This window comes from Legionella sp. 227 (assembly GCF_043161935.1).
GTDB classification, from domain to species: domain Bacteria; phylum Pseudomonadota; class Gammaproteobacteria; order Legionellales; family Legionellaceae; genus Legionella; species Legionella sheltonii.
The window spans coordinates 115,343-346,028 of the sequence record NZ_CP171154.1 but is presented as its reverse complement, the minus strand read 5'-3'; the positions used below and the strand labels follow the sequence as shown (position 1 = coordinate 346,028).

Sequence of the window (230,686 nt, the reverse complement as noted above, 5' to 3'; positions counted from 1 at the left end):
TTTTTGTTGGCGACAGAAATTGCGTAACACGGCATTAACTAAACCTTTAGCCCAAGGTTTTTTGATTTTTTCGAGCAAGGCAACGGTTTCTTTAACTACCGCGTAATCAGGTTGCTGCATGAAGTGTAGTTGATAAAGGCCTATCAGTAATGCAACCCAAATTTCTGGTTCTTTGGGTCTTTTTTGCAGCAAACACTCTGCAATGGCTTGCAAACGAAAATAATGACGGCAAAAGCCAAAGCAGATCTCTTTGGTCATTGGGGATACTTCTGTAGCCGACATCAGTTGGGATAAGGATGATTTTTCAGCCAGTAAGCGTGTTAAAATTTTTAAGGCATGTAATCGTTCATTCTTGTTCATTAAAACACATATCCTACGCACGCGTGTGACTTTGAGGAATTTAACCAATCGGCTATAGAAATTACTTTACCTCCTGGGAACTGAATTTTTTCTATAAGCAAACCTTGGTCACCCGTAGCAACTAACATGCCCTTTTTATCAAGGTGAACTACTGTACCTGCAGCGTGTTGCGCTGGCAAAGCAACAATTTGTGCTTGGTGAACTCTTAAAATTTCATGCTCAAAGGTTGTATAGGCGATTGGCCAGGGATTGAATGCGCGAATGCGTCGATCAATTTCTATTGCAGAGTGGTGCCAGTTGATGCATGCATCTTCTTTATTAATTTTGTGCGCATAGGTCGCTAATTCATTATTTTGAATTTCAGGTTGAATGGTTTGGTTGGCTAATTCGTCCAAAGTTTGCAATAAAGGCTGAGCGGAGATCTGAGCTAACTTGTCATGTAAGCTTTGTGCGGTTTCTGATGCAGTTAGGGAACAACTTACTTTACGAAGCATTGCTCCGGTGTCCATACCCACATCCATTTGCATTATAGTTACCCCAGTTTCAGCATCACCGTGAAGAATTGCCGATTGTATTGGAGAGGCACCACGCCATCGAGGTAACAAAGATGCATGGACATTAATACAACCTAAGCGTGGAATATCAAGAACTGCTTTAGGTAGAATTAACCCGTAGGCAATTACAATCATGACATCGGGTTTTAATGCGGCGAGCTCAGAAATTGCCTCAGGATTTTTAAAATTCAGAGGTTGATAAACCGGAATTTTCTGCGTCAAAGCCCATTCTTTAACTGCAGAGGCGTGAAGTTTACGACCACGTCCCGCAGGTCGATCCGGTTGAGTATAAATGGCTTGAATATGATGTCTAGAATGCAGTAAGGCATCAAGGCAAGGCAAGCCAAATTCTGGGGTTCCAGCAAAAACAATGTTCAATTGACTCATGGTAAGTACTCACGTAAATGGTCACGCTGTATCAAGGAACGGCCGTATTTGGCACCTGTGCTCAAATTCAACCGTTCACCAAGATTTTTATCCACGTATCACGTATTACGACCAAAGAACGTCTATAGGACATATCTTGAATGAAAACCTTGTGAAAACTGCAAATTACTTGCGTGCGTGTTGGCGTTTTTTGAATTTTTCTAGTTTTTTGCGGGCCATTGCTCTTTTCAATGGAGAAAGCAGATCGACAAACAGTTTGCCATTCATATGATCAATTTCATGTTGCAAACATTCAGCGAGTAGGCCATCGGCTTTAATTTCAAAAGGTTTTCCATTTCTGTCTAAGGCAGTTACGGTAACTTTTTCTGCGCGGGTCACTGTATCATAAGCTCCAGGAACAGAAAGACAGCCTTCTTCAAACTTTTTTGCACCCTCAGAGGCAACGATTTCAGGGTTGATAATCACTATTTGATTCTGTTTATCCCCTTCAATGTCAATCACTGATAAACGTAAGCTCACCCCAATTTGCGGTGCTGCAAGCCCGACACCATGGGCGTCATACATTGTCTCAAACATGTCGTCAATTAACGTTTGCAAATTATCATCAAAATGAACAACAGGTTTTGCTACATCTCTTAATCGAGCATCAGGTAAATATAGAATCGTATGAATAGCCATCGTTTATCTGGTTCTCTGCGTAAAAAACATGTTATATTATCCTCTATATATTGCAATGCTGCAAGATAGTAATGGGTTACGCGGGATGTAAAAGTCTTGATGAGTGGTCGAATTATCAAGATATTCCAACAAAGGATTGACTCTAATGAGATTTATTCTCTTAATAATCTTCTTTTTCTTTTCTACATTGAATTATGCTCTAAGCTTACGCACAGATGCACCTGAGCGTTATGTTGTTCAACATGGGGATACTTTATGGAGCATCGCCAGTCGTTATCTGCATAATCCCTGGGAATGGAAAGAGCTTTGGCATGCCAACCCTAAAATAAAAAATCCCAATCGATTGTATCCTGGAGCGGTTCTGGTTTTAGCCTATTACAAAAATAAACCTTACCTTAAGGTACTCTCGAATGGCACTATCAAATTATCGCCTAAGGCCCGTCCTATGCCCTTAGAGGACCCGGTGCCTCCAATTCCCTTAAATGAAATCAAGCCTTTTTTAAATGAATCCCTTATTTTGGATCAGGATGTCCTCAGTCGCGCCCCTTATATTGTTGCTTTAGTAGGGGAACATATGATGGGGGGGCAAGGGGATCAAGCTTGGGTTCAAGGTCTGCATCCTTCTCGAGAATTACCTACTGGGGGTATTCCCGCTTATTCTATTTTTAGAGGGGGAAAAAATTATGAGCATCCAAAAACCAGAGAGCTCTTGGGATATCGAGCAGATTTAGTAGGGTATGCTGAGTTAGTTGCGGGAGGAGAACCTGCCACCATTTTATTAACCAGTATTAATGAAGGAATTAAAGTTCAAGATAGTGTTTTAATAAATGATAGTCCTGAGTTTAATTTATCATTTGAACCTAAAGCACCTAGATTTCTGGTGCGGGGATTTATTATTGATATGCCTGATGGGATGCCCAATGGGAATGTCCAGGAGGCAGTTGGTGGTGTGGTAGTGATAAGTTTGGGAGCACGTGACGGATTGGAAGCAGGAGATGTACTGGGAATCTATAGAGATTCGGGTACTGTCAGTGACCCTAAAAATAAACTGTTTCCTATCAAATTACCGCCCGAGCGTATTGGCGAGGTCATGGTGTTTCGTGTATTCACTAAAACCAGTTTTGCCTTAATCGTTCGTTCTACTCGCGCTGTTTATTTATCAAACTTTGTGACTAACCCATGAATAATTTATCGTACTACCTCGCATTAAACCGAATGGAAAGGGTGGGTCCGCGTACGGTTGCAACATTGCAAAAACGCTGGCCTGATCTGCAACAAATGTTCCAACTCTCAGCAACAGAGCTTGAAGAAGCGGGACTATCACCTACTTTGGCACAAACCATAGCGGGTTTTGATTTGCATTTGATTCAAGAAGATCTCAGATGGCTTGAGGCTGCTGATACACATCATATACTGACTTGGGATTCGCCTGACTATCCTTCTTTATTGAAGGAAATTATCGATCCTCCTATTGTTTTGTACGTAAAAGGACAGCTTGCCTGCTTAAAGCAACCGCAATTAGCTGTGGTAGGCAGCCGTAATCCAACAATAACTGGCAGAGAAAATGCCCGCCAATTTGCAAAATCTATCGCCGCCCATGGAGTGACCATTGTCAGTGGTTTGGCTTTAGGAATTGATGCTGAAGCTCATGAAGGATGTTTGGAGGCCGGAGGACAGACAATAGCTGTTTTGGGGACCGGAATTGATCGGATTTATCCTTACCGACACCAGGCACTTGCGCAAAAAATTGAGCAAAGCGGGCTATTAATGAGCGAATTCCCTCTAAAAAGTCCTCCGACTGCTGGACATTTCCCACGAAGAAATCGTATAATAAGTGGTTTATCATTGTGCACTTTGGTTGTTGAGTCAGCAATAAAGAGTGGTTCGTTAATCACAGCACGAATGGCCCTGGAACAAAATCGAGATGTTTTGGCAATCCCTGGTTCCATTCATAACCCCCTGGCTCGAGGGTGTCATTACCTGTTGCAGCAAGGAGCTAAATTAGTCACTTCAGTTGCCGATGTTCTTGAAGAGTTACGGATTGATTCAGAACAGCAAACAACTGATAAAGCGATTTTACCTCTTGCCAGCGGGAATAAAAACCTAGTAAAGTTCATTGGCTTTGAAATGACAACTGTTGATCAGATCATTTTACGTAGTGGATGCACCGTTGAGCAAGTCACTAGTGAGCTTGCAAAATTAGAATTAAATGGGGCTGTTGTATCTGTGCCCGGTGGCTATATGAGGTGTTAGTATATGAAAGATAACTTATTTGAAATGTTATTGAGTTTATTTGAACAAAGTCTTACCCAACTGCAAAAAAGCCATAAAACCGCTGATCAGGATGCAACGGAACTGAACGATGAAGAGAGTTTGGCTTCGGAAGAACAGGTTTTGCATTTGAAGTTACAACAACAAACATCAATGCGAGTATTTACTTACGATGAGCAAATGAAATTGACTAAAGCCAGTTATCAATTTCTCATTCGTATGAAACAATGGAAAATTCTTAATGAAGAATCATTTGAAATGATTATGAATCAATTGCAATTTTCTGACTCTCGAATCGTAACGCTTCAAGAAACTAAATGGACAATTAGAAATACTTTAGCCAGTACTTTGAATGAAGAACAATTGGCTTTTCTTGATTTAGTTCTTTATCAATCAGAAGATCAATTGACATTACATTAAAAGATCATCTATTCCTATACTACTAGAAGTTGTTGATATTTCATATTCAGCACCAATCCCCCATTTTTTTCTGCAATAGGGGATATTTGGTGGCTTAAGGATGAAGTGAAAAGGATAAGGTTAACGTTACTATGAGTAAACATTTGGTGATCGTTGAGTCACCCGCCAAAGCGAAGACGATTCAAAAATATTTGGGCAGTGACTATGAGGTTGTTGCCTCTTATGGACATGTTCGTGATTTGCCAGCACGCAAAGGGTCGGTTAATCCCGATAAACACTTTGCTATGACTTATGTTCCGATTGAGAAGAACTCAAGACATATCGAAACCATTGCAAAAATGCTGAAAAAATCAGATTCCTTATTACTGGCAACGGACCCTGATCGCGAAGGCGAGGCCATTTCTTGGCATATTTATGAATTAATGAAAGAAAAAAATCTAACCAAGGATAAACCGATTCATCGGATTTTTTTCAATGAAATCACCAAATCAGCAATTCAGGATGCAATCAATCATCCTCGTTCAATTTCTATGGATTTGGTTAATGCCCAACAAGCACGACGCGCATTGGACTATTTAGTGGGTTTTAATTTGTCTCCTCTGTTATGGAAAAAAGTCAGAAGAGGGCTCTCAGCGGGTCGAGTACAAAGCCCTGCACTGCGACTTATTGTCGAGCGAGAAGAAGAAATTGAGCGTTTTGTACCCCAGGAATATTGGAAGATTTTGGCTCAATGTCTTCATACTAATGTGTCTTTTGAAGCACGGTTGACGCACTTCAAAAATGAAAAATTACAACAATTTACCGTAAATAAAGAAGATCAGGCACAACAAATCAAAGAACATTTGCTGCGTGAGGCAAAAGGATATTTACAGGTCAGCCAAATTGAGAAAAAGCAGCGTAAGCGTAAGCCTTCACCTCCGTTTATTACCTCAACCTTGCAACAAGAAGCAGCACGAAAATTAGGTTTTACTGCGCGAAAATCAATGATGGTCGCCCAACAATTGTATGAAGGGATCGATATCGGGACAGGAACAGTGGGTCTTATCTCGTATATGCGTACCGATTCGGTTAATTTATCGACGGAAGCTATAGAGGAAACTCGACAGTTTATTACAGAGCGGTATGGTGCCGACAATTGTCCTTCAAGTCCAAGAATTTATAAAACCAAATCCAAAAATGCTCAAGAAGCCCATGAGGCGATTCGACCCACATCGATTAAGCGTACGCCTGAAATGGTGCAATCGGCTTTGACTGCGGATCAATACAAACTCTACAGTCTGATCTGGAAGCGAACAGTAGCTTGCCAAATGGCCGATGCAATCCTTGATACGGTTGCTGTTGATTTAAGTTGTGGGGAGGGGAACATCTTTCGCGCGAATGGTTCTATCATTACTTTTCCTGGCTTCCTCTCTGTATATGAAGAAGGTCGTGATGATACCAAAGAAGATGAAGCTGAAGGTTCATTACTCCCGGCATTCGTTGTAGGTGAAAAAGTTAAGGTACAAGACATCCTAGCCAATCAACATTTCACTGAGCCCCCTCCAAGATATTCTGAAGCAACTTTGGTTAAGGCATTGGAAGAATATGATATTGGCCGCCCATCAACCTACGCGTCCATTATTCATACCTTACAACAGCGTGAATACGTGATTGTGGATAAGAAAAGATTCTTCCCAACGGATGTTGGCCGTATTGTGAATCGTTTCTTGACCGGTTATTTTACGCGTTATGTAGACTATAAATTTACCGCTGAGCTTGAGGACACATTAGATGCGATTTCGCGCGGTGAAAAAGAATGGGTTCCCGTTTTAGAAGAGTTCTGGAAGCCCTTCGTACAACAAATAGAAACTACCGATCAGCAGGTACAGCGTAAAGATGTCACTACGGAAGTTTTGGATCAACAATGTCCTAAATGCGGAAAGCCACTGTCCATAAGATTGGGTAAGCGAGGACGATTTATTGGATGCACAGGTTATCCTGAATGTGATTACACGCAGGATATTGCTGGTCAGGAGCACGAAAAAAATGAACCCGAAGTGGTTGAGGGAAGAGCCTGTCCAGTTTGCTCCAGTCCTTTACACATAAAAAATGGGCGTTATGGCCGCTTTATTGGCTGCAGTAATTATCCTCAATGCAAGCACATGGAACCTATAGAAAAGCCAGCTGATACGGGCGTGGAATGTCCCAAGTGTCATGAAGCAAAAATTTTGCAGCGTAAATCAAGAAAGGGCAAAATTTTCTATTCTTGTGGCAATTATCCTAAATGCGATTATGCTTTATGGAATGAACCGATCAACCAACCCTGTCCCAAATGCAATTGGCCGATTTTAACGGTGAAAGAAAGCAAAAAATTTGGTCGACAAATTCTTTGCCCACAAGATGGATGTGGTTACTCGGCCAAGGATGAAGAAGAATAATTTAGTGGGACAAGCGAATCACCTGTCGCTGCTGCAAATCCTGGGTTACGGCTTTTGCCTTCACCCAGGTTACAGGGGTTAGATCAATAAAAATCAATCGTAGTTGTCGTTACATCCACAGGCCCTACAGGATAAGAATAAACTGTTACTGGTTGCACAACGGGGGTAACAACAGGTCGAACAACAACTGGTCTGTAGGATACTACAGGTTTGTATGCGACCACTGCTGGAGCATATGCTGGTGTGTAGTATACCGTGTTACAACAACATCCAACCATCAAAGCCATACTTCCTAACAGAATAATCCATTTCATTATGAAGCCCTCTTAGTGGATTCTTACGAAAAGTGTAGATTATTTAAACAATAATATCCAGAATTGATCAGTTTGCTTTTCATGTATTGATGAATGCCCAGGATTAAATAAAAAAATTCCTCTCTCTCCTTCTCGGTGAAGAGAGTAGGGAGTAATATCAACTCATTCTTCCTGTTCATTTTGAATCGGTATATACTCATCATCTTCTATTAGAAAATAACTCAAACAGGATGTAGTGATGTTAGACAGGACCATTGTAGTTGATGAGCAATTTATAAATCGAGTCCAACAAGCAGACTTTCCAAAACCCAATAGTATAATGAGTCCAGAAACGGCGGAATTGGATAAGAAAACTGCCATAGAGCTTTTTGATTCACAAATCAAATCCCGCCTACTTGATTTGATCGCCAGGCAGCTTAAGGAAAAAGGTTTGTCTTTTTATACCATAGGCAGCAGTGGACATGAAGGAAATGCGGTTTGGGGACAGGTTTTTCGTCCAGATGATATGGCATTTTTGCATTATCGTAGTGGCGCCTTTTATTTACAACGTGCTAAAAAAATAGAGGGGACTGATGGGGTTAGGGATATTTTACTGTCTTTGGTTGCCGCAGCAACCGATCCCATTTCAGGAGGACGCCATAAAGTTTTTGGAAGTGTTCCTTTAAATATTCCGCCACAAACCTCAACTATTGCATCGCATTTACCTAAAGCCCTAGGCGCTGCCTTATCGATCACTCGTGCAAAAGAATTAAATACCCCCAGCAATTTAAATCCGGATTCCGTCATCATTTGCACGTTCGGTGATGCATCGACCAACCATGCATCGGCACAAGCTACTTTGAATTCTTGCTCATGGATTGCACAGCAAAATTATCCTTTACCCATTGTATTTATTTGTGAAGACAATGGAATAGGAATTTCCGTGCCCACCCCATCAGGCTGGATAGAACGTTCCGTCAGTGCTCGACCTGGTTTGCATTATATTGCGTGTGATGGTTTGAATCTTGCTGATGCTTATGCAGCGGCACAAGAAGCAGAATATTTGGCACGTGTAAAAAAGCAACCGGTATTTTTGCATATGCGTTGTGTGCGTTTGCTAGGGCATGCCGGTTCAGATATTGAATCCCAATATTGTACGCCAGAAGAAATAGAAGCCAGAGAGGCCCAAGATCCTTTGCTGCATACGGCAGGCATTCTCTATCGGGAAGGCTGGATGAGTATTCCTGACATGCTGAACCTTTATCAAAGTAATAAAGATTTGATCGAAGCCAAAGCAATAGACGCAATAAGACAACCCAAACTCTCCAGTGCTGATGCCGTGATGTCGTCGCTAATCCCTTTGGTACCTAAAAAACCAGCACTTCCTCTACCAACTGAGGAGCAACGAAGCCAACTTTTTGCCAATGCCTTCCCGCAATTAGCCCAGAAACGAAATTTATGCCAACAAATTAATTTTGCTTTGACTGATTTAATGATGCAATACCCCAACATGTTGGTATTTGGTGAAGATGTAGGTAAAAAAGGCGGCGTATATCGAGTCACTGCGGATTTGCAGGCACGGTTTGGACAACGGCGAGTATTTGATACCCTTTTGGATGAGACTACGATTTTAGGTACCGCCATTGGCTTGGCTCATAATGGATTTATCCCGGTTCCAGAAATTCAGTTTTTGGCTTATTTGCATAATGCAGAAGATCAGCTGCGCGGAGAAGCCTCCACCTTATCCTTTTTCTCCAGCGGTCAATATCAAAATCCCATGGTTCTGCGCATTGCATCACTAGCTTATCAGAAAGGATTTGGGGGGCATTTCCATAATGATAACTCCATTGCCGTACTCCGTGATTTACCCGGAGTGATCGTTGCCTGTCCTTCAAATGGCCCAGACGCTGCAAAAATGTTACGTACTTGTGTACGCATGGCTTATGAAGAAGGCAGGGTCATTGTCTTTTTAGAACCGATCGCTTTATATATGACCAAAGACTTGCATCAACCGGGGGATAATGGGTGGCTTTTTAATTATCCTGCACCTGATACGGTGATTGCTCCAGGTGAGGTGGGTGTCTATGGAGAGGGGGCAACGGTTATCTTAACCTATGCTAATGGTTATTATTTATCACGACAAGCTGCAAAGGTCCTGCAGGAAGAACATAATATTTCTGTAAAAATAGTCGACTTACGATGGATTAGTCCCTTACCTGTCGAAGGGATTTTGAAAGAAATCGCCAAAGCGAAAAATGTATTAATTGTAGATGAGGGCAGACAAAGTGGTTCGGTCAGTGAAGGCTTGATGACTTTGTTATTGGAAGAGGCCTCAACGAGTTTAAAAATCAAGCGAATTACCGGTAAAGATTGCTTTATTCCCTTGGGTAATGCCTGGCAATATTTGTTACCCAGTAAAGAAAGTATTATTGAAGCCGTGATTGCGTTACAGTCAGATAAAAGGGAGAAAGAAAGTGGACGACTTGTTGTTTCTTGATGAGCAGTTGAATGGTGATGAGCGCATGATACGTGATAGCGTAGCGCGTTTCGTCAGCAATGATGTAATGCCTTTGATGGCTGAGTCTTTTGAACATGCTCAATTTCCACAAGAGCTTATTAAAAAATCCGCAGAAATGGGTTTATTGGGTTTGACTTTGCCCGCAGAATACGGTGGTGCTGAAGCGTCTTATGTTGCGTACGGTTTAGTTTGCCAGGAGTTAGAGCGCGGTGATAGCGGCTTACGTAGTTTTGTTTCCGTGCAAAGTTCTTTATGCATGTATCCTATTTTTCGTTATGGTTCTGAAGAGCAACGCGTACGTTTTTTACCCGGGATGGCTGCTGGTGAGATTATCGGTTGTTTTGGTTTAACTGAACCAGATTTTGGTTCCGATCCGGCTGGGATGAGAACCACTGCGAAGAAAGTGAAGGGCGGCTGGAGTTTGAATGGGGCTAAAATGTGGATCACCAATTCACCCATCGCTGATATCGCCATTGTTTGGGCAAAAACCGAAGACGGGGTCCGTGGTTTTATTGTGGATACTCAATCTGAAGGATTACGTCGACCTGAAATCAAATTAAAAATGTCACTACGTGCTTCAAATACAGGGGAGTTGGTGTTTGATGATGTTTTTGTTCCCGATGAAAATTATCTTCCTGGAAGTGAAAAAGGTTTGGGTGCGCCTTTAAGTTGCTTAAGCCAGGCACGGTATGGCATTGCCTGGGGGGCGATGGGGGCTGCAATGGCCTGTTTTGATATCACTCGAGATTACCTGTTAGAGCGCAAGCAATTTAATAAACCTTTAGCAGCGTTTCAGCTTATTCAAAAAGACTTAGCAGATATGTATACTGAAATTATTAAGGCACAATGTCTTAATTTACAAATAGGCCGATTAAAAGATAATCACCGAGAGAATCCTGTGATGATTTCTCTTGCTAAAGGCAATGCCTGCCGTGAAGCATTGAATATTGCAAGAAAATGCAGGAATCTATTGGGAGCAAATGGAATCAGCCTTGAGTACCATGTGATTCGTCACATGCTTAATTTAGAATCAGTCTTTACCTACGAGGGTACGGACAATGTCCATACGCTAGTACTTGGAAAACATATTACAGGAATTAATGCTTTTGCTTAAATCAGGCAGCAAACGGTTAAGCACCAAGAGCAATGACTAAAAGTAACCTGGAAATTGGAACCAGGTTACTTTTTGTTCTATAAGTTATTGGCATCGCTAGGGTTTAACAGGAGTTCTTTCTCAGATTAAAACTTATTCTTCATGCATCAGGATTGTGTGAAGCGAAGCAGATTTATTCGGCAACTTACAGGAGTATCCCTATGTTTAAAATGACTTTAAAAACAGCGTTAATTTTAACTTTACCTGTATTCAGTATGAATGTGCAGTCCGGGCCAAGCAAAGAATTTTTAGCCAATCAGTGCTATGAGCTTTCTCGAGTGATTGTTTCTTTAGCTGATAATCAAGACAAAAAAGTCTGCATTAACAAACTCTATATGGCTTCAGTACAAATGAGTTCTGCAGCTTATTTAATCATGCAAGATTCTTCTGATGTGGCAAAAGAGCTTTTGAATAATGCAGTAGCTGCCTTGCAATATGCTGAGCTGTTGAGCTGCAAGCAATACATTCAAATTTCACATTCTAAATTTGAAGCCCATAAGATTAAGACATTATTATAAAAATAAGCCTTCTCCTCAGGTATTTATTACAGACTTGAGGAGTTGGGTAGCAGGAGCTTGCACGTGTACCCATTTTTAAAAAATAGTTTATTCATCCTTATCATTTTTATATTAGGTATTGCTGTTGGCAGCTATTACAACGCATCAATTCAAGAGTTAATAAATAGGGCATGGGTAAAAAAAGAACAAGAAGAAAAAACTCAAGAACTCCACTTTTGTCCTCCAGCAGCAGAAGTGATCAAGAATCAATACCACGCCCAAGCGTTTCAAGTTGGGACATTATATTGGCAAATGGATTATCAAGAATGGAAGGCACCAGATGATGTAGGATTTATGCAAGCATTGATTAATCCAAACAATAATCTGGTTTGCTATTATCATTGGCCCAGTCCAAAAGAGAAGGGCACCTACCTATGGATGACCATTCACTTATCACCTTCAGTGAATCAAATAGTCAAACCTTATGGCGCCTATTGGGCAAAAGAAGAAAAGCAAATGTTGTGTACCGCAGGAATTAATGCCTGTGCTTTTACTCTTTCAGAAAGCTCAAAGCGAATCATTCCGCAACAATAAATGAAGCTTAGGCATTTTCCTTTGTTTCGTGAGCATAACCCGGGAGATCGGCACAAGCATAAAATCAAATCCCCGGGCTTCGCTGCGCTCAACCCAGGCTACAAAGAAAAGGATAAACTCTTGTTATTTTCCCCAGACTTCGCTATCATTTGCCACCTAATCGGGGCGTAGCGCAGCCTGGTAGCGTACTAGCATGGGGTGCTAGTGGTCGAAGGTTCAAATCCTTCCGTCCCGACCATCAAATTCCCTTTAGAATCAGTCAGTTGCATCTTCTTAGTTAAACCCTTTAAAAATAAAAAATTTTGCTAGGTGTACTTCTGGGTGTACTTTGCCTTTTATTTCTGATCAACTGCATTATTAATCATTGTATTAATGTCTTTTGCATAATGTGACAAAATACTAAAAAACTTCCTACGCCTATGAAAAATAGGTATTTCAATCACTGGTGCATTAGGTGTAAGTATATTTTCAGGAAATGGAGTGGTGGGGTGGAGTTTATTTAAGTGTTCTAACTTTTTAGGAGGTATAGCTATTTTAGCAGTTTTTAAGAGGAACTCAGTGAAGTCATTAATATATATATTCTCCCAAGCATTCCTATTAAATCCTATCTTACTTCCCATTGAATCAGCAATGTAAGCTTCTGCAAAAGCTAAATTTGTTTGTAATGCAGGGATATCAATTATTTCATCCTTGTAGTCTGTAATTGGCCAACGCTTTCCAATCACAATAAAGGTACGACCTCCAGGACCTACCTGGTTGTCATGATCATTATTTAATGTGAGTTGATGTAAATTTGCTGCACCACAAATAAATTTTAATACCTTAAGAACAGTAGATTCTAATGGTATTTGAGATCCAATTGATGCTGGATCAATATGCATTGAATTAATTTCAAAATTAATGTCACATACAACTGTTGCTGAATCATTAATTTGAAAGAAGGTTGCATCTGGAGGAAAGTTATTTTTTACTTTACCAAGCGTTTCCCTAAGAGTATCAATACGTTTATGCGCGATTTTACCAACAGCAGAATTTAAGTTGCCTCCGGATACTGAAAGCATATCGCCAAATCCTAATAAATCATGGAAGCAAACAATAGTCGTAATTTCTTTTGAATCCATTTCTATATCCTTTTTTTATAGATTCTGTTTTATTGTAGTGATAAGTGTTAATTTATTCCATATAACCAACCAGGAGTGTAGACTAAGAGTATAACCCCTATTAGCCTAAATAAACTCTGGTAATATTTAATCGAGAATGCCCCAGTTCACGGCTAATTATTTGCCGCACTTGCCTATCAATTTTCCTTTCTTCTTGATTTAATTCTTTCGTTGCTTTCCCTCCAGCTATTGGACAGATTAATCCTATTTTTAAAGGATCAAGCTCTTTGGTTAATTCAGCATATCGGCGTTGGGCATAAGCATGGCGCAAGCCATGCAATTTACAGACTCCCATAAACTTGGCCTGTTGCTGATAATGGCTTAAATGCTGTTTATAGGTTCTTTCTTTAGGAATTAATGACTCACGGTGTTTAATCTGTTGTGAGACTTTTAACAGCCATTTCATTTGCTCCTCATTAGTAATTTTAAGCAATCGACCAATACCACCTTTTGTCCAACTGGGCTTGATATGCAAACAATCACCATGCCAGGCATCACTGACTATAAACTTCATGGATTCTTCCCTCCGCAAACCAAAAAGTATCTGTGCTTCAAGTGATAGGCGAATATGCGGGTCAGTACATAAGCTTAAATCGATATGGTGAATGGCTTTGTTTTGAGTGGGAATATAAGTGCGTTTATCAATTTGATAGGAATCATTACCTCTTTTAACCAACTTGGGTTTATCAAGAAAATAAGCGAGTTTACGCAATTTAGACATATAATTTTTGATTGTCGCAGGGCTTTTGCCTAGCTTTTTCCAATGTTCAACAAGTACATAGATATGCTTGGGCTTCAAACCATTTAAATGATCTTTCATGCAGCGATTAATCATATGTTTCATATCTGCCGTGCTGGCATAGCACTAATGGGGTCAGGCCTTGAATCGTGAATCATTGATTAAAAATTCACGATTCAAGGCCTGACCCCATCGGTTTCGCAAGGCCTGACCCCATCGGTTTTCGTGTGGCATCATGACACACTATCTGCCCTGGTGATTTTTCTTATTACCGTCAAAGCCACCATAATAGCCACACTAAGCGCTCCTGTCTGCAGGATCTCAAACGGCCATAAATTGTGTGAAGAAGGATCTGCTGAGATATCGATGAGAAGCCGCAACACTACAAATGCCATTAGTGCTGCCGGTACAAACGCAGCAATACGCCAGCCTCCCCTCCATTTCCATACACCCAGTAAGGGTGTAATAATTCCCAGAATACCAATTGCGAACATGCTGAGCATGAAAATAAAGGCCAGCATCATGTCACCAAAAGATACTGGTGTATTCATCAGCCTCTTATAATTTTCTTTCTGCGCCGCAGCATCGAGTGCACTCAATTGTGTTACCCAATCAGGCTTGATATGAACTGTATTTTGTTGGTCGCTGCCAGTAACTTGAACGGGATAGGTAGCGACAACGGGAGTTTCTCCTAAAGAACCATTCCCTGCAAGGATTCTAACCTCGTCTACCTGCTCCCCAGGTTTGAACAGGAAAAACCAGCCAAGTGCCCCTCCACTGCCGGGTGGGTAGACACGGGAAGGATTACTCCCAGCAGATACCACTTTACCCTGAAAATAGGGTTTGACCCAAATTTTAACGGGTTGGTCGGACTCATAGTGCAAGTGGAGATAAAAGTTCTGGTCTCTACCCAAGGTAACCACATTTCCAGCCGGATCGGTATCGACTACTTCTACCGTGGTTTTAGCAAAAACATGAGTAGAAAAAGTCAGCCAAAATCCTAGGAATAAAAATATAGCCCCCACTAGCCTGTCCATACCGAATTCTCTTGCAATTCGTCGCTTAATCACACTGAGCTCTCCACTGATAGAACTAGTCAATAAACTCCATTTAAGGGCATGATGTAAAATTAATAAAATTTATGGCCATCATACCTACACATTGGGCAGTTTAATTGAGTCCGCTAAATCCTTGTTCTGCAAAATAAATGCTTATAAACAAGCTTAAACTAAATTAACCCCCATTTTCCACTAATGGGGGTCAGGCCTTGAATTTAAAGGTTTTGATTAGTCTTATAGTTACAATTCAAAATTCAAGGCCTGACCCCATAGGTTCATAGGTTTTGAGGTGGCTAAAATGGCTATCGAAGAAATTCGCAAATTTGATCCTGACAAAAAATTGTTATCGCCCTTACTAAAAAAAGTTACCTTACTATGACATCGTAGTGAAAGATAAGGAGCTTAGAGAGCTCAAACACTAATGGGGCAGGCCTTGAATTGTGAATCACTTATTAAAAATTCACGACTCAAGGCCTGACCCTGAGATACACTGAGATACATAGCTAAGCTATGCACACACTATAGTTCCATGAATTATGTTCATCATAGAAATGGGAAAATACGATTACATTGTTTTGTAAAGGAGGTTTTCCATAGGTTCAGGTGCCTTGGTAGAGACTAATTGCGGTGTATTATACTTGGTAGTGAACTCGCTAACCTTAAACATATAACCGGTCCCGGTCTCATTTTTCACCATCTCGATTTTTGCTTTTATTTCGGCGATCGGAACTATATTGTTTTCTGTTTCGCCTGTAACTTCCCTACGACATTGCTCCATGGTTTTCGCCAGTTCATTGTCATTAAGCTCTATCAAAGAAATACCATCACTAGCCATCGCAAAAATTCGTTGAGGACTATTTGTGTCACTAGGATCCGCATAAGAACACGAGAGAATTTTCAAATCAACGGTTGCATAGAGTGTACCGTTACTATCTTTAGACCAATTAATGTGTCCAGTAGTTCGTCCACGTTCTAAGCCTTGAATATTACCCTCAGTCAACTTGGTTGTATTAGTAAATTCTCGCAAGAGGCTGCCATGTAAAAATTGACCACCAAAATGATAAAGTTTATTCGCTCTTGAATGAGGTGTATCAATCTTATCTCCAGCAAAATTTTGTATGGCTTCTAGAAGTATTCTGTCTTTATGATCATCCACATTCCCCGGAATAATCGCAGCACCATATATTGTTACTCCTTTTCGGACAAGATCTTTAATAACCGTATACTTATCGCTCGTTTCCTCTTCTTGAGTAGATGTTTCTATATCATAAATAGCTTGTGACTCTTTGAGATCACTTTGGCTATAAGTAATTTCGCTGCAGGGAATTTCACCTTGCGCATGAAAATTGGCCAATTCATGATAACTGATTAAGACATCATGGGTTTTGAGAAGTAAACGAAATAATGCAGAGTTTTCTGGTATTGAATATTGAACATCTTTTTTATCCGAGGGGCGTTCATCTTCTCTCTTCTGTTCAATACCAATGTTTTGAGAGGTCCGATAGCGATTTTTATCTAACCAGTGCGCAAAAGAAACTTTTTTAGAAGCTGCATTAGTAATAGTTAAATGTTCTAAAGCTTGCAACGCCTCAGCCAATTCGCCAATAGTCATTGGCTGGCGATCAAGTGCTATCAGATTAAAAAAGTGATCAACAGCTGTTAAGCTACCTCCGCTTTTAAAAAAACTCTTCTCTTGACTTCTATTAATCAACTTTCTTAAGTTGTACCATTCACTTGCAATCTGTGCGAGTGCGGTTTGCTCTGTTCTCATATCATTGTTTCTCATAAAAATTGATCATTATGCTTATTTTATGATATAAAAATTAAGTGTATATTAAATTGAAGAGGTTTATCTTAGGACTTGATATGAAAAAGCTCCTAAGTTCCTCTAATTTAAGGATATTTTTTGTGTTGTTTCGACAGAACTATTCCTAGATAAATTTAAAATTATTAGGAAGTTTGCCGATTCATTCGGTTGTGTCTGCTCTGAATTTGCTATTTTAAAAGGGAGAATAATATGTTTTTTAACCCAACACCCAAAAGAACTAACGAAGATGAAAAAGTACATTGTTATTTCATTCCCATCGTGGAACAAATAAAATCTAGTGATTACAATAAAACATATATCTGGAATTTTGCGAAAGAAACCAATATAACACGCAAATTTTATTCTTCTCCCGAGGTACTCGCTCGCATGGAGTCCGGACGCTTGGGTCCACACACTGTCTTATCTTGCTATAAAGTCTCATTGACCGAAGCGCAACACCAACAATTAAGAGCAGTTAGTGGTAGAGATAATGTCTTTCTAGGCTCTATGAATTTTAGCTGCACTGATATTGAAAGCATGATCCATTTTATTCAAGGCGAGCAACAGGAACATGCGAATCCTTTCTATGAACAGAATACTACTTTAACACACCCGGCTTGTGCTGCTTAACTAATAAAACAAAAAATATATTACGAACGTACGGAAAGAGCCAAGCTTAGTTTATCCTCCGCACATCCTGGCTGGTTTGTAACTTCATTAATTCGGGCAACCCAGTCAGCCACAGTATGTACTAATAATCCTTCCAAGGTTTTAGCAGGAAGTGTATCCAATTTAAGAATAAGATTATTATTAATCAAAATATAACAAACGAGGCGACAGGCTTCGATGCGAATATCAGGACTTTCGTTTTCCAGCAAGTTTTCATTTTTAACTGCATCGATAAGTTGATATAGCATGTCCTTGTCCATCGCTGGGATATAAATTAACGGGGTCAGGCCTTGAATCGTGAATCATTGATTAAAAATTCACGATTCAAGGCCTGACCCCATAGGTTTACGATTCAAGGCCCATAGGTTTATTTTATGCCAAGCCTTAATCCACGCTTGCTATTACTAACTGCCGGTCAATCCTAATCCAGACTCCTCTTTGGGTTTATTCAATTCAGCAGCGACTTTTGCTATATTGAATGTTATTTCCGCAGTTGATTCTAAATTGGATATTATCCCATCACCTGAAAGCCCTCTCTCTTTTAAGACTTCCTTTGCTTTTTTGAAAACTTCTTCAACCTCTGCGGGTTTGCCTTTAAAGCTTATTAGATCTGCTTCTATTTTAACTGCATGCATAGACTTCCCTTCAAATATCTTAGCGACTAAGCCAGCAATGTTTTCATCTTCTAGCGCAGATTTTTTTGAGGTTTGATCATAGAAACCAAAACCTCGTGTAGAGGCTGGCACTGGAGAAGCTAATGACATAAATAGTTTCATATCAAACGGACCATAAAGACTTTTAAGCTGTTCTGATTTCTTTAAAAGCAAATCTAATTCTGCATCAGTATTTTTAGAGAAATAAGCTACTCCATTAAACTCACCGTACCTCAAAGCAGGTCTTACATATGTGAAGTCTTTAAAAAGTTCTTTTATTACATTCTGGGCCTCTCCGGATTTCATAATAGCAAGAAATCCCACTCCCGCAGCTCCATCTGGGCTCATTGTTAAGCCACTCTTGGGTCGCTTTGAAGAGGCTACTTGAATACTGCTGGATTTAAAAAATTGATCGGGATATTCTTTGAGCAGCATATCCATAACGGTTTGTATATTTTTAACGCATATATTTCTTTTTTGGTCTAGAGTTAATGGAGATTCTTTCACTTCTTTTTCATGCTGATCTTTATCTTGCATAATAAATCCTTTTTAATTCGGATCGAATTAAAAAAAACCATAGATAATTTAATTATAGCAAATTGCTATTTTGTTATTATTTCTGGTATTGCCAAACTTACTGTAACAATAATGGGGTCATAGGCTCTCTCTGCTTTTTACTGATTAAATTTAAAAGACAGAATTAAAACAGGATGCATCTTGGCTGAGATGTGGATAGCTGGTTTTCAAGCAAAGAAGCACTTTGATTTATCAAACGTAAAATCATCTGTGCTTTACTTTCAGTGGGGCTAAAGCTAAAAAAGCGTAAATTACAGCCAGATGTATTATCGAAGGCATGTTTTATACCTGCCTTGAAATCTTGCATCATCCCTGTAACAATTTCATTAAAATAACAAGTTTTGATGTTTTTTTCTGGGTTTGGGCCAGTAAGAAAAGCCAGCATATCACCTACATCGTCTTTGATCTTATCAATGTCTTTTTCTGAAATAGGGGTTCTTAGAGCATCACTCTCATCATTATAAGTAATCAAATAGGAAACTGCCAATACTGAACTCTCTACTACGTCGGGTTCGCGTGGAAGCGTAAATTCAACTTCGTTATGGTTGGTATAGAAATACAGCACTTCATACAATTGTAATAATAAGATACCGATACTGGCCTCTTTTTCGTTTGGATCGGATATTTTAGGCAACTCATCAAGCGCAAATACAGTTATAAGATGTATTATTTTTAGAGGGTTTACTGAGTCAAAGCGTATAGTTCTTGTTATTAGGTAGTCGTTAAATAACTCTTGCGCTTCATTTCTGGTTAATTCTCTATCAGCTTCCAGAAAGCGTTTGCATACTAACATGCCGTGATGATTGGTAAAACGGAGCAAATAGCGCAGTATTTCATTGGGCAAATTATCAAAAGGATTTATAGAGTTGGATGTTAACATTTTAGTCGTTTTCATTTAGTCCATCGTTCAGGAAGTGTTACAGGTTTCAGTGGAAAATACTACCATGGTGAGTAGTGATTGTGCATAGGCACTAATGCACTAATGGGGTCAGGCCTTGAATCGTGAATTTTTAATCAATGATTCACGATTCAAGGCCTGACCCCATAGGTTTTTGGTTTATACATAGGTTTACGCTTGATTCATGAACTATAATTAAGGGGGTTATTTTTTATTCAGGAGGAAAAATGTCTATCAAGTCATTAATTGCTATGGTTAGCTTTGTTTTGTATTTTAGTCCTCTTTTGGCTGCAGCTGCCGAAACGAAAATGTGCAATACAACCCAGCAAGGAAATTGTGGGCGTTTTTGCCAAGCACATCAGGGAATGAAGTCTTGTATCATTGATATTACTACTAGGAGTGGTACTTGTACTTGTGCAGATGGAGTCAGTCATACAAAGCATAAGTAAGCTAGCACCAATACACCAATGCACCAATGGGGTCAGGCCTTGAATTGTGAATTTCAATTGAAGATTGATGAATCTATTGACGCTCGGAATGGAATGGATTAAAAACATGTCAAGGAAAAGATAATTAATAGTCCAACATGGCAAGATCGCTACGAATAGAGTTTCCAGGAGCTTTTTATCATATTACCTCAAGAGGAGATGGTCAGGAGCGTATCTACATTTCAGATGAAGTTAGAAATTTATTTTTAAACACATTTTCTGAGGTATGTTTGAGATGTAATTGGGTTTGTTATGCATACTGTCTCATGGATAATCATTACCATCTGTTAATAGAGACCCCAGCTGGAAATTTAAGTAAAGGGATGCAATTACTTAATGGTGTCTATACCCAAAAATTTAATCGAACCCACAATCGTGTGGGACACGTTTTTCAAGGGCGATTCAAAGCAATATTAGTTGAGAAAGAGAGTTATTTGCTTGAGTTATCAAGATACATTGTATTAAATCCTGTACGCGCAAAAATGGTTACTTCACCACATGAATGGAAATGGAGTAGTTATCTAGCTACGACATTAAAAGAGTCGCAACCCAATTGGTTGCATACAGATAAAATTCTTTATTTATTTAGTGAAGATGTGGCCGTAGCCATTAATAAATATCGAGAATTTGTAATTGATGGGATAACGAGTAAGTCACCATGGAGTGATTTAAAAAAACAAATTTATTTGGGAAATGAAGAGTTTATTAATGAGATGTTGAAAAAAATAGACCCTCAAATGAATCTAATAGATATCCCGAAAACTCAATATGAAACAGAGAATTACACTTTAAAAGAGATAGAGCAAAAGGCTAGTACAAGAAATGAAGGAATTCAAGTTGCGTACCAAAGTGGTCAATTTAGTTTAAAAGAAATTGGGGACTATTTTTGCTTGCATTATTCTAGTGTGAGTAAAATAGTCAAAAAATTACGACTATAGTTTTGAAAATTCACAATTCAAGGCCTGACCCCATTGTTTCATGGTTTCATAGGATTAAATCCGCAGCAAAAAGATGTCACTGACTTATAGTGAGCTAGCGTAGTCTTGCGGTGATAACAACCTCATAACAAAACAAAGATATAGACTATAATTATTGTATTAATGGTGTTCTGAGGTATGACTAATGGAAAAGAAAGAAGAGTTAGTTCCTATTCGTAATTTTAATATCTTTATTCAGGGTAATATGGATGTTGAACTAAGTGCCTTAATCGCGAGACTAAATCAAATCAGTGAGGACTCCGCCTTAGATTTTAAGAAATTTCGATTTAATTTTATTGGAAAACCAAAAGAGATTTATGCCAATAATTATAGGAACAAGCAGCTCTGCATGATAGTTTGTGATTTGGATAATTACAACTCAATAAAGGATTTAAAGCTCTGGATGAGGGAGCTTGATCGATTTTTAGATAATAAAGCCATTCGCATTATTGTTGCGAAGGAAGGTAAAACTCACCTGGAATCAGCTAACTGGGACTTAGTTCAAGAGTTTTGTAAAGAGAACAATATTTTTTTTGCTAAAGTAAATACCGAAACAGATGTCGGGATGAGTGCTTTATTCGAACAAACAGCCTTGTTACTGACGAATACTAAGTACAGAAATATGTTAACAAATCAGGGAACTTGTCTGACTGAGTTAGAAGAAGGCAAAGGATTGGGTCTTGTAATAAAACGGACACTGTTGGCTAACGCTAAAGAAAGGCTCAACGATAAGGAATGGGACACCAAAGAAAGAGGCTTTTTTAGCCAAAAAGCACCTGCTGATATCGTAAAACTAAGAAAAACACTCGATGTTTCTTTAGATACGTTAACACCAGAGATGACGCAACAGTTATACAAAAAATATTCCGATCAATTGATCGAAGCTTTCAAAAAGTCCAAAAGCAGGGATCCCTTAGTAGTAGAACTATACCGAGAACTTCATTTGGTTCAATATCTTCCAGAAAGAAAGTTGCATCAAGCGGCCAGTACTTTACTTCAACAATCACCATTACCACCAGAAATTATTGAGCAAATTATTGTTTTAGCAGGAGGAAATTTAAATATATCTGAAAGTGATGCCATCGAAAATCTTGCGGATGCTCAAACATATGAATTGAGTATGGGAAATATGAAAAATTTTTGCTTAATAATGAAGCGAATTTTAAAAGACATGAATGATCAAAAAGATAATCCCTCTATTATTGCGCTAAGATCAATTGAACAAACGTTCATTGATGAGCGAAGTCAGGTAAAACGGCAAACCCACAATGTACATCAATTAAATTCTATGAAAAACGAGTTAGTCCAACAACATAAGAAAGAGATTATAAAACATTATGGTGAGGACGCACGCCCAATTATTCAAAAACTATTGAAAACAAGCATAGTTGATCATGAAAAGTTCAATACTTTATTAGAGGATTTTAATGAAACTTGCCCACCAGAAATACCTGCGATAAACAAACGAAATTTGTGAACAACTATTTACTGATGTTGGCTAGTAGCCAATGGGGTCAGGCCTTGAATTGTGAATTTAATTAATGATTCACAATTCAAGGCCTGACCCCGTACGGTGCTACTTACTCATGGGCACCTCTCTTAAGTGTTGAAATTATAACAAGTTAAAAGAGATGACACAGTTATTTAAACACTACCGCCCTCCTACTCGGACAGGTTTCATTATTTCGTCCATTTTAGGGTTGGCCGTTAAGGCCGCACGGATTTTTTGAAAATCACAACAGCTTGCTTTTGCAAATGCCTTGATGATCTCATCAGCATTTTCATTGTAATTATTGTCCTTGTTTTCAGCTATTTTTCTTTTGATTTCAATAATGGCATTGCTTATATTTTCTTCTTTTGAAGGGTCGATATTCACCACTATGTCTCGTATGGTCTTGATAATAGCTGGAACCGATCTATCGGAATTTCTCAGCAATTCATCATTCATTAATACCGTGTAGACCGCGAAGATATTTTCTTCTCTTTCATTCGCAGGTATCTTCATGATACTGATAGTCACTTTATTTTTATTGGGTATAGTGAGGCTTTCTTGTTTGCTATCTTTAGGTTCAAACGGGACTACTCTCTCTGGTTTCCCTTTTTTTGTTTTAGCATCTTGTTTTGCCGCTTGTTCACCGGGTTCAATTGTTTTTTTGTCCTCATTTTTACCGCTTGCCAAAAAATCCCCCGATTCTTTCTTAGCGGGTAAAGCATGTTCATCATAGGAAACCTTGCTTTTAGTATTCTTTAACCATGTTTTATCGCACTTTATTGTCACTTCACAACCAGCTAATTTAACTGCTTCCTCGTAATCGCCTGGTGCTTGAATGGTTTTAACATTAGCTGCGAAATTCGATTTAGTTAATTTTTCAGGAGAAAATGCCGCAAGTTCCTCATCAGTATAGGGAGAGGAGCCATTAGGTTCTTTATGAACTAAAAAGGCTTCAATAGCTTCACAAAAAGAATTAATACTGGCTTCACAGGTATTATGTCTTCTTTTATTTCGATCGTTGGTGTCTTTAACGGCAAATGGATACCTTTTAGCATCCATTTCTGTTGCACCCTCATATCCTAAGTTATAGGTTTCTTGATGTATTTTAATTTCTTCTTGGACGTATTTAATTAACTTTTTACTTAATTGTTTCATATCTTCATGAGTAAAATTGTCTATTTTTAATTGCTTGGTATATTCAGCAATTAAATGTTCAATTGAAAGTAGTGTTTTTTGTTTCTCTTTTGCAACTTCACTTGGCGTACGTTGAGAAGAATTTTTTAATTCCATTTCATTAAAATTTACATTATCCAATAATCGTAACTCAAAACATTGATTCAAAAGCGATTTTATAAATTCAGTTTGAGTTGCTTTATCCTTATTTAACTGAGATACAAAGTTTCTTTCAAAAGGAGTGAGAACGTCTTTTATTCTATCTCCAATTTTTTCAGCACTAATGTCTTTTAATATGATTGGTTCAACATCTTGCTTCGCATAGGTGGCAAGCATCTTTTGGATAGCTACTCGTAAAATGGGATGACGGGGAACAACCCCAAAAGCATCATTATTTCCATCCACTTCTAAGGGTAATGGTATTTTCAACAAATTAGCTAGATAGATTCTCTCTTTCGGGAAATTTTGTTGCCGTATATGACCAATCATTCCTAACGGCGGTTTGTCTGGCACAAGTCTTGTATCGCTATTAACCGCAGGAAGTAAATCAGTATCCAGGTAGTATCCTCCATAGTAATACAGACTACAATATCGAATTAAATCACTAACGGCAGCCAAATTGCGATTTCCAATAGACTCTCTTAATAAGTTATATAAATAGGCATTTGTCTCTTTATCAGGGAAAATAGGGTCATTTTTAAGCTTGTCCAGCAATTCATTGATATTTTTTATTTTAATATGGAAATTTCTCGCGTGAATGGGGATATCTAAAGTTTCTGCAGACAAAGGTACTTTTGAATCGGGTTGGTGCGCTGATTGATGATGTTCATTTTCAACTGTATTATTTTTTTTCCTGCTCGAATTATATTTATTCGAAAGTGACTTTAAATCTGCACGTCTTAGTGGTTTATTAATGTATTCTTCATTATCGGTCCAAATAATGGTTTCTTCAAAACCACTGCGAAATGCAGCTGCCGATATCTCTAGTACGGTTGACAAATACTCAGGCTTTATTTCACCACCCACCCAGACATATTGAAACATTGGTGGAATGCTATTTGATGAAGTTATATTGCTGTCAAGCTCTTTTTTCATAACAAATGATCTCAAATTATACATTTAGTAAGTATAATATATTTCTCAAGAAGTAAAGTGTTTCTCTTAATATCGGTAAATTGAGAATAAAATTTTTCTCGGAAACTTTAATTTCTTTTCCATAGCAAACTGTGGGGTCAGGCCTTGAATTGTGAATCATTGATTAAATTCACAATTCAAGGCCTGACCCCATTGTTTCTTAAGGTTTTTTTAAGCTTTCCTTGTTATATTGGGTCCTGTTTTTATTCTATAACTAAGCCAAGGGACTAAATAATGACAATAATAAAAAAAACAACTGTATACATTATGTGCTTGTTTTCTATGCCAGCCTTGGCCACTGGAACAAGTACAAGCTTATATGAAAAGATATACCAACTGTCTACTAAGTTATGGTACGTTGAAACCTCATTAAATGAGGAACAAAAAAGAATGGTAGATACCTTGGCCAATCAAATTGATATGATCATCACTCTGCCTAATGAAGCAAGTTGTGGTACACAACTCGAAGTATTTCAAGACGCTAACAAATGGGCCTATAGCGCTAGTGGTTTAGATTTGACCGCTTCAGAGGCAGAAAAATTTGCTAGCCAGGTAACCCAAAAATTTTGTCCTGCAGCATACCTTAAGGTATTTAAATTATCCTTTGAATTTGCTTACAAATCGACGGGACTTGATAAAACAAAATCTGAAGCACGTAAATTCGCGACTACAATGAGTGATTATGAAGCATCAAAATATTACTCCAAAAACAGCTTACAATGTTTTATTGACAATTATAACTATGCATACTCCAGCAGCGGCATGAATAAAACTCGTTCTGAAGCGATTAATTTTGCTAATGAGCAATGCCTCATATAGAAAATATCTAATGGATCTTATGCCGTTACGCAATAGGGTTGTCGCATAACAAAAGGACTTGTGAACTCTATATATTTAGTAATTTAGCAGCATTTAAGTAACTTATTTTCATTTTATCTTCATCATCCAATTGTAGAGAATCTAACCATTGGCTTGCCTTCAAATTATCTTCATAAGGGTAGTCAACTGAGAACATGATTCTATCTACGCTAACTGTAGCAATTGCATGCATCAAAGATGGGGTATCAAAAAAGCCACTTGTGGTTATGAATATATTAGAATTTAGGTACTCTGTAATTGTTTTATTGCATTGCAATTTTTCAAGCCAACCTTCTTCTTTGAGTCGATGATCGAGTCGCCAAGCCCAAAATGCTAACATTTCTCCCATGTGTCCAATGATGATTTTAAGGTTTTGATACCTATCAAAAAGCCCTGACAGCATTAAGCGCAAAACATGTTCGGCCGTTTCAATATGAAATCCCCATGTGGAGCCATGTAACGCTTGATATGGTGAATAAGTAGCTACTCTTCCCTCAGGAATCCCTCGGGGGTGAATATAAACGGGGATGTTGTTCTCATTAATGTAGCCCCAAAATTCGTCATAGGCATTGTCATCCAGGTACTTTGCAGAGGTATAGCCACTGCTATCATATCCATTAATTAGGCAGCCAACGATTTCTTGAACCCCTTTAAGGCGTTCAAGCTCACTGATTGCAAGCTCTGGGGCGTAAGTAGGTATGCAAGCAAAGGCCCGAAATCTACTTGGGGATTGAGTGACACATTCTATTAAATAGTCATTCCACTTTTGGGCGCAAGATTCTAGTTGTGATGCTAAAGCCAATGATTGTAGCCCTGGAGTTGTTACGGAGAGTACGGATAAATCAATCCCTGCTTCATCCATACTCTCAATTCTTAGTTTATGTATATCTTTTAAACGAACTAAGTTTTGACTAAACTCGGGATGGCTTTTGTGTTCTAAAATTAAATCCCGGCCAGGAACAACAATAGCTTCTTCCAATGCAATTTTTTTCATCTCGAACCTAGATCATCCGTTAATATAGATAAGTCTAGTATATTATTCCTCGTAATGTTTGGCGCGCCAAAACTCTATAGTTTTTGTTCGTAGGAGATGGTAAGTCAGTAAACAAAACTCACATTTATTTTACCTGGAAAGCAAGGCTTATTGTAATGCTCTCAATCTGCACGCCCTAAGTTAAATTTCAATATTGTGATTCAAATTTGGCGAACTGCTCTTCCAATTTCCATTGAAGTTTCGCTTTTGAGTTAAGATTAAGAAAGTTCTGGCACGTGGGCGTTGGCTGATCTGTTTCTGATTTAATCGCGGTACACTCCCCATTCATTGACGTGTATTGAGAATTTTGCCAAAGATTTTCGCCGGGTAAAAAAGCAAAATACAGACTGTTTCGTGCTAACTTTTTTAGAGTGAGATAAGAAAGCTTTTGTTCTTCAACAGCACGCTCGAATTGACGAGTTAAAGGTTCACGGCTTATTCCCTCATCATCAGTTGATAAACTCACAGGCACACCATATTTTAAATATAAAGCCAAGGGATGTTCTTTCCCTTTGATGCCTAAAATATAATCGTTACTGCTTAAATTGACTTCAACCATCACTTCTTTTTGTGCCATTTTATTTATTAATTCGGATGCATGATGTTCATATTCAATATCAACACCATGTCCAATTCGTTCTGCAGAAGCAGTTTCTACCGCTTCATAAATATGAAATGTAAGTCCTTCTGGCACTACTAATTCAGGATTAAGTTCACCAGCATGTAGCGAAATATGGACATTGGGATAGAGTTGATGCAAAAAAGCCACCATTTGCATATGTAATCGATAATCGCGCATTGATATTGGACCATCTTCTGCTTGAACCAAATTAATGCCTACAATACGTGAATCCTGTGAAGCAGATTCAAATCCCGCGAGTAATTGAGCAAAAACCATCTCTGGAGGTTGTTCCCTACGAACTTGATACAAATAACGAACCGTGATGTAACAACCTGCTTGTTCGTTATGAGTACCGCATTGTTGTAATGCATTCTTTTTCGCCTCGTCCTTGTCCAAATTCTGGGAAATATGAGTCACTATTTGGTCAAAATGAGCATTTAATAATTGATTGCGCAGAATTTCTAAATTAGGATCCCACCCCAGTCGTTTTCCGAGTTCACTGGCTTCATTCCCATCGGGTGTCGTCATGATTTCTAAATAGAGTTCGTTTTGGACCGCGGCACGCTCTGTTATTTCAGCTAAAATTTCCCCTCCATGCATTTTGGTAATGAGGCTGAATTTTCCAAAAGCATTAAAAAAATGATCATGTCCTGATTCATTTTTCATTGTATCGAAATGGCACATCGACCATGCGTCAATCAAAGAATGATATAATTTTTTATTCGCTATGGCGGTCATTAAATAATCTTCTGAATTGCATGAAGAATTGATAGACACCGACAAATTGTCTTTATCAATACATAAATTATCCATCTCTGCATAATGAATTAAATTTTCAGCGAATGATGAGCCGCTGACGTGCATATGCAGATCCCCACCTTTAGGCATATTAGTTAAAAATTTTTTTAATATACTGGGTGTCGTTTTAATGGAGTCAAAATAAGCTTGAGTATTTTCTTCAGGGCTAGCATACGCAATTTGAATTATTAATAAACAGCACAAACAAAAAAACTTATTCATATTAAGATCAATATGTTTAAAATGAGGACTATTTTTGCATGATAAAATCATTTGGTCAAATAAATTTGTTTAAAAAAAAATAGTAAAAATGCACTAGAGCTGCTCTACGGTCCCATTAGTTTACTTCACCAGCAAGCGTAAGCTGGCTGCAAAACCCAGCAAATGCTCTGATGAATAGATTGATACTTGAGTTAATATTATGTTTTCATTAGTAATCAATTTCTAGTTAACCCTCAAGATTAGACGCTGTATTGATTAATCAATGGTTCAAAATGAATACCCAAATAATTAACTAATGGGGGAAACCTGGTGGTTTCTTTGGCTTGGGAGATGATAAAAAGCGCAATAAATTCTGATGAATTATAAATGGCTATGGTGAATTGTGTTCCGAGGAGGGCAGACCACATCCTTGTGGCAGTGCACCGTCCTTGATGCGTTCAAATAATCCTTATTAAGACATCCGCTGTCCTTCCTCGTACTGATTTAAGCATAGCGAATAATTTTAATGAGGCATATTCAAAATAGCGCATAATCATGTAAGAAATTTCTTAATTTGAGTTTGATGCCCTCAAATGGGCTGCGCTTTTTAATTCAGCTACGCTGGGTGGGGTACTTCTAATTAAAAGGGTGCATTATTATTTTTCAATAAGATCAGCTATTCTTACCAATTTTGAATTTAGAATTAAGGGCAGTCACCAATGAGTGAGTTGAATAAAATCAAAGTTTATGAAGTCTATGATGAAATCATCGATTGGTTCGACGATGCTCGTACTAAAAGTCTTATGGAATCTGAATATCTTAATTTAATCGTGAACACAATTCCTCCTGAGGGCACAATTTTAGATTTGGGTTGTGGCACTGGGGAACCCATGGCACAGTTCTTTATTGAAAAAGGATTCAAAGTTACTGGAGTAGACGGTAGTCAAAAAATGATTGCGCTGTGTAAAAAGCGTTTTCCAAGCGAATGCTGGATAACCTCAGATATGCGCGATATAAATTTACAACAACAATTTGATGCCATACTGGCCTGGCATAGCTTTTTTCATCTTGATCATGACAGTCAACGCAACATGTTCAAAGTATTTGCATCACATATTAAGCCAGGTGGTGTGCTTGCATTTACCTCTGGAGAGGAAGAAGGCGAGGTCTGGAGTGATAATGGTGGTCAACAACTTTATCACGCATCTTTATCGACAAAAGAATATAATAGCCTTCTCAAGGAATTCTCTTTTAAAGTGTTAATTCATAAAGTCCGTGATCCTAAATGTGGTGAGGCTACAATTTGGGTAGCGCAAAAGAGCTAAGCTAAATTCTTCCTTAGGTATCGTATTAGAATAACACTAGTGAGCATAAGTCCGGCCAGGGCCCGACCTATGCATGCTCGTGATTGATACTTTTATTAAGCACCCATATTAGATAAAACAATTTGTTGTTTCATGCCAACTCATATTTTTCCATTTTAGAAAATTGATATTTCGAAAATTTCATTTCTATCCGAATGCTCATTTAATGCCGCATTAATATTGAATATATATGATGAATTATTTACATACCAAATTGATTTATTATGACCCAGCGTATTATTTTAAATAAATTTATTAAATTCTTAGACATCATTGAAATTCAGCTCATTAAGGAATTAAAAGAAGAGTTTCCCAGCAATTATCAGGATAAAGTAAAAGCAACGCAACACGATTTGAATGATTTACGCCTAACCCTCAAAAAGGGGCATTGTCTGGGTTTTAGCGTCATTGATGGAGCGATGGATCACATCGGGAAATTATATTGGTGGGATCATGCAAGAATAGCTGTTGCAAATTGGGATGAACAGGAATCAACCCTTGATAAACTCATTGAATTACCAGACTCCGAAGATGATTTTTTTGGGCCAACTAAAAAAGAAAAAGCAGAGCAATCGATACAATCTCCTCTTGTAGACAAGAAAAAAATTAAGCTAAAAACGCTTTTTTCCCGATTATTACCTTATGTAATCTCGACCCAGGCCTGCTTTGATAAAAATTTTAAACCTAATAATCTCAATCAATATACGCTCTTGTCTCCCACAGAACATCATTTTGAAATTCTAAGCAAAGAAGGTGTCGTCAAAAGCATTCAACAAAGAAGAATAACAGCAGGTAACTTAACTACAACCGAACTATTGAAGTTACTTGACGAAAATGACTTCACGGATACAATCGCCATAATCCATTCACCACGACATGCAATTCGAGTAAGCTGCAAAAATGGGTTATGGTCTGTATATAACTCTAACTATGATCAGACTTCGCTTACTACATGTCGTAAATTCTTTCCGATTAAACTGGGTGTAGTGAATGCAATTTTTGGAATTCTAGGTCAATCAATAGCAATTGAAATTGCCAGTACGGATTCACTCAAGAAAATATCTCTTCCTCTTTTTAGCGAGCTTAAACCATTTGAGATGCTCGATCGATTAAGGGAAGATGGCCTCTTTGTTATTGCAAAATGGTGTCCTGATATTTTGCTGAATGTATTAGAACAGGTTGAAAATCTTCCCTCTGCAGACAAAATTATTGCACAAGGTCTTCTACGTAAGAACAATGGAACAGGATTACAATTCATTGCCAAGTTTGCTCCCGAATCATTGTCGAAAGCTCTTGAAGTAGCCGCCAAAGCAAAAAATGGGGATAAACTGATTGCCCGAGCTCTTTTAGCTCAAGATGATGAAGAGGACAATAAGAGAATAGGATTAAAAGCAATATTATTACATGCACCAGCTTCTTTAGCGCTCGCATTAGATCTGGCGTCTCAGACATTAGAGGGGTGCGAACTCATAGTACAAGCACTTCTATTTAAAGATGATGATGATTGGTCTGTTTTACACTATATTGCGGCAGATTTACCCGATCTTTTGCCAAAAGTTTTTGATTTATTTACTAAAACAGCGAATGGACCTCAACAGCTCGCAAAATTTATCGTGGAAAAAAATAAACATAATTCAACACTTATCTATCTTGTTGCACGTTACGGACCCAATGCCTTATCTCAAACATTAGATATCGCCAGTAACGGGAATGTACATGAGCCCGAATTTCTTGCAAAAGAAATTGTTAATAACCTCAAAGTGATTGCCCAATATGCGCCGCATACTGTATCAAAGGCATTGAATATCGCTACGAAAGCACCTAATGGTTCCACTCTTATCAAAGAAGCACTGTTAGCTAAGAATAAGATGGGGTTAAAAATAATAGAACGTCATTCACCCCAATGCCTGACTCAAGTACATCAAATTATTCAAGATAATCCATGCAAACCAGTCGAATGTCAGCAATCTCCCAGCATTGTCCATACAAAAATGAGCTTCTGGGAACGGAACCGAATTTCGACCACTGTGCTCACTGCAACAGTTGTTGGAGTCACCGCCTGGTTTGCAACCAAAAAATAAGCAAGTACCGCTTTATTATTGAAATGAGATACGATTTCAATAATAAAATGAAATAGCTTGTCTTCTTGATTCGACTGGCTATGCAACCTACTGAATTTAAGTGTTATGGTCAAAAAACACACTAGGCATTTTAAATTCCAAGTATGGTTCTTTCGTTAAGAGTAATTACTAGCCAAGTTTGCAGTACAACTCTTGGTGCTTTTGGACAGAGTTGTCTTTTTTTTCTATTATTAAAATTATAATGACTCATAAGTTTGAACGTGAAATTATCTCTAGATCAAATATATATAATTCTTGCCGCGATGCGGGATGTTGCAACAGCACAAGGAAAGCAATCTCTAACGGACCTACAAGCCAGATCAATTAAAGCACTATATCAATATGTTTTTTCCCACAAGGATAAATTAGCTTTAAATAGCCTCCCTTCAATTAAACCTGAAAAATTTCCCAGTTATTTTTCTTCAGAAGTGATTGCTGAATATGCATTACGTTTTCTTACCATTGCGTCATTAATGGATGGGGAAATTGATCAGGAAAAAATTAAAACCTTGTTCCAATATGCCGAAGCTGTCGATATTTATCCCCATTATTTACTGCAATTACAAAAAACTTTAGAGAATGATATCAATTGGTTAATCAGAGACATAACTCTTAAAAATCTTGAAAGCTTCGATTTATTTCCTAATTTACAAAGAGAGGAGGACATTGACAAATGGCTCTTTCCCTATCGTGAGCACCCTGATCCTGGTTTAGTAGCCAGGTATGAGCGTTTACAGAAATTACCGCAGGAATCTTTTGGTTATAGGATTTGGAAGCAATTTAAAGACAATAACTACTTCTTTCCAGGAGAAGCAGAGGGTGCAAATTATGCCTTTATTATGCCTCATGATTCACTTCATGTTTTAAGCGGATATGATACTACGCCATTCGGCGAATTATTAGTTTCTACTTTCACATCAACCATGCTTGAAAAGAAGGCGATGGAAGGACATATCATCCCGGTATTTTATTCTTTTTATTTGGGGATTAAAATTAATAATCTTGCAGGGGTATCAAAATGCAAAATGAATCCGGAAGCGTTTTGGGAGGCCTGGCATCGAGGTTCGCAAATGCAAATTAATCTATTTGCGCATGACTGGTCTTTATGGGAAGTTGCAGAAATAGCATTAAGTACACTTCGCCAAAAATATGGTGTATTACCCAAAACTATTGAATAAAGCTAAAGAAGATTCCAACATCACAAAATAAAAGTCTGCATTGATCCACTCTGTTTCAGTAAATAGCGATTAAGTCTGATTACTTGTTTTATCGTATCTTTTGTTTAGGAGCTTTTGGATCGTAGTGGTTTCGTTGGCGTAAGATGATAAAAAGCGCAATGAATTCTGATGACTTATCATGGCAATCGCGAATTGTGTTCCGAGGAGGCAGACCACATCCTTGTGGCAGTGCATCGTCCTTGATGCGTTCAAATTATCCTTATTAAGACATCCGCTGTCCTTCCTCGTACTGATTGAAGCATAGCGAATAATTGTAATGAGTGATATGCAAAATAGCGCATAATCATGTAAGAAATCTCTTAATTTGAGTTCGAGACCCTTAAATGGGCTGCGCATTTTAATTCAGCTGAGTAGTGTTGAAGTAAGCGTAGGCTGGGTTGAAAAGCCCAGCAAATTCCTCTGATAACTGGCCGGATACTGAGGCTCAAGATAGGTGCTGGGCTTTTCAGACCAGCCTACGCTCGCTGTCTTGGATTAAAAATTGAAAGTTGCTACGCTTGCGCTAGTTAAATCAAAATCTTAGCCAAATTGGCAAAAGACAAGCATTGATATTCAACAATATTTGTCGTTGCGCGATGCAATCGTTTTAAATTGGAACAAGATTGATTGATTCTGTCGATAAGCCGCGAAATCTAGAAGTCATGCTTTTTTTCTTGGGTAGGCCCTGGGTGTCATGTTCTTTAAGTTTGTTTTGCTATCAATTAGATTGATGATGTCATAAATGGGTAATGGCGGTGAAAAATAAAACCCTTGCATTTCATCGCATCCCTCATCGAGTAAAAATTGTAATTGCTGGGCATTTTCAACCCCTTCAGCAACTACTTTTATATTTAAGCTCTTACATAATGCAATAATCGATTTAACAATGCCTGCATTTTCACGGTCGTAAGGTAAACCATCAATAAAAAATTTATCTATTTTTATTTTATTAGGTTTGAATTGTTTTAAATATTGAAAGGAACTATAGCCAATACCAAAATCATCAATAGCGAATGATAGACCCATTTTTCGAAGTGATTTTAGAGCGTTTGTGGTATGCTTAAGATCGTTCATCAGTTGTGTTTCAGTTAATTCGATTTCAAGTAGCGTAGGATCCATAGATAGTTTTTCTAAAAGTAGTTGAACAAATTTTACAATATCGTACTCAACTAGAAATTGCCGAGCGGAGAAGTTAATCGACACCGGAACGTGCAGATGCTCAAATGGGAAATGTCGACAAACCTCAAGCAAAACCCATTCACCAATGTAAACAATCAAATCAGATTCCTCAGCTAATGGAAGAAACGATCCCGGTAACATCAAGCCGTCATCAGGATTTTGCCATCGTAGCAATGCCTCCACTCCGACAATATTCCCTGATTTTAAATCTACCTTAGGCTGGTAATAGAGTCTGAAATCGTTTTCAGTGAGCGACTTGCGTAACTTATTCTCAATCTCGATGGAGTGGGTGACCGCTTTTTGCAATTTTGTAGAAAAATATTCCACAGAGTTGCCTCCTGAGATTTTAGCATGATTCAGTGCTATATCTGCATTTTGCAAGAGCGATAAAAAATCAGTTCCATCATACGGATAAATACTTATTCCCATGCTAATTGTTAATAAAATGGTTTGATGATTAATAATCAAGGGTGTTTTAACAATCGACCTTATTCGTTCAACCACTGGTGAAATATCTTCGGGTTGTTTCATATTGCTTAATGCGAAAACGAACTGATCGCCACCAATATTTGCGATAATAGAGCATGAATCACCTAAGTATTCATTAAATTTGGTAGCAATATTCTTAAGGACCGCGTCTCCAACATCAAATCCCATAGATTCATTGATTTTTTTGAATCGATCAAAATCAACCATGATGAGCGCAATTAACGATTTTCTATTTTTATTAATTTCGGTTTCGAGAAACTCTTCTAAACCTGACCGATTGACTAATCCAGTCAATTTTTCATGGTGAATAAAATGGATCATTTGGTCTTTATTGAATTTATTTTGAATCAGGCTTCCTAGGACATTGGATACCTTTTCTAAAGAAAGGATTTGGTCATGAGTCAGTTTTTTTTCTTTTTTTGAGAAATACATCAGCACGCCTAGGGTTTGACCTTGATATGCTATGGGCAAGCCAAATGCACAGTTTAATCCAGCTTTTACAGCAAGATCACCACGAATATATTCTTGATGTTCACCATAATTTGTTACGAGAATGGGTAGATTATCTCTTATCACCTTTCCTTGAAGCCCTTCTTTGATATCAATTTTTAACAGATAAGATTTTTCATAAAATTCCCTGATTTCATCATGAAGACTATGCCAAATTTTGATGCAATATAATGAACTAGTTGATTGGTCGATTAACCAAACTTCACCTTCATCCCATGCAAATGATAAGCAACTTATTCTTAATATGGCTTCGACAGCAACCTCTATACTTTTTTCATTATGAGCCACATTCAAGATTTGATCATAAAGTAAGAGTTCTCGCTTTGCATTAAAAAGCCCAGACAAATTTGTAATAAAACCCATAATACAATTTTTATTACCTTGTTTGTCATAAATCAGAGTGGGTCTATCAGCGACGTAGGCAATTGTTCCGTCAGGCATTTTAACCCTGTATTCAAATAATTTTTCATTCTCTTTCTGGTTCACTGCATCGCGTAAGGCTTGAATTACATTTGCTCTATCGTCTTCATGAATCGATTGAAACCATAAACTCGGATTTTGGTAGATCTCTTCACGAGAACGACCGAACAATTTTTCTGCTGCTGGATTAATATAGCTAATTTTTGCTAAATCAACGGAAAATTGATAGAAGGGAGTAGCAATCATTTCGATGTATTGAAGTATTAATTCAGGCGCCCCCTTTAGTAGCTTCTCATACTCGTTAATTTTAGAAATTAACTCATCTCGCTGTGCAGCAATCTTCTCTAATTGAGAGGACATTTCCTTTTTAAATAAGGAGGTTTTCATTGATGGAAACTCCTTTTAACCATTGAACACAGACATTATATTATCTAACAATAGCACAAAGAGTCCGCGTGCGGTAAATTATGGAGTATTTTTAAGCTTATCCTGTGATTAGATTGACAATTAATTTAACCATAATGTATCCGGGATACATCAGAAGGCTCTGTCAAAATTTTATAAAAGACACAGGCGTTCTTTGTTTAGGAGTAGCTGTGCTGCTAGCTCATAAAACTGCCTCCAAGCAGGCAAATATCCTGCATTTGCCATTGCTTCAATCAATAAATGCCACAGTCCATAGATAAATCACAGGATATTGATACGCTCCAGCGCTGCTGTATTGGAAAATTCTTAATTATTTTTTAGAAAAACCTCAATTAGAGTCGTACTCGATGAATTCTATTTAAATGCTTGACTGAGTGTGTAATTTAATGACACAATGTTTTTTATCTTTGATGTTTCTGTTATCTGAAATGCAACAAACACGCTTACAACAAATGATGATGATGCGCTGCCTGGACACTGTTGTCGAGGTTGGGCGGAATTATTTGTAAAAGGCGCTAACAAACTAATCCTCTCCAATACCAGTGTCCAGGTTTCCAGACACTCATTCTAAATCTTAAAAAGCGCTCAAATTGAAATTTGGTGGTAAAAATTCAACTTAATATTTTTTGCTGCTGAATTTAAGCCCAACTTACATCCATAAATCAATGTGGGTTAATTGGGGGCAAAATGAGGCAATTATCATGAACGTAGCAGACATTCAGTCAAAAATTTTTAACGTAGAGTTTGTATTAAAATCTTATATTCAACGTCATGTCAAAGGAGTTGCACCTAAATATACTTATGCTGGGGAGGTAGGAATAAATCCAGCTTTTCAACGTATTGAAGAGGTTGGCAGTTTACTTAGGTCTAATGAAAAACGAATATTTGCTTTGCGCAGTGATTTTGTTCTAGCGACTGGAGTGAAAAACGCAGAACAGCAACACGGTTATTACGGGTTAAAAGAAGCCTTTGAAGAATCACAATATTCCTATTTAAATTGGAGCGATCGATACGGCCATCCCTCTCTTGCCATAGCAGATAATAATTACGATGGTACTGTCCTGTATGCTGGATTTATTTGTCAACGTGACGGACACCTGGAAGTTTTTTTATCTTCGGGAAGATATAATCGTTGTAATCGAATTAACGAGGGAATCTTACCACTAACAGAAGAACAGATTTATGTTGTTGAGTCCTATTTAGCATTAAAATTTCAAAAGGCATATGGGATTCAGAAGGTTGTATTTTATGATACAACGCCAGAAGAGGATGATGTTGATTCATCATTATTCTTTACAAATACGCCATACTCTAATAGCAAAAAACCTAGGACATACACGCCCTCATCAATCGCTAAAGCGGTTAGGATTTCACACGATGATTCACATTATGTAACAGCCCAAAACTACATTAAAGATAATATTCCTTCGATTAAACCCAAATACAGTTATCCTGATGAGGGTTGCATCAATCCAGGGTATCAAGAGATTACCAGTATTCAATATCCCTTGCTTCCACGGGAAAAGCGAATTTGGGCTTTACGAAGTGATTTTATTTTGGCAACTGGTGTAAAAAATGCTTATGAGAAAGAATATGGATACACTGGTTTTAAGGACAGCTTTAGTGAATCACTTTATCCATTTATAAATTGGAAGGATCGCTATGGGCATCCCTCACTCACCTTACCAGAAGGCGAGTATGACGGCTCTGCATTTTATGCAGGTTATATTTGTCAACGAGATGGCTATTTGCAAGTTTACCTTGTATCTGGACGATTTGAGCGCACGGATTTGAATGAGGAGCAAACTCGTATATTGGAAGCCTATATCGCCGCTCAGTTTCAGACAGCTTATGGCGAGCAAGATATTGTTTTTGATTATGGGGACTCAGAGATTCCAAGCTATCATGCTACTTTTTTTAGCGGAGGAAAATTTGACAAAACGAATCCTCAACGACGTTACAATCAATCATTGATAAGGGATATTTTGCAGAATATCCCTGTGGCGCCCAATGATGAGGAAGATACATTCGCAGCGACCAAAACATTTTCAGTTTAAGATAATTGAAAGGGTAGTGAAGTAGTTTGGAGAATAATATTGCTTGGGGTGTTTGGTTGTTTTGTCGGGCTATTTGTAGCCCGACGTTGTGGCCATATGGCTGTCATTTTTTTGCAGTGAATGATCCTAGACCAAATGCGCTTGTTAGCATTTCATCTGCACTTATATCTTCGGTTAGATCAGCGCTTCTTTCAAAAAATCCCAGTTTACGTGAGGGAGTTGCATCAGATTTTTTAGTATGGCTCATGTCTTGCTCGTGGTTCATCATTTTGGACTCAAATAAGGCGAGCATTTTTCTGGAGTTGACATCATAGGGGTTCTTATCATTTTTTACTGGGTAATCAAAGACCTTATGTTGAGGATTGAGTTCAATAATTTTCTTAATTACCGCAACTGAAGGATGGTCCGGATCAGCTCCATGCTTAATTAAGGCGTCGATCAGTCGTGAGTCACCGCCACGTAATAATAAATAAGCGATAGGATTAACCGAACAATACACGGGGACACCTAAGTAGGTTTTAAGGTAAAAGGTACTGTTGAAATCAACATGATGCTTTTTTAGTAACTCTAGATTAATCAAGGTATTTTGATGAGCATAACTTTCCTGGATGGCATTAAAAATAAGAGACCAACCTTTAAAAGTTGTAATTGAAGAGGACAAAGTAGTCGATCCATGTAACATTTTTTTTAGACCATCCGTATTTCCTGAAAGCAATAACCTCCGGAATTTCTCATATTCTTTACAATATTTTATATGTACTCCTATGAGTTTTTCTGCTGCTTCAAAATGTTGCGCTCGAGCAAAAAGAATAGGCTTTTGAAAGCTAGTATTTTGAGTATTCGCCCTATTTTGAAGAAGACATTGAACAACCGCTGTTGCCGGCAAAGAATCACCGTTAGAACGGGACAATTGATTATTGATGGCTCGGTGCAATGGTGCTTTTTTCATATGGTGATCCGGTGCATCCAAATGGGCACCTAAGTCAATCAGTTTTTGGACTACCCCAATATCTTTACCATACTCACAGGCCAAACCTAACATGGTATAGCCATTGTGATCAAAAGCATTAGCAGCCATATAAACTAGTTTAGAAGAATATTTTTCCGGTTTAAATGACATCAATTTTTCTGGCCAATTTTCCTTATCTTTGTAAGGAAAAAAAGACATAATTTCTTTCAGTTGTTCGATTTGTTCTGCGGAAAGTTTCTCGCGAGTGTCGATATAATTTTTTGAATTATTAAAATAATAACGCATGATTAAGTCCCTGTTCTTGTTTTTATTAGTTTGCGGGCATTATATACACAATTTTCATATTTTTTAATTTTTTCACTTCAAAGTTCGACCTACGCGTGCTTCTCTTTAAATCTGCAGGTGCTCAAAAAGCAACTGCTCTTTTGCTTTTTACGTATAAAAAACTTTATAAAACAAGGCTCTTTTTCCTTAAAGACACAGCAAATTATCAGATGATTAGAACCTGAATGTTTATGAACTGAATGATAGAAACCTATAATCTCGGAAAAAATTCCCTAAAGATAAGTTAAAGCATCGTTATTCTCGGGAGAGTAATGTTTTCAGCATCATCTTTACTCATTTGATAAAACGATTGATAGCTTCTAAAACTTACTGGGGAAGGGGCTACATGCGAAGAACTCGCCGTCAGATTAAACGCCTAGTTCAGCTCAGAATGTTCGCAGTCCAGTAACCCTTGCAATTCAGCTAAAGCAGTTTTATCGTCAATTCGAATTAAAGTAACCCATGCGGCTTTGATCTTATTGTAAGTTAAGATGCGTTTGAGTAATTGTTTCTCTTTTTCCTTTTTAGCAATAATGTCCTGTAATTGCTGTTGTTTTTTGTCCAGGGATTGATAGTAATTTATCGCATAAACCAAGGTTGGATTATGTTGTTCTTCCGCCCATTGTTTGATAATGTCTAACCGGTTTTTTTCATAATCTACTAAGTCCTTATCATTGTTTTTTGCAGATAAATACTGCAGATAATACATATCCAGTTGGAAAGGATGTTTATATATTCCTTGCTTAATAATCGCTTGATAGAATTCTTGTTCAAATTGATAGATCTTGGAATTTAAATTGGTCATTTGATGCTGTTTTAAGCTTTGATTCCATTGTGCATTGATTACATTATTATAAAGATTCATCATACCATCCCAAGTTGACTCTAACTCATCACCTTGTTCTTTAATTTGCTGCTCTAATTCAGTTATTTTCTTCGTTTGCTGCGCTATATAAAGCCCTACAAATTTTTTCGCTTCTGGAAGAAGGGAAAGAATTTTAGTTTCATTGGCTTTGCATAAACCAACAAATTGATCTAAATCTGGATTTTTGATTGATTGAAGTTCATTCTGATATTGGTTAAATATTTTTTGGATGGCTAGTTGATTAAAATTCACTATGCGAGAGGGAAAATGGTCCTTCATAAAATAATCGGCCCATAGCAATAGATAATAATCAGAAGTACTGATAGGGACATCTACGGTCATGTCGTCTAATATTGCTTGCTGATGCGCAGTAAATAGATTGTTTGTGGGTTCTTTTAATTTCTCACCGGTCAAGATGCTAATTCCAGTATACGCTTCGGTAAACGAGCGTTCATAACCTTGATAAGTAGCTCCATCAGCATCCGCGGTGCAACCTGAAGCATAATGGTCTGGAGTTGTGGCTGTAAACCCACAAATTTTAGGATTAGCACTGGGATAACTATTTTTTAATTTGACCGATAATTGATGAAAGCCTCCGGAGTAACATTGCGACATCGCAAACACAACGTGACGACTTGGAACCTGTTCGAGCAGTGAGCCGAGTTCATTTTTAGAAAGGCAGGCTTTATTAAAATGGTTCTCGTTAGTAAAGTTATTGATAAAAGGTTTTTTATAGTGCCATAAATCGATGCAATTGTTACTGTAGGGATTGGTATTTTTATCTTCGAAAAAACCATAAGGCATTCCATGGTCGCTAACAAAAAGGAACAAGTCATCATGAGGTTTTAAGGAACGGATTTTGGGGGATAAAAAATAAGTACTGACTTGTCCTTTTGTGGCACTCTGATTGTTGGTAATGATACCCGTCAGCATAAGATCCGTTTTATCGTATTTATCCTGCTTGGTATTAATTTTTTTATGCACGTCTAAAGGTATGGGTTGGTGAAGTTCATTGTTTCCTGCTCCAAAAAATAGGCTCACTCTGTCCTGACCATATTGATGCGCTAGGAACTCATAAAGAGTTTTAGTTTGTAAATATTGTGAATAATGATTCAGCCCAGGATTATCACCCCCAGAAAGAACCAGAATTTGACTGGCCGTATTTCCAATCATGGTGTGCAAATAAACAATGGTAAAGAGTAAGGAGCGTTTCATTAAAATTCTCAAATACGATCGCTTGAACAATTATTAAATAGTAGCACGAGTAGGGTGGGGCAAGCATTTATTTAAAAAACTACCATTCTTTACAGCAATAGTACTCTCTTCTTCTAAAAGGTATAATGGATGAACTCCTGTCAACGGTAACTGAAAAATCTGATGAAACAGTCTGTATATATATGTTCGGTTTGTGAGAAGTCTTTTCCTCCCAATAGACTGATTTCTGGCGAATTAATTCGGCCAGAGATTAGCAAAGAGATTATGCATCTCTACCCAGATTGGAATGATCAACACTTCATATGTCATGAAGATCTCGCGCTAATGCGCTCACGCTATGTCCGTCATTTGCTCACATCTGATAAAAATGAACTGACAACCTTGAAGAATAAAGTGCTTGATCGGCTGGATGACAAAGAGTTATTGTCTATAGATATGGAGCCTCATCTTAATCAAAAATTGTCACTAGGGGATCGTCTTGCAGACAGCATGGCCAGTTTTGGTGGCAGCTGGAAGTTTTTAATCTCTTTTTCCATTTTTATGGCGTTTTGGTTAGGAGCAAACTCATTAATTTATTGGTGGCAACCCACTGATCCATACCCCTTTATTTTCCTAAATTTAATTCTATCCTGCCTTTCTGCAATTCAAGCACCAGTGATTATGATGAGTCAAAATCGAAAGGAGGCAAAAGATCGCATTCGCGCCCAACATGATTATCAAATTAATTTGAAAGCGGAACTTGAAATTCGTATCTTACATGAAAAAATCGATCATCTTTTATCACACCAATGGGAAAAAATGATGGAAATTGAAAAAATACAACTTGAGCTATTATCTGAATTACGCGCAAACTGAATTAATTTTCATTTCCGCCTAGGGTATTGATGGTTATGACGAAAGTTTTATTAGGCTAACTTGTTCCTATGCTGTTTTTTTATCTTGCATTAACCATAGGGCAGGAAGAGTCAACAAAGCCATCGCGATCAAATAAATGGAAAAGGCAAAATTTATGAAAATATAACTTAAGAGTAAAATAATCAGCGGTGCTGTACCCCCAAATAAAGAATTGCTTAGGTTAAAAAATAATGTAAAACCACTGGCTCGTTCTTCCAGTGGTAATAGTTCAAGACTGGCGGTAAATACACTCCCAATAAAAAGAGAGATAATCATCGCTAAAGCACTGCAAGCCAAAGTAATCTGGACTAAGGTTCCTGCGTTAATTAAATAATTGATCAGGAGACTGGCAAAAACAGTGGCAATCAAACTGACTGCTAAAGGGAATTGTCTTCCCAGAATATCCGAGATAAATCCTGAAAGAAGCAAGCCTATGCCGTAACATATCATTGCCACCATAATGACATCCATCGCTACGCTTAGTGCTAATCCGCGTTGTTGTAAATACGAGGGCATATAAACAAAAAGTGTATAAAAACTACCATTGCAAAAAATTGCTAGAAGAAAAATAGCACTAATTGCTTTTTTCCGATAATGCCAGGCACTTATTAATGGATGATGTTGTCTTTTTGTCATTACTTTTGAAAAATCGGTCACTTCTCTGGTCTTACTTCGCAAATAAACTCCAGCAAAACCAACGAATATTCCCATTAAAAAAGGGAAACGCCAAAGGTAAATGAGTTCTTGTTTGGTAAAAAATAACAAAGTTATTTTGCTGATGATTATTGAAAGTAACAAACCACAAATAGAACCCAAAGTGACAAAGCTAACGGCGAACCCTTTATGACGCATACTGACATTTTCATAGATGTAAATACTTGCCAAGGTCATTTCCCCGGCTACGGAAATACCCTGTGCTAATCGACAGAGAGTGAGCAATATGGGGGCGATAATGCCAGCGGCTTTATAGGTAGGTAATAAACCAATAAAGCTTGATGAAAACGTCATCACTAAGAGCGTGAGCGTCAATGTTTTTTTCCGACCAATAGTGTCACCTAGGTTCCCTAACCAGTAGGCGGCCAATGGTCGAATTAAAAAGCCTGCTGCAAAAATAGCAAATGTTGCAATTAAAGCAAGGTGTTGATTGGCAATAGGAAAAAAAAGAGACGCTAAAATTGGCGCCATAAACCCATAAATAGCGTAATCATACATTTCAAGCAGAGTGCCTAAGGATGCTGCAGCAATAATTTTTTTATTCATAATCCAAACGACGGTGTTTGTTTTGCGGGATAACCCAGCAAGCTGGATTGGGAAAAAATGACCCAACCTACCTGCTAGGAGTTCGTCTATGTCTTAGGAAACACAGGATACTAAACCATCCTTAATCTGTTTTAGTCCTTGCGCTACTTTTTCCATACTCAACGCATAACAAAAACGTAAGACATGTTTTCCTTTATCCGGGTTTAAATAAAATGAACGTCCAGGAACCACAGCAACTTTGGCTTGATCCAATAATATGCGCGTCATGGTCGCATCATCTTTAAAACCCATGCCAGAAAAATCAGCCATAATATAATAAGCTCCTTGAGGAACGGTCACATCAAAACCAATCTCACGTAATTCTCGAACTGTATGATCACGTTTTTCCAAATAGGTTTGACACATTTTTTGATAATAATTTTCTTGTAATTTAAAAGCGTCAATCGCCGCATGTTGTAAGGGGGTTGCAGGACACACGTAGACTAAGTCCTGAACCAGGGCCATTTTCGCAATGACATGTGCCGGACCGCTGGCATAACCTAAACGCCATCCCGTCATATTATAAGTTTTTGAACATCCTGAAATGGTGATCGTGCGTTCTTTAAAATTTTTCAAATGAGCAAACGACACATGTTTATAGCCAGGATAAGTAATATATTCATAAATTTCATCCGTGATTACTGCTAAATCATAGTGTTCTGCAATGTCACCAATGGCTAATAATTCCTGCTCTGAAAACACTTTGCCGCAAGGATTACAGGGGGTGCAAATGATAATTGCTCGGGTTTTAGGGGTAATCGCTTGTTCAAGATCCTCTATTTGAATGCTTAAGTCATGTAAATTAATGGGTACCGCTTTAACATGAACTTGATACAGCTCCAAAATATTTTTGTGGTAGCCATAGAAGGGTTCAAACAAAATCACTTCATCCCCTGGATTAAACAAAGACATCGTCGCACAAATAAATGCACCGGTAGAACCGTGAGTTACCAGAACTTCTGTTTCGGCCTGAACAGGAATTTTATTAAAGGTTTGAATTTTATGAGCAATGGCATGACGTAAATTAAATACTCCTTCACACGCGGAGTACACATTTTTTTCTTGTTCAATCGCACGTATTGCCGCTTGTTTAATGACCTCAGGTGTAGGTAAATCACAAATACCCTGACCTAAATTAATGCCGCCAATTTTTTCACACTCCGTGCTTGCCGCACGAATACCAGATTGCCGTAAAGTTTCACTCACTTGACTTGTTTTCAGCATGTTGCAGTTCCTCTTTGATTCTTAGTCCTGTATTAGAAAACGCTCTCTTCGATTACCATTAAAAATCGTTGCAATGTCTCAAGATGCTCATCCGCAAAATTTCTGTTCAAAAATAGAGGCATATAGGCAGGAAAGAATATCATTTAAAATTCCTTCACCCAAGAAGCACTTACTCTTAGCAATAGATATTTTATAGTTGGCAACAATTGGGTGTCTCTTTGCATCATGACTTATAACAATAAAGTCGTCCAGCTGAATTACAACATGAGCATGGCAAAGTTAAAGGTGGATGTATCGCCGCCCCTGAATCTAAATGACCATTCCTGTAGGGGGAATTTCTTTATTTAATTCATCAAAAATACCATTTTTAGAAAAAAGATCGTGTTCAAAGGTTTCTAATTTTCTGAGCGAGTCTGTTTTAGTATTAAAGAAAGTTCCAATATAGCCCTGTTCAGAGTAGATTGCTGTCAACACGCCTGGAATCACAGTAAGACCCGCAATAATTCCGGCTATTGCTTTGACACAAACGATAATTGCTTTCAATATGGGATTCAATTCATTATACCACCTTCCTCTGCCGCGAAAGTTGGCAAAATCATCTTTTGCGCTTGTTATTGCACTGTGACACTTTTGTTTGAAATGCTCAAAGCTTTTTTGTGAAATAGGATTATTGAAAAAATCAGCACCACTTTCGCTTAAGGTAGTTTTTAATGATTGAGCAAGTGGAGCGACACTCAAGTAATTTGGGTCAAACTCATGATTCGAAACAGGTCGTTCATCGGCAAAAGGAGATTCATAAGTAACCGTTCCTTTATGAACCAGCTCATGTAATTTATGTTTGAGCTCCCGTAGCAATTGATTATATTTATATTCTTCTCTTCTAATGGCCAACATCGCTGCGTATTTTTTTTCTACTTTAGGTAATGCCTGTTGAACTAAAGGTTGATCAAAGTGTTCTGATATATGGGTATTGATTCTTATGGTTAACCTATCTACCAGGGCTGAGAGATTATTATCAGCAATTTTATAGAGATTAAGTTTCGTTCTTACTAGAAGAAGTGATTCGAGATCAAATTCTGATAAGTTACCGGCTGCTACGAACAAAGAAGAGGATTGGATCGCTTTTTCAATATGGTGGTCGGGAATAATAACCGCACAGAGCGTATTATAATAATTATAAAATTCATGTTCCCCATCAACAACACTCCCTGGAAATTTATCAGCAATCGCATTGGCAATTAGAGAAAAATTAATTTGCTCTTCGTCGCTCATCAGAGCTTCGTTCCCATTAAAGGCAACGTCTTTAATGCCGAACTCCAGGGCTGAGACTTTTTGACCAACTGGAAAAAACACATTGCTGCTATGACCTGGACGAAAGACACATTTGAGCGACTTACCTTGTAGCAAAGGCAATACGCCTGCTGATTCAAACACTATGTATTCCATGATATCTAATTGTGCAAGTTGCTCTTCTTCGTAATGAAAACCTGCTTGGCTCAGTTGGCGATTAATCAGTTGATATAAGGACATAAGTTGCTACACCGAAATGAATAAAATAATAAATTGGCCAACTTTAACACGTACACAAGCCAATTTCATTTTAATTTCATTATTTATCATTGAGTTAACTATTTGTCTGGAATAAATACACACTATTCTTTGTAAAAATAATATTTTCTTAATAATTAAAAAGTATAATTTCGACACAATTTGTCTTTTATAAGATCTTATATGAGATCAAAATCGGAAATAGAAAACAATACGAATCCAGCTGATCAGTCAGTGATAATTATCAACCCTACTCAGTTGAGCCAAGAGCAGGTACCCTTCCTAAGAGATTTTTTGGAGGGTGATGATAATCTCGAAGTGTTTTTAAAAGATACAGTTTATACACATGAGCACATCCGATTTAAACTAACCCACGAACTGAATTGGCGCTTGGGAAAGGACGGTATCAGTGAATGTTTTGAGGTAATGAGAGACGGCCATGCAGCCAGCGGAAAATATGGACGTATTGACCTGATTGAGGGGAAGTTAATTTTTAACGAAAAGGGGCTTGAATTTATACCGACATCTTTAAAACCACAGAAAGAGAGAGTTAGAAAATTCATTTTCTTTAAGCAAGATAAAGAAGAAGCAATATGGCGTAAAAGCATAAAAGAGGAATATAAACGAACCAAACAAGCGGGTCATTTAAAAGTAAGGCAACCTGTCTTTTTTAGAGATAATGATGGAGCACTTTGTGCGTATTTAATCATTAAAAAAGCACCCGGGATTACCTTACATGATCTTTTGTATGGGGAGCCAAAGGAACCACTGGACACGCCAACACGAAAAGCAATCTCCCGCGCCATTCTCGAGGCATATTTAGAACAAGTATGGGGGAGAGGATTAGTACACAATGATATAGCTCTTAAAAATATAATGGTTGATCTTTCTAACCCTAAGTTGCCCATTGTGACTTTTATAGATTTCGCTTTTGCCAAGAAAATACAGGTTAACGATGCTGGCCCAATGATAAGGGGTACCCCGGTATATATGGCTCCCGAGCGATTCGAGGGAGATGGGAGTAGTACAGCGAGTGATGTGTTTGCTTTAGGGCACATTCTCGGTGAACTTTGGGGAGAACAAAGAAGCAAACCTAATCCTAAATTAGGCATAAAAGGAGTTTACCATGCAAGTAAAAAGGGTTCATTTGACAGCGATCTTATCTATCTTGAGGATTCCGAACTCAGTGAATACGAAAAAGATAAGATAATGCGTATGTTACTCCCAATGTTATCTCCGAATCCTGACACTCGGCCTAGACCTGAAGAAATAAAAGAAATTTTTATCATGAATGATGAGCATCTTGATGAACCAGTAGACGTTCATTCCCAAAATTATTTACCCTGAAAAGTTGACTCAAGTCATATAGCTGCCAAGCTGAGAATAAAAATGGCTACCCTCACGGTACAAACGGGTAGACTGTTAATACCTTTTGCTCCTTAAATGGTATGACCCATCATACCGGCTGCATATGACACTCAATTTATTCTAATAGCTGAAAATACCCTGTCCCGGGCGAGAGATTTGATTAAACAATAACGAACACATTCCCTGCAATCAAGTTTTATTATAAAGTCACTTGAATAAAGCTGCTGATTTTCTAGCTGATAAACTCTTTGATTGCGGCAATTGTAAATACTATATTATTTTACAAAATTACCCGAACCCTCTAAGGAAGGTCCCATGCGTCAGTTATTGATTACGATTTTTATTTTTTTGTTGTCTGATGTAGCATCTTCTGCACCCGTGTTCGAAATTATTCCTCTTGGGGTCTATGGCGGTTTAAAAGATGGAAATTTATCTGCTTACCTATTAAAAACAATTGAGAGCGAAAATTATACAGCTCTTGATGGGGGGACTTTGATGCGAGGGCTTGAAGTTACCGCCCACAAGCAATCGGTATTTAATAAAAATATTGACGATTTGCTGCAAAAACATATTCCCGCTTATCTCATTTCTCATGCACATCTTGATCATCTGATGGGGCTTGTAATGGCTCAACCCGAATTGCGAGAGCAGCAGACAATTATGGCTCGCGAAGAAACCATGCAGGCATTGCAGAAAAATATTTTTAATTGGTCTGTTTGGGGAAATTTTGGTGATAAGGGTGAAATTCCGCACTTGAATTATCAGCATTATCAAACCATGCCATTACTGCAATGGACTGCTATTCCTAATACCGATCTGCAGGTAAAAACGTTCCCTTTAAGTCATGGTGGAATGGCATCAAGCGCATTTTTAATACGTTATAAGACAGAATATATCTTATATTTTGGGGATACGGGTGCTGATCGCATTGAAAAATCGACAAATATGGGAACTATTTGGAAGGAGATCGCGCCACTCATACGAAATAAGCAGCTTCATGCCATCATGCTAGAGTGTTCCTTTTTAAACTCACAACCCGATGACAAATTATTTGGGCATTTAAAACCAAGTTTATTTATGTTTGAGTTGCGTCAATTGGCGTCAATTGTTGATCCTTTAGATTTAAAAAACGCACTACGAGGATTACCAATTATTGTGACTCACATCAAACCCAGATTAGTGGACTTTTCAAATTCGAAAGAGGATACAAGAAAGCAGGTTATTAATGAATTGTCCCAGGAAAATGATATCGGTGTCGAATTAATTAAACCTGAGCAAGGTACCATGTTAAGTTTATAATAGAGGTGATTTCACGGCGGCCGGGAAGTGTGCCGAATGTCTTAAGAAATCGTAGGTCAGAGACTGAATTTTGCAGGGGCTGTAATGCAAAATTCAAGTTCCAGCCTCCTTTTGTACTTTGTTGGATTGATTGTTTTGTTGGGAGCATAATGCCCAATCTCAACCCATACTTCTTTTGAATTATTCTATACTCTTACATATGCTAATTAAAGGAATGAGCTATGACACATGGAAGACCCGAGCCTGAAACAATTGATGATGCAATCATAAAAACTCTAAATAAATTATTAGAGCTTGAGATGGCGGGGGTTGTGCGCTATACCCACTACTCTTTTATGATATTTGGTTTTAATCGTATTCCTATCTGTAAATGGATGCGGGATCAGGCTCAAGAGAGCTTAAGTCACGCTCATTTAATAGGGGAGCTTATCACCCATTTTTCCTATCACCCTACACTTAAAATTGGCACATTATTAGAGACTCATGAGCATAATATCAGAACTATTTTGGAGGAGTCTCTTGAGCATGAGAAACAAGGTTTGAATTTGTATTATCAACTAGCACACCATTCAGAAAAAAAGTCAGTATTAGTTGAAGAGTTTGCCAGAAAAATGATTCAAGAAGAAGAAATGCATGTTGGCGAAATATATAAAATGCTTATGTCACCTGAAACCTTGAAAGATTAGGAGGTACTATTGAATAATCAAAAATTCATTTCTAGATGTTTTAGTGTTTAGGACCAAATTAATAAAGGATTAAATTATGCGATTCACTAAAAATGTAGGTTTTATTCTTCTCGCTGTTTACCTGATTATCGTAGCTCTTGGTGTTTTGGCTCCTGGAGTTGCAATTCCCAACACCATAACCGCTGTGGTTGCTTTGCTGGCTGCAATTTTTATACTCATAGGTAAATAAAGAAGCCCATGTACCCAGCCATTTTTATTGCGGTGCAGTAAATCAAGCAAACGTAGTCTGAGAAATGCAGTGGGAGCTGGGGTGGGGGTGTATGAACCTGCTCACAGGCTACGTTTGTTCGCTTCGCCGTCATTGCCGTTAATAACGAACTCTCGATTGGGAATTCTCAGCATAAAAGTGCTGGGGTTCTTGAATTAGCTCAAGCAATAAAGTCCAGTCAAGCTCTTGGCTCCATGGTTGTTCTTGTCTTGTTTTTATCAAATTATCATTTTAATATACCATTGGTTTATCTACATGCCTTAGTGTTTTTAAATGAATCATTGCGCATGATCAGAGTAGGTGGAAACCGCAGAACCAGTCTACATGTTGATTGTTAAGAAATCTCAATAGTTTCTAATCTCGGGGGGTACACATGGGTTTAGATTTTCAAAAATTTAGAGTGATTGAACTCACCTTAAATCGTGGTAATGGCAGGACTAAAGATTCCATACAGCGATTCAAAGACTTGGTAAAACCTATTCACTCAGTTTCTTGTGTCAGGCATATCTTTATCTTTAATGATGTTGAAGATCAAAAAGCTTTTGCTGAATTATTAGAAGAACTCAAAGATAAAAATAAAGCCTGCAAACTCATGACGGGCGTAGAGGCCTATAATTTTTTATTAAGCTGGATTGTAGGTGGCGAATATCGAGTTGCTAAGCCGGGATCTAAATTATCTTTGTATAATGACAATCATGTATTAGGGAAATTTAAAAAAAATTGGGCTTACTTTTTATCCACTCAAACAGATACTCAGCTAAAGCGGGAATACACCAAAATTATCTCCCCATTATTAGAAGAAGCTCATGAAATTCGAAAACGCATCGAGCAGGGCCTTTATGGTGTCGATACAAAACTCAGAAAAACGCTCGATATGGTGATCAATAATATTTGCTTTTCAAAAGAAAATGCACTTCCCGTTGCTTATGATCAAATGCATGAAAACAGAAAGCAATATGTATTGTCAGTGATGCAAATACTGCATAAAAAAATCAGATTAATTACCAATACTCTGCAAAAAGAGGCGTCTCCCTCTCAAAACGAGAAGTTGGCAAAAACAGGACATAGCAAACAAATGGCTTGTTCAAATCAACTCGAGTTGCTTAAAACGAATGTAAAAACCGCAGTCAGCGAAGGTTTATTAAAATACTCTAATAAAACAAACCGACAAATTCATCTTTTTTTCAAAAAAGAAGGTATGTTTTGCTCTGAGGAATTTAGAAAACAATCTTACAAAAAAGCTTGTGAAGAAAGCAGAGGCGATTATAAAGAATATTTATCAACTCAATACAGCAAAACGCTTTGAATCATTTTTAGGAAACCCTTGCGCTAAAAGATACCCAGATAATTAAAGTAAAACAAAATTTGATAAGGATAAGCTTGCACATTTTTAAGAAAAAAGGAAAATAATAAAAATTCTACAAACCTTTATAAAAGGCCATCGAGCGATGTTAATTATTTTTGGTGGGTTGCCGGGGACAGGAAAAACTACGATTTCTAAAATCATAGCCCAGCGTATAAAGGCAGTTTATCTCAGAGCAGATACCATTGAGCAGGCTTTAATTAACTTAGATGGCTATCCTGATTCATTGATAGTAGGTTCAGAGGGGTACTTTATCAGTTATGCAGTCGCTCGAGAGAATTTGGCCTTAGGTTTAAACGTGGTGGCCGACTCGGTTAATCCGATTGCAATAACACGCCAACATTGGCAGCAAGTTGCCAAACAAGCGGGAGCAGATTTTATAGAGATTGAACTCATTTGTTCTGATACAAGAGTTCACCAAAATCGGGTAGAAGGACGTATTGCTGATTTAGACGGGCACAAACTGCCTACATGGCAAGATGTTTTGGATCGCCACTATGAACCTTGGGAAAGCAAACAAATGGTGATTGATACGTCCCAATATTTAATCGATGAGTCAGTGGAGCTCATTATGAATTTTATAGTGAACCTTTGCGGGAGAAAGTAGCAACTGTCCTGGGCTTTTGTTCAAGACCGTCGGCTACGATGAAACATAGTCCCTATGCAGAAACTTGAAATCAATTATAGCCAGATGAAATAGAGCATCTAAGGACAGGGCTTTGATTTTTATTATGGTGTTCCTAATAAAAGGTCCTAGTTTCTAATGTTTCATATCTTGATTGGCGGAAGGAACCGTGCAATCTAGGTGTAGATAAAACCGATCAGTATTACAAAGAGCCAGATTGGAGCCACGATTTTTGATATACCATCGTAGTTCTTCCCTTTTTTCTTCATTTAAATGATTTGATTCTTCATATTCAGTCATTAATTCATTGAGTTGCTCTTTTAATAAAATGATATGTTTCCGTTGCGATGTAGTTAATGGATTTTTAAAAAAGGCAAATAGATTATCTACAGTGGCGTGCCGTTGAGTATATTCCTTTGAATGAATTATTTTTTCATAACATGCCTCAAGAAAATCAAGTTTTTCGCTCATAGTTGAGAACGTTTGAATCGAAGCTTCCAGTGCTTTTTTTGAGAAAGTACTTTCCAGATAAGTGCTTTTGAATTGCTTGGCGATTTGTTCCACTTCGTTCCTTACTTTTTCTGGATTCTTCTCGCCAAATTTAAGCTGCATGTCAATCAGCATAGGAATTATTTCTTTTACTGAGTTTTCATCAATTAATACTTCTTTGCCAAAATTTTTGAATTTAAGTATGGTTAAATTCTTATCCTCTCCATCAGTATATTTTCCAAATATCAATTTTTGAACGTTGTTAGTGATTGTATCTTTTTCAGGAATTAACTGGTCTTGAAGTGCATCAATTAATTGGCACATTTTTTTGAACTCAGTAGGAGAGGTTCTACCAAACAAACGATACTTCAGTGTAAGTATTTCAGTGTGCTTATGATGACTGGCTACTTCTTTCTTCTTCTCCTTGTCAATACCATCAAGCGTCTTTTGAAAAGCCTTAATTTGCTTGATTAACATACCATATGGATAGCCCAAACGATTAATATCGACGTGATAGAGTTTTTTCCAAACATCACTTTGATTCACCATATGCCAAACTATGGCAAATCCATCATCGCTGAACAGTGGAGGGTCGTAGCTTCTGAATAAACGCGCTTGATCCCGATCTTTACGATGAAGCATTTCAATGAAACGCTCTTCACCACTTTTCAATTTCATCTTTTTTGTGGGATGTACAAAGGCAAGAAACTCACGGTCTATCAATTCCCACATGGTTTTTGACCATTTTAGTTTCGTATGTTGAGAAATAATCTGATGCATATGATTTAACATCAGGTTGAAATCTGGTCTGAGGGTGCTTTGTATTTTCGCATGATACACATCATGCTCTGTTATTACTGGCATTGGAGTGTCAGCATAACCATGGATATCTGTTGTATGTGTTTCAACGCCACTATCATTGAGACTAATTGCTGTCGGCCTATAGTTATATTCAACGGCCTCTTTGACTGCATCAATTCCTACCTTTCCTATTTTGGCACGATTGGCAGCAGCTCCATGTGCTCCATACCTTGCAATTTGCAGTGCTTCAATAACACCCAAAGATAAGTAAAGATCATGTTCTTCTCCTTGATATGTTGCCCTATGCCAAGAACCATTTCTCAGTAGAGCATCTCCGAGTTGGATACGCGTGTTCGGTGGAGCAATAATTTTCGGATTATTTTTTGAAATAAAAAAAACTTGTTCTGATTTGGGGGCTGCTAAAATAAGGTAGCATAATCGTTCTTTCTGCTCCCTAGTCAGTGGTTCGCCATAGATGCTTTTTGCAATGGCTGGAAAGAGTAATTCAATAGCTTCTTGGGTAAGTTTCCCATCTTTAGCAAATATAGGAAACGTTTTCTCCAGAGGATATTCTTTAGGAATTTGAGCTCTGGCGAGTATTGTAGTCATTTGTTGTCGGGTGATTTTGTTCTGTTTGAAAAGCCATAACGCGTAAAAAGTATGATCCTCTTCGTTTAAGGCTGGATCTTCAAAATCACCAAGTGCAATTGCTTTTGCAACTCGTTCCAAGCCTTCTGCATTAAGAGTGATATGTGGCGGAATAGTAATTTTATTGCCATTTAAAAAGTCATCAAAATCATCAGAATGTAGGGTTCTTTCTGGATCTACAGGAAACTGCTTTGTATTGGGGTCTATGAACCCAGGATGTTTGTATTTAGCATTTTTATTTTCTCTAGGAGCAAACACGCGTAGTGTTGGATCAAAAGTGACATCAACACCTGGTGGAATTTCTGGCGAGAAAAAACGACCAAAAAATGATTGCCATACAGCAGTGGCATCTTCAATAGTACTAATTTCAGCGAAACCAAAATTATCAGGCATAAAATTTAATCAACTAAAAAAGAACACTTGGGTTGGTTATTATACTAAATAATTATTAGGATATGATTAACACTACGTGAATTAGCAGCTGGATCTGAAAGTATTGTCAATTTTTTAGCAATGATATTGAGTTTAATGGATAACTTGATTCAATCAGGTCTTGTGAAGGCGGAAATTTTTTCATTGAGTCAAGGGTAAAGGTGGTCCCAGAACCGGCAGTGGCTGCAGCAAATCCACTGGCTATATGGTGGTAATAAACAGTGAATGGTTTAATCTGAACTATAGCCTTACTCATAATCTATGGAAAAATATCTTTTATGAATGAAGTGAAGTACTTATGAAATTTAAATCTTATTTTGAGGTGTACTAACGTTCAAGAGTGTCGAATCCTCAGCCCATTCGCTCTTAACAAACTTAACCTCTTTAATTAAAAAATCAAGGCAATTAAACGAGGTAGGGCCAGATGTTTGACTCATGGCAAATTTAAGTTCCAATTTTGCTATTTTAAAATTAGGTGGATTTTCATTTAAAGCAGCGGTAACTTGATCTAATTTTTCATCAATAATTTTTTTATTTTGGCTACCCATTCGATACCTAGCAAACCATTGCCCCTTTATGTGGGCAGCATAGGCTTCTTTTATACCTGCAACGGCTTCTTTCAGAGTGTTCAAATCCCTGTGGGCTTCATCGGTTCCGCCTACTTCTAAATTTTTTACAGAGTCAGGAAGAACGTCTCTCATTGCCCTTAAAGGATGGGCTGCGAGCCTGTTTATGTCTGTGCAAAAAGAAAAGGTGTTTCCATAATATCGTGGAGTGGGTAATCCACCTAAATTTTGTGGAACGCGTAGCCCACTGACAATATCCATGTCTAGTCTGTAATTACAAAATTGAGCAAGAAGATTAGGGTGATTTTTAGTCAATGATCGGCCATGGAGTGAATCGATAGAGGCAGTATTGAATGTTCTCACATGTAATTTTCTTGAGTCTCGCAAGTCTTCATCTGTGTCATAGGCTCGAGCTCCGACATATTGAGCTATGTGTCCTCCTAGAGAATGTCCGACGATTATTATCTCTCTATTTGGAAAATCTTTTTTTGCTTTCTCATAAAAATCAAACGCTTTTTCCTGTAATTTTTTTCCTACTGTGCCAGTCAAGGTTAAATTAATATCAGAATACACGTCCTTAAAAGACGATGTTCCTCTATACGAGATGATAATAGGAGATTTGTCATCGTCTGGTTCAAGACAAACAGCCGCTAGACCTTCAGAGTTTACTGCTTCGGGATTTATTTTAGCTTGTATCTTATATCCTGCTTGAGCGATACCCTTTGTTAATCGCTTTGTATGGACGTAGCCTTCACTCGTTTCGTGTTCGTCATCGCGAAGCTTATTATCTTTTCCTTCAATACGATAAGCGAGATGTGCGGCATCGAGTAATAATCTAATAGTACATTTTGGCATAACAAATTCCACCCAACAAAGGACATTTCGTTTGTGAGAAAAAATACCTAATCGCTCATTATTTATTCTATCATCAGTGTTCGTTTTTGTAAAAATATTATACTTTTACTATATTTATTGTATCGCTTCGTAAATGGAATTTAAGAATGCCTCGACAGAAAGGAACACAGGAAGTAGCGATGAATTTAGAACCTTTTCATCATCCCAAAAGTAAGGCCTCAATGGAGAGTAGACTTCGTGATATTCTCGAGGCTATGGAGTCGGTGAGGCGAGGCGACCTGTCCAAACGCTTAAAAAAAGACCAGTATGATATTTTTGGCGAAATAGCTGATTCCTATAATAGTATGATGGAAGGATTAAGCAGTTTTACTTCAGAAGTAACCCGTGTTGCCCGTGAAGTGGGTACCGAAGGTAAATTAGGTGGTCAAGCACAGGTTCCAGGGGTCACGGGAACCTGGAAAGAACTAACCGATAACGTCAATGCAATGGCTGCAAATTTAACCAGCCAAGTACGTAATATTGCCCAAGTAACCACCGCCGTTGCCAGTGGTGATCTCAATCAAAAAATTACTGTCGAAGTAAAAGGTGAAGTATTGGAATTGAAAAATACAATTAACAAGATGGTGGATAATTTAAGGTCGTTTTCAGGAGAAGTAACACGGGTGGCAAAAGAAGTGGGTACCGAGGGTAAATTGGGTGGTCAAGCACAGGTTCCTGGTGTCACAGGCACCTGGAAAGAGTTAACGGATAATGTGAACGCGATGGCTGCAAACTTAACAAACCAGGTGCGCAATATTGCTCAGGTGGCAACCGCAGTGGCTAAAGGTGATTTGAATCAAAAGATCACCGTTGAAGTTCAAGGTGAAATGCTGCAACTGAAAGAAACACTGAATAAAATGGTAGATAGTTTGACCATCTTTGCGTCAGAAGTAACACGGGTAGCCAAGGAAGTGGGTACGGAAGGAAAACTCGGCGGCCAAGCACAAGTGCCAGGCGTTACGGGTACTTGGAAAGAATTAACCGATAATGTGAATGCGATGGCTGCTAATTTAACCAGTCAAGTACGTAACATTGCCCAAGTCGCGACGGCAGTCGCAAAAGGTGATTTAAATCAGAAGATTACAGTAGAAGTACTTGGTGAAGTGTTGCAATTGAAAGAAACAATTAACAGGATGGTCGATAGCTTAACCATCTTTGCTTCAGAAGTAACTCGGGTTGCAAAAGAAGTGGGTACCGAAGGAAAATTAGGTGGTCAGGCACAAGTACCCAATGTTACAGGTACTTGGAAAGAATTAACGGATAACGTTAATGCGATGGCTGCAAATTTAACAAACCAAGTGCGTAATATCGCGCAAGTTACCACCGCTGTTGCCAGCGGCAATTTGAATCAAAAAATTACCGTTGAGGTGAGAGGTGAGGTATTAGAATTAAAAAATACCATCAACGACATGGTCGATAACTTAAGATCATTTTCAGGTGAAGTAACGCGGGTCGCGAAAGAGGTGGGTACTGAAGGTAAATTAGGCGGTCAAGCACAGGTTCCTGGGGTAACTGGAACATGGAAGGAATTAACCGATAATGTGAATGCGATGGCGGCAAATTTAACCAGCCAAGTGCGTAATATTGCTCAGGTCGCCACGGCGGTTGCGGATGGCGATCTGAATCAAAAAATAACCGTTGAGGTCAGTGGAGAAATTCTTCAACTTAAAGAAACACTGAACAAGATGGTGGATAACTTAAATCTCTTTGCTGCTGAAGTAACACGTGTTGCTAAAGAAGTGGGTACCGAAGGAAAATTAGGTGGCCAGGCTTCAGTGCCGGAAGTCGGTGGTACCTGGAAAGAATTAACCGCCAACGTTAATGCGATGGCCTCTAACCTGACGGATCAAGTACGTAATATTTCAAAAGTTGCGATTGCAATCAGTGCAGGGGATTTGACGCAAAAAATTACTGTTGAGGCTAAAGGGGAAGTGTTACTGCTCAAAGAAACCATCAACAAAATGGTGGATGACCTTAATCGCTTAGCGAGTGAAGTATCCCGTGTGGCGCAAGTAGCGGGTAAAGAAGGCAGATTAAATGAACGCGCTAATGTTGAAGGTGTTGGAGGCAGTTGGAAAGATATTGTTGATAAATTAAATAACCTCCTGAATTCCATTGCTACACCCGTGCAGGAAGTTATTCGTCTTGCGGTCGCACTATCCATGGGCGATGTGTCGCAACGAGTCAGTATTGAAACCCAGGGTGATATCAGAACATTATCTGATGCATTGAATAAGTCTTTTGATGATTTAGGCGCATTAATTCGTTTTGCTATGGACAGTTCGACTAAAGTTTCTGGGGCGTCAGTACAATTAGCGGATATCTCAAAGCAGGTTAGTAGTACTTTGCAACAAGCGGCGAGTACCACACAGCAAATAGCTGTTGGGGCGAAAGAACAGGCGAAAAAACTGGAATCAAGTACGCGGATTGTTACAGAACTGTCTAAATCCATTCAACAAGGGGCCACAAATTCACGTAGTGCAGCGGAAGTAACCCAAGAAGCCGCAAAACTGGCAAGCAGGGGTACTGATGCAGGAAAACAAGCGGCAACCAGGCTTAAGTCTATTGATGATATTGTGAAATCCAATACGGATACAGTAAAAGATTTGGATAAGCGAGCCAAAGAAATTGGGGTTATTGTCGGTACGACAAAAGGTATTGCCGATCAAACAAACCTTTTAGCATTAAATGCAGCAATAGAAGCTGCTCGTGCCGGCGAAGCAGGTCGAGGATTTGCTGTTGTGGCCGACGAAATTAGGAAGCTTGCTGAAGGGACTAAAAAAGCAGCAGTACAAATTGAGGGTATGGTGAATACCATTCTTGAGTCGACCACACAAGTGGTAGAAGGGATGACCACTGGTACGCAGAAGGTCACTGAATCCATCGATATTGTCAATGAAGCGTTAAGAATTCTTAGCCAAATTAGTTCGGGTACCCAGGAAATCACAGTTAAGGCTCAGGAAATTTCAACTGCAACATCGGAGCAAGCCAAGGCAGCCCTTGCTGTTGCAAAAACAACAGAAGAAATCTCGGCGACATCAGAGCAAGCAGCAGTTGGTGCCGAGCAGATGTCCTCGTCAATTCAGCAACAAACTGCCAGTATGCAACAAATGACGGTGTCCGCTTCGAATTTATCAGTTCTGTCTGATGAGTTAAGAACGGCTCTGAAACGATTTAAAGTAGCCTACATGGCTTCTGAAGCACACGTGCTCAGGGGTGAATAATGCCGAATAGATCATCATCAACTCTTAAAACAAAAGAACAACAATTAGTGCAACTCATTGTCTTTCGATCAGGAAATGAAGAGTTTTGTATACCAATCAGTGACGCCCAAGAAATTATCAAGGTCGTTCCTATCACTCCTATTCCTGATTCGCCATATTTTATACGTGGGTTGATCAATGTGCGTGGCGATATTGTAGCGATTATTGATATTAAGAGCCTATTTTTTCTTCCCACTGCCGTTAACGATAATCCAAAGCATATCATTATTACAAAACAAAATAGTGGGATTTTTGGTCTAATGGTTGATGAAGTAGTGGAAGTTTTACGTGTAAACGGTGCGGATATTAATAAAAATCCTTCCAGCATAATAAATATTCATGAAAAATATGTGGGAGGGGTCGTGATTGATGAAAATCGTCTAATTATTTTATTAAATTTAGCGAGTATTTTAGCGCAAGAGGAACTTATAAAGCTATCCGCCTTAGAACGTTATTAAACGAATGATTGTAAGTGTTCACGACGATACGTCACCCGAATGTAGTGAGGGAGCTCCAGCATATGGTATGAGCATCAATGTGAATAAGATGCTCAAACAAGAGCTCCTTCGTCGTAAACTCTTCAAAATGACGAGATTGTGAACGAATACGAAATGATTTCTCGGGAAACTCTGACGATCGGGATTTCGAGAGAACTAAATCGATCTCATTTGAGGAGAATACGATGGGTAAGAAGGTGATGATTGTAGATGATTCCGATTTCATGCGGACAATCTTAAAAGATATTTTAAATAAACAGTTCGCAGATCTCGATATCACAGAGGCTGATGGCGAAAAAGCTGCCTTACTCTTACTCAAAAAAAAATCACCCGATCTCGTACTACTCGATGTGATCATGAATGCAAGTGAAGTAGAAGGAATTCAGCTCTTAGAAAGCATTCATAATCAATATCCACACATCATTGTATTCATGGTGACATCCGTTGGTCATGCTTCGATTAAGGAACGGTGCAAATCTCTGGGAGCAAGAGGATACATTCAAAAACCATTTGAGATTGAGCAAATTAAAAAAGAACTAAAAAAATATTTATAACTCACCATAGGATGTCGTTAATGAATGATGACATGAATAAATACATAGAGGATTTTCTTATTGAGGCAAATAATCATATTAAAAATATGAACTTAGCACTTATTAATTGGGAAAAAAAACAAGATAATAAGAAAAACCTACAAGACATTTTTCGCAGCGCTCATACATTCAAAAGTATTTCTGCAACTATGGGATTTCAAAAAATAGCAAAATTAAATCATGCTATTGAAGATTTACTCGATGCAATTCGTACCCAAAAAATTCCACTCAAACTTTGCGTTAATCTTTTATTTAATTGCTTTGATTTTTTAAAAGAAGCCTTAAAAGAAATCTCAGAAGGAAAGCCTGAGCCTGCTACCGAGACAATGATTAAACAAATTAACAGTGTTTTATCCGATGATGAGAAGCACACTGCTGATCTATCTGCCATCAAATCATTGGGTCCCTTGGAATCGGTTACCAGCATCGAAGTTAAAGTTGACCGCCTAGATAAATTGCTCAATCTGACTAAAGAATTGCTTATTAATAAAATGAGATTGGACAGTTTAAGTGAGACGATTCAATCCCCTGAACTAGCTACAACAGTAGCTATGCTGAATCAAACACTCAATGAGTTACAGTATTACGTCATGCAAATTCGACTGGTGCCTATAGGATTTGTATTCGATCGTTTTTCCCGTATGGTCAGAGATCTCGCGAAACAGCAAAAAAAGCAGGTAGAATTACGCACAGAGGGCAGAGATATTGAGGTCGATCGTTCATTAATCGACGCTATAAGCGAGTCTCTGGCTCACCTAATCAAAAACGCAATTGATCATGGTTTAGAATCTTCCGACATTAGAAAGGCAGAAAAGAAACCGACAGAAGGAAGCATCAATTTAAAAGCAAAACGCCATAAAGAATCAGTAGTCATTGAAGTGAGCGATGATGGTGCTGGACTTAATCTCGAGGCCATCAAAAATATTGCGATAAGGCGCAATTTATTACCTACAACAGCTTCAAAACCAGAAGTAACAAACGCTATTTTTTATGGGATTTCCACTACAGAAAAAGTCACAGATATTTCAGGAAGGGGTCTGGGTTTGTCTATTGTTAAGCAGACCATTGAATCCATTAACGGGAGGATTGAAGTCGCAACTGAAAAGGGAAAAGGGACTCAATTTACGATAAAGATTCCTTTAACCTTAACCGTTATTCTTGTTTTATTGGTACGTCAAGGCAATCAGATTTATGCACTTCCTATAAACAGCATAGAACGTTTAATCACGATATCGTGTCAGGAGACAGCCGCTCTCTTGCATCAAGAAGCTTTTGTGTATGAGCAAATAAATGTCCCTCTTTTGCGCTTGTCCGTTCTTTTTAAGGAAAAGGTAGCTGCAGAAGAACGCCAGTTTATTGTTGTCTTAAGAAAAGAAGAAGAGTTATTAGGTTTGGTTGTAGACGCGCTGCTAACCACAGAAGAAATTATTACTCAACCGATTAATCCAATCATTCGAGGTAGTAAGTTGTTCTCTGGGACGGCATTATTAGGATCAGGTGAGACGATTTTAATTATGGATGTCGACGAGCTTTTCCTATGTTTAAATCAAAAACATACAGGATAAATCATGATGAAGATAGAGAAACGATTCAACGAATTAATGAGTTTCGCAGCAACAGAAGCGACCTTTGCCCTATCAAAATTATTAAGCCAACAGATGACGTTAACAAGTGCCGATGTCAGCGTCAAAGTCACTGAGGTACAAAGCATCATCAAAGAGAGTATTAAAGAGGAGATCGCTCAAATTAATCCTGACTTGGGAGGAGCAATAATAATGACTACTCCTTTGCTTGGCACTTTAGAGGGCTTTGGTTCCTATATTTTACCAAGAACCTCCGCTTTAAGAATCTGTGATGTTCTTTTACATAGACCACTTGGTTCAACAAGACAAATAGAGCGTCTCGAAGAATCAGCCCTCTTGGAGACGGGGAATATAGTTGTAGGTTGTTTTTTAAATGCTTTAGGCTATGTATCAGTACTTGATAATATTTTGCATAAAAAAATGACTCTGACGGTGAGCAGCAATAATGAGATTCCTAATTTTAACGAGATAAGTTCTAATGATGTATATAGAGTTCGTATTAACTTTTATATGAAACATATTGTTGAGAATCAACATCAGCCTATTGATATTAATGGAATATGTGTTTTTTTCTTTGACAGTGCTAAAGTTACCGCACTATTAAATATGCCGCACAATCCTGAAAAAAGCTGTTGAAATCGGCGTCGATTTTACTGCTTTTTTCAGCGTTTTTGTCAGACATTTCTCTGAAATAAATCGCTTTGCACAACCCGTCTTTTGCTTATTCACTACGAATTTACCAAGAAAAGAAAAAAGTAAAGGCAGTTAATAATAAATTAAGATTAAAATGGTACTATATTGTTGTAGCGGTATTAAGTCTCCTAGGTTATAAATCACATTTTTATCGCTACATTTAACTTCTTCAAGAATTCTCCTGCCGCAAATTCAATTCAAAAAACCACTACGACTTCATATTAGAAAACTATTATATTCGTTGGCCCGGATTAGCACAGTGTAATCCGGCCTTAGCGTTAAGGTCGTTGCTATTAACTTTTAGTGCATGTTTGGGTGCCGGTGTCTTTTCCGGATTGAGATATCCAGTTGCCTTGCAAAGACCCGTCTGGTTTTATTGCAAGAGATAATACACCTGAAATCGTGTTATCGGTGACGCCCCAAAAAGAAGTAGTCAAAAAATTATTGACATTCGAACTCATTAATCCCGTACCATAAAGTACTGGATTACCGGTACTATCATCCCATTCTGAGTTATAAGTATCGCCAGTCTGCGATATAGTAAGGGTAAAGTTTTTATTAGCCAATAAAGAGCCATTCCATTGGCATTGATAACTCCCAACAGGAGATGGAGATGTGCTGACAGTTTTATTGTCAGCATAAACTGTTGTGATAATGAAGTATAATATGGCTGTTAAAGAGATACCTGCCAATGCTGCTTTCATAACAAACTCCTTTTGTTAATTCACCAAAATACATCAGTCACTTTATGATGATTTTTTACAACTAAATGTAGCGGCCTGATTCTTATTATTTTGTACCCATTTACCCTCCAGTGTACCATCTGGTTTGATGAGGAGGTATTGGGTAAAAGTAGTTGTGAGATCTTTAGACCACCAAAATATAAATGAGAATGCATTATTTATATCTTTGTTTTGCAAACCAACCCCAACAATACTTGGTGTGGTGTCATGTATTCCTTTTTTGGACATTCTATAATTATTGTCACTGCTTTTTTTAATGGTAAGTACTTCTGTGCCATCTGTCGGGTTAGAAAAAGGATCACGAAAATTGCATAAATAGGTGCCCGAAATATCGGGTGTTGAAGTTTGAGTTGCAGGTGCATCTGCAAAGGCAGTAGGTAAAAATGAGAGACAACCTAATGTTCCAAGTATTATTTTGAACGAAACCCTATTCATAGAAATCATAACAAACTCCTTTTAAATAATCTGTTCAACATCCCTGCATTTAGAAATTGAGTCGTAAAATATTATAGATGATCTTTCATAAACGTGCAGGGTAATCATTAATCAATATGAAAATACGAAAACGTGGTCAACCCTCATAGGTCAAATCAAGGAGAATTAGACCGCAATGGAGATGCAGAGAGCAAAAAGAAAGCAGAGGATAGGGAAAGGTCTACAGGTGAAGAGTACAAAAGTTTTCTTAAAATTATGGATGAACATCGAGGTCGAGGATTGGGGCCAGTTTCTCATTCTAAATGCTATGAGCATTTTTCCAAACATGGGCTAAAAGATAAAGGGGCAATGAGGATTTCTAAAAAATAGTATTCATTAAGTAACTTTATATTTTCAAAACTATTTTTAACAACCATATAATCCCAACTTAGAGCTATAATTAATCATTATGAGCAAAAGAGATTGAATATGCCCTATACAACAAAGCTATTAAATGCAAAAAACGAAGAATTGGCTTTTCAAACTGTAGTGAAACCTTCACAACGAGGTAAAAAGCATCAGGTTTTTGAAGTTTATACTGGTGAAGGTAAAGATCGTAAACTTGTGGGAGTGATGGATTATAATCTGAGGCCTCACTGCATTCACATTAATCGTATGGATAACTTTCAAAATGGATTTCCTCCCACAGATACTGGCTTTATCAAACACATGGGCTATTTATTTCTTGAGCATGCATTTCGTGAGAGTTTTGCCAGGGGATTTCAGGGGAAATTGGAGTTAGAAGCCATTGAAAAATCGCCTATTGTCTATTTCAAATTTGGCATGAGAAAAGACAGTCGCATGGCCTGTGAAATGGCCGATTTATTCAATGCCATCAATATGATAGAAAATTTTAATGAATCAATGCCTCTGGATCAACGAAAGTCATTCCGCACTGAACTTTTTGAACGCTTGTGTTTTGGAGATAAGCTGTTTAACAAAGATGATCTGGAAACAAAGAAAGCATTTGAAAATGCAATTGATAAAATGCTTGTAGGCGAAACGAAAGGACAGATAGTCGAAGCCAAAGAAGAGTTACTTCAATTGATTGAGAAGCGAATGAAATTAATGAAGGAAACTTTCTGGGGTGTGCCTTATCAATTATTACTTGATAGTGCCGCGTTACACTTAGCGATTCCAAAAGATCAAAGTGATACCCTCACTTTTAAACAAGTGATTGAGTATGGCTGTCAGGATGCTGAAAATATCCAATTTTCTAATTGGTTAACAAGCCCAGAAACCGCAAAATTATCCGCAGAAGAATTTGCCTCTCAATATTCATTGCAACTTATAAAGTCCAAAATGCAAACCTCAATGCATCTTCCTGAAGCATGGAGGCAAAAAAAGATGCTTGAACTTAAGATTGATCCGCAAAAACCATTTGAGGGCATAGAACATCATGAAGATAAACGGCTTCCAGTAATCGAAAAAATGATTGAAAAAAGTAACAAAGTATCTTCGTTAATCCAAATAAGTTTTCTGCTAGAGGATCTTAAAATGAAACTTCTTTCAGGAAAAGATGACCATTCTGAGTCTTTAATAAAAGACATTGAATTAATAAAAACAAAAATTGAGCAGAAAAAAAAGACGGCTTCCAAAGTCGATAAAGAAGAAGAGTCTGAAGCGAGACCATTTTCTTTTTGGACAAAGCCACCGGACGTTTATGCTGAATTGGTGGACTTGGTAGGGCAACTTGAGCAGATTGCAAAAAGCTCATCGAAGTTGACGCCAAACTAAGCAAAAAATCAATTAACAAGCTCGTCCTTCTCAAGGTGTGCAAATACCGATATAATTGCACAACGATTAAATATATTCTGCAATAGATAATCGTCTACTATCTCGATTTTAAGAAGAAGTCATTATGACAGCCACCAAATTTCAGCTACCGCTTGTAACTCTCATTGTTATCTCCCTATTAGGATGTTGCATGGAAATCGATATTTCCTTACCCAGCTTTCCTAGCATTATGACTTTTTTCGGTAGTACAGAAGCTCAAGTCCAAAGCACTTTAAGCCTTAATTTTTTAGCATTCTGTCTCTCGGGTTTGTTGTACGGCCCATTATCGGAAACTTTGGGGCGACGTGGTTTAATGATTTTTGGAGCAACCTGTTTCTTAATTGGAGCAGTGGGGTGTGTGTTTTCGTTTTCTATATACCAACTCATGTTTTGGCGTTTTATTCAAGGTTTAGGCGCCAGCAGTACTTTAGTGATAGGTTTTGCGATGATCTCTGATCGGTATAGTGGCGAAGTGGCAGCACGTTATATTGGTAAAATTAACGCCTATGTTACTATTTTTATGGCAGCAGCTCCTATTTTAGGCAGTGCCATTATCAACTATTTTACTTGGCGAGCGAATTTTTCCTTCATCGCAATTATTGCCCTGATTTCATGGTTTTTTCTGATTTGGCAATTACCAGAAACCAAATCGGAAAAGCAACCTCTAGAGATTTTGAAGATATTAAAAGACTATTGGACCGTTTCTACTCATGGAAAATTTTTAATCTATGCCAGCATGCCCAATATGTTAGTGACAGCGTATTTAACTTTTGTCGGTAGTGCGTCGTTTTATTACATAAATACGTGTAAATTATCTTATTTCCAATTTGCCCTGCAACAAGGGATAATTGTATTGTTGTTTTCGCTGACCAGTTTTTATGCTGAAAAAGTGATCGCAAGAATTGGCAGTCGCAAAGCAGTCCATTTTGGGATGATGTGTTGTGCAATATCCATTGTGTTGTTTACTTATTTTGCGTTCCAATATCCCGACTCACCCCGTTTGATTACCTTTTCAATGTGTTGGATGGCGGTTGGTTGTGCATTTCCAATGAGCGTGACTTTTGCACAATCTTTAGAAATTTTACCTCATCACAAGGGGGCCTGCTCTTCATTCATTATGTCAACACGTTTGTTTATTTCATCCGGAGCCGTTGCTTTAACTGGTCTTCTCTTCGATGGTTCGATGCGTCCTGTTGCCCTTGTTATTGATGGGGCGATCATTCTAGGAATTGGCATGTATTTTATTATTGAGCGAATGATGCTTCCTAAGAAAAGCGTATTGGAAGTAGCTTGAGATTAGTTGTATAGGCTGCACAATTTAAATGTTGGGTCTTAGCCTATCGCCGCCAAGCTCAGGAACCATGTACCAAAACCCTCACCCTCTCCCGCCATTTAATATCCATTTTTAAATCAAATTCCTCTCGCGGAGGAGTTTGCCTTTATTTCTTAGCTTGACGGCTATGAGCAAGGGCCCCCCTTAAATTGAGTGACCACTTGAATTTTTCATCCTGAGCTTGTTTGTTTTTATTAGATGATTGTGTTAAAAAATCATCTACCTAAGGATGCAATAAAATTGCGAATATCCTTTATTATCAAGAGATTTTCATGGACGAAAATAATAGTAAATCCCTAACTTTCCATGTTTGGATAGTTTGTGCGCTGGGTTTGTTCATTGATGGTTATGATTTATATATTGCTTCGGTAGCTGAGCCGTTCATTAATGCGCAATACCATCCTTCTTCTCTGATGATTGGTCTCACTCAGGCTGCAGCACCTCTTGGCGCGGTGTTCGGTGCAGTCATTGTTGGTCGATTGGCGGATATGTTGGGTAGGAAAAGCATGCTCATTATCAATCTTATTTTTTTTGTTCTTATTGCCATTTGTTCTGCTTTTGCCTGGAGTATCACCTCTTTGTGTGTGTTACGATTTTTACTTGGCTTTGGTGTTGGTGCTGATTATCCCATTTGTGCCGCCTACCTGGCTGAAATGATACCGGCTCGTAAAAGTGCTCAATTTATTGCAACTGCGATGTTTATTAATTGTCTTGCTTCCCCAATAGGCGTCATTGTTGCCTGGTTTTTATTTAAATTGCATCCGCAACTCGATGTTTGGCGGTGGATATTTGCTTCGGGAGCAATTCCTGCGCTCATTGGGTTGTTATTCAGAGCCAAGTTACCCGAAAGCTTTTTATGGAAAGTGCATCAAGGTTTAAAAAAACAATCAAGTCGTTCAGTCTTTAAGCATTATCAATTGATTTTTTCTCCGCGCATGATAAGAATCACTGTTTGTCTGTGTTCTTGCTGGTTTTTATTAGATATCTCTTATTATGGAATAGGGCTATTCACCCCTTACGTCTTACAAGCGTTTAATCTATCGCAGGAGGCCAATTTTTTAAGTGCGCAAACCGAAGTACTGAAAAGTACTTTAGTAGTTAATGTTTTCGTGTCCTTAGGTGCTTTTGCAGTGATTTTTTTTGTTAATCAGGTATCGCTGATTAAACTTCAGATGATAGGATTTATATTTTCATTTTTGGGATTATTAATCCTTAGCATAAGCTATTTGTTTCCAAGCCTCGGCCTTATTTTCACCGGGTTCATATTATTCAACTTTTTTATTAATTTTGGTCCAGGAATTACAACGTATCTCTTGCCCGCAAAGCTCTATAATCCTGAATTCAAAGCTACAGGACATGGATTAGCAGCGGGGACAGGAAAATTGGGCGCGTTTATTGGAACTGTATTCTTACCGATGTTCCAAGCTCAGTTAGGGATCCATCTGACCTTAGCCATTCTTGCAAGTACTCTTTTGCTTGGCTGGTTGTTAACAAGATGGTTAGAACACGAAGAGAATAAATTGGCTAAGCTACCGGATTCTATTTCCGAAAGTACCTTGGTATCAGCGTCTTAAAAGGAGAAGTTATGGATTATCAATTGCGTGAACAACAACACCGTTTTTGGAAAGAACAAGGATTTGTCATCTTGCCCGATTTTCTCTTTTTGGATATGAAACAACATCTGCAAACGTGGTGTGATGAATTAACTTCCTGGCCTGAAACACCCGGAAAGTGGATGAAGTATTTTGAAAGGAATGCTCAGGGAGAGCGCCAGCTTTGTCGTATTGAAAATTTTATTGATTACCATAAGGGTATGAATGAGGTTGCCAACAGCGCGCGTACTTTAAACTTGATTTCCATCTTAATGGGAGAGAAAGCTGCCATTTTTAAAGAAAAAATTAACTATAAATTTCCCGGTGGTGGCGGATTTAAACCGCATCAAGATGCTCCCGCATTTATTAGTTTTAATCAGAAATTTCACATCACCATGATGGTCGCTATAGATGATTGCACTTTAGAAAACGGTTGTTTGCAAGTCGTTCAAGGTGGTGCTAATCAGCCTACAATTCTTCCTCAAGAAGTGGATGGTTCAATAAAAAAAGAGATGGCTGCAAAGTTTCAATGGTCGCCAATTGAATGTAAAACTGGAGACGTTATTTTATTTGACTCCTATTTGCCCCATTACTCTGAAGCGAATCGCAGTAATAAACCCCGGCGTGCGATTTTTATTACCTTTAGCAAATTTTCTGAAGGTGGAATTATGCGTGAGGCTTATTATCAAGATAAGAGAGAAAAGTTTCCTCCAGATTGTGAGCGCGATCCCAATAAAGATTATTCTGCAGGCGCTGCAATTTATAATGTTGCTAATCCTATTTCCGAAATGATGCTATGACTACTATGAATGATATTGACCAAAAAATTAATAGGGCTTTTCAGTATTTGTATTCTGCTCAAGACATGGAATACATAGGAGAGCCTATTTCACAATTTGAACATGCATTACAGTGTGCTTATTTTGCAGAACAAGCAGGACATAATCTGGAAGTCATTCTCGCTTGCTTATTTCATGATATCGGTCACTTTGCTTTAGATACCCACCAAAATAAGATGGCAGATTTAGGTGTAGTGCATCATGAATGGATAGGTGCAAATTTAGCTTATGAGCTGGGATTTTCTGCAAAAATTGCTTTGCTCATCGGCAATCATGTGAATGCCAAACGTTATCTAGCGGGAAAGAAAAAGGATTATTTTGCACGTTTATCTGAAGCAAGTAAGAAAACCCTTTTCTTCCAGGGCGGAGTAATGTCTGAAGAAGAGATGCTTCTTTTTGAAACCAATATCCATTTTAAAGACATCTTAAGAGTGCGTATTAATGATGAAAAAGCCAAGGAAATAGGTATGGATGTTCCCGACCTTGCTTATTATCGTCCTTATTTATATAAACATTTTGAGGAAACAATGAAATCAACTGCATGTAGAAGGTTGATTGATTATGTTGATGAGGTATGGGTTGAGCAGCTTAAAGTGTTTCTTGAGAATGAATGCAATGAGAATGGATAATGTCGCCGGTGGAAGGGGCTCCCACCGGCGCGGGAGGGTAAATCGAGATTAAAATGCCTCATTCTCATTACTGCAACAGAGGATTTATCACTTCGGTTGCAACAGGCGGCGCTGGGGTTACGAAATAAATAATCAGTAATATCAGAAAAAGAAATGTCGCAACATAAAATACAATTTTTGCATAATATAGTGATGAAGGATCCGTTCCTTTATATGTGATGTATCCTGAAATGATTGCAATAATTAAAAAAATAAAAGCTCCAGTCAACATTTTATCTTTCCTTCTTCAGAGTACTTTTCATTGATCCGAATGGATTAACAACATGGAGCCATAATTTTATTTACTTTAAAAATCACAACTCATTATAATGATTATAGCATCTCCAATTTCAGAATAGATTTATTGGATGGTTCTATGTCAATTTCAGGTGCATCAGCATGAAAGAACGCATTGGGGTTGGATTTATTAATCCATAAAGCCCAAGTATTTAATTTTTTTACGACAATACTATGGTTTTTCGAATTACGTATTGATTCCCCGAATTCTTCTGATGCAGCCCAATATTGCATTCGTTTAGGTAATTCTTTAAAGCTTTTAATCATACATGTTGAAGCCATTTTTTCGGCATCTTCAGGATATAGAGCCGTGTATTTATTGAAATAATAAGTGTATTCGCTTTCATTGATTTTATTGGTTATTTTCTCCATATACACTTGATATGTTTTTAATTGTTCTTTAGCGGGTGGCTCATTAAATTGAGAAAAAAAAGCAATTAAATTATCAACAAATAAGTGAATCGCTTCATCTGTTGCACGCAAGCCTTCATGGCCTGGTATCGCGCGCATTTGTTTAAAATCCATATCCAAGATGTTTTGCAGGTTTTGAAAATGAGGCATGGTTAATGTAAGTGATTAAAAATATGATGCGTTATTTTACAGAATTTTTTTAAAATTTTCTGCTTTATTTTCGCTCCTGTTTCATTCTCCTTGCTATACTCGAATGACGGAAGGAAGGGCAAACGTATTCGCAGAGGCGAGGGTGGCTCAATAATTGCTCTTAATGAAAAAATATCGATCATTTGAAAAACATGTTACAATGATGACTGAACTTCTAAGTCAGTTGCCCGATGCTCCAACCAGGGTCTAGAATAAAAATGCAGCAAACAACTCGTGAAAAAAAACAACTGTGGATTATTTTACTCATTGTTTTAATCAGTTTTATCGGTTCATCGATTGCTTATCCCATTCTACCGCCTCTTTTTTTACAAGCTACCGATCAGTTGATTATTTCTCCTGAATGGAGTGAAACCGGCAGACGTATTTTACTGGGGCTTACCCTTGCAATTTTTCCTCTGGGGCAATTCATTGGTTCTCCTATTTTAGGAAGAAATTCGGATTTGTATGGGCGCAAAAAAATACTGATCATCAGTCTGGCTGGAAGCATGCTAGGTTATGTATTGACCGTTATCTCGTTTGAGATAAACAGTTTCTGGCTTTTATTATTCAGCCGCTTTTTAACAGGATTCATGGAAGGGACTTTTGCTGTGGCCAGGGCATTCGCATCAGAGCTGACGACCATTAACAAGTATGTAAGTTTTGGTAGGATCAACAGTATGGCCGGTATTGGTTACATCATTGGGCCGATAATTGGTGGTTTATTGTCCAATTCACATATGATTCCTTGGTTTTCCTGGTCATTTCCTTTTACTGTTGCCGCACTCGCATCAGTGATTACCCTAGGGCTTGCCTGGTGGAAATTGCCAGAGCATAAAACTCTGGGGACCCCTCAGAAAGAATCCATTTTGAAACAACTCAATATTATTCGGCAATTCAAGCTCTTATTTCAGTATCATCCGCATTTGAAACCTTTGCTCATCATCAGTACGCTGTTTACCTTTGCAGTAGATATGTTTTATGAATTTGGTCCGGTGTATTTGGCTGGAAAATGGCTTATGTCTCCCAGCATGATTGCAGTTTATAATGGTGCTTTATCCGCATCGCTTGCTATAGGTGCTTCCTGGCTTCCCCACCATCTTTCAAAACATCTGCCCATTCATAAAATTATTATTTTGGCGATGCTGACAACTACTTTAATTTTTGCTGCCATGATCACCTTTCAAAATCCCATAGTGATGTTTATATTTTTTGCACTCATTGGGTTTAGTATCACTAGTGTAGTCACGACTCTGACGATTCATATCTCTAATAGCTCGCAAGCGACCATGCAAGGCGAAGTCATGGGGGCGCAATTAAGTTTGCGTACCCTGGGCGATGCCATTATATGCTTTGCAGGCGGTTTAATGATTGTTTTATCAATTATCTTGCCCATTGTGCTCTGTTCCCTTACAGCATTGACCGCGAGCATTCTTTGTTTGTTTTTTTTAAAACCGAAGTCATAAATAATCATGATCATTAATTTTTTAAAAACTAATTGAATATAGGACTTATTTCTGTTTCGGTTCGGTTGCTTTCAGTAGGTAAACGACTCGATAAAAACCCATAATGAAGCATGCTTGATATTGGCCATTGCAATTGCTGATGCTCAATTATTTGACCATGGCATGAACTCAAAATAAGTTGTCCCTGATTATTGAATATAGAAAAATTTCGTTCATCGGGTAAATTTTTTATCGCCGCCATTGATAAAGAGGTTATTCTAGGGTTTGTGATGAGCGCCGCATATAAAGAGTCCATACGACTTTCCACTGGACCCTGCATTAATTTAAAATATTTTTGTGCGCAAAGCGATAATGAGGCTGCACTGCCTGCAAGAGTTTTTACCAAGCCTTTTTCCCCAGTAGGCAGTTTTCCTTCTTTCATCAGAAAATGGCCTTCACTATCTGCCAAATAGAAACTATCTAGTTCTTTACGAATATTCAAAGTCCCTAGTTTATAGGCCCCATCTTTGCACCCTGTGGGGCCTAACGCATCGGTTACAAGAATAATTTTGTTTTTAACTGTATTGTGAATTAGCGAAATAAATGAGTCAGATAAATGAACCCCATCCGCAATGAGTTCCACACCAGGAGGACAACGCTCAGGGTTCTCAAGTATCCATTGCACGACATGACTTTTGGCATCATTTCCAGTAAGTTGCCGTGTTTCTCGACTGCACGATTCTTGACACGCATTTCCCACATGCGTGAATCCACATGCACCTGCCGCAATTGCACGATCAATGGTCTCCTTATCCTCGGGATTGCAGTGGCCAATAAATACTTTTACAAAAATACCTTCTTGCTCAAGATCTTTGGTCTGTTGAATAAATTCTTCAGCTCCTGGCAAATCAGGTGCAATGGTTATTTTCCAGTGTTTAATATTGGGTGCAACGCGAATAATATCCCTAAATTGTTCCATACTAATTTTCTCTTGGAGTGCCTCTTGTGCATGAGCTCCCTTGCAACTCTTTGAAATAAACGGGCCCTCTAGATGCACACCAATAATTTGAGTACAGCCCGGAGTAGGATTTTGTCCTTGTTGCGCTACAAAATTATTAATTTGTATCAATGATTTCTTTAAGGAGGGAATTGGCATGGAGACTAGGGTCGCTAAGGCATAAGACAGACCAGTATTTCCAAGCGCTCGGACAATGCGCTCTAAGTTCTCAGTACTCTTTTCTTCGCTTAAGTCAGCGAAATCAACACCACCTTGGCCATGAACATGAGAATCGAGCATGCCTGGCATTAAGAAATAACAGCCCTTAGAATCAATCATTTTTTGTTCTTGCAAAGACGTTAAATCATCATCAAGATTATAGATTTTCCTTAAGCCATCACCAGAAACGTACACATGTTTTAATTCTTTAATCCCAGCATCGTTATAAACATAAATATTTTTAATAAGCATATTCAAATCCTTTTAGGGAACAATACCGGAAATCTTAATCTACTTGCACTCAAGCTCTAATACCTACTTAGAGCTTACCCTCAGAAAATGGTCTAGAGTTTCGCTGATAAATTAGCTAAAATCGCAAGGCTATAAATCAAGTTTTCTTTATTATTCAGTGGCATCCTGCACAAAGTTCATTGTAACAAAATATGGAAAAGAGATGAATGAGGTAGTGCATACTGACCCTCTTTATTCTGAATTCTTGTTTATGTGGATATAACCTTTAGAATTCATGGAGAAAATTTTATGTTGGATCGCATTTTTGTTAGGGAAACACCTGAAGGTATGGCAAGTAGAGCCGCGCGAGCAATTCAAAAAAAGATAATGGAAAATAATGAGAAAAAAATACCTACTGTTTTGGGACTTGCAACAGGCAGTACTCCTGAGCCCGTATATAAAGAATTAGTGCGTCTGCATAAAGAGGAGAATTTGGATTTTTCATTAGTCATTACCTTTAACTTAGATGAATACTTAGGTTTAGAACCAACTCATATACAATCTTATAATTACTACATGCATCATCATTTTTTTAATCACGTTAATATCAAAAAGGAAAATATCCATTTGTTGGATGGAACCGTACCACTTGATCAAATGGAACAGCATGCGAAAAAATATGAAGAAATGATGCAAGAGGTTGGTGGAATCGACATTCAAATTCTAGGATTGGGCGTGAATGGCCATATTGGTTTTAATGAACCAGGCTCTGCATTGGATTCTAGAACACGAGTGATTCAATTGGATGATAAAACTCGCGAAGCCAATAAACGTTTTTTTAATGCAAAAGATGAGGTACCGACTCATGCAATAACGATGGGAATTGGAACGATTTTGCAATACAGCAAAGAGTGTTATTTGTTAGCATCAGGTTCCACAAAAGCAGGGATTATTGCTGCTGTAAATGCTGCTTCTTCACCGAATCAAGATATTCCTGCAACGGCTTTATATGCACATAAAAACGTTACCATTATACTTGATGAAAAAGCCGCATCCAAGTTACCCTCATCAGTGAAACCAATAAAATCACCCTTATTATCTCGAAGTATCTATGTTGCCAATACTTCTGAGGAAACAGAATTACATCCTGTTTTAAATTCTGGCTGTAAGTTTCAGCCACAAAAGTTATTTCAATAATTCCGATTCAAGAGTAAAAATATTTTTGGGGCTAAATTACTGTCATTCCCCATCCGAATGACAGTATAAACAATAGGTAGTTCAGGAAAGGTGATGATATCTCAATGCAAAAGAAACACATATGCTTAAAAAATATCTTCATCGATTGAGGATTAGGTGCTTTAAAATTCATACTTTATCTTCCAAAGTGATCTAATATCTATATTAGGTAGTGATACTTGGAGAAAAGAATGCCTACTGCTGCCGAAAAAAATTTAGAGCAAGCAATTCAAAAGAGAGATAGACTGCAAAAAACTTATGAAGAGCAAAGTCTGAAGTCGACTGCCGATCAAAAAGAAACACTAAAACTTTATGATCTAGTAAGAACCTCTCCTTCACGTAGTGGTATTGAGAAGTTTGGTCAAGTTATGGAGCTTTCCAATAAAGCAGCTTATAACACGTATTTGGCGAAGAGCGATTTAAATGACGCCAAAATTAGTGTCGCTTTGGCAGAGTATAAAAAAACGCAAGAGGCGATAGATGCCCAAAGAGACCAACTTTCGAAAGAGGGTAAACTTACTGATGAAAAATCGAACGAATTGAATCAAAAGCGTGACGAGGCTTATAAAAAATATAGGGATACAAAAGATCTCATCGATGAAGACACTAAAAAAGCCTATGATGTATATAAAAAGACTGCTCTTGATAATAAGGAAAAATACAACAGGTTTATAAATCCCGATGAAGAAATGACTTTATCCGCACCGGGAAAAACTCAGACAGCACCAACAGTAGTTACCCCATTACCGTCTACTCCCAAGAAAGATGTGACTGTTGCAAGTCCGTTAAGTGAGGCCATTTTTAAGAAATTTCAAGAATTATATAAAGACGATCCATGGTACAAAAATAATCCATCGAAACAAGGCGAGGATGGCAGACTTAATTTATCTTTTAAATCCGAATCGGATATGAACTCATTTTTCCAAAAGATGGCTGCAGAACAGAAGGACTCTAGCTTTCTTATAGTTGATTCAAAAACCAACCAAGTGATGGGATATGGAGATAAAGGAAAACTGTATCATGCAAACGGAGAGGAATTTAAGTCTGGAGATAAAATGAAACCTGGAGGGACAGCGCTTGATTCGTTTAAAATACCGGAGCCGGAAGAACCGAAGCAAAGCCAGACATTATCCTAGTTAACGAAAGATAAAATTAGTTTTTTAAGCATTGTATTGCGAATGAGCTGGTTCAAATAAGGAAGTGCATAAATCATGGATGAAGAAGTAACAACAACCTCCTGGTTTTCCCGATTAAAAGAGTCTTTCGCTGATATTCTTATTGGAATTGCGTTAATTGCCGGCGCAATTGTTCTTGTGTTTTGGAATGAACGACACGCGTTGCATATGGCACAGTCCTTGGCGCAAGCAGAAAATGTTCTCATTCCTATACCCAATGCTCCTATCAATCATCAAAACAATCTCAAAGTAGTTTATTTAAGCGGTCTTGCGACAACTAAAGAGAATTTGGTCGATGCTTTATTAGGGATAACAATCAATGCTATTTGCCTTAATCGTAAAGTTGAAATGTATCAATGGGAGGAAAAAACAGAAACAAAAACGGAATCACTTTTAGGGGGCTCTGAAAAAAAAACAAAAACCTATACCTATGATCAAACTTGGTCTGAAAGTTTAATAGACAGCGCTCATTTTGAAAATCCCAAAGGACATCAAAACCCAGCGTCCATGCCGGTTCAGTCGCAATTACAGTATGCGAAAAGGGTGACTGTAGGTGATTTTTTACTGCCTGATGATTTGATTAACCAGATTCATGCCAGTCGACCAGTCAATTTATCCCAGGTCAATAAAGAAAGGCTCAAAGACCAATTAAATAAGCCAGTTGGGCTGAGCAACGACAATGAATTATATGTGGGGCAAGATTCCCAAAATCCCCAGTTGGGTGATTTACGAATTTCTCTGGCCGTTGTTGAGCCCCAAACTGTCAGTATTATTGCGCAACAAACTGGAAATACTCTGCAAGCATATCGTGCACCCGCAGGGCAAACAGTCATGTTATTATCCACAGGCCAACATTCATCAGAGGAGATGATTCATCAGGCTCAAGCAGAAAACACGTCACTTGCCTGGGGGTTGCGTTTAGTTTCCTTATTTCTATTGGTTTGGGGATTTTCTAAGCTTGTGACCCCATTGGTCATTTTAGCCGATGTACTGCCTTTTTTAGGCTCCATTGTAAGATCCAGTAGTGGATTTGCTGCCTTTCTATTAGGGACGAGTGTGTGGCTCATGGTGACGGCAATCGCTTGGTTTGCTACACGACCCCTTATGTCGGTTAGTTTAATTGTGATTGCAGTCGTTGGTAGCTATATCATGATCCAATTAAAAACCAAAAGGTCTTCAATTCCTGTCACCAAAACGCCCCATAATTAGCTCATTTATCAGTTGATGAAGCGAATGGACTAGGAAACTCTTTAACTTGAGACATTGTGTCATCATCCTCTTTTGTGTCTTCATGCACGGGAACGTGTGTTTTTCGATGAAATAACGGATTGAAATGGGTGATTTCGGGCTCAAAAGATATCTTTTCTATAACGACCGATTCAAGACCTGGATCCTGCGATAAGATACTGTAGCTGTGATTTATTCGTGCTTTTCCTTGGTCTGAATTGAGTCGATCTGCAAGGCTATTTATTGCCTTTTCGGCACCGTTTATTATTTTTTCGGAAACTTTATAAGCGCCAAGTATGGTCATAGAGGGCACTAGTAAAATGGAAATAAAGGCAGCAGCTACTACTGAGCCCGCAGTAACTGGTAGGATGAGGAATGGGAACAAGATGAGTGTTGTTGATATTGAAGTAATCAAAGGCCCATTTCCAGGGTCTAATGTTTTATTCATATCAGGATACCGCCAATCAGTGAATTTTTTTGACAATTCTCCTGCGGCCATTAGTGTACCGCCGAGAATAAGTGGTATCGAGCAGACAGCAAGCATGGCGAGCATTAAAGCAACGAGCGCTACACTACCTACCGCAGTTAAAGGCAACAGGAGTATCGTCAATAAAACAGTCAATGCCCGTTTCATCTCGTCCCCCCCAAGAAAAACAACATGTGTTTTATTTTATCACGTTGATATTAAGTGATGCTTAAGTGTTACATTATGAAAAAAAAAGTATTTTTTTTGTCTTTCCGTAATCGTTTAAATGAGGAGGGGAAAGAAAGGTTAAGCCAAGGTCGAACCTTAAGGTATCAACGATTTTTTGAACACCATTTTGCGTCCATTTCTTCATTGGGTATCAATTGTCATCCCTGCGAAGGCAGGGATTTTTTCATGAAGTGGCAAAGTGCACCAAATAACAATACATTCGTGCTTTTCGCAGAAACGACTCTCCTAATCACTCGATTCCTTAAGGCCCAACTTAGGAGAGTGTGTTTTTTCAGTTAGACTTCAACAATTGCGGTATGTTTATCAGATTGTACATTCATTGAGTTCTTAGCCGTTCTCTGGATTAAATATACCAATAATGCACCCAAAAGAGCACAGATTGGTATCAGTAGTAGGGCATGATGGTACGATTGAAGGCTGTATTGTCTTAATCCATTTGCACCAACGCCACCCTCCCAGTAAGAGTCCATGATTTTACCGATTAAAGTATGGAAAAATGAGCCACCGAACATATTGATACAATTTAGAAAAGCGATAGTTATACCCAAATGTTTATTGGATACAAGGGTAGAGCCTGCTGCAAAGACAATTACTTGATAACAGCACATCAGTCCAATCGTAAAGAAAAGCGCACTAAGTATCCACCAATTGCTTACATCCTCAGTAAGAAGTACCAAAAAAGCCAGGGCTAAGCCGAGGCCACACATTCTTATTACAGTGTAATTTCCTAATTTTTTGCTAAGAACAGCAAGTACTGGTCCGCCAAATAACATACCAACGAAAATAAAAGAGACCAGTAGGGCTGCATCCGATTTAGTAAAACCGTAGGCGGTAGTTAAATAGGGGACTCCCCACACATCAGCAAAACCTTCCAGCGCACCAACCATTAACAAATTAACCAAGGCAAGAACCCATAAGCTTTTTAAAGTGAATAAAACAGATAAGTGGGACCGGCATATGTTGCTCGATTGTATTGTTTTAGGATTTTTTGGAGTACGCAAGATTAAAAAAGTTGAAAATCCTACACCTATAGAGCATAGAGCTAAGATTAATCCAATATGCTGGCCGCCGTAGGTTGAGATCAATTGATTTAATGGCTTGCCCCCATAGATCGCTCCTAAAAGTCCCACACTAAAAGAAAAACCGATCATGTGCGAATATTGATTGCTACTAAACCATTCAGAAACCACTTTGGATACGCCTAAAAAACCAACAGCCGAAGCAGCTCCAATTAAAAATCTGCTGAATAATGCTAAGTGGAAATTATTGGTAGAGGTAAAAAGTAGGGCACCTAGGCCGCAAAGGATGGCAAAGATAAAAACTACTATTCTGGCACCAAATTTATCTAACAACAGCGCCATAGGGATTTGCATTCCCGCATATCCATAATAATAAAATGCTGCCAAGAAACCGAAACTGGATGCATCGATTGAAAATTGAGCCATTATTTCTTGCATCATTAATCCCGGCCATAGGCGCAATATAAATTGAAGAGCAAAAAAAGAAAGTGGGAAAAGCCACATAACAAAAGGCAATAAATTGTTTCTTAAGCTAAAAGAATTGGTTTGAGTCACAGTACCCTCCAGTATTCAAAATCAGTTATTTCTAAAAACCCGATATTTCCTCCCTAGAGAGGTTCGGGACAAGAAATAGCTGACCGCTCTAGGGTAAAGAGGGCAAAATAATAATAATAATAGTTTCTAAGGAGGTTGATGAAGGTAACGAATCAGGGCATAGCAACGCTTTTGCAGTGAGAACTGCAGGGAGCGTATTGCTGTGGTTACTATGGCGATGATTCATATTGAGTAAGATTGATTAAATTTTATCTATTAATTGCTTAACATATCAAATTAGGCTTTATGATGTCAATTGAATTTTTTGCGATTGTACTGTTTATCCTCTCATTTAAACTAAGAAATCTCCATATCCCGTCATCCCTCGTGACAATCGGGATGACGGGAATAGAGGAGAGGGTATTGATCATGACTCATCGGCCCTCACACTTCCTCCTCTTCAACCTGGTGGGAGGGATTTCCTTTTAATCGCAGTCAGGGTTAACCCACTCTGTAAATTAAGTACTAAAATTAGCATATGGAGATAAAAAGCTGGCTGATATGGACATAAATTACAAACTCGCAAAGACTTCAATTGTCTTTAGAGATTACGTGAATAAGTATGCTTATATTGGATTATGCATTTCGGTTACTAGCATCATTATTGCATCACTTATTGTGTCATACCAAATAACAGGATTTATCAATCTAAATGGTTTTGTTAGAGCTCAAACAACAAATCCTGCCATTTGGGTTCTTGATCTGAGCCCATTTCTTTTCGCTTATTGGGGGCAGTCGTTTTGCTATGGATTGGCCAATACGGCAGAAACACTTGTTGCAGATAAAACTCAGGAGCTTCTTTATAAAAGTGGCGATCTGGAAGCGAAACTAAAATATGAAAGTGAACATGATTTTTTTACTCAGCTACCCAATTCCCTGCTTTTTCACGAGCAAATTAAGCAAGCCATTCATAAGATTGAGACCCCGAATGAGTTGGCAGTTATTTTATTAAAATTGAATGATTTTAAATCGATTCACAACAATTTTGGTAATTTTAATGCCAATAGTGTCTTAATCCAGTTCGTAAAAAAATTAAAAGATATGTTGCTTTCCCCTTTTATGCTCCAGGCTACCATGGGTATTAATAGTGTGGCTCGAATGGAGGGTGATGAATTTGCGTTATTATTGCCCAGATTGAATAAAGAGATTAATTGGGACAAACTGCTGAATGCCATTATAGAAGCAACTACGCTTGATTTTATCGTGGACAATATTCATATAAACATCTCTACCACGGCAGGTGCTGCCGTTTATCCCGAGGACGGGGATGACGAAGTCACATTAGTGAGTCATGCTCGGACAGCCGTTTTTCATGCAAGAAAAAAGGACAAACCTTTCGCTCTTTATCATCCCAATATGGAAGAGGATTTCACTACCAACCGCATGGTGATGAATGGGTTAAAAAAATCAATAGAAAATCAAGAGATGAAGATCTATTTTCAACCCGCAGTGGAATTGGCAACAGGTAAAATTATAGGTGCCGAGGCTATGGTAAGCTTTGTGCATGAAAAATACGGATTAATTAGTCTGGAAAAATTTATTTCCCTGATTGAGGGCTCCAGTTTAAGCCAACAATTAACTTTGTTTATGTTAACCCATGTCACCAAACAATTGGCGCTTTGGCATAATGCTGGGCATAAGATTTTTGCATCAGTTAATTTATCCGTTCAAGACGCGATTGATAAAAAATTACCTGTTTTTATAAAGAAGTTGCTTCATGAAAATAAAATTTCTCCCGAGTATTTAATCCTCGAATTTAATGAACGTGCTTGTTTAGTAGATCAAGCAAAATCCATGGATGTATTAAACCAAATAAGTCACTTAGGTGTTAAAATAGCAATACATGATTTCTGTAGTGGTTATGCTTCCTTTATTTATCTGGTCAATTTTCCTATTAACGAAATAAAAATTGAGAAATCCCTTATTTTGAACATGGTAAAAGATAAGAAGAAGGCTAAAATTGTCGAAGCGATTATTAATCTGGCTAAAACCTTTGAGTTAGAGGTTTTGGCCGATGGGGTAGAAAATCGTGAAATTAGAGAGCAACTCAAGCAGTATGGTTGTAAGTATGGACAGGGACTTTATTTTTCTCGTCAAATGAGTCCTTATGAATTTATGGCTTTGTTAAATTCAGGCGTTACGAAATAAAGGAAGTTGTTGAGCCCTTGGGCTCAACATTTCTTAATTAGTTAGGCCAGGTGTTTCTTCTGTGCCTTCTTTATCTTGTTTTTTAGTTGGTGCTGAAGTGGTTTCAGAGGTCGCTGGACTAAAACTTCCAAATTTTCCTAGGGCATCAGATAAAACATGGGAATCTTGAACAGTAACACTGGATTGTGCCAGTTCAGATGTTTTTGGTTTTGGAACTGATACATCCATTGCACGCTCTTCTTTAGGATAGGTTTTAGAGAGTTCTTGTCCTTTGGGGGTTCCATTTTTAGTTTGAATCACGGCGTCGGTAAATCCTATTCTGTCTGCGAAATCTATTGCACCCTCTACATATTCTTTATTGGCTGACTCTAAAATTAACTGCACCTCTTTTCCAGCAAAAAAGCGATTAATTGTGCCATCAAATAAATAAGGTGCCAAATCTTCTTTGCGCTTTGTACAGAGGTTTAAATCGCCTCTATAGGTCACTCGATTAAAATCTAGACCCATATTGTTAATGTCAGTTAATAATTCTAGCAGTTTGGCTTTTACAATCTCATTATCGTATGCTTCAGGAAGATCTCCCTCTAAACTTTGCAAATCTGCTGATTTTAAACCCTCCGTTTTAACCAGGGAAAAAGCATTAAGTTTGGACTGGACTTTTTCATGATAACTTGAAATAACCAGTGCTCCGCTGGGAGTGGCTGCATAGGTGATATAAATTTTGGGCATAATATCCTCTTTCTTATTCGATAAATAAGATCAAATGACTTAATTATAATATAGACTATTTGCTTAATTATTGACTAGTTAATGCGGTAGTGCACGAGTTGTTTGAACGGACTGAAGTAACGCATCATATTGATTCATAAAAAAATCTTTTGCTTGGGACGGAGATTCGAATCCTAGAGAATTACTGTATTTAAGGCCTAGTCCCATACTTGCATTTTGTATGCTGTACTGGCTATCCTTTAAAATGAGCTGGGCATAATCTAGCGACTCTAAAACATGAATATAGATTTCCCGGGCTTTTTCCACTTCAAGATTCTGGAGCAACCAAAAGCAGTAATGAGCCATTGCTTCGGCTAAAACCATATACCCGTAACTGCCATAATAGGGAAGCATGAGCTTGCTATTGGAGATAAGTTTTTGGTACAGCGTTTCCGACTCTTTATTGTTTGCATGTTGTTGTAGTTTTGAGTAAATGTATTCATTATAACGCTGAGTTGCATGAATAGAACCGTATCGAATCGCCATCTCAATCGCTTCCATCTCAGAAAATCCAAAATCAACGTTCATTTCTTTTCTTACTTCTTGGGAAAGATAATAAAAATAGGTGCCTCGGACCAAATTAAACGGATTTAATTGAGGATGAGAGAAAAACAAAATTAAAGGGACATTTTTTTGCTGAGATAAGACCACACCAGAGGCAGACCAAATTTTTTCCCAATAATCCTTTAATTCCTCACGATTACAAAAGGCTTCAAAAACAGGGTCGTGATGAGCTATTCGAGTAATCGTTTCAATTTTTTGGTTTTTAATTAATGCCAGTTTTCTATTATCATTTTCCTGATTAAAAATATGAATAAATAATCGGTCCTGAGCTGTTAATTTTAATGCCGTATTGAACGTCTTAAAATTAAAAAATGAGTACATACTTTTTATGCCTTCTAAATTTTTACCCTGTGGATTGACACTGGTTTCTATTGCGTAGGTTGGGCCAAACATTATGGAGCATTGCTTCTCAACGTCGAGGATTATAAAAGAAATGTTGGGCCAAGGCCCAACCTACGCTTGATAAAAGTGAACAAATTATTTGCATTATACAACTGAAAAATACCAGTTTCTACGTTTTTAGGCCTAAAAATAGCAATTGAGTGCTAATGCGCCAGTGACGAATTCAGCCGCATGTGGTCCTGTGACAGAAAACCAAACACCGCCAATAAGACCCAGATTGGGAGTAAAATTATATTCAACGGCTGGAGCCAACGAAACCTGTTCATTTGCTCTTCCCCCTATACCGGCAACTGTTCCGCCTGGGGTAAATCCTGGATTACCGTCAAAATTACTTCCTGGACTGTGTACATATAAAACTTCGAAAACAGGAACCCAGTTCTGTGTGAGTGTGTACTCAAATGCCAAGTCAGCAGAATAACTGTTATCAAGCTTTACCTTACCTACCGTATCGGGAGCACCGCCAAAAACGTTCACTCCATGTACTGTTACATCACTAAATTTGGCACCCACCAGACTTAAACGGGTGCGTAAATAATGTTTATTAGGCAACAGAACCAATTTTTGAAAGTTGAAACCAAGATAGGTTTGGAATGAGCCTAAACCTGTTTGATCAGTACCCAATTTTTTCGAATCTAAATTTTCATAGCGTCCAGTGGGAAAAACTTCTTGGACTACTACACGAAGATCGGGGATCCAGGTATTTTCTTTTGCGCGCAAAACTTGAACCCCTAGAGCTAAGCTATAATCTCCGATGCCGTTTCCATGTTCGTTTTTATCCCAACTGTAATCATAAGGCAAAGCAGTTTGTAAATCTAAAAAGCTAAGCACCCCTAAACTCACAATAGGCGTCACTTCAAAATTTCTAAATCCATGGGGGTAGCCGCTATAAAACGCATAAGGTTCGAAATTAATATGGCCCGCCGGTATGGTTTTTCCAGCAGGGGCAAGCAAAGGTCCTGTGAACCATGGATCTGCACATGCTGCATTGACAAAAAATAATAATAAAAAAAAGAGTTTTGATTTCATAATGAATGGATTAGGGTAAAAATTAAAATTTAAAACTTTTTTCCTATTAAGGGAATTTATTTTTAACGAACTGCTATGCTTTTTATAAAAAATCGTGTTGCCAAGCATGTTTTTGTAAAATCTTTTTACACTTTGATTTTTTAATGCTTTTCGAGAAAGTAGGGCTAGGAGGTGCGGATGTGCGTCGACCTATGAGGAGTTATCAAGAGACTCTAGTTAAAATGCTTTGTAGTCTCGGAGCACTTGGCTCCGAGTGGACCATTTATTTTGCAGGAACTTCTTTCCACCAATTTGTTTGGGTTTCTGTTGCCCAGTGTCCTTCACGCATACGAGCAACAAAAGCCTCTGCCTTTTCAGGAGTTGATGATTTTTGATCTAATTTTATGCACCAATCCCAGTCACCTGAAGTTGACCACATTTTTTCCACGCCATCCCATTTTGCCATGGCATTCATGTCAGACATTGATTTATTACTTTTCATAAAAATTACACTGTTCCATGCATTCATTATTTATATCCTTATAAAAAAATTTAAATAGTTGCTTGAATCGATGACTCAAGTTTTTTAAGAATAGAATAGTTTCAGAATTCTTTCCAATGTATCTAAATGTTTTTTATTGTCGATTTTGATTCTAATTTCTGAGGTGAGAGCCGAGATCGGCAGGGTACTTTGTGTAGTAGGCTTAACCAATTAATTTATTTCCAAAATGTTTTGCGGCATAGGTCGGGCAGTCAATTGCCCGACCTATTTGTAACGCAAAGAAGAATATTATTCTAAAGGTAGTGCCATTGGATCCTGGCTCCCACAATCCTTTGGGTCTTAATTTTAAGCAGCAGGAGCGGCAAGTAAAGGAACCTCATTTTCATCCTTCGGTTGCAGCTGTTGGTAGTCGCAAAGCCATTGGTTTTTTAACTCAATTTCTCTATCTGTTTTTGCACTGCTAAAAAAGAAAGTTTTTCCTGCGGCTAAACGCGCGAATCCTGCAAAAACTCCGATAACCGTAATTATCATCGCAATATCAGCAATCAGTCGGCGCGTATCGTGACGATGACTAAATTCATCTTTGGCCGCCTTCATTAAATCATCGGCTTGTTTTTGTATGGGGAGGCCTGATAAGCGTATGTTCAATGCTTTTTCATAAAATTGATTGATGGATTGATCATATTCGTTTCCATATCCTTGCTCTTTGCTGAGTTTCATTTTTTTATCGCGAAACGTCTTTAGAATGAGCAAATCATGGATCACTACAGAGGAGAGTTTTTTATCTTCTATTTTTTTCAGAATTAGTTCTCGAAAAATGGCATCATGGAGCGCTGCGCCTATTAATTGGCTTTGAAGAGAGGCGGCAATTTTGTCTAAAATTGGTTCGAACTGCGTTAAAAGTTTATCTATAGGTTCAACTAGGGACTCTTGGCTAATGACCTGAGTTTCAAGAAGCTTTTCATAAAGTCTTTGGTCGCGTATCAATTGTTTATGCGTTTTTTGAGAATCCTCAGAGGTTAATGTACTACTTAAACTTTCAAAATCCTCGATGGTTTTCGAAAAAATAGGATCATCGAATACTCTTTTCTTATCAGCCACTGAGATGGCTTTTTTTAAGCGGTCACATAGCCCATACAAAATATCTTCTATTTGTCGGGTTTGATGTTCCTCCTGGAATTGTTTTTGTACATCAAGAGGCAGTTTCACAAATAATTGATTTAAGATAAGAAATATCTTTTTTCTCTCTTCAATATTTTGCGATAAATTGATTTGCCCCAGATAAAATTGATAAATCTCTTTTTTTACTTGAGACAATTGGGAGGCATAGTGATTTCGCTCATGTTCTGGAAGCCTATTATATTTTTCTTCCAATAAGTGCAGTGCAGCGGGTTTATTTTCCTCTTTTGCTAAATTAAGTCGTTGCTGCACGTATTCCTGCAGGTGTTGCAGCTCCATTTGCGCATTTTCAATCGTTTCAGCAGCTCCAAAGATAGACTTAGATTCTGTCGCTGCATTCTGCAGTTTCGCAAAAAAGTCCTTCTTTGCTTCCAGATCAGAATGTTCCTTAAATTGCTGGACTAATTCCCAAAAATGCCGGATTTGACGCAAGGTGATGATTTTATTCTCGACATCTTTATGCTTTGTAAATGCTTCATTTTGCAATCCTTGATCTATGGTTTGCCACAGTGCTTGATCCTTCATGATGCGGTTCACCAAAATACTCGGTGAGCTCGCATTCAGTTCTTCCAGGCATACAGTAGCAAGTTGCACCCCATTCATTTGTTGCAGTGTTTCATCGTTAATGGAGTAGAAAAAAGGACTTTCAAAAACTTCAACAGAAGATTTTTGGAAAGTACTGCGGAAACGTTGTAGCTCGTCATTTGCTTTTTTAAATCGCAGTACAGCCTCTTGAAATAAAGTGACTGTAGCGCTCATATCTTCCCAGGAAGACTTAGTAGTCTGTTGTATTTTTAAAGCACGGAGCATAAGTAGTACATCAGAGCCTGCTGTAAGAAGTTCGTTGACTTGGCACCAGTATGAATTAGGGTGATGTTTCTTATATTCTGCATTAAGATCTTCATAGGGTTTAAAACCCGATGGACTAAGCTTTGCAAGATCTAAAGAAAATAAGCGCTTCAGGAGCGTACTTTCACGGTATTGTCCAACAAGAGTTTGCCCGCGTTCAAATTCGGGTTGTTTCATGAAGAAGTCAGCGAAGATATTTGTTGTTTGAGAGGGCTGATGTTCCCAAAAGTTAAATAGCTCTGATTGTTGTGCTAAAGCATCCACATAATCATTAAATTGTTGCGCCAAATCGTTCAGGTCTAATTCTGCATAATCAATAAGATTGATTTGAGCAAAAGGCAGGAGTTGCTCTTCCCAGCTTGAGATGAGATCAGGGAAAGCCATTGCGTCGTTGCCTGTTAATGCGATGGGTTTCGTAAATAATTTAGCGCGTTCAATGATTTTCTTTAATTGCTCAATAGAGTCGGTGGTGATGGAAACAGGATAATCACACATTACCCAACTTGAAGATAAATCAATCTCTACTGGAAAAGTGGAGAATGATTTTTGCAGCTCCTTAATGTGCATGTCAATTTGCTGGAGAAAGTGGGTTAGTGACTCTGTCTCCTTTTCATTAGATAGCTCTTGGAAATGCTTTTGAATTCCCAACAGTTTTTCCAGGAGAAGTTTGCTTTCTTCATGTAAATCGTCGTATAGATTTTTTAATAAGAGTTCCTCATGGGTTTGCTTCAGTATTGGATCAATTTTAAGTTGCATTTCAAATAATTTTTGAATACGAAGAATAGCCTGTTGGTATTCAGGTGGCGTATTTTTTGTTTGAATGATTTGAGTAATTTGATCGTTAAAGGTTTCATATTGCTCAATATGTCCTTGTTGCAACTTTTTAATCGTCGCTAATAATTGAGATTGTAAATTAAAGAGAGTTAGTTGATTTTCAGCATCCAATTGACTTGCTGTAATAAAAACGTGATAAACACGTTTCAAATAACTATCGAAATCAAGCGCAATATAACTTAGGCACTCTCCTTGATCAGGGGTTGCTGTTTTAGGTTTGCTTAATAGTAAATCTAACAATTGCTTTTGATGACTTTCATCTTCAAGACTCGCTTTTTTTAATTGATCTAAAAATTGCTTGATATATGGCCAATTTTCGTCAGTAATCGTGACTCGCATTGCGCCATATTTATCTGGTGGAAAAACGCCTTTTTCTAATAGAAGTTTTGCTTGATAAACAGGGTCGCTAAAATATAAAGAACCGGCAGCAGTATATGTGTCAGAAGCTCCTTTTAACGAATGACCTTGACCAAATTGATCGTGATTTTGTTGTACCTCATCAGGATCTTTTTTAGTTCCTAACAGGAATTCTAAGGCGGAGGCTGCAGGTGCTGTTTGTTCCAATCCCAATAGAAGCAAGCTATGGTTATCATTTCGGTGAAAATAAAAATGGCCGCTGCATCCATTGTTTGCTATTTTTTTTCCATAAAAATTCGTTTTTCCCATGCCACCCATGGCAATATTAATACCAAAATCCAGGGGTGTTTTAATCATTACGGGTAATTGTCCCATAATTCCCAGAAGAACCCCTTTACCTTCAACCACTGAACCATCAATACCGCGAGTCACATTATGAGTGGCTGAGCGGGAAAAAACAGTATTTTGTGAGCTTGGAGCAGGGAAATAATCTAATAATTCTTTCCTATTCGAACCATTGAGCTCTTGATAGTCAAGAATAATGCGGCTTGCATGGGATACATAATCAGCGATGGTTAATTGATCTGATGGAGCTTGCAATTTAGATGACTTGGATAGATAAGAACGAGTCTTGAAGTCACCGCAAGCCAAACAAGCCAGTAAGAGCTGAGTCATATTTACTGCAACATCATCTTTTGAATTATATATAAAGGTATCAGCCCATTGTTTGGCAACTACCATTTGATCCTCATCAATGGTGCACGAAAGAATATCGAATTTCTTATCAGACATTTTTTTTAAACTTAAATTAAATTGCCACTATGGTAACAAACAAGACTCTCTTGTTGCAAAAATAAAGATATAGTTATTTTTTTGAACATCGATATTTCGATCGAACGCATGAACTTCAACCTGCAGAATATGAATTTTTCATATCCATGAAAAATTGAGCCAAGTACTATACTTATAGATGTAAGAGCTGAGTTGAAAATCACGGGTTGTATGTCGCATACTCCGTACTACATCAATTAACGAAGACTGTTATGAATAACCATCAAAAAATTATCTGCCCTACCTGTGGGAAACAAAATACCTGGTATCCAGAAAACCCGTTTAAGCCATTTTGTTCCGACCGATGTAAACTCATTGATTTAGGTGAGTGGGCTAGTGAAAATCGAACAATTCCAGGAAAGCCAATGGATCTGGAGTTTATCAATTCAACCAATGAGGATGGTGGCAACGACTATACTTAAGTTTTTAAAGAAAAAATTTAGGAGTTAATTTTAAAATATGGGATAAGGAGCTGCTATGAGAAATCAAAAGTGTTCTGCCTCGAATAGCATTACTATGCGAGTTCGCATAAAAAATGCTCCTGGCACTTTTGGTAAATTAGCAGCTGCTATCGAAAAAGAAGGTGGGCAAATTGGTGCGATTGATATCGTTCGTGTTGAAACAGATGCCCAGATACGTGATATTACCATTTACACCTGTGGCACCAAACATGCAGAAATAATCGTCGAACTACTGCGCACCATCCCTAATTTAGAAGTGATTCATGTTTCTGATCGAACTTTTCTGGCTCATCTAGGCGGAAAAATTGAAATTAAAAGTCGTATTCCATTAAAGACACGTGACGATCTCTCCATTGCCTATACCCCAGGGGTGGCGCGAATTTGCACGGCGATTTATAAAAAGCCAGAAGATGTCTTTAATCTAACAATTAAAAAAAATACAGTCGCGGTAGTCTCTGACGGGACTGCAGTATTAGGTTTGGGAAATATGGGGCCTTATGCTGCCATCCCTGTCATGGAAGGGAAAGCCTTATTATTTAAAGAATTTGCAAATGTCGATGCGTTTCCTATTTGTTTGAATACCCAAGATGTGGATGAAATCGTTGCTACTATAAAGAATATTGCTCCAGTATTTGGTGGAATTAATTTAGAAGATATTTCTGCACCTCGTTGTTTTGAAGTGGAGGAGCGACTCAAGAAAGAATTGAATATCCCGGTATTTCATGATGATCAACATGGAACAGCAGTAGTGCTGGCTGCTGCAATGATTAATTCACTCAAATTGGTTAAGAAGCAATTGGAACAGATTAAAGTGGTTGTTGTTGGTATTGGGGCTGCAGGGACGGCATGTACCAAAATGTTACTCAACTTAGGAGTAAAAAATATTATTGGCTGTGATTGTGAAGGGGTGCTCTATGCCGGGAAGCCAGGGTTAAGTCCAGTCCATCGGTGGTATGCGGAACATACCAATCCTAATCTTGAGAAAGGTACCGTACATGATGCGATAAAGGGCGCAGATGTATTTATTGGTGTTTCAAAACCTGGTGTGATTGATGCGAAAGACATAAAAAAAATGAATCAAGATGCAATTGTTTTTGCAATGGCTAATCCCATACCCGAAATAATGCCTGAAGATGCCAAAAAATATGCGGCCATTGTCGCAACAGGGCGAAGTGATTATCCGAATCAAATTAATAATGTACTCTGCTTTCCTGGTATTTTCAGAGGTGCACTGGATTGTATGGCTACTGAGATTAATGAGGAAATGAAGCTCGCTGCAGCATATGCTATAGCAAATTCTATAGAGGAACAGTATTTAAGCTGTAGTTATATTGTTCCTAGTGTTTTTGATACGACGGTGGTAAAGAAGGTGGCTCAAGCTGTGAAACAGGCAGCCATTAAAACCGGAGTGGCGCGTAAAATTAAAACATAATTGGCAACTATTGTATAAAGCACCGCACTAAAAAATCTTAAATTATTTTAAATTGTGCGTCTGTCTCTCAGTTCTAGGCTGCAGGACTTCCCTAGGCTATTTATACTTTAAATTATGCTAATAAATTCTTTCGCAAAAAGTCAGACAATTCCTTTTCTGTAAAATGAATCACATCGTTTTTTAAATTATGAGTTACCAAATGAGTGACATGCTTATTGATATGATGAAATAAAAGCCCATTCATATGCGGTGCTGCAATTACAATAAGATTGTCATAATCATGAGCATTTCTGGAATTATCCAATTCTTCTGCAATTGTTCTTGCAAAATTATCGATTTCTATTTCTTTTGGATCAGATTGTTGTGTATATGTTCCATGGGTTGTGGTCCCTGTATTATAGCGACCTGGTTTTCCTGAAGTTAATTCAATATCCCTAAGTTTACTTTGAGGATGTTGCAATTCTTTAATTAAGGTGAGGTCGTAAGGCTTTGTGGTTGATTTATAAATTCGGCAAGTATTCGTGTCCGCCGCAAGAACCCATGTAGTTTGGTGATCAAATTTCATCGCTATATCCTTATATTTGATGGGTTCTTAATTATAGCAAAAATTAACCAATATGATTTATTCGTTTGATTCATTTAGTCTATCTATTTTAAATTTAATTTTCCTCTTGCAAGTCCGCATCAAAACTTGGTAAGAGTTCGGTTTTTACCGCATATTTTTTCAATAGATACAATACGAGTCCCCAAATCCTTGGGGACTTAGAGATTTATATTAAGTAGTCGCAACCGTTGCTTTTTTGTACATGCCGGCCTCAAAATGCCCCGGGATATTACAGGCAAATACAACATCATGTTTGGGATTCGATTTAAATTTCCAGGTTAATGTTTTTGTTTCACCAGGATTAATGGTAATTGTATTACCGTCTTCATGAACCATGCCTGGCATTGCGCGCATCATTTCTTGATGTGCTTTTTGCTCCTTTTCATCGCCAATCGAGAATTCATGAGGTACTTTTCCAATATTGGTTACTTGAAAGCTTATAATGTCACCATCATGAAGTTTCAGTTTTTGTGAAAAGTTAAAACGCATGTTATCCGAAGCAGTCACTTGAATCGTTTTGGTGGCTTTTGCTGCATTCCCTGGACTTCCTACTGAGCTTGTTTCATGATGAGCGTGTGCCAATGCTGATTTGCTTAAAATCCCTGAGCACAGAATAGTCAAAATAATTGTTCTTGGAAATGTACGTATCATATTTGAAAACCTATGTTAATCGACTTCTAATGAGTGGGTGTAGATTAAACGAACAGCTCGATTAATTCTACTGCTTTGGTAAAGTAAAAATATACCAAGCACCAATAGTTCATTCCCGCGCCCTAAATATGAAAAGGATGAAAAACGGACCGCTGTTTCATTTGTATCATCCTATTTTTTCAAAAGATGGAATAATTCATACAGATCAAAAGGTTGAGGCAAAAAAGTTGCATGGGGTTCATTCAGGCAGTAGTGGATTCAATAATCTGGTTATAAATCAGATTAATTTTTATCAGCTCAGCTAACGATTTTACCTGCATTTTTCTCATGACATTAGCACGATGAACTTCAACAGTGGATATCGATATATTAAGTTCGTAGGCAATCTGTTTATTAAGATTGCCTTCAACAACCAAATTCATGACCTGTTTTTCACGTTTGGTTAAGCTATTCATTCGTTCCTGAAAAGCAGTTTGAGACAGCGTTATATTACTTTTAATTTTTTTAAGGCACCTTTGTGATATTTCCAATAAATTCTGGTGATTGACTGGTTTAAGAATGAAATCTTCAGCTCCTGCTTTCATAGCGCGTATGGCCATTGAAATATCACCATAACCTGTAATAATGATTATGGGCAATTGGTTTTTTGACTCATTCAATTGCTCTAGTAATTCTAAACCGCTCATCACAGGCATACGTACATCGATGATCAAGCATCCGCTTTGATTCTTATAATTATCGAGGAAATCTTTGGCAGTTTCATAAGTTTGAACTTGAAGATTTATTGATTCAAATAACCAACGAAATGATTTGCAAATCTCTGGGTCATCATCGACGATAAAAACGGTGGTATTTGTATAAGGCTTATCCATTACCGTTCCTGATGTATAAGTTCGCAACCACCTAAATAGGTTTTCATTGCTGTTAAAAGCTGATTTATCTCATGGATTAGTTTTGATATTTTGCACGTTTGAGAATTAGTTATCATTATTTTCCATCAATTACGTCTCAATACGCTGTCTAAGTGATACAACTTAAGACTTCTCATTTTGAGCTGCATTTCAATACAGAAATTCATTTGCTTTATGGTATGCGAAAAAATTAATCTGTACTTTATTGTTTTCTTTTATATGAAAGATAGTTCATGTTAATTCAGATGGACTCTATAGTTTATTCTGGTTAACCTTAGTATTGGGTTAAAGGAAGAAATGAAGTGGTTATAAATCTTTTATATTTCATTTAACCCACTTAATAGTCATCTTTATTCACCCTGAAAACAAATGTGCTCAAAAATGAAGTATTCAATCCCATTAAACTATGGATGCAGTGCTTTATAAATTGTATTTACTACCCTTTTCAGGGTAATTTATTATTTAAATACAGTCTATTATCAACGGGCGATGTTATGGTTAATTTGATTATTTTGGCAATGCGCAATGTCACATTGACTTTTTTGATACTTGGTTTGATATGTTCTCTTCTAGAATGGTCACTCTGCTCCAGACCGAAGAAAAAAGCGAAGGTTATTGAAATCATTTTTTCTTGGTATTTATTGTTTAATATCGGATTAGCCTATTTATTTAACTTTATAATGCATGTCTTCTTGGGTGATTTTACCGCGCAGTTTATTGGTTGGCCACAAAGTCCATTTCAAATGGAAGTCGGCTTTGCCAGCCTGGGAATTGCCGTGAATGGAATAATCAGCTTTAGAGGTTCAATTGCTTTTCGTGCCGCAACGATTATTGTTCCTGCCTTGTTCTTATGGGGGGCTGCCGGCGTGCATCTTTATCAAATGATTGTTGCTCATAATTTTGAACCTGGCAACGCAGGTAGCGTATTTTGGACGGATATCTTCATGCCCGTTATTGCCTTTTTATTACTCTGGATGCAATACCGACACCCGGTGAGACACGTGATGCAGAATGTAATTGTCCATTAAGTTAAAGTGTTTGGATTGTGCAAGATCATAGCTCATTCATTCTCGAACATACCCTGCTTCGCACATACCGTTGTCCCAGCGCAGGGATGACAGAGTATTAGGGGTGTATTAAATGGCGCAATTTGATTGATTTTTGATTTCCTGGAGGTGACCAATTCAACAATGAACCAATCCAGCCTTCATTTGACAAAACTGGTTTATGTACCAAAATTTTATTAGATGCCATAGATCATATGGAGGTATATCATGAGCAAAGTAACGCAATTTAAGAAAGGAACTCCCAGCAAAGGATCGACAAGCAAGGGAGCTTCCATTCAAATTAATCGTTCACAAAATCCATTTTTAAGTCTGCAAAATGAAGTGGATCGATTATTTAGTGACTTTAATGATTTCTTTTCACCAACTAAATTCAATTGGGGACAATTTGAAAAACTGGCTCTTGCTCCCTCAATGGATGTTGTTGAAGATAAAGATCATTTTTGTGTTCAGTTAGAAATGCCAGGTTTGGACGAAAAAGACATTAAGGTTTCCATATTGGATAATGTACTCACTATTAGTGGTGAAAAGTCCAGTTCGAAAAAAAATGAAGGTAAACGATATATTTCCCGAGAAATCAGCTTTGGGAAATATGAACGCTCCGTTTCTTTACCCACTAGCGTTGATTTGACTAAGGCGAAAGCGACATTTAAAAAAGGAATGCTTTGGGTTGATTTACCTAAAAAAACGGAATCTAAAACTGGAACTCGAGATATAAAAGTGGAACAAGCCAAGTAGGCATCATGATCACCATGGGGCATTATTTGAGCATGGAGTAACTCGCTCTCCACCGCGTATAAGGTTGGGAGAAGTCAGGGTGAGGGTGTTAACCACACCTTCATGCCTAAGCTTTTATCCAAAAAATACGAACCAATACATATAAAATCGTCATCCCTAGAATAGGAATAATGAGAAAGGCAAGGAAATTATAAAATCCTATTCGATTTTCAGCTGAGGCATTATAAAATGCTTTAAATTTTTTCCATAGGGACATTATGAAATGGCCTCCCTTTTTGATTGAGCCCCATTTTATAAGATTTTGGACCTTAATATAAAGTGATTTATCGTTTCAATCAGCGTGTTGTCCTATAAAAAAACTTCAAATTTTAAAAAAAATGAGTACCATACTTAGCCAGTTTGGATTCGATTCAACTCAATGACCAGCATGAGTTACTTGCAATGAGGATGTAACATGTTACTTTTTAGCACTGCATTATTTAAACATAAATTGGATTTTGCTCAATTATCTGAGTGTATGGAGTATTTACCATTGGTTGCCGCTTGGGCAGAAAATGAGTGGGGCTATATTCGTAACAAAGGGGTTGAATACCGTGAGCAACTTCTTAGCTCTTTGAAGGAGCATGTCTATGTGGGAACATTTAATGGTCAGCCTGTGGCTTTATTTGCTTTATTTCCCAAAGAAATGGCCTCTGAGTTTAATGAAAAGAAGTTCAAAGCACCCACTGTAAGTGAATTAATGTATGTTTATGTAGATAAACCCTATCGTGGATTAAATTTTGGCAAGCAAATTATCGAAAAAGCAAAGGAAATAGCAAAATCCAAAGATGCTGAGTTCATTATGTTGGATACATTAAAACCTTCATTAAATCGATTTTATCAAAATTCTGGGGCACAAATTATAGCGGAAAATCAATTGTTCTCTCATCCTACGGATGTATTAACGATTAAATTATAGAGATGATTCTGTAGGTTGGGCCAAGGCCCAACCTACATCAGCATTACTAAAGTTTCTACTTCAGGAAGTTTATGGTTTAGCAGACCCTGGCTTACAATTTAAAAAATCAAAATCACCTAGGTTGGCGCCAAATCGTGCACTTGCTTGAACTAAGGTATCTGTCGTAACAGCCTCTATAAGTTCTGCAAGAGGAGTTTCTTTATAGCGTCTCATGCAGCGAACGCGTTTTTCCAGATTCTGTCCGGCGACAGTAAGGCGATTGGAATGATTCAATTGAAATTGTCCTAAACCAATTTCACTGGTTATTTTGTCCAGTGCCTGTTGATGCGAGGCAGTCATACCGGATTGAATCGCTTGGACTACCAAATCAACAGTAGATCCTTGTTCCAGTATCTGCGCACAGGCATTTGCCAGTTGGTTGATTTCATTAATATAGCCTTGTTGATTACCTAACATAAGTATCTTCATGGCTGAAGCTGCTGTAGATTGGATTTGGGGTAAATCTACTGTTTCCCTGGTATTTTCTTCAAAAAGGGCATCTAAAGATAACGTCGCTTGATTTGTTGTTGGCTCATGTTTACTTTGCATTGCGGACTCCAAACTAGGATTAAGAAGAATAATTAGGGTTGGAATGAAACCATTTGATGAATAAATAATTGGCCATTATGTAATGATTTTATTCATGCGTAAAGAGGTTTACGAATAGAGATTTTGAGGATTTTTTTTGATTTAGTCATTCCTGTCTGTGCGTGAATGCCAACACCTCATTGCTACAATGTAAGTCAAAAACAAAAAATGCCCAAACCCGACCTTAAATTCCTATGGTATAATTAGTCCTATTTTAAAATGTTTTTTTAGTGAGTCGTGCAATTGATTACCCATCATGTTGATCTTCGCTCCTACCATACTGAAAGCTGCAGTCACTCTCATGATTTTGCGCAATTGGTTTTACCTCTTGCTGGCTCCATGGAGTTGGAAGCAGGTCATTATTCTGGAGTTGTGAATCATCAGGTTGGTGTTTTTATTGCCCCCAATGAACGGCATTGTTTTTCGGGAAGTCAGGAGAATCTTTTTTTAGTGGTTGATGTAGCAAACCAAAATAATCTCTATAGGGAACACAACTCTCATGCCTTTAATTTGACAACGAGCATTAAAAAACTCATACAATTTACACACTATTATTTAGCGGCGAATGAGGGAGATTTTTTGACTGATTCTTTAATTAATCAATTACTCGTGCATTTTTCTACAAAATCGTTCTCACCAGAGTTGGACCGAACGGTGATTAAGGCAAAAAATTGGATTGATTTTCATTTTGCCGATACTGTAAATCTAAGCAAAGTGGCGCAGCATTGTCATCTAAGTGTCAGTCAATTACAGCGTCGGTTCAAGCAATCTCTAGGTTGTAGTATTGCAGAGTATTGGCGATTTAAAAAATTAAATCAGGCCAAACAATTGCTTTCTGCCCAGCATCTTTCCATTGAAGCCATAGCTTTTGCTGTGGGTTATGAAAATTTACCCGCATTTAGTCGACGATTCAGTCAAGTATTTGGGGTATCGCCTTCCCAGTGGAGAACAAAAGCGTTATCTGCAAAGAAAATGCGCGAAATGGATAACTCGTACTGATCGCAAAATTGATAAACTGCAGATTGTTTTCACGTTGCAATTTGGCTTTGTTGAAAAACAGTTTGAAAAAATACACTGACCAAACTACCTCATTCACGGGAATGACCTCCGTTTTTCAACAAAGTCTTTCGATTTAGAGAAGGTATTAATATGCAAAAAACTCATGTTGATTTACAGGGGATGGTCTTCCTTATCTTGGCTCAAATTATGGTCGGTGTGAACATTGTTTTTTCCAAGTATTTGCTTTCTTCAATTCCGGTTCTATTTATCTTGGCTCTGCGCTTTACGTTAGCCGCTATTATTTTATTACCCTTGCACTGGTTAACTCCTGCTAAAAATAAGTCGTTGAGTTATTATTTTTCGCAATTAAAACAACGCGATTGGTTTTTTATTGGGGCTCAGGCGGTTTCTGCGGGGGTATTGTTCAATTTCTTAATATTATGTGGATTAAATTACACTGATGCGAATGTAGCGGGTATTATTACCAGTGCTTTACCTGCGATCATTGCCATTATGTCCTGGATCATTCTTGGTGAAAAGATTTCCGGTAAGAAGGCTATTTGTGTGGGTTTTGCCACCCTTGGATTAATCGTGATTGCGTGCGATAAGCTCGTGGGTTTGCACGTGAGCCATTCTTTTAAGGGGGATGCGCTTGTTTTAATTTCTCTTTTACCTGAAGCGACTTACTATATTTTAAGTAAGATGCATGCGAATTCGCTTCCAGTATTTCTAATTTCCTCTTTACTCAATGCAATTAACGCCATTTTGTTATTGATTTGTTTGGGCTTTAATTCCTGGGGTGGGATAACCATCCAATTTTTAGATTGGATGATTTTGATTATTTTAGGTTTAAGCTCGGGTCTTTTTTATGTTTTTTGGAATTTTGGTTGTCAGAAAGTGGATGGGGTAATGGCTTCATTATCAACAGCAGTGATGCCATTGGCTACGGTGCTCATTGCCTGGATACTGTTGGGTGAGCGACTGACTTTAGGACAAGCAATAGGCATGGGCATGGTGATCCTCTCAATTACTGTTTATGCAAAGCGGTAAGCAGATGGTTTTGTAAAATCAAGTTTATGTGAGATAAAGTATTTTCTAAATTTTTATCGACCCAGGTTATGCTCCATGAGTGCTATAAAAAGGTGGGAACATTTTTCGCATGAGTCAGATATCGGAGTCAGAGGTTATGGATCAACGGTGTCGGAAGCTTTTGCAATGGGGGCGCTTGCCTTGACGAATGTCATTACTCGCTCGCAATTAGTCCATCCCCACAAGAAAATACATATAACCTGTGAGGCACCCAATCAGGAGATTTTATTTGTCGATTGGTTAAATGCCATTATTTATAACATGGCAATCCACAACATGCTGTTTCGTGAGTTTGATGTCGCCATTAAGGGGCTGAAGTTAAATGCTATAATTGCAGGTGAACACGTAGATATTAGCCGGCATCAACCTGCAGTGGAAGTCAAAGGAGCTACGTTTACTGAATTAAAAGTATACCCAAGCAATAACAATTGGGTGGCACAATGTGTTGTTGATGTGTAAGACAGCTAAAGGCGGAAAATCCATGGACTTGAACCTATTAGAAAAAATCAGTGATTTTGAATGGCGAATTCCCCAACATGGGAAGATGCGTGTACCGGGGATTATTTTTGCCTCAGAAGAGTTAATTCTCAATATGGATATGAAAGTCTATGAACAAGTGACGAATGTAGCTACTTTACCTGGAATTGTTCGCGGCTCCTATGCGATGCCTGATGCACATTGGGGATATGGGTTTCCCATTGGGGGAGTTGCAGCATTTGATCCCGATAATGATGGTGTTGTCTCAGCAGGGGGTGTGGGTTTTGATATTTCTTGTGGGGTCAGGCTCTTATCTACGGGGCTTAAGCGCGAGGAGTTTGAACCCTATAAAGAGCAACTTGCAGATGCTCTATTTGCTCATATTCCAGCGGGTGTAGGGAGTAAAAGTCGTATTAATCTGACCATGAATCAAATGGACGATATGTTGCATGGCGGTGCTGTTTGGGCAGTAAAACAGGGCTATGGAGAAAAAGAGGATTTAGAGCGAATTGAAGATTATGGTCGTGTAGAGGGGGCCTTGCCTGAGCATGTTTCAGAACATGCAAAAAAACGCCAAAAAAATGAAATGGGTACCTTGGGTTCTGGTAATCACTACTTGGAGGTTCAGGAGGTATGCAAAATATATTGCGAACAGACTGCTGCAGCATTCGGTTTATCCCTAGGGGATGTGGTTGTGAGTATCCATTGTGGCTCACGTGGCCTTGGTCATCAAATAGGAACTGATTTTCTACGTTCTATGTTAATACACGCACAACAGCATGGGATCCAACTCGTTGATCGAGAGTTAGCTTGTGCTCCCATTCGTTCCTCCATGGGGGAACAGTATTTAGGCGCTATGCGTTCAGGAATTAATTGTGCGCTGGCTAATCGTGAAATTATTACTCATTTTATGCGTGAAGTATTTCAGAATGAAGTGCCAGGAACTCAAATAAGACTGATTTATGATGTATCCCATAATACCTGTAAGGAGGAAACCCATCAGCTCGAAGGTAAACCCAAGCGCCTATTTGTTCACCGCAAAGGGGCGACACGAGCTTTTGGACCAGGCCATCCTCAATTAACAAAGGCGTTCCGTCATGTAGGACAACCTGTAATTATTGGCGGCAGCATGGGAACGGCGTCTTATGTCTTAGTCGGTACAGAAAATTCGGAAAACAAATCACTTGGTTCTGCATGCCATGGGGCAGGGCGTGCAATGAGCCGGCATCAGGCAAGCAAAAAATGGCGTGGGAGTGAGATCATTGAGCAATTGGCGCAACAAGGAATTTTAATTCGCAGCAGCTCTTATCGTGGTGTGGCAGAAGAAGCGCCCGAGGCATATAAGAATGTCGATTCCGTTGTTGATGCCGCACAAGCGTCGGGTTTAACCAAAAAAGTTGCCCGACTGGTACCTATTGTTTGTGTTAAAGGATAGTCTATTGAGCTATTGAGTATTGTTTATTAATGAAATACACATCACCCGCTATAATTTTTTGTTCCCTATTGTCCCAATTAAAATCTATTAGTTAAATAAATATACTATACTTTGGGAAAGTGTTTTCAAAAGTAAACCATTCACGACCCTTGTTATCTTGAAGAATTCACGACAATGGCACTCCTAACTTGAGCATTTTATTCATGCCGAATATTGGAGGTCACACACTATGTTCGGGAGGTGAATGCTTTCAAAAGGTGGAGTGTAGTTATGCCATTGAGTAGACGATCCAATACAGGTTCAATTAAAAAATTAAGTGGTCCCTCAAATCATGTTAATTATCAAACTCAATCAGATAGTATCGATGTAGTTGCTTTTGATAGAGAAGGAGATGAATGGGGGATTTTTTCTAATTATGCAGAAATTCCCATCGAAATGGAGACACCTTTTGGAAAAAGGACGTTTCCTACAGTGGAACATTATTTTCAATATCAAAAAGATCCTCAGGATAAACAATATCTAGACAGGATTCTGCAAGGAAATGCGCAGAATGCGAGAGATGAGGGGCAAAAAAAAGCATGGACGGATTTTCGATTAGCTGACGAAGCGATGCAACGAGCAATTCAAGCAAAATTAAAAAACCCTGAAGTTCAAAAAGCGTTAAGAGCAACAGGAAATGCGTGTCTTATAGAAGATACTGGAAGTAGAGCCACTAAAAATCAGGATGGTAATTGGGGTTGGAAAAAAGGGGGGGCGATTGAGTCATTTTCTGACACAGGCAATAAACTCGGTATCTTATGGATGGAGGAGCGAAATCGTTTGTACCAACGAGATGGCCATTTTTCAACGATTGTGCAAAATCCAGGTGACTTATCAGAACGAGCTCGAGGAATTATGACCCGGAATTACAGCAACATGGATCTTTTTCAACTCAGTAAACAATTGCCAGATTCTTCTATATCACCCCAAAAAGATAATTTTGCTTCCTCGCGCATGAAAAATTCTTTGTATGAAATGACTCATAAAAACACTTCAAGCGTAGAGGTCAGCACAATGATTCGCACCATGATGGCGTCAAGCGCACCTACAACACCAGAACTGCCCATAGTGAGTAAGGGTTTACAAAATGGTACATTCAAAATCGCTTTCGACAATCCTCAAGAGGCGGCTGCTTTTAGAAACTTACTGCAACAAAAAGGTTTCGAAACGTCCTATTTTGGGAACAACGAACGTTATCCTATGGAGTGTTCAGGAAAAACCTTAAATCATATAGTTCGCTTTGAGAATCACGGTTCAAAAACAGAAATTCCTCAAGAGGCATTACAGTTTCTTAAACAAAAATTTAATGATGAGCATAAAGTCGCGAGTATAGTTGAGCAAATGGGATTTGAACGACCTAGACCCAGTCAATCACTACAACCATAAGAATAAGTGTTCACTTAATGGCTTCAATGTTAAGGTTTTCTGGCCTGGGGTTTGGACTAAATTCCTGATGAATTGTCCTAAACTATATAGCAAGGTTGATTCAACACAAAGGTAATTTGAGATGGAAACTTCTTTTACCTTACATCCAGTAGCTCCGTTTCGATTGGATTATACTGCTTTAGCTTTACGGAGACGAAGTAAAAATAATGTCGATCTTTGGGATGGCCAACGTTACACAAGACTATTGGTTATGGAGAACGTGCCCGTTAAAGTAGTGGTTGAACAAAATAAAAATTTCAACCAATCCGAGCTGGTATTATCGATTAAAGGCGAGGGCTTAGAAGTCTATCAAAATCAAATTGTAAATGAAGTAGAGAGCATACTCGGTTTGAAACGTGAGCTGCATGATTTTTATCATATCGCACAGCACGATGCCCAATTAAATCCTATCGTCCTGCAATTTAAAGGGCTCAAACCCCCTCGATTTCCTTCTGTTTTTGAAGCGCTTGTTAATGCAATTTCTTGTCAACAAATCTCTTTGGACGCCGGATTGCAAATTCAAAATCGATTGGCTGAATTTCTGAGCCTAAGGATTAAAGAAGAAGAGCACCTGTTTTATGCATTTCCAAGACCCAATGAAGTGGCAAATTGCTCGGTTCCTGAATTAAAGAAAATAGGCTATAGCACCTCTAAAAGTGAGACCCTTATACGATTAGCAACAGCAATCATGCAAGATGAGTTTATTTTGGGAACCCTCGAAAACAAATCAAATGATGCGATCATCAATTATTTATGTGATTTTAAAGGCATAGGTCGCTGGACTGCGGAATACGTTTTATTACGTGGTTTAGGACGAATTGATATTTTTCCTGGTGATGATCTTGGCGCACAAAATAATTTATATCAATTTTTGCATCTTGATAAGAAACCGGATTATAAGAAAATCGCAGAAATCACCGCAAAATGGCATCCCTACGCAGGTTTGGTTTATTTCCATTTGTTATTAAAGCGCATGCATGAAAAGCAACTCTAGGCAAAGTCCAGAAATTTCTGAGTAATCCCTCTCCCACATTTGGAGAGGGAGGTTTGTGGTTATTGTTAAAAAAGTAAATTCCTCTCTCCCATTTGTGGGAGAGGGGTAGGGGTGAGGGTGCATTCCCCATAATCAAGCGCTTCATCAACCCCGGACGGGGATCTTCTTTTCTTCCTGAGTCATCCCGAGCATAGCGAGGATCTCCTCATTGTAAGACCGTGCTACAGTATGGAGCTTCCTCGCTATGCTCGGGATGATGGGAACAAAAGTAAGGAGGCTTCTTCTTAACTTACTGACATAGAGGATCTATTTTTTGCGATAATTCTTCTATAAAATTAAGCGCTTATTTTAAAATTTAAACCCAAAATTGTTCACACAAGGAACGTGCCGAATGGATAGTACCCCCCAAAATGTTGTTGCTGAGCATCTAAGCTCGTATAAAGTAGCAAACGTGTTAAAATGGATTCTTCTAATTACCGCAATTATCTGTTTTATGGTATTGATTTGGGGTACCTATAAAACCTATCAGCTTGCCCCTCCTTTACCGCAGCAATTTCTATCTCCTTCTGGCCAAATCGTCATGACCGCAGAGGATATTATTGAGGGCAAGGCCGGTTTTCAACGCGCCGATCTCATGGATTATGGAAGTCTTTACGGAATGGGCTCCTATTTTGGCGAAGATTACACTGCAAAATATTTAGTAAGCCTAGGCAGAATTATAGAGGATAAAATCGCCCAACAACATTTTGGCAAACCCTTTATGAAATTGGATGTTGGGGACCAATATGTCGTGCGGCAAACAATGCAACAGGCTCTACAACGTACCGATTTGAGCCTGCAAACCAGTATTTTGTCGCAGCCAGTCGCAGATGCAATCGCGCAATTACGTAATCAAATTTCACAAACTTTACTGAATCATGATCCAGAACGAGGTTGGACTAAAGCGTACAGTTTGGATGAGCAAAGTGCGCTACACACTGCAGATTTTCTTATTTATTCTTCGTTAACTACGATAGCGCATCGACCTGGAAAAAATAGTTCATATACCAATAATTGGCCCTATGAGCCTACTATGGGCAATAATCCAACGCCCCATACTTTTTACTGGACCTGGGTATCATTTTGTTTTGTATTCCTGGGTTTTGGAGCTGTACTTTTTATTTATCATCGCTATTTGAGTGCTGCGGATGATGCGTTTAAAACACCTGTATTTCTGGGATTTGAAGCACTGACCCCCAGTCAACATAAGGTAGGGCAATATTTTGTAGTCGTAGCACTCGTTCTTTTGATCCAGATTGCTGTGGGGGCAATTATGGCACATTACTATACAGAGCGTACGGGATTTTATGGGATTAATATTAATGAATTTTTACCCTTTAACTTTCTGCGCGATGTCCACATTCAAACGCCAATCGTTTGGATTGCTCTTTCCTGGGTAAGTTCTGCTGTTTTTATGGCTCCTCTTATCAGTGGAAAAGAAGCCAAAAGACAAGGCTTTTTCGTTGATCTTCTATTTTGGGTCACATTGTTTATTGTCGGTGGTGCAATTGTGGGTAATTATTTAGGAATTATGGGCTATGTAAACGAATCCTGGTTTTGGATTGGTAATCAAGGGTTATCTTATCTGCAGCTTGGTCGTTTATGGCAAATTGGATTTTGTATAGGGCTTTTCCTTTGGAGTTTTATTGTTTTTCGTGGCATGTGGCCTACCTGGAGTGGTTTAAAGAGTGCTACGGTTGAGTTTTGGACTGGGCGTATTCGATTAGAGCATCTCTTTTGGGCAAGCACTATAAATATTGCAGTTTTGTATTGCTTTGGGATGATTCCATTAACGGGGATTGAAAAATCGTTCACGATTACTGATTTTTGGCGTTGGTGGGTAGTTCATCTTTGGGTGGAGCAGTCTTTTGAGTTTTTTGCTGCAAGTGCCACTGCCTATCTTTTAATGGGAACCGGCTTAATTTCGCGCTCTCTAGCAGAACGAACAATGTATTTTGAGACAATTCTTGTATTCTTAGGCGGTATCATCGGAACAGGACATCATTGGTATTGGACAGGGACGCCGGATCTCTGGGTGCCACTAGGATCCATGTTTTCATTTATTGAAGTATTGCCTTTAGTGCTGCTGATTATTGATGCAATCGAAAATTATCAACTCATCAAACGTCAATCTGCATTTACTTATAAGCTAGCTTTTCTTTATATTTTGGGGGCTTCTTTTTGGAATTTTGTGGGCGCAGGAGTATTTGGTGGAGGAACACTCAATGCCCCCCTTGTCAATTATTATGAGCATGGTACCTTTCTTACTTTAAACCACGCACACACCGCATTATTTGGCGCTTTTGGCTTATTGGGTCTGGGCTTAATTTATTTTTGCTTACGTTATGCTGCAGGTGAGCGTTTTCCTTGGAGTGATCGTTTGGGAATTTGGGCATTTTGGCTCTATAACTTAGGCTTGGTTTTATGGATAGTGTTGAATTTCTTCCCTGTGGGTTGGGCGCAATTAATGGATGTATATGAAAACGGATTCGCTCATTCAAGGAGCCTTGAGTTTTATAATACAACGTTGATATGGCAGTGGTTACGATTGCCTGGCGACGTGTTATTTGCGATTGGTGCGTTATTTATGGCCTATGATTTTATTAAAAAGCTAGGTCCTTTTTTTCCAAGATGGGTGAGGGCGAAGAGTTTAGAACAACACCCTGCTCATGATGTTTAGGGCAACGAAACCCAAGGGAAGGTATTATTATGCCTGAGCTTTTTACGATTGGACATTCAACGCATACGTTGCAAGAATTTTTTGAAATAGTCCACGCACATCAAACTACCCATCTCGTTGATGTGCGGACTATTCCAAGATCGCGTACCGTTCCTTGGTTTAATAAAGAAGAATTCAAAAATTTTTTTCGGGTTTCATTATCAGGAAAAGTTAAATTAATATAAAGACTTATCGTTGAAGCAGAGGTAATTATTAACCACTTTCTAGGAAAATAAAATGTTAAGGAAGATTTATTGGGGAGCTGTGGTTTCTTTCGTATTGGTTAACCCTTCTTTTGCTGGATTTTATGTTGGTGCTGGTATTGGGCCTGAATATGCTCAATTTACGCAAAAATCTCATGTTTTTGATAATCACGGTAACTTTAATGTGATAGATGAACAGAATTTTTCAGGGGTCGGTATTTTTGGCACTTTTTTTGGAGGTTATTCCTGGATACGAAATCGATTTTATTTTGCTGGTGAAGCCAATTTTAATCCAAGCTCAGTTCAGTATCGATTGGTTAATAAAGAGTATATTCATCATGATTTCAAGAAAACTTCTTTTACTGTTCACTATAGTGAGGGAATAAGCGCATTACCAGGGTTCCTTCTCACCGATAGTGCTGTAGTTTATGGACGAATTGGTTATGCGAATGGTCATGTTGCACTTCATAACTCAGACAATACAGTACGTAGTTCAGTAGCAAATCGTAGTGGCATTCGTTACGGTGTTGGAGTTCGCTATAATCTGACCACTCAATGGACATTGATGGCGGATTATAGCCAAACCAATTACGAGAAATTCACCAGCCACACTTTTGAATCTTTTGGTGGTGTTACAAAAAATACTCGCATTTATCCTGTTTCTGCACAATTTGCATTTGGGATTATTTATAATTTTGAAAAACCTAAACCAGTTTTTGTTAAGTAATATGTAAGCGCGGCCTGTTCTCGGGGCTTATTGTTTTAGCGTAGTTTCCCGAATCCCGCGTCCGCCGGAAGTGGGGCTGGATTAGGTTTTCAGCGATGAGTAGAAGAGTCAGTTGCTTGCAACCAGGAGTGCCGCCTCATTATTAGACCTGGCCGCAATACTTAACTATCCTCAAAGATCTTTACGTGACTTAGGGATGTTGCTTAATCCAGGCTGATTGTGCTTTGATCCGTATCATCTTCCTCCTTATCTGTTTTTTTGATTCCATTTGAACTGAGCGGTGAAGAAGAAGTGCCATAGAGTGATATGTTTTTAAAGAGGGTAAGGAGATTAGGTAATTTATAGGTTGATAAAGAAGTTGCCTCTTTCTTTTTAAAAACGGTTTCAATAGACTGGCAATGCTCTTCAGGTTTTTCCTCAAAATTTCCTACGCCAATAACTAACAAAATAAAATCTTGGGGGATTAATTGGAGCCAGTGATAAAATGATAATTCACATTTGAAATAGTGTTCATCAAGCGGATAAACACATTTCCCTTGATTATAGTTTTTCTCCGTTAATAGAATCACCTGTTTCACTCCGAAAGCGCTTAATTGATCCCATGAAGGTAATTTTTCAGCATCAATTTCAGTGAACCCATGATTGGGTTCAAGTATTAAACCTAATGAAGAGTCATGTGATACAGAAGCGCGTGCTAGCAATTCATCACGTGGTAAAGAATCTTGTAATTGGTCCATAATCCGCGTTTGCGAGGTTTCATCACACAGGATGGATAGCTGCCAAATGCAATCAATTCCATTCATATACAATGCACTTGCAACAGGGGCTTCATGCCCCGTAAAGTTAATGAACAGGGTATTATCCAGTCGATCTAGGTCATCTAATTTCGCCAGTACCCTATTTGTCGTGTCTTTCATATTTTTATCAATGCTTTTGGTTATAAAGTGTCGCCCTTTGGGTACTACCTCGTGTGAACTATTAAAACGAATATAATGCATTGGCTGCCCAAGCTTTGAGAGCAACTCTTGGGAGGGATTTAAAGTGTGTAATAACGTCCTCAAGTCATGATGATGTGTTCTGCTGAATTCATCACTGGGTATCGAGTTGGTGTTGCGAACGGCGGGATTTTGTAATTGATTGATTTTATCGATAATAATTTTCCGCTGGCTTAATTCATCGACTGAGACTAAGAAGGCATATTCCCCTTCCAGGTTGACAGGTGTAACCCCTAAATATTTTTTAAAAAAATTATCGCGTAGCGCATATTTGTTTGTTCTGCTTGTTTTACTATCCCCTTTGACAATTTGAGTCAAAATCAACAAGCGGTTCTCTTCTTTTAAAAACTCGATTTCATCCAAAAAACAATTAAAATCTTCTGTCTCGTCAACAATCGCTTTTAATGCATCTATAACAAGTTGTGCATCAGGTTTCATAGTGATTTCATTATCTCAAGATAGAGTGTATCAAGCTCAAATTAAGAAACATGATTCGCACACTCTTTGCATCATAATTACAATTATAGGCTATAAAAGAAACAGAATTTTTTGCAAGGCATGGGTAAAAAATTCATAACAGGATCGAAACAGCAGGGAGATTACCATCCCCCTTCATATGGTCTATGTTTTTTCATTTGGCTTTCATTATCACCCCGATGGTAATGTAATCTCCAAGAGGATTGTTTGGTCTTATTATCCCAAAAAGGATGATAGTCAATGGCAAAACAACGTTTTAGTTTGCCATTAGCCTGCTCCTTATAAAGATTCAAACCACCCCCGCCTTTTTCATATAAAAGAAAAGCGGCGCGGAAATTGCCTTTGCGAAGCAGTGCATACATTGCGATAGAGGTTGATAAAAAGCCGACTGCAAAATTAATTCGTTTTTGATTTTCTGGGGAAATTTGTTCGTGTTTCTCTTCCATTTCGGGGCTATACTTATGGTTGCAGTCTGGTTTAACACCAGGCTATCAAATTATTATTGGGCGAGATTTTATATTATTTTCAGGCAACATGCCTCTTTTTTAAAAGTACATAAAATCATACAGTTAAATGAACAGTTCACTGAGCCGATATTTTGATATACTTTTAAGATAAGCCCTCTGAATCTCTATCGAAAATGTACATCGAATCCAGCCATTTAGTCTTCTCACCCTCTGATCTGACTCAGTTTATGGAAAGTCCTTTTGTATCCTGGATAGAACATCTTGCAGTGGTGCATCCTGATTTATTACCCTCACCTGATGCAAAAAATGAATTAGTAGATGTACTGCAACATTTGGGAAATCAACACGAGTTGGATCTGTTGACTCTTTTTGAAAAACAAGGATTAACCATTGTCAATTTGCATCAACAGGCAAACTCTTATGATTCAACATTAATTGCAATGAAAAGCGGCGCTGACGTGATTTATCAAGCGCATTTACAATTGCTTCCATTTCAGGGATATGCTGATTTTTTAATAAAAATACCAGGGAAGAGTCGATTTGGGGATTATTGTTATGAGGTTTGGGATACCAAGCTCGCAAAATCAGTGAAACCTGGTTTTCTGTTGCAATTATGTTGTTATGCAGAAATGCTTAAAGCAATGCAAGGCGGTGGAACTGAATTCATCACCGTGGTTTTGGGAAATCAGGAACAGAGACGCTTTCGCACGGCAGATTATTTTTATTTTTACCAAAATTTGAAGCAGCAGTTTTTATTGGCGCATCAGAATTTTGATGCGACTGAGTGTCCTGATCCTGCTGCATCGAAAAATTGGGGGAGATGGAGTAATTATGCCGAAGAGTTATTAACAAAAGCGGATCATTTAATCCAGGTAGCAACCATTACCTCAGGACAAGTCAAAAAGTTGCAGCAAGCGGGTATCAATACGATGACCGAATTGGCTCATACCACATGTTCTTGGGTAAAAGGGATAAAGCCAGAGCGTTTTGTGCGTTTGCAAGAACAAGCCAAAATTCAAAAAGCAAGCAGCGGTAAGGAAATCCCCTTATATCAATTAATTCCTCATGTTCCAGGACAAAAGCAGGGCTTGGCGCTTTTACCTACTGCATCACCGCATGATATTTTTTTCGATATTGAAGGTTTTCCTCTTGAAGAAGGGGGGTTGGAATATCTTTGGGGGATTACTTATTTTGATGAAAAAGCGCAACGTCAATATAAGGATTTTTGGGCACATAACCCCGAGCAGGAAAAGGAAGCTTTTCAAGCGTTTGTGCTTTGGGCTTATCAACGTTGGCAAGAAGATCCGAAAATGCATATTTATCATTATGCCAATTATGAAATCTCTGCATGTCGACGTCTCATGGGACGATATGGTGTTTGTGAGGATGAGGTCGATCAGCTCTTACGTAATGAAGTATTTGTTGATTTATATAAGATTGTTAAAAACTCACTGATTGTTGGGGAACCGCGCTATTCGATTAAAAATATAGAGCATTTATATCGGGGTAAACGAAATACTGAGGTAGGTTCTGGAGGCGACTCTGTTGTTGTATATGAGCAATGGAGAGAAAAACCAGATGGGGAAAGTTGGCAGACATCAAAAATATTAAATGATATTCGCGCATACAATATTGATGATTGTAATTCGACTCAGGAATTGGTTGATTGGTTGAGAGCACGGCAATTAGAGCAAGGTATTTGTTACTTAGGTAAAACCGAACCTGTTGTGCTTGAAGTGAAGACAGAATTGAGTGAGCGAATTCAATTACGCGATCGATTGTTGATGGAAGCCGAACGCTTGAAGGCAGAGGGGGATTTGCAACGCGCTCAAATCAATCTGATTTTTGCATGGTCTATTGAGTTCCACCGACGTGAGGCCAAGCCTGTGTTTTGGCGTATGTTTGAGCGATTGGGACTCACTGGAGAGGAGCTACTCGATGATATTGACTGTTTGGCCTATTGCCGACGAACTGCTAAGCCACCTTACAAACCCTCGCCAAGATCACGCAATTTGGCCTATGAATATTTTTTTGATCCAGAACAGGAATTTAAAGGGAATGCCAAGCAGTATTTTATTTTAGGCGAGGAAACAGAAGACGGTAAAGCTGTTGTGGTCAACTATTATGAAGACGATAGTGATCTGGAGCATGGAATTATTGTACTACAAATGAAAAATGAACCAGATGATCCGATTACTTTGGTTCCTAATGAATATGTTGATCCGCATTCAATTCCTGAAGCCATTGCGAAGCAGGCTGCGTCATTTGAGCAGGGGTTGCTTGAAAACACAGCGATACTGGATTTTCTGAGCAAATCGTATCCGCGCATTAACGAGCATCAACAAGGATTGGCTATCGCACCAAGTCATGATCCTAATGAACGATTAGCGGAGATGATTCATGCGGTTTTAAATCTAAATAACAGTTATCTTACGCTTCAAGGTCCTCCGGGTGCAGGTAAAACCTATACTGGAAAACATTTAATCGCAGAGCTTGTGCAAAAAGGAAAAAAAATAGGTATTTCCTCAAACAGCCACAAGGCGATTAATAACTTGTTGCTGAATACTGCTGCCTATTGCTATAAGGAAGGAATAAAAGGACATTTTGCTTGTACCCGTAATACAGAGGAACAAATTGAAGATTTAAATATTACCGTATTGGAGAATAAACAGATCATTGATTTTATTCAGCCTGGATGTGTCGTAGGTACTACCGTTTGGGGGTTTGCTCGAGAAGAATTAGCTGATGCTTTTGATTATTTATTTATTGATGAGGCAGGGCAAGTAAGTGTTGCCAACTTAATTGCGATGAGCCGCTCAACCCGTAATATTATTCTAATGGGCGATCAAATGCAGTTAGGTCAGCCCTCCCAAGGAAGCCATCCCGAAGAAAGTGGTTTATCCATATTGGATTACTTATTACATACAACGCCCACTATACCTGACTCTATGGGGGTTTTTTTAGGTACTACCTATAGAATGCATCCGGCAGTGAATCAATTTATTAGCAAAGCGATTTATGAAGGTAAACTGGAAACTGCTCCTGGGAATGAATATCGCTTAATAAGCATTCCTAAAGGATATCAAGGCGTGCTGAATAAAGAGGCAGGAATTATTCCTGTACCTGTCATTCATGAGGGAAATACCCAAGCCAGTGATGAGGAAGTGGAGCAAATTGTATTATTAACCAAGGAACTTTTAGGGAGAACATTTAAGGATAAAGACGTGCAAAAAATAATTGGTTGGGAGGATATCCTTTTTGTTGCTCCCTACAATCATCAGGTAAATAAATTGAAGATAGCGCTGGGTGAACAGGCTAAAGTAGGAAGCGTTGATAAATTTCAAGGACAGGAAGCACCAATTGTTTTTTTGAGCATGTGTGCGAGTCATGCAGATGAATCTCCTCGAGGACTTAATTTTCTTTTTGATAAAAACAGAATAAACGTTGCCATCTCGCGAGCCCAGTGTTTGGCAATTGTTGTCTATTCGCCTTTTTTGCTGGATGCTATTCCAACGAACATCGAGCAAATTGCGATGATGAATGTATTTTGTCAATTGGTAAAAAATTAATATACACGGCGGGGTTTTAATTTATGAGCAATAAGGGCAAGTATACTTACAATAGGTAAGATGATTGGAAATATTATAAATTCAATCATTTTCATCAGAAATTTTTTTACTCCAGTCGCTAAAGCATAACGTTCACTAAATTTTTTAACAAAGGGCCAATTACTAATCAAAAAACCAGTTGGCTCTTTAAACCCAAGGAAAAAATATCCTGTAAAATACCCATAAATATGCAGTATTTTTTGAGGATAAAAAATATAACAGGCAGAAGAAGACGGCTCGAGATATTCAGTATAATGCCAACAATTTCTTGGCATGAATAACATATCCCCTTTTTCAAGAGTTACTCTATACCCTTGAGCTTGTTTTGATCTTGGATACTGTTGATTAATTTCTTCCAAAGGTCGGCTAAAGTCAATCAAGCTATCGCTCACAAAGGGAAGTTTATAGAGCGCTTCACTCTGATCTTGAGTAAATAATAAAAATCTCTTTCTCCCACTTAAACATACATGAAGATTGCTGCAATGCTCTCTATCGTAATGCATATAGGTATGCGTGTTTTGGCCACCAAAAAAATAGATAACTTTTAAAGTCTTATTAAAGTATCTCGGTCTTAAGGGAATATGTTGCCAAAGGGGGATATGTTTTTCAATTTCGGCAGATTGTTTTTCGGTAAGAATTTGACCAAATATTCGGTAGGGCATATTTTGTTTTATTTTAGCTATTATTGTCCCAAAATCAGCAGGTTGATGCGCAACGCGACGATTATTTTCAAAAGTAGCATAGGTTGTGTCTGCTTGAATGTGTTTTTCGAAATAATCTAAATCAAAGTTACCCCTAAAGTTTTTTATTTTTATGAGCAGGGGCTCCTTAGACTTATATAAAATATTCTTGATGTTCTCTTCGTCGCCATAAAAATAATCTATGGTCTTCACATCCATAATTTTCATCGACTAACCTTTTGAATTAAGTAGTAAAAATAATATTTTTTTCCATAGATAAGGTTTCTTTTACGCTCTTTTTTTGCCATGTGGCGGAGAGCTGACTTTTTAAACAAAAAAAACCACCAGGGAAGAAATGCTAATCCCATGGAACTAACGAAATCTTGAAGTTCTTCATCATCTCTCATCATCGAATTAATGTAAGGTATTATTTTTTTCTCATTTACAACTAAGCGATTATAAATGGCCGATTGAACCATTCGAGTTATGTCTACCTTTTGAACTACTTTTAAAGAGGTACTTGTCTTAAGATATTCTTCAATTCTTTTTGCTTGTAATTTATCTTTAATACTCAGATCAGAATAACAAAAAAAACCATCTGGGGACAAAATACGCTCAACTTCTGAAAAAAAAAGTTCAATTTGCGGATAAAGATGGGAGCTCTCAAGATTGGTTATAATATCAAAACTGTTATTTTCAAAAGGCAAACATTCTGCATCAGATTGAATGTAATTGATTTTGTTTTCTTTGTAGAAATTATGGTTTGCGTGCTTTACTAATTCTTTTGTTAAGTCAACGCCTAAAGCATATTTTGTTTTGAGTAATTCGGAGCTAACTCTTAAACCGATACCGTTACCACACCCAATTTCAAGCAGTTTTTTATCAAAAAATTCCATTTTTACTAATGGTCTTATTAGAAAAAAGACAAGTAAGGGAGAATAAATATCTTGTATCGTACATATTTTTGAAAAATCAAAGTTCAATGCAGCGTATTCATCATATACTTGTTGATTCCATAATCCCCAATTCAAAAAGGATTTATCAAAAATAATATGCGCAAAGCTTTCATAGCTCTCCTGAATTTGGTCTTTAATCAATTTTACTTCAGAGGGATGAAGAGTCACTCGTCTCAATAAGGAACGAATTTGCTTGAGAGCCTGGCCATAGGTTTTAATGTTATTTTCCGTGATTAAATCATTCATTAAATAAATAACCTATCATGGAGTGTTGTATTAATCAAATACAACTCCCCGTCAACACTGCGACAAAGAAGTATTCTTGTTCTGTTTTTTTGTTCTATTGAATCTTTTGTGCTATTAAATAAGTATGAGTGTCATGAAGTTGCTTTTCAAGGAACTTTGTGAATAAATTTTTGAGCCTTGACGTTATTGTTTTCAGATGAAACAAAGGTAATGGGGATATGTTGAATAAGCATATAAAAGAAACTGATATTCAGCAATAAACAAAATCAAAGTATATTTGTCCTATCACGCAAAAATTCAGTGTCTTGTTATAAGTCCTTATTATTGCTATTTTTTATTTTTATTTTGTGCACTGCCTCTGGTGTTCATCGCCATTAAACTTAATGGTATTGTCTCTGGTGGTATGGGAGTATTTTAAAGTGGTGAAAAAAAACCAGGAACTTAATCTAAAAGACATTCTCAATGAACCTCTTGCAATCATTGGAATGAATTGCCAATTTCCTGGTGTTGATTCGGATGTGGAAGATGTTGAGGCATTTTATGCGATGCTGCTCAAGGGGCTTTCGCCTATTAAAGAAATGCCAAAGGATCGTTGGGATGTTGATGAGTATTATGATCCTGATCGTGAGAAACCCGATAAAATAATTAGTCGTAAAGGCGGTTTTCTTAATAATCCTCAGTTGTTCGATGCATCTTTTTTTAAAATATCTGCAATCGAAGCCAAACAAATGGATCCCCAACATCGTCTTTTTTTAGAAGTAGCGATTCGTGCTTTAAATCATGCCAACATTCCACTGCACTCATTAAATAATTCAAATGCCGGGGTATTCTATGGTTGTTCCACTCAGGATTACAGCCAACTCAATTATAAAGACAATATCGAGTTTAATGCGTATACCCAGATTGGTGCAGCCAGCAGTGCTGCTGCAGGAAGACTTTCGCACTTTCTCAATTTAAAAGGCCCTAGTATGGCTGTAGATACAGCCTGTTCTTCTTCATTGGCAGCGCTTTATGTTGCTGCAACCTCGTTGAGAACGAAGCAATGTTCTATGGCAATTGTCGGTGGTATTCATCTAAGCCTTTGTCCTGAAAGTTTTATCAGTGTGACTAAAGCAAACATGTTATCTGCGCGGGATCAATGCAGCAGTTTTGATATAAATGCTGATGGTTATGTACGAAGCGAAGGGTGTGGCGTTGTTATTGTAAAACGCTTAAGTGATGCGATCAAAGATCAAGACACAATCCATGCGGTACTCAAAAGTATTGTCATGAATCAGGATGGTGATGATGGGACGATTTTGGTGGCTCCAAATATTAAGTCACAAATTGCGCTCCACCACGAAGTGCTGGCACAAGCTCATTTAACGCCAAGTGATATTGATTATATTGAAGCTCATGGAACGGGTACGGTTGTTGGTGATTCAGTTGAGTTTAATGCAATACAACAGATCCATAAAGGGCATCATACTCAAGATAAGCCTCTGATTATTGGCGCAGTAAAAAGCAATATAGGTCACAGTATTTCGTCATCAGGGGTTGCATCACTGATTAAAGCAATTGGCGCATTAAAGCACGAAACAATTCCAGCCAATTTACATTATACGAAACCCAACAAAACTATAGATCCTGAAAGTATACCTGCACTTTTACCGGTGAAAGCAATTGCATTTAAGAAGCAAAAAAATAAAAAGAGGCAGGTGCAGATATCTAACTTCGGATTTAGTGGAACCAATGTAAGTGTCATCATTGAAGAAGCAGCTCATGATTACTTGCCATCTGCATCATTAGATGATGGGCAAGAAAAATGTTTTGTTGTCTCAGCAAATAGTGAGTATTCATTAAGGCAAATGTTGGCACGTTATGCACTATATCTTCGAGAGACGCCGACGAGTTTGCATGATATTTGTTTTACACTCATCAGCTGTCGCGATCATTTTAAATATCGTTGTGCGATTGTTACTCGAGATAAAGAAACCTTAATCCAAAAGATTGAGTCTGACGATTTTGAGTTGCGCAAGATCGCTGTTAAAAAAGAGCTACAAACAGTAGCTCCTGATGCACATCAGATATATGAGGCGTATCTTGCAGGATTTAATATAAAAATCGATCCAGATGATGTTCCATTTAATAAAACAGATTTACCACTTTATTATTTTGATAGAAAGCCCTATTGGCATGAGTCAAGAACCAAGAGAGGGTTAAATAATTTATGTCTGCAACCCAAAGAACAACAAGTAGAAACGATTAAAGAAAAACTTGCCGCTCAAATACAATCTCTTTTAAAAAAAGAACAGATTGATGCGTATCAGGATTTCGGCTCTTTAGGGTTCAACCAGGAGTTACTCACCGAGCTCGAGCAGAGTGTTTATGCGCTTTTCTCCTATAAAATGGCAATTCCCGCTTTTCTAACTTTGGATAAGCTGGCCAGACACCTACAACAAATCCAGATGCCAGAGCCAGTTTATCGACAACCCACTGTCAATGTACTCAATAATGAACCTATTGCGATCATTGGAATGAGTTGCCGTTTTCCCAAAGCAGAAAATATTGATGCGTTTTTATCCTTATTAGAGCGCGGCGAAAGTGGTATGGCTGATATCCCGTTGGAACGATGGGATAATGAAAAATTTTACGATCCTGATGTAAATGCTTTAGGGCGACTTTATATCAAGCAACTTGGTCTAATTGAACATATCAAAACATTTGATGCAGATTTTTTTAATATCAGCCCACGTGAAGCGAAGCTCATGTCGCCCCAATTACGGGTATTCATGGAGACGAGCTATCATGCTTTGGAGAACGCCAATTTATCTCTGGCTGCGATTAAAGACAGTAAAACTGGGGTTTTTGTTGGTTGCGGAACCAATGAGTACCCCCGATTATTGGCGGGTCTTGGCGTCGGTTTGGATGATCTTAATATTTATTTTGCAACCGGAAATGTCTTAAATGCGATGCCCGGTCGAGTGGCTTATGCATTTGATTTTCATGGACCCATCCAAGCAATTGATACGGCATGTTCTTCATCGATGACTGCGATTCATGATGCATGTTTGAGTTTGCAAAATGGCGATTGTGATATGGCCCTTGCGGGTGGAGTGAATATCTTACTGGCTCCGGATTCTAACATTACCCTTTCAAAAGCCAGAATGTTATCTCCTGAAAGTCGTTGTAAAACCTTCAGTGAGGATGCAGATGGATATGCGCGTAGTGAGGGATGCGGTGTTATTGTTTTGAAGCGATTAAGTACTGCTTTAAAAGAAAATGATACGATTCTTGCAGTAATTAAAGGAACCTCGATTAATAGTGATGGTAAAAGTGGTGGTTTTACTGTTCCTAATGGTATTGCTCAGGAAGAGGTAATTCGAAGCGCGCTAGCCAAAGCACAGCTATCGCCTGCAGACATTGATTACATCGAAGCACATGGTACGGGTACACCGCTGGCTGATCCTATCGAAGCAAATGCCTTGAGTAAAATTTTTAGTGAGTACCATAGCGAACAGAAACCTCTTTATATTAGCTCGGTAAAAACGAATATAGGCCATTCCGAAAGTGCCTCGGGTGTGGCTGGTGTGATTAAAGCCATTTTAAGTTTACAAACGCATCAATTATTTAAACACCTTAACTTTAAAAAATTGAATCCTGCCATCGAGCTAAAAAATACAGTCATTCCGTTGAGTACTATGGATTGGCCGAAGGAGGGAGGTTTACGGTGTGCCGGGGTGAGTTCATTTGGGTTTAGTGGTGCCAATGCACATATCGTGATGCAAGAAGCTCCGGTAAGAACAATAGAAAGGCGCATACTTCCCCAAGAGTCTCTGTTAGTGCTTTCCGCAAAAAGTAAAACGGCACTTGAATTACTTTTAGCAAGTTATCAAAAATATTTAGCCAATACCCATGAGGAATTTGCAGATATTTGCTATACCGCAGCAACGTGTCGAAACCATTTTTTATTTCGAGTCGCAATTCAAGCAAGCACCGCAAACGAAGCGGCTGTGCTTATTGAAAAAAATGAATACACGATCTATTCGATCAAAAAAGAAAAAACCAATCCCTTCTCCTCACAACAACCAAAGTCACTGGCGCAATTACAGGCTGATTATCAAGCGGGCTTTATGATCAATTGGACTGATTTTTATCAGTCGCTGAATACCCAATTTATCAAAGTCAACCTCCCTTTATATGAGTTTGATCGTGAAGAACATTGGTTTGAAACGAAAGACAAAATAAAAGACATCCATATGCCTCAAGATTGGTGTTTTCAATTACAATGGCAACAACAACTTTGTACTCGCACGAATCGCAAAACACAGGGTAATAACTGGCTTCTGATTGGTGCGCGACAACTTGCTCCTCGTCTTGGCGCACAGGGATTAGACATTATTCTAGAGGAAGAGAATCATCCCTTAGAACATTTGGATGGAATTATTTTTGCGATGGGATTGGATGCTCCCTCGGCAGCAGATATTGAAGCGAGTATTGATTTTCAAAAGAACACGATAAAAAAACTATTAGCATTAGTTAAAGAGCTCAATAACAAAAGCATTCAATTGCAATTAATCGTCCTTACCACGAATGCAATCCCTGAACTTGCAGCAGGTGCGCTTAATCTGAATGATAGTCCCCTGATTGGTTTTTGCCGAACTTTGGTTTTAGAGTTACCTCAATTCAATACCATTTTAATTGATGCAGAAAAAACGGAAGATGAAGATTATGCTGGGCAAGTCGTCGATGAAATCAAGCATAATTATGATCAATGGTATGAGCATGTTGTGGCTTATCGAGAAGGCAAACGGTTCATTGCCCGTTTGAAAAAAACCAAATTATTGGACAGAAGGCCCTCTTTATATGGTGAAGGTCGTTATCTGATCACCGGTGGTTGTGGTGGTTTAGGTCTGGTCACGGCACAAGCGTTACTTTCTGCAGGTGCAAGAGAGGTTATCCTGACCTCAAGAAATCCGGATAAACCTGCGGTAAAAGAAGCAATCAAAAAAATTCAATACAATTATACAGGGCGAACCATTCGTACGGTCAGTGTCGATGTGACTGACAAAGAAAACATGCGTCACTTACTTTTAGAATTGAATGCGGATGGGCTGCTCAAAGGCATTATTCATGCTGCCGGAGCAGCAATTAAGGCGCCATTACTCGAACATAAAGATAACGATGTCGATTATTTATTTGCTGCCAAAGTACAAGGCAGCTGGTATTTGCATGAGTTGAGTAAAAACCTCGATTTGGATTTCTTTGTTGTCTATTCTTCAATTTCCTCAGTGTTCGGAAGTAATAAAGAATCCGTTTACAGCGGCACCAACAGTTTCATAGATGCTTTGATTGCTGAGCGTCAACGTTTGGGGATGGTCGGAACTGCGATTGAATGGGGGCCTTGGGGCGAAGTAGGTATGGCAAAAAAACGCTCCCAAGATCAAGGTTTGAAGCAATCCTTAATAAGTAACGAGCAAGGTCATGCCTTCATTAAAATTCTCATCAATGATCAGCTAAGCCACGCAGCCATTATTTCACCGGAATACCTCAAGTTCATGCTGGACTTTGTTCCCAAGCCCGTACCTGCTTTTCATAAACATTTAGCGGATGAACTGAATGCAGCAGAGCAGTTTGCTCATAAAAATTTATCTTCATGGCTAAATGATTATCTGGAAACGAGAGAAGAAAATCGCTTCCAGGCTTGCAAAGATATGATATGTGCTATTTGTAATGAGATTCTTGAAATAACCAACGCAGACGAGTTGGATGAGGATGAGGGATTTTTTGAGCTGGGTTTCGATTCATTGATGATTACTGAGCTGGCAAGCAAACTTAAGGAAAAACTGGCACCAACCCTTAAAGTAACGGCGACCATTGGTTTTGATTACCCATCCATTAACAAACTGGCCTTGCATATTGCTTCAGAACTCAATAAGTATTTAATTACTCAGCCAGCTTCCAAGCCTGTAGCTGGAAAGGAAGAGGATTCAATCGCTATCATAGGTATGAGTTGTACCTTTCCTAATGCTCCCAATATTGCAGCATTTGAAACTTTGCTTGACGAGGGAAAAAGTGGCATGAGAGATATTCCACTTGAGCGTTGGGATAATCAAAAATACTATGATCCAGATATGGATGCGCCAGGAAAATCTTATGTCAATAAACTCGGATTAATCGAAAATATTAAATGTTTTGATGCAAACTTTTTTGGGATTAGCCCTCGCGAAGCAAAATTAATGGAGCCTCAACAACGCATCTTTTTAGAATGCTCTTATAAGGCTTTTGAAAACGCAAATTATTTGCCTGAGTCACTACGTGGCAGTTTGACCGGAGTTTTTGCCGGTGTAGGTCCCAATGAATATTATGCGCAATTGGAGAAATCAGGTTTCTCTAATGAAGAATTAAGTGTCTATTCGATTACAGGGAATGTCTCCAATCTTATTCCAGGCCGAGTAGCATATACTTTTGATTTTAAAGGTCCATCAATCAGTGTGGATACTGCCTGTTCTTCCTCTTTAGTTGCCATTCATTATGCATGTCAGAGTTTAAAAAATCGGGAAATTGATTACGCATTAGCTGGTGGGGTCAATGTACTGTTATTACCAGAGTCGAATATCACTTTATGTAAAGCTAAAGCTTTAGCTCCTGATGGTCACTGTAAAACTTTTGATGAACAAGCCGATGGATATGCCCGTGCAGAAGGCTGTGGGGTACTTTTTCTTAAAAGACTATCGGATGCAATCCGTGATAAAGACAACATTTTGGCAGTCATTAAAGCTTCCGCGGTAAATAATGATGGGCGATCTGCGGGATTGACCGTTCCTAATGGCAAAAGCCAGGAAGAGGTCATGATGAAGGCTTTAAGTCAAACGGATTTATCTGCGAGTGATATCAGCTACATTGAAGCGCATGGAACGGGTACCTCTTTGGGGGATCCCATAGAAGTTCATGCAATCAACCAAGTTTATGGAAAAGAACATTCTCAGGATAATCCTTTATATCTTGGTGCGGTTAAAACCAACATTGGCCATCTTGAAAGTGCTGCTGGCGTGGCGAGTGTGATTAAAACAGTGCTGAGCTTACAAAAGAAAAAAATTTATAAGTTGCTCCATTTTAAAAAATTAAACCCCCACATTCATTTAGGTGATACCCTTCTTGCTGTGCAAAAAATCGATTGGAATTCGGGCTCTAAATTAAGATGTGCCGGGGTTAATGCTTTTGGTTTTAGTGGCACCAACGCACATGTTATTTTACAAGAGTTTCCTAAACCCGCAGAACCAAAGCCAACGCAATCGACCAAAGTCCAATTATTGATTCTTTCTGCCAATTCGCAAGCATCCCTGGAGCATTTAGCTCAAAGTTATCAGCAGTATTTGGCAACAACACAAGATGACTTTGGTGATATTTGTTTTACTGCAGCAACATGTCGCGCTCAGCAGCTCTATCGATTAGCTTTAGTAGCCCATAGTGCCCATGAGGCAAGTCACTTATTAGAAACAGGACAGTTTGCACTATCACACGGAAAAAACAGCACTATTGAAGTGCAAAATGAGCCCATGTTTCAGTCGGTGCTGACAGACTATATGCAGGGCAAACAAGTTGACTGGGCTTTATACTATAAAAACAAGGGTTATGAATGTAACAAAATTAGCTTACCTAATTATGTATTTGATCCGGTTGAATTTTGGATTGATAAAAGCACTTCGAGCCGCCCCTCAGCTGATGTGGTTCATCCTCTTTTAGGGCAGATGTTCTCGATGCCCGGTAATGAATTTTTATTCAGCAACAAGCTCGATTTAGAACATTTAACCTATATCAAGCAAAATTTTATTTTTGATAAGGTCATTTTTCCGGCAACAGCATTTATTGAATCGGGTTTGTCGGCAGCCAAGTTTGTAATGAAGCATCATGCTTTTTCAATTGAACACTTTCAGATTGAACGTCCATTGTATCCGAAACACGATCAAGAGTTTCAATTGCATGTGAAACCGAAAAATGACGAACAATATAAAATCAATATTTTTGCCAAACAAGAGGATAATTGGCAATTATTTTCTGAAATGGAAATCAATGCGCAGGTACCGGCCATATCGGAGTCTCTTGATTTTTATGATTTAAAATCATCTTCTGAACGGCAATTTGATGCATCACAAATTTATGAACATTTTAAAAAGCATGCCGTATTTTATGGCGATGATTTACGTGTTCTCCAAGAGAGTTACATTCATGCAGATGGTGTTCTTTCTAAGGTAGTAATGACTAAAAACAGTCAAAGTGTTAACTATTATTATCCCCCTATTTTGCTTGATGGCATGATGCAAAGTATTTTGTTATTCAAAATGAATCATGATGAGCACACTGTTTATGTGCCTTATACATTTGCACGAATGACGACAATCCAGGAAGCCCCTCGCAGCATGTGGCTCCATGTAGTTCAAAGAGTGTCTGAACATGAGAATGAATTGTGTTTCGATATCAAATTTTATGATAATTCGGGGGTACTGATTGGTGAAATTGAAAAGTTTAAACTCAGAAAAGTCACGCAAAGTCATTTCATTCCTTATGAATCCTATCTCCAGTACCTTTATCAAATCCGATGGAGTCCTCTCAAACTCAACGTGTTGACTCAAACACCGCTTCCTGAGTTAGTGGTCATTGCAAATGATCCCGATAAAGCAAAGGCAGTATTGGGTGATCTGGATTATCAGCTCATTCAAGATGCCAATGAGTTAGGACCTATTGAAAATAAGAACATCGTTTTTTTATACAATCAAAGTCAATTCAATGATCTGTTTCATTGTTGTCAAAAGATGTTTAGGTCACGACCTAATCGCTTCATATTAGTCACTGAAAATGCTTATTCGATTCATGAAACCGATAAGGTAAACCCTTACCACACCATGGCTTGTGCTTTTTGGAAAACTTTTAGTAATGAGCTTGAACTCATTAATAATTATGCAATCGATTTAGGGACAGCGAGTACTTTGCCCGAGATATTAAAGTATCTTTTTGCTGCTAACAGCGCTGAAAATCAATTTGCAATCCGCGAGACGTTTTATATTCCTAGATTAAAGAAAGCGCCGCTTTCTGCAAATGTGACCCAACAAGAGATGTTATTTAAAAGTGATGCCACTTATTTGATAACCGGCGGAACAGGTGCTTTGGCAAAATCATTAATTGAGTATCTCATGCGTCGAGGGGCACATGATATTGTGATTACTAGCCGGTCTGAATGTTCCCCCGAAATTAAACTATTGATTGATCGTGCTCGTAAAAAACAAGTTTTTATTAAACATTATCAGGCAGATGCCAGTAACTATCAGCAAATGGAGCACCTCATTGCAGAGATTGAACAAAGCGCCAAACGCTTGCAAGGTGTTTTTCATCTTGCCGGTATTGTGCAAGATGGTTTATTGGTTAATTTAACAGATGAGGAGATGCAAAGCGTACTCAGTGCTAAAATGGACAGTGCATTGATTTTGCATCAGTTAACCAAAGATATTCCACTCGATTTATTCGTTTTATTTTCATCCTCAGCGTCCATACTTGGTGCCAGAGGACAAGCTAACTATGTGGCTGCCAATGGATTTTTGGATGGATTAGCTTACCTTAGACAACAACAAGGGTTGCCTGCATTGACCATTAATTGGGGGCCGTTTCACTCAATGGGAATGAGCGCAAACTTAGGACAGGCAATGCAACAACGTGGCTTTTCCTTGTTAGATAAAGACAGTATCGATGTTCTTGATGTTTTGTTAAAGAGCGAGTTAGCGCAAATTGCTGTATGCCCAATTAATTGGGATATTTATTTCAAATACTCGCCCAAGCAGGCATGGCTCGCAGAGCTGATGAAACAGGCTCATCCAGTTGATCAGCATTTTTTAAATTCGCTTCGTCAGCATTCCAAGGAAGAAAGTATCCCCATATTGAGCAAAGCTTTGCGTGAAATTGCTGCCGAGGTTCTCGGTTTGGACGATGTAGAACAGATTAAGGTCAATGATGGATTGTTCTCTTTGGGTTTGGACTCACTGATGGCAATTGAAATTCGCAATCGCATTCATGATAAATTGCAATGTCCCACCCTGAACTTATCCATTGAATATTTTATTAATGATCCCAGTGTGGGAAAGATTGCCAAAAATATAGCGAATGAATTACAAAATGTATTTGATTTTGATAATAAAACAGAACAGCAAATGGCTGTAAATACAGTCGGTGAAGAAGTTCCTTTATGTGATTTTCAATATGTTTTTTGGGTGCTCAATAGACTCGGTTATCCCTATAATATTGGCACACAATTACAGATTCAAGGTAAGCTGAATAAGGATTATGTTGCTCAGGCATTTGATGCAGTTGTAAAACAAAATAGCGCCTTTTGGTTGCAATTCGACAAGGAAGTGCCGATTCAAGTATTGAGGAAAAAAGGACAATTTGAATTAATCTATAAAGACATTTCCCTGAATAATGAAGAGACGGAGCTTAATCAGGAATTTCAAAATAATATGAGGCATGAAGTCCCATTAACCCAACAGCCACTCATTAGGGTCTATCTCTATAAAATCAACAGTGATTTGCACGAATTGCACATGATAATCCCTCATATCATCGTTGATGGACCCTCATGTGATTCTATATTGAGTCAATTTAAAAAATGCTATGAAGCGTTGGCCCATGGTCAGGAATTGATTTTGGAACCAGAAAGAGATTCCTATCTCAATTATGTCAAAAAAAGTAATCACCTGTATGCAGCAAATTTAAAACACAAAATTAAGTTTTGGCAGAATTATAACAAGGGCTTTAAAATGCTGTACTTAGGACCTAAATACTTTATGCCTATAGACAGTCAGAAAAAGTATTTATTCCATTATCCTATTGATTCGCATAAGGCCGAACAGTTTATTGAATGGCATAGGACTCAAAATATGAATGTCAGTCTTGGGTTAATCGCTGCATGTCATATTGTTTTTTATAAGTTAAGTCAGCAAAAGAAAATCCCTTTTATTCTGATCCATAGTGGTAGGGAAGGGAGCCAATACAAGTCTATTGTTGGCATGTTCTCAGAGTATAAACGGCTAAATAGTACCCTGGATAAGCAAGATCACTTTATTGAATTGATTAAGTCGATTGAGGAACAACAATTAAAAACGGCTTCTTTTCAAAAATGCTCGCATATCATTAAAAACAGTGAATTTAAAGATTCAGGATTCCCAATAAGCCATTATTTATTTTATAGGTGGAATAGACTGCAATTAATGAAACAATTTAGGAAAACGAAGCTTAATTCATTGATGGTTGATTTCTATCTTAAGTACCTAAGCTGGGCTGAAGTCATTAGTTTCAATACCTCACTTAAAAGAAAATTCAATAAATTATTTAACCGCAAAAGGCCTTTGCAAAAACCGGAGCGGTTACGCGTTCTCATGAACATTACCCCTTCCTTTTTTAGTAAGGCAGCTCCTGATAGTAGTTTGACGAATCTTAAATTTCAGTATGCGAATCATTTTGGAAGTGAGGATCGCCCTGTAAATAATCGTTCTCTATGGGTCTTATTTTCAAGAAATCAGGAAGGAGAGTATTTAATTTCGATTAATGGTCCAGTAACGACCGAGTGTAAAGAATTAATTGCGCGGGAATTGAATCAGGTGATCGCAAAAGTCTTGGAACATGATGATTGGACTATTGAGGATTTAATTCGATAATTGCTACCCTCATCCGCCCTAACGAGCACCTTCTCCCCAAGGGAAGAAGGGAGCTGCTAAACTTAATGGTAGACATCCCCATATTATAAAACTCCCCTCTGCCACTTGTGGGAAAGGGGTAGGGCTGAGGGATTGCACTAGAGTACATGGCATAGATAAAGGATCAGTGAAAGATGAAACACGGACATTGTGAGCACGAACATCAACATCAGGAACATCGTTCGGAACCAGTAAATGTTCATCAAGGGTGTCACCAACACGATAAGATGCATCAGCACCATGCTCCAGATGCACATGGAGTTAAAACTGGAATTTACACTTGTCCTATGCATCCGGAGATTCGTCAATCCGGACCCGGAAACTGTCCAATTTGTGGTATGGCTTTAGAACCGGAAACGGTTTCAGCAGAACAAGAAAATCCTGAATACAAAAGTATGAGGCATCGATTTTGGCTGGCTCTTATTTTAAGTATTCCGGTGTTTATACTCGAAATGGGCGGGCACATGTTCCAAGATTTGATCTCGGCAAATAGTTCCGCCTGGATTCAATTTGTATTGGCTACACCTGTAGTTTTATGGTGTGGCTTACCTTTTTTCCAGCGTGGAATTCTCTCATTGAAAACACGTCAACTGAATATGTTTACCCTCATTTCCATGGGAATAGGCGTCGCCTGGATTTACAGTACCATTGCTTTGGTATTTCCAGGTATTTTTCCCGCTGCTTTTCGTCATCAAGGATTAATCAATGTGTATTTTGAAGCCGCTGCCGTGATTACCACTTTGGTGTTGCTTGGACAGGTATTGGAATTGAAAGCTCGAGAACAAACAGGCGGTGCGATTCGAGCTTTATTGAATTTAGCTCCTGAACGTGCGCGGCGAATTGACTCAAATGGCAATGAAGAGGAAGTAACCCTAGAGCAGGTTCAGGTTGGGGATAAGCTTCGGGTTCGGCCTGGTGAAAAAATTCCCGTGGATGGCGAAGTACTCGAAGGGCATAGTTATGTGGACGAATCAATGGTGACTGGGGAGTCGATGCCCATAAGCAAAGAGGCGGGATTCAAGGTGATTGGTGCGACTATTAACCAAAATGGCAGCTTCGTGATGAAGGCAGAACATATTGGCAGTGACACCATGCTATCGCATATTGTACGTATGGTGAGTGAAGCACAACGCAGCCGTGCCCCCATTCAACGCTTAGCTGATATTGTTTCGGGTTGGTTTGTACCTGCAGTGATTGTCATTGCAGTATTGGCATTCCTCATTTGGTTTTTCTTTGGTCCTCAACCTACATTGAGCTATGCCTTGCTTGCCGCAGTTTCAGTACTCATTATTGCTTGTCCTTGCGCGTTAGGTTTAGCAACACCGATGTCCATTATGGTTGGTGTGGGCAAAGGGGCGCAGAATGGAGTATTGGTCAAAAATGCCGAAGCACTCGAACAAATGGAAAAGGTTCAGGTACTTGTTGTCGACAAAACAGGTACGCTGACGTTGGGCCGCCCCAAACTAACCCAAATTATTACGGATAAAGAATTCGAAACGGATGAAATACTCACTTTAGCAGCTACCATGGAACATCATAGTGAGCATCCACTGGCTCATGCAATTATTGCTGCTGCAAAAGAAAAACAGTTGCCACTAAGTACAGCAATGAATTTTGAATCGATCCCTGGGAAAGGGGTTATTGCAAAGGTCAATGAATCCCCTGTTGCACTTGGAAATCTGCAGTTGATGCAGGAATATGGAAGTGCTCAAACCTCACTTATTGAACGAGCTGATGAATTACGTGCCCAAGGAGCAACAGTAATTTTTATGGCTATCGCGGGTGAAACAGTCGCTATTTTGGCAGTTGAAGATCCAATAAAACCCAGTACCCCTAAGGCTATCGATGCGCTGCAAAAAAATGGGGTTGAGATCTACATGTTGACCGGGGACAGTCAAAAAACAGCACAATCTGTTGCGAAGCAATTAGGAATCAACAAGGTGATTGCTGAAATTATGCCTGAAGATAAACGCCGTGTAGTCAGTGAATTGAAAAAGAATGGCCTTGTTGTCGCCATGGCTGGTGATGGGGTAAATGATGCTCCCGCTTTGGCAACCGCCGATGTTGGTATTGCAATGGGTACGGGGACGGACGTTGCAATTGAAAGTGCAGGCATTACTCTGCTGCATGGTGATTTGAGTGGTATCGTTAAAGCGCATCATCTATCCCGTACTACCATGAGTAACATAAGGCAGAATTTATTTTTTGCTTTTATTTATAATGGATTAGGCGTTCCGTTGGCTGCTGGGGTGCTGTATCCGGTAACAGGACTATTACTTAATCCTATCATCGCCGCAAGCGCGATGGCATTAAGTTCTGTTTCTGTGATTTTTAATGCACTTAGATTGCGGAGACTTAAGCTATAAAAAGCCATTTTGATCGCCCACGTGCCCTGATTAATGCGCACTACGTTGGGTAAAAATGAGTGAACGGGCCCTCAGGAACATGCCGCCTTAAGTAAGAAGGGAATTCTCAACATATTGATGAAACCAGAGGTTTTTTATGCCCAAAATACTGATGAGTGCTTGTCTGCTTGGCCAAAAAGTTCGTTATGACGGCAGAGACTGTTTGCAAAATCATCCGTTGTTGCAGCAATGGCTTGAAGAGGGAAACATTATCACAATTTGCCCGGAAATGGCCGGTGGATTACCCACACCAAGACCGCCAGCTGAGATTCAAGAGAAACAATCGGGTATTGAAGTATTAAAGAAAAATGCTTTAGTAAAAACAACTAATAATCAGGATGTTACTGATTTTTTTCTCAGAGGGGCACAAAAAGCACTGGAGTTAGTAAAGAAACATAAAATACGTGTAGCCATTTTAAAAGCTCGGAGCCCTTCTTGTGGCTCGGGGATGATTTATGATGGAACATTTTCACGTACGTTGATGCAAGGGGATGGCGTAACTACTGCACTCTTGATAGAACATGGTGTGCAAGTATTTGATGAACATCATATTGATGAGGCATTACATGCCGCATTATTAGGGTAAACCACAAGTGACCTTCAGTTTTAAAAGTTCATAATTTATCTCTGTAGATCACAAGAAGTTTATTTTACTAGGAGGGTTTGTAATGGAGTACAAGTGCCATAAATGTGGAATGGGAGTGAAAAATTTAACCTGCAGTAAATGCAATGCACTATTAGTTAGTGATGTGGTCAAAAAGGATAAAGGTAATGTTCAAGTAGCAAAATGCCCTAATGGATGCGGACAAATTAAATCACCAACATGTTGTGGTCATGATATGGTAGACAACGATTAAAAAGAATTTTGTAGCCGGATTATGCTGCGCTAATCCGGGCTACGGACTCTATTAACTTAGGGCAAACTTGCAAAGAGGTGGATTTGCAAGTTGAGAATAAACCCATATTTCATGCAATATTCTGCTGCATATTCATGATTGCGTTGATTTTTTTCCAGATTTAACAGGCCAGGTTCCCAAAAACTAACTACTTCGTTGATTTCAGAACGCTCTGCTAAAGTAAGATCATGCCCTTTATCGCGAATCGCTTGCGCACGCTGAGGTTCTTTCAGGTATCTATTCATGGGACTGACAAAGACTTGTTTTTTTGTTTTTTCGGCCCATTCATGCGCCCATTGGGGTATTTCACTATAGGGTGTATATTGATTATCTTCGGGGGCTGACAAGACAAATTTCAAATAATCTGCTCGTTCCAACATGTTACTATTAGGCTTCAGATATCGAATAATTTTACCCTCTTTTTCCAGACACTTAGGACTAACGACCAGAGTCGTGCATCGAGGGAGATCAGGAAGAATGGTAATACCATTGGATTCAATTTGAGTATGTTGGAAATAGGGTTGGGCCTTTTCTAAAAATGCAGATAAATTCTGTTGTAATGAAGGTTCCCCTCCAGTAATTACCAGGATCATTTTTTTATTAAGTCCTTGCGCCCAAGAAGGGGTAGCAAGATTACGTTTTTGAAAAAAAGCCTGTATGACTGTATCCGCCTCTTCCAACAGGGAGTTAAAATCAAGCCATTCGCCGGCATCAAAATAAGTATCACAAAATGAGCATGCCAAATTGCATTTAGCTAATCGAATAAAATAGGCAGGATGCCCCCGAAATGGTCCTTCTCCCTGTAAGGTAAAAAAACGACTGGTCACAAAGAGCTCATCGGATTTCGCATCCTTAAAAAAAGATTTGCCTACTTTGTCATTCAGTCCAAACATTAATTCATTGTTCCTGTATAAATTTTTTTCATATTATACTCTATTGCGATTTAAATGGTAGACCGGATTAGCATGTGATGTAGGTTGAGCTTGGGCCCAACTTACTCGATACAGGATTGTGATAAGATAAATTTGCTTTCACCTCGATTCATTTTGTAACGATTGAATCAGCGCAAAACGTTCAATTAAATTGATTTTTTCTGATGCTAATTGATATATTTTTGTAATTGTTTCCTGGCTAAGTTGATGGAATATCCGTTTTATTTCATTTTGTTGTGGCTGGTCTATGGGAGTATAACGATGTGAGCCAAGAATTTTTTTCATTGAATTTAAATTAATAGAATCAAAACAATAAAAATTATTACGCGTATAAATTTTAAGAGGAAATGAGGCTTTTTTTATTTCAGAATTAAAGTTTAATTTACGAAAAGACGGTTGATTCAAGTCAGAGCAATTTAACTCTTTATACCGCTTTATGAAGTTGATGCGATTGACATAGAAGAAATCTTTTGAAATTCCGCTGAGTTTCCTGTTTATGATAGAACAGTTAATTAAGGGAAGGCCAAAACCTACATAATTAATAAACAACAATTCAAATACACTTTCAATGTAATGCTCCATTTTGCGCTCATGATGGCTGAGCAATGCTTCATGGATAAAATGAAAGTCTAGCCCCTTCCAAGGTGCGGTATCATAATGTAAATACCAAAGGATATAATAAATTCCATCCCATGGTGAGGTGTAGTATCGCTCCGCTATTTTATTTTGTAACTTTCGAACCTCATGAACCAAAGATGGGGTAATAATGTATGGAATTCTTGGCTTTAAACAAACCGCCATGCCATTTGTTTTGTTATCACGAATGGCGAGTAACTCAATATTATGCACAGCAATCCTTATAAAATAGAGTAAAAATATCTTAAATAAGGGAATAACATTTAGAAGTTTAGTAAAGAAAATGGTGTTTTTCAAAAATTAAACACTTTTTTATCAGAAACCTTGTTTTTATGTTGCTCTTTTGACTCCCCAATGGTTTGAGTTTGGGGTATCAAAACGCAAAGAGCAAAATGAGATAGGCCTAAGTTGTAGTACTGAGTTACGAAGGGAGATTCCTTGCCACGCATGGGGTGATGGCTTACTATTTTTGATAGCTCGAGACCAGTCGTATATTCATTAAATTGGGAATATGCTTCAATTGATCGCACAGCTTGGTTAGGTCTTCTTTGGCACCTGATATATCAATAAGGTTCACAGCAATTGGTCCACGGGATTTATTTTCCATTTGTTCAATATTGTATCCAAGTTTTGATATGTGCTGAGTGATTTTACCCATAGCTCCAGGGGTATTTTCATTAATCGCCAGTAAGCGGTAACAATTAGATACTTGGGAAGTAGAGAGAGATATATTGGGAAAGTTGATCGAATATTCAATGATTCCATATTCCAAATAATTGCAGATATTGCGGATGACCATTTCAGCCGCGCTTTGCTCCGCTTCCTGAGTGCTTGCTCCCAGATGGGGGAAGCATAAGACATTAGGGTGTCCCGCCAAATTAATGGTTGGGAAATCGGTGATATAGCCCATGAGGCGCTGACTGGTCAATTGTTGCAAAATGGCTGCTTCACTTACTATTTGTTCGCGTGAAAAATTAAGTAAAAGTGTATGAGGTTTTACGAGGGCAATATTTTCTTCATTGATTAAATGAGTGGTCGCAGTATTTAAAGGGATATGTAAAGTAATGATATCAGCATTAATAAGCAATTCATTCATATCCATTACTTTTTCAACTCCAGGCATCAATGCGAGTGCATTAGTTAGGGTCATATTGGTATCAAAACCCAATACGTTCATTCCTAAAGCCAGTCCCGCATTAGCTACTTTAACACCGATATTACCTAATCCTATGACGCCTAGCGTTTTACCTGAAATCTCATGTCCAATAAATTTCTTCTTTTTAGTTTCTATTTCTCGATTTAATAACTGATTGTCCTCTTTTGACAATTCGGTAATAAAAGTGCGGGTTTCATCTAAATGCCTATAGCCCATTATCATGGCTGCCATCACCAGTTCTTTGACGGCGTTGGCGTTTGCTCCAGGAGCATAAAATACTGGAATACCCAATTGGGTAAGAGCCTCAACAGGAATATTATCCGTACCTGTGCCAGCGCGAGCTACTGCTTTTAAATTTTTGTCAAACTGATGATCATGCAATTTATGGGAGCGCACTAGAATAACATCAGGATCAATAGGGTTTAGACCTAATTGATAAAGGTCAGGATGAAATAAACTTAAGCCTTGCGGTGATATATTATCAAGAACCTGAATAGTAAACATGGTCATTCCCCTTGATCAAAACAACAGAATTGTAAATATCCGTAAGTCCTTTTTCATAATAAGCATAGTCTTGTGACGATAATTGATTCAACTCGTTTTGCGTCAGCCCCAAAGGAATTATTGGGTAAAAGCTTGTAGAGCAAATATAAAAATTGGAATGCTTTTTCACCCACTCTTTAGGGCTTAGTCCAGCAAAACCAATAAATCGGGTAACTGTTTCTCGAGCCTCCCAGTCACTGACTCCATCACCAACTAATAAGGAGTGTTCACCGGGCTTCAGTACGGAGGCGATTTCTACAGTTTTACCATTGCCTTGGGTCATATTGCTTTGTTCATCAAATCCTTGATAGTTCCCTTTTTCATCAAAATAAACGTCTACGGCGAGCACATGACTTGGAGGAATTCCTAAAGTTTGCGCAAATGGAACCACTGCCGCTTTGATCCCTGCGGAAATTATATAAATTTTTTTATGTAAACGACGCAATAATTGAATGAGCTCCTGGGCACCAGGAGCTGTATGTCGTTTATAACATTCTGCCAGTTCCTCTACTTGTTTGAGTGTGGGTTGAACGTAAGTCAATCGCTGTCGATAATCATCGAGTGTCATGCCGGTTTTTCCCATGCATCGTGCTGTAATTTGGTGTACTTCTTGGGCGACGCCATTCATCGTTGCCAACACATTAATCCCCTCAATAAGGGAGAGGGTCCCATCACAGTCAAAGAAAAAAGAATCAATAGGGACGTTTAAAGCCCAGGGATTTCTATTATCCATGAATAAGTTCCCCTCATTTTTAAACGTTAATTCAATTACTTAATAGTGAGATAGATGTACTATAATCCATTTATTAAGGAGATTTCAATTTAGTTTGATACGCGCCAATGCCTGGAACGTGGTTTGAACCTATAAAATAGACCCAGGGAAGAGTTGCTTTATGTTAGAGATACTTACATCATTTATTATATCGCTTTTGATCGGTTTTCTGATCGGGATTGAGCGTGAGCGCAGCCATCCGGAGGGGGCGCAATTTATTGGTGTTAGAACATTCACCTTATTATCAATTCTCGGAACTTTAATTGCCACCCTTAACCAACCCGGGCTTACGGTTACTGCAAGTACTTTTGTGTTTGCCATTTTACTGCTCAATTATTTTCAAATCAGTGCGAATCAGCGGATGAACAGTAATATTGGTGCTTTAACAGAAATTACGGCAGGCCTTATTTTTTGTCTTGGTTATATGGTACCTCACTTGCCTTTAGTAGCAATTACCCTGAGTGCGATTATTTTACTCATACTTATTGAACGAAAAAGACTTCATCTCTTGGCGCGGAAAAAATTCAAGCCCCATGAAATGGAAACGGTCATTGTATTGGTTATTTTTACTTTGGGGATTTTGCCGCTTCTTCCTGATCGTACGATTGATCCCTGGCAGTTTTTTAATCCAAGAGCTTTTGGCTTGTTGATTGCAACGGTTGGCGGCATTCAATTATGTGGCTATGTGTCCATTCATCTATTTGGCGAACGTCTAGGTATCCCGTTAAGTGGTTTTATGGGGGGATTGGTTTCGAGTACTTTAGTTTTTGCCCAAGTCCACAACACCTTAAAGAGATACCCTCAGTCGGTACCCGCTATTTTAGCTTCGGGTCTGCTTGCCACAGTGGCAATGCTTGTTGATGTCATTATTATCATTTTTGTCGCTTCACCCATGTTACTGGTTTCAATTCTTGGACCACTCATTGCGATGATAAGTACAGGAATTCTACTGACAGTGATTTTGCTTCATAATCAAAAAAAAGCAAAACATGATTTTACGCTACTCTCTTCTCCATTGAATTTGTTATCAATATTGCGAACTTCGATTCTTATTGGATTATTGTTAGTACTTGTAGCTATGGCAAAACGCATCATTTCAATGAATGGGATTTTATTGATTTCATTTCTGGGAGGGTTGCTTGAAATTCATGGTATCTCTTTAGCAACTGCCTTACTTTATTTGGGAGAAAAGGTGCAACTCGATCAAGCCTGTTTGATGCTGTATGCTGCAATCGGTGCGAGTTTTATATCTAAAATTGCGCTTTTATGGAGCTTAACTCCTGTACGTTTTGCTTTGCAATCTACGTTATTATTACTGTGTATGATCACAAGCGGTGGTCTAGTTTATTGGTTTATGTCATGAACAGTATACGGCATTCATTTTTTAAATCCCTCAGGACTCTAGCCTGTAAATTCTGAGCTATTTACTCGTCTATACTTGAAATAATGATAGGCTCAGGAAAAGGAATGCTCATGAATACCTATACTGCTGACATTCAACATCCCGTGACAATTCCAAGTAAAAATGTCTATATCAACGGTTTTTTATTTATTCCTGAAGAAGCTAAAGGGCTTGTGATTTTTGTGCATGGCAGTGGTAGCAGTCGATTCAGTAGTCGCAATCAGTATGTGGCAAGCACTTTGAATGAAGGGAAATACGCGACGTTGCTTTTTGATCTGCTTACATCACAAGAAGACATTATTGATAATGTGACTCGCGAATTTCGTTTTGATATTCATTTATTAGCTTCTCGACTCATTGATGTCGTTCATTGGTGTACCGATGAATTAGCGGCATATCATTTTCCTATCGGTTTATTTGGGTCAAGCACAGGAGGTGGGGCAGCACTTGTAGCAGCAGCACAGAAGCCTAAGTTCATCCATGCGATTGTATCCCGAGGTGGCAGGCCTGATTTGGCCAGAAATTATTTACCTCAAGTCAAAACACCTACCTTACTTATTGTAGGGGGGTATGATGATGAGGTTATTGAGCTTAATCAACAAGCGATGGCGCAGATGAACTGCACCACAAAATTGAAAATAGTTCCTGAGGCAACCCATTTATTTGAAGAACCTGGAAAATTAAGCGAGGTAGCGGATTTAGCAAAAAAATGGTTTGACCAGTATTGTGTTGGATAAAATAACGTCATACTGCTCCGCAATCCCGAGCACCTTACCTGGAGATTTATTGTGATACCGGGATGCGTGAGTTGAGGAGGCTTTTATGAATAGGGACGCGTTACAAAAGCTAATTGATGCACTCGATGATTCAGTAATTCCGCTGGAAGCCCAAAACGAAAACTATGATGCGGTGCTAGAGCAAATAGGAGATGCGCGTTTTGTGATGATTGGTGAAGCATCCCATGGAACGCATGAGTTTTATCAGACACGTATTAAAATATCTCAGCGTCTTATAAAAGAGCATGGATTTATGGCCGTTGCGATTGAAGGGGATTGGCCTGATGCCCATCGTGTCCATCGTTATTTACAAGGTGAAGGAAGCGTAACCTCTAGTGGGCGGGCTCTGGATAATTTTCAGCGTTTCCCTGTTTGGATGTGGCGAAATACTACTCTTCCACCCTTTCTAAGTTGGTTACGTCAATACAATGACAATTTACCTGCAGCACAAAAAATTGGGTTTTATGGTCTTGATTTATATAGTTTAAATGCCTCCATGCAAGCTGTGATTGATTTCTTAAACAGAATCGACCCTGAAGCAGCACAACGTGCAAAGCAGCGTTATGCGTGTTTTGATCATTTGAATCAAGATCCGCAAATGTATGGCTATTTAATTAATGCTGGGATAAAAAAGGCTTGTATCCGTGAAGCAGTAGCTCAATTAGTTGAATTACAACATCGTGCGTTTGAATACCTGCATCATGATGGGATAGTGGTTGAGGATGCCTATTTTTTTGCAACTCAAAATGCCCGATTGGTAAAAAATGCAGAAAATTATTATCGCTCCATGTTAGAAGGAAGGGTTTCTACCTGGAATATCCGAGATCAACATATGGCAGAAACACTTAATGTGTTAGCTGATCATTTGGAAACCCGATTCAAGAAACCGGCTAAAATTATTATTTGGGCACATAACTCACATGTGGGTGATTCACGGGCCACTGAGATGGGGGAGCGTCAAGAGTTCAACCTGGGGCAATTAGTACGCGAACAATATGATACGCATTCTTATTCTCTTGGTTTTTCGACTTATGAAGGCACGGTTATGGCTGCATCGGATTGGGGGCAACCCGGGGAGGAAAAACAAGTACAGCCTGGTTTACCAGGAAGTTATGAGGAATTATTTCATCATCTAAAATACAAGAATTTTTTCTTAAATTTATTAGATAATAAGAAACTCGAGCATTATTTAAATATTCCTCGCCTACAACGTGCCATAGGTGTGGTTTATTTGCCGAAGTCTGAACGTTATAGTCATTATTTTTTTACACACTTGCCTTATCAGTTTGATGGATTAATTCATTTTGATAAAACGAGTGCGTTACACCCTTTAAGCTAGGAACAGTTGATGCCGCAATGAATGATGCAGTTAAAAATTCCCTCTCCCATTTGTGGGGTAGGGGTGAGAGGACATAAATTGTGATTAATACCCTCATACGCCCTGACGGGCACCTTCTTCCCTTGGGGAGAAGGGAATTTCATGTTGTACTGCAGCTAGGCTACTGTTCAGTATTACTTAATATTCAATGCAACTAAATCGTCCTCATTTAGAGTTTCCTTTTGTAATAACAAGGTTGCCCCTTTTTCTAAAATCTTGATGCGTTTTTTTATAATATCCACGGCATCATTAAATGCAGATTGGATAATTTTGCGAACTGCTGCATCAATCTCGCACGCAGTTTCCTCACTAAAGTCACGTTCGTTATGAACCATAGGAGGCTCCAGGAAGGTAGAGTGTTCTTTCTGGTAGGTTACTGGTCCCAGTTCTTTATCCATCCCATAGCGCATGACCATGCTGCGGGCAATATCCGTTGCTTTAGCGAGATCATCTGCTGCTCCAGTTGAAAAGCGGCCAAAAACTACAAACTCAGCGGCTCTGCCTCCAAGAAGCACCATCATTTTATTTTTTAATTCTTCTTCCGTCATGAGATAGCGGTCTTCTGTAGGGCGTTGAATGGTATAACCCAAACTGCCTATTCCGCGCGGTATAATTGAAACTTTATGCACTGGATCGACATTGGGTAAGGAGAGTGCGATCAACGTGTGACCCATTTCATGATAGGCAACCGCTTTACGTTCTTCAGGATTGAGTAAACGGTTCTTTTTCTCTAATCCGGCTACAATGCGTTCTATTGCGTTAGTAAAATCATCCATACACACCGAGTCTCCATTATGGCGTGTGGCGAGCAAAGCTGCTTCATTGACGAGATTCGCCAGGTCAGCACCGGAAAAACCTGGGGTTAAAGCAGCAATTTTTTCGGGATCAACATCCGGAGCCTGTTTTATTTTTTTCAGATGAACATTCAAAATTTCTATGCGACCTTTTTTCTCGGGTCGATCCACTAATACATGGCGGTCAAAACGTCCAGCACGTAATAATGCGGGATCAAGAATTTCCGGGCGATTGGTTGCAGCAAGGAGAATTAATCCTTCACTGGGATCGAAACCATCCATTTCTGACAGCAACTGATTTAAGGTCTGTTCCTTTTCATCATGACCCCCTGCAATAGGATAAGCGCCACGTGCTCTGCCCAAAGCATCCAGTTCATCGATAAAAATAATTGCTGGTGCTGTTTCTCGGGCATGATTAAAGAGATCTCGGACTCGCGCCGCCCCAACACCAACAAACATTTCTACGAACTCTGACCCATTAATTGAAAAAAATGGCACGCCAGCCTCACCCGCCACAGCTCGTGCGAGCAGTGTTTTTCCTGTTCCTGGTGGCCCAACTAAAAGTACTCCCTTGGGTATATGCGCCCCTATACGCGTATAATGTTGCGGATTTTTGAGAAATTCGACGACTTCCATAAGCTCGGCTTTTGCTTCATCTACTCCAGCAACATCTTGAAATGATACATGGGTTTCTTTTTCCATGTACATTTTGGCTTTACTTTTCCCAACATCCAAGACACCACCAGCAGCTGAGCCCATACGTTTTAACAAAAAACTCCACAGTGCAAAAAAAAGCAGAGCAGGAATAATCCAAGATAGCACCAGGGTTATCCATTTATTTTCAGCTTGCCCATTAAATTTTACTTTTGCGGCTTCTAGAGTCGATACCAAAGAGGGATCATTAATTCGTACGGTAGTGATTTGGGGTTCTTTACCACCATATTTTTTTATTTCATTTAATTTATCTTCAGGGAGTAATCCTACCAAACCTTCAGTTTTCACATTGGCGGTAATGTAGCTTTCATCGAGTAGAACATTATCTAACTTATCTGCTTTTAAAAGAGTGATAAAATCGCTGTAAGCAATATTGACAGGATGTGAGGCGAAAAATAAGTTCTGGAACAGGATAATCATCCAAAAAATCATCAGCACATACCAGAGCGACTGCCATTGTTTGTTTTCCACACGCTCCCCCTTTTTTAAGACGCGTATTTACTTTTATTAAATGAGTAGAAAAAACAACTGGATTCATTTAAGTATATACCAATGGAGCAATGATCATATCCTCAGAAAGTATACTAATTTTGTATTTTCTTAGGGTGACTTAATTGGAACATTGATCCGTCTCATTTTATGCCACCACGATTTAAGGTACCTACGGTTTGATTTTTCTGTTGAATATATGCTCCAACAGAATTATAATTAAACAATGTGATCGTAATTTAGGTATCAATTATGGAAGGAAAAGCAGATGATAATGTCGTTCCATTGAGTACACCGCACTATGTTCTAGATTATCCTAATAAAAAAGATTTTTTGGACTTCTTTAATTACGTGAGGCACGAAAGTGCGATGGCAGAAATTTATTTTGAAAATGAAGAGGTGGAAAAATTAGAGGATGATACGGTTGAGCTATTTAACAAAAATGGAAAATTGCTCCATAAAGATGGCAAGAGATGTGATTTAATGCTTGTTTTGCGAGATAATGGCAAGGTTATTGGTTTTATAGAATTAAGGCTAATCCAAAATTCAGAAAATATATCCCAATTATATAGTCTATTTGTAAGTAAAGATTATCGCTGTAAAGGACTTGCTAACTTAATGATGGTGCAGGCTTTTAATTTTTTCGTAAATACAGGGCAGACTAATATGTCCGTCAGTCCAACAGCAGATTCCCTTGCCGTTTATAATAAATTTGCTTTTTATCCACCAGATCTTGATGATATTGGGATACGCGACTGGTTTCAAAAAACGGAGAAGGAAAGGCTTGAGGAGTTAGAAGACTCACCTTCAAAGTATCTTCTATTGGATTTAGGAAAAGAATCCTGTAAGCACGCTTTTAAAAATCATTGTGCCAAAGCTTCGCAAAATTTTGTCACATTTGAGATGTCGAAAAATTTAAAAGAGGATTCAAACATTAATGTATTTGGCTGGAGAAAAAAAGCGAGTACCCCCACTTTATTATCGAAAAGCGATTTGGGAGTTTTAAGTACCCCGGAAGCTAGTAAAAAAAGAAAAGCCGAAGTCGAAGTTGTAGTTGAAGAGGATAATCAATCTGAAGCGGCATTAACTTCAGGATCTGACAAGAAAAATCCGCTGAACTAATGCAGGAAGTGTTTTCTATGGAGTATCAATTTAAATCGGATATTCACTAGTACAGGCAGAAAAGCCCGGGAAAATATAGGTCATCAGTAATGCCTCAATTTCATATTATTTTATCAGTGATGTCAGGACGGGACGAGGTAGAGATCGCTTTTAATTCCTTCAGCAATAATGGAGATGAAAGGTGCTAGGTTTTTTTCAGTGCAGGATTCTAGCTTTTTTCTTTGTTTTTCATGTTTTGCGGAATAGAAAACTGCGGGATCATTCTGTTCATAACAGTTAAGTAACCATTGTAGATCATGTTGTGTTATTGAAGAAAAGAAAAGCAATCTTGAATAGGATGGTCTTTCTAAAAAATGAATATATTCGGTTAGATAAGCAGCGATAGGGTGTCTTAATTGATTTACAAGTGAGGCAGGTGCTTGTTTTTCTTGAGCAATTTTATAAAGAAAAACGCATTGACTCGGGTTCATCAAAGTAATTAATCTATTTTGCAAAGATTCATCCAAATTAAAAAATAAGTTTTGATATTTTTTCTCAGTTAGCCAATTATCCTTTTTGGCAGCGATACAAAGCCGCAAGATAAAACAATCTTTATCGTTTTCAGCACCTTCATCGATGAGGAGCAATTGCCTTAATGCAGTAAAAAATTCAAGTATTGCATCAGGTGAGGGGCGATTTTCCTTGTTCTTTTCGCCCATTTGCAGGATAAATTTTTTTATCAACTCACAAATAAATGGGTTCGGTTTGTTATCAAAATGCTCAAAGAGCCCCTCGCTACAAAAGCCAAGCTCACGAAAAGCCCTTATTAGTTTATCTGACTTCATATCTGGATTTTTATTTCTGAATTCAATTATTTTTTTTAGGGGATTTTTCGCACCAAAGATACTCAATAAAAGCGGTGCTAATGCAAAAAAATCACTGGATTCAGAATAGTCGCCTTGAAGTATTTCCAAGGCGATATGTTCTGGAGTCCCTTGAGGGATTTGCGGCCTTCCAATAATACGTTTGGCATAATCGAGATCTAAGTAGGACACCTCAAATTTATATCTTTTTTCTTCAGCATCTATGATGGCATTCATTTTTATTTTGACATTCTCACCATGGATGTCACCATGAACAATGGAAGGGCCGCTGGTATTATTATAATGAAGGTGATTGAGTCTTAGAATTAATTGCCAAGACACATCGACCGCCTGAAAAAAAGTGAGTTGATTTAGTTCCGGATTGTCGCTGGAATCTGGGTAAATATGAAACCCATCAATATAATCCATGATAAGCACATCTCGGCCTTCGATATTTAAGCGCGCTCTCTGTGATGCATAAAATTGAAAAGGAGACGGGTGTTGTTTGTCGTCATAAAGCTTTATTGATACAGGCTTTTTTTCATCAATGATAAGTTCTTCTTTATTCACGCGCCGCGGCTTTAAATCAATAGGCTCATTGTCGATCAATGTACATTGATGTCCCTTATAAACCGAAGAGCCTAACTCCTGGGAAAAATCAGAGGCATAATACACCACCGTTCCATTTTGTTGTGTCACTGGAAATAAGGTAAAGGATGATGATTTTTTATCTTTTCCTTTATTAGTCATAAATCAATACGCCTTTTAGAATGTGGATAAATCTGGCGCTTTTGCCATTCGCCATTTTGGTTCAATCTCATTTATAAACCATCCTCATTGAATCATGATATTTTAGTTTGTTTCTGAAAAATTGAACAGGTTGGGTGTAATGATATCCAAGTGATTACAATTTAGTCTCGTGTACTATACTTTACCTATTACTGGATCAAAAAAATAGTCATTTTTCTCTTTTTATGCAATATGCAGTTGCATTATTTTTACAAGCTGCTTAATAGTTCCTTAACCATAAGGGGATATGATTAAAATATGAGCCAGTCGAGTGCATGTTGAACACATGGTTTGAACATGTATTTTATCATAAATCCTTAGGGGAGATGGTATGTATTCTAAAAGTACTGAACCGAATCAACGAAAATCACTTATAAAAACAAATCACTTCGCAAAGGAATACACTGAAATCAGTAATCAATTGAATGGACTCGAAGTCGGTACTGCACGATCAGACAGTTTAAAGAGACTGAATCAAGAAATAATCCAAATAAAGAAGGATGAAACATTATCTGATGATGCCAAAATTGTTGCACTTCTGGATGTTTTTGTGAGTGAATATGCTCTGATTTCAAAATCATTTGGTGGCTCAAATAGTGGCTTAGCTAAATTTATTAGACAATTTTGTGCACAAAATTTTGATGTCAAGTTAGGTCCGGAATCAACTTTTTATATCAAACCAGATGGTTTAATAATGCATATCTTAAATGCTCAAGGTATAAAATCTTCAGAGAAAGACAGTTTATTACCGCCTATTCGAAGGAGAGCAACTGAAGTGGGTCATGTCTCAAAAAGTGCTCCCGTGCTTGGAAAGTACGAAGAACCAAAGCCTAGAGTGAGTCCTTCATTAGATTATGTCGAAACGTCCCGAGAGGAAATAGGTCAATTTACCCTACGGAAAAATGCTGAATTTACTCGATTAGGCAGTATGTTTGGTGACAAACAATTCTGCTATGCAGAAAAACCCAGTGGAGTTGAGCCAGGATTTAGGGCAATTGATATAGATGAATTATTTTTTCTAGAACTGGATAAGCTGTTAACTCATGATCGTTTGCCATCGATTCAACAAGTTCGAGATGTGCAAAAACTCCAAGACTTGAAGGAACTTTTGAGTAAAGAAAAGGATTTGCACCAAAAGCAAATTATTTTTTCAATTTTTATCAACAGTCACATAAAAGGACCTCATGCTAAGGAAGTAATGACTCCTTGCATCCAATGGCTTTGCGGTGAAGTGAAAACGGCAGTTGCCAAGAATAATCACTTAAGCGCCTGGATGTATAAACTGGATTATGCAGAGGGGCAAAAAGACAGAATCAAAGCGAATAAAGAAGCACTCAGAGAATTTGTTGGTACTCGTTTTGCGGGAATTTTTAGTGCTCAAAATCAAAGGCAGGAAATTGTTTGGATCAATAAAGGTAAAGGAGAAGTCCATGCTGTATTGGCTTGTGGCTGGAAAAATGGATTACAAGAACTAACTCACTTTCTATATGGCGGTTCTGAGCCTGATTACAATGGGGTGTTGGTTGAGGATAAAGACGCAGCAGTCAAGCACTCTAAATATATTTTTGGCTTAGCTAAGAATTTAATTTTTGGTATTGGGGTTGGCGATCGGGATGGTATAGGTAAGGAAGCACAAAATAAAGGTTTTGCAGATGAGGCTTTCTATGGTTTTGACTATGGTAAACCTTATGAAGGAGAGGGCGTAGCAGCAAGTTTAAGTGATGATTTTTCATTTGAAGACAAATTTGCTAAAGCTCCTGCACTATTTAGAAGCTCTTCAACGATTGGTTTTGCCCGTCATTTTATGTATCGAAACTACAGTATTTTCTATGACACTGCCTTGTCTGAACGCATGGAGGGAGTTCATTTATTCAGAAAAATGATTACTGGAGAAAATCCCAGTGAAGAAGTAATCAAAAGTTATCCAGGGCTAAGAGAGGAATTAAATCGAATTCAAGAAAAAACTCCTTCCCCTGAAGAATTATTAAATGTCTTAGGAAGGCTTAGAGAGCAAAGTCAGGAAGGGAGTCATTTACAGGCTTTAATCGATGCGCAAATTATAGAGCTATGCTCAGGGAAACTATCCACTTTTGATTTATATTTTAGTCAAATAAAAATCGATTTAATTGACATGGGCATTAAAAACGAGATGCATGATGCAGAACTTGCTGATTACCTAGAGTTTATTGATGGAATGGCAGCAACTGCCAGGAACAGCAACCAACATATATTAGCCACGTTCCAACAACGGGTATTATTAACCGCTCAGGAAGTTGATCTGCTTGATCATCTAGAGAAATATTTTTCCCCAGCTTCGGTGATGTCTCATGATGGTGAGGTTTTTCTGAATACGATGCGTTTTGATCCCCCCAGTGGCAGAATTCCCTTTCAATTAAAAAAAGAAGAGAATGGGACTTATACGCTAACTACAACCAATACAAATCTTGCACGCCAATTAAAGGATGAGTTTGGGCTTGATTGCAAACAAAATGATGCGGGATTAAGTTGTAATATCAATGCTGATGCACTGAGTCAGCTAATAAAAAATGCAGAGCTAAAGTACAATCAAAAAAGGGATGGATTGCTGATTAAACCCACTTATAAATTCATAACCTTACCTAATTTGAGCGCTTTTCTAAACCAAGATAATCGGCCTCGAGATCCTAAAGTGGATCTGAGTTATTTATGGCTTGAGGATAACAGTTTGTCGCTGAAGATCATTGCGAAAACAAAGCAACAAGCAAAGCAAGTATTCGATTTATTTGGAATAACACTTGCGGTGAATGAAGCACAACTTATCCAAGTTCCAGCTGCTCATCATGCTCGATTTCAAAGACGAATAGAAAGACACTGCGAGCAATTAACGAAATTTTCAGAAGATATTGAGCTGAGAGATATAGGGCCCCGAGACTCCGTAATTTCAGCGCTATCCCAATCCAAAAAGGAAATTGTTCCAACTGCATCGGAAAAATGGAAGGATCTCCACGGAAAAGCAGAGATGGGAATTCCAGAAACTTTATCGCCAACAGAACTATTAATCAAACGTCTAGAGGCGCTGGAGCTTGACGAGGGGACTAGAAAAAAAGTTATCAATGTTATCGAAGAAGTCACTGATCCCAAAATCATTCAACAATTGCTGTCCTGCAATAATCAAACTTTATCTGCACCTGCCAATCTCGAAGCGATTAAGAGCGAACGATTTTCAGAGGTGAGAACGATCGAAGACAAACCGATTGCAACAACGGCTCCCCAAGCGAGTATGAGAAAAAATTTAAATTGATGATAGGGCCACTTGTACCAGGTTATAGCTCATAATAATGGTTTGTAAAAAGTGGTTGAAAACCAATGCGTTGATACAGATTTAGACCCACTTTTGATGCTTCTAAAAAGCAGTATTGGACTTTCAACGCTAAAGCATTGTTTAACGCATAAGCCATCATGGCACTTGCAAAGCCACGCTTTTGAAAGTTAGGAAGTGTGGCGAGATCATCGATGCGGGCAAGACGCTCCTTGACGGTTAACGTCATGGATACAACCGCTTCTCCTGCGAGAAACCCAGAAAAATGGTAGATACCTTTGCATTTTTTTAATGCCTCGGCATGTCTTAGGGTATAAATCTGAGTAATTTCTGGTGTTGATTGAAAACCATGAAGCAGGGGAATACTCCAGGTATCTAAATCGTTATTCATTAGTTTAAATTCAAGTTCGACGTCAGCAGCTTGCAGATTATTCGATAAAAGATCAAATACCATCCCCATACCGGTATCGACTAATTTATAATCTGGAGGTAATCGGCATTTGTCTTTTGAGAAATTAGGTGTCAATTCAGGAATGATCAGTGCCCAAGGTAGATTCTTTTGGGTGAAGTATGATTTACATTGCTCCAAATCTTTTAAAAAGTGCTCATTTATTTGGGTTACAAAAGCAGGATTAAGCCCTGATGCAAGTACTCCGGTTTCAAATGCAGCTATTGTTTGATAATCAAGATAACTTAAGCTTATGAGAGAAAAAAAGTGCTTTTCAATTTCATGAAAATCATTAATCAGTTGCATTAAAATAGATCCAATCAGTAATTTTTGCTGCATTATAACAAACTATGAACAGGATACTATGCATCATTGGGTCCTAATTTTTTCGCATCATTTAGGTGATTGTTTGCTGCGAATAAGCAGAACAGGTATGGATGCATTGCGAATAACTCCTTCTGCAACGCTGCCTAATAATAAATGCTGAACACCTCGTCGACCATGAGTTCCAACGACAATCAAATCGGCTGGCCATTTTTTTGCTGCTGCAATAATTTTATCTGCAACGGTTTCTTGCGCTGAATTAATTTCAAGTAATTGTGCTTCACAATCTGCACTGCGCTCTCGAGCAATTGTTTGCATCTTGCTCAAAAACTTGTTTCCGTATTCTTTAAATGAAGCTTCCAGTTTTTCATAATCCACTCCGGTTCCCAAATATGGGGCATAAAACTCATTGGTTACATGCACAATGAGTAATTTTGCGTGATGTATTTTGCTTAACTCAATGGCTTCATTGAAGGCATGCATTGATGTATCACTGTCATCAATCGCAACTAAAATTTTTTGATACATTTCTATTTCCTTATAAAAGTAATGAATTCCACTATTCTAGCTATGTTACCTATAATCTGGAATGAAACATAGAATTTTAAGATGCAAAAAATAAGATAAATTTTTGAATAAAACTCGATGAAAGAAATAAGGGCGGGACGAAAAGAAATTGTGATAAATGACCAATAATTGATGATGAAAAAACCAGTAATCACAAGATAATTCAACACCATAACTGTAAAGCGGTTTTAAGCCGCTTTACATTGGTTTTAGAAGTACCTAATTAATTTTTTCCTTGGAAGAAAAAAACTACATATTATTTAAACCCTGGCTAGGTTGGGTATCATCATCAGCACTTGTAGCAGGGGACAAGGCAAAAAATCTATTTAGATTAGTTGCACTAGAAGTTGTTTTTTCCTTTTTTAACTGATGATACTGATTCAGATCCTTAATAATTTCAGGGTGATATTCTTTGGGACGCTCGTAATTAAATAAATCCCTGACTTCTTTAGGAGTAAGGTAACCGAGTCTTCCTTCATTATCTGCAAGGAATACCTTAACTAGGGAATCAAATGCATTGGCAGGTAAAGTCTCAATTTCCTCGAGACCTTCTAGATCATCTATTTTCCCATATATTTCCTGTATAAACTGTTGTTTCGCTTCCCGAGGTAATTGCTGATAATAATCATTAATGTAATTTTTAATGATAAATGGAATGGTTCTTCTCTGTAGCGTAGGAAATTTAATGTTCGTTACCGGTTCCAAAGCCATCAAAAATCTCATATAAGGGCCTTGGTCGCATGATGGATGTTCTATTTGATCAAATAATTCCAATTTCAATATGTTAAGTGCTTCATTGCCATCACGAATGAACGGTTGAGTAAGCGAGGAATCAGAATAATATCCAACCATTGAAATGATATTTAATAACTTCTGTGCATCCTCAATGATTCGATGTTCTTCGGTTTTCATTCCATGATGTGATGGAGTCATGGCTCTTGTTTTGATTTGTTGCAAATATAGCAGGGCCTTATTATAGCAAATAACTCGTTCATGGATTTCTTTGATTTGCTCCGAGTCTGTTTCCTCATTCCTAAGTCCATAAATATAGCCAATAAGTTCTTTTAACTTATCTGGATCCTGTGTGAAGGCAAGCGAATTTTTTATCGTTTTTTCTTTTTCCAAACTGATATAAGAGATAAATAGGCCTAATCCTTTCAATAATTTTTCTTTTTGCTCCTCTTTTGTTCCAAGAGTTTGAAGCCATTCTTGATATATTTGATCTGCATAAAGATGATTTTCCCTGGTATGAATTGCTTGAGGATCCTTAGATGGATCCAAATCAGCTTTTAATAATATTTTTGTACGCATGTCCTCAAAAAGAGCTTCCTGTTCAGTACCTCGCACTTTATGTATGCACTGATTAAAAATCAATTCCAGTGCTTCCTGCGCTTTCTGACTTAATAGCGATTTTTTCTGGAAGTTAAGTTGCAATTCAGCAACATTTTGTAAAAAATCAGGGGATAGGGGGATTTTATTATTCATCAGCTTTGCCAATAAATATAAAATAATGTCAGCATTTTTTATTACAATTGAATCATCTTTTGAGCTTAATTGGGTTAATAAAAAGGATAATAGGTCAAGTTTGCGATTATGTAGTGGGAGAGGGAGGGTGGGTATATAATTTATCCAGGATGGTTCAATTTGTGAGATAACTTCTAATAATTGAATTCCTGCGTTTTTATATGCAAAAATCATATTCAGGGCGAATGCCATCAGGATTTTTGCATTAAGTTTTTCCTCACGAATTTCTGCAATCTGAGTAAGAAAAGATGTTATAACTTTTTCTACTTCAGGAGTGAAAATATCCGATTTTTGATCATTCAATTGGCACTGTAACTTCACTTGAAGTATTAATAAATTACATAAAACAACAGGCAATTGCATGTGAATTGCATCTTGCTGTGCGGAATTAAGCGAAATTGCTTTTGTTATAAAAAGTATAAAATCAGGTATTGCTTGACGCCAGGATAAACCTTGCTGAGTAGGCAGAACATTCAATTTTGCCTGAAACAAGCTCATAAAAGAAAAGTATTTATTTACAATTTGAAGTATCTCATGAGGAGAAATACCCTTGATTAGTTCCCTCAGCAACTCATGGAATAAGCTATTTTTGCGCACTTGATTATTATTCGATACATAAAGATAGAAAAATAAATTTAATAACTGAGATTTATTCGCATTTCTTTCTTTCAGAATATGAATCAGGTTTTTTATTGATTCATTTAATTCTATTGCTGTTGGATCCTTAAACAGAAGTTTAAAACCAAAAAATAAAGTCTCGTTAGCTAAAGTAGATTCAGGGATTATCGCTTGAGTATTGATTGTAGAAGCAACGACCAAGCCTACCCCCATTGATAGGAACATATGCAGCTCGGATTTAGCTGTATTTAAGAAGCCTGGAGTTGATTCTAAATGATCAATAGAATGGCACTGCGATAAGCAAAAAATTAGCTTATTGATTAAATTGAGGTATTTTTCAATATGCTTATCTTGATGATGGAAATAGTAGATATTGTATTTACTTTGACTTACTGTCTTTTGTACTAATGATTCGTAATTACAATCCCTCGTTACTTTTTTCTGAAGTTCTTTAAATAGATTGGCATCTATAAGAGGGTTTTCTATGAACAACAGCAGCGGATCAATGTCCTCTGAAAAAGCAAAAAAATCTTGAAAAGTATCGTCTCGAGCAACCGTAACATAAAACTGTATTATATCATGACTAAATTCTCCATATTCTCTATTGAAATCATAGGAGAAAAGTAGCTCATTAAATCTTTGCTGGGAAAAAGGTCTAAATCCTTCTTTCCAAAGTTGTAATAGATACTTTCTATATTGAGGATGCAAGAAGAGATCTAGAAATTTTTTCCCCTCACCGTTTTCCTCCACCAATATTGGTTCCATTTTAAGGTGTTCTTTGATGTCAGGAAAATATTGGTTAAGGAATTCCAGAGGATTGGCGGTTATTTTTTCCACATCAAAGAGGTTATTAATAATCTGAAAAATATAATGCCTATAAATAACTTCTTTAATTTTTCCTCTTTTTAATACTTCGGCTAGAAGTGCCTCATTAGCGCATATCGATTTAATTAAGACAGTGGCTTCATTAGTCGATCCTTTTCTTCTCGGTTGGTATTTGGGTATTTCTTCAATACACGTTTCTAATTCATCAAGAAACCACTGGAATACAGTATCTGTTTCTGGATTAATATCTCTAAAAAAATCAAACTTAAACAATAATAAAAATTCAACAGGATTTTTTGTTTGGCCTCTAAGTTCCTCCAGTTTTTGTTTCACTTGCACACTATTAAGTAGCTTGGTTTTATAATGAGCCTCAAGGATAGGGAACGATTGCCTTCTTAATTTTTTTAATAGCTGTGTATCTATTGAAAGAGATTCATTTTTTTTAACCAGGGCCTTTTTTCCTTTTTTTCTACCGCCTTCCTCATCCAGATCTTTACGTTTTTTATTATTCTTCATTTGAACGTCTTGATTTGCAGGTTCATGCAGAGCTTCAATTTGCATGGCCTCATTTTGCTCTAAAGATGGATTAAAAGTATTATTTTTCATTTTAAAAAATTAATTATGATCAAAGTGTGCAAAACATATCTTTGTGGGTTTGATGTGTCAATATAAATTGGCTTTGTACCCAGGTAAATTGTATTCTAATATTCAGAGGGAAATCTTTTGATCCTGGATTTCATTTCGCTTAATTGTAACCATTTTGTCCTTCCCGCGAAGGCAGCAGCTTAAGCTTAATTTGGGATAATATTAGAAAAATGGATTCCTGCTTTTTCAGGAATGACAAAATTAAAAAAGGTCAAGTCCAAATACAGGAAATGAGATGGATTTTTTTGAGTAAAAACTGCACGAGGCAATAATAACTATGAATAACGAAATTCTATTTACTCCGTTTAACTTAAGAGACCTTACTTTAAAAAACCGTGTCGTCATGGCTCCACTAACGCGCAATCGTTCGATACACGGAATTGATACCCCTTCAGAATTGAATGCAGAGTATTATGCCCAACGTGCAGATGCAGGTTTAATCATCGCCGAGGCAACACAAATTTCTCCCACTGGCAAAGGATATGCCTGGACGCCTGGAATTTATTCTCAGGAACAAATTGCTGGATGGAAATTGGTAACGGATGCGGTTCATGCACGTGGTGGGGCAATTTATTTGCAACTTTGGCATGTAGGAAGAATTTCACATCCGTCTCTTCAGCCTGGAGGTATTGCTCCTGTTGCACCTTCTGCCATTCCAGCAACCGGACAGCGCACATTTATTGAAAATGGTACCTTTGTCGAGGTTGGCGCACCACGTGCATTAAAGCTCAGTGAAATTCCCGCTATTATCGAAGATTATCGAATCGCTGCAAGGAATGCAATTTTAGCGGGATTCGATGGGGTTGAAATTCATGCTGCGAATGGGTATCTCATTCATCAGTTTTTATGTGATGGTACAAATCTTCGGACTGACCAATATGGTGGTTCGATTACGAATCGACTGCGTTTTGCGTTGGAAGTGACCAGTGCGGTTGTGTCTGAAATTGGTGCACATCGAACAGGAATCCGAATTGCGCCAGTAAGTCATGCCAATGGCGTTACCGATACGTCACCTACCGCCATTTTTTTTCCCCTTGTCCAGGAGCTGAGCCGATTCAATTTAGCTTATGTTCATGTTATTGAAGGAGAAACTCAAGGGCCACGGGACTTATATGGTTTTGATTTCCATGCATTACGAGGAGAGTTTAATGGTCCCTGGATGGTGAATAATGGGTATAATTTAGAAATGGCTGTTGAAGCGGTTTCAAGTGGTTACGCTGATCTCGTTGCTTTTGGAAGGTATTTTATTTCCAATCCTGATCTGGTGACGCGATTTAAAAAGAATGCGCCTTTGAATGAATTAGACCGCGCCACTTTATATGGAGGTAGTGGAAAAGGATATACTGATTATCCCTTTTTGCAGTGAAACTCAATAAATGAAGATGAAATAAGATGATGCTCAAACAATTGCTAGTGATTCTCTTTATTTTTATTTTAATTTTCGTATTGTCTTTTTCATTACAGCGTTATTTCATTTATTTTCCATCCCCGGAGCAGCCTGATCGGAACGCTTTTGAAGCAGGAGATATGCAACTCATAGAAATTCCTGTTGCTGATGGATTGACTTTAAATGCTTGGTATAAACCTTCTTTGGATAAGAAACCGACGATGCTTTATTTGCATGGCAATGCAGGTCATATTGGTTATCGTATGTATTTGGTTCGTCAATTTTTATCAGAAGGTTTTGGCGTGTTACTGCTCGAATACCGCGGATACGGCGGCAATCCGGGAAAACCAACCGAATCAGGATTGTACCAGGATGCCCGAGCAGCTATTAAATTTTTACAGCAACAGGGTATCCAGGCAAATAATATTGTTCTCTATGGCGAATCATTAGGAACTGGGGTGGCGACACAAATGGCAACGGAATTTCCGGTATGTGCTGTGGTTTTACAGTCTCCCTATACGTCGTTCACCGCTCTGGCTCGATTTCATTATCCTTGGTTATTTATTCCATTAAGAGATAAGTATGATTCTTTATCACGTATTCAAAAAATTCATACCCCTGTTTTAATGCTGCATGGGAAATTGGATCAAATCGTGCCTTATGATCAAGGCGTTGTTCTCTTTAATCATGCCAATCAACCTAAAAAATGGATTGAATTTGCCGACAAAGGACATCAGGATTTATGGAGTCCCCATTTCGCCCACAGTGTAATGCATTTTATTAATTCTTATTGTGTTCCTACAAAATAAGGGTTATTTCCGTATACGTGTGTGTCCATGACCGTGTCCGAAGAAAATAGTGTTTATGTATGGCGCGAATTTTTCGAGCCGCACAATTACAAAAGTATCGGTGGCGCCTTCCACTCAATTAATGAACAAAATATTTACAAGAATCCGTTTGTCGATTAAAATGTGCGGTAGGCTTCATGGGACGCCTATACCCACGAAAGAGGATCTCACCCTGGTTATTAATTGATTTATTAATTATTCATTAACCTTTTTGTTGCTGGAAAAGTGGGTGTCTGGCAGAGAGCAAAGGGGATTCACATGAATAAACCACATACTTCATTTCGCGTTGAAGAGTATAAAATTCAAGCGTCTATTTTATTAAAATCGTTGTATTCTGCAAATCAAGCAATCGCCCAAAAAACGGCTCAACGTTTTCAAAATTTGCCTGAGTTTGCCAATTTTTCTCTTGAGGAAATAAGAAACACGAAGGTTAAGCGTAAACACGCACTTACAGTGATTGCAAGGGGAACTGGTTTTAAATCCTGGAATGATTTGAAGTGCCAATTGCCTTTTATTCGTGGCGGATTTTTGAATCATTGGTTTGCCCATTATGCGGAGGCGAAATTATATCAGCGCTCACAAGGTGGCTTTTTATTGCCATTTAAAAATCAATTTTTTATTTGTGATGCAGACTACATCCGCAATCTTGGTTTTAATCCCGAGGATCAGGATTGGAAGTCTATAGGCTATGACTGGGTGAACCCGGAGAGTAAGGCAGCATGGCAACGCTTGTATAAAAAATGGATGGTCATTCAGCAACAAGGATAAAATATACGAAAATGCCCCTTGTCCACTTGTGGAAGAGGGGTAGGAGTCAGGGTTTATTAACCACAATCTACACACTCATCCGCCTAAATGGCATCTTTTCCCCAAGAGAGAAGTGATATTTCACTTCACTTAATAGCCGTGGGCCCTCTTGCAGTAGGAAAAAAAATTAACATAGAATGGAATTATGTTTCCTTGATTGGAGGTTATGGATGAGCCTGAAGCACATAATCGTTTCTTTTATCACCTTTTCGTTGACTCAAGGATTGGCTTTCGCACAAACAGAAACTAAGGTATGTGATGGCAGTATCCATAATCCTTGTATTGTAGAAGACAGTGAATTTTCCTCTTCTCCATTAAAATGGTTTCGTGATGCCTCGATGATCGCCGCTGCATACCAAGGAAATACGCTAGGTATTAGAGATTTAGCGATTTCTGGTAGTGAGGAGCCCAGTGAAAAGGGGTGGAAAGATATCGCTGAGTATATTGCCAAGCATGGGAGGGCAACAGTGTTGGTACTGGATTTACGCCAGGAAAGTCATGGCTATATTAATGGAAGGGCGATTACCTTAGTGAGTGAGTACGATTGGATAAATCGAGGAAAAAGTAACGCCCAAAGCCTTAAAGATGAGGAAAATTGGCTACAGTCATTAAGAACTCAGAAAAAGATAAATGGCGTTTTATCCTCTCAACAGTTTGCAGCTAAGGAATACTCCAGCGGCAAAACCATTCCTGTTAAAGTAGTAAAAAATGAAGCTGATTTGGTTTCTCGATTAGGTTTTGATTATCACCGTTTATATGTTACTGATCATGCTGCACCATCTGATTCAGAGGTTGATGCGTTTTTGGAAATAATAAAAAAATCTTCTAAAGATACCTGGTTTCATCTACATTGTCGCGGAGGAAAGGGGAGGACCACGACTTTCTTTGTAATGTATGACATGTTAAAAAATGCAGATAAAGTAAGTTTTGAAGAAATTATTGCACGACACGCCTCAATACCACCCTATTATAATTTGTCTGAAGTGCATCGCGCCGATCCTTTCCTAACCCCGTATTACGAACAAAGAATTATTTTCCTTTCTCGTTTTTATCAGTTTGCACAACAGTTTTTAAAGGGATATCAAGGAGCATGGAGTCAGTGGAGTTCAGAAGGTGCTGATTTTGATAAGGTTTAGTTAATTGAACCTATCCAGGCCCTCATCCGCCCTAACGGATACCTTCTTCCCCTGGGGAGGGGCTTTGTTGAATAAATCAAATTTTTAACAAAGCCTTTCGGGAGAGGGGCAGGGAAGAGGGAAGAAATGAGCCTAAGCCTTTTGGGTGGAAGTTGTATACCATTTTTCCCCTATGATGATTTGTTCCCACCATACGTTCATTTGAGCTTCGTTCATTTCTTGCCATGGAACAGGGTGCAATACTAATGCATCTGCCATTCGTTTTGATAACTCATAGATACCCAGGCGTTTGGGGAGAGATTCTTTTTCCCATGCAGAAATTGCTTGTTGGAAATCATCGTATTGCTTGAGGTGTTCACTAAGACTCAGTGCATCCTGAATCGCCAAGGACGCACCATTTCCGACATGAGGCCGTAAGACTGCGCTTGCATCACCCAATAAAAGCGCTCCTTGAGTTATAAAGCGATTGACACTGACATCCACAATTTTTTGCATAAAAGGACTGGGGGTATCGAAAATAACTTGTGCTGCAATCTCAGGCAATTGATCCCGGGCTAATTGATGTAGATGTTGTTTCGCTTGCATAGAAAAGTCATTTATAGTGGTTGAACCTAAATTTTCTAGGTCTTTATGCGTTAATTTTTCATAAAATACCCAGTTTAATTTATTGGTTTGATGGTGATATACCGAATAAGTTAATAAGTGGCCCTTATCAAAACAGTAGTATAGTGCTTGGTCGTTGAAAAGGTTTTTATTTTTTATCCGCTCAAACTCCACGGTCCCTCGCCATGCAACATAACCTGAATATTCTGGCAGTGTATTGGCGATCAACGTTCTGCCTATAGATTGCACCCCATCGGCAAATACAATCAAATCAAAGCGTTGTGTTTCCCCAGACGCCAAAGTAATTTGGCCAGCCTGTTCATCAAGTTGTACCGCGATGACTTTAACTCCTTGACGATAGATAGAATCAGGGATCCTTTTTCTGAAGTTGATAAATAAAGTGTCCCAATGCAAACTGGCCATGGAAATTTCCTGTTGCCATAAAAATTTCCCATGAACTGGTTCATTCGCCGTTTTGCAATAAAAACTACGCTTCGTCAAGGTATGGGCTAATGTGTCTTGATCAATAAGATTTTGGGCAATTAAATTATTTAATAATTCAATAGAAAGTGTAATTCCTGCTCCGCGAGACTTTAAATCATGTGCTCGCTCAAAAACCGTGACTTCAAACTGATCTTTCAATAATAAGGCCAAGGCACAACCTGCTATAGACCCTCCAATAATAGCGACTTTCAATGTAATCCCTTCTAAGAAATTGAATGAATGTGAGGGATTATATAAAGTAACCCAACAAAATCAATAAAGACCGATTAAACGCACCGGTGCTTCAGTTAAATCAGCAATTTCATGGGTAAACCCATACTTTAGGCACCTTTAGCGGATAGTCTTGTCGCATTAAAAATATTCTCAACAATTTAGGGATGGACGTGTAAGAGATCCCGGAAGTTCTGCCCGAATAGAAATGCTTTCTGGTGAGGTTTTCGTTATCGGGATACCAGGTGGTGGGGGATACAGTAAATTGTCTTCAGTTTGTTGGGCAGTAAGTCTCATTGACTGTTGGCTAAGGAAAAACGATTTAATACCCTCACCCTAACTCTCTCCCGCAAGCGGAAGAGGGGATCTACTTTTTTGTTTTATTCCTTCCTTCTTTGGGGATCTTTAATTTTATTTGTTTTTTATCCCCTCGCCCCTTTGGGGAGAGGGTTAGGGTGAGGGGGATAGCAATCCAGCTTAAAAATGAGCCACAAAACGCAGTATCCCGTTAGTGCCTTGAGCTCGATTTCTGGCATCTTGTTCGGAATACACATTTAAAAAGACAAAGTGATTTTTGGATAGACTGTATACCATTCCTGGGCCAATCGCCCACACACTTTCTTTGCGGCCTGGAACCCCAACACCATTAACTAGGGTGTCAGTAATTTGATTGAAAAAGTAGCCATTTACGCCCACAGTTAGCTTTTCAATTAGTGCATAACCCACAGCAATGTCTGCAAAAACAGCTTGTCCTGCCTGAGTGGAATGAACATTGGGACCAAAGGACACATTAGGGCTATGATTCACACCATTCCACAGATAATGCAGTCGTGCGGAAGTGGACCATTTAGGTGTCATCCAAAAGGTAAAAGCCCAATAAGGATTTAAAGACCAAAAATGGCTGCTGGGATTAATCGCATTGATACTGCTGTATCGTCCAATGGGCATAATCACGTCTAGGTCCAGACGCATAACAAATAAAGGTCCTCTTCCATCTTTGCGCATAATCGGATCAAATTGCAGTGCAGGGCCGATCCACAAATCACCTGGACCACTCTCAGCTTTTAATACGGTATTGTCCAATCCATCACGTACCTTGGCGTTTACCACCCAGGGGAGGAGTGTGGATAAACCTAAGTTAGCGCCGAAAATTTTTTTTGTAGACACATAAATAAACTGGGTCACATTGGCAACAACGTCAAGATCGGTGCGGGGCAGAGGCAGTTCATTGCCATTTTTGTCGTTAAAACGATTCGCCGTGTAGTATTGAAAATAATCTTGGAAATAAAAACCGGGTCCTGAGGGCGGGCTTCCATCATAAAAACTGGTATAACCTAAATTTACAACGGGTTCATCATAAGCTAGGGCTGATGATGCGACTAATAGGATTGCTAAACTAAAGCAAGAATGCAGTATTCCTTTCCATTGCATAAAAACGCCCTTTCCGAATCGGTCCTTTGTTGAAGAATATACTTGCTCTATACCGCTAAAACCCAGTAGAACTTTATTTTGATGCCTACAGCGCAGGGGTTTAATTAATTAATAAAAGTATCTCCGATTTCTTCAAGAAGAACAATATAAAAAAATGACTTTTTCATAAAAATCAAAGAGTAAACGTTTGGATTTTGTGCAAAAATGGCATGTTTGTCATAAAAAACGAGTTATCTTATTTATCCAACATTAGTTGAAGTTATAATCACATAGTAAAATAATTTATCTGAACAATACTATACTAGTAAAAGGTGTATAACCCAGGACTAAATATGAAAGTGGTTGTAATTGTTATTGAACGACCTGGTTCAATAGTTAATGTGACGGTTACTTTTGATGATAATCCATTTGAATTACTCGATGAGTCGGATAAACCACAAAATGCAGATGAAGAACAAAAACAACTTATATCACTTGCTCAATCCATTGTCGCAAAAAAAATAGATGATCTAGACATAGATTTCGAACACTTTATCCCGGAGCAAAAACTACGAACACATGTTTTAATTTCAGGAAAAAAGGATGGTATATTACAAGTAAAGTATACTACTCCTTTCGGAATATCTCGTCTTGACACACCACCCAGTCTCGAAACAGCGCTTAAAAGCAAAACATCAACGGCAAAGTTGGCTAGTACTTATGGAGAGATTGGCGCTGAGCAAACATTGAGGCTGCCCAGAACCCCTGAAGACTTCCTTCAGATACTTCAAGGAGACAAACAAAGAGCAGCCACCGCTAAAAAACAACGAGATCTTGCCAAACAAAAAGAAGAGTTCCTTACTAAAGGGCCCATTAAATTTCCTGACCCTGCGGTGTTTCCAGCATCTATAAAGACAACAGCCGAAAAAGACATCGACTTGAAAAAGGCAGTCGAAAAATTGAGTGCGCTTTATGGAGAACAAAGCGAATTAAATTCAGTTCGTGAGCAAATAGGAACTGTTGAAACACAAATTGAGGAATTAGAGAAAGAATTAACTCAATTAAAAAAGAAAGAAGCTTCATTAAATGACACTATGAGCCAGGATACAGTGGTGTCATTTGCACAAAGTCATCTACAAACATCAAAAAGTGAATTAGAAAAAACACGAAAATTGCTTGAAATTACAGTATCCACTTTACGTACAAATTTATCTAAAGCAAAAAGCTCTTTTGAGAAACATGTTAAAAGTTACTATGGCCTATATGAAAAATATGAAAATGCGCAAGAGTTCACCAAACAAGTGATGCTTACTGCACTTTATAATGCAGCACTAGATAATTACAAAAAACTCCTTGAAGACACAAAAGGGAAACCAGAAGCGCGTAGAAAAATGGTCGAAGATTTCAATAAGCACTTTGGGGGGATTGCAATAATTGATGAATATGGCAAGGTCAATCCCATTGAAGAGACTTATAAATCTTTCGCAGATATAACGCTCTTAGAAGTCGAATCACTGGCTAACGAGGTAATAAAAGGTACCGAATCTAAATTTATTGAAACATGGTTAGCAAAGGCGAACACACATTGTGAAAATCAATATAAGCCGCATTTTAGTAATCTAATTTATAAAGATCAAAAACAAACGACTCCATTTATAATGGAGAAATCTTTCTCTATCTTTGGATCAGGGTCGCTGCAACAGATTAGCATAAATACAAAATTTGACACTGATCTAGACACCCCTATCCAAGCTGCATCAGCTCATACGAAATTAGACGCTGAGCGGTCAAAAATTCCAGATGAAAAGGCTATAGGCGTTTCACAGTCTCACCTTAAAACAGCACAAACTAAATTAACTGCACTAGAGCAAAAAGTTACAAATTTTCAGCGATATATAGCAATTAAAGCTGAGTTAGAAGCAAAAAAAGTATTAGCCTCAAATCAAAAGAAACAGATCGATGAAGTAACCGAGTCTTTTAACAAGGCGCGCGATTCTATTGCAAACCAAATTCAACACCTGCCTGCAGACGTTCAAAAACACGTGTTGCAGAATATTAAACCACAATTAGCGAAAGCTGTATTTAATCAGCTTTCTGAAACGAATAGAGAGTCTCTGATTAAAGTCTTACCCTGGTTAACAGCAATTCCTGAAGAATCAGACATCAAACTTGTTGCCCAAAAATATGAAGTATTATCTAAAGAAATTGCAACAGCAAGTAAGAACTTATCTCAAATAAAAGAAGAGGATATCCGGGGGGAGCAGTTAGATAATCTATTAGCTAAAGTTAAAGAAAGCGAGCTTGATGAGAGTACCTTGAATGAAGTCATAAAGCAGAGCGACTCCTATACCCAGGATGATTTATCTGTGGATTATTTAATATTTCAACAGCAATTAATTAATGCAAAGAAAATACTCGAAGAACAAATTCAAGACGTTGAGAAAAAATTGGAAATGCTAAACCAAGCCAATGTAAGTAAGGAGTGGTTAACGACATTTGAGGGCGAACGACGATCACTGATTGGCATAGTGTCCTCTTTTGATGATATCGAGTATCAACCCAATCAAACTGAGAAAAATAAAGAAGAATTACAACGCCTCACCCAATTGGCAATACGCTCGCATGAGAAAATACTTAGCGAATACCAACAAATTAATGAAAGGATAAAATCGTCACAAGAATCACAAACAGTCCAGCAGTCAGTGGTGTTAGAAACACCTCAACCAGTAATCTCAGAAAACACAGAACCCTCTCCACCACGCTCGAAGAAACAAATTAAACCACCACCACAAGGGACTTCTGAAACGCCACCAACTCCTAACAAGGGGGCACTGTCTCGTCGCAAGCCTGAATCAACGATAGAAACCAAAATTCGAGAGATTTATGATAAATATTTTGAACAAGTTAAAGCTGAAACTGAGAAGTTATCTCAAAAAGAACCTTTGAAATGGCAGGAACTTTTCAAAGAACATAAAAATCAAGAGGGGGATCTTGAAGATTTTAAAAAAGAATATATTAGAGATGAAGAAAGTAAAATTAAAGAAGAAAAAGCCGTTGATTCACTTAACGAGATAATTGATTTAATTGAAAAGACTGAGTGGAAGACAGGACTTTTCGGAAGTAAATCAAAAATTAAAATAAATGAAAAAGATACTAAGGTTCCCAATCATATTTATGAAATTTATCAACAAGCTAAAAAAGGTATACAAGAGCCTAAAGAGGCTGATCGTGCTATGAATGAAATAAATAAAATTGCGACAAGAGCAATTTCTTATTCGGATAAATTACAGTTTTTCAGAAAAAGAGACGAGCAAACTCAACAAGCATATGAAGCAATTGTCTCACATAGTAAACCTCGTTGATTGACCTTTAAAATTAATTTTTCTATATAAATCAATGAGTAATTCTCGTGAAAGTTGTTCAATAGAGTAATGTTTTGCCTTAAAAACGATGGCTTCGATTTTTCTTAATCCGTATATAGCTTTTTAGATTGAATCGAGCTTATTTTGTTCCGTTGGTACTATACTTGAAATATATGTATAAATTCAGGCTAATAACATGAAATCGGTTGTAGTTTCTATTGAACGACCTGGTAAATTTAAAGTTCTTCCAATCGTTGTTAATGTGGCTGTTACTTTTGATGATAATCCATTTGAATTTCTTGATGAACGTGATAAACCAGTGGCTACCACTAAAGAACTCGAACTCATTGCCCAATCGATTGTAGCCCAAAAGATAAATAGTGGAGAATTAAAGTTATACGATGGGCGACAGGAATTACGGACCCATGTTTTAATTTCAGGAAAAAAAGATGGTGCTTACCAAGTAGACTATACCGTATCTGATGGGATAGTGCGTCATGACATACCGCCTGTCGAACCCAATACATCTCCTAGTAAATCAATTCTTCAATCAGCACTTGAAGAGAAATATACAGCTGCACAGTGTAAAGTAAAAAGTACTTATGAAGAACTTGAAGAAAAGCAAACTTGGAAGCTTCCTGTTATTCCCGAAGCTATCTCTAATTTGATGCAAATGGATAAAGGGAGAGCTGCCAAGAATAAAAAAGAAAGAGATCTGGCTCAAGAAAAAGAAGATTTTCTTTCTAAAGGACCGAGAAAATTTCCTGACGCCGTTCCATTTCCAGCAGCTATAAAAATAATAAAAAAAGGAGATGTCTATCTGGAAGATGCGGTCAAAAAAATGAATGCGTTTTATGGAAAAAAGAGCTTATTGGAACCCACTCATAACCAAATAGCAATTATTGAACAAGCAATTGAAGGGTTAGAGCAACAATTAAGTAAATTAAAAAAGAGAGAAATTGCACTAAATGAGGTTATTAGTAAAGACCCACGTATTGCAACATTTTCACAAGACAATCTTCATACACCAAGAAAGGAATTACAAGAAACCCGAAGGTCACTTGAAAATAAAATATCCGCTTTAAGAGTCCAGTTATCTGCAGCAAAGAATTCTTTTGAGGAACATGTTAGTGATAAATATTCTCGATATACCAATTATGAAAATACGATGAAGTTTACCAAACAAGTAATACTAACTGCACTTTATAATGCGGCATTAGATTACTACAAACAAATCCTTGATGAAACAGAAGGAAATGTCGAGAAACGTAAAGCAAAGATAAAAGAATTCAATGAAAGTTTTGCAGGAATAGCAAAAATTGATGAATATGGCAAAGTCAATCCTATTGAAGAGACTTATAACAATTTTGCTAAGGACTCTCTCAAGGAAGTAGCCACATTTACGAATGAATTATTAAAAAAATGCAGTACAGGTATTTCATCCCGTAAAGTAGATGTTATTGAAGCACAGTTACAAAAGGCCAACCAACATTGTGTCGATGAATATAAGAAGCATTATGGTGACATGGCTTATACCGATGCAAAACAAAAAATGCCTTTTATCATGGAAAAGAATTTATTGAATCGACTAAAAAATATCAGCTTAAATGTGCAGTTTGAATCTAATTTAGAGTATGCCATCCAAGCAGCATCTGATCCTGATACTTTATCCGATGAGTGGTCAAAAATTCCGAAAGGAGACACTATAGTCGATCAGCGCTCGATCCTTGGAAAGGCTCATACCGACTTGACCGATCTCGATCATAAAGTCAAAAATTTTCAACGATATTTAGAACTTAAAGATGAATTAGAAGCAAAAAAAGCATTAGCTCTAGAGCAAAAACAGCAGATTGATGCAGCAAGTAAGTCTCTTGATACGGTACGCCAGTCCATTACAGGTCAAATTACCGGTAAGCCGGTGGACGTGCAAAAATATGTACTTGAGCATATTGATCCAAATTTGGCAAAATCTGTTTTTAACAGCCTTCCTAAAAAAGAGAGAGAAGACTTAAGAGGGGTCTTAGCCCTTGATAGGATAAATCCTGCTGAAAATGAGATCGATGCGCTAGCCCAAAAACATGAAACTTTAGCTACAGCACTTGCAACAGCAAAAGGGAGCTTATCTCAAATAAAAGAAGAAGATATTCAGGTTGATCAGTTAGAGAGACTTCGGTCTGCATTAAGTGAAGTTAAAAATAAGGCGCTTGATCAAAGGAAATTGGAGAAAGTCAGAGGTCATAGCAAATCCTATGCCGAGAATAATTTATTCGTCCAAGATTATTTAGCATTTAAAGTGCAACTAGAAGATGCAAAAGGAATACTAGCGAAACAAATTGCAGAAGCTAGGGAAAAATATGATGGGCTAAAAAAAGAAAATTTAAGCGAGAAGCAGTTATTATTTATCAATACGGTGTTAGTTGGTCTTGAACACATGGAGTCTTCTTTTAACGATATCGACTATCAACGAGATAAACCCCTTCAAAGTAGAGAAGAATTGCAACGCATTGCCAATATGGCAACCATCGAATATGATAAATTCCTTGTTGAGTTTGGACGATTGAATAAAGTTATCAAAGAAGCACAACGAGTAGCTCAGCAACCTGAGATATTCCCTGAGTCTAAGAGGAACAATGAACAACAAACACCATCTCCCCCCAGTATAATGAAGGAAGACGAGCCAAATGCTAAAAAGAGGAAATTAAATCCTAGAACGCCGCCACCAACAATAGAATTCAGAATTAGAGAGATTTACAAGGAATATGGCACAAAAGTCACGGAAGGGATTAAGAAACTAGAGTCAGATTTGCAAGATCAATCCATTTTGCGTCGCCTTTTTCAAGAACACAAAGCAGCAGAAAAGGGACAAACCTTAAATGACTTTAAACAAGCACATAGTTCAGAGCAAAAGAGTGTTATTCGAAATGAAAATGCTGTTATAGCAATTGGCGAGATAAAGAAGCTCATTGAAGATACCAAGTGGAAGGTAAAATTAGGACCTTTGACTGGAAAAGAAATTGAAGTGGATGGGGAGCCTAAAATAGTTCCCCCCCATATTTTTAAAATTTATCAAGAAGCTAAATTTGGAATGGCAGATCCCCGAAAAGCAGCCGAGGCGATGGAAAATATAAATCAGATTGCCACAAAAGCAAGCCCAGCCAATTTCTTTAAAAAATTAATGAGAGACGAACAAACTACAAAAGCCTACGAAACAATCATTGAGCAGAGTAATATTTTGAGTCGTGCGCCTTAACCTACTTATCAAGAGTTAGGTTGGAACAATGAAGTACTTTATAAATCCTCATACCCGTTTTATGGTTGAAAGATTGTTGAAAATTTGAACAAATCGTCCGCATTTAGATTGTTCCAAAACAACTTAACTGTATTTTATCCGGTTTCTTAGGTATTATTTTGAGGAGATTTTTTAAATAAAACATACAGGAGGTAACCATGTGGCGTAGAGGTTATGCAAACACTTTTATCGCTGTTTCATTGGCTTTATCGATTATTCCTTCTTTTTCCTCTGCAGCACAAATAGCTCATCTTCGCGGGCAACGTTATTGTGAGATTATTTACAGTAAAAATCTGATGGACTATGCTGTTTACAATACAATAGGGCTCAATGATTGCCCACCAGCGCTCTGGGATAAAATAACCCTTGAGGACGTGAAAAAAGAGGTGGGTTCCCCCCATGTCCATTTAAATGGTCCTCGTTACTGGATGATTGATGGAATGCAAAATTCTAATCTGGTGAGTACCAAGATTAAGAAATTTAATGGACTAGCCATGCGAGAAGCAGGCGTAATCCATATTAGTTTAAAGGACTTATTAGTAAATCCTGCTTATGAACAACGAAAAGTCGCTCGTAAAACAACGTGGATCTATGATGCTGGCAAGCCGGTTTATGAGCTTATCGATCCCCAAGGTAATGTATTTGTGATGCAATCTTTTAGTGTTCAAAAAATACCTCAAACGCAGCAATCCCTTGCTCAGCTGGGTTCAAAGCTTACTTTACCCAAGAATTGGAAATTCAAAATGGGGATTATTAAGAAGGATGAAACGGTACAAGCGATTGATAATATGGCTGTAGTGGTGCAAGATAATTTTTTAAACACTTATCAAAAAGCAACGCATGATCTGCTTACCGACAAAGGAATCTTATAATTAGCGATTGCAATGTATCGTAGTGTATAGGGCCAGTTTATCTCCACGCGAGAATTTCTGCTGATTTACGAGGCACCACCGGGGGGACACTTGCCGGAACACCTACAATAATTGGCGCAATTGCTGTGATATCAGAGGATAGATTTAGTTTTGTTTTCCACTCAGGGGTGTTGAGCGCGGAAACAGCAAGACCAATAACACAAGTGCCCAGTCCCTGGGCACAGGCAGTTAGCATTAAGTTTTCAGCAGCCAACCAACAATCGGCGGCCACAAAAGGGCCGTGGTATTTGCTATAAATAACAATGAGCGTACTCGCATTATAAAATGCATGAAAATCAGGATTATTCACGAGTTCTTGCAGATGCCTCATTTGTATTTTGGGATAATTATGGGCTTCAGTGTAAATCAAGGCTTTCACGCTGTTGGATAACTGATTTAAAGTGTCTTGGTCTTGAATGACCACAAAGGACCAAGGTTCCTCATGCATAGCAGTTGGCGCTTGAACTGCAGCATCAAGCAATGAGTTAATGACTGTTTTGTCTAGCTTATGTGGGGTATAATTACGTACAGCACGACGCTTATAAATTGCATCAATTTCACTCATGAGAGGTTTTTCTTCTTTAGTTTTTTTTGAAGTAGCCATAATTTCCTCCATTTAAACCCCCTAATTCATTATCACCGCTCTAAAAGATGATTAACCTCTGCTAGAGAATAGGGATGTTATTCAGGACATCAAATAATTCCTTTTATGGTTCTTAAAGTCTGGTTCATCTTCTTGCTTTGTCAAGTTCTGGAGGAACAACTCAATTCAGTATCTTGTCTCATAAGAGCAAGCACTATTAGGCAATTGGTATTCTAAATGAATAATATGACTGTAATCTTAAGATGGCGTTCTACAATTTCGGGCCGGATCATCCTGCTATATGGTAATGAAACAAAAAATCCGATAAATTAATTTTAGGAGAAAAATTTCATGTAAAAAAAGAAAAAGAGAATAAATGAAGACAGCGCTTAGTATATTTTTTTGTTTTTTATTATATTTTTTGATTAAAATTGAAGCGCTCCTGTCGATCAAGTTCTTTAATTTAATAATAAAAAACCGCAAATACACTGCCTCTATCTTAATTTTTTGCCAACTATTTAACATATCGGCTGTTGCCGCAGCCCCTTTTCTTCAATCTTCATCTTTGCCTGCGGCACCTCATGAGAAAGCTAATTCCCAAATTTCAAATTCATTAGATCCCCCCATTCCCTCAACTCAAAAAGAACGATTACCCAACTTGTCTTTAACAAATCAGGAGCTCGGAATAAGCGGTCCCTTGTCCTTCGGGGCAACCTACAGTGATTTAACCGGGACTTACTTGAATGCGCAATATGCTTTAGCTTTAAACGAACGGTTTGCGATGATGGCGCTGGGTGAATACGGTTCCGGGCAATATCGTTTGAGCGGTACTCTAGGCTATGGGTTTTCTCCTTTAACACAATTAAAATTAAGTGCTGAACGTTTAGACCAGCGCCTGCCTTTTCAATTTGATTCAGGAAACATTGATCAACGTATTCACCAAGATGCATACGGCCTTCGCGTGCAACATCAATTCGAACAACCTTTTTTACAGGCTTTAAATTTAGGCGGCTATTATGCACAAGCTGCAAATAAAAATTTGTCTCCACAAATATTTATTTCCAATGGATCTAATTGTGCGGGTAATCAGGCCGGTTTGACTTGCATTAATTATCGTTACATTGTCGGTGCAGCCAGTTCAGGAATGGATTTTGGTGCCGAAATTTTACTTACACCTTCTACATTGATCGAGGGTAATCTTTATTACGATCAGGTGAGATACAACACCAGGATGACTGATTTTTCTCCTAATGACCGCTATGGACTAGGTGGTGCAATTAAAATTAATCAATTATTGAGTAAGCACTTTAAGTGTTTTGGAGAAGCTTCTCTACGAGAAATTTACGACAACTATCAAGGCGGTATCAGCTGGTTATCTCCCATAAGAAATTCAGGAATTGAATTATCTCTATTTGGACAACATCTGGTTTCTCATAATGCAACACCTGACAATAATTCTGTCAGTTTAAAAATCAGTTGGCTTCCTGAGAGTAAAAAGCTCTATGAGAACCATTTCGAATGGGGGAATAAACAAGCCATTGAAGTAGGACAATGGGTAAAAAAACCTGCAATTTATATGGAACAGGTACTCGCTGTTGCAGAGCAGGTAACTCGTGTCTTGGCACCCGCTATTAAATCAATTGTGCTAAATCATGGCCCATTTAGTGGGGGAAATATAGTAACGATAACTGGCTCTAATTTTACAGAAGGGATGTTTGTGTTTATTGGCGGCCAACTGGCAACAGCGATAAGCGTTTTATCCACCACCACATTGACCGCTACTGTTCCTGCAGCTCAATCGACTTCCACAACAACCTTGACAGTTGATGTCGTCGTTGAAAATCCGGATGGACAAAAAGCTGCCCTAAGAAATGGCTACACTTATACGAGAAACCCAGCCCCCACAATTACAGGCTTGACCCCTAATCAAGGACCTGACACTGGGGGAACAACAGTTACAATAACAGGAAATAATCTAACTAATACAGAGAGTATAACTTTTGACGGGCTCAATGCAACAAATATAGTGGTCATAAATGATACAACTCTAACAGCTGTCACACCAAGTCATTCTCCAGGTTCTGTTGATGTTAGTGTAACGACAACCCTCGGCAACATTACTCTGACAAATGGTTATACATATATTTCTACATTGGCAAGTACTAATCCGGAAAATGCAATAAAAGATATTGGGCAAACAGCGATCTTCAGTACAATCGCTACTGGTGGAGTTACGCCTTACAGATATCAATGGCAGGTGAGTACGGATGGTGGATCGACCTTTAACAACGTCAGCACAGGAACGGGCGGTACCACGGCAAGCTATACTACGGCGTCACTGACCCTCAGTGATAACAACAATCGCTACCGAGTCGTGGTCAGTGATGCAACCAGTGCCAGCGTCACTACAGCTGCGGCCACCCTGACGGTGAACAGCACTCTAAGCAGCACCGATCCAGCCAATGCAACAAAAGATGTGGGGCAAACGGCAACATTCAGTACGACAGCAAGCGGTGGAACTACGCCATATTCCTATCAATGGCAGGTGAGTACGGATGGTGGATCGACCTTTAACAACGTCAGCACAGGAACGGGCGGCACCACGGCAAGCTATACTACGGCGTCACTGACCCTCAGTGATAACAACAATCGCTACCGAGTCGTGGTCAGTGATGCAACCAGTGCCAGCGTCACTACAGCTGCGGCCACCCTGACGGTGAACAGCACTCTAAGCAGCACCGATCCAGCCAATGCAACAAAAGATGTGGGGCAAACGGCAACATTCAGTACGACAGCAAGCGGTGGAACTACGCCATATTCCTATCAATGGCAGGTGAGTACGGATGGTGGATCGACCTTTAACAACGTCAGCACAGGAACGGGCGGTACCACGGCAAGCTATACTACGGCGTCACTGACCCTCAGTGATAACAACAATCGCTACCGAGTCCTGGTCAGTGATGCAACCAGTGCCAGCGTCACTACAGCTGCGGCCACCCTGACGGTAAACAGCACTCTAAGCAGCACCGATCCAGCCAATGCAACAAAAGATGTGGGGCAAACGGCAACATTCAGTACGACAGCAAGCGGTGGAACTACGCCATATTCCTATCAATGGCAGGTGAGTACGGATGGTGGAGCGACCTTTAACAACGTCAGCACAGGAACGGGCGGTACCACGGCAAGCTATACTACGGCGTCACTGACCCTCAGTGATAACAACAATCGCTACCGAGTCCTGGTCAGCGATGCAACCAGTGCCAGCGTCACTACAGCCGCCGCCACCCTGACGGTGAACAACACTCTAAGCAGCACCGATCCAGCCAATGCAACAAAAGATGTGGGGCAAACGGCAACATTCAGTACGACAGCAAGCGGTGGAACTACGCCATATTCCTATCAATGGCAGGTGAGTACGGATGGTGGAGCGACCTTTAACAACGTCAGCACAGGAACGGGCGGTACCACGGCAAGCTATACTACGGCGTCACTGACCCTCAGTGATAACAACAATCGCTACCGAGTCGTGGTCAGTGATGCAACCAGTGCCAGCGTCACTACAGCTGCGGCCACCCTGACGGTGAACAGCACTCTAAGCAGCACCGATCCAGCCAATGCAACAAAAGATGTGGGGCAAACGGCAACATTCAGTACGACAGCAAGCGGTGGAACTACGCCATATTCCTATCAATGGCAGGTGAGTACGGATGGTGGATCGACCTTTAACAACGTCAGCACAGGAACGGGCGGCACCACGGCAAGCTATACTACGGCGTCACTGACCCTCAGTGATAACAACAATCGCTACCGAGTCGTGGTCAGTGATGCAACCAGTGCCAGCGTCACTACAGCTGCGGCCACCCTGACGGTGAACAGCACTCTAAGCAGCACCGATCCAGCCAATGCAACAAAAGATGTGGGGCAAACGGCAACATTCAGTACGACAGCAAGCGGTGGAACTACGCCATATTCCTATCAATGGCAGGTGAGTACGGATGGTGGATCGACCTTTAACAACGTCAGCACAGGAACGGGCGGTACCACGGCAAGCTATACTACGGCGTCACTGACCCTCAGTGATAACAACAATCGCTACCGAGTCCTGGTCAGTGATGCAACCAGTGCCAGCGTCACTACAGCTGCGGCCACCCTGACGGTAAACAGCACTCTAAGCAGCACCGATCCAGCCAATGCAACAAAAGATGTGGGGCAAACGGCAACATTCAGTACGACAGCAAGCGGTGGAACTACGCCATATTCCTATCAATGGCAGGTGAGTACGGATGGTGGATCGACCTTTAACAACGTCAGCACAGGAACGGGCGGCACCACGGCAAGCTATACTACGGCGTCACTGACCCTCAGTGATAACAACAATCGCTACCGAGTCGTGGTCAGTGATGCAACCAGTGCCAGCGTCACTACAGCTGCGGCCACCCTGACGGTGAACAGCACTCTAAGCAGCACCGATCCAGCCAATGCAACAAAAGATGTGGGGCAAACGGCAACATTCAGTACGACAGCAAGCGGTGGAACTACGCCATATTCCTATCAATGGCAGGTGAGTACGGATGGTGGATCGACCTTTAACAACGTCAGCACAGGAACGGGCGGTACCACGGCAAGCTATACTACGGCGTCACTTACCCTGGGCAATAACAACAACCGTTACCGAGTCCTGGTCAGCGATGCAACCAGTGCCAGCGTCACTACAGCTGCGGCCATATTAACAGTGAATAGTGCCCTAAGTAGTACTAACCCAAGTGATGCTCTGAATATTTCTCCTGGCGCAACTGCAACTTTTAGTACCACAACGAGTGGCGGAACAACGCCTTATAGCTATCAATGGCAGGTGAGTAATGATGGCGGAGTGACCTTCAGCAATGTTACTACAGGGACAGGCGGCACAACATCAAGCTATACTACTCCTCCTATGTTCACTGCCGCTGAATATCGAGTAATTGTTACGGATACTGCAGGTGCAATAGTTACAACCAGCGCGGCTCTTTTAACTATTGCGAGTTCTTGAGACCAGCAGAAGAAGAGCGGCTTTTGATGTTGAGACTAAGATGCATGGATTGATATACCCAGAAAAAATGATCCTTCCTCAGCGGAAGAGGTCAATTTATGGATGCGGGTAAATCAATTAAATTGACTTCTAATATGAGATAATTGCTGCCTGTAGAATTTCATATACAAAGCAAAATTGGTATTTCTGTTAAACACTGCAAAATATTTTCCCAAATGTGATGGAACGGTAGATGATGTGATGGGTGAGTGGGTGTTGCGACTTAAAGTCCTTTGTATTAAACATTTTCCTTATGGACATTTTCTCAGGCGCTGTGTATTGCCTCTTGGTAAAGAGGTTCTTTTGAATGCAGAGCAATGAACTCTCAATATTATAAAAAGAGGCTTATCAAAGTGGGTGTTTTATTGTACAATAAGTGGCAATATTGTTTATTTTGTGGGATGGTGCATGTCGTTTGCTGAGACAATAAAGAGGATTCAAGCGGAGTTCGTTCAGTCTGAATCTGATAAATACATACACCCTGAAGCACTTTTTCTATCTCTGGAAAAGCTCTATTTAAAAGAAATTAAGAAGCTCATCAAGCAATTAAATGACTCGCAGGGTGCACAATCAAGTCAAATATTAGCCGAAATCCACGAAACAGATAGACTTTACCTTAATACCCGCGGAATGGAAATTACGGCCCAAGTTTTATTCAGTCGTCATGGAGAATGCGATATGTTGGGACAAAAGAAACTGGGTTTAAGTCCTAATGCAGCGATTTCAGAAGAAGCTGAAAAAAACATGTCCACAACGAATCAATTCAGTGGTGCTTTATTATGTTACTCCGCGCAAGAACACCCACCATTAATTGCTGTCTCGCCCATGAATCGAGCCATGCAGACTGCTGGTTTAGTAATTCCCCAGGAAATTAATAATGCAGACATCAGGGTTTTGCCTTTTTTAACAGAAAACAGTGTTTCACCCTCTGGTTATGATGTTCGTTCGATAGCTGATATGCAGGAGTTATATGACCAGCTTTCTTTTTGGACCTCTCCGTTTAAAAAACTTCTTTTAAAACTGTGCATCTGGACACATAGTGATAAGGACTTCAGCCTGCTTTATGAGAAAAGAAAGAGTGCTGCAGAAAAAATAGAGAAGCATGGCAAAAATAAAATTCTCTCTGATGGCGATAAACCGGATGTTTGCCAGGACCTAAAATACCATGGTGACAAAATAAGAGATACTAAAACGTTGATTAATGGTGTTGCTCAACGAGATTGTTGGTTGTTTGGGCATGGAAGGAATTTCAGAGCTTTTTTTGAAGATGTTTTTGGTATGGATTCGGCTTTTGACTATGGAGAAACGCGTAGAGTTTATAAGACAAAACTCAACGACACTCCTTTATTGTATACCCCTCCTTATGCTTTGGTTATTAATCAAAAAACTGGGAAAATAGAAGGGAAATATATAGGGGGGACGGCTATGCCCCTGCAAAAAAAATCAGTCGACGCGGAGTATGGCTCCTCATCTGAAGGAAACACTATTCCCGATGCACCAAAGGCGATGTCTCAACTTGGGAGTCCTGTTATACCAGAAAGTGGGACTCTGGAAAATCCGGCGCTAGAGGATTCAGCACGGGTAGAAAAAAGACTCGACCAAGAAAAAGAAATAGAACGTTATGAACGAAGCTCCCTGCTAAGTACAAGTAATTAATTTTTATTCACCACGGAAAAAGATACCTCATTTGCTAATGAATTTTAGATATTTAAAAATGGATATCTCGATTAGATTTACGTTTTAATGCAATAAATGCTAAAGTGTATCAATAGCTTATGACTTGATAAACGTAAATTTGAATACCATGTTTGATGCAATTATTTTTGATTTTGATGGGGTTATTTTAGACAGTGAGCCTATTCATTATGAAGCATATTGTCATGTACTTAAGCCATTAGGAATAACAATAGGTTACCCGGAGTATATGGAAAAATACCTCGGTTTATCCGACAAAGATATGTTCCCTAAGTTACTTCACAATAAGGAGCTAAATTTTTCCAAGGCAGAAGTTCAACGCTTGATTCAGCAAAAAACACAAGCTTATACGAACCTTATCAATAGGTATGACCCATTACCTCTGATTGTAGACTTTGACCAGTTCCTCTTTAAAATTGCCCCTAAGGTAAAAAAAATTGCTATTTGTAGTGGTTCCAGTCGGAGTGAGATAACTACAGTACTTTCTAAAGTAAGACAAGGAAAATTGCATGCATATTTTGATACGATTGTTACCGCTGAGGATGTGCAGGCTGGAAAACCTTCACCGGAAGGATATTTATTAACTGCTCAACGTTTAGATGTTGTTCCTGGACGTTGCTTGGTTATCGAAGACACACCCTATGGGGTAAAGGCCGCTAAAGCTGCAGGGATGCAGGTAATTGGTTTGACGACCACCTATGATCGCCATCAATTTTTAACTGCAGATCAAGTCATTACTGGATATAGGCAATTATTGGCAAGAGTTTGGTAATTGGTCAAAAATAGAGTTGCAAACGCCCAGGCTACAATTCAGTAATCGCTCTATTGATTCGCTAACCAGTCTTCATAAGTCAATGCAAAACGAAAATGATCACACCATATGCCATTTATTTTCAAATATCTTGGTGAAAATCCTTCTTTGAGAAACCCGTTTTGGGTGACTAAATGTATGGATGAAGTATTAGTGGGTTGGATGTTTGCTTCGATCCGGTGTAGCTTTAAGTTTAAAAAAATTTCTTTTAAAACCAATTTTAATGCCTGACTCATTAAACCTTGGCCCGCATAGGTTACCGATGCAAAATAACCCAAATAGGCGCTTTGAAACACGCTTTGCACGATTTCACTGATGTTAAATACTCCAATTATGTCTTCGTTTTGATTTAATGCTAAATAACACCGACGGTTCTCTTGCAAGGATTGTTGTAAATAACTTTGAAACGCTTCATGGGTTTGTGGTGGGGTAACAAAAGGGTAGTGAAAATCATGGCTTTTTTGCATGGTGTGGAGAAAGTGGGCTTCATCGAGCTGATTTAATTGACGCAGATGTATTGTATTTTGCTGCATGCATAAACGGGAAAGTTTGGGAAAAGGTAATTTTATCATAATTATTAAAAAGAGTTTATGGGGTTTAAAGTAGAAGAACAAATGTTGGTATGGAATCAGGGATCGTCTCAATTTGAAACGCCCCATCATTTGAGATAGAATCGCGCAAAAAAATAACAGGGACTGTAACCATGCCGCTCATTGTTAATTTATCTTCCATACATGCTTTAAAACCAATAAATACCTGTGTTCGGTCCTTTGAAGAGCTTTGCGATCACTATTCTACGGGCTATTTCAGTTCGTGTTCCAGTTTTTTTCAATCATGGACAAACTATGCCTGGCTTATCTATCAACTGGGTAGGAATGATTCTAAATTAATACAGCCTTATCTGTTTGGGATGCTCAGCACCGAACAATTTCTCGAGCGTTTACTGGAAATTTTTTCTTTTCTTAAAGATGCAACTCCTGAGTCTGGTGAACTGGAGCAGTTGATGAGTAAGCAGTTGTATTCTAAAACTTTTGCAACGATGCTCTTGGAAAGTGCTTGGAATTCGCAAATTGGTTGGGATGAAACAAAAGTTGATTATCTTCCTGCACTAATTCGTGACGCAGGACGAAGTGATTTACAGGGGGCCTCACATGCATCGGCGTCTAAAATGGACCCTATTTATTTCATGGCCAATACCAATGAATTGCATGTGTTACAGATTCTTAATATGTTGCGAAAAGAATACCCATTCCTCAATTTTTATCGGGATGTTGATGTAAGTATTAAAGAAGATAAAACCCCTGTTGAAATTGCACCAGGCATTTTTCTTTGTTTGTCCTATCGTTACCAGCTGTTTAAAACACAGGATGAAACCCAAGCGATTAATCCTGGTTCAACCATGTCATTACTGAATTATTTGGTGAGTAAACAACTTAAAGATACCCCAGCTTCTGAAATTCGTGTGATTAGCCAATATCAAACTGATTTAGTTGAAGCACTGCGCGTGGGTATTGATGCAGATCATATGTATCAGGCAGATGATTATTTTTCAGTACACACTTTAAATTTGAAAAAAACGAATTAAGTAGATGCGTCGCTTAGGTATCGTATCATTCTTTTTCCTAATAGGGAGTTCAACGAGTATGGCGATGGATATAGTTACTGTAGAGCAGCCTGAATATCGTCAGGTTTTAAAAGATAAAGCTCAGGAAGTTGCGTTTCCTTTAAGTCAAGCAGATAAAGATTTAATTGTTGCCATGAAAAGTAAATTACATGGATTGGGGGGCGTGGGGCTTGCTGCACCTCAGGTTAATTTTTCACGAAGAATCATTGCGATTTATATCCCTGAAGAGGCGACTTTACTGCGGGATAATGTGAAACAATTCTATCCAATGCATATTTTAATTAATCCCAGTTACGAACCGGTGCCAGGCTCAGCAATAAATTACGATTTTGAAGGGTGTTACTCGGTTTCGAGCAAATCTGGAAAGGTTCCTCGTTATGAACAAATCTCTGTCAGCTATTATGATGAATTAGGTCAGTTTCATCAACAAATGGAAGAGGGATTTTATGCGCGAGTTTTACAGCACGAAATTGATCACTTAAATGGCTTTTTAATTCTTGATAGGCTAACTCCTGATTGCATCCAAGGTACTCTGGAAGAAATGATGGCTTTGCGACGAGCATCTTTGCCTCCAGACAAAAGAATTATTTTTGATCAGGTCATGGCGAGAAAAGCAAAAAAATAGCCGGGTAGGTCGTGTAAGAATGTCACTAAGGTAGATTTTTTTAGATCATTTTTCCACGATAATAATCAGATTTGCTCTTTATTAGTTCGGTTAAATTTTGCACCGGTAACTGCTCTTTTGCCTGGTGGTACCCCGCGTCGATAATTTCTTTAAATTTTTTAAAGTCTAAAATCCCATATTTGTCTACTTTTAAAGTAACACCGTAATCTGCCATGGCCATCATTTTCGCTGTATTTTGATGGGAGCTTATTGTTAAGAGCCGCAGTACTAACTCACCTAAGTTAATGGGGAGTATAGACTCTTTTCCCATAAATTTATTGTAAAGCAATTTCCAACCAGAAAGTGAGTAAGGCAATGGGGACGGTTTGAACGATGTGGCATTATTAACATTAGAGGCAATAATTTTGCTGCTATGTGAATACTGCCGCATGACATCAGTGGGTATATTATTGAGTACTCCTCCATCAATAAGTAACTTATCATTGAAAGATACTGGGGGGTAAATAAACGGTAGAGAAATACTGGAGCGAATTGATTCCCATAATAGCCCTCTATCATGAACATATAAATTTTTGCTGATCAAATCTGTTGATACACAAAAATAGTTAAGCCATAAATCTTCAATTTTACTGTGTTCACCATAGAGTTCTATCAAACTGTCTGTGGCTCTTCTTCCAGTAGCAATTGAAATATAGGGGAAGGTAAAATCAATCTTAGTGCCTTTGATCAAATAATTTTCGACCAATTTCATAAGATCAGTCGAGGAATACCCCATAGCAAAAATGGCTGCGAGCATTGCACCCATACTTGTTCCAGCGATGTAGTCTACGGGTATCCCTCTTTCTTCTAACAAGCGATAAACGCCTATATGAGCAAGACCACGAGCACCACCACCGCTGAGTACCAGAGAAATAGTATTGTCAGTAAGGATACGCATCATCCGTGAAATACCCGCTTCTGTATTGCTTCGAACATGGAAGTGAGTATTTACCGCTCGTTTTTCTAGCCAAGCTTGAGTATTGAGAGGTGGAGTTGCAGCGTGATGCATAAGCACTAATACGCTACGTTTAATAAAATTATGTTGGGAATTTAATACATACTGTTCTACTTCAGATAAATCAGAATTATGTTCTTCTGCGAGCGCTAAGTAAGCGATTGAATCGGCTTGACGTATGCAAAATTTAGTCCAGTTCGTTATTTTTTCATCAGCGAGGTAAAAAATAAAGGAGTATTCTTTTTCGAGTTGGTCAATCCATAAAATTCCTTCATTACTCATAGTTCCATTCTCATCCAGAAAATTTTTTTTATCTTTCAGATAACTACTGGTTAATAAAAGAATTTTTTCTCCATACGCAAAACGGAAAATCATTTCTTGCAACTGGAATTCGAGGTCATATATTGGTTTTATAGGAATCAGAGCGATTGATTTATTACGAGAGTCCGCAGGCTGAATCCCTTGCAATGAGTTAGTCAATCGTTTAATCGTGAATTGAGTTATTTTGTTCAAAAGTTCTGGATAAGATTTGCATAATTGCAAAAAATTGCCCTTGGATAACTTTAAGATAATGCTGTCTCGTAATGCGTACACATTTGCTGAGCGTGGTAAGTCAGACAACAGAGCCATTTCACCAATTATTGACCCTTCATGTAATTCGCCTTGATAAGTCACATTTCCTTCTGTATCCGTGACCTGATAATAAAGGCGACCTTTAATTAGAATGTAAAGATCATTCATATTTTCCCCTTTTCGAATTAAAAGGGAATCGCCAGTTTGAGATTCAATTTCTAAAACTCGAGAAAGTTTTAAAAGACACGCTTGACTCATCAAACTGAAGGGTTCATGTTGCTTGATGAATTCATAAATTTCTTTTGAGGTAAATAAGGGTGCATTCATAGTCTATCGTTAAAGCAGTACATAGTTATTTTGATTATAGACAATTGTAAGGATTACGAGAGGATTATCGTGTAAAAGCGTCAGGTTTCAGCCATTAAAGAGCGTGTTGTTTGACGCAAATTTCCTGTTTTGATGTAGAGGACCTTCTCGAAATTAATAATACGGCATGGGCTGTTTTGAGGATGGAAAACCATTATTTTTCAAAGGTAACTTGACAAAATTAAATATTACTTTCTAAAATGCAGGTGGCTAAATTATATTTTGCCTATAGCTTATTAAACTAACTCTAAAAGGAATTAAGTAAATGAACAAATTACAATTAACAGGCGTTGCTCTTGCAATTGGTGCTGCTTCAATGTTTGCTATAGCTCCAGCATTTGCTGCTGATGCTGCTTCTGGTATGGTTAAATGCCAAGGTGGTAATGCATGTAAAGGTCAAGGCGCTTGCAAATCTGCAAACAACGCTTGTAAAGGCCAAAATTCTTGCAAAGGCAAAGGCATGAGCGAAATGACTAAAGAAGATTGCCAAAAAGCTGGTGGTACTGTTGTAGAATAATTTCCACTGAGCATTGCGTTACTCCAGGCATGTACAGCATGCCTGGTTTCAAATTTTCCTCGGATTTGACCTATGGACAGCCCAAAATATAAAGTGACTCAAAAAATGCCTTTTTTAGGTTTTGGTTTGGGATTACGACCTGATTATTATGAAGAAATATTAACGCAAAAACCTAATTTGGATTGGTTTGAGATTCTAACCGAAAATTATATGGTTCCGGGCGGAAAACCGCTGTATTATCTCGACCAAATACGAGCTCACTATCCTATAGTGATGCATGGCGTGTCTCTTTCATTAGGCAGTATGGACCCTCTTGATGGAGAATATTTAAAACAACTAAAGGAATTAGCGGCGCGGGTCGAACCGGAATGGATTTCCGATCATTTATGCTGGACTGGAGTTAACGGGATTAATGCTCATGATTTATTGCCCATTCCATATACGCGTGAGGCAGTAAACCACGTTGTTTCACGAATTCAGCAGGTACAGGATTTTTTAGGACGTCCTCTTTTAATCGAAAACGTCTCCAGCTACCTTACTTACCAACAATCGGAAATGTCCGAATGGGAATTTATTCTAGAAATTGTAAGGCAAGCGGATTGTTACATTTTGCTCGATGTGAATAATATTTATGTCAGCTCTGTAAATCATCAATTTAATCCTATGGATTATATTTTAGCTATGCCTCCCGAACGTGTAGCACAAATCCATTTAGCGGGTCACTCGAATCATGGAGATTACATTATTGATACCCATGATGCTCCAGTCATTAAACCCGTTTGGGATCTCTATGCAGCCACTTTGCAACGTCTTGGACCCGTATCAACGATGATTGAACGAGATGATAATATGCCTCCTTTTGCTGAGTTGCTTGCGGAAATAAATCATGCACGACGAATTGCAGAGTCCATTTTGGTTGAAGAGGTACTTGTATGACCGAGCTTTCGCAGTTACAAGATCAATTTCAAAAATTTTTATTATCAGAACACATTGGAATCCATAATTCTATTGTACAAACTGAAATGGTTTCCGTGGATACTCGCTTAGGTATTTATCGTGATGCTTATAAACTCAGGCTGATTGAAAGCTTGAGTACCAATTTCCCCACCTTATATACCTATTTAGGCACTGAAGAGTTTAATAAGTTATCAACTTATTATATCGATGCTCATCCCTCCTGCTATCGTTCCATTCGTTGGTATGGCGACTTATTATCTGAGTTCATTAAGCACAATTACCCACAATATCCCTATTTGGCTGAATTGGCTGATTTTGAATGGAGAATGAGTCTGGCCTTTGATTCTGCTGATGCACCGTTAGTAAGGATTGAGGACATGGCTGCTGTTCCGCCTGAAGCATGGGCAAATTTACAATTTGTTCTTCATCCGTCCCTGCAACGAATCAATTACTTTTGGAATACAATTCCTCTTTGGCAAGCCTTATCTCAGGATAACGAGTTACCAGAGTTGCAACAAAATTCAGCTCCAATTCCTTGGGTTTTATGGCGTGCACCAGAATATATGCTTCGATTTTACAGTATGTCTGAAGAAGAGGCTTGGCTTTTGGATGGCATAGTACAAGGATTATCCTTTGGTGCTCTTTGTGAGGGGCTTTGTCAATGGGTTAATCCCGAAGAGGTAGGTATGAAAGCTGCTTCTTATCTAAAGGGCTGGATTCAACAGGGGATGTTGTCGCAGTTATTGATTGCCGATTAGGGCCCTGACGCCCTGACATCTTGGCCAAACTGTCCTGATTTTCTGTACGCCGATGCTCACATACTGATGTATGCAGCGCTTTGGTGCTCTAAAATCAGGCCAGTTTGGCTCAAACTAACGAAATGTCGGGCTATATTTTATTTTCGGCTAGGCTCGTTTGCGACTCAACAAAGTAAAAATGGGCGGTAAAATAGAAATAAAAATAATGCCATAAATGACAATGGAAAAATTTTCTTTAACTACGGGGATTGAGCCCAGAAAATAACCTAAACTTAACAGACTAGCAATCCAAATTAAGGCGCTAATCAAATTGTAGAGTGAGAAATGAACCACTCGCATCGTTCCGATACCTGCAACGAAGGGAGCAAAAGTGCGTATAATTGGAAGAAAGCGTGCAAAAATTATCGTTTTTCCGCCATGCTTCTCATAAAAAGCATGAGTTTCCTGTAAATGATTTTTATTAAGTAACCAGGATTTATCAGTAGAAAAAATACGCGGGCCGAGTAGACGACCTACTAAGAAATTGATTTGGTTCCCTAAAACTGAGGCGAAAAAAAGCAGTAGCAATAGAATGGAAATCTTTAATGGATTTCCGGATTGGGCTGCAATACTTCCGGCAGCAAAAAGTAAGGAATCTCCCGGTAGAAAAGGTGTCACAATAAGTCCAGTTTCACAGAAGATCACTGCAAATAGAATAAAATAAGTCCAAAATCCATAAGTTGAGACAATGGCATTTAAATAAACATCAACGTGAATTATATAATCAAAAAAATTGTTTAAATGCATTTTATATTTGAAGTTAAAATTAAATAGTAAATATTCTTACATACTTATTTCTTAAATAATATAAATTTTATATTATTTAGAATTCTGTTTTCCTTTCTATAAAATAGACCATTTATAAGAAATGTGTCGTTTAAGAAGAATTCCTGCCGAGGAAAATGGAAAAAATATAAAAATAATAAGACACCATATCTATGAACACTTTATTCCATCTTGCTTTTCCAATTCATGATCTTGCCTCGGCAAAAGATTTTTATCATCATAAATTGGGTTTTTCCCTAGGGCGTGAATCAGAGCATGCCTTAATTTTAAAATTTGGAAATAATCAAATTGTTGCACATAAAATTGATACTCTTCCTCCAGCCCAAGAAGGTATTTACCCTAGACATTTTGGCCTAATTTTTCTTGAACGACATGAATTTGATGCTTTCTGGGAAAAAATTAAAAAGGCCCAAATTCCCTTTGAAATTCCTCTAAAAATTCGATTTAAAGGGACGCGTATTGAACATCAATCTTTTTTCCTGAAAGATCCAAGTAATAATCTCCTTGAATTTAAATATTATTCTTTTGACTCAGCCATTTTTGGTGAACACGATTTTAAAAGAATTGGTGAATCGTCTTAGGAATAAGGGTAAACAATCCCCTCTCTCGTTTGTGATAGAGCGGCAGGGGGGAGTGTTCACTTGCGGAATCAAATTGCTTCATTCGCTCGATTGTTCCTCGCTATGTTCGCCATGACAGTAATAGGAGGAAGGGCGATTTATTACTCAGTAGCAATATAAGAAATAGGCTGTACCTCTGGCGAACGGGCAAAATCTGCCGGCGCAATAAAGCCTTCTTGATTATAATCTATGGTAATACCAACCGATTTATAACAAATGGCTACATATTCAGAACAAATAAATGCATGTGGCGAGGTAACCTCGGGGCTAGTGTTGTCAAAGCCAAATGCATCCATTCCTATGCGAGCAGCGATTTTAAGAATTTCCTCAGTATTATAAGGGTAGCCAAGTAGATCAACGGCTTGCTTTGATAAATTGGGAAACGAGTCAGTCGGAAAATCCTGATAACCTGCCACCATTAACCTTCCAGGGTATCCCTTCCCACTTCCGTTATAGTTACGCACATAACTGCTTAAAGGAACAGTGCGTACTCCAATGGTTTCAACACTTTCCATGACCATGATGCGATCAATGGCTTCTAGACGTACAATAAATGCAATATGACTCCAAACACTGTTGGTTGCTCCTTTAATCATTGAAGACATTAAAGAATTTCCGGATGCAAATAAAAGGTTGCCCGTTTTTAAAGTATCTCTTATTTGATCATAACTACTCGTATTGATATTAGGAAAATCTTCTCGAGGAAAACTATCCATAGTTACTCCAGAACTATAAAATGATCTCAAATATAGCTTTTGTTGATGCATTTTAAAAGCAATAGACCCTAGTATTTCGAGTTTCTTAGGTATTTATGTTACGTTGAAGAATACTTCCTCTAATCTTACAATGCATTTTATAAGTTCGGATTTTTAGACAAGGATCTTTGTGCGTTTCTTATTCCCGATCGGTTTGTTCTTAAGCGCCATTCTTTTATTTAGCATTCAACCTATGGTTGCAAAAACCTTGTTGCCTTTTTATGGTGGAACGCCGGCAGTTTGGATTTTATGCATGCTATTTTTTCAAGTGATCTTATTGTTTGCTTATGGATATGCTGCATTGCTTAGCTTTTTTAATAAACCTTTTGCATGGCGGTTGACACACAGTGTACTGGTTATTTTGAGTTTTTTAGTTTTTCCTCTTTTATTTACGCCTGTGAGTTTTAATGATTCTCCAGAGTGGAGTATTTTATCTGCTTTGTTAACCCAATTGGGATTGCCCTTGGTTGTTATTGGTGCTTCAGCACCTTTATTACAGTTTGCATACAGCCAGACAAAAGAAAAAGGGGCTGCTGATCCCTATTTTTTATATTCTGCTTCGAATCTGGGAAGTCTCTTATCTTTATTGCTTTATCCTTGGGTAATCGAGCGATTTATTGGGCTAAAAAATCAATACTATTTATGGAGTATAATCTATGTACTCTATGTGGTTTTGTTGTTTGTTGTTCTCTATGTTCCTCGATATCAACCGTTGGAAGAACAAAATAAAAGAGTGCAAGAGTGGCATTGGCAAAAAATAGGCTATTGGATTTTTTTTAGTTTTGTTCCCTGTAGCTTAATGCTTGGAGTGACTTTATATATTACTACGGATATCGCAGCAACCCCTTTATTTTGGGTATTGCCTTTGGCATTGTATCTGCTTACTTTTGTACTTATATTCACCAACAAGCCTTTAATTTCATTGTCATGGATAGCACAAAACAGTATTTTTTTTCTTATTTTTCCAATCATTGGATTTATTTTAACTGCAAGCCAAATCAAGGTTTGGCAAAGTATTGTGTTTCATTTGTTAAATTTTTTTATTTTAGCATTACTCTGCCATGGGCAATTGTATTTAAGTAGGCCAAAACCACAATCACTCACTTTATTTTATTTTTGTTTGGCTCTTGGTGGTGTATTAGCCGGAGTATTTAATGGAGTTTTAGCTCCCCATTGGTTTAATCAGGTGTATGAATATCCTTTAGCAATCTTACTCAGTTTATTTGCTTTGCCTCAAGGGACAAAAAAAAGCGCTTGGTGGCCTCCTCTAGTGGTACTGGTTCTTTTGTTATTTCATTACCTCATCCTCGATGTTCATTGGCCAGGAGGTTTTAACTCATTTCAAATGTGTGCTCTTCTGGCGTTAATTCTGATCATTGTTTGGCAAAAAAATAAAACCAGTTTAATCCTATCTTTATTGATTTTATTTGGGTTTATTTTTTCACCCTTTTTACAGGATGAGACTATTTTAATACAAGAGCGTGATTTTTATGGGGTAAAAAAAGTAATAGATAAACAAGAAACACATGCCTTAATCAATCAGTCTACAGTGCATGGATTGCAAGTTATGAACGAGAAAAAACCTAATGGAAATAGTTCTTATTATGGAGCAGTTCGTCCCGTAGTTGATGCCATGCAACAACAAAAAAGTTCTTTGTCAGTAACCGTCATTGGCTTAGGTATTGGGACGATGATTTGTCAATTTAGAAAAGAGGATCACATCAATGTAATAGAAATTGATAATCAGGTCATTGAATTGGCAAAAAATCCCCTTCTATTCACCTACTTACGAGATTGTCCTGCCCAGGTGACCATTATCAAAAATGATGGAAGATTAGCTGTAGAACAATTGCCTGATCATTCCCAGAACTTGTTGATAGTCGATGCCTTTAATTCTGATGCAATACCAGTACATTTATTAACTTTTGAAGCATTTACTTTATATAAACAAAAAATTACCGAAGATGGTGGGATATTAATTAATTTAAGTAATCGGCATTTGCAATTATTGCCGGTGATCAATGCTGCAGGCAGGTCTTTAGAGCTGATGGTATTTTATATAAATAATAAAGGACTTCCGGCATTAGCTCAGTTTGATTCGGAGTGGGCTTTTTTGACCTTTAATGAAGCTCTTGCTTTTCAATTGATGAAAGGGACCAATTGGCGGTTTGATGCTAGTAACGAACAGTTCTTATGGACCGATGATTATTCTAATCTGATTCCATTATTAAAGTGGTAATATTTGCTTTAGCCTAAGATGTAGCAACTGTCTTGAAAGTTTTTTCAAGACAGTTGCTACAATATTAAAGTGCATCAATGGACAAAAACTCATGCCTTAGATTTCAGCTAAGTTGCCTTTACTTTCTAACCAGACCTTTCTATCACCGGCGCGTTTTTTATTTAACATCATATCCATAATTGCTTCAGCCCCCTGTTCATCGTCCAAAGTTAGTTGAACCAAGCGCCTGGTATTAGGATCCATCGTTGTTTCACGTAATTGAATGGGATTCATTTCACCTAAACCTTTAAATCGTTGGACATTGGTTTTTGCTCGAGATGTTTGAGCCAAGTGGTTGAGGATACGATTTTTCTCCTCATCATCCAGTGCATAATAAACTTCTTTACCTGCATCAATTCGATAAAGAGGCGGCATGGCAACAAATACATGACCTGCCTGGACCAGGGGTTTAAAATGACGTAAAAATAAAGCACAGATTAACGTAGCAATGTGTGCGCCATCTGAATCTGCATCGGCGAGAATGCATAATTTACCATAACGCAATCCGCTCAGATCGGATGAACCAGGGTCAACCCCAATAGCTACTGAGATATCATGAATTTCCTGCGACGCTAAAACTTGTGATGAATCCACCTCCCAGGAATTAAGAATTTTTCCGCGTAACGGTAAAATCGCTTGGAAATCTTTATTACGTGCTTGTTTTGCAGAACCTCCTGCTGAGTCTCCCTCTACTAAAAATAATTCAGCTTGACTGAGATCAGTGAGTAAGCAATCAGCTAATTTTCCAGGTAGGGCAGGGCCTTGACTTACCCGTTTGCGTGCTACTTGTTTGGCTTGTCTCAACCGTTTTTGCGCACGATCGATTGCTAAAGAGGCAATGGCCTCACCTTGATTGCGATGTTGGTTAAGCCAAAGTGCAAAAGCATCTTTAACCACATTACTGACAAATGCGGAAATTTGACGGGAACTCAAACGTTCTTTAGTTTGGCCTGCGAATTGTGGTTCTTTCATTTTAACCGATAGGACATATTGGCAAGGTTCCCACAGATCATCTGCAGTAAGTTTTATTCCTCGGGGTAGTAGATTTCTAAGTTCACAGAACTCTGCCATCGCATCAAACAAACCAGAGCGTAAGCCATTAACATGGGTACCGCCTTGAATCGTAGGGATTAAATTGACATAACTTTCACTGAAACCTGCGCTTCCCCCATTGGACCAAACCAAGGCCCAATCAACCGTTGCTTCGTCACTTTTGAATTCGCCAGTAAATGGCTCCTCAGGTAAGTAATCTCCATCAGGTAACGATTGATTTAAATAATCAATAAGTCCCTGCTCATAGCACCAATGCATTTCTTCGTTGCTTGTTTTGTTGACAAAAGTCATGGACAAGCCAGTGCAGAGCACCGCTTTTGCTCTGAGTACGTGCGTTAAATGTTTTACTGAAATACGGGTAGTATCAAAGTACTTAGGATTTGGCCAAAAACGAATAATCGTTCCTGTATCTCTTTTTTTAGTAATGCCTGTTTCGTTTAATTCACATACTTTGTCGCCATTGGCAAAAGACATTTGGTAAATGATTCCATTGCGTTTGATGGTGACATCAAGACGATCAGAAAGTGCGTTTACTACAGAAACACCCACCCCATGTAAACCACCAGAGAAGCTGTAATTTTTATCAGAAAATTTGCCCCCGGCATGCAATCGAGTCATAATGACTTCAACACCACTTAAGCCTAATTGTGGATGTAAATCCACGGGCATTCCACGACCATCATCCTCTACTTCAATAGAACCATCTTCATGAAGGGTGACACGAATATGGCTTGCAAAGCCGGCCAATACCTCATCGACACTGTTATCAATTACTTCTTGAGCTAAATGGTTTGGACGCGTTGTATCGGTATACATGCCGGGTCGTCGTTGAACAGGTTCGAGTCCACTTAAGACTTCAATTGCTTGGGCAGTATAATTTTCTGACATGGGTATTTCTCTAATAAAAGTTATCTTTATTTTACCATACATTATGATAGAGTAGGACGAAAGACGAATATTCCTTTTGTAAATCTATTACAAAGAGCCTCTATTCTGCAACTGACAAGTAAAGACTCTTGGGAAAAAGCCACATTGGGTGCATCTTGAGAGAAAATGATTCCCCAAACAGCGCAGCATAGATAACTATGTGAGCATTTTAGGAAATCATTTTTTCTCAGCCTGACTCAAATCTGACTTTTTCAGAATATTATAAATACCTGGATTTATTAAATCATATCTAGGAATCAGTAGGGATGCTTTCCCGGATTATGTTTAATCTGGGTTAAAAGAAAATATATGCAAGAGACAAGTGCTGAAATTCATCAATTATCTGTAGTTTTTCAAGATCACCATCAAAGGGTCTCGGCTTTGGATGAGCTCAGTTTTAATTTACATCCTGGAGAAACCTTAGTGTTGTTGGGGGAGTCAGGGTGTGGTAAATCCCTAACGTCTCTTGCCTTGATGCGCCTATTACCTAAATCAGGTGTTTATGGAGTGAATAGTCAAATCCACATGGATGGACAAGACATTCTGGATTTACCAGAGCAAATGATGCGACAGTTGAGAGGCCGCAAGATCTCAATGATTTTTCAAGAGCCAATGACTGCGCTTAATCCGGTGATGACGATTGGAGAACAGCTGAGAGAGGCATTGTTGCGATGTAACTCATTTACCCCCCACGAATTGCATGAAGCATTATTATCCTTACTGCATGAGGTAGAAATGCCTCAGCCAGAAGTTAAAATTCATCAATACCCACATCAATTGTCCGGTGGCCAGAAACAACGCGTAGTCATTGCTATGGCTTTGGCATGTAAACCTGATATTTTGATTGCGGATGAACCAACAACGGCTTTAGACGTAACCATTCAAGCACAAATTCTTTCTTTATTAAAGAAAGTACAACAAACCCATCAGATGAGTTTACTGCTGATCACCCACGATCTTGGAGTACTGAGAGCTATGGCCTCTCGCGTGTGTGTGATGTATGCGGGGCAAGTAGTAGCACAATCTTCTGTAGATGATTTTTTCTCGCGCACCAAACAACATCCCTATGTACAGCAATTATTGGCTTCGGTGCCCTCTATGGCAAAACGAGAGGAACGCCTGTCGGTTATTCGTGGATTTGTACCGGCTTTGGATGAAATGCCTTCAGGTTGTCGTTTTCATCCACGCTGTATTTATGCATTCGCGCGATGCCCAGTAGAGGAGCCGCAATTACAAGAGCAAGACGGGCGATTGGTACGCTGTCATTTATATCCTGAGAATGATGAACTACCTCCTTTGAAAAAAAATAAAATCATCTGGAGTGGAACTACCACGGAAGCAAAAACGATCCTTACTGTGAAGGATTTATCCGTTGGTTTTATTCAGAAAAAGGGGATATTCAGTCGTCACAAAACCTTATTTAAAGCCGTTGATGGTCTTTCATTTCGTCTACAACAAGGAAAAACATTAGCATTAGTAGGGGAGTCGGGATGTGGTAAAACAACGACCAGTCGTGCTTTATTGCGTTTATTACCGATTTCTGGAGGCGATTTATTTTATAAAGAGCAGGATGTGCTGGCATTAAAAGGGCGCTCATTGAGGGAGTACAGAAAAAAAGTTCAAATTATTTTTCAGGATCCCTTTTCCTCTATGAATCCGCGGATGACTGTGGGTGAAATAATCGCTGAAGGCATGCATGCCCAAGGGATGAAGCGTTCCTTGATTAGTGCACGACAGAAAAAACTGTTGAACCAAGTTAATTTGCCTGTCAGCAGTTTACATCGTTATCCCCACCAATTTTCTGGTGGGCAAAGACAAAGAATTTGTATTGCTCGAGCTTTAGCTACAGAACCTGATATTTTGATTTGTGATGAACCAACGAGTGCACTGGATGTTTCGGTTCAGGCACAGATTCTTAATTTATTAAAAGAATTACAGCAGGACACAGGCATTTCTTATTTATTTATTACCCATAATATGGGCGTTGTTTCCTATATTGCTGATGAGGTATTTGTGATGAAAGATGGTGTAGGTATTGAATTTGGAAGTTGTGAAATGATTTTTAAAAACCCTAAAGAAGTTTATACACAACAGTTATTAAACGCCGTTCTAGATGTTTTTTAATCAATTTTTCAATCCATTTTCTAATTTTCTTTAATATTTTATTTATTAAAAGTGTGATATATTTGAGCACTATTTGGATAATAAAGTCTTAGTATTTATTATTTGGGGGACCTGGTTACATGAAAATCACTGTGGGCGAAGATAGTTTTGATAATGTCAAGGATTTTACTACCCACTTGGAAGTTACATATGAGCAAGATAAGCTCATTTCAGGAGAAGTAACTGTTGCCTTAGAATGTGACGCATTTTCTCAAAAACATTTCGATGAATTACTTGCATTTCTTTTAAGCCCCGAACGTTCTCTAATTTACAAATTCGAATTTCCCTCTCAACAATCGCGGTATCAATTGGCTTTTGATAATGCCTATTTGTTAAGTAAACGCCAAAAATTTTCTCTTGAATTCCAACAACAAATCATAGAGTTATCTAAGTCCCCCATTCAACCTTATACCCCTAAAATACGAAAAGCCAAAAAGAATTGGGTTGAGGATACAAATAATTCCAGTATTGGTTTACAGCTTCAATACCAAATTCCCCATGAGCATCAACATCAACAACAAAAAGCAACTCCGAGAAAGCGAAAAAATAATGAGGCCCCATATCAACATCCTGAAAGAAGTCCTTTATCACTGGTCCCTGAGATTCCTCATGAAAATGTGCGCCCCGTTGTAGGCTCGTACCAACAATTTATTTATTTAAAAAAAGACTCTGAGTCCATTGAGCGTTATAAGGCAGAATTTGACGCGTTACTGAGCGAAACGAGTTCGTCCGAGCAACGCCAGGCAGCTTTTATTTTTTTTGTATCCAAGCTCGCAGAAAATGATGCACCAAAATTGAAATGCATAAAAAGCTTGCTAGAGGTTTTACCCTTAACTAATCTTAACTATCAAGGCCTCGCTCATGTATTCATTCATACTGGAGCTGACGGAGTTTTACTTTTACTGCAACAGATTAAGACATTGCATGAAAAGGAATTTTTTAAAGATTTTGATGCTTTATTTCTGGATAAACCTGAACACTATCTTGCATTAATGTCTCCTCAAGGTTTAGCAAACCTAAAAAAATTGAGTGAATTAAGCAGTGAACAGAAAACATGGTGGCTTACTTTGGTTGCTCAACATAAAGCAACCGGAGTTCCTACTGACTTTAATGACTTATTTGAAGCGTATAACTATTTCTTAGAGGAATTGGAGAAAAAGAAACTGAAGTTACCCTTCTCCTGTACTTTAAAAAATATAAAACACATGAAGTCTGCGTTAGATTGCTTGCTGTTCATTATAAATAACAGTAGCGAACCGAAAGAGCAACTGAGGTATTTAGATGGATTAGATGTTCATAGCGCCTATTATGCCAGTCGTGATTATAATTATCAGTTGGTATCACGGCATATGAATTTAAGGGCTGATGTCGATGAAGAAATTCCAGATTATTCGACTCCTGCAATGCCTAAGCAAGTGAGTGAATGGCTGACTCCTGTTGATTGTTCCTATGAAGAGTTCATCACACGTTTTTATCGGTTTATCGGGACACAAGAATGGGCATTCAGTATGGATGTCTATCAAAAAATGGAACGAGAAATAAGTAAAAATAATAATCTAAGTAATCAAAATAAAGCACTATTACTCAATGTCGTCATTTTGTTGACTACCGGTCAACGCACTGTGATACATACAGAATATCCTGATACGTCCATTAAAAAACTTGTCGGCAAATTGATTGCAACAGCAGAGCAGTTTGATGAAGACTTGCAACAGGAATTATCCACTGTAATTTCAGGTCTTGCAAAATCACTGGCGCTTCAAAGCTGGGAATCTATGCCTACGGCGGATGAGTTGGATTCGCTCGTTGATGTCCTAGTCCTCATGCAAAAAACAAAAGCCCAAGCTCCCGATCAAGCACGTGATGAGTTTCAGGAGGTGAGTGCTCTCGCTTTAAGTTTCACGGCTGAGTTTGGTGATGCGGCCCGATTGGTTCTTGAGCATTATAAGAGACGTTTAGTAATGGAGCAGACCAATACGGTGCCCATCCAAAAATTTTCTTATACCAATTTGCTCAACCATTTAATTTCATCCTCTAAACTGGCTAGATTTTTGCCTGAGCTTTTTCAGGAACAACCTGAAACATTATCTCGGATGGTTGTACTTTTTTCTTTATTGGATGATGAAATAGCGAAAGTGACGCAACAGGATGCTGAAGATAGCGAGTTTGAGACTAAAATAAAAACACTTGCCTATGCAGTGCATGCGATGCAAAACGATCGTAGAGAGCAGTTATTATCGATTCTGACCGATATTAACATAGAAGCTTCTTATCGCCTGCCGTCTCTAGATCAACTCATAAAAACAGTTAATTTAGTCAGGAAAGCGGAACTTACTGAAGTTGAAGATCAAAAAGCAAGTATTCTTGAAATGGTGCATACGGAATTGCCTGGGCTAAAAATAGGAAAAGAACCGGTTAATGAAACAGAAATGGATTTTTTTAGCCTGATGAGACAAAACTATGAGCAATGGCAACTCGAAAAGGAACTTACAACTTTACCAGAAAAAATAAAAGGGTATCTAGAACCCTGGATGGATGCTCATAATATTGTGCTGTATTATTTGAACCAACAACCTGTTAGTCCACCAACGGTGCTCGATGCTTTGGCTGAAGAAGAGCAAGAAGTTAAGAAATTATTGAGCAGTAGAATGTTTTCTTGGACTTTATCTGGATTTCCTCAAGCAACAATAACAATGACGGATGTCTTGGGTGATGAATTTTTTTCAGAGCAATCCTTTTTGAGTGCCCTGCAACCAAGGATAAAGGCAAGTTTACAATCCAGCTTGAGCGCTGCTTTAAAATCGTTACAGACATCCAATTGGGGTCTTGAGGATTTTCTATTAACACATATTGAAGAATTAGATACCGATCTTCCAATCGATGAGCGATTTCTAGAATGGATGCAGCGATTAGAAGACGCGAATGGTTTGATTAATTCCCTCACCCGCATTAAAAATAAAAGCAGTATCGATTTTCGCCGTTGTATTTCAGTATTAGCTGATGAAATCAAGCCCAAAGTACCAGGAAAAAAAGCGCTTACTGTAGTTCAAATACAGACTCTATTGGATACCCTAAGTCAAGACGAGCCACTTTCAGTTGCATCTCCTCTGGCAATTATATGTAGAAAATTAAAAGATGCACCGGGATATTCTGGAAGACAATTGCATCAGGTTTTGTGTGAGGTTAATTATCTAACAAAATACCGAGGAATTTTGGGTGAAGAAGCGTATGAATCTTTATTGCGTTGGTCCTTTACTTATAATTTAACGCAAAACTCTTTATTTCCATTGAAGAAACTAATCGATCTTAAATCTTTAGCTGGAGTGGATGAAAAGCACTCTAAAGATTTATTTAATGCATTAATTGAAGTCATAAAAAATGCAGGTCCTGAAGTTGATGAACAATTAATAAAAACAATGGTTGAGAAAATTACATCAATTACTCAGGCTAAGGCAAGGGTACCTGCACTGGTGCCCATGCTTACTTTATTAATGAAAACCTGTACCAACGGCAAAGAACAGACGTTTCTTAACTTAGTTGATAAGTTAAACGATATGGACGATTCTGATTTAAATATTTGCTCAAAAATATTACTTACATTCGGTGAGCGTGCAACCGATAAAAACGTTCATCGCTTACTGGAAGTGCAAGCAGAACTTGAATTAAAGCAATACAATCTAAAGAAACTGGCAAAATTATTTGATTCACCACCTTATCCGGAGATAGATGGTTTTATCCATGCCTTAAATGGTTATGATAACGAGCTGATGGCCTATATTGATGCGTTGGATAAAGATCCAAAATCAGCTCGTGCGCCAAAAAAGAATGAATTTGGTATGATCATAAAGGATACAGAGCAAATTCTTGATGAGCAATTTGAAAGCTCACAAATAATGCGCGTTATCGGCAATATTCAAGACAGTGTTGAGGGAACGTCTTTAAGTAGCCAGGAGCAATATGATTTAGCACAACAAATTACTTACATCAATGCTGTAGGCAGAAGTAAACCATTTACCCTGGTTGTAGGGGATGATCCCTCAACGCAGACTATCCTCATATACGAGAATTTAACTCAAGTCAGCCGTGATGAGTTGCGTGACTTTTTCAATATACTGATTGACACCATAAGAAGACCTGGTCTTGATGCTCAAGAAAAATTAAAAGCACAGGTCAAATTGCTTGCGGTATTACGTGAACAGTATTTCCGGGCTACCGGAGTATTTGCGGATACAACGCAACTCATTTCCGTTTTATTCTCACTTAAAGGTCAGCAAAACAATATGCTGATGGAAGTTGAGACCGAGGAAGCTTATGTCAGTGCAACATTACTTGCTGTCATGCAGTGGGTTGAGGCTGAGGGTGGAACCATTGATGTGTGCACAGCAAACCGAGATATGGTGATTCATGACGATAGAGGTGCTCAAGATTTTTTGACCTCTCTCGGTATTGCTTCAGGCCGTATTAGGGCGAATTCCCCTAAAGGAACTTATCAAGTTGGTGGGATAAATTATTCTACTGTAGGCGATTTGGCTTTATACCGCTCTCGGGCCAAGGTTGATAACGAACATTTAATCTCTTATAAAGACGGTCATCCTGTATCAAGTAATTTAATTCTTTGTGGTTCTGATTTTTCAAAATTGAATCAAAAAACAATATATCATCTGGTTCAAGCCGATGAGAATCACACCTATGCCTGGATTTATCCACTTGTCCATGCATTTATTCATCAACAAAAATTCACAACTCCAAGTCAAGGTACTGTTTGGAGTGAGGGGCTGGATGTCGAACGGTTAAAAGAATTTTTGGACCAGCATACCGCAACAGGTCAGCATAAGGTTCAGTTAAGCTCCATACCCGATGAGCAATTTAGTTTATGGGTCAATTCAGCTATAGAAGCCCAACGGTTAGTTGAAGGAGAGGATTTTGTTATTTTGCCTTCTGACACAGCACTCCATTCTGCTATTCCCTTGAGCCAAAAAGAATCTCAAGAAGGTTTTACCTATCTGATACATCAATTTCTACATGTTCGACTACAACAGGAAAATCCGGATTGGGAGTTTACCATTGAGCCTGAAATGCGTTTTGTCGATTCAAGTTCAACCAAGGATTTGATTGATGATTATAAAAAACAGGGTCGTATTATTGCTCTTTCCAAATCCGTAAGTAAAAAGGATGAGTTAGCCGAGCAATGCAGTCAGTTCAGCATCAATGATCAGTTCGTAATCTCATCACAACCAAAAAATCAACATCAAGAATCAGCTAAAAAATCTAAAGAGGGTGCTGTTGAACGTCATTACACTCAGAAGGTTTCTGAAATTCAGCATGTTGTTTTACAACAATTCCAAGAATGGAAAGAGTTTCTGCATCTTGTTTATCCTAAATCTGAATGGAGAACTCTGGATGTTGAATTATTCAAACAAAGAGAGGATTTAATTCTTGATTTGAATAAAAAATGGATTGATTGTCTGGAACATACTGATCCGCAAAAAAAATACCCGAATCCCTATGTTCGTTCGGATGTCAAACAACACCTGCAGAGATTGATTTTGGATGATGCAGTGCTTGCTTATGAAGGTACTGTAAGTTTGATTTGGGAGCAGAAACGGGCCTATCTTAAAGGCAAAGCAACACCAGTCCTAATAGAGGGCTCAGTTAATGATTTGCGTTGTCAATATTTGGACGGGGTGTCATTGCCTGAGCAATTGAAGCTAAGTCGAATAGCAGTACGTGAAAACAAAAAAGCAATGCTTGTGGAGAAGAAAAAAGCACATCGTTATCTCCTATCCGGATTGGATGTCAATGGAGCAATGTTGCGATTTGCCGATGGTAATGTAGATTCATATCGTAATGATTTTGTCAAAAATCAGGTGGCTTTATTTGCTGCAGATATCAAGCGTATGATAGAAAATAATCCTTATTTAAATAAAAAGGTGCGCTCCATATTGCTTGCTCAAGTTGCCCAGGCACAAACTTTTGATAATCTCATTGTTTGTTTGCGCGATTATGCCAATAAATATTTGCCTGAAGAGCAATTTACTGAAAAATATGCCGCGCAACCCATAATTCATGAGATGTTGCGCCTATTTAAAGAAGCTGATCTTGAAGAACCCGAAGAACTTCAGAATTTAAAAACAATTTATTTGGATAACGTTGTAGTAGAACTGGTCGATGAGTTGGAAACCACTTTATCTTGGGCGAAGAAAGAAAATCGTGGCCTAGGGTATTTGCTTGAGCGCTCTTCCGTTGCAGCTGCTGCCGAAGCTATTTTAGATGCTGTGCAGCACTTAAAAGAAGCGAACGATCTGGATGGGAAAAAAATTGCAATTAAGAATTTGTATAAGGTATTAGCCCAACAAGAATTACAGATTGAAGGATTATGGATATTTCCTTTTTGGGGGCATAAAAATACACGTGCCTTAATCAAAAATACTTTAGCGACTCTTAATGGGTTAACTGCTATTGGTTCAGGCGAAAACGAACTGGACGCTAATTTTATTCACCACAGCAAAGAAGAAGCCCTTTCTGACGTAATGAAAGAACAATTGAATACTACCCTTGACGATTTGGAATATGAAGATTCCAGCTTAAGTGGAAAAAATGAATGGAAGGGAATTAAAAGGACATTGGCGGCAATGCAAACTGAAAATAATACGATCTATGCTTTTTATGAAATGTATTACTTTCTCTCAAATAAAGTAGCAGAGCTTGCTGAAAAACATTCTCCATTACAAAAGCCAGTCGCCCATTTGCGCGGAAAGGTTCGCAGTTTGTTCGAGAAATTTAGTCAGGAGCATAGGGAATTACTGATCAAGAGTAAGTACCTTACATCCAAAGCGGAACATCTTAGGGGTAAACTGACTGGATTAAATGGATTTAAGGTAGACCATGTGACACTTAAAAAAGGACATAATGGTTTTATTGATTATTTTGATCTAGTGATTGAAGGTTCTGGTGCGCATGCTTTATTTCATGATTTTACCCAATATAATTCACGTGCAGACGAGTTAACTAAAAAGCGGGATGCTTTAGAAGTAAAACTAATCCAGGCCAATGTGCAAAATACTATTCTGCAGCAATTGATAAAAGAGCAATTACCGCTACTTAAATTTAAAGGAAAAAATACAGCTACTGCAGAGCTATTTCCGAAGCAATTTCAAGATCAGGTCGATGATATTCTTGTTTTAAAAGGCTGGGTTGTAGATCAAAGTCCTGAGGATTTGAGTTCTTTTCCTGAAAACATTCGCCATAGTTTTATCGATAGAGACTTAGTCAAAACCTTTGAGTTTCCTGAATTAAATGAAGAAGAAATTGATAAAATTCAAGATATTGTATTAAAAATAGGATTTAAGGATTTGCGTGATCGAATGGTTGAAGGAATGAAAAATAAATCTTTAGTGTCTAAGATTTATTCTTATGCATCAAGTTATGTTTTTACCCCAGAAACGATGGAGGATTGGCTTATCGAATTCAATTACTTAGTCAACAAACCTACCGTAAATTTGGAGAATTTTTTTCGTCCTAATATTCAGAAAAAGCAGAGTGAGTTGGCCAGTCAACTGGAGCAATTACAGCAAAAAACTGCGGATCAAGTTGAGTCATTAAACCAACAAATTATATTCCTCAATGAAAAAATTAAAGAGGAAGAGCAAAAAGGTAGTGTTTATGTCAAGCGCATGACTCATGCGTCGGAGCTTTTTGAATTTGAAAAGCAACTCAAGACGTTTAAAGCGGAACAAGCAGTGAATTTGCCTCGTCAAGAGAACCCTATACCTGTTGTGCCACAAGAATTGCATCGTTCAACGCCTGAAATAAGGGGATTGAATATATAAAAAGAGTAGCGCTGTACCTGGGCTATGTGTTTTAAAAAACTGCAACTATGTGGTTATTATCAAAAATCGTCCATAACCCTCTCCTTTGATGGTCAAATATTGAACTATACTCAGATCTAGGAGATGTCTGATTTGGAACAGCAATGTTATCCCGTGATGTAGTAACAATCATTGATAGTATCAGTGAAAAAATTGAAACAAATAATTTCGAGTCCTTAACATTCGAAGATATTAAAAATGCATGTTTTATGGTGATGGGCCATATAGAACAGTTGAAAAAGAGTAACCTGGTTTCTACAGGAGATAATTCCAAAGAAAAGGAACTGATTGCGTATAAACGTACAGTGATGCACTTAGTCGAGTGGCAAGCACGATTTATTGAAACGAAGAAACACAATGTATTAGGGAATTACATAGCGGATTTAAATTTTTTACGAGAAATGATTTATTCAATACCTGATGTATTAGGTGAGGTATATAAAGAAAAAATCGAAAAAATTAACTTTTGTATTTCCAACATGCTTGTTTTTATTAATAAATTAAAAATCAAATTGAGTGAAGCCAACTGTTTTGATGTTGCTTTAATAGCACATACACAATGTACTCATGAGATTACTTTTTTATATTCCAAATTACTCGAAATTCATCATACTGAAAAAATGCGTTACTCGGTGCTCATAAAAGGATATTTTGAAGCGATAAAGGAAACTTTTGATTTTTATTTTAAAGAAATCACCTATTTTCGTGACCTTGAGATTACCAACGCTAAATGTTTGAGCTATTGTGTGATTAATTATCTTCCTAAAAATGTTCGACACTAAAGTTCTCTCCTCTCCCCTCCATCATCCCGAGTGCAACGAGGGATCTCCTCATAGTAACACTACGCTAAAGCATCAAGATCGTTCACTTTGCTCAGGATGATGGAGCAAGGAGAAGGGCTTTCATCATCTGTGCTGAGTTCTTTAGCTCAGTTGTGTCCTATCGTCATTCATTCTTTTGGTTTACCAATGAATCCTTGTGTGATCCAATTTAAATCAAACGGCCCAAAAAATACTATACTTAATTAAAATACGAACAAGGCGCTGGGCCATGGGAAGCATTCATCTATCACCGGATGAACATTTAAAACGAGTAATGGGCAATCCAAGTGATGCAATTTTAAAACAACATGAGTTATCTGAAGCAACGTATCCTCTTTTGGTGTCTTATCTAGGATGGCTCAGAAGACTTAATGGGATTCAAAATAAAAACGATGTGATTCGTCAAAATGAACAGATTTTTAGTGAATTTATTCATTTATGCGAACACAATCTCCTTTTTTTTCTTACTGTTACGGGACGTTTTGATGTAATCCGTAAACTTTTTGAGGATAAGGATTTATTAGCAAAAGAACGTGCATTACTTGATGAGATAGAAAGGGAGCATGCTAAGGCAGCAGCAGCAAAATTCCAAGATTTTGTTTATGTACCAAGAAAAAAAGAATCTTCAAACTTCCAACAGCCTGAGGAGCCTAAACCTCATCGTCTTCCTGAATCTGAATGGGAAAAATCACTTTATGGTTTAACAAATATGGATTTGTATCAATATTATGAAGAGGAAATGAAACGCATTACCTACGTTCACCATATGAAACAAATTAAATTAATGGATACCACTTATGAGGAACATATTAGCTCAATGCGCAAGGCATTAGACTTAATTGTTGAAGATGAGCATATTAGTGAAGTGAAAAAACAAAAGGCAATTGCCATTTATCAGAGCTTAATCGCAAAAAAAGAAGAAATGGAGACCGAATTAAATCATTTTTCCTCCTTGAATGTAGAGCAATCCGATGTAGCGATGCTGAATATTGAGGATATTGAAAAGCACCGGCAAATTAAAGAGGAAAAATTGAAAGAGGTTCAAGAAATTCTTGACCAATTTTTTGAAGAAATGCGTGATGAATCGCCACAATTAAAAATAATATACAAGGAATATCAGGAGAACATTCAAAATTTTAAAAAGGAAAGTCAAACCATTCAGCTTGAGTGGGAACAGGAGATGCAGACTCTTTCTACTCATTATGAAAATGCGCGTGTACATGCTTTAGAGGATATAAGTTCGAGTTTGAACTTTATCCTCGATGAATTGAAAAAATGTCCTGTCGATGAATTGGATAAAGAACAAGTAAGCAGGCTAGATGTCGGCATACGTCAATTAAAGTTATTTAAAGAGGAGCTTAAAAAAGCAGAAGGTCATGAGGCAACCCAACTCTTATTAAGTCAATGCAATAAAGAATTAGAAACCATTGCGGGTATTGTTCAACCGGTATTGCCAGAAGATGCGAGAAAACGGTTTGAACTGAATGTTAATTTAATGAAGCAAATGATTACTGCATTACCTGAAAAGGGTGCGGATTTTATGATGTTACCCTCCGACCATTCTTCTTTAAAACGAGAAAATTCTGATGTGGGCTCCATAATTTCCACTCCTACTATGCATTTATCTGAAAAACAGCAAGTGGAAAGACAACCTCATATATCTGAGGCAGAACGTCTAAGTATGGAGATGCCTCAAACCGATTCTTTGTTAGCAGAGGAAAAAATTGAAGTAGAGTCCTTTATACCTGTTGTTGAGCATACGAGTGGGGAGATGCCCCAGGTTATAACTCCTAAGGATGATAATCCTCGCGCCCCTCCTTTGTTAGCAAAGGAAAAAATTGAAGTGGAACATCTTAAGCCTGTTGATGAGTTTACTCGCGTGGAGATTTCTCAAGCTCCCCTGCCTAATGATAAAAAGCCGCAAGTGACCTCTTTGCCTGAAGAACAAAGGATTGATGCGAAATTAAGTACACCTGAACAAGAGGTTGATCAGGAGGAACATCAGCCAATCGCAGAAGAGGAAAATCAACACAACGTACATCGGTATCGCTTTTTTATGAACTCCATAAGAGATGGGACAGAATTCATTACCTTTGATCCGGAAAAACAGCGCCATTATGAATCCATGTTAAAAGAATTATCCAGTGTTTTAAACGAATTGCAGGAAGAGTATGGGGCCGAAGTTTCAGCGAAAATAAAGGAGATTGAAATTCTAATTAAAGATGCAAAATCAATAGGATTTGATAGAGCGAACCCAGCTCATATTCAAAAAATTTGTGATGCCTGTGATTTAGGGATAGATTATGAGCCTTTGGATCATATAAAAAACAGCCTTTCCTCAATAATTCAATTAAAAAATAGTCCCCAAAGTAGTGTTGGAATGTAATACTATTTGCGCAACAATTGATTAACTATATCACAGCATGCCTTTTTTTTGGTATAATATGACCTATTTTTTAGGATAGGGAGAAAAATATGTCACCTCAAGAAGAATCACTATGGCAAGCTGTGGCTGAAAAAAAATATGACCAAGTAGAAAAACTGATTACCAAACACCCGGAATTGGTGAATGCAGTAGATACTAATGGACGGTCGCTTCTCAGAAGAGTTGTTCTTGCTGTTGTACCACCATTAGATTTGATTCGTTTTATTGCAAAACAACCTGATCTGATTTTTGAAAATCAAGGTTCTGGGCCGACCCAAACAACTATAGGTGCAATTTTATCTACAGGTCGATCTGATATTCTGCAATTTTTTGCTGGAGATCCGCGCATTATTATGGAAGGTGATCAATTAGCCTACGTCACTGCCAAGAAAAATATGGATAATGCGAAACAAACCAAGCTAGCAGCTTACACTAAAATGTTTGTGATCATTCGCGATACCACCATTCGTCATGCAATAGCGACAGATGAAGCTGCTCTACTGGAGAAATTACAACAAGCAGGAGATAATCTGGCCATAGAGCTAAGCGATGGTACCCTTCCAGTGCGCCTCATTACTAAAGAGCATCCTGCGCCTAAAGCAAAATCATGGTTTCAATCTCAAATCGGCAAAAATGGAGTCAGTGTTGCGACTCATACTGAGTCGTTTTTCAACCATACTCAAGAAATGCAAAAAGCAGAAAAACAAATGGATGAGCTCAATCGAGGTAAGGCTCAGGCTGAAATGAGTTTATTAGGCAAAACTTATAACGGTGCCGTTGAAACTATGGGAAAAGTGGCGTCTTATTTTAGCTTTAGCAATTAAAATAATTTGCTGTCAGGCGAGACAAGGCTACACTTAAAGTTTCCCTTCCTCTCAAAGGGGAACTTTGTTGAAAAAAATAGTTTAGAAGAATACGTTAATTACCAAACCACATATATGTCATTCCCGCCTTTGCGTGAATGACGTACGATTTTTTCAACAAAGCCCCTAAGAGGGGAAGAAGCCCGCTAGGGCGGATGAGGGGAATTTCTTTAATCATTTAATTTGTGCCATAAAAAACCAAGGGATTATTGTACTGTGTGGTATCACCGCGATGTGGAAGGTTTAACTCTTCATTTATATGTGCAGCCAGGTGCCAAAAAAACAGAAATTGTAGGCATTCATGAAGGAGCACTTAAGATCCGTTTAAATACGCCACCCATTGAAGGTCGTGCTAATAAAGCACTGTTGCAGTTTGTTGCACAGCTTTTTAAAGTACCTGTAAGGCAAGTCACCTTAAAACGAGGAGATAAATCCCGACACAAAACAGTTCTAGTTAAGGGGGCCTTGGAAGAGCCTGATAATTTGCTTTGAATCATGACCTAAATTTTGCGATAGTAAATGAAGTCATGAATAAATCCTTACTCTTATGAAAATCGAACAATTTGCTCTTACTTTTAATACTCAAGGTCGTGGAACTGAGGATATTACCCCCGAAGTAACGTCTTTTCTCTCAAACATGACAATAAAACATGGTTTATGCCACTTATTTCTCAAGCATACCAGTGCCTCTTTAATCATTTGTGAGAATTATGATCCCCAAGTTCGTAGGGATCTGGAAAACTTCTTAGTCCGATTAGTTCCTGATGGCGATCCTCTTTTCAAACATGTCATTGAAGGAAAAGATGATATGCCCGCACATATTCGTACGGTCTTAACTCAAAGCAGCTTGACTATTCCGATATACGACGGGAAATTAGCTTTGGGTACATGGCAAGGAATTTATCTTTATGAGCATCGATATCAACCACAACAACGGCATTTGCTTATTACTGGTGTAGGAGACTAGTCCCATTTTTGGTATACTGTAAGTCTTTGAATAGGAAAAATATGAGTTCACTACCTCAATGCCCTAAATGTAATTCAGAGTATACTTATGAAGATGGAAATCAATTAATTTGCCCAGAATGTTCTTACGAATGGGCGAAAGATGCCGCAGAAGAGCAAAGCCAGAATGAACAACGCATTATTAAAGATGCGCATGGGCAAGTTCTCCAAGACGGAGATACAGTGACTGTAATTAAAGATTTAAAAATCAAAGGTTCGTCACAGGTAGTAAAAGTTGGCACGAAAGTAAAGAACATTCGCTTGGTCGAAGGTGACCATGATATCGATTGTAAAATTGAGGGTATTGGTGCCATGAAATTAAAATCTCAATTTGTTAAGAAGGGATAAATGGAATGCATAAGCCACTACACATTACTTTTTTATTTTATGAAGGAATGACGGCTCTGGATGCAATTGGCCCTTATGAGGTGCTTAGTCGCTTACCAGAAGTTGTAGTGCACAGAGTGGCCTTGAATCAGGGACCAGTAGGTACGTGTTCGGGGCTTACTCTCATTGCTGAGCATGCATTAAACGATATTTCGCATACTGATGTTCTACTGATTCCGGGCGCAGGTAATGCGACTGCATTACGTGAGTGTTCTGAAATACTCACGTGGATTAAAAAAATTCATGTAAATACTTTATGGACTACTTCAGTGTGCACTGGGAGTTTGATCCTGGGGGCAGCAGGAGTTTTGTCAGGGGTTAAGGCAACAACCCATTGGGCAGTGATGAATCGGCTAAGCCATTGGGGAGCCATTCCTACTCATAAACGATTTGTCGAAGATGGAAAAATCATTACTGCCGCTGGAGTATCGGCGGGTATTGATATGGCTTTCTATCTTGCTGCGAAACTTACCGATGAAAACATCGCACAAAGTTTACAACTTGGTCTCGAGTATGATCCTGAGCCTCCTTTTAATTCAGGATCACCAGACAAAGCATCTAAAGTGTTGGTAGAATCTCTTCGTGAACGTTTAAAAAACAGATTTGAACCAGAGTAATTAGGAAATTCCTCAGCTCGGGCTAAAGAGCTGCGTTTTCGAGCACCGAAACGCAGCATATTTGAAGTAATGATCTACATATCTAGGGTAGTACATAGATTATCAAAGCAATTAATCCGGCGATGGCAATTATTGGATGGACAATTACTACTACCTTCGGAATCGGTTTCCCTTTCTTAGCAAGCGATACGAAGGTTAATCCGCCTAATGCAGCAACAATTAAGATGATGAAGCTAACTCTAAGGATTAACGCCTGTCCTGTCATAAAAGCAAGCATGTAAACGATTATAATGACCAATCCTAATCCTGCACAAATTCCGTGGAGGGTTTTCACAGCGTGATTAACAGGCCTATCTTGTAGTACCGCTGTTAAAAGAAAGAGGCCACCGAGTGCTGCAGCAAGAAACAAAACGATAGCAAGTATTAACATATAACCTCCTGTTTAGAAAAATGATCTTGCTTAGTAAGATTGTAGCTCGTATTAGCACCGAGAACTACGCAAATGAACCTTTAATCCAGATTACGTCTGTGTGTAATCTGGTCGAGCCACTTAGAATCATTTTGTAGCTTGGTATCTCTTGAATTCAGCGAAGCATCATAAAGTCATTGCATACAAAATTGTTATCTCTCACGGGAAGATCGCTCTCTAATCGAACCCAAACTCACTCAAGGATGATTTCCCGCTTACGCGGGAATGGCTCTGTTACTTAATTTAACCGCAGCGAGACTGTTACTCAGGTGTCACATAATTTTGTTTTGGTTTAGGAAGATCGATGAGTTCATTTTCCAGCGTCTCTCCCAAAGTATCTTTTTTCTGGGTAGGAGAAAATTTGATGCCCGGAGCCGGATTTTTCAGTGCCTCTGTTAAACTGATAAATTTATATCCATTCTTTTGATACATTTCCAAAATATCGCCTAATACATAACTATTTAAAAGGTTCGCATGAATTAATAAGATTTGTTTTCTGCCTTTACCCTCTTTCTCGGCTCGTAATGTTTGTTTCCATATATAGGCCAGATAACGCGGTTTTATTTTTTGAATGTAGTTCACGCGTGAGCGATAAGGGACTTTATAAAGCATTTCGTTAAAGTCAAAATCTTTAGAATCAATGGTGACGGGGGCAATCGTGTAATCATGCTTTTTAAGATAATCATATACTTCCTGTTTTTTGCCTTTATTGCCTTCCGCCAGATAGGGGTAACGGAAATATTTGGGTGTGGTCATTATCGGGGTAAGAATTTTATCCGCACGATCAATATCAGCGATGTATTTTGCAGCGCTGATTTGATCCAGGTCATAATGTGAATAAGTATGATTACCTAACATAAAACCTGCTTTTCGAAATTGTTCAAGAAATTCCCATTGACCCTTTTCTATAGCTCCTGCAATCACAAAACCTATCACTGGAACATTATATTTTTGGAATGTTTGCACAATTGCAGTAAAACGTTCGGTGGAGCGCTGCCGATTTCCTGGGTTATTCATTCTTGAAGCAACAAGAGGTAGGTCATCCATAGTAATCGCGATTTCTTTTTCATCAGCAAAACAAACCGAAGAAAACAAGGCCATAAAAAGAAAGAATAATTTAAGCATCGATATTCCTTATCAAGTTCTAATAACATGGATGGTAACATAATTTGATGAATACATTAAAAGAAGATGAGGCAACTGTAAACTCTATGATTTTATTCTTTGTGATTCATTGTGGGTGAGAGGGGCAGGTTGAGGAGGCATTTAGCGCAGTCAATACCCTCAACCGCCTTAACTGTGCAACCGGAATGATGGGTAACACTTTAAACCGGGATGATAGGTAACAGAATAAAATTTCTAGGCCCTAAAGTGTTACCTATCATTCCGGTTGCACATATGTTCTAAAAATTTTTACATTGATACACATAAAGTGCATATTGCTTATGCCTAAAAGTATAAGTAGTGGTAGGTAGCTTTTGACAATGATCAAAATATTTTTCCAAACAAATTGACCTGTCATAGCGATCAATATAGAACGCCTCTTTTAATGTTTTGTCTGTAATTCGTTGATTGATGTCATTACCCCATAATGCATATTGATTTTTTGCGGTGCCACAGCCTAAAGTATAAATGGTAGGTTTATTGTGAAGGAAAAAGAGCATGCGTGCTGCAAACCAGCCGGAAGTGAAAATTGTGTCCGGTAATTTAGGGTTTGTAGCATTAAATTTTTGAATTAAATGATAGAAAACAAGTTTTTTTGAGTTGAATAAATTAAATTTTGACGTATTGTCAATTAAAACAAAAAGACTAATTACGGCATAGGAAGCGATCAAAGCCATTGCCAATTTTCGGTAATGAAATGTGGTGAATCCATATCCCAATAAAAGCGCGCTGCTCATTAAATAAGGTGTAAGCCAAAAATCTCTAATCTCCGCTTTGCTTGCTGTATATAAGTAAAAACCGAGGAAAGTGAAACAAATAATCCGACATAACTTCACCATCAGTGCTTTTTTCTCATCCAACTCTTTATTTCGCACAAAAAAGGGAGGAAGAAGCATGATGTTCAAGGATGGAACAAATATGCTGGAAAAGGTTTTGATTGTATGGAGAAAAGGAGACGTTGAAAGATTGAGTTTGTGGGTGGTTAACTGGTAAATAAATGATTGCCAGTGATTTTGATAATTCCAGAAAATAACCGGGCTAAAAATAATGATGGCAAGAAAAATAGCAAAATAAAAATGTTTTGTTTTAAAAATTGAACGGTACGGAGTGGAAATTAAAAAAATGAGTAGCGAAAGAATTAAAACAATGCCCGTGTATTTGGATAGCATCATCAGTCCGGCACTGATCCCTATAAAATAGAGATCCCTTGTTTTACTCGTTTGGATAAATTTAATAGTGTAATAAAGGGTGAATGCCCAAAATAAAATAAGCGGGGTGTCATAGGTAGTTTGTTTCAATATATCGCGGGTGACCAGCGGTGAAAAGAGCCATGACAGCATTGCGATGCAGCTTGCTTCGTGGGATAAAAAAAATCGGCCGCATTTATAAATAATGCCACATGTGACTGCAGTTATGGTAATGCCCACAAAACACAAAGCAAAGAGATTATGGCCAAATAATGAAGTTGAAAGCCTAATAAAATAAGCAATCATTGGAGAGCCATCATAATAGGATAAGGCGAGGTGTCGGCTCCAATCCCAATAATAAAAAGTATCAAGCGACAAGATGTTTATTGGTGCTATCAACAATAAAAGAATAAAATAAAGAATGAGATAGGGATAAATTTTTTGCAAATTAAAGAAGTCCCTTGAAATTACCTTGCTTTTGGACATGCCGAGTCTATTCCTTCCACTTTGGACATGGGATGAACTGATCCCCTGCCGATTCCGAATCATGAACAGCGCTACCTTTAATGACTATGAACAAATTTTTCTGCCCATATATGACGAGAATAAGCATAGTAATTTAATAGCGACATTAAACCTATGCCTGCACCCATGATGATATTTTCTCGCAAGGGTCCCTCACCAAAACAAAGGATACCAAACCGCAGCCAAAAACTTTGCAGGTTAATAATAAAAACTGAGTAGAGGGTAAATAGGAGCAGACGTTTTAATTTTAACGACCAAGCTGTTTTATTTTTGTCAGCAAAAGTAATTTTATTATTCAGAATAAAATTATTAATAATTGCTGCACATACTGCAATTTGTGCGGCTTGAAAAGGAGAAAATTGAAAATATTCACGCAGTATATTATAAGTAATAAATTGTACAGCGATACCCAAAGAGCCAACAAGGCACATTTTTAAATAGCGCCTGATTTCATGATACCGTAGTGTAAAAACAACGCGTAATGAATCAACAATGCTGTTTTTAGGCAGTTTGCTGTATCCTTCATTTCGATCGATAAAATCAATGGGATATTCACGAATTTTTGCTTTGTTTTTATGCAAAAGCCATAACAGTTGTATTTTATATGCGTAATGGTTCGTAAGGAAGCTACGAGGTAGAATTTTTAAAAGCTGTTGTCGTCGAGTAGCCCGAAAACCGCTGGTAAAATCCTTATACTTAGGAGTAAGAACGGCTCTAGCAACATAATTACCTAAGATAGAGAATAACTTACGATGAAATTCCCAATCCTTAGGAATGCTGCCGCCTTTTACATAACGGCTGCCCAATACACAATCACAGGTTTGCAACATGTCCAACATAGGGAGAATGTACTTGGGCTGATGGGAAAGATCGGCATCAAATTCAAAAATGATCTCAGCATCCAGAGAGGTTAAAGCATAATTCATGGCTTGCAAATAAGCAGAGCCAAGCCCGGATTTTGTTTTTTCGTTGCATAAATGTAAATTTGGATAATTATTTTGTAATGCAGCAACGATTTGTTGGGTGTTATCTGTAGAGTCACTATCAAAAATTAAAATATGTATTTCATAGCGCGCTGTTGTCTCTACCGATGCAAAAACTTGTTCTATTGTCGTTTGAATGACTGACGCTTCATTATAGGTTGGAATGATAATAACTACTTTCTCTTTTTTTGATGAATTCATTTCGTTAAAATCAGATGAATTACTTGCATCAAGAATCAACTTTATATCTCGGATTTATGGACATTTGGGCAGTGAGTGTATCAATTAGTTTTTAGAAAAAAAAGGGGGTACTTCTGTTCTTAAATTTTTTTCCTTGATTTCGAGTTTGCAGCATTTTTTCTATTTTTTAACTATTTTTTTTCAGAAACTTAACACTATTGTTTTAAGCTGTTTTTGGTAACTCGTAGTACAATTGAGCCATTCATCTCACTTCACCTGAATGATTTTTTATGGGAAAAACAAAAATAAGTCTCATAAAACATACTTTTTTTAATAATTCATTTAAAAAAATTGATTTTTCTTTCAAAGAAGAAGATTTTAATTTGGATCGATTAAAGTCTGAACTGTCATCGTTATATCAAATAGTTGTCTCGAATAAATCTCTTTGGAATGAAGATCATTTTACCGTGCTTTATTTGTACTTTCTGTGCGATTTATTGATTTCTTATTACCAATTGGATTATGTTGGCTCTGATTTGGAGAAATTTAAAAAACTTCGTCAAGACCTCGAAACACTTTATAAAGTAACTCCTGTGCAAAAACAAAAATCGATTGATGGTTTGCCTGAGTTTATAGTAGAGAAAATACGGTCGAATTTGTCTTCATTAACCAGTATTTCTAAATTGCGCACATATTTCGGCAATATAAATACGTTCCGTTCTCAATTTTCTTATAGCCGCGGTTTTGCAAACTATGCAATTATTTATCTTCAAAAAAGTTCTTTTTCTGAGATAATTCAAGACCTTAATAAGTTACTTGGTAATCAGTACAGCTTTATCGAAGGGATTAACTTTTTAAATAAATCTCGTGAAGCCATTACGGATTTGGGTATTTTTCTCTATGCACTTCGTTTTCTTATTAATATGATTCTTTTGATGAAGCATATTATCGAGTCTGCAATAAGTGATGAATTATCAACAAAAAAAGTATTGCAGCAAGAACTGGAAAAGCGTGGCTTTACTATGGCGAGTGATTTGGTATGGTCTGTAGTCGGGTTACTTACTACCTATAATAAGTTTTTTCATATTGCAGAATCAGCTGCCTCAGTAATAACCCTCGCATTTCTAACGTTTGACACGCTTTTATATTTAGCCCAATGGCTTTTCGAAGCCAGCAAATATCAAAATCGTTTACAGGAGTTACAGGTGCAACTCAGAGATGCAACCCCTTTTGAACACGCGGTTATTCAACGACAAATCGATGTGTTAAATGACGAATGGGAGGCTCAATGCACCTATTTTACAATCAACATTCTTGCTGCAAATTTAATTGCCACCTGTTTTGCCATCAGTTTGTTATGCACAGGTCCACTGTCTTTGGCAGGACTCGCACTGTTTAGTTTGCTGGGTAATGCTATGTATAATACTGCGGAAGAATACAAAAAATATCAAAAATCTTTAATTGCGGTACGGCGTGAATTGGCAAATGGTGCAGTTTTAGATGATCAACATCATCACCAACTTTTAAAAAAATTGAATGCTGAATGCGACAAAAATTGTCTTGAATTTTGGAAAACCTTAGCTTTTAATGTGGGAGGAATCGCCTTTATTATCACTGCAGCCGCAGCATCTTGGCCAGTTGCTTTGGGTTTAACCTGTCTCTATGTGGCTTATCGATTATACGATGTGTATCAAAAACAACATGATATTAAAAACGATACTCAAGATGTTTATCGCCTTTTAAATCAGGATGAATCGCAACAAACAACTTTGGTATTTGCTTAAGGTCTGTTCGTCCATTTCCCCCGCCACGTCATCCCGAGCGCAATGAGGGAACTCCCCGCAGTAGCTCGGTGTGATGATAGGAAATCCCTTGATGTACTCGGGAGGACGAACAGACCCGATTACAACATGACAGCAATGCCTAAATTGACGTAATGCATAAAACCACCTAAATAATTGTATAACTGTTGTCCTCCACTGAGATTCAATACAGTATTAGGGAGTGCTAGAAATAAGATGCCCCCATCAAAGTTAAAGCCCGCACTTTGATTCGCGCTAATTTTACTTTGACCATAGACCTCTACATAAAGAGAAACTTTGGCACTTGGTGAGAAACCCAAAGAAATATCAGGGTTGATTGTATTGAAATAATTGCCGCCACTCAGTTTGGGATCACTGAGTCTGCTTATACCCAGTTGTCCGGTAATGCTAAATTGATCGTTAATTTCATAGTAGGCAATCCCATTGAAGGTGATACCCCAGTGATTGCTGCCATAAGCAGCACTTCCAGTCGGCGTATCGGCAATTCCTTGCAAGGCAAAGACCCAATCATTTTTATAGGTGATGGTGTGTTTTAAACCAAAGCGAATATCCGTACTTCCTGTTCCTGGAAAAGTTTTTTGATCAATGTAGGTGGATGGAAGAACAAAAAGTTCATTATTTGCTGGTAAACCCATACGAATATTCGCATTAGGAACATTTTGTTGGACACCTGCATGATAAGGCAATTGTTGATCAATGTAGTTTAATTCAGTGAATACCTTTTTAAAGGGAATGGAACAAGGGCTATTCACGTTACTCGGAGCACTTATAAGATTTAATAAATCAGAGCAAATATCATTATCGGCAATTGCAGTAAATGGGGTTGCAGTAAGAATGCAAAAAACAATTTTAATTGTATTACTGTTCAAAACTCATTTACTCCATTAGATAGGCATTAAAAATGATTTCGTGCCCCCGAAATTTTTACAACATTAACCTCGTCATCCCAAGTCCAACATGGGATTTCCCATCCTAATACCGTATGCCACATCATGAGGAGCCCTCGCTGGACTCGGGATGACGTGGGGCAGAGTCCTAAGAGCACGTCATTTGAGCTAAAAAAGTAGAATGCAAATAGACTCTATATACTACAAAAATACTCTAAACTATGTATATAAAATTATAATTTTAAGGATTAAATTATGGCTGTTACAACTGGATTATCTGGGAATGAAATATATTGTTTACAGCTTAAAAATTACTCTCCAGGAACTATAGTTGTTGGAAATAGTGTTCATTCTTTGGGGGTTATAGGCAGTGTCGGTTCTGGTTTTAAAGCGATATTAGGTGGTGAGTTAACGCAGATTACTTCACTTATAGAAGAGGGTAGGGAAACTGCATATAAACGAATGTTAGAGGAGGCTGTTAGCAAAAATGCAACAGGGATCACTGGAGTCACCAGCCAATTAATAATGCATGGAGCCAATATTGAATTTTTATCAATAGGTTCGGTGATTTATGCTGACAGCGGGGCTGATAAGAACAAGTTTTCAACTTCAGCAGATGGACAGGAATTATATGCCCAGCTTGATGCCGGGTACAAACCAATTTGTTTTGCTTTTGGCAATGTAGCCTATTCTATGGGCTTAGGTCGAGGGATAATTGGCAGTTTAAAAACGTTGGCTCGGGGTGAAATCAAGGAGTACTCTGATATTTTCAATAAAACCAGGCACTTGGCCTTAAATCGTATTATCGCCCATGCGCGACAATATAAAGCGAACGCAGTACTGGGTATTAAGACAACCGTTCTTCCGTTTGGTGGCGTCAGTGAAATGCTGATGATAGGAACTGCTTCGCAAAATCCGCAATTAATCACGGCTATGGATAATGATGTAGTTACTAGTGACATGACGAATATTGAAATGTGGAATATGGCGCGTTTAGGTTATGCTCCTATGAAGTTACTTTTGGGTACATCGGTTTATTCTTTAGGATTAGTAGGTGGAATTACCTCTGCAATTAAAGCATTTGTCCGCGGAGAAATTAATGAGCTGACGCGGTTGATTTATCAAGCCCGCGAAAATGCCTTGGCAATTATCAATGAAGAAGCACAGGCCATAGGGGCAGATGATGTGGTGGGCGTTAAAACCTATGTGTATCAATTAGGGAATGGCTTAATTGAGTTTCTTGCCATAGGTACCGCCGTCAAAAAGACCAACCGTACTAAAACGGAATCAGAGCAATTGCCGCCTCAGGCAATTATTGTCGATAAAGATACTTTTTATGATTCAACTAACTTAAACAGCCTGGCTGTTAATGTGAACACGGGAACCAAACCGATTAATAGAGGGAATTTATCTCTCTTGGCTCCTTTATTCATCATAATCGCTTTAATAGTCATTCAATTTCTTATGAGGCGATAACTTTCTTGTTATTTGTTTTTTAGCTCATACTTTCTAACATCTTTAGAAATTATAAGCTATTATTCAAACACCTCTAATCATAAAAGGAATGAATCATGTCAGAACATTCTATGGGACAATTCTGTTGGAATGAGTTAGCTACTGCCGATGTACACAAGGCGAAAGAGTTTTATAGCAAAGTACTAGGCTGGCAATTTAAAGAAATCCATTCTGACGAAACGATGACTTATACGCTGATACAAACTAAAGATAAGGATGTTGGTGGTATGTGGCAAATTCCGGCAAATCAACAAAAAGAAATACCCCCACATTGGATGGCTTATATTCTGGTGAATAATCTTGCAGATACTCTGGCAAAATCAAAGCAAAACGGAGCTCATGAGGTAAAAGGAGTTACTCAGGTAGGCGATATGGGTAGTTTTGCAATTATTAAAGATCCTACAGGTGCTCACATCGCATTTTGGGAAACTCAGAGTAAGTAACGGTTTTGTTATTGCCGCGGGTTTAAAAATTCTCCTCCCCATGATTTGGGGAGGAGTACGGTGAGGGGCACTGAATTATGGCCTCATCCGCCCTAAAGGGCGCCTTCTCCCCAGGAGGGAAAGGAAACCTCCTAATATTGAATCCAATCTTGTTCGGGTAAATTTTCCATAGGTAAGAGTTCATAAGTTTTAAAGACATCCCCGTCTCGAGATAAAAGAATCGCGATAGGGCGGGTTTTTTCAAAATGAGCAAAGATAATCATCATCATTACGGTAATAGGCACTGAGAGAAACATGCCTAATATTCCCCATATCGCGCCCCAAACTGCTAAAGCAATTAAGATGACTAAGGGACTTAGATTCAATGAGTTACTTAAGTAACGTGGCTCAATTAAATTTCCTACAACAAATTGAACTGCGCCTAAGCCTATAATGATTTCAGTAAAAGGAATCCATCCGGTAAATTGGACAATCGCAAGTGAGGCTGGGAAGGCAATCGCGATAATCGCGCCAATATTGGGAATAAAATTGAGGAAAAAGATAAGCAGAGCCCAAAATTCCGCGAAATCTAATCCAACCCACTTCATAATAATCCAACTGGCAATGGCAGTGCTGATACTCAAAATGGATTTCAAACCCAAGTATGTCTGGGTGTTATTAACAATGTGAATAATGATGTTGTTAATCAGTAGGCGTCCTTCTAATGTAGGGAACAACGCATCGATTTTTTTTAGGAAAAAATGCTGCTCCACAAACAAAAAAGCCACATACAATAAAATGAGTACAGTTGAACTTGCTAAAGTAGTGAATACTCCATAAACATTAACAATAATGGTTTGCAGGTTTAGGGTTTTGATCATGCTGTTAATACTTGCTAACAGTTCAATATGAAATTTTCGATCAATGTCGTTAGAAATTGTTAATAAATGCTCTTGATAGCGACCTGAAGCTGCGATGACATTATTTACATTATTGGTAATGATATTAATAAAAACAAAAACTAAAACAGCAACGATTGTAAATGCAAAAATCATACTGAGCCAATTGGGCAGAAGGGCGCCTAATTTTGGTATTTGCTGAATGATGTTACTGATGGTATTGAGAAGATTCCAAATAAAAACCGCAATGACCAAAGGAATCAGCACATGGCTGCCTACAATAAGAAAGTAGCCGACTATCCATATGATAATTAATCCGGATGTAAAAAGAACGATGCGGCTCATGGGCTCACTCCTGAAAAATGAGTTGGCTGAGCAGAGAGGGGTTTATTTCAAATACATCGCGCATAAGACAATTCCTTTTGAAATTTTTTAATTCATTAATAGTAGCACTGTTGGATTAGGATAAGAATTTAAAAATAGAGATTATAAAATGAGGAAGTGATTTACTCTTAGCATGGATTAAGCGAAGTCGTAACCCGGGGTAAGTCCATATAATTCCCGGGTTGAATTACACTTCGCTGCTCTCAAGCTACAAGTAAAATTTTTTATATTAGAATTTCATTGAGAAGCAGCTGCATGGGTCATCCTCAGAATCGCTAGGAGACTTTTTGGGCATGAGATCGCGTTTTGTAGTGTTAAATTGTTTCCTAAAATCCTCTTTTAAGCCAAGAGTGCTTTTCTCCACTTCAAAGAATGGCTGAAACTCAAGATATTCCACGAGGGCATTGAAGTATGCTTTGAACTTATTCCAAATGCCAGGAGCTGCCATTAAGGTTGGCTCGTAACTCAAGATAGCTGATCGACATTCTTCAGCAAATTCTCGACAGTAAAACGCGTATTGAAAGACATTCATCGGTTCATTGGTGTTTTTGTTGAAGGTTTGCTGTATTTCATCTAACCTAGCATCGAGTTGTTGTAACGCATTGATGATGTCTTTAGAATGGTTTTCATTTGCTTCAGCTTTTAATTCAACCCTCAAATCACGAACTGTATTATAGATGTCGGGCTTGGATGAACCAAATTTTTTTAATCCGGCTTTCACTTGATCCGCTTTCTTTGCACCCCAATTCCACTTAAAAAATGCCATTTTATCACCTCATTACTTTACATTAAAAATTTTATCTTTCTTTGTTGTCGAGAAAATGTAGCTCACTTTAGCACAAACAGATCTTAAAATAACGATTTATTTCAAAAAAAGAGCATTTGCAGGTTTTTAAATAATCTAATGGATTAAAATATGGTCAATTATCTTGGCTACAGGTACTGGATCATCCATATGTACATGATGCCCCCCTTCAACCTCATAAAGCGTACAATTTTTGATTGCGCGCATTCTTGCTTGAAAAACCTCTTCAGGATAAGGTACTCCTTGTTTTGCCCGAATGAGACATAATGGAGCTTTAATCGCTTGCAACATCGCTCTTAGTTCATCCTCAAATGGAAGGGTCGACGCGACACAACGCAAACGTTTATCAAAAGTCCAACGCCAGCCCTCTTTATTTTTTACAGTACCGCGCTCAACTAAAGCCTCAGCAGCTTGGTAACTGATGGAACCAATGTTCATGCGATCATGGATGGCAGCAATACGATCGGTAAACAGCGTTCTTTGTAGGGGGTTATAGGATAAATAATGCGCTGCATCGTTTTGCAAGTTTGCTGTTGCTTGTTCAATAAAATTGACCTTAGGTCCCAAGATATCAAGAAATATCAATTTTCCCACGCGCTCAGGTTGGGCAATCGCAATGGTTGTGGCCAGCAAAGAGCCTAATGAATGGGCAATGATATCAAAATGCGTCCATTTTAATGCTTTGATTAGATGCAACATCAACAACGCATCATTTTTCCAATGCGGCATAACCCCCGGAGGATAATGGCTGGAAAATCCGGTACCTGGATAATCCACCGCAACAAGCTGTCTGTCAGGCAGCAATGGTGCCAAGAAATCAAAGCTTGCCGCGTTATCCAGTTTGCCATGCAAACACAAAACAGGATTGGGTTTTTCGGGATGCCAAATTTTTAAAGCAAGAGTAAAACCCGGAATCTGGATACTTCGTTCAACATAATTGTTCATAAATGCTTAAACAAACATCTTTGAATTGGGTGTGATGATTGTATAGGGTGTAAAAATCAGTTTATAGTCCAATAGGTGTAAAAAAAACGTAATATTATCGTTAATTATCATTTTGCTGCCCAGATTAGCGGAGCGTAATAGGTGTTTCTAATACCTGAAAAACCTCATTCACAATCTGCTGTATATCCATTTTTTCAGTATTAATGCACACATTGCAATGTTCTTGAAAATTAAATCGCTTCAACCAATGAAGTGCTGATCCTTTTAATCGATCACCCCTGGCAGCTTCTCTTTGTGCAATCGTTGCCTCAGAAGCATCAAGATAAACAAATAAAACTCCATACTTTTCTAATGTTTCTTTATAACTTTTAAATTCATCAATAGTTGTAATAAAGGAGTCAACAATAATACTGAAGCCTTGTTCGGCAAGAAGCTTCAGGACATTGGGTATGGTTAAATAGAGTTTTGAACACAATGCCCCGGGCATGATTTCATAGGTTCCATCGGCATATTGGTGCGCATAGCAAATATCATTGGGAATACAAACTTGCGGATTGTCAGGATGTAACCCCGCAAATTTATCACCCAGCATGCCCAAATACCCATCAGTACTAAAGCTGAGCCAGCCATCACCAAGCCGACTTTGTAATTCATGACAAAGTGTTGATTTCCCTGAGGATGACGTGCCACAAACTATGATAATCATTTTTTTTACCTAATAAACAAAAGCCGATGTGGGTGTAAACTGCGATTGTGTGGTAATTTTAAATACGCTGCAATCGTTTTCTATTGTATTAGGGACTGTTTCCATTTCCTTTTTCTTCAATATACGGTCATGTTATGAGCAACGATGCGCAGATTTTTTTTGTATGTTTGCTCACCTGAGGTTGGTTTTGCTAATGAACAAACAATGCTAAAATATGCTTCATTATTCAATTAATAAACAGAGCATGCCCCATGTTAGAGAAATATTTGCGAACAGGTATAAATTATAAAAGAACCCAAGATACTTTAGAGCTGGGATTTGAATTAGCCGAGCAAGCAGAAAATCAAAAAACCAATTTCGATCCTGAGATAATACAAAAAACCAAAAAAAGTGTGGAAAATATTATTTCGGAGTACAAGAAAATTCATGTGGGGTCCTCATTATGGGCTACCAAGCAAACCAAATTAATGGGGGAATTAAGGAAAACTATAAAGCTGGTACAACCAGGATCTGATGAATCTGAAATAGTTGAGAGCATGAGATCAAGTCACCCATAAGAACCGGTTGGTTATCCTATAAGAGATAGGAGAAAAGTATGTCAAATCATAATTCAATTCATCCTGAAGATATATTGCCTGATGGAGTGGATACTGCATTAATCGATGGCAAAATCGTAAGGAAAGGCACAATTGCGGCGTTTTTAGCGAATGCCGATATTTTTGAACATCCAAATAGCACAGAGAAGCAAAAAGAAGAGGCAATTAAGGCAATGAAAGAGTTAGCACCAGTAGTAATTGCTGTCGGTTTGCATCGGCATGTAGTATTTAAAAATAAGGAAATCGAACAAATTCTTGTTGAGGCGGAATAATAATTAGGGGGACAACTATCTACACTGTGCCACAGGGTGGAGATCCCTCGTTGCACTCGCAATGACGTGACTGAGCGGAGAATCTCAAAAAAGGATACTGCTCTACGGCAGTAAGATCGCCTATACTATGTATTGAATTTGCCCATTTATCATTAATTTCATGAGTTCGACAAAACATCAAAGCCTGACTTGGGCACATCCGCTCGTACAGGAATGGTTTATCCAAAAAGTAGGTGAACCTACAGAACCGCAAGAGCAGGGATGGCCCTTTATTTTATCAGGAAATGATACCCTGATTTCTTCACCTACGGGTTCAGGAAAAACTCTGGCCGCATTTTTAGCATGCTTAGATGGTTTGGTACGCAAAGCGATATCTGGAAGTTTACAGGATCTGACAGAGGTTTTGTATGTTTCACCTCTCAAAGCACTGAGTAACGACGTGCAAAAAAATTTACTTGTACCGCTTCAGGAAATTACTGAACTCGCCAAAGAACGTGGTATTTATTTACCAGAAATTCGTGTGGCGGTGAGAACTGGAGATACTCCAACCAGTGAGCGTCAAAAAATGCTCAAGCAGCCACCACATATTTTAATCACTACACCTGAGTCTTTTTATATTTTACTCACTGCAGAAAAAAGCCGTGTTAATTTAGCGGGTATCCATACAGTAATTGTCGATGAAATTCATGCTTTAGCAAATAACAAACGAGGTGCGCATTTAGCTTTATCCCTCGAACGTTTGGAAGCACTCACCATCAAACCATTTATTCGGATTGGATTGTCTGCTACTCAAAAACCTTTGGAAAAGGTAGCGCATTTTTTAACAGGCGCTAAAAAGACCAGCGTGAAATTAGTCAATATAGGACATGCACGCCAATTAGATTTGCAGGTTGTGGTGCCTGAAATTGAGTTAGCCGCTGTTGCTTCCAATGAGATGTGGGATGAACTATACGACAAAATCGCCGCTTATGCTGGGGAAAATCGTTCCACTTTAGTATTTGTAAACACCCGAAAATTGGCGGAACGGGTTGCCCATCATTTGGAGCAACGTCTAGGAGAACATAAGGTTTTGGCTCATCATGGAAGCCTATCGCGAAAACTAAGGCTGGAAGCAGAAACAAAATTAAAAAAAGGCGAACTCCAAGTATTAGTTGCCACTGCCTCGTTGGAGTTGGGAATTGATATTGGAAGCATTGATTTGGTGTGCCAAATCGGATCACCACGTGCTATTGCTACCGCATTGCAACGCATCGGTAGAGCAGGGCACTGGCATGCAGCCATTTCGAAAGGACGTATTTTTGCCACAACACGTGATGAATTATTAGAATGTGCTGCCCTGGTTTATGCAATACGCCAAGGAGATTTGGATCAGTTGATTATTCCACAAGAGCCTTTAGATATTCTAGCGCAGCAAATAGTAGCCGCATGTGCCACCCAGGATTGGGAAGAGAACTTGCTCTATTGCCATTTTAAAAATGCTTACCCTTATCATCATCTAACATGGGAAAAGTTTGATGAACTTCTTACTATGTTGTCTGAGGGAGTTTCCGGATCACGAGGACGCTATGGCGCTTATATTCATAGAGACCAAGTGAATCACGTTATTAAGGCACGGCGAGGTAGTCGACTGGCAGCGATAACGAGCGGAGGTGCCATTCCGGATAACGGTTTGTTTACTGTTATTGCCATGCCTGATAATGCTATGGTAGGCACTTTGGATGAAGACTTTGCTGTAGAGAGTAATCGCGGTGATATTTTTTTATTAGGTACGAATTCCTGGAAAATACTACGTATTGAAAATGGGCGTGTACTTGTGGAAGATGCCCATGGTGCACCACCTAGCGTGCCTTTTTGGCTCGGTGAAGCTCCGGCACGAAGCATTGAACTATCACAACACGTTTCGCAGATGCGTGAAAAAATTAGTGAATTGTTGCCAGAAAAAAGTCCAAAAATTGTTGATATCAAGCATTACCCTGAAATTAAGGCTGCCATTCAATGGTTGATGCGTCATTGTGGTTTAGATCATGCCGCTGCAGAACAATTATTAGAGTATGTCCGTGTAGGACGGCAAATTCTCGGCGCGGTTCCGACACAAAAAACAATCATTGCAGAACGTTTTTTTGATGAAAGCGGCGGCATGCAACTGATCATCCATGCACCTTTTGGTGCCCGTATTAATAAGGCTTGGGGATTGGCTTTACGCAAGAAATTTTGCCGATCATTTAATTTTGAATTGCAAGCCGCGGCTACTGATAATGGGTTAAATATCTCTTTGGCAGAACAACACAGCTTTCCTCTGTCGGATGTGTTCCATTTTTTACATACCAATACCTTAAAAGACGTCGTTACCCAAGCGGTTTTGCAATCCCCTTTATTAGGTGTGCGCTTTCGTGCTGTCGCTTCCCGATCCTTGTCATTATTACGTTTTCGTGGTGGTAAAAAAACGCCTCCAAACATTCAACGGATGTTGGCGGATGACTTATTGGCGGCTGTTTTTCCAGATGCAGCAGCATGTCAGGATAATTTGGGGGGGCGGGATGTAGTGTTGCCTGAACATCCCCTTATCGAAGAGACCATGAAAGATATTCTAACAGAAGCTTTAGACATTGATGGCTTAACGGAAGTGATCCATGCTATTGAATCCAAAAACATTAAGTGTCTCGCGGTAGATACTCCAGTACCTTCTGTATTTTCTCATGAAATTTTAAATGCTAATCCTTATGCCTTTTTAGATGATGCTCCTTTAGAGGAGCGACGTTCACGAGCAGTAGAAATGCGCCGTGTACTCCCTGAATCATTGTTGGAAGAAGTAGGTAAGCTAGACCCCAAAGCAGTGACCGAAGTTCAGCAACAAGCTTGGCCAGATATTCGCTCTGCAGATGAATTGCATGATGTATTGCAAACAGTGATTGTTTTTCCCGAAACGATTCACTTCTCTGAGTATCAAGCAACCTTACCTATTTGGAAAAAATATTTTATTGAATTGCAGCTCGAAGGACGAGCGGTATTAGCTAGGGTTACAGACAAAAATTATTATGTCCCTGCTGAAAAAAAGAAGACTTTTCACTGTATTTTTCCACAAGCACTATTTAGCAACGAAATGGTTGATATTGAGGAAGAGTCATGCACACAAGATGAGGGTATCTTGAAAGCAATTCGTGGCTGGCTTGCGCATACAGGACCAATCACTCAAAAGACACTCGCTGATTGTTTGCGACTTCCACCCTTGGATGTCGAACATGCCTTATTAAAATTGGAAGCCAGTGGTTATCTATTGCGTGGGAGCTTTCGAGCAGAGTGTGCTGGTGAAATCGAATGGTGTGAACGGCGTTTGCTAGCACGTATCCATCGTTACACTACAGAATCGTTACGTAAACAGATTAAACCCGTTACTCGAGCTCAATTTATGGCCTGGTTACTCAAATGGCAACACATGGCAAAAGGAAATCAATTACGCGGAGAGAGTGGACTGTTGGAGGTGATCAAGCAACTTCAAGGCTTTGAGCTTGCGGCCAATGCATGGGAATCGGATATTTTTCCTGCACGGGTACACGATTATGATCTGTTGATGTTAGATAAATTATGTATGAGTGGTCTTGTCGGTTGGGGGCGTGTGTCCCCTCATCCTTCGATAGCCGTTCTGGACGAAGAAACGAAGAAATCAAGACGTTTATCACCTAGTCGAAATGCACCGATTACGTTTTTTGTGCGAGAGGATGCCGATTGGATTCCACCACATGCACTTGTTGATAATATTGAAGAGGTGGAGAGTTTAAGCCATCCTGCACGTAATATTTACCAATTTTTACAAAAATACGGTGCTTCCTTCTACGCCGATATCGTCCGTGGGACGGGAAATCTGAAAGTAGAAGTAGAAAATGGTTTATGGGAATTGGTCGCAGCGGGTATGGTCACAGCAGACAGTTTTGATAATGTACGCACCCTGATTAGTACAAAACGTAAATACAGCAGCCGACATCGACGGAGACCTTTGTTTCCACTGAGTACGGGACGTTGGTCTTTATTGCATGTGCATGCGCAAGCAGATCAAGAGAAACGAGTGGAAGCTGCATGTTGGATGTTATTGAAACGCTATGGGGTGGTATTTCGTGATTTGCTTGTGCGCGAGAAAAATATTCCACGTTGGCGTGATCTATTGATTTTCTTGAGACGCCTTGAATTACGTGGTGAAGTACGTGGTGGTCGTTTTGTTGATGGATTTTTAGGCGAACAATTTGCATTAGCTTATGCTGTAGACTCTTTACGGGCGATGCGAAATGAAGAACTGGATGAGATGCCGCAAATTATTTCATCCGCAGATCCTTTGAATTTAGTAGGAATTGTCTTACCCGGTGATCGGGTTTCGGCAGCAATGAGGTCGGAGATTCGGTTGGTCGGAGGAACAGTGACTTTGTAGATTGGGGATTATGCTTAGGCTAGGCAGGTAAGCTCGGCGGTTGGCATAAAATCCCCACTCCCGATTCGAGAGAGGGACAGGGGGGGAGGTTAATTATATGATACCCTCATCCGCTCTGAGGGCATCTTCTCCCCAAGGGGAGAAGCGATATTTTATGAGTGTTCTACTCCAGGTTGATTGGATGTGTGGTGCTAATCCTGAGTAGCAACCAGGAAATCACAGTGGGGGCTTTTAGAACTCATTTTTATATTTTTTAATGAGTTCATTACGTTGGAGCGTCAGTTGTTCGCTTAACCCCACCCGATAGGTGCTTGGTTTATCATCCCGTTTGTATTCTTCAGGTAGTTGACTCAATCGTGTTTTACTGTATTGGGCGATTTCCTGTAACGTTTTTGATGGCATAAGCCGCTTGCCATGTTCCATGACTTTTTGCAATAGAGGTTCTTGTCGATAATGATCGTGAGATAATAATTGCTCCATTTCAAAAGGGGCATAGACTTTATCTAATTTCGTCTCATCCATAAGTCCAACAACGTCCATACCTAAAAAGGCATCTTGATGCAGTAAGCGAAATACTTGCTTTTTATAAGGTAAAGTGATTTTAGTTGTTGATTCAGAAAGTTTAAGTCGTGGTTTTTCATTAGCAAAAGCCAGTTTATATACTCCATCTAAAGCAGCATCTGGGGCGCCGATAACCAAATTTGTGCCCACACCAAAAATATCAATAGGTGCTTTTTGTTCACGCAGGATTTTAATTTTCGATTCATCTAATTGATTGGATGCAACTATTTTTACATAATGCAGGCCTGCCTCATCCAACATGTGTCGTGATTTTTTTGCCAAATCTGCCAAATCACCACTATCTAAGCGGATTGCATGCAATCGATGTCCCTGTTGCTCCATTTCTTTGCCTATGCGAATTGCGTTAGGTACACCGCTTTCTAGGGTACTGTATGTATCAACAAGCAGGGTACAATTATTAGGCCAGATTTCAGCAAAATCCCGAAATGCAGCTAATTCACTGTCATAACTTTGGATAAATGAATGTGCCATAGTTCCAGAAATAGGAATATCATAATCACGACCTGCACAGACATTACTGGTTGCATCAAACCCACCAACAATCGCCGCGCGGCTGGCATAATACCCTCCCGGGCCTTGTGCTCTACGTAAACCAAAATCAACTAAGTGACAATCTCCTGCAACGTGTCGTATTCGACTTGCTTTTGTCGCGATAAGAGTTTGAAAATTAAGTAAATTTAAAAGAATAGTTTCAATCAGTTGCGCCTCGAGCATATTGGCTTCTACGGTCACAATGGGTGCAGTAGGAAAAACGATATCTCCTTCTGATAGAGCGTAAATAGTCCCATTAAAGCGAAAGGTTTTCAAATACTCAAGAAACTCAGGATGCATCCCTTTACTTGTTAAAAATTGAATATCAGATTCATTGAAATGATAGTTTTCTAATATTTCCAATAAGTCTGCTAAACCGGCAAAAACAGCGTATCCCGAACCGAATGGAAGTTTTCTAAAAAAATAATCAAAGACCGCGGTAGTATTTTGGTGGCCTTTTAAAAAGTAAACCTGTGCCATCGTCAATTGATATTGATCTGTATAACTTCCGGTAAAATCAAACATTTTAAGTAGACATCCTTCGTACGCAATAAAATACTATGCAGTGATAACAAACTGATTATATTGCCATAATAGTTGCTGAAATACACTTCCTGGAAAATTTCTTACAAAAAATAAGGATGAGTTGATGAGGGAATAATGATGTCTTAGCGGTGATTATAGACCATGGCAAGAGTGTTGGTAATCCACTTTAAGAAAACAGGCTGAGTTGTTTTTAAGTCCTTGAAAAATTGAAAATAAACGACATACCTTTAGAGTTTAAGAAAATGTATATTTTGTCATCCGTTTAACTAAAATGTCAGTCATTTGAATTAATTGTTGACTAAAGCCCATCATTCTGTGTTAGATTTTAGTTCATGAAATTGATCGTAGCTCAATGAGACAGGAGGTAGAAGATGAAGGTCGGCGAGTTTAAAAAGCAGGTTATAGAGCTTGGAAGTAATATCGATCCATTAAAAACTCCTGCAGAAGTTCTTGCCCTCATCTCCAAACTATCTGAGCTATTTGAACCGCTTAATGACCAATTTGATTTGGATTCCGATATGATGATTCCTGTGAACGAACTCACGAATCAATTTTGGAATTTGGTTATTCGTAATATTCCTTGTGAACAAAGTGCGCAATGGAATACTGCGGCATATGTCATGCCTTGGCTTACTTTACAACAATCCTTGGTGAAAGTTGGCTTAATGAATGCTGATTTTCACCATCCTGTTTTGTATGAAGAATTAAAAAATCATTTTAATCGCCTGTCAGTGACGAATGACTCATTGAAGATTACCGAGCTTATGCCATTATTTATTCGTGCGAGTCGGATGCTCGGCTATGTTGAGGTCAGTCAACTGGAACATTATCCATTTTTAAAGTTGAATGAGAAAATTACTGCAAACAGGCGACAAGAAATTGAGAAACTTAAAGACATCATGTTTCTGCTCAGGTCCATTTTTTATTTAATGTATAAACATTGTACTTCGAAGCAACTCGCATTAATCCCATCCTTGATTTATTTTCGTTATCATACGACAGATGAAGAGAGACGTTCTGAATTGGCAATTTTTAACTGGCTTACTCAGCACACTTTGGAGTGTACTCAATTTTTCAGTTCTCATGATGATTACATTAATATGCGCTCAATTAAAGAAATTGATGCATTGCATAATGCGGCTCATTTATTACCTAAAGAGCGTAAAACTTTCCTTAATGCGACGAATGAAAATCGTTGGATTTATCCTTTTATTCACCAATCTAGAGGTGAGCCAGCTTTTTTAGAGCAACAGGATGCCTCAGTAAAAGAAACCCTTCGTTTATTGAATCAGGATTTTAACAGCCAAAAAGATAAGTCTTTTACAGCGATTTGGCGTTTTGCCTTCTTGGTCAAAATGCAAGCTCGAATACTGTCTCCCACTGAGGCAAAAATTGTCCATGCTGCAACTTATGCCTTTTGCATGGAAAAATATATTGAGCAGTTCAATTTCAGTGATGATTCAAAAAATTCATTTTCAGTACATTCTGAATGGGAGTTATTAAAATGTCAGGCAGCAGAAAAAAGAAAATTAGCAGCAATTAATGGCAAATCAGTGAAATTAGGTTTTTTTGAAACCTTAGCCGTAAGCCAGGGTCGATTAAAAAAATTAATTAATTTTCTTGAAGAGAATCAAACACCCGATTCAGAAGATTTTAGCTCCTCTTGGGAAACTCCCTCTATGGGCCATTGAACAATCGCGCATGTGCCTTTCCCAAGTGGTGATATTTTTCTGATGCATTATATAGACTCATAATTATTTTTTTATGGGTTACCGAACTCATTTCTAAAAAATCTACAAATCAACGTTTGCAATTTGAAATCAATTTTTAATCTAAAAATTATTCTATTTGAAATTTGCTTTTCCATATTGAGTAACATATATTTATTATTAACTTATGTACCTTAAAATCATTTTAAGTTATTAAGAAAAGGAGTTCTTATGCGTGCCATTAATAAGCTTTCTCTAGCAACAATGTTAGGTGTTTTGGCGGTATCCTCCAGTGTCTATTCTGCAGATGTACCTGATATTTCGGGATCCTATAAATGCTCCTATCATGATCCATTTACTACTCCCAATGACGGAACTGAAACCGTAGTATTTAAAAAAAATGGGGATGTTTATAAAGTTTCAGGTATTCCTACCGGAAGTGTATTTCCATATTACATTGGTAAGGGAATATTTAATAAAGATGTCCCTAATGCAATTGGCTATATTTTTTGGCAACCTAAATCGCCAACGGTAACAACAGTCCAAATTTTCACAATTAAACCCGATGGCTCTTTGGATGGTGTTTTTGCAGAAAGTAATAAGGATAAGGGTGGTACTGAAACGTGCACCAAAGTAACGCAACAATAGAATTAACGCGTATAAAGGTGATTATGAGAAAAGGAATTTATTATGAAAACTGTGATTAAGAATGTTTATTTAGTTACTGCATTATCCCTGTCAACGCTTACAGCTTATGCAGATAACCCAAGTACAAGCAATTCCAACACCACGACAAGCAATTCTGGTTCCACCACAACTAATGCAGGTACTGCTACAAGTACTAGTAATAACAGTACTTCTTCTGTGCTGGGGAATTATCAATGCCAACGCACTGATGCTGCAAATAATACGGTCTCTTATCCAATGAGTATTACAAAAACAGGCGATACATTTACTTTAGAATGGGATACTAGTGCTGGTGATCCGGTTCTTTATGGTACCGGTGTTATGCATCCCAATTTAACGAACGTTATTTCAGCTTCATTCTGGGATCCTAGAAAGCCCGATACAATAGGAATTCAAATGATTGAAGTGAAGCCAGATGGTTCATTGCAATCCAATTGGGCATTGCAATCAGACAACACGCTTGGAACAGAAACGTGTACTAGAGGCAAATAAATGCGTAGTAGAAGTCGTATAATTCAAAAATGAAAGGGTTACTTTTTAACGTAACCCTTTCCTCTTTATACCTTTGTTAAGGCAATCGCATGTCATTCCTACGCAGTTGGATTCTATTTCCAAACGGATCGTGGTGTTCTTATGGATGAATTCGTTTCGGAAATGACAAAGAGTCAGTTTGGTAATTATCAGATATTTCTAAACTATTTATTCAACAACGTCCTGTTTCGTAGGGCTTTTTCATCAGGAAATTAAAGAATTCATAATTTATTTTTCATTTTATAAAGCATAATAGCGAGTGGTTCTTTGAGAAAATAACGTGAAAAATATTTGTGTTTAGTCCAGCATACGCTATTTACTGCGGGCGAGCTGACTGCATCAAGATGAAATTTTTGCGCCACTAAAAGAGCTCTGGGGGCATGAAAAGGTTCCGTCACTAAAATAATGGTTTTCAAATGATTTGCTTGAACTATTGGTTGAGAAAAAAGAAGGTTTTCATAAGTAGAAGTTGAAGCAGATTCGAGCAGGATGTCTTTGGCGGGCACTCCTAATGATACGGCAATTTCTTTCATTGTTTGTGCTTCATTTGTTCCATCTTCTCTATCGATACCCCCTGAAAAAAGAAGTTTAGGGGCATAGTGAGCCTTATATAAATCAACTGCATGTTTTACACGAGCTACAAGGCATGGATTGTAGGTGTTAGCCCAATAAGCTTTTGCACCAAGAACTAAAATGACATCTGCTTGTTTTCTTTGATCATGTTCAGCAGTTTTAATAATATAAACAGCCAACATCGAATAAACAACAAGTGATGAAAACAAAACAAAAAAACATATTTGTATGAACAGCTTCATAATCGCTCAATAACGGTGCTCATTTTAAAAAAAGAATTTTAGCAGATTATTAGCATGGATTCATGAAGCAAAAAAATCCTATAAGTCCCGGATAGTTTGAGAGCGCGTCATCATTTAAACACTTGATTATTACTGCTAAATGATGTCAATCCCGCCTGCGTAGGAATGACATCATTTAGATCACAATCTATTATTCTTTATGCAAAACTCTGCACTGTAAAAAAGTGACGATACCTCGAAGAAATCAGTCTTTCTATGATTAGTAATGTTGATGGTAGTTTGGATTGGGAGCTCCATTTTCTACTATAACATAGTCTCTCGGTGGTACCCATCGATGAGCATTTTTCCATCTTGAATGATGATGGTGGTGGCGATAATATTTGAACCGTGGGTAATCATCATGTGAATGATAATAAGCAAAAGCTGTAGTGGAAAATAAAGCAGCTGCGCCGAGTACGCTGCAGAGCAATAATTTTTTAATCATTTGATTTCCCCTCTTAGATTGTTATCTGAGGCTAGTTTAAATAACGAATGTAACAGGGGTATAACAAGACACGTTGTAATTGTAACAAAGTTGTTACAAACGTCTGGGCGCTAAGAGCTGCCATAGCGGCTGCAGCGAGAAGTCTTTCTTAATAACACACTGTTGCAGTATAGAGATTCTCGTTATGCCCGAGATAACGCCTTATACCATAGATAAGTGCCCCTTGGACTGTTCAGATTCAACATGAGCTACCTCTTCGTTTAAATCAACTACTTCTCTTGGTACCTTAGGGATGACGCAATTCGCAATCCCTTTCGATAATAAATGAACAGCAAAGGGGCTAAAACAACCCATAACAATGATAGTGGCAGGTAGTGTAACGAGGAAAGTAAATGTCGTCGAAGAAGATACTCCGCTTGCACGCAGGATGTAATAGACACCAATATGGACTCCGCCACTTAAAGCCGCCATAGTCAGACTGGCACATTTTCTATAACAAGGCTCACTATCAAGACGAGAAGAACAGTTGTCGACTTTCTGTTTTCGTTTGTTCACATTCGACCAATAAATATTCTCATGCTCATCAATCAGCTTCTGTACAGTAGGATTAATAAAGTCATTCTCAATTTCGGCGGGTAATTTTTTATTATTGAATAAAGTAAAAAAAAGATGAGGATTTGTTTTATTAATTTTCTGAGCCGCGAGGGTGGCTAACTTAGGAACCTCTCCAGATGGAGAAAGTTTTTTTTCTGATATATTTTGCTTTGGCATGCATAGACCTTATTTTTATCCAATAGAATCTATTATATAACAATAAGTTAGTGGGTCATTATTTTGATCAACATTTTAAAAAAGAAATTTTAATGAAAATAGGATTTTCCTTGTCAAAATGACTTAAGCTAAGGGGGGTAAGTGCGATCATGATTTCGGAATAAAGTTTGAGGATAAAAAATGAAGAATTTTTTTCTTGGGATGTTCTACATGGTACAAGGGATTCATCATCTTTTTACGCCCGGATTGAAGCGTTTTATTCTAGTGCCTTTAGCAATTAATTTTATCATGTTTGCGGGCTTGTTTTATCTTATCTATCATTATTTACTTCCCTATGCTTATCACTATCTTAACCAATTGCCCTCGTGGTTAAGTTTTCTCAGTAGTGTCTTTTTTGTCCTTTTTATACTGAGCTTTTTCTTAATGTTTTTATCCCTTTTTACTGTGTTTTTTAATCTAATCGCCGCTCCTTTTAATGGCTTACTCGCTGAGAAAGCACAATATATACTTTTTGGCCGTGCGATTCCTTCATTATCATTTTCTAAAATTGTGGTTCGTAGTATAAAACGTCAAGGTGAATTTCTTGGTTATTTTTTGCCTCGTTTTTTACTCATGGGTATTTTATTTTTTGTACCTTTTCTCCAACCGATTTATCCACTCTTATGGTTTGTCTTTAATGCATGGATACTGAGTATTCAATATCAAGATTTTGCTATGGATAATAATTTGATTAGCTTTAAAGAAATGCGTAAGAAAGTTGCCAACAATAAAATGCTATCACTTGGGTTTGGTTTTTCTATCAATCTGAGCAGTTTTATACCTTTTTTAAATATATTAAGCATGCCAGCAGCAGTTATCGCAAGCACAATGCTTTACTGTAGATTCAATAAATGTTTGCTAAAGCCCAGTCCAAAACGTATTAATTAAAACACCTCTGCAGCCAATGGAACCATTTACGTATGCGTGCCCGGATAATGTATGTGTTATCTTTTCGGGCACACATGAGTTCGCCTAGTTTTTAATAAGCTTGAACTACAATTTTTCCTACCGCTTTTCCTGATTCGAGTAATGCGTGGGCTTTATCAATATTCTCAAAATAGAAAAGATGTGGGTCAATAAGTGGTTTTAAATGGCCCTCATCCGTCAAGCGTGCAATTTCTTTTAAAATATTGCCATGACGTTCGCGTTGCTTATTATGCAATAAAGGCAATAACATAAAAACAGCGTGCAAGCTCGCGGATTTGGCATGTAAATGCGAAAGATCATGGGTGGACGTAGCCTGGATGCTGGCGACATTTCCGTATGGAGCAACAGCAGCTAATGATTTTTCAAGATTTTCTCCACCAACCGTATCAAATACTACATCAAATCCCATGCCTTTAGTCACCCGATTAACATAATCTTGAACTGATTCAATCCGGTAATTAATCGTCTCTTTAACCCCTAGTGATTTCGCTATGTCTGCTTTATCAGAAGAAGATACAGTAGTATATACCTCAGCCCCAGCCCATTTTGCCAACTGAATTGCAATATGGCCAACTCCACCGGTTCCTGCGTGAATTAATACTTTTTGTCCCGATTTGATTTTAACCTTTTCAAATAATGCTTCCCAAGCCGTGATTGCAACCAGGGGCAATGCAGCAGCCTCTACCATGCTCAATTCTTTGGGTTTTTTCGCGATGAGCAGGGCATCAGCAAGCATAAATTCTGCTAAAGCGCCACTTTCGTTGAGAAAGCCACCTGCACATCCATAAACTTCGTCACCAACAGAAAACTCAGTGACATCATCACCAACCTCTTCAATAATTCCTGCTACATCACTATGCAGGATTGCTGGGAAGGGGGGGGAAATATGTCCGTATTTTCCCGATCGAACTTTACAGTCAACAGGGTTTACGCTAGTTGCTACAACTCGAATGAGCACATAGCCGGGTTTAATTTGAGGTTTGGGAAGTTCAATCGTTTTAAAGACTGAAGAATCACCAAAAGATGATATCGCTTGTGCTTTCATGGCGTCCTCCTAACTTGATGCAGCAGATATTTTTTTTAAAAATTATGAAAAGGATAGAATAACCTTCATACAAAAATATCATTTTAAGAAAATAAGAGAGTAATTACCAGAACTGATGACTCTCTCTGGCCTCAAAATATTAGGGGTATATAACAGATTGGATTTTTTTTGAGCGAAATCTACACTTATGGTATTCGTTGAGCAGAGCCCTTATGATGAATGAAATTCAAAAAGGATGGAAAAACATGTGGCAGACAAGAATGGCTGAACAAATAGGTTTAAAATTTCCAATTATTCAAGCGCCTATGGCTGGTGGGGCCACTACGCCGGAGTTGGTTGCTGCGGTATCTAATGCGGGAGGCCTGGGTTCATTGGGCGCAGGATATATGAATCCCCCTGAACTGCGGTCGGCTCTAAAAGCAATTCGTGAATTAACGAACAAACCTTTTGCGGTTAATCTTTTTATTCCTGGGAAATACCATGCCACAACAGCTCAAATTCAGGAATCATGCAACGATATTGAACAATCCTGTTCTGAATTAAATATACAAGTTGAAGCGCTTGTGGAACCCTACGCGCCGTCCTTTGAGGAGCAAATAAACATTCTCATTGAAGAAAAAATCCCCGTGTTTAGTTATGCATTTGGTCTATTGGATGCAGAATGGATCGATAAATTTAAAAACAACGATACCTTTTTAATTGGTACAGCGACAACACTAGCAGAAGCCTATGCACTTGAAAAAAGTGGTATTGATGCGCTGGTCGCCCAAGGAAGTGAAGCAGGGGGGCATAGAGGGACTTTTATCGGTAAAGAGGAAGATGGTTTGATTGGTTTGTTTTGTCTTGTACCTCAGTTAGTCGATCAAATAAAAATTCCCATTATTGCAGCGGGTGGAATTATGGATGGAAGAGGGATCATTGCTGCATTTGATTTAGGTGCTGAGGGGGTACAAATGGGAACTGCATTCCTCAGTTGCTTTGAAACCGGTATTCCTGATATTTATAAGCATACTTTACTGACCCAGCAGCAGGATAATACAGTACTTACCCGTGCTTTTTCTGGAAAATTAGCACGAGGGATTCACAACCAGTTTATTGAGCGAATGGATAAAAAGAAAACAAATATTTTAGACTATCCTATTCAAAATGCTTTAACAACAACGATGAGAAAAAAAGCAAAGGAAAAAAACAATATTGATTTCATGTCCATGTGGGCAGGACAATCTGCTCCACTTTGCAGAAGCATGCCTGCTGGTGAGTTAATTAGCGCTTTAGTCCGCGAAGCAGAGGCGTTGAACTCTGTTAGATAACGACACCTATGGGGCATCCCGAGCCTAGCGAGGGATCTTTTGGCGTAACCTGTTTTTAGGATGTGGAAATACCTCATTGCTGTGGGCATAGGGAGGCAAAGAGAATCGAATTAAAACCAGCTTCTAATATTCATTTTTTATTTTTTCATAGAGATAGTCATAAAATGAGGGGAGCGCCGCTTCCATTGTAGGCTGATAAGGGCCAGTTTGATTCTCACCTTGCTCATAAAGCGCTTTTCTTCCTTGCTGAATTTTAATACATATTTCCTCATCTTCTTGAGCGGTTTCTAAATAAGCGGCTTGTGCTGCTGCACATAAAATGGGATTAGTTAACCAAACCTCTTTAGGATGAAAAAACTCTACGCTATTGATGCACTGATCGACGCCTACTGGTGAAATCGTACTAATGACTAGCATATACGGATAGTATTCAATCATAATATTGGGATAATAAGCTAACCAAACTGCGCCATATTGCGGTAAGTCATCATGTGCTTGGGCTAATAAATTGTCTTGGTACACTTTAAAATTGGCAGAACCTGATTTTGATAAATCAGATTGTAGGCCCACATACTGGATGGAATGTCCCTCATTAATCGTCCAATCGAGTTGACGCACATTGACCAATCGCCTTAAACCGTTATGAAAAAATGGGATGTGATAATCATCCAGATATACTTCCATGAATATTTTCCAGTTAAAGGAATAATATTGCTGTTTTGCCTGCGTGAATACATAATCAGAAAAGTCAAATAAGGCGCTTGCTTTCGCATCAAAGGCGTTTGCTTCTATTTTATTGTTGCCTCTAAATAAAAGTCCATTCCATTCACTCACCTGATCTTTTTTCAAATTAAAACAGGGTGTGTGTTCAAATTGTGGTGCATGGACCAATTCACCTTGTGTATTGTAGGACCAACTGTGAATAGGGCAGCGAATTCTTTTTACATTTCCTGAATCGGATAAGAT

Annotated in this window: 172 protein-coding genes, 1 tRNA gene and 1 pseudogene (2 of these 174 cut by a window edge); 101 read left to right on the top strand and 73 right to left on the bottom strand. The window is 38.4% G+C overall.

Annotated elements, in window-relative coordinates; genetic code table 11:
• The 3 genes from rsmB to def all read right to left on the bottom strand — a co-directional run.
• Positions 1 to 360, bottom strand: the 5' end (the start) of a protein-coding gene (gene rsmB / locus ACF8MK_RS01360) for a 16S rRNA (cytosine(967)-C(5))-methyltransferase RsmB (RefSeq protein WP_392537867.1). 924 nt of this gene lie to the left of the window's left edge; only the first 360 of its 1,284 coding nucleotides appear in the window; its start codon is at positions 358 to 360; the stop codon falls past the left edge of the window.
• Positions 360 to 1,301, bottom strand: a complete 942-nt coding sequence (gene fmt, locus ACF8MK_RS01355; protein ID WP_392537866.1) for a methionyl-tRNA formyltransferase — start codon at positions 1,299 to 1,301, stop codon at positions 360 to 362. The genes rsmB and fmt overlap by 1 nt, the downstream gene beginning before the upstream one ends.
• Before the next feature lie 165 nt (positions 1,302 to 1,466).
• The gene (gene def, locus ACF8MK_RS01350; protein ID WP_392537865.1) at positions 1,467 to 1,979 is read right to left on the bottom strand and encodes a peptide deformylase; all 513 of its coding nucleotides are present in this window, start codon (positions 1,977 to 1,979) and stop codon (positions 1,467 to 1,469) included.
• 145 nt (positions 1,980 to 2,124) lie between these two features.
• On the opposite strand from def, the gene ACF8MK_RS01345 reads away from it, so the two are divergent.
• The 4 genes from ACF8MK_RS01345 to topA all read left to right on the top strand — a co-directional run bounded on the left by ACF8MK_RS01345 (position 2,125) and on the right by topA (position 7,087).
• Positions 2,125 to 3,162 carry a LysM peptidoglycan-binding domain-containing protein gene (locus tag ACF8MK_RS01345; RefSeq protein ID WP_265704282.1) on the top strand — a complete coding sequence of 346 codons (1,038 nt, stop codon included), beginning with the start codon at positions 2,125 to 2,127 and terminating at the stop codon, positions 3,160 to 3,162.
• Positions 3,159 to 4,232, top strand: a complete 1,074-nt coding sequence (gene dprA, locus ACF8MK_RS01340) for a DNA-processing protein DprA (protein WP_392537864.1) — start codon at positions 3,159 to 3,161, stop codon at positions 4,230 to 4,232. The genes ACF8MK_RS01345 and dprA overlap by 4 nt, the downstream gene beginning before the upstream one ends.
• Before the next feature lie 3 nt (positions 4,233 to 4,235).
• Positions 4,236 to 4,670, top strand: coding sequence for a DUF494 family protein (locus tag ACF8MK_RS01335; RefSeq protein WP_392537863.1), 435 nt, complete (start codon positions 4,236 to 4,238; stop codon positions 4,668 to 4,670).
• Between the two features lie 131 nt (positions 4,671 to 4,801).
• Entirely contained in the window at positions 4,802 to 7,087 is a 2,286-nt protein-coding gene (topA, locus tag ACF8MK_RS01330) for a type I DNA topoisomerase (RefSeq protein WP_392537862.1), read from the top strand.
• A gap of 83 nt (positions 7,088 to 7,170) precedes the next feature.
• On the opposite strand, the gene ACF8MK_RS01325 is transcribed toward topA, so the two are convergent.
• On the bottom strand, positions 7,171 to 7,401 hold the full coding sequence (locus tag ACF8MK_RS01325; RefSeq protein ID WP_265704286.1) for a hypothetical protein: 231 nt from the start codon (positions 7,399 to 7,401) through the stop codon (positions 7,171 to 7,173).
• Between the two features lie 238 nt (positions 7,402 to 7,639).
• Here ACF8MK_RS01325 and ACF8MK_RS01320 point away from each other — a divergent pair, with 238 nt between their 5' ends.
• The 5 genes from ACF8MK_RS01320 (at position 7,640) to ACF8MK_RS01300 (ending at position 12,380) form a co-directional block, all read left to right on the top strand.
• Positions 7,640 to 9,877, top strand: coding sequence for a thiamine pyrophosphate-dependent enzyme (locus tag ACF8MK_RS01320; protein WP_392537861.1), 2,238 nt, complete (start codon positions 7,640 to 7,642; stop codon positions 9,875 to 9,877).
• The gene (locus tag ACF8MK_RS01315) at positions 9,855 to 11,012 is read left to right on the top strand and encodes an acyl-CoA dehydrogenase family protein (protein WP_392537860.1); all 1,158 of its coding nucleotides are present in this window, start codon (positions 9,855 to 9,857) and stop codon (positions 11,010 to 11,012) included. The genes ACF8MK_RS01320 and ACF8MK_RS01315 overlap by 23 nt, the downstream gene beginning before the upstream one ends.
• Positions 11,013 to 11,212: 200 nt before the next feature.
• Positions 11,213 to 11,569 (top strand): hypothetical protein, encoded by a 357-nt coding sequence (locus ACF8MK_RS01310; protein ID WP_265704289.1) that lies wholly within the window; start codon positions 11,213 to 11,215, stop codon positions 11,567 to 11,569.
• Positions 11,570 to 11,632: 63 nt separating this feature from the next.
• A complete protein-coding gene (locus ACF8MK_RS01305; RefSeq protein WP_392537859.1) occupies positions 11,633 to 12,142 on the top strand; it encodes a hypothetical protein in 510 nt (169 codons plus the stop codon).
• A 161-nt stretch (positions 12,143 to 12,303) separates the two neighbouring features.
• Positions 12,304 to 12,380 (top strand) — tRNA-Pro (locus ACF8MK_RS01300).
• Positions 12,381 to 12,477: 97 nt separating this feature from the next.
• On the opposite strand, the gene ACF8MK_RS01295 is transcribed toward ACF8MK_RS01300, so the two are convergent.
• The 4 genes and pseudogenes from ACF8MK_RS01295 to ACF8MK_RS01280 form a co-directional block, all read right to left on the bottom strand.
• The gene (locus ACF8MK_RS01295) at positions 12,478 to 13,263 is read right to left on the bottom strand and encodes a hypothetical protein (RefSeq protein WP_392537858.1); all 786 of its coding nucleotides are present in this window, start codon (positions 13,261 to 13,263) and stop codon (positions 12,478 to 12,480) included.
• 100 nt (positions 13,264 to 13,363) lie between these two features.
• A pseudogene (locus ACF8MK_RS01290) lies at positions 13,364 to 14,164 on the bottom strand (integrase domain-containing protein); the annotation flags it as partial.
• Positions 14,165 to 14,274: 110 nt separating this feature from the next.
• On the bottom strand, positions 14,275 to 15,111 hold the full coding sequence (locus ACF8MK_RS01285) for a hypothetical protein (RefSeq protein ID WP_392537857.1): 837 nt from the start codon (positions 15,109 to 15,111) through the stop codon (positions 14,275 to 14,277).
• A 553-nt stretch (positions 15,112 to 15,664) separates the two neighbouring features.
• The gene (locus ACF8MK_RS01280) at positions 15,665 to 16,885 is read right to left on the bottom strand and encodes a hypothetical protein (RefSeq protein WP_392537856.1); all 1,221 of its coding nucleotides are present in this window, start codon (positions 16,883 to 16,885) and stop codon (positions 15,665 to 15,667) included.
• A 231-nt stretch (positions 16,886 to 17,116) separates the two neighbouring features.
• Between ACF8MK_RS01280 and ACF8MK_RS01275 the strand changes: the two genes are divergently transcribed.
• Positions 17,117 to 17,536, top strand: a complete 420-nt coding sequence (locus ACF8MK_RS01275; protein WP_392537855.1) for a hypothetical protein — start codon at positions 17,117 to 17,119, stop codon at positions 17,534 to 17,536.
• Between the two features lie 20 nt (positions 17,537 to 17,556).
• Here ACF8MK_RS01275 and ACF8MK_RS01270 read toward each other — a convergent pair whose 3' ends face one another.
• From ACF8MK_RS01270 to ACF8MK_RS01260, 3 genes are all read right to left on the bottom strand, one after another.
• Positions 17,557 to 17,823 (bottom strand): hypothetical protein, encoded by a 267-nt coding sequence (locus ACF8MK_RS01270; protein ID WP_392537854.1) that lies wholly within the window; start codon positions 17,821 to 17,823, stop codon positions 17,557 to 17,559.
• A gap of 156 nt (positions 17,824 to 17,979) precedes the next feature.
• Positions 17,980 to 18,765, bottom strand: a complete 786-nt coding sequence (locus tag ACF8MK_RS01265; RefSeq protein WP_392537853.1) for a hypothetical protein — start codon at positions 18,763 to 18,765, stop codon at positions 17,980 to 17,982.
• Positions 18,766 to 18,928: 163 nt separating this feature from the next.
• Complete coding sequence (locus tag ACF8MK_RS01260; protein ID WP_392537852.1) at positions 18,929 to 19,699, bottom strand: hypothetical protein; 771 nt, start codon at positions 19,697 to 19,699, stop codon at positions 18,929 to 18,931.
• 230 nt (positions 19,700 to 19,929) lie between these two features.
• Between ACF8MK_RS01260 and ACF8MK_RS01255 the strand changes: the two genes are divergently transcribed.
• The 3 genes from ACF8MK_RS01255 (at position 19,930) to ACF8MK_RS01245 (ending at position 22,644) form a co-directional block, all read left to right on the top strand.
• Positions 19,930 to 20,151, top strand: coding sequence for a hypothetical protein (locus ACF8MK_RS01255; RefSeq protein ID WP_392537851.1), 222 nt, complete (start codon positions 19,930 to 19,932; stop codon positions 20,149 to 20,151).
• Positions 20,152 to 20,288: 137 nt separating this feature from the next.
• The gene (locus ACF8MK_RS01250; RefSeq protein ID WP_392537850.1) at positions 20,289 to 21,128 is read left to right on the top strand and encodes a transposase; all 840 of its coding nucleotides are present in this window, start codon (positions 20,289 to 20,291) and stop codon (positions 21,126 to 21,128) included.
• 184 nt (positions 21,129 to 21,312) lie between these two features.
• Complete coding sequence (locus tag ACF8MK_RS01245) at positions 21,313 to 22,644, top strand: hypothetical protein (RefSeq protein ID WP_392537849.1); 1,332 nt, start codon at positions 21,313 to 21,315, stop codon at positions 22,642 to 22,644.
• Between the two features lie 174 nt (positions 22,645 to 22,818).
• Here ACF8MK_RS01245 and ACF8MK_RS01240 read toward each other — a convergent pair whose 3' ends face one another.
• The gene (locus ACF8MK_RS01240) at positions 22,819 to 24,876 is read right to left on the bottom strand and encodes a TcdA/TcdB catalytic glycosyltransferase domain-containing protein (RefSeq protein WP_392538991.1); all 2,058 of its coding nucleotides are present in this window, start codon (positions 24,874 to 24,876) and stop codon (positions 22,819 to 22,821) included.
• Between the two features lie 324 nt (positions 24,877 to 25,200).
• On the opposite strand from ACF8MK_RS01240, the gene ACF8MK_RS01235 reads away from it, so the two are divergent.
• Positions 25,201 to 25,785, top strand: coding sequence for a hypothetical protein (locus ACF8MK_RS01235; protein ID WP_392537848.1), 585 nt, complete (start codon positions 25,201 to 25,203; stop codon positions 25,783 to 25,785).
• Between the two features lie 67 nt (positions 25,786 to 25,852).
• Here the strand turns inward: ACF8MK_RS01235 and ACF8MK_RS01230 are convergent, their stop codons facing one another.
• On the bottom strand, positions 25,853 to 26,818 hold the full coding sequence (locus ACF8MK_RS01230) for an amidohydrolase family protein (protein WP_392537847.1): 966 nt from the start codon (positions 26,816 to 26,818) through the stop codon (positions 25,853 to 25,855).
• A 187-nt stretch (positions 26,819 to 27,005) separates the two neighbouring features.
• Complete coding sequence (locus ACF8MK_RS01225) at positions 27,006 to 28,499, bottom strand: adenosine deaminase (protein WP_392537846.1); 1,494 nt, start codon at positions 28,497 to 28,499, stop codon at positions 27,006 to 27,008.
• A 698-nt stretch (positions 28,500 to 29,197) separates the two neighbouring features.
• Here ACF8MK_RS01225 and ACF8MK_RS01220 point away from each other — a divergent pair.
• From ACF8MK_RS01220 to ACF8MK_RS01210, 3 genes are all read left to right on the top strand, one after another.
• Complete coding sequence (locus tag ACF8MK_RS01220; protein WP_392537845.1) at positions 29,198 to 29,803, top strand: class I SAM-dependent methyltransferase; 606 nt, start codon at positions 29,198 to 29,200, stop codon at positions 29,801 to 29,803.
• A gap of 263 nt (positions 29,804 to 30,066) precedes the next feature.
• Positions 30,067 to 31,923, top strand: a complete 1,857-nt coding sequence (locus ACF8MK_RS01215) for a hypothetical protein (RefSeq protein ID WP_392537844.1) — start codon at positions 30,067 to 30,069, stop codon at positions 31,921 to 31,923.
• Between the two features lie 260 nt (positions 31,924 to 32,183).
• Positions 32,184 to 33,140, top strand: coding sequence for a hypothetical protein (locus ACF8MK_RS01210; RefSeq protein ID WP_392537843.1), 957 nt, complete (start codon positions 32,184 to 32,186; stop codon positions 33,138 to 33,140).
• 699 nt (positions 33,141 to 33,839) lie between these two features.
• Here ACF8MK_RS01210 and ACF8MK_RS01205 read toward each other — a convergent pair.
• Positions 33,840 to 36,164, bottom strand: a complete 2,325-nt coding sequence (locus ACF8MK_RS01205) for an EAL domain-containing protein (protein WP_392537842.1) — start codon at positions 36,162 to 36,164, stop codon at positions 33,840 to 33,842.
• A gap of 740 nt (positions 36,165 to 36,904) precedes the next feature.
• Between ACF8MK_RS01205 and ACF8MK_RS01200 the strand changes: the two genes are divergently transcribed.
• On the top strand, positions 36,905 to 38,260 hold the full coding sequence (locus ACF8MK_RS01200) for a hypothetical protein (protein ID WP_392537841.1): 1,356 nt from the start codon (positions 36,905 to 36,907) through the stop codon (positions 38,258 to 38,260).
• A gap of 103 nt (positions 38,261 to 38,363) precedes the next feature.
• Here ACF8MK_RS01200 and ACF8MK_RS01195 read toward each other — a convergent pair whose 3' ends face one another.
• Positions 38,364 to 39,515 (bottom strand): ankyrin repeat domain-containing protein, encoded by a 1,152-nt coding sequence (locus ACF8MK_RS01195; protein ID WP_392537840.1) that lies wholly within the window; start codon positions 39,513 to 39,515, stop codon positions 38,364 to 38,366.
• Between the two features lie 415 nt (positions 39,516 to 39,930).
• Positions 39,931 to 41,634 carry a hypothetical protein gene (locus tag ACF8MK_RS01190; protein WP_392537839.1) on the bottom strand — a complete coding sequence of 568 codons (1,704 nt, stop codon included), beginning with the start codon at positions 41,632 to 41,634 and terminating at the stop codon, positions 39,931 to 39,933.
• 162 nt (positions 41,635 to 41,796) lie between these two features.
• On the opposite strand from ACF8MK_RS01190, the gene ACF8MK_RS01185 reads away from it, so the two are divergent.
• Positions 41,797 to 42,489 (top strand): DUF1003 domain-containing protein, encoded by a 693-nt coding sequence (locus ACF8MK_RS01185; protein WP_392537838.1) that lies wholly within the window; start codon positions 41,797 to 41,799, stop codon positions 42,487 to 42,489.
• 66 nt (positions 42,490 to 42,555) lie between these two features.
• On the opposite strand, the gene ACF8MK_RS01180 is transcribed toward ACF8MK_RS01185, so the two are convergent.
• The 3 genes from ACF8MK_RS01180 to ACF8MK_RS01170 form a co-directional block, all read right to left on the bottom strand.
• Positions 42,556 to 43,788: an MFS transporter gene (locus tag ACF8MK_RS01180; protein ID WP_392537837.1), complete on the bottom strand. Its 1,233-nt coding sequence runs from the start codon at positions 43,786 to 43,788 to the stop codon at positions 42,556 to 42,558.
• Between the two features lie 93 nt (positions 43,789 to 43,881).
• Positions 43,882 to 45,051 carry a pyridoxal phosphate-dependent aminotransferase gene (locus tag ACF8MK_RS01175; protein ID WP_392537836.1) on the bottom strand — a complete coding sequence of 390 codons (1,170 nt, stop codon included), beginning with the start codon at positions 45,049 to 45,051 and terminating at the stop codon, positions 43,882 to 43,884.
• 309 nt (positions 45,052 to 45,360) lie between these two features.
• Positions 45,361 to 46,581, bottom strand: coding sequence for a hypothetical protein (locus tag ACF8MK_RS01170; RefSeq protein WP_392537835.1), 1,221 nt, complete (start codon positions 46,579 to 46,581; stop codon positions 45,361 to 45,363).
• A gap of 201 nt (positions 46,582 to 46,782) precedes the next feature.
• On the opposite strand from ACF8MK_RS01170, the gene ACF8MK_RS01165 reads away from it, so the two are divergent.
• The 6 genes from ACF8MK_RS01165 to ACF8MK_RS01140 all read left to right on the top strand — a co-directional run bounded on the left by ACF8MK_RS01165 (position 46,783) and on the right by ACF8MK_RS01140 (position 52,190).
• A complete protein-coding gene (locus ACF8MK_RS01165; protein WP_392537834.1) occupies positions 46,783 to 47,946 on the top strand; it encodes a protein kinase in 1,164 nt (387 codons plus the stop codon).
• A gap of 336 nt (positions 47,947 to 48,282) precedes the next feature.
• On the top strand, positions 48,283 to 49,266 hold the full coding sequence (locus tag ACF8MK_RS01160) for an MBL fold metallo-hydrolase (protein WP_392537833.1): 984 nt from the start codon (positions 48,283 to 48,285) through the stop codon (positions 49,264 to 49,266).
• A 221-nt stretch (positions 49,267 to 49,487) separates the two neighbouring features.
• Positions 49,488 to 49,952: a bacterioferritin gene (locus ACF8MK_RS01155; RefSeq protein ID WP_265704318.1), complete on the top strand. Its 465-nt coding sequence runs from the start codon at positions 49,488 to 49,490 to the stop codon at positions 49,950 to 49,952.
• A gap of 76 nt (positions 49,953 to 50,028) precedes the next feature.
• Positions 50,029 to 50,181, top strand: coding sequence for a hypothetical protein (locus ACF8MK_RS01150; RefSeq protein ID WP_392537832.1), 153 nt, complete (start codon positions 50,029 to 50,031; stop codon positions 50,179 to 50,181).
• A 412-nt stretch (positions 50,182 to 50,593) separates the two neighbouring features.
• Positions 50,594 to 51,526 carry a hypothetical protein gene (locus ACF8MK_RS01145; protein ID WP_392537831.1) on the top strand — a complete coding sequence of 311 codons (933 nt, stop codon included), beginning with the start codon at positions 50,594 to 50,596 and terminating at the stop codon, positions 51,524 to 51,526.
• Positions 51,527 to 51,668: 142 nt separating this feature from the next.
• A complete protein-coding gene (locus ACF8MK_RS01140) occupies positions 51,669 to 52,190 on the top strand; it encodes an AAA family ATPase (RefSeq protein WP_392537830.1) in 522 nt (173 codons plus the stop codon).
• Between the two features lie 153 nt (positions 52,191 to 52,343).
• Here ACF8MK_RS01140 and ACF8MK_RS01135 read toward each other — a convergent pair whose 3' ends face one another.
• The gene (locus tag ACF8MK_RS01135; protein ID WP_392537829.1) at positions 52,344 to 54,539 is read right to left on the bottom strand and encodes a hypothetical protein; all 2,196 of its coding nucleotides are present in this window, start codon (positions 54,537 to 54,539) and stop codon (positions 52,344 to 52,346) included.
• A 344-nt stretch (positions 54,540 to 54,883) separates the two neighbouring features.
• Complete coding sequence (locus tag ACF8MK_RS01130; protein ID WP_392537828.1) at positions 54,884 to 55,999, bottom strand: Mbeg1-like protein; 1,116 nt, start codon at positions 55,997 to 55,999, stop codon at positions 54,884 to 54,886.
• Positions 56,000 to 56,145: 146 nt separating this feature from the next.
• Here ACF8MK_RS01130 and ACF8MK_RS01125 point away from each other — a divergent pair, with 146 nt between their 5' ends.
• The 5 genes from ACF8MK_RS01125 to ACF8MK_RS01105 all read left to right on the top strand — a co-directional run bounded on the left by ACF8MK_RS01125 (position 56,146) and on the right by ACF8MK_RS01105 (position 62,610).
• Positions 56,146 to 59,262, top strand: a complete 3,117-nt coding sequence (locus tag ACF8MK_RS01125; RefSeq protein WP_265705034.1) for a HAMP domain-containing protein — start codon at positions 56,146 to 56,148, stop codon at positions 59,260 to 59,262.
• Positions 59,262 to 59,759, top strand: a complete 498-nt coding sequence (locus tag ACF8MK_RS01120; protein WP_392537827.1) for a chemotaxis protein CheW — start codon at positions 59,262 to 59,264, stop codon at positions 59,757 to 59,759. The genes ACF8MK_RS01125 and ACF8MK_RS01120 overlap by 1 nt, the downstream gene beginning before the upstream one ends.
• A gap of 224 nt (positions 59,760 to 59,983) precedes the next feature.
• On the top strand, positions 59,984 to 60,352 hold the full coding sequence (locus ACF8MK_RS01115; RefSeq protein ID WP_392537826.1) for a response regulator: 369 nt from the start codon (positions 59,984 to 59,986) through the stop codon (positions 60,350 to 60,352).
• A gap of 20 nt (positions 60,353 to 60,372) precedes the next feature.
• Positions 60,373 to 61,956, top strand: a complete 1,584-nt coding sequence (locus tag ACF8MK_RS01110; protein ID WP_392537825.1) for a chemotaxis protein CheA — start codon at positions 60,373 to 60,375, stop codon at positions 61,954 to 61,956.
• 3 nt (positions 61,957 to 61,959) lie between these two features.
• Positions 61,960 to 62,610: a hypothetical protein gene (locus tag ACF8MK_RS01105; RefSeq protein WP_392537824.1), complete on the top strand. Its 651-nt coding sequence runs from the start codon at positions 61,960 to 61,962 to the stop codon at positions 62,608 to 62,610.
• A gap of 350 nt (positions 62,611 to 62,960) precedes the next feature.
• Here the strand turns inward: ACF8MK_RS01105 and ACF8MK_RS01100 are convergent, their stop codons facing one another.
• Both ACF8MK_RS01100 and ACF8MK_RS01095 read right to left on the bottom strand, forming a co-directional pair.
• Entirely contained in the window at positions 62,961 to 63,371 is a 411-nt protein-coding gene (locus ACF8MK_RS01100) for a hypothetical protein (protein WP_392537823.1), read from the bottom strand.
• A 42-nt stretch (positions 63,372 to 63,413) separates the two neighbouring features.
• Positions 63,414 to 63,854, bottom strand: a complete 441-nt coding sequence (locus ACF8MK_RS01095; protein WP_392537822.1) for a hypothetical protein — start codon at positions 63,852 to 63,854, stop codon at positions 63,414 to 63,416.
• 459 nt (positions 63,855 to 64,313) lie between these two features.
• Here ACF8MK_RS01095 and ACF8MK_RS01090 point away from each other — a divergent pair, with 459 nt between their 5' ends.
• The 5 genes from ACF8MK_RS01090 (at position 64,314) to ACF8MK_RS01070 (ending at position 70,053) form a co-directional block, all read left to right on the top strand.
• Positions 64,314 to 65,621, top strand: a complete 1,308-nt coding sequence (locus ACF8MK_RS01090) for a hypothetical protein (RefSeq protein WP_392537821.1) — start codon at positions 64,314 to 64,316, stop codon at positions 65,619 to 65,621.
• Positions 65,622 to 65,811: 190 nt separating this feature from the next.
• Positions 65,812 to 66,954, top strand: coding sequence for a multidrug effflux MFS transporter (locus tag ACF8MK_RS01085; protein WP_392537820.1), 1,143 nt, complete (start codon positions 65,812 to 65,814; stop codon positions 66,952 to 66,954).
• A gap of 311 nt (positions 66,955 to 67,265) precedes the next feature.
• Positions 67,266 to 68,567 (top strand): MFS transporter, encoded by a 1,302-nt coding sequence (locus tag ACF8MK_RS01080; RefSeq protein ID WP_392537819.1) that lies wholly within the window; start codon positions 67,266 to 67,268, stop codon positions 68,565 to 68,567.
• Between the two features lie 11 nt (positions 68,568 to 68,578).
• The gene (locus ACF8MK_RS01075; RefSeq protein ID WP_265705024.1) at positions 68,579 to 69,385 is read left to right on the top strand and encodes a phytanoyl-CoA dioxygenase family protein; all 807 of its coding nucleotides are present in this window, start codon (positions 68,579 to 68,581) and stop codon (positions 69,383 to 69,385) included.
• Positions 69,382 to 70,053, top strand: a complete 672-nt coding sequence (locus tag ACF8MK_RS01070) for an HD domain-containing protein (RefSeq protein ID WP_392537818.1) — start codon at positions 69,382 to 69,384, stop codon at positions 70,051 to 70,053. Before ACF8MK_RS01075 ends, ACF8MK_RS01070 begins: the two co-directional genes overlap by 4 nt.
• A 67-nt stretch (positions 70,054 to 70,120) precedes the next feature.
• Here the strand turns inward: ACF8MK_RS01070 and ACF8MK_RS01065 are convergent, their stop codons facing one another.
• On the bottom strand, positions 70,121 to 70,324 hold the full coding sequence (locus tag ACF8MK_RS01065) for a DUF1328 domain-containing protein (protein WP_392537817.1): 204 nt from the start codon (positions 70,322 to 70,324) through the stop codon (positions 70,121 to 70,123).
• 101 nt (positions 70,325 to 70,425) lie between these two features.
• Positions 70,426 to 70,899: a hypothetical protein gene (locus ACF8MK_RS01060; RefSeq protein WP_392537816.1), complete on the bottom strand. Its 474-nt coding sequence runs from the start codon at positions 70,897 to 70,899 to the stop codon at positions 70,426 to 70,428.
• Between the two features lie 308 nt (positions 70,900 to 71,207).
• Here ACF8MK_RS01060 and ACF8MK_RS01055 point away from each other — a divergent pair, with 308 nt between their 5' ends.
• Positions 71,208 to 72,452, top strand: a complete 1,245-nt coding sequence (locus tag ACF8MK_RS01055; RefSeq protein WP_392537815.1) for an MFS transporter — start codon at positions 71,208 to 71,210, stop codon at positions 72,450 to 72,452.
• A 28-nt stretch (positions 72,453 to 72,480) separates the two neighbouring features.
• Here the strand turns inward: ACF8MK_RS01055 and ACF8MK_RS01050 are convergent, their stop codons facing one another.
• A complete protein-coding gene (locus ACF8MK_RS01050; protein ID WP_392537814.1) occupies positions 72,481 to 73,899 on the bottom strand; it encodes an N-acetylglucosamine-6-phosphate deacetylase in 1,419 nt (472 codons plus the stop codon).
• Between the two features lie 288 nt (positions 73,900 to 74,187).
• On the opposite strand from ACF8MK_RS01050, the gene nagB reads away from it, so the two are divergent.
• From nagB to ACF8MK_RS01035, 3 genes are all read left to right on the top strand, one after another.
• The gene (gene nagB / locus ACF8MK_RS01045) at positions 74,188 to 75,075 is read left to right on the top strand and encodes a glucosamine-6-phosphate deaminase (RefSeq protein WP_392537813.1); all 888 of its coding nucleotides are present in this window, start codon (positions 74,188 to 74,190) and stop codon (positions 75,073 to 75,075) included.
• A gap of 230 nt (positions 75,076 to 75,305) precedes the next feature.
• Entirely contained in the window at positions 75,306 to 76,250 is a 945-nt protein-coding gene (locus tag ACF8MK_RS01040; protein WP_392537812.1) for a hypothetical protein, read from the top strand.
• Positions 76,251 to 76,325: 75 nt separating this feature from the next.
• Complete coding sequence (locus ACF8MK_RS01035; protein WP_392537811.1) at positions 76,326 to 77,498, top strand: TMEM43 family protein; 1,173 nt, start codon at positions 76,326 to 76,328, stop codon at positions 77,496 to 77,498.
• A gap of 1 nt (position 77,499) precedes the next feature.
• Here ACF8MK_RS01035 and ACF8MK_RS01030 read toward each other — a convergent pair whose 3' ends face one another.
• The gene (locus tag ACF8MK_RS01030) at positions 77,500 to 78,150 is read right to left on the bottom strand and encodes a hypothetical protein (RefSeq protein ID WP_392537810.1); all 651 of its coding nucleotides are present in this window, start codon (positions 78,148 to 78,150) and stop codon (positions 77,500 to 77,502) included.
• 356 nt (positions 78,151 to 78,506) lie between these two features.
• The gene (locus tag ACF8MK_RS01025; protein WP_392538990.1) at positions 78,507 to 79,754 is read right to left on the bottom strand and encodes an MFS transporter; all 1,248 of its coding nucleotides are present in this window, start codon (positions 79,752 to 79,754) and stop codon (positions 78,507 to 78,509) included.
• A gap of 591 nt (positions 79,755 to 80,345) precedes the next feature.
• Here ACF8MK_RS01025 and ACF8MK_RS01020 point away from each other — a divergent pair.
• Entirely contained in the window at positions 80,346 to 81,992 is a 1,647-nt protein-coding gene (locus ACF8MK_RS01020) for a putative bifunctional diguanylate cyclase/phosphodiesterase (RefSeq protein ID WP_392537809.1), read from the top strand.
• A 33-nt stretch (positions 81,993 to 82,025) separates the two neighbouring features.
• Here ACF8MK_RS01020 and ACF8MK_RS01015 read toward each other — a convergent pair whose 3' ends face one another.
• From ACF8MK_RS01015 to ACF8MK_RS00995, 5 genes are all read right to left on the bottom strand, one after another.
• Positions 82,026 to 82,721, bottom strand: coding sequence for a hypothetical protein (locus ACF8MK_RS01015; RefSeq protein ID WP_392537808.1), 696 nt, complete (start codon positions 82,719 to 82,721; stop codon positions 82,026 to 82,028).
• 78 nt (positions 82,722 to 82,799) lie between these two features.
• Entirely contained in the window at positions 82,800 to 83,717 is a 918-nt protein-coding gene (locus ACF8MK_RS01010) for a DUF5630 domain-containing protein (protein WP_392537807.1), read from the bottom strand.
• A 132-nt stretch (positions 83,718 to 83,849) separates the two neighbouring features.
• Positions 83,850 to 84,752 (bottom strand): transporter, encoded by a 903-nt coding sequence (locus ACF8MK_RS01005; RefSeq protein ID WP_392537806.1) that lies wholly within the window; start codon positions 84,750 to 84,752, stop codon positions 83,850 to 83,852.
• A 262-nt stretch (positions 84,753 to 85,014) separates the two neighbouring features.
• Positions 85,015 to 85,260 (bottom strand): hypothetical protein, encoded by a 246-nt coding sequence (locus ACF8MK_RS01000; protein WP_265705011.1) that lies wholly within the window; start codon positions 85,258 to 85,260, stop codon positions 85,015 to 85,017.
• Between the two features lie 318 nt (positions 85,261 to 85,578).
• Positions 85,579 to 89,244 carry a LepB GTPase-activating domain-containing protein gene (locus tag ACF8MK_RS00995; RefSeq protein ID WP_392537805.1) on the bottom strand — a complete coding sequence of 1,222 codons (3,666 nt, stop codon included), beginning with the start codon at positions 89,242 to 89,244 and terminating at the stop codon, positions 85,579 to 85,581.
• A 251-nt stretch (positions 89,245 to 89,495) separates the two neighbouring features.
• On the opposite strand from ACF8MK_RS00995, the gene ACF8MK_RS00990 reads away from it, so the two are divergent.
• Together ACF8MK_RS00990 and ACF8MK_RS00985 are read left to right on the top strand one after the other, a co-directional pair.
• The gene (locus ACF8MK_RS00990) at positions 89,496 to 89,705 is read left to right on the top strand and encodes a DNA gyrase inhibitor YacG (protein ID WP_265705009.1); all 210 of its coding nucleotides are present in this window, start codon (positions 89,496 to 89,498) and stop codon (positions 89,703 to 89,705) included.
• A 55-nt stretch (positions 89,706 to 89,760) separates the two neighbouring features.
• Positions 89,761 to 91,176: an NAD-dependent malic enzyme gene (locus ACF8MK_RS00985; RefSeq protein ID WP_392537804.1), complete on the top strand. Its 1,416-nt coding sequence runs from the start codon at positions 89,761 to 89,763 to the stop codon at positions 91,174 to 91,176.
• A 112-nt stretch (positions 91,177 to 91,288) separates the two neighbouring features.
• Here ACF8MK_RS00985 and ACF8MK_RS00980 read toward each other — a convergent pair whose 3' ends face one another.
• From ACF8MK_RS00980 to ACF8MK_RS00970, 3 genes are all read right to left on the bottom strand, one after another.
• Positions 91,289 to 91,741: a host attachment protein gene (locus ACF8MK_RS00980; protein WP_392537803.1), complete on the bottom strand. Its 453-nt coding sequence runs from the start codon at positions 91,739 to 91,741 to the stop codon at positions 91,289 to 91,291.
• Positions 91,742 to 91,951: 210 nt separating this feature from the next.
• Positions 91,952 to 92,431: a hypothetical protein gene (locus ACF8MK_RS00975; protein WP_392537802.1), complete on the bottom strand. Its 480-nt coding sequence runs from the start codon at positions 92,429 to 92,431 to the stop codon at positions 91,952 to 91,954.
• Between the two features lie 242 nt (positions 92,432 to 92,673).
• Positions 92,674 to 93,303 (bottom strand): response regulator transcription factor, encoded by a 630-nt coding sequence (locus tag ACF8MK_RS00970; protein ID WP_392537801.1) that lies wholly within the window; start codon positions 93,301 to 93,303, stop codon positions 92,674 to 92,676.
• 533 nt (positions 93,304 to 93,836) lie between these two features.
• On the opposite strand from ACF8MK_RS00970, the gene ACF8MK_RS00965 reads away from it, so the two are divergent.
• The 3 genes from ACF8MK_RS00965 to ACF8MK_RS00955 all read left to right on the top strand — a co-directional run bounded on the left by ACF8MK_RS00965 (position 93,837) and on the right by ACF8MK_RS00955 (position 96,102).
• On the top strand, positions 93,837 to 94,370 hold the full coding sequence (locus ACF8MK_RS00965; RefSeq protein ID WP_392537800.1) for a DUF6790 family protein: 534 nt from the start codon (positions 93,837 to 93,839) through the stop codon (positions 94,368 to 94,370).
• Between the two features lie 246 nt (positions 94,371 to 94,616).
• Positions 94,617 to 95,144, top strand: coding sequence for an Hsp20/alpha crystallin family protein (locus ACF8MK_RS00960; RefSeq protein WP_392537799.1), 528 nt, complete (start codon positions 94,617 to 94,619; stop codon positions 95,142 to 95,144).
• Between the two features lie 454 nt (positions 95,145 to 95,598).
• Positions 95,599 to 96,102, top strand: coding sequence for a GNAT family N-acetyltransferase (locus ACF8MK_RS00955; protein ID WP_392537798.1), 504 nt, complete (start codon positions 95,599 to 95,601; stop codon positions 96,100 to 96,102).
• Between the two features lie 69 nt (positions 96,103 to 96,171).
• Here ACF8MK_RS00955 and ACF8MK_RS00950 read toward each other — a convergent pair whose 3' ends face one another.
• Positions 96,172 to 96,690 (bottom strand): hypothetical protein, encoded by a 519-nt coding sequence (locus tag ACF8MK_RS00950; protein WP_392537797.1) that lies wholly within the window; start codon positions 96,688 to 96,690, stop codon positions 96,172 to 96,174.
• A 282-nt stretch (positions 96,691 to 96,972) separates the two neighbouring features.
• Here ACF8MK_RS00950 and ACF8MK_RS00945 point away from each other — a divergent pair, with 282 nt between their 5' ends.
• The 9 genes from ACF8MK_RS00945 (at position 96,973) to ACF8MK_RS00905 (ending at position 106,875) form a co-directional block, all read left to right on the top strand.
• On the top strand, positions 96,973 to 97,728 hold the full coding sequence (locus ACF8MK_RS00945) for a helix-turn-helix domain-containing protein (protein ID WP_392537796.1): 756 nt from the start codon (positions 96,973 to 96,975) through the stop codon (positions 97,726 to 97,728).
• Positions 97,729 to 97,878: 150 nt separating this feature from the next.
• Complete coding sequence (locus tag ACF8MK_RS00940) at positions 97,879 to 98,778, top strand: DMT family transporter (RefSeq protein ID WP_392537795.1); 900 nt, start codon at positions 97,879 to 97,881, stop codon at positions 98,776 to 98,778.
• Between the two features lie 75 nt (positions 98,779 to 98,853).
• Complete coding sequence (locus tag ACF8MK_RS00935) at positions 98,854 to 99,276, top strand: archease (protein WP_392537794.1); 423 nt, start codon at positions 98,854 to 98,856, stop codon at positions 99,274 to 99,276.
• 22 nt (positions 99,277 to 99,298) lie between these two features.
• Positions 99,299 to 100,729, top strand: coding sequence for an RtcB family protein (locus ACF8MK_RS00930; protein ID WP_392538989.1), 1,431 nt, complete (start codon positions 99,299 to 99,301; stop codon positions 100,727 to 100,729).
• Positions 100,730 to 100,999: 270 nt separating this feature from the next.
• Complete coding sequence (locus ACF8MK_RS00925; protein ID WP_392537793.1) at positions 101,000 to 102,154, top strand: NADAR family protein; 1,155 nt, start codon at positions 101,000 to 101,002, stop codon at positions 102,152 to 102,154.
• 121 nt (positions 102,155 to 102,275) lie between these two features.
• Positions 102,276 to 103,187: a DNA-3-methyladenine glycosylase family protein gene (locus tag ACF8MK_RS00920; protein ID WP_392537792.1), complete on the top strand. Its 912-nt coding sequence runs from the start codon at positions 102,276 to 102,278 to the stop codon at positions 103,185 to 103,187.
• 391 nt (positions 103,188 to 103,578) lie between these two features.
• A complete protein-coding gene (locus tag ACF8MK_RS00915; protein WP_392537791.1) occupies positions 103,579 to 105,906 on the top strand; it encodes a nitric-oxide reductase large subunit in 2,328 nt (775 codons plus the stop codon).
• Between the two features lie 29 nt (positions 105,907 to 105,935).
• Complete coding sequence (locus ACF8MK_RS00910; RefSeq protein WP_392537790.1) at positions 105,936 to 106,130, top strand: DUF488 family protein; 195 nt, start codon at positions 105,936 to 105,938, stop codon at positions 106,128 to 106,130.
• 52 nt (positions 106,131 to 106,182) lie between these two features.
• Positions 106,183 to 106,875, top strand: a complete 693-nt coding sequence (locus ACF8MK_RS00905; protein ID WP_392537789.1) for an outer membrane protein — start codon at positions 106,183 to 106,185, stop codon at positions 106,873 to 106,875.
• A gap of 203 nt (positions 106,876 to 107,078) precedes the next feature.
• On the opposite strand, the gene ACF8MK_RS00900 is transcribed toward ACF8MK_RS00905, so the two are convergent.
• Both ACF8MK_RS00900 and ACF8MK_RS00895 read right to left on the bottom strand, forming a co-directional pair.
• On the bottom strand, positions 107,079 to 108,308 hold the full coding sequence (locus ACF8MK_RS00900; protein WP_392537788.1) for a hypothetical protein: 1,230 nt from the start codon (positions 108,306 to 108,308) through the stop codon (positions 107,079 to 107,081).
• Between the two features lie 161 nt (positions 108,309 to 108,469).
• Positions 108,470 to 108,793: a hypothetical protein gene (locus ACF8MK_RS00895; RefSeq protein WP_392537787.1), complete on the bottom strand. Its 324-nt coding sequence runs from the start codon at positions 108,791 to 108,793 to the stop codon at positions 108,470 to 108,472.
• A gap of 194 nt (positions 108,794 to 108,987) precedes the next feature.
• Here ACF8MK_RS00895 and ACF8MK_RS00890 point away from each other — a divergent pair, with 194 nt between their 5' ends.
• Positions 108,988 to 112,383, top strand: coding sequence for a TM0106 family RecB-like putative nuclease (locus ACF8MK_RS00890; protein ID WP_392537786.1), 3,396 nt, complete (start codon positions 108,988 to 108,990; stop codon positions 112,381 to 112,383).
• Here the strand turns inward: ACF8MK_RS00890 and ACF8MK_RS00885 are convergent.
• Both ACF8MK_RS00885 and ACF8MK_RS00880 read right to left on the bottom strand, forming a co-directional pair.
• On the bottom strand, positions 112,380 to 113,330 hold the full coding sequence (locus ACF8MK_RS00885; protein WP_392537785.1) for a cupin-like domain-containing protein: 951 nt from the start codon (positions 113,328 to 113,330) through the stop codon (positions 112,380 to 112,382). The genes ACF8MK_RS00890 and ACF8MK_RS00885 overlap by 4 nt on opposite strands.
• The gene (locus ACF8MK_RS00880) at positions 113,327 to 114,304 is read right to left on the bottom strand and encodes a class I SAM-dependent methyltransferase (protein ID WP_392537784.1); all 978 of its coding nucleotides are present in this window, start codon (positions 114,302 to 114,304) and stop codon (positions 113,327 to 113,329) included. Before ACF8MK_RS00880 ends, ACF8MK_RS00885 begins: the two co-directional genes overlap by 4 nt.
• A 419-nt stretch (positions 114,305 to 114,723) precedes the next feature.
• Here ACF8MK_RS00880 and ACF8MK_RS00875 point away from each other — a divergent pair, with 419 nt between their 5' ends.
• From ACF8MK_RS00875 to ACF8MK_RS00860, 4 genes are all read left to right on the top strand, one after another.
• A complete protein-coding gene (locus tag ACF8MK_RS00875) occupies positions 114,724 to 125,985 on the top strand; it encodes an SDR family NAD(P)-dependent oxidoreductase (protein WP_392537783.1) in 11,262 nt (3,753 codons plus the stop codon).
• A 173-nt stretch (positions 125,986 to 126,158) separates the two neighbouring features.
• A complete protein-coding gene (locus ACF8MK_RS00870; protein WP_392537782.1) occupies positions 126,159 to 128,390 on the top strand; it encodes a copper-transporting P-type ATPase in 2,232 nt (743 codons plus the stop codon).
• A gap of 136 nt (positions 128,391 to 128,526) precedes the next feature.
• Positions 128,527 to 129,015 (top strand): DUF523 domain-containing protein, encoded by a 489-nt coding sequence (locus ACF8MK_RS00865; protein WP_392537781.1) that lies wholly within the window; start codon positions 128,527 to 128,529, stop codon positions 129,013 to 129,015.
• A 115-nt stretch (positions 129,016 to 129,130) separates the two neighbouring features.
• Complete coding sequence (locus tag ACF8MK_RS00860) at positions 129,131 to 129,286, top strand: hypothetical protein (protein WP_392539003.1); 156 nt, start codon at positions 129,131 to 129,133, stop codon at positions 129,284 to 129,286.
• A gap of 56 nt (positions 129,287 to 129,342) precedes the next feature.
• On the opposite strand, the gene ACF8MK_RS00855 is transcribed toward ACF8MK_RS00860, so the two are convergent.
• The 4 genes from ACF8MK_RS00855 to ACF8MK_RS00840 all read right to left on the bottom strand — a co-directional run bounded on the left by ACF8MK_RS00855 (position 129,343) and on the right by ACF8MK_RS00840 (position 133,325).
• On the bottom strand, positions 129,343 to 130,218 hold the full coding sequence (locus ACF8MK_RS00855; RefSeq protein WP_392537780.1) for a 7-carboxy-7-deazaguanine synthase QueE: 876 nt from the start codon (positions 130,216 to 130,218) through the stop codon (positions 129,343 to 129,345).
• A 138-nt stretch (positions 130,219 to 130,356) separates the two neighbouring features.
• Positions 130,357 to 131,106, bottom strand: coding sequence for a hypothetical protein (locus tag ACF8MK_RS00850; protein ID WP_392537779.1), 750 nt, complete (start codon positions 131,104 to 131,106; stop codon positions 130,357 to 130,359).
• Between the two features lie 250 nt (positions 131,107 to 131,356).
• A complete protein-coding gene (locus ACF8MK_RS00845) occupies positions 131,357 to 132,553 on the bottom strand; it encodes a 3-phosphoglycerate dehydrogenase family protein (RefSeq protein WP_392537778.1) in 1,197 nt (398 codons plus the stop codon).
• Entirely contained in the window at positions 132,531 to 133,325 is a 795-nt protein-coding gene (locus tag ACF8MK_RS00840) for an HAD-IB family phosphatase (protein ID WP_265704982.1), read from the bottom strand. The genes ACF8MK_RS00845 and ACF8MK_RS00840 overlap by 23 nt, the downstream gene beginning before the upstream one ends.
• A 160-nt stretch (positions 133,326 to 133,485) precedes the next feature.
• On the opposite strand from ACF8MK_RS00840, the gene ACF8MK_RS00835 reads away from it, so the two are divergent.
• From ACF8MK_RS00835 to ACF8MK_RS00825, 3 genes are all read left to right on the top strand, one after another.
• Positions 133,486 to 134,727 carry an MgtC/SapB family protein gene (locus tag ACF8MK_RS00835; RefSeq protein WP_392537777.1) on the top strand — a complete coding sequence of 414 codons (1,242 nt, stop codon included), beginning with the start codon at positions 133,486 to 133,488 and terminating at the stop codon, positions 134,725 to 134,727.
• A gap of 110 nt (positions 134,728 to 134,837) precedes the next feature.
• Positions 134,838 to 135,503 (top strand): dienelactone hydrolase family protein, encoded by a 666-nt coding sequence (locus ACF8MK_RS00830; protein WP_392537776.1) that lies wholly within the window; start codon positions 134,838 to 134,840, stop codon positions 135,501 to 135,503.
• An 85-nt stretch (positions 135,504 to 135,588) separates the two neighbouring features.
• On the top strand, positions 135,589 to 136,881 hold the full coding sequence (locus ACF8MK_RS00825; RefSeq protein ID WP_392537775.1) for an erythromycin esterase family protein: 1,293 nt from the start codon (positions 135,589 to 135,591) through the stop codon (positions 136,879 to 136,881).
• Between the two features lie 173 nt (positions 136,882 to 137,054).
• On the opposite strand, the gene ftsH is transcribed toward ACF8MK_RS00825, so the two are convergent.
• Entirely contained in the window at positions 137,055 to 138,899 is a 1,845-nt protein-coding gene (gene ftsH, locus ACF8MK_RS00820) for an ATP-dependent zinc metalloprotease FtsH (protein ID WP_392537774.1), read from the bottom strand.
• Positions 138,900 to 139,169: 270 nt separating this feature from the next.
• Here ftsH and ACF8MK_RS00815 point away from each other — a divergent pair, with 270 nt between their 5' ends.
• Complete coding sequence (locus ACF8MK_RS00815) at positions 139,170 to 140,039, top strand: GNAT family N-acetyltransferase (protein WP_392537773.1); 870 nt, start codon at positions 139,170 to 139,172, stop codon at positions 140,037 to 140,039.
• A gap of 122 nt (positions 140,040 to 140,161) precedes the next feature.
• Here ACF8MK_RS00815 and ACF8MK_RS00810 read toward each other — a convergent pair whose 3' ends face one another.
• Positions 140,162 to 141,631 carry a hypothetical protein gene (locus tag ACF8MK_RS00810; RefSeq protein ID WP_392537772.1) on the bottom strand — a complete coding sequence of 490 codons (1,470 nt, stop codon included), beginning with the start codon at positions 141,629 to 141,631 and terminating at the stop codon, positions 140,162 to 140,164.
• Between the two features lie 370 nt (positions 141,632 to 142,001).
• On the opposite strand from ACF8MK_RS00810, the gene ACF8MK_RS00805 reads away from it, so the two are divergent.
• Entirely contained in the window at positions 142,002 to 144,950 is a 2,949-nt protein-coding gene (locus ACF8MK_RS00805; protein ID WP_392537771.1) for a hypothetical protein, read from the top strand.
• A gap of 22 nt (positions 144,951 to 144,972) precedes the next feature.
• On the opposite strand, the gene ACF8MK_RS00800 is transcribed toward ACF8MK_RS00805, so the two are convergent.
• The 3 genes from ACF8MK_RS00800 to ACF8MK_RS00790 form a co-directional block, all read right to left on the bottom strand.
• Positions 144,973 to 145,722 carry a GNAT family N-acetyltransferase gene (locus tag ACF8MK_RS00800; protein ID WP_392537770.1) on the bottom strand — a complete coding sequence of 250 codons (750 nt, stop codon included), beginning with the start codon at positions 145,720 to 145,722 and terminating at the stop codon, positions 144,973 to 144,975.
• Positions 145,723 to 145,809: 87 nt separating this feature from the next.
• Positions 145,810 to 146,268 carry a universal stress protein gene (locus tag ACF8MK_RS00795; RefSeq protein WP_392537769.1) on the bottom strand — a complete coding sequence of 153 codons (459 nt, stop codon included), beginning with the start codon at positions 146,266 to 146,268 and terminating at the stop codon, positions 145,810 to 145,812.
• Positions 146,269 to 146,556: 288 nt separating this feature from the next.
• Positions 146,557 to 149,880: a hypothetical protein gene (locus ACF8MK_RS00790; RefSeq protein WP_392537768.1), complete on the bottom strand. Its 3,324-nt coding sequence runs from the start codon at positions 149,878 to 149,880 to the stop codon at positions 146,557 to 146,559.
• Positions 149,881 to 150,196: 316 nt separating this feature from the next.
• On the opposite strand from ACF8MK_RS00790, the gene ACF8MK_RS00785 reads away from it, so the two are divergent.
• The 4 genes from ACF8MK_RS00785 (at position 150,197) to ACF8MK_RS00770 (ending at position 154,097) form a co-directional block, all read left to right on the top strand.
• The gene (locus ACF8MK_RS00785; RefSeq protein WP_392537767.1) at positions 150,197 to 151,285 is read left to right on the top strand and encodes an alkene reductase; all 1,089 of its coding nucleotides are present in this window, start codon (positions 150,197 to 150,199) and stop codon (positions 151,283 to 151,285) included.
• 29 nt (positions 151,286 to 151,314) lie between these two features.
• Positions 151,315 to 152,115 carry an alpha/beta hydrolase gene (locus tag ACF8MK_RS00780; protein WP_392538988.1) on the top strand — a complete coding sequence of 267 codons (801 nt, stop codon included), beginning with the start codon at positions 151,315 to 151,317 and terminating at the stop codon, positions 152,113 to 152,115.
• Positions 152,116 to 152,412: 297 nt separating this feature from the next.
• Entirely contained in the window at positions 152,413 to 152,922 is a 510-nt protein-coding gene (locus ACF8MK_RS00775; protein ID WP_392537766.1) for a hypothetical protein, read from the top strand.
• 209 nt (positions 152,923 to 153,131) lie between these two features.
• Positions 153,132 to 154,097, top strand: a complete 966-nt coding sequence (locus ACF8MK_RS00770; RefSeq protein WP_392537765.1) for a tyrosine protein phosphatase — start codon at positions 153,132 to 153,134, stop codon at positions 154,095 to 154,097.
• 132 nt (positions 154,098 to 154,229) lie between these two features.
• On the opposite strand, the gene ACF8MK_RS00765 is transcribed toward ACF8MK_RS00770, so the two are convergent.
• Entirely contained in the window at positions 154,230 to 155,396 is a 1,167-nt protein-coding gene (locus tag ACF8MK_RS00765; protein WP_392537764.1) for an FAD-dependent monooxygenase, read from the bottom strand.
• Between the two features lie 495 nt (positions 155,397 to 155,891).
• Positions 155,892 to 156,845, bottom strand: coding sequence for a transporter (locus ACF8MK_RS00760; protein WP_392537763.1), 954 nt, complete (start codon positions 156,843 to 156,845; stop codon positions 155,892 to 155,894).
• A gap of 332 nt (positions 156,846 to 157,177) precedes the next feature.
• On the opposite strand from ACF8MK_RS00760, the gene ACF8MK_RS00755 reads away from it, so the two are divergent.
• From ACF8MK_RS00755 to ACF8MK_RS00745, 3 genes are all read left to right on the top strand, one after another.
• The gene (locus ACF8MK_RS00755; RefSeq protein WP_392537762.1) at positions 157,178 to 160,186 is read left to right on the top strand and encodes a hypothetical protein; all 3,009 of its coding nucleotides are present in this window, start codon (positions 157,178 to 157,180) and stop codon (positions 160,184 to 160,186) included.
• A 196-nt stretch (positions 160,187 to 160,382) separates the two neighbouring features.
• Entirely contained in the window at positions 160,383 to 163,436 is a 3,054-nt protein-coding gene (locus ACF8MK_RS00750) for a hypothetical protein (RefSeq protein ID WP_392537761.1), read from the top strand.
• Between the two features lie 197 nt (positions 163,437 to 163,633).
• Positions 163,634 to 164,347, top strand: a complete 714-nt coding sequence (locus ACF8MK_RS00745) for a hypothetical protein (RefSeq protein ID WP_392537760.1) — start codon at positions 163,634 to 163,636, stop codon at positions 164,345 to 164,347.
• Between the two features lie 37 nt (positions 164,348 to 164,384).
• On the opposite strand, the gene ACF8MK_RS00740 is transcribed toward ACF8MK_RS00745, so the two are convergent.
• Positions 164,385 to 164,990 carry a nitroreductase family protein gene (locus ACF8MK_RS00740; RefSeq protein ID WP_392537759.1) on the bottom strand — a complete coding sequence of 202 codons (606 nt, stop codon included), beginning with the start codon at positions 164,988 to 164,990 and terminating at the stop codon, positions 164,385 to 164,387.
• Positions 164,991 to 165,345: 355 nt separating this feature from the next.
• On the opposite strand from ACF8MK_RS00740, the gene ACF8MK_RS00735 reads away from it, so the two are divergent.
• The 3 genes from ACF8MK_RS00735 (at position 165,346) to ACF8MK_RS00725 (ending at position 172,504) form a co-directional block, all read left to right on the top strand.
• Positions 165,346 to 169,998: an IPT/TIG domain-containing protein gene (locus tag ACF8MK_RS00735; RefSeq protein WP_392537758.1), complete on the top strand. Its 4,653-nt coding sequence runs from the start codon at positions 165,346 to 165,348 to the stop codon at positions 169,996 to 169,998.
• A 447-nt stretch (positions 169,999 to 170,445) separates the two neighbouring features.
• Complete coding sequence (locus ACF8MK_RS00730; protein ID WP_392537757.1) at positions 170,446 to 171,693, top strand: histidine phosphatase family protein; 1,248 nt, start codon at positions 170,446 to 170,448, stop codon at positions 171,691 to 171,693.
• 148 nt (positions 171,694 to 171,841) lie between these two features.
• Positions 171,842 to 172,504 (top strand): HAD family hydrolase, encoded by a 663-nt coding sequence (locus ACF8MK_RS00725; RefSeq protein ID WP_392537756.1) that lies wholly within the window; start codon positions 171,842 to 171,844, stop codon positions 172,502 to 172,504.
• Positions 172,505 to 172,554: 50 nt separating this feature from the next.
• On the opposite strand, the gene ACF8MK_RS00720 is transcribed toward ACF8MK_RS00725, so the two are convergent.
• Positions 172,555 to 173,115 (bottom strand): GNAT family N-acetyltransferase, encoded by a 561-nt coding sequence (locus ACF8MK_RS00720; RefSeq protein ID WP_392537755.1) that lies wholly within the window; start codon positions 173,113 to 173,115, stop codon positions 172,555 to 172,557.
• A gap of 131 nt (positions 173,116 to 173,246) precedes the next feature.
• Between ACF8MK_RS00720 and ACF8MK_RS00715 the strand changes: the two genes are divergently transcribed.
• The gene (locus ACF8MK_RS00715; protein ID WP_392537754.1) at positions 173,247 to 174,128 is read left to right on the top strand and encodes a hypothetical protein; all 882 of its coding nucleotides are present in this window, start codon (positions 173,247 to 173,249) and stop codon (positions 174,126 to 174,128) included.
• 58 nt (positions 174,129 to 174,186) lie between these two features.
• Positions 174,187 to 174,792, top strand: coding sequence for a peptide deformylase (locus ACF8MK_RS00710; protein ID WP_392537753.1), 606 nt, complete (start codon positions 174,187 to 174,189; stop codon positions 174,790 to 174,792).
• Positions 174,793 to 174,832: 40 nt separating this feature from the next.
• Here ACF8MK_RS00710 and ACF8MK_RS00705 read toward each other — a convergent pair whose 3' ends face one another.
• Entirely contained in the window at positions 174,833 to 176,686 is a 1,854-nt protein-coding gene (locus ACF8MK_RS00705; protein WP_392537752.1) for a cyclic nucleotide-binding and patatin-like phospholipase domain-containing protein, read from the bottom strand.
• A 304-nt stretch (positions 176,687 to 176,990) separates the two neighbouring features.
• Between ACF8MK_RS00705 and ACF8MK_RS00700 the strand changes: the two genes are divergently transcribed.
• The 3 genes from ACF8MK_RS00700 to ACF8MK_RS00690 all read left to right on the top strand — a co-directional run bounded on the left by ACF8MK_RS00700 (position 176,991) and on the right by ACF8MK_RS00690 (position 178,957).
• Positions 176,991 to 177,242 (top strand): hypothetical protein, encoded by a 252-nt coding sequence (locus tag ACF8MK_RS00700; protein WP_265703038.1) that lies wholly within the window; start codon positions 176,991 to 176,993, stop codon positions 177,240 to 177,242.
• Between the two features lie 72 nt (positions 177,243 to 177,314).
• Positions 177,315 to 178,178, top strand: coding sequence for a DUF692 domain-containing protein (locus ACF8MK_RS00695; protein ID WP_265703037.1), 864 nt, complete (start codon positions 177,315 to 177,317; stop codon positions 178,176 to 178,178).
• Positions 178,175 to 178,957: a DUF2063 domain-containing protein gene (locus ACF8MK_RS00690; RefSeq protein ID WP_392537751.1), complete on the top strand. Its 783-nt coding sequence runs from the start codon at positions 178,175 to 178,177 to the stop codon at positions 178,955 to 178,957. Before ACF8MK_RS00695 ends, ACF8MK_RS00690 begins: the two co-directional genes overlap by 4 nt.
• A 147-nt stretch (positions 178,958 to 179,104) precedes the next feature.
• On the opposite strand, the gene ACF8MK_RS00685 is transcribed toward ACF8MK_RS00690, so the two are convergent.
• A complete protein-coding gene (locus ACF8MK_RS00685) occupies positions 179,105 to 179,743 on the bottom strand; it encodes a DedA family protein (protein WP_265703035.1) in 639 nt (212 codons plus the stop codon).
• Positions 179,744 to 179,934: 191 nt separating this feature from the next.
• Between ACF8MK_RS00685 and ACF8MK_RS00680 the strand changes: the two genes are divergently transcribed.
• The gene (locus tag ACF8MK_RS00680) at positions 179,935 to 180,363 is read left to right on the top strand and encodes a VOC family protein (RefSeq protein ID WP_392537750.1); all 429 of its coding nucleotides are present in this window, start codon (positions 179,935 to 179,937) and stop codon (positions 180,361 to 180,363) included.
• A 140-nt stretch (positions 180,364 to 180,503) separates the two neighbouring features.
• Here the strand turns inward: ACF8MK_RS00680 and ACF8MK_RS00675 are convergent, their stop codons facing one another.
• Positions 180,504 to 181,118 carry a YiiX/YebB-like N1pC/P60 family cysteine hydrolase gene (locus ACF8MK_RS00675; protein WP_392537749.1) on the bottom strand — a complete coding sequence of 205 codons (615 nt, stop codon included), beginning with the start codon at positions 181,116 to 181,118 and terminating at the stop codon, positions 180,504 to 180,506.
• A 169-nt stretch (positions 181,119 to 181,287) separates the two neighbouring features.
• Between ACF8MK_RS00675 and ACF8MK_RS00670 the strand changes: the two genes are divergently transcribed.
• Positions 181,288 to 183,396, top strand: coding sequence for a spermidine synthase (locus ACF8MK_RS00670; RefSeq protein ID WP_392537748.1), 2,109 nt, complete (start codon positions 181,288 to 181,290; stop codon positions 183,394 to 183,396).
• Positions 183,397 to 183,492: 96 nt separating this feature from the next.
• Here ACF8MK_RS00670 and parE read toward each other — a convergent pair whose 3' ends face one another.
• Positions 183,493 to 185,376, bottom strand: a complete 1,884-nt coding sequence (gene parE, locus ACF8MK_RS00665) for a DNA topoisomerase IV subunit B (protein ID WP_265703031.1) — start codon at positions 185,374 to 185,376, stop codon at positions 183,493 to 183,495.
• Positions 185,377 to 185,724: 348 nt separating this feature from the next.
• Between parE and ACF8MK_RS00660 the strand changes: the two genes are divergently transcribed.
• The 9 genes from ACF8MK_RS00660 (at position 185,725) to ACF8MK_RS00620 (ending at position 201,564) form a co-directional block, all read left to right on the top strand.
• Positions 185,725 to 187,539 carry an ABC transporter ATP-binding protein gene (locus ACF8MK_RS00660; protein WP_392537747.1) on the top strand — a complete coding sequence of 605 codons (1,815 nt, stop codon included), beginning with the start codon at positions 185,725 to 185,727 and terminating at the stop codon, positions 187,537 to 187,539.
• A gap of 119 nt (positions 187,540 to 187,658) precedes the next feature.
• A complete protein-coding gene (locus ACF8MK_RS00655) occupies positions 187,659 to 195,407 on the top strand; it encodes a hypothetical protein (protein WP_392537746.1) in 7,749 nt (2,582 codons plus the stop codon).
• Between the two features lie 143 nt (positions 195,408 to 195,550).
• Entirely contained in the window at positions 195,551 to 196,228 is a 678-nt protein-coding gene (locus ACF8MK_RS00650) for a hypothetical protein (protein ID WP_392537745.1), read from the top strand.
• Positions 196,229 to 196,496: 268 nt separating this feature from the next.
• Complete coding sequence (locus ACF8MK_RS00645; RefSeq protein WP_392537744.1) at positions 196,497 to 198,653, top strand: hypothetical protein; 2,157 nt, start codon at positions 196,497 to 196,499, stop codon at positions 198,651 to 198,653.
• Between the two features lie 89 nt (positions 198,654 to 198,742).
• Positions 198,743 to 199,516: a hypothetical protein gene (locus tag ACF8MK_RS00640; RefSeq protein WP_392537743.1), complete on the top strand. Its 774-nt coding sequence runs from the start codon at positions 198,743 to 198,745 to the stop codon at positions 199,514 to 199,516.
• A gap of 255 nt (positions 199,517 to 199,771) precedes the next feature.
• On the top strand, positions 199,772 to 200,047 hold the full coding sequence (locus tag ACF8MK_RS00635) for a DUF167 domain-containing protein (protein WP_392537742.1): 276 nt from the start codon (positions 199,772 to 199,774) through the stop codon (positions 200,045 to 200,047).
• A gap of 55 nt (positions 200,048 to 200,102) precedes the next feature.
• Complete coding sequence (locus ACF8MK_RS00630) at positions 200,103 to 200,522, top strand: secondary thiamine-phosphate synthase enzyme YjbQ (protein ID WP_265703024.1); 420 nt, start codon at positions 200,103 to 200,105, stop codon at positions 200,520 to 200,522.
• A gap of 41 nt (positions 200,523 to 200,563) precedes the next feature.
• On the top strand, positions 200,564 to 200,908 hold the full coding sequence (locus tag ACF8MK_RS00625; protein ID WP_265703023.1) for a zinc ribbon domain-containing protein YjdM: 345 nt from the start codon (positions 200,564 to 200,566) through the stop codon (positions 200,906 to 200,908).
• A gap of 5 nt (positions 200,909 to 200,913) precedes the next feature.
• On the top strand, positions 200,914 to 201,564 hold the full coding sequence (locus tag ACF8MK_RS00620) for a DJ-1/PfpI family protein (RefSeq protein ID WP_392537741.1): 651 nt from the start codon (positions 200,914 to 200,916) through the stop codon (positions 201,562 to 201,564).
• Between the two features lie 82 nt (positions 201,565 to 201,646).
• Here ACF8MK_RS00620 and ACF8MK_RS00615 read toward each other — a convergent pair whose 3' ends face one another.
• From ACF8MK_RS00615 to ACF8MK_RS00600, 4 genes are all read right to left on the bottom strand, one after another.
• On the bottom strand, positions 201,647 to 201,994 hold the full coding sequence (locus ACF8MK_RS00615; RefSeq protein ID WP_392537740.1) for a hypothetical protein: 348 nt from the start codon (positions 201,992 to 201,994) through the stop codon (positions 201,647 to 201,649).
• 300 nt (positions 201,995 to 202,294) lie between these two features.
• Positions 202,295 to 203,158 carry a polysaccharide deacetylase family protein gene (locus tag ACF8MK_RS00610; RefSeq protein ID WP_265703020.1) on the bottom strand — a complete coding sequence of 288 codons (864 nt, stop codon included), beginning with the start codon at positions 203,156 to 203,158 and terminating at the stop codon, positions 202,295 to 202,297.
• Positions 203,159 to 203,436: 278 nt separating this feature from the next.
• On the bottom strand, positions 203,437 to 204,870 hold the full coding sequence (locus ACF8MK_RS00605; protein ID WP_392537739.1) for a glycosyltransferase family 39 protein: 1,434 nt from the start codon (positions 204,868 to 204,870) through the stop codon (positions 203,437 to 203,439).
• A 77-nt stretch (positions 204,871 to 204,947) separates the two neighbouring features.
• Positions 204,948 to 206,132, bottom strand: a complete 1,185-nt coding sequence (locus ACF8MK_RS00600) for a glycosyltransferase family 2 protein (protein WP_392537738.1) — start codon at positions 206,130 to 206,132, stop codon at positions 204,948 to 204,950.
• 230 nt (positions 206,133 to 206,362) lie between these two features.
• Here ACF8MK_RS00600 and ACF8MK_RS00595 point away from each other — a divergent pair, with 230 nt between their 5' ends.
• Positions 206,363 to 207,856, top strand: coding sequence for a hypothetical protein (locus ACF8MK_RS00595; protein ID WP_392537737.1), 1,494 nt, complete (start codon positions 206,363 to 206,365; stop codon positions 207,854 to 207,856).
• Positions 207,857 to 207,975: 119 nt separating this feature from the next.
• Here ACF8MK_RS00595 and ACF8MK_RS00590 read toward each other — a convergent pair whose 3' ends face one another.
• Complete coding sequence (locus tag ACF8MK_RS00590; RefSeq protein ID WP_392537736.1) at positions 207,976 to 208,764, bottom strand: transporter; 789 nt, start codon at positions 208,762 to 208,764, stop codon at positions 207,976 to 207,978.
• A 273-nt stretch (positions 208,765 to 209,037) separates the two neighbouring features.
• On the opposite strand from ACF8MK_RS00590, the gene ACF8MK_RS00585 reads away from it, so the two are divergent.
• Both ACF8MK_RS00585 and ACF8MK_RS00580 read left to right on the top strand, forming a co-directional pair.
• Positions 209,038 to 210,258 (top strand): heavy metal-binding domain-containing protein, encoded by a 1,221-nt coding sequence (locus ACF8MK_RS00585; RefSeq protein WP_392537735.1) that lies wholly within the window; start codon positions 209,038 to 209,040, stop codon positions 210,256 to 210,258.
• A 95-nt stretch (positions 210,259 to 210,353) separates the two neighbouring features.
• Positions 210,354 to 210,740, top strand: a complete 387-nt coding sequence (locus ACF8MK_RS00580; protein WP_392537734.1) for a VOC family protein — start codon at positions 210,354 to 210,356, stop codon at positions 210,738 to 210,740.
• Positions 210,741 to 210,871: 131 nt separating this feature from the next.
• Here the strand turns inward: ACF8MK_RS00580 and ACF8MK_RS00575 are convergent, their stop codons facing one another.
• From ACF8MK_RS00575 to ACF8MK_RS00560, 4 genes are all read right to left on the bottom strand, one after another.
• Complete coding sequence (locus ACF8MK_RS00575; protein ID WP_265703014.1) at positions 210,872 to 211,963, bottom strand: AI-2E family transporter; 1,092 nt, start codon at positions 211,961 to 211,963, stop codon at positions 210,872 to 210,874.
• A 268-nt stretch (positions 211,964 to 212,231) separates the two neighbouring features.
• Entirely contained in the window at positions 212,232 to 212,768 is a 537-nt protein-coding gene (locus ACF8MK_RS00570; protein WP_392537733.1) for a hypothetical protein, read from the bottom strand.
• A 135-nt stretch (positions 212,769 to 212,903) separates the two neighbouring features.
• Positions 212,904 to 213,752: an alpha/beta fold hydrolase gene (locus ACF8MK_RS00565; RefSeq protein ID WP_392537732.1), complete on the bottom strand. Its 849-nt coding sequence runs from the start codon at positions 213,750 to 213,752 to the stop codon at positions 212,904 to 212,906.
• A gap of 124 nt (positions 213,753 to 213,876) precedes the next feature.
• Positions 213,877 to 214,458: an AAA family ATPase gene (locus ACF8MK_RS00560; RefSeq protein WP_392537731.1), complete on the bottom strand. Its 582-nt coding sequence runs from the start codon at positions 214,456 to 214,458 to the stop codon at positions 213,877 to 213,879.
• A gap of 251 nt (positions 214,459 to 214,709) precedes the next feature.
• On the opposite strand from ACF8MK_RS00560, the gene ACF8MK_RS00555 reads away from it, so the two are divergent.
• The 3 genes from ACF8MK_RS00555 to ACF8MK_RS00545 all read left to right on the top strand — a co-directional run bounded on the left by ACF8MK_RS00555 (position 214,710) and on the right by ACF8MK_RS00545 (position 219,743).
• A complete protein-coding gene (locus ACF8MK_RS00555; protein WP_392537730.1) occupies positions 214,710 to 215,015 on the top strand; it encodes a hypothetical protein in 306 nt (101 codons plus the stop codon).
• A gap of 38 nt (positions 215,016 to 215,053) precedes the next feature.
• Positions 215,054 to 215,326: a hypothetical protein gene (locus ACF8MK_RS00550; protein ID WP_392537729.1), complete on the top strand. Its 273-nt coding sequence runs from the start codon at positions 215,054 to 215,056 to the stop codon at positions 215,324 to 215,326.
• 160 nt (positions 215,327 to 215,486) lie between these two features.
• Positions 215,487 to 219,743, top strand: coding sequence for a DEAD/DEAH box helicase (locus ACF8MK_RS00545; RefSeq protein ID WP_392537728.1), 4,257 nt, complete (start codon positions 215,487 to 215,489; stop codon positions 219,741 to 219,743).
• Between the two features lie 231 nt (positions 219,744 to 219,974).
• Here the strand turns inward: ACF8MK_RS00545 and ACF8MK_RS00540 are convergent, their stop codons facing one another.
• A complete protein-coding gene (locus ACF8MK_RS00540) occupies positions 219,975 to 221,381 on the bottom strand; it encodes a nicotinate phosphoribosyltransferase (protein ID WP_392537727.1) in 1,407 nt (468 codons plus the stop codon).
• Between the two features lie 392 nt (positions 221,382 to 221,773).
• On the opposite strand from ACF8MK_RS00540, the gene ACF8MK_RS00535 reads away from it, so the two are divergent.
• From ACF8MK_RS00535 to ACF8MK_RS00525, 3 genes are all read left to right on the top strand, one after another.
• The gene (locus ACF8MK_RS00535) at positions 221,774 to 223,093 is read left to right on the top strand and encodes a hypothetical protein (protein WP_392537726.1); all 1,320 of its coding nucleotides are present in this window, start codon (positions 221,774 to 221,776) and stop codon (positions 223,091 to 223,093) included.
• Between the two features lie 249 nt (positions 223,094 to 223,342).
• The gene (locus tag ACF8MK_RS00530) at positions 223,343 to 223,759 is read left to right on the top strand and encodes a hypothetical protein (protein ID WP_392537725.1); all 417 of its coding nucleotides are present in this window, start codon (positions 223,343 to 223,345) and stop codon (positions 223,757 to 223,759) included.
• Positions 223,760 to 223,801: 42 nt separating this feature from the next.
• Positions 223,802 to 224,290, top strand: a complete 489-nt coding sequence (locus tag ACF8MK_RS00525) for a hypothetical protein (protein ID WP_392537724.1) — start codon at positions 223,802 to 223,804, stop codon at positions 224,288 to 224,290.
• A 260-nt stretch (positions 224,291 to 224,550) separates the two neighbouring features.
• On the opposite strand, the gene ACF8MK_RS00520 is transcribed toward ACF8MK_RS00525, so the two are convergent.
• Together ACF8MK_RS00520 and ACF8MK_RS00515 are read right to left on the bottom strand one after the other, a co-directional pair.
• On the bottom strand, positions 224,551 to 225,144 hold the full coding sequence (locus ACF8MK_RS00520) for a YdcF family protein (RefSeq protein ID WP_392537723.1): 594 nt from the start codon (positions 225,142 to 225,144) through the stop codon (positions 224,551 to 224,553).
• A 685-nt stretch (positions 225,145 to 225,829) separates the two neighbouring features.
• Positions 225,830 to 226,399, bottom strand: coding sequence for a hypothetical protein (locus tag ACF8MK_RS00515; RefSeq protein WP_392537722.1), 570 nt, complete (start codon positions 226,397 to 226,399; stop codon positions 225,830 to 225,832).
• Positions 226,400 to 226,579: 180 nt separating this feature from the next.
• On the opposite strand from ACF8MK_RS00515, the gene cysZ reads away from it, so the two are divergent.
• Complete coding sequence (gene cysZ / locus ACF8MK_RS00510) at positions 226,580 to 227,326, top strand: sulfate transporter CysZ (RefSeq protein ID WP_392537721.1); 747 nt, start codon at positions 226,580 to 226,582, stop codon at positions 227,324 to 227,326.
• A 91-nt stretch (positions 227,327 to 227,417) separates the two neighbouring features.
• On the opposite strand, the gene ACF8MK_RS00505 is transcribed toward cysZ, so the two are convergent.
• The gene (locus ACF8MK_RS00505) at positions 227,418 to 228,410 is read right to left on the bottom strand and encodes a zinc-dependent alcohol dehydrogenase family protein (protein WP_392537720.1); all 993 of its coding nucleotides are present in this window, start codon (positions 228,408 to 228,410) and stop codon (positions 227,418 to 227,420) included.
• A 245-nt stretch (positions 228,411 to 228,655) separates the two neighbouring features.
• Here ACF8MK_RS00505 and ACF8MK_RS00500 point away from each other — a divergent pair, with 245 nt between their 5' ends.
• The gene (locus ACF8MK_RS00500; RefSeq protein ID WP_392538987.1) at positions 228,656 to 229,720 is read left to right on the top strand and encodes an NAD(P)H-dependent flavin oxidoreductase; all 1,065 of its coding nucleotides are present in this window, start codon (positions 228,656 to 228,658) and stop codon (positions 229,718 to 229,720) included.
• Positions 229,721 to 229,843: 123 nt separating this feature from the next.
• Here ACF8MK_RS00500 and ACF8MK_RS00495 read toward each other — a convergent pair whose 3' ends face one another.
• Positions 229,844 to 230,686, bottom strand: partial view of an aromatic ring-hydroxylating dioxygenase subunit alpha gene (locus tag ACF8MK_RS00495; protein ID WP_392537719.1) — the 3' portion only. It continues 231 nt past the right edge of the window; 843 of the gene's 1,074 nt are visible here — the last part of the coding sequence; the start codon falls outside the window, past its right edge — the gene reads right to left on this strand; it ends in the stop codon at positions 229,844 to 229,846.

What these genes read in the sequence shown, in the direction of transcription:
- fmt (WP_392537866.1), bottom strand. Translation starts at nt 1,301, where the DNA reads ATGAGTCAATTGAACATTGTTTTTGCTGGAACCCCAGAATTTGGCTTG.
- def (WP_392537865.1), bottom strand. Translation starts at nt 1,979, where the DNA reads ATGGCTATTCATACGATTCTATATTTACCTGATGCTCGATTAAGAGAT.
- ACF8MK_RS01345 (WP_265704282.1), top strand. Translation starts at nt 2,125, where the DNA reads ATGAGATTTATTCTCTTAATAATCTTCTTTTTCTTTTCTACATTGAAT.
- dprA (WP_392537864.1), top strand. Translation starts at nt 3,159, where the DNA reads ATGAATAATTTATCGTACTACCTCGCATTAAACCGAATGGAAAGGGTG.
- ACF8MK_RS01335 (WP_392537863.1), top strand. Translation starts at nt 4,236, where the DNA reads ATGAAAGATAACTTATTTGAAATGTTATTGAGTTTATTTGAACAAAGT.
- topA (WP_392537862.1), top strand. Translation starts at nt 4,802, where the DNA reads ATGAGTAAACATTTGGTGATCGTTGAGTCACCCGCCAAAGCGAAGACG.
- ACF8MK_RS01325 (WP_265704286.1), bottom strand. Translation starts at nt 7,401, where the DNA reads ATGAAATGGATTATTCTGTTAGGAAGTATGGCTTTGATGGTTGGATGT.
- ACF8MK_RS01320 (WP_392537861.1), top strand. Translation starts at nt 7,640, where the DNA reads ATGTTAGACAGGACCATTGTAGTTGATGAGCAATTTATAAATCGAGTC.
- ACF8MK_RS01310 (WP_265704289.1), top strand. Translation starts at nt 11,213, where the DNA reads ATGTTTAAAATGACTTTAAAAACAGCGTTAATTTTAACTTTACCTGTA.
- ACF8MK_RS01295 (WP_392537858.1), bottom strand. Translation starts at nt 13,263, where the DNA reads ATGGATTCAAAAGAAATTACGACTATTGTTTGCTTCCATGATTTATTA.
- ACF8MK_RS01280 (WP_392537856.1), bottom strand. Translation starts at nt 16,885, where the DNA reads ATGAGAAACAATGATATGAGAACAGAGCAAACCGCACTCGCACAGATT.
- ACF8MK_RS01275 (WP_392537855.1), top strand. Translation starts at nt 17,117, where the DNA reads ATGTTTTTTAACCCAACACCCAAAAGAACTAACGAAGATGAAAAAGTA.
- ACF8MK_RS01270 (WP_392537854.1), bottom strand. Translation starts at nt 17,823, where the DNA reads ATGCTATATCAACTTATCGATGCAGTTAAAAATGAAAACTTGCTGGAA.
- ACF8MK_RS01265 (WP_392537853.1), bottom strand. Translation starts at nt 18,765, where the DNA reads ATGCAAGATAAAGATCAGCATGAAAAAGAAGTGAAAGAATCTCCATTA.
- ACF8MK_RS01260 (WP_392537852.1), bottom strand. Translation starts at nt 19,699, where the DNA reads ATGAAAACGACTAAAATGTTAACATCCAACTCTATAAATCCTTTTGAT.
- ACF8MK_RS01255 (WP_392537851.1), top strand. Translation starts at nt 19,930, where the DNA reads ATGTCTATCAAGTCATTAATTGCTATGGTTAGCTTTGTTTTGTATTTT.
- ACF8MK_RS01250 (WP_392537850.1), top strand. Translation starts at nt 20,289, where the DNA reads ATGGCAAGATCGCTACGAATAGAGTTTCCAGGAGCTTTTTATCATATT.
- ACF8MK_RS01245 (WP_392537849.1), top strand. Translation starts at nt 21,313, where the DNA reads ATGGAAAAGAAAGAAGAGTTAGTTCCTATTCGTAATTTTAATATCTTT.
- ACF8MK_RS01240 (WP_392538991.1), bottom strand. Translation starts at nt 24,876, where the DNA reads ATGTTTCAATATGTCTGGGTGGGTGGTGAAATAAAGCCTGAGTATTTG.
- ACF8MK_RS01235 (WP_392537848.1), top strand. Translation starts at nt 25,201, where the DNA reads ATGACAATAATAAAAAAAACAACTGTATACATTATGTGCTTGTTTTCT.
- ACF8MK_RS01230 (WP_392537847.1), bottom strand. Translation starts at nt 26,818, where the DNA reads ATGAAAAAAATTGCATTGGAAGAAGCTATTGTTGTTCCTGGCCGGGAT.
- ACF8MK_RS01225 (WP_392537846.1), bottom strand. Translation starts at nt 28,499, where the DNA reads ATGAATAAGTTTTTTTGTTTGTGCTGTTTATTAATAATTCAAATTGCG.
- ACF8MK_RS01220 (WP_392537845.1), top strand. Translation starts at nt 29,198, where the DNA reads ATGAGTGAGTTGAATAAAATCAAAGTTTATGAAGTCTATGATGAAATC.
- ACF8MK_RS01215 (WP_392537844.1), top strand. Translation starts at nt 30,067, where the DNA reads ATGACCCAGCGTATTATTTTAAATAAATTTATTAAATTCTTAGACATC.
- ACF8MK_RS01205 (WP_392537842.1), bottom strand. Translation starts at nt 36,164, where the DNA reads ATGAAAACCTCCTTATTTAAAAAGGAAATGTCCTCTCAATTAGAGAAG.
- ACF8MK_RS01200 (WP_392537841.1), top strand. Translation starts at nt 36,905, where the DNA reads ATGAACGTAGCAGACATTCAGTCAAAAATTTTTAACGTAGAGTTTGTA.
- ACF8MK_RS01195 (WP_392537840.1), bottom strand. Translation starts at nt 39,515, where the DNA reads ATGCGTTATTATTTTAATAATTCAAAAAATTATATCGACACTCGCGAG.
- ACF8MK_RS01190 (WP_392537839.1), bottom strand. Translation starts at nt 41,634, where the DNA reads ATGAAACGCTCCTTACTCTTTACCATTGTTTATTTGCACACCATGATT.
- ACF8MK_RS01185 (WP_392537838.1), top strand. Translation starts at nt 41,797, where the DNA reads ATGAAACAGTCTGTATATATATGTTCGGTTTGTGAGAAGTCTTTTCCT.
- ACF8MK_RS01180 (WP_392537837.1), bottom strand. Translation starts at nt 43,788, where the DNA reads ATGAATAAAAAAATTATTGCTGCAGCATCCTTAGGCACTCTGCTTGAA.
- ACF8MK_RS01175 (WP_392537836.1), bottom strand. Translation starts at nt 45,051, where the DNA reads ATGCTGAAAACAAGTCAAGTGAGTGAAACTTTACGGCAATCTGGTATT.
- ACF8MK_RS01170 (WP_392537835.1), bottom strand. Translation starts at nt 46,581, where the DNA reads ATGTCCTTATATCAACTGATTAATCGCCAACTGAGCCAAGCAGGTTTT.
- ACF8MK_RS01165 (WP_392537834.1), top strand. Translation starts at nt 46,783, where the DNA reads ATGAGATCAAAATCGGAAATAGAAAACAATACGAATCCAGCTGATCAG.
- ACF8MK_RS01160 (WP_392537833.1), top strand. Translation starts at nt 48,283, where the DNA reads ATGCGTCAGTTATTGATTACGATTTTTATTTTTTTGTTGTCTGATGTA.
- ACF8MK_RS01155 (WP_265704318.1), top strand. Translation starts at nt 49,488, where the DNA reads ATGACACATGGAAGACCCGAGCCTGAAACAATTGATGATGCAATCATA.
- ACF8MK_RS01150 (WP_392537832.1), top strand. Translation starts at nt 50,029, where the DNA reads ATGCGATTCACTAAAAATGTAGGTTTTATTCTTCTCGCTGTTTACCTG.
- ACF8MK_RS01145 (WP_392537831.1), top strand. Translation starts at nt 50,594, where the DNA reads ATGGGTTTAGATTTTCAAAAATTTAGAGTGATTGAACTCACCTTAAAT.
- ACF8MK_RS01140 (WP_392537830.1), top strand. Translation starts at nt 51,669, where the DNA reads ATGTTAATTATTTTTGGTGGGTTGCCGGGGACAGGAAAAACTACGATT.
- ACF8MK_RS01135 (WP_392537829.1), bottom strand. Translation starts at nt 54,539, where the DNA reads ATGCCTGATAATTTTGGTTTCGCTGAAATTAGTACTATTGAAGATGCC.
- ACF8MK_RS01130 (WP_392537828.1), bottom strand. Translation starts at nt 55,999, where the DNA reads ATGCCAAAATGTACTATTAGATTATTACTCGATGCCGCACATCTCGCT.
- ACF8MK_RS01125 (WP_265705034.1), top strand. Translation starts at nt 56,146, where the DNA reads ATGCCTCGACAGAAAGGAACACAGGAAGTAGCGATGAATTTAGAACCT.
- ACF8MK_RS01120 (WP_392537827.1), top strand. Translation starts at nt 59,262, where the DNA reads ATGCCGAATAGATCATCATCAACTCTTAAAACAAAAGAACAACAATTA.
- ACF8MK_RS01115 (WP_392537826.1), top strand. Translation starts at nt 59,984, where the DNA reads ATGGGTAAGAAGGTGATGATTGTAGATGATTCCGATTTCATGCGGACA.
- ACF8MK_RS01110 (WP_392537825.1), top strand. Translation starts at nt 60,373, where the DNA reads ATGAATGATGACATGAATAAATACATAGAGGATTTTCTTATTGAGGCA.
- ACF8MK_RS01105 (WP_392537824.1), top strand. Translation starts at nt 61,960, where the DNA reads ATGATGAAGATAGAGAAACGATTCAACGAATTAATGAGTTTCGCAGCA.
- ACF8MK_RS01100 (WP_392537823.1), bottom strand. Translation starts at nt 63,371, where the DNA reads ATGAAAGCAGCATTGGCAGGTATCTCTTTAACAGCCATATTATACTTC.
- ACF8MK_RS01095 (WP_392537822.1), bottom strand. Translation starts at nt 63,854, where the DNA reads ATGATTTCTATGAATAGGGTTTCGTTCAAAATAATACTTGGAACATTA.
- ACF8MK_RS01090 (WP_392537821.1), top strand. Translation starts at nt 64,314, where the DNA reads ATGCCCTATACAACAAAGCTATTAAATGCAAAAAACGAAGAATTGGCT.
- ACF8MK_RS01085 (WP_392537820.1), top strand. Translation starts at nt 65,812, where the DNA reads ATGGAAATCGATATTTCCTTACCCAGCTTTCCTAGCATTATGACTTTT.
- ACF8MK_RS01080 (WP_392537819.1), top strand. Translation starts at nt 67,266, where the DNA reads ATGGACGAAAATAATAGTAAATCCCTAACTTTCCATGTTTGGATAGTT.
- ACF8MK_RS01075 (WP_265705024.1), top strand. Translation starts at nt 68,579, where the DNA reads ATGGATTATCAATTGCGTGAACAACAACACCGTTTTTGGAAAGAACAA.
- ACF8MK_RS01070 (WP_392537818.1), top strand. Translation starts at nt 69,382, where the DNA reads ATGACTACTATGAATGATATTGACCAAAAAATTAATAGGGCTTTTCAG.
- ACF8MK_RS01065 (WP_392537817.1), bottom strand. Translation starts at nt 70,324, where the DNA reads ATGTTGACTGGAGCTTTTATTTTTTTAATTATTGCAATCATTTCAGGA.
- ACF8MK_RS01060 (WP_392537816.1), bottom strand. Translation starts at nt 70,899, where the DNA reads ATGCGCGCGATACCAGGCCATGAAGGCTTGCGTGCAACAGATGAAGCG.
- ACF8MK_RS01055 (WP_392537815.1), top strand. Translation starts at nt 71,208, where the DNA reads ATGCAGCAAACAACTCGTGAAAAAAAACAACTGTGGATTATTTTACTC.
- ACF8MK_RS01050 (WP_392537814.1), bottom strand. Translation starts at nt 73,899, where the DNA reads ATGCTTATTAAAAATATTTATGTTTATAACGATGCTGGGATTAAAGAA.
- nagB (WP_392537813.1), top strand. Translation starts at nt 74,188, where the DNA reads ATGTTGGATCGCATTTTTGTTAGGGAAACACCTGAAGGTATGGCAAGT.
- ACF8MK_RS01040 (WP_392537812.1), top strand. Translation starts at nt 75,306, where the DNA reads ATGCCTACTGCTGCCGAAAAAAATTTAGAGCAAGCAATTCAAAAGAGA.
- ACF8MK_RS01035 (WP_392537811.1), top strand. Translation starts at nt 76,326, where the DNA reads ATGGATGAAGAAGTAACAACAACCTCCTGGTTTTCCCGATTAAAAGAG.
- ACF8MK_RS01030 (WP_392537810.1), bottom strand. Translation starts at nt 78,150, where the DNA reads ATGAAACGGGCATTGACTGTTTTATTGACGATACTCCTGTTGCCTTTA.
- ACF8MK_RS01025 (WP_392538990.1), bottom strand. Translation starts at nt 79,754, where the DNA reads ATGTGGCTTTTCCCACTTTCTTTTTTTGCTCTTCAATTTATATTGCGC.
- ACF8MK_RS01020 (WP_392537809.1), top strand. Translation starts at nt 80,346, where the DNA reads ATGGACATAAATTACAAACTCGCAAAGACTTCAATTGTCTTTAGAGAT.
- ACF8MK_RS01015 (WP_392537808.1), bottom strand. Translation starts at nt 82,721, where the DNA reads ATGCCCAAAATTTATATCACCTATGCAGCCACTCCCAGCGGAGCACTG.
- ACF8MK_RS01010 (WP_392537807.1), bottom strand. Translation starts at nt 83,717, where the DNA reads ATGTTTGGCCCAACCTACGCAATAGAAACCAGTGTCAATCCACAGGGT.
- ACF8MK_RS01005 (WP_392537806.1), bottom strand. Translation starts at nt 84,752, where the DNA reads ATGAAATCAAAACTCTTTTTTTTATTATTATTTTTTGTCAATGCAGCA.
- ACF8MK_RS01000 (WP_265705011.1), bottom strand. Translation starts at nt 85,260, where the DNA reads ATGAATGCATGGAACAGTGTAATTTTTATGAAAAGTAATAAATCAATG.
- ACF8MK_RS00995 (WP_392537805.1), bottom strand. Translation starts at nt 89,244, where the DNA reads ATGTCTGATAAGAAATTCGATATTCTTTCGTGCACCATTGATGAGGAT.
- ACF8MK_RS00990 (WP_265705009.1), top strand. Translation starts at nt 89,496, where the DNA reads ATGAATAACCATCAAAAAATTATCTGCCCTACCTGTGGGAAACAAAAT.
- ACF8MK_RS00985 (WP_392537804.1), top strand. Translation starts at nt 89,761, where the DNA reads ATGAGAAATCAAAAGTGTTCTGCCTCGAATAGCATTACTATGCGAGTT.
- ACF8MK_RS00980 (WP_392537803.1), bottom strand. Translation starts at nt 91,741, where the DNA reads ATGAAATTTGATCACCAAACTACATGGGTTCTTGCGGCGGACACGAAT.
- ACF8MK_RS00975 (WP_392537802.1), bottom strand. Translation starts at nt 92,431, where the DNA reads ATGATACGTACATTTCCAAGAACAATTATTTTGACTATTCTGTGCTCA.
- ACF8MK_RS00970 (WP_392537801.1), bottom strand. Translation starts at nt 93,303, where the DNA reads ATGGATAAGCCTTATACAAATACCACCGTTTTTATCGTCGATGATGAC.
- ACF8MK_RS00965 (WP_392537800.1), top strand. Translation starts at nt 93,837, where the DNA reads ATGGTTAATTTGATTATTTTGGCAATGCGCAATGTCACATTGACTTTT.
- ACF8MK_RS00960 (WP_392537799.1), top strand. Translation starts at nt 94,617, where the DNA reads ATGAGCAAAGTAACGCAATTTAAGAAAGGAACTCCCAGCAAAGGATCG.
- ACF8MK_RS00955 (WP_392537798.1), top strand. Translation starts at nt 95,599, where the DNA reads ATGTTACTTTTTAGCACTGCATTATTTAAACATAAATTGGATTTTGCT.
- ACF8MK_RS00950 (WP_392537797.1), bottom strand. Translation starts at nt 96,690, where the DNA reads ATGCAAAGTAAACATGAGCCAACAACAAATCAAGCGACGTTATCTTTA.
- ACF8MK_RS00940 (WP_392537795.1), top strand. Translation starts at nt 97,879, where the DNA reads ATGCAAAAAACTCATGTTGATTTACAGGGGATGGTCTTCCTTATCTTG.
- ACF8MK_RS00935 (WP_392537794.1), top strand. Translation starts at nt 98,854, where the DNA reads ATGAGTGCTATAAAAAGGTGGGAACATTTTTCGCATGAGTCAGATATC.
- ACF8MK_RS00930 (WP_392538989.1), top strand. Translation starts at nt 99,299, where the DNA reads ATGGACTTGAACCTATTAGAAAAAATCAGTGATTTTGAATGGCGAATT.
- ACF8MK_RS00925 (WP_392537793.1), top strand. Translation starts at nt 101,000, where the DNA reads ATGCCATTGAGTAGACGATCCAATACAGGTTCAATTAAAAAATTAAGT.
- ACF8MK_RS00920 (WP_392537792.1), top strand. Translation starts at nt 102,276, where the DNA reads ATGGAAACTTCTTTTACCTTACATCCAGTAGCTCCGTTTCGATTGGAT.
- ACF8MK_RS00915 (WP_392537791.1), top strand. Translation starts at nt 103,579, where the DNA reads ATGGATAGTACCCCCCAAAATGTTGTTGCTGAGCATCTAAGCTCGTAT.
- ACF8MK_RS00910 (WP_392537790.1), top strand. Translation starts at nt 105,936, where the DNA reads ATGCCTGAGCTTTTTACGATTGGACATTCAACGCATACGTTGCAAGAA.
- ACF8MK_RS00905 (WP_392537789.1), top strand. Translation starts at nt 106,183, where the DNA reads ATGTTAAGGAAGATTTATTGGGGAGCTGTGGTTTCTTTCGTATTGGTT.
- ACF8MK_RS00900 (WP_392537788.1), bottom strand. Translation starts at nt 108,308, where the DNA reads ATGAAACCTGATGCACAACTTGTTATAGATGCATTAAAAGCGATTGTT.
- ACF8MK_RS00895 (WP_392537787.1), bottom strand. Translation starts at nt 108,793, where the DNA reads ATGGAAGAGAAACACGAACAAATTTCCCCAGAAAATCAAAAACGAATT.
- ACF8MK_RS00890 (WP_392537786.1), top strand. Translation starts at nt 108,988, where the DNA reads ATGTACATCGAATCCAGCCATTTAGTCTTCTCACCCTCTGATCTGACT.
- ACF8MK_RS00885 (WP_392537785.1), bottom strand. Translation starts at nt 113,330, where the DNA reads ATGAAAATTATGGATGTGAAGACCATAGATTATTTTTATGGCGACGAA.
- ACF8MK_RS00880 (WP_392537784.1), bottom strand. Translation starts at nt 114,304, where the DNA reads ATGAATGATTTAATCACGGAAAATAACATTAAAACCTATGGCCAGGCT.
- ACF8MK_RS00870 (WP_392537782.1), top strand. Translation starts at nt 126,159, where the DNA reads ATGAAACACGGACATTGTGAGCACGAACATCAACATCAGGAACATCGT.
- ACF8MK_RS00865 (WP_392537781.1), top strand. Translation starts at nt 128,527, where the DNA reads ATGCCCAAAATACTGATGAGTGCTTGTCTGCTTGGCCAAAAAGTTCGT.
- ACF8MK_RS00855 (WP_392537780.1), bottom strand. Translation starts at nt 130,218, where the DNA reads ATGTTTGGACTGAATGACAAAGTAGGCAAATCTTTTTTTAAGGATGCG.
- ACF8MK_RS00845 (WP_392537778.1), bottom strand. Translation starts at nt 132,553, where the DNA reads ATGTTTACTATTCAGGTTCTTGATAATATATCACCGCAAGGCTTAAGT.
- ACF8MK_RS00840 (WP_265704982.1), bottom strand. Translation starts at nt 133,325, where the DNA reads ATGGATAATAGAAATCCCTGGGCTTTAAACGTCCCTATTGATTCTTTT.
- ACF8MK_RS00835 (WP_392537777.1), top strand. Translation starts at nt 133,486, where the DNA reads ATGTTAGAGATACTTACATCATTTATTATATCGCTTTTGATCGGTTTT.
- ACF8MK_RS00830 (WP_392537776.1), top strand. Translation starts at nt 134,838, where the DNA reads ATGAATACCTATACTGCTGACATTCAACATCCCGTGACAATTCCAAGT.
- ACF8MK_RS00825 (WP_392537775.1), top strand. Translation starts at nt 135,589, where the DNA reads ATGAATAGGGACGCGTTACAAAAGCTAATTGATGCACTCGATGATTCA.
- ACF8MK_RS00815 (WP_392537773.1), top strand. Translation starts at nt 139,170, where the DNA reads ATGGAAGGAAAAGCAGATGATAATGTCGTTCCATTGAGTACACCGCAC.
- ACF8MK_RS00810 (WP_392537772.1), bottom strand. Translation starts at nt 141,631, where the DNA reads ATGACTAATAAAGGAAAAGATAAAAAATCATCATCCTTTACCTTATTT.
- ACF8MK_RS00805 (WP_392537771.1), top strand. Translation starts at nt 142,002, where the DNA reads ATGTATTCTAAAAGTACTGAACCGAATCAACGAAAATCACTTATAAAA.
- ACF8MK_RS00800 (WP_392537770.1), bottom strand. Translation starts at nt 145,722, where the DNA reads ATGCAACTGATTAATGATTTTCATGAAATTGAAAAGCACTTTTTTTCT.
- ACF8MK_RS00795 (WP_392537769.1), bottom strand. Translation starts at nt 146,268, where the DNA reads ATGTATCAAAAAATTTTAGTTGCGATTGATGACAGTGATACATCAATG.
- ACF8MK_RS00790 (WP_392537768.1), bottom strand. Translation starts at nt 149,880, where the DNA reads ATGAAAAATAATACTTTTAATCCATCTTTAGAGCAAAATGAGGCCATG.
- ACF8MK_RS00785 (WP_392537767.1), top strand. Translation starts at nt 150,197, where the DNA reads ATGAATAACGAAATTCTATTTACTCCGTTTAACTTAAGAGACCTTACT.
- ACF8MK_RS00780 (WP_392538988.1), top strand. Translation starts at nt 151,315, where the DNA reads ATGCTCAAACAATTGCTAGTGATTCTCTTTATTTTTATTTTAATTTTC.
- ACF8MK_RS00775 (WP_392537766.1), top strand. Translation starts at nt 152,413, where the DNA reads ATGAATAAACCACATACTTCATTTCGCGTTGAAGAGTATAAAATTCAA.
- ACF8MK_RS00770 (WP_392537765.1), top strand. Translation starts at nt 153,132, where the DNA reads ATGAGCCTGAAGCACATAATCGTTTCTTTTATCACCTTTTCGTTGACT.
- ACF8MK_RS00760 (WP_392537763.1), bottom strand. Translation starts at nt 156,845, where the DNA reads ATGCAATGGAAAGGAATACTGCATTCTTGCTTTAGTTTAGCAATCCTA.
- ACF8MK_RS00755 (WP_392537762.1), top strand. Translation starts at nt 157,178, where the DNA reads ATGAAAGTGGTTGTAATTGTTATTGAACGACCTGGTTCAATAGTTAAT.
- ACF8MK_RS00750 (WP_392537761.1), top strand. Translation starts at nt 160,383, where the DNA reads ATGAAATCGGTTGTAGTTTCTATTGAACGACCTGGTAAATTTAAAGTT.
- ACF8MK_RS00745 (WP_392537760.1), top strand. Translation starts at nt 163,634, where the DNA reads ATGTGGCGTAGAGGTTATGCAAACACTTTTATCGCTGTTTCATTGGCT.
- ACF8MK_RS00740 (WP_392537759.1), bottom strand. Translation starts at nt 164,990, where the DNA reads ATGGCTACTTCAAAAAAAACTAAAGAAGAAAAACCTCTCATGAGTGAA.
- ACF8MK_RS00735 (WP_392537758.1), top strand. Translation starts at nt 165,346, where the DNA reads ATGAAGACAGCGCTTAGTATATTTTTTTGTTTTTTATTATATTTTTTG.
- ACF8MK_RS00730 (WP_392537757.1), top strand. Translation starts at nt 170,446, where the DNA reads ATGTCGTTTGCTGAGACAATAAAGAGGATTCAAGCGGAGTTCGTTCAG.
- ACF8MK_RS00725 (WP_392537756.1), top strand. Translation starts at nt 171,842, where the DNA reads ATGTTTGATGCAATTATTTTTGATTTTGATGGGGTTATTTTAGACAGT.
- ACF8MK_RS00720 (WP_392537755.1), bottom strand. Translation starts at nt 173,115, where the DNA reads ATGATAAAATTACCTTTTCCCAAACTTTCCCGTTTATGCATGCAGCAA.
- ACF8MK_RS00715 (WP_392537754.1), top strand. Translation starts at nt 173,247, where the DNA reads ATGCCGCTCATTGTTAATTTATCTTCCATACATGCTTTAAAACCAATA.
- ACF8MK_RS00710 (WP_392537753.1), top strand. Translation starts at nt 174,187, where the DNA reads ATGGCGATGGATATAGTTACTGTAGAGCAGCCTGAATATCGTCAGGTT.
- ACF8MK_RS00705 (WP_392537752.1), bottom strand. Translation starts at nt 176,686, where the DNA reads ATGAATGCACCCTTATTTACCTCAAAAGAAATTTATGAATTCATCAAG.
- ACF8MK_RS00700 (WP_265703038.1), top strand. Translation starts at nt 176,991, where the DNA reads ATGAACAAATTACAATTAACAGGCGTTGCTCTTGCAATTGGTGCTGCT.
- ACF8MK_RS00695 (WP_265703037.1), top strand. Translation starts at nt 177,315, where the DNA reads ATGGACAGCCCAAAATATAAAGTGACTCAAAAAATGCCTTTTTTAGGT.
- ACF8MK_RS00690 (WP_392537751.1), top strand. Translation starts at nt 178,175, where the DNA reads ATGACCGAGCTTTCGCAGTTACAAGATCAATTTCAAAAATTTTTATTA.
- ACF8MK_RS00685 (WP_265703035.1), bottom strand. Translation starts at nt 179,743, where the DNA reads ATGCATTTAAACAATTTTTTTGATTATATAATTCACGTTGATGTTTAT.
- ACF8MK_RS00680 (WP_392537750.1), top strand. Translation starts at nt 179,935, where the DNA reads ATGAACACTTTATTCCATCTTGCTTTTCCAATTCATGATCTTGCCTCG.
- ACF8MK_RS00675 (WP_392537749.1), bottom strand. Translation starts at nt 181,118, where the DNA reads ATGGATAGTTTTCCTCGAGAAGATTTTCCTAATATCAATACGAGTAGT.
- parE (WP_265703031.1), bottom strand. Translation starts at nt 185,376, where the DNA reads ATGTCAGAAAATTATACTGCCCAAGCAATTGAAGTCTTAAGTGGACTC.
- ACF8MK_RS00660 (WP_392537747.1), top strand. Translation starts at nt 185,725, where the DNA reads ATGCAAGAGACAAGTGCTGAAATTCATCAATTATCTGTAGTTTTTCAA.
- ACF8MK_RS00655 (WP_392537746.1), top strand. Translation starts at nt 187,659, where the DNA reads ATGAAAATCACTGTGGGCGAAGATAGTTTTGATAATGTCAAGGATTTT.
- ACF8MK_RS00650 (WP_392537745.1), top strand. Translation starts at nt 195,551, where the DNA reads ATGTTATCCCGTGATGTAGTAACAATCATTGATAGTATCAGTGAAAAA.
- ACF8MK_RS00645 (WP_392537744.1), top strand. Translation starts at nt 196,497, where the DNA reads ATGGGAAGCATTCATCTATCACCGGATGAACATTTAAAACGAGTAATG.
- ACF8MK_RS00640 (WP_392537743.1), top strand. Translation starts at nt 198,743, where the DNA reads ATGTCACCTCAAGAAGAATCACTATGGCAAGCTGTGGCTGAAAAAAAA.
- ACF8MK_RS00630 (WP_265703024.1), top strand. Translation starts at nt 200,103, where the DNA reads ATGAAAATCGAACAATTTGCTCTTACTTTTAATACTCAAGGTCGTGGA.
- ACF8MK_RS00625 (WP_265703023.1), top strand. Translation starts at nt 200,564, where the DNA reads ATGAGTTCACTACCTCAATGCCCTAAATGTAATTCAGAGTATACTTAT.
- ACF8MK_RS00620 (WP_392537741.1), top strand. Translation starts at nt 200,914, where the DNA reads ATGCATAAGCCACTACACATTACTTTTTTATTTTATGAAGGAATGACG.
- ACF8MK_RS00615 (WP_392537740.1), bottom strand. Translation starts at nt 201,994, where the DNA reads ATGTTAATACTTGCTATCGTTTTGTTTCTTGCTGCAGCACTCGGTGGC.
- ACF8MK_RS00610 (WP_265703020.1), bottom strand. Translation starts at nt 203,158, where the DNA reads ATGCTTAAATTATTCTTTCTTTTTATGGCCTTGTTTTCTTCGGTTTGT.
- ACF8MK_RS00605 (WP_392537739.1), bottom strand. Translation starts at nt 204,870, where the DNA reads ATGTCCAAAAGCAAGGTAATTTCAAGGGACTTCTTTAATTTGCAAAAA.
- ACF8MK_RS00595 (WP_392537737.1), top strand. Translation starts at nt 206,363, where the DNA reads ATGGGAAAAACAAAAATAAGTCTCATAAAACATACTTTTTTTAATAAT.
- ACF8MK_RS00585 (WP_392537735.1), top strand. Translation starts at nt 209,038, where the DNA reads ATGGCTGTTACAACTGGATTATCTGGGAATGAAATATATTGTTTACAG.
- ACF8MK_RS00580 (WP_392537734.1), top strand. Translation starts at nt 210,354, where the DNA reads ATGTCAGAACATTCTATGGGACAATTCTGTTGGAATGAGTTAGCTACT.
- ACF8MK_RS00575 (WP_265703014.1), bottom strand. Translation starts at nt 211,963, where the DNA reads ATGAGCCGCATCGTTCTTTTTACATCCGGATTAATTATCATATGGATA.
- ACF8MK_RS00570 (WP_392537733.1), bottom strand. Translation starts at nt 212,768, where the DNA reads ATGGCATTTTTTAAGTGGAATTGGGGTGCAAAGAAAGCGGATCAAGTG.
- ACF8MK_RS00565 (WP_392537732.1), bottom strand. Translation starts at nt 213,752, where the DNA reads ATGAACAATTATGTTGAACGAAGTATCCAGATTCCGGGTTTTACTCTT.
- ACF8MK_RS00560 (WP_392537731.1), bottom strand. Translation starts at nt 214,458, where the DNA reads ATGATTATCATAGTTTGTGGCACGTCATCCTCAGGGAAATCAACACTT.
- ACF8MK_RS00555 (WP_392537730.1), top strand. Translation starts at nt 214,710, where the DNA reads ATGTTAGAGAAATATTTGCGAACAGGTATAAATTATAAAAGAACCCAA.
- ACF8MK_RS00550 (WP_392537729.1), top strand. Translation starts at nt 215,054, where the DNA reads ATGTCAAATCATAATTCAATTCATCCTGAAGATATATTGCCTGATGGA.
- ACF8MK_RS00545 (WP_392537728.1), top strand. Translation starts at nt 215,487, where the DNA reads ATGAGTTCGACAAAACATCAAAGCCTGACTTGGGCACATCCGCTCGTA.
- ACF8MK_RS00540 (WP_392537727.1), bottom strand. Translation starts at nt 221,381, where the DNA reads ATGTTTGATTTTACCGGAAGTTATACAGATCAATATCAATTGACGATG.
- ACF8MK_RS00535 (WP_392537726.1), top strand. Translation starts at nt 221,774, where the DNA reads ATGAAGGTCGGCGAGTTTAAAAAGCAGGTTATAGAGCTTGGAAGTAAT.
- ACF8MK_RS00530 (WP_392537725.1), top strand. Translation starts at nt 223,343, where the DNA reads ATGCGTGCCATTAATAAGCTTTCTCTAGCAACAATGTTAGGTGTTTTG.
- ACF8MK_RS00525 (WP_392537724.1), top strand. Translation starts at nt 223,802, where the DNA reads ATGAAAACTGTGATTAAGAATGTTTATTTAGTTACTGCATTATCCCTG.
- ACF8MK_RS00520 (WP_392537723.1), bottom strand. Translation starts at nt 225,144, where the DNA reads ATGAAGCTGTTCATACAAATATGTTTTTTTGTTTTGTTTTCATCACTT.
- ACF8MK_RS00515 (WP_392537722.1), bottom strand. Translation starts at nt 226,399, where the DNA reads ATGCCAAAGCAAAATATATCAGAAAAAAAACTTTCTCCATCTGGAGAG.
- cysZ (WP_392537721.1), top strand. Translation starts at nt 226,580, where the DNA reads ATGAAGAATTTTTTTCTTGGGATGTTCTACATGGTACAAGGGATTCAT.
- ACF8MK_RS00505 (WP_392537720.1), bottom strand. Translation starts at nt 228,410, where the DNA reads ATGAAAGCACAAGCGATATCATCTTTTGGTGATTCTTCAGTCTTTAAA.
- ACF8MK_RS00500 (WP_392538987.1), top strand. Translation starts at nt 228,656, where the DNA reads ATGTGGCAGACAAGAATGGCTGAACAAATAGGTTTAAAATTTCCAATT.